The organism is Lysobacter stagni (assembly GCF_030053425.1).
GTDB classification, from domain to species: Bacteria; Pseudomonadota; Gammaproteobacteria; order Xanthomonadales; family Xanthomonadaceae; genus Lysobacter_J; species Lysobacter_J stagni.
Genome location: NZ_JASGBI010000001.1, coordinates 690001 through 918688 on the forward strand (window position 1 = coordinate 690001; position 228688 = coordinate 918688).

203 protein-coding genes and 2 pseudogenes (2 of these 205 running past the window's edge) are annotated in these 228688 nt (G+C 67.9%); 85 read left to right on the plus strand and 120 right to left on the minus strand.

The genetic code is table 11. The features are described from left to right. Positions 1 to 992: the 5' portion of a tyrosine--tRNA ligase gene (gene tyrS, locus QLQ15_RS03075; protein WP_283211384.1), read on the minus strand. It extends 235 nt beyond the left edge of the window; 992 of the gene's 1227 nt are visible here — the first part of the coding sequence; it begins with the start codon at positions 990 to 992; the stop codon falls past the left edge of the window. 196 nt (positions 993 to 1188) lie between these two features. On the opposite strand from tyrS, the gene QLQ15_RS03080 reads away from it, so the two are divergent. Both QLQ15_RS03080 and QLQ15_RS03085 read left to right on the plus strand, forming a co-directional pair. Then, the gene (locus tag QLQ15_RS03080) at positions 1189 to 2625 is read left to right on the plus strand and encodes a peptidoglycan DD-metalloendopeptidase family protein (RefSeq protein WP_283211385.1); all 1437 of its coding nucleotides are present in this window, start codon (positions 1189 to 1191) and stop codon (positions 2623 to 2625) included. A gap of 5 nt (positions 2626 to 2630) precedes the next feature. Then, positions 2631 to 3800, plus strand: coding sequence for an anhydro-N-acetylmuramic acid kinase (locus QLQ15_RS03085; protein ID WP_283211386.1), 1170 nt, complete (start codon positions 2631 to 2633; stop codon positions 3798 to 3800). A gap of 3 nt (positions 3801 to 3803) precedes the next feature. On the opposite strand, the gene QLQ15_RS03090 is transcribed toward QLQ15_RS03085, so the two are convergent. From QLQ15_RS03090 to QLQ15_RS03100, 3 genes are read right to left on the minus strand one after another with little or no spacing between them, the layout of a single operon-like run. After that, on the minus strand, positions 3804 to 4139 hold the full coding sequence (locus QLQ15_RS03090; RefSeq protein WP_283211387.1) for a hypothetical protein: 336 nt from the start codon (positions 4137 to 4139) through the stop codon (positions 3804 to 3806). Between the two features lie 34 nt (positions 4140 to 4173). Continuing rightward, the gene (locus tag QLQ15_RS03095; RefSeq protein WP_283211388.1) at positions 4174 to 5574 is read right to left on the minus strand and encodes an AmpG family muropeptide MFS transporter; all 1401 of its coding nucleotides are present in this window, start codon (positions 5572 to 5574) and stop codon (positions 4174 to 4176) included. Then, positions 5564 to 6337, minus strand: coding sequence for an exodeoxyribonuclease III (locus QLQ15_RS03100; protein WP_283211389.1), 774 nt, complete (start codon positions 6335 to 6337; stop codon positions 5564 to 5566). Before QLQ15_RS03100 ends, QLQ15_RS03095 begins: the two co-directional genes overlap by 11 nt. A gap of 76 nt (positions 6338 to 6413) precedes the next feature. On the opposite strand from QLQ15_RS03100, the gene QLQ15_RS03105 reads away from it, so the two are divergent. The 3 genes from QLQ15_RS03105 (at position 6414) to QLQ15_RS03115 (ending at position 8316) form a co-directional block, all read left to right on the plus strand. Continuing rightward, positions 6414 to 6947 (plus strand): GNAT family N-acetyltransferase, encoded by a 534-nt coding sequence (locus QLQ15_RS03105; protein WP_283211390.1) that lies wholly within the window; start codon positions 6414 to 6416, stop codon positions 6945 to 6947. Then, a complete protein-coding gene (gene pyrE, locus QLQ15_RS03110; protein ID WP_283211391.1) occupies positions 6944 to 7606 on the plus strand; it encodes an orotate phosphoribosyltransferase in 663 nt (220 codons plus the stop codon). The genes QLQ15_RS03105 and pyrE overlap by 4 nt, the downstream gene beginning before the upstream one ends. Positions 7607 to 7668: 62 nt before the next feature. Next, positions 7669 to 8316, plus strand: coding sequence for a hypothetical protein (locus tag QLQ15_RS03115; RefSeq protein WP_283211392.1), 648 nt, complete (start codon positions 7669 to 7671; stop codon positions 8314 to 8316). 91 nt (positions 8317 to 8407) lie between these two features. Here the strand turns inward: QLQ15_RS03115 and QLQ15_RS03120 are convergent, their stop codons facing one another. The 3 genes and pseudogenes from QLQ15_RS03120 to coaBC all read right to left on the minus strand — a co-directional run bounded on the left by QLQ15_RS03120 (position 8408) and on the right by coaBC (position 12498). Further along, positions 8408 to 10726: a phosphomannomutase/phosphoglucomutase gene (locus QLQ15_RS03120; protein ID WP_283211393.1), complete on the minus strand. Its 2319-nt coding sequence runs from the start codon at positions 10724 to 10726 to the stop codon at positions 8408 to 8410. 13 nt (positions 10727 to 10739) lie between these two features. Beyond that, positions 10740 to 11198, minus strand: a complete 459-nt coding sequence (gene dut / locus QLQ15_RS03125; RefSeq protein ID WP_283211394.1) for a dUTP diphosphatase — start codon at positions 11196 to 11198, stop codon at positions 10740 to 10742. 80 nt (positions 11199 to 11278) lie between these two features. Beyond that, positions 11279 to 12498: pseudogene (coaBC, locus tag QLQ15_RS03130) on the minus strand (bifunctional phosphopantothenoylcysteine decarboxylase/phosphopantothenate--cysteine ligase CoaBC). Between the two features lie 173 nt (positions 12499 to 12671). On the opposite strand from coaBC, the gene radC reads away from it, so the two are divergent. The 4 genes from radC (at position 12672) to QLQ15_RS03150 (ending at position 16467) form a co-directional block, all read left to right on the plus strand. Further along, positions 12672 to 13346 (plus strand): RadC family protein, encoded by a 675-nt coding sequence (gene radC, locus QLQ15_RS03135; RefSeq protein ID WP_283211395.1) that lies wholly within the window; start codon positions 12672 to 12674, stop codon positions 13344 to 13346. Between the two features lie 84 nt (positions 13347 to 13430). Then, complete coding sequence (argS, locus tag QLQ15_RS03140; protein WP_283211396.1) at positions 13431 to 15119, plus strand: arginine--tRNA ligase; 1689 nt, start codon at positions 13431 to 13433, stop codon at positions 15117 to 15119. Beyond that, entirely contained in the window at positions 15120 to 15953 is an 834-nt protein-coding gene (locus QLQ15_RS03145; RefSeq protein ID WP_283211397.1) for an SPOR domain-containing protein, read from the plus strand. It begins immediately after the preceding gene. Between the two features lie 112 nt (positions 15954 to 16065). Then, complete coding sequence (locus tag QLQ15_RS03150; RefSeq protein WP_283211398.1) at positions 16066 to 16467, plus strand: hypothetical protein; 402 nt, start codon at positions 16066 to 16068, stop codon at positions 16465 to 16467. On the opposite strand, the gene QLQ15_RS03155 is transcribed toward QLQ15_RS03150, so the two are convergent. Next, the gene (locus tag QLQ15_RS03155) at positions 16468 to 17322 is read right to left on the minus strand and encodes an NAD(P)-dependent oxidoreductase (RefSeq protein WP_283211399.1); all 855 of its coding nucleotides are present in this window, start codon (positions 17320 to 17322) and stop codon (positions 16468 to 16470) included. It lies immediately after the preceding gene. 122 nt (positions 17323 to 17444) lie between these two features. Then, the gene (gene speA / locus QLQ15_RS03160; RefSeq protein WP_283211400.1) at positions 17445 to 19334 is read right to left on the minus strand and encodes an arginine decarboxylase; all 1890 of its coding nucleotides are present in this window, start codon (positions 19332 to 19334) and stop codon (positions 17445 to 17447) included. Positions 19335 to 19518: 184 nt separating this feature from the next. Between speA and speE the strand changes: the two genes are divergently transcribed. Then, entirely contained in the window at positions 19519 to 20370 is an 852-nt protein-coding gene (speE, locus tag QLQ15_RS03165; RefSeq protein ID WP_283211401.1) for a polyamine aminopropyltransferase, read from the plus strand. Positions 20371 to 20440: 70 nt separating this feature from the next. On the opposite strand, the gene QLQ15_RS03170 is transcribed toward speE, so the two are convergent. The 3 genes from QLQ15_RS03170 to QLQ15_RS03180 are packed head-to-tail and all read right to left on the minus strand — an operon-like array spanning position 20441 to position 22182. Further along, the gene (locus QLQ15_RS03170; protein ID WP_283211402.1) at positions 20441 to 21553 is read right to left on the minus strand and encodes an acyltransferase family protein; all 1113 of its coding nucleotides are present in this window, start codon (positions 21551 to 21553) and stop codon (positions 20441 to 20443) included. 41 nt (positions 21554 to 21594) lie between these two features. After that, the gene (locus QLQ15_RS03175) at positions 21595 to 21837 is read right to left on the minus strand and encodes a hypothetical protein (protein WP_283211403.1); all 243 of its coding nucleotides are present in this window, start codon (positions 21835 to 21837) and stop codon (positions 21595 to 21597) included. A gap of 6 nt (positions 21838 to 21843) precedes the next feature. Continuing rightward, the gene (locus QLQ15_RS03180; RefSeq protein WP_283211404.1) at positions 21844 to 22182 is read right to left on the minus strand and encodes a P-II family nitrogen regulator; all 339 of its coding nucleotides are present in this window, start codon (positions 22180 to 22182) and stop codon (positions 21844 to 21846) included. A 172-nt stretch (positions 22183 to 22354) separates the two neighbouring features. Between QLQ15_RS03180 and ubiK the strand changes: the two genes are divergently transcribed. After that, the gene (gene ubiK, locus QLQ15_RS03185) at positions 22355 to 22624 is read left to right on the plus strand and encodes a ubiquinone biosynthesis accessory factor UbiK (protein ID WP_283211405.1); all 270 of its coding nucleotides are present in this window, start codon (positions 22355 to 22357) and stop codon (positions 22622 to 22624) included. 9 nt (positions 22625 to 22633) lie between these two features. Continuing rightward, complete coding sequence (locus QLQ15_RS03190) at positions 22634 to 24142, plus strand: YifB family Mg chelatase-like AAA ATPase (protein ID WP_283211406.1); 1509 nt, start codon at positions 22634 to 22636, stop codon at positions 24140 to 24142. A 43-nt stretch (positions 24143 to 24185) separates the two neighbouring features. On the opposite strand, the gene QLQ15_RS03195 is transcribed toward QLQ15_RS03190, so the two are convergent. Continuing rightward, a complete protein-coding gene (locus QLQ15_RS03195; RefSeq protein ID WP_283211407.1) occupies positions 24186 to 25358 on the minus strand; it encodes a putative peptide maturation dehydrogenase in 1173 nt (390 codons plus the stop codon). A gap of 104 nt (positions 25359 to 25462) precedes the next feature. Between QLQ15_RS03195 and QLQ15_RS03200 the strand changes: the two genes are divergently transcribed. The 5 genes from QLQ15_RS03200 to QLQ15_RS03220 all read left to right on the plus strand — a co-directional run bounded on the left by QLQ15_RS03200 (position 25463) and on the right by QLQ15_RS03220 (position 28543). After that, positions 25463 to 25801, plus strand: a complete 339-nt coding sequence (locus QLQ15_RS03200; protein ID WP_283211408.1) for an NHLP-related RiPP peptide — start codon at positions 25463 to 25465, stop codon at positions 25799 to 25801. A gap of 263 nt (positions 25802 to 26064) precedes the next feature. Continuing rightward, positions 26065 to 26418: an NHLP-related RiPP peptide gene (locus QLQ15_RS03205; protein ID WP_283211409.1), complete on the plus strand. Its 354-nt coding sequence runs from the start codon at positions 26065 to 26067 to the stop codon at positions 26416 to 26418. Positions 26419 to 26522: 104 nt separating this feature from the next. After that, positions 26523 to 26798 carry a hypothetical protein gene (locus QLQ15_RS03210; RefSeq protein WP_283211410.1) on the plus strand — a complete coding sequence of 92 codons (276 nt, stop codon included), beginning with the start codon at positions 26523 to 26525 and terminating at the stop codon, positions 26796 to 26798. A 136-nt stretch (positions 26799 to 26934) separates the two neighbouring features. Next, on the plus strand, positions 26935 to 28272 hold the full coding sequence (locus QLQ15_RS03215; protein ID WP_283211411.1) for a putative peptide maturation dehydrogenase: 1338 nt from the start codon (positions 26935 to 26937) through the stop codon (positions 28270 to 28272). Positions 28273 to 28306: 34 nt separating this feature from the next. Beyond that, positions 28307 to 28543, plus strand: a complete 237-nt coding sequence (locus QLQ15_RS03220; RefSeq protein ID WP_283211412.1) for an NHLP-related RiPP peptide — start codon at positions 28307 to 28309, stop codon at positions 28541 to 28543. On the opposite strand, the gene QLQ15_RS03225 is transcribed toward QLQ15_RS03220, so the two are convergent. From QLQ15_RS03225 to aceB, 4 genes are all read right to left on the minus strand, one after another. Next, positions 28527 to 31007, minus strand: coding sequence for a putative peptide modification system cyclase (locus QLQ15_RS03225; RefSeq protein WP_283211413.1), 2481 nt, complete (start codon positions 31005 to 31007; stop codon positions 28527 to 28529). The genes QLQ15_RS03220 and QLQ15_RS03225 overlap by 17 nt on opposite strands. 25 nt (positions 31008 to 31032) lie before the next feature. Then, positions 31033 to 32082 (minus strand): GGDEF domain-containing protein, encoded by a 1050-nt coding sequence (locus QLQ15_RS03230; RefSeq protein ID WP_283211414.1) that lies wholly within the window; start codon positions 32080 to 32082, stop codon positions 31033 to 31035. 164 nt (positions 32083 to 32246) lie between these two features. Next, a complete protein-coding gene (gene aceA, locus QLQ15_RS03235; RefSeq protein WP_283211415.1) occupies positions 32247 to 33545 on the minus strand; it encodes an isocitrate lyase in 1299 nt (432 codons plus the stop codon). Between the two features lie 64 nt (positions 33546 to 33609). Beyond that, positions 33610 to 35217 (minus strand): malate synthase A, encoded by a 1608-nt coding sequence (aceB, locus tag QLQ15_RS03240; protein ID WP_432277770.1) that lies wholly within the window; start codon positions 35215 to 35217, stop codon positions 33610 to 33612. A 110-nt stretch (positions 35218 to 35327) separates the two neighbouring features. Between aceB and QLQ15_RS03245 the strand changes: the two genes are divergently transcribed. Then, entirely contained in the window at positions 35328 to 36296 is a 969-nt protein-coding gene (locus QLQ15_RS03245; protein WP_283211416.1) for a LysR family transcriptional regulator, read from the plus strand. Positions 36297 to 36344: 48 nt separating this feature from the next. Here QLQ15_RS03245 and QLQ15_RS03250 read toward each other — a convergent pair whose 3' ends face one another. Continuing rightward, complete coding sequence (locus QLQ15_RS03250; protein ID WP_283211417.1) at positions 36345 to 36953, minus strand: lysophospholipid acyltransferase family protein; 609 nt, start codon at positions 36951 to 36953, stop codon at positions 36345 to 36347. 52 nt (positions 36954 to 37005) lie between these two features. Beyond that, positions 37006 to 37425 (minus strand): alternative ribosome rescue aminoacyl-tRNA hydrolase ArfB, encoded by a 420-nt coding sequence (gene arfB, locus QLQ15_RS03255; protein WP_283211418.1) that lies wholly within the window; start codon positions 37423 to 37425, stop codon positions 37006 to 37008. Between the two features lie 87 nt (positions 37426 to 37512). On the opposite strand from arfB, the gene QLQ15_RS03260 reads away from it, so the two are divergent. Further along, positions 37513 to 38010, plus strand: coding sequence for a DUF2059 domain-containing protein (locus QLQ15_RS03260; RefSeq protein WP_283211419.1), 498 nt, complete (start codon positions 37513 to 37515; stop codon positions 38008 to 38010). Positions 38011 to 38073: 63 nt separating this feature from the next. Further along, complete coding sequence (locus QLQ15_RS03265; RefSeq protein WP_283211420.1) at positions 38074 to 38427, plus strand: hypothetical protein; 354 nt, start codon at positions 38074 to 38076, stop codon at positions 38425 to 38427. On the opposite strand, the gene QLQ15_RS03270 is transcribed toward QLQ15_RS03265, so the two are convergent. From QLQ15_RS03270 to oleD, 5 genes are all read right to left on the minus strand, one after another. Then, positions 38414 to 39151 carry a pseudouridine synthase gene (locus QLQ15_RS03270; RefSeq protein ID WP_283211421.1) on the minus strand — a complete coding sequence of 246 codons (738 nt, stop codon included), beginning with the start codon at positions 39149 to 39151 and terminating at the stop codon, positions 38414 to 38416. The genes QLQ15_RS03265 and QLQ15_RS03270 overlap by 14 nt on opposite strands. Positions 39152 to 39297: 146 nt before the next feature. Beyond that, complete coding sequence (gene ubiB / locus QLQ15_RS03275) at positions 39298 to 40989, minus strand: ubiquinone biosynthesis regulatory protein kinase UbiB (RefSeq protein WP_283211422.1); 1692 nt, start codon at positions 40987 to 40989, stop codon at positions 39298 to 39300. Then, a complete protein-coding gene (locus tag QLQ15_RS03280; RefSeq protein WP_283211423.1) occupies positions 40986 to 41624 on the minus strand; it encodes a ubiquinone biosynthesis accessory factor UbiJ in 639 nt (212 codons plus the stop codon). The genes ubiB and QLQ15_RS03280 overlap by 4 nt, the downstream gene beginning before the upstream one ends. 87 nt (positions 41625 to 41711) lie before the next feature. Continuing rightward, the gene (locus tag QLQ15_RS03285) at positions 41712 to 41870 is read right to left on the minus strand and encodes a DUF1328 domain-containing protein (protein ID WP_283211424.1); all 159 of its coding nucleotides are present in this window, start codon (positions 41868 to 41870) and stop codon (positions 41712 to 41714) included. A 62-nt stretch (positions 41871 to 41932) separates the two neighbouring features. Next, positions 41933 to 42943 carry a 2-alkyl-3-oxoalkanoate reductase gene (gene oleD, locus QLQ15_RS03290; protein WP_283213916.1) on the minus strand — a complete coding sequence of 337 codons (1011 nt, stop codon included), beginning with the start codon at positions 42941 to 42943 and terminating at the stop codon, positions 41933 to 41935. Between the two features lie 157 nt (positions 42944 to 43100). Here oleD and QLQ15_RS03295 point away from each other — a divergent pair, with 157 nt between their 5' ends. Beyond that, positions 43101 to 44207, plus strand: coding sequence for a serine hydrolase domain-containing protein (locus QLQ15_RS03295; protein ID WP_283211425.1), 1107 nt, complete (start codon positions 43101 to 43103; stop codon positions 44205 to 44207). On the opposite strand, the gene QLQ15_RS03300 is transcribed toward QLQ15_RS03295, so the two are convergent. Continuing rightward, positions 44191 to 45753 carry a winged helix-turn-helix transcriptional regulator gene (locus tag QLQ15_RS03300; protein WP_283211426.1) on the minus strand — a complete coding sequence of 521 codons (1563 nt, stop codon included), beginning with the start codon at positions 45751 to 45753 and terminating at the stop codon, positions 44191 to 44193. The genes QLQ15_RS03295 and QLQ15_RS03300 overlap by 17 nt on opposite strands. A 3-nt stretch (positions 45754 to 45756) precedes the next feature. Further along, positions 45757 to 47406, minus strand: coding sequence for an olefin beta-lactone synthetase (gene oleC / locus QLQ15_RS03305; protein ID WP_283211427.1), 1650 nt, complete (start codon positions 47404 to 47406; stop codon positions 45757 to 45759). 98 nt (positions 47407 to 47504) lie between these two features. Here oleC and QLQ15_RS03310 point away from each other — a divergent pair, with 98 nt between their 5' ends. Further along, positions 47505 to 47888, plus strand: a complete 384-nt coding sequence (locus QLQ15_RS03310; protein WP_283211428.1) for a YkgJ family cysteine cluster protein — start codon at positions 47505 to 47507, stop codon at positions 47886 to 47888. Positions 47889 to 47930: 42 nt separating this feature from the next. Here QLQ15_RS03310 and QLQ15_RS03315 read toward each other — a convergent pair whose 3' ends face one another. The 4 genes from QLQ15_RS03315 to QLQ15_RS03330 form a co-directional block, all read right to left on the minus strand. Then, complete coding sequence (locus QLQ15_RS03315) at positions 47931 to 48830, minus strand: alpha/beta fold hydrolase (RefSeq protein WP_283211429.1); 900 nt, start codon at positions 48828 to 48830, stop codon at positions 47931 to 47933. An 87-nt stretch (positions 48831 to 48917) separates the two neighbouring features. Further along, entirely contained in the window at positions 48918 to 49940 is a 1023-nt protein-coding gene (locus QLQ15_RS03320; protein WP_283211430.1) for a 3-oxoacyl-ACP synthase III, read from the minus strand. Between the two features lie 147 nt (positions 49941 to 50087). Beyond that, a complete protein-coding gene (locus QLQ15_RS03325) occupies positions 50088 to 50480 on the minus strand; it encodes a DUF4156 domain-containing protein (protein ID WP_432277771.1) in 393 nt (130 codons plus the stop codon). A gap of 139 nt (positions 50481 to 50619) precedes the next feature. Next, positions 50620 to 53469, minus strand: a complete 2850-nt coding sequence (locus QLQ15_RS03330) for a M16 family metallopeptidase (protein WP_283211431.1) — start codon at positions 53467 to 53469, stop codon at positions 50620 to 50622. A gap of 199 nt (positions 53470 to 53668) precedes the next feature. On the opposite strand from QLQ15_RS03330, the gene QLQ15_RS03335 reads away from it, so the two are divergent. The 3 genes from QLQ15_RS03335 to QLQ15_RS03345 all read left to right on the plus strand — a co-directional run bounded on the left by QLQ15_RS03335 (position 53669) and on the right by QLQ15_RS03345 (position 55701). Then, positions 53669 to 54382, plus strand: coding sequence for an SDR family oxidoreductase (locus tag QLQ15_RS03335; RefSeq protein WP_283211432.1), 714 nt, complete (start codon positions 53669 to 53671; stop codon positions 54380 to 54382). 32 nt (positions 54383 to 54414) lie between these two features. Continuing rightward, positions 54415 to 54897, plus strand: a complete 483-nt coding sequence (locus QLQ15_RS03340) for a tRNA (cytidine(34)-2'-O)-methyltransferase (RefSeq protein WP_283211433.1) — start codon at positions 54415 to 54417, stop codon at positions 54895 to 54897. Positions 54898 to 55059: 162 nt separating this feature from the next. After that, entirely contained in the window at positions 55060 to 55701 is a 642-nt protein-coding gene (locus QLQ15_RS03345; protein ID WP_283211434.1) for a response regulator, read from the plus strand. Here the strand turns inward: QLQ15_RS03345 and QLQ15_RS03350 are convergent. Continuing rightward, positions 55671 to 56252 carry a hypothetical protein gene (locus QLQ15_RS03350; RefSeq protein ID WP_283214052.1) on the minus strand — a complete coding sequence of 194 codons (582 nt, stop codon included), beginning with the start codon at positions 56250 to 56252 and terminating at the stop codon, positions 55671 to 55673. The two genes, QLQ15_RS03345 and QLQ15_RS03350, sit on opposite strands and share 31 nt — an antisense overlap. Here QLQ15_RS03350 and QLQ15_RS03355 point away from each other — a divergent pair. After that, positions 56253 to 57239: pseudogene (locus QLQ15_RS03355) on the plus strand (transporter substrate-binding domain-containing protein); the annotation flags it as partial. 254 nt (positions 57240 to 57493) lie between these two features. After that, positions 57494 to 60394 (plus strand): ATP-binding protein, encoded by a 2901-nt coding sequence (locus tag QLQ15_RS03360; RefSeq protein WP_283211435.1) that lies wholly within the window; start codon positions 57494 to 57496, stop codon positions 60392 to 60394. Between the two features lie 43 nt (positions 60395 to 60437). Here QLQ15_RS03360 and QLQ15_RS03365 read toward each other — a convergent pair whose 3' ends face one another. After that, entirely contained in the window at positions 60438 to 63854 is a 3417-nt protein-coding gene (locus QLQ15_RS03365) for an autotransporter outer membrane beta-barrel domain-containing protein (RefSeq protein ID WP_283211436.1), read from the minus strand. Between the two features lie 349 nt (positions 63855 to 64203). On the opposite strand from QLQ15_RS03365, the gene QLQ15_RS03370 reads away from it, so the two are divergent. From QLQ15_RS03370 to QLQ15_RS03380, 3 genes are all read left to right on the plus strand, one after another. Then, entirely contained in the window at positions 64204 to 64812 is a 609-nt protein-coding gene (locus tag QLQ15_RS03370; RefSeq protein ID WP_283211437.1) for an outer membrane beta-barrel protein, read from the plus strand. A 176-nt stretch (positions 64813 to 64988) separates the two neighbouring features. After that, positions 64989 to 65642 carry an outer membrane beta-barrel protein gene (locus QLQ15_RS03375; protein WP_283211438.1) on the plus strand — a complete coding sequence of 218 codons (654 nt, stop codon included), beginning with the start codon at positions 64989 to 64991 and terminating at the stop codon, positions 65640 to 65642. A 158-nt stretch (positions 65643 to 65800) separates the two neighbouring features. Next, positions 65801 to 66433 carry an outer membrane beta-barrel protein gene (locus QLQ15_RS03380; RefSeq protein ID WP_283211439.1) on the plus strand — a complete coding sequence of 211 codons (633 nt, stop codon included), beginning with the start codon at positions 65801 to 65803 and terminating at the stop codon, positions 66431 to 66433. A gap of 70 nt (positions 66434 to 66503) precedes the next feature. Here the strand turns inward: QLQ15_RS03380 and QLQ15_RS03385 are convergent, their stop codons facing one another. From QLQ15_RS03385 to QLQ15_RS03405, 5 genes are all read right to left on the minus strand, one after another. Beyond that, a complete protein-coding gene (locus tag QLQ15_RS03385; protein WP_283211440.1) occupies positions 66504 to 67532 on the minus strand; it encodes an NAD(P)H-dependent glycerol-3-phosphate dehydrogenase in 1029 nt (342 codons plus the stop codon). 13 nt (positions 67533 to 67545) lie between these two features. Then, complete coding sequence (gene secB, locus QLQ15_RS03390) at positions 67546 to 68055, minus strand: protein-export chaperone SecB (RefSeq protein ID WP_283211441.1); 510 nt, start codon at positions 68053 to 68055, stop codon at positions 67546 to 67548. Positions 68056 to 68244: 189 nt separating this feature from the next. Beyond that, positions 68245 to 68682 (minus strand): rhodanese-like domain-containing protein, encoded by a 438-nt coding sequence (locus QLQ15_RS03395; RefSeq protein WP_283211442.1) that lies wholly within the window; start codon positions 68680 to 68682, stop codon positions 68245 to 68247. A gap of 73 nt (positions 68683 to 68755) precedes the next feature. Further along, positions 68756 to 69184 (minus strand): hypothetical protein, encoded by a 429-nt coding sequence (locus QLQ15_RS03400; protein WP_283211443.1) that lies wholly within the window; start codon positions 69182 to 69184, stop codon positions 68756 to 68758. Positions 69185 to 69214: 30 nt separating this feature from the next. After that, the gene (locus QLQ15_RS03405; protein ID WP_283211444.1) at positions 69215 to 69709 is read right to left on the minus strand and encodes a YiiD C-terminal domain-containing protein; all 495 of its coding nucleotides are present in this window, start codon (positions 69707 to 69709) and stop codon (positions 69215 to 69217) included. Between the two features lie 70 nt (positions 69710 to 69779). Between QLQ15_RS03405 and QLQ15_RS03410 the strand changes: the two genes are divergently transcribed. The 3 genes from QLQ15_RS03410 (at position 69780) to QLQ15_RS03420 (ending at position 72847) form a co-directional block, all read left to right on the plus strand. After that, on the plus strand, positions 69780 to 70526 hold the full coding sequence (locus QLQ15_RS03410; protein WP_283211445.1) for a uroporphyrinogen-III synthase: 747 nt from the start codon (positions 69780 to 69782) through the stop codon (positions 70524 to 70526). A 63-nt stretch (positions 70527 to 70589) separates the two neighbouring features. Continuing rightward, on the plus strand, positions 70590 to 71564 hold the full coding sequence (locus QLQ15_RS03415) for a uroporphyrinogen-III C-methyltransferase (protein WP_283211446.1): 975 nt from the start codon (positions 70590 to 70592) through the stop codon (positions 71562 to 71564). A gap of 32 nt (positions 71565 to 71596) precedes the next feature. Next, positions 71597 to 72847, plus strand: a complete 1251-nt coding sequence (locus QLQ15_RS03420) for a heme biosynthesis protein HemY (RefSeq protein ID WP_283211447.1) — start codon at positions 71597 to 71599, stop codon at positions 72845 to 72847. Positions 72848 to 73012: 165 nt separating this feature from the next. Here QLQ15_RS03420 and QLQ15_RS03425 read toward each other — a convergent pair whose 3' ends face one another. Both QLQ15_RS03425 and QLQ15_RS03430 read right to left on the minus strand, forming a co-directional pair. After that, entirely contained in the window at positions 73013 to 73558 is a 546-nt protein-coding gene (locus QLQ15_RS03425; protein ID WP_283211448.1) for a hypothetical protein, read from the minus strand. A 186-nt stretch (positions 73559 to 73744) separates the two neighbouring features. Then, positions 73745 to 75022, minus strand: coding sequence for an acetyl-CoA C-acetyltransferase (locus QLQ15_RS03430; protein WP_283211449.1), 1278 nt, complete (start codon positions 75020 to 75022; stop codon positions 73745 to 73747). A 124-nt stretch (positions 75023 to 75146) separates the two neighbouring features. Here QLQ15_RS03430 and QLQ15_RS03435 point away from each other — a divergent pair, with 124 nt between their 5' ends. Beyond that, a complete protein-coding gene (locus tag QLQ15_RS03435) occupies positions 75147 to 76058 on the plus strand; it encodes a hypothetical protein (protein WP_283211450.1) in 912 nt (303 codons plus the stop codon). A gap of 890 nt (positions 76059 to 76948) precedes the next feature. Here QLQ15_RS03435 and QLQ15_RS03440 read toward each other — a convergent pair. From QLQ15_RS03440 to QLQ15_RS03455, 4 genes are all read right to left on the minus strand, one after another. Further along, positions 76949 to 77443, minus strand: a complete 495-nt coding sequence (locus QLQ15_RS03440) for a GNAT family N-acetyltransferase (RefSeq protein ID WP_283211451.1) — start codon at positions 77441 to 77443, stop codon at positions 76949 to 76951. Between the two features lie 57 nt (positions 77444 to 77500). Then, positions 77501 to 78076 (minus strand): superoxide dismutase family protein, encoded by a 576-nt coding sequence (locus tag QLQ15_RS03445; protein WP_283211452.1) that lies wholly within the window; start codon positions 78074 to 78076, stop codon positions 77501 to 77503. Positions 78077 to 78164: 88 nt separating this feature from the next. Beyond that, entirely contained in the window at positions 78165 to 79583 is a 1419-nt protein-coding gene (gene ntrC, locus QLQ15_RS03450) for a nitrogen regulation protein NR(I) (protein WP_283211453.1), read from the minus strand. 34 nt (positions 79584 to 79617) lie between these two features. Continuing rightward, positions 79618 to 80694, minus strand: coding sequence for a two-component system sensor histidine kinase NtrB (locus tag QLQ15_RS03455; RefSeq protein WP_283211454.1), 1077 nt, complete (start codon positions 80692 to 80694; stop codon positions 79618 to 79620). Positions 80695 to 80827: 133 nt separating this feature from the next. On the opposite strand from QLQ15_RS03455, the gene QLQ15_RS03460 reads away from it, so the two are divergent. The 5 genes from QLQ15_RS03460 to QLQ15_RS03480 all read left to right on the plus strand — a co-directional run bounded on the left by QLQ15_RS03460 (position 80828) and on the right by QLQ15_RS03480 (position 85160). Beyond that, positions 80828 to 81598, plus strand: a complete 771-nt coding sequence (locus tag QLQ15_RS03460; protein ID WP_283211455.1) for an OmpA family protein — start codon at positions 80828 to 80830, stop codon at positions 81596 to 81598. 64 nt (positions 81599 to 81662) lie between these two features. Continuing rightward, the gene (locus QLQ15_RS03465) at positions 81663 to 83051 is read left to right on the plus strand and encodes a DUF3300 domain-containing protein (protein ID WP_283211456.1); all 1389 of its coding nucleotides are present in this window, start codon (positions 81663 to 81665) and stop codon (positions 83049 to 83051) included. Between the two features lie 13 nt (positions 83052 to 83064). Further along, entirely contained in the window at positions 83065 to 83967 is a 903-nt protein-coding gene (locus tag QLQ15_RS03470) for a DUF2950 domain-containing protein (protein ID WP_283211457.1), read from the plus strand. Between the two features lie 108 nt (positions 83968 to 84075). Then, on the plus strand, positions 84076 to 84786 hold the full coding sequence (locus tag QLQ15_RS03475; RefSeq protein WP_283211458.1) for an RNA polymerase sigma factor: 711 nt from the start codon (positions 84076 to 84078) through the stop codon (positions 84784 to 84786). 29 nt (positions 84787 to 84815) lie between these two features. Continuing rightward, positions 84816 to 85160, plus strand: a complete 345-nt coding sequence (locus tag QLQ15_RS03480; RefSeq protein WP_283211459.1) for a hypothetical protein — start codon at positions 84816 to 84818, stop codon at positions 85158 to 85160. Between the two features lie 441 nt (positions 85161 to 85601). Here QLQ15_RS03480 and QLQ15_RS03485 read toward each other — a convergent pair whose 3' ends face one another. Together QLQ15_RS03485 and QLQ15_RS03490 are read right to left on the minus strand one after the other, a co-directional pair. Then, positions 85602 to 86570: an RHS repeat-associated core domain-containing protein gene (locus tag QLQ15_RS03485; RefSeq protein WP_283211460.1), complete on the minus strand. Its 969-nt coding sequence runs from the start codon at positions 86568 to 86570 to the stop codon at positions 85602 to 85604. Beyond that, the gene (locus tag QLQ15_RS03490; protein WP_283211461.1) at positions 86546 to 91756 is read right to left on the minus strand and encodes an RHS repeat protein; all 5211 of its coding nucleotides are present in this window, start codon (positions 91754 to 91756) and stop codon (positions 86546 to 86548) included. Before QLQ15_RS03490 ends, QLQ15_RS03485 begins: the two co-directional genes overlap by 25 nt. A gap of 546 nt (positions 91757 to 92302) precedes the next feature. On the opposite strand from QLQ15_RS03490, the gene QLQ15_RS03495 reads away from it, so the two are divergent. Beyond that, a complete protein-coding gene (locus QLQ15_RS03495; RefSeq protein ID WP_283211462.1) occupies positions 92303 to 93067 on the plus strand; it encodes an alpha/beta hydrolase family protein in 765 nt (254 codons plus the stop codon). 11 nt (positions 93068 to 93078) lie between these two features. Here the strand turns inward: QLQ15_RS03495 and QLQ15_RS03500 are convergent, their stop codons facing one another. From QLQ15_RS03500 to QLQ15_RS03530, 7 genes are all read right to left on the minus strand, one after another. Beyond that, positions 93079 to 93747 (minus strand): sensor histidine kinase, encoded by a 669-nt coding sequence (locus QLQ15_RS03500; RefSeq protein WP_283211463.1) that lies wholly within the window; start codon positions 93745 to 93747, stop codon positions 93079 to 93081. Continuing rightward, a complete protein-coding gene (locus QLQ15_RS03505) occupies positions 93744 to 95471 on the minus strand; it encodes a response regulator (RefSeq protein ID WP_283211464.1) in 1728 nt (575 codons plus the stop codon). Before QLQ15_RS03505 ends, QLQ15_RS03500 begins: the two co-directional genes overlap by 4 nt. Then, positions 95456 to 100969 carry a HAMP domain-containing protein gene (locus tag QLQ15_RS03510; protein ID WP_283211465.1) on the minus strand — a complete coding sequence of 1838 codons (5514 nt, stop codon included), beginning with the start codon at positions 100967 to 100969 and terminating at the stop codon, positions 95456 to 95458. Before QLQ15_RS03510 ends, QLQ15_RS03505 begins: the two co-directional genes overlap by 16 nt. Before the next feature lie 105 nt (positions 100970 to 101074). Beyond that, complete coding sequence (locus QLQ15_RS03515; protein WP_283211466.1) at positions 101075 to 102031, minus strand: lysylphosphatidylglycerol synthase domain-containing protein; 957 nt, start codon at positions 102029 to 102031, stop codon at positions 101075 to 101077. 106 nt (positions 102032 to 102137) lie between these two features. Then, entirely contained in the window at positions 102138 to 102845 is a 708-nt protein-coding gene (locus QLQ15_RS03520) for an endonuclease/exonuclease/phosphatase family protein (protein WP_432277837.1), read from the minus strand. A 111-nt stretch (positions 102846 to 102956) separates the two neighbouring features. Next, complete coding sequence (locus tag QLQ15_RS03525; RefSeq protein WP_283211468.1) at positions 102957 to 103994, minus strand: NAD(P)H-dependent flavin oxidoreductase; 1038 nt, start codon at positions 103992 to 103994, stop codon at positions 102957 to 102959. Between the two features lie 72 nt (positions 103995 to 104066). Then, positions 104067 to 104309, minus strand: a complete 243-nt coding sequence (locus tag QLQ15_RS03530; protein WP_283211469.1) for a hypothetical protein — start codon at positions 104307 to 104309, stop codon at positions 104067 to 104069. A gap of 91 nt (positions 104310 to 104400) precedes the next feature. Between QLQ15_RS03530 and QLQ15_RS03535 the strand changes: the two genes are divergently transcribed. Continuing rightward, positions 104401 to 105792, plus strand: a complete 1392-nt coding sequence (locus QLQ15_RS03535; RefSeq protein WP_283211470.1) for an amino acid permease — start codon at positions 104401 to 104403, stop codon at positions 105790 to 105792. Positions 105793 to 105891: 99 nt separating this feature from the next. Here QLQ15_RS03535 and QLQ15_RS03540 read toward each other — a convergent pair whose 3' ends face one another. The 4 genes from QLQ15_RS03540 to glnA all read right to left on the minus strand — a co-directional run bounded on the left by QLQ15_RS03540 (position 105892) and on the right by glnA (position 110441). Continuing rightward, complete coding sequence (locus tag QLQ15_RS03540; protein WP_345782411.1) at positions 105892 to 107364, minus strand: ammonium transporter; 1473 nt, start codon at positions 107362 to 107364, stop codon at positions 105892 to 105894. A gap of 252 nt (positions 107365 to 107616) precedes the next feature. After that, entirely contained in the window at positions 107617 to 107955 is a 339-nt protein-coding gene (locus tag QLQ15_RS03545) for a P-II family nitrogen regulator (RefSeq protein WP_283211471.1), read from the minus strand. Positions 107956 to 107979: 24 nt separating this feature from the next. Continuing rightward, entirely contained in the window at positions 107980 to 108738 is a 759-nt protein-coding gene (locus tag QLQ15_RS03550) for a TorF family putative porin (RefSeq protein ID WP_283211472.1), read from the minus strand. Positions 108739 to 109031: 293 nt separating this feature from the next. Then, a complete protein-coding gene (gene glnA / locus QLQ15_RS03555; protein WP_283211473.1) occupies positions 109032 to 110441 on the minus strand; it encodes a type I glutamate--ammonia ligase in 1410 nt (469 codons plus the stop codon). Between the two features lie 287 nt (positions 110442 to 110728). On the opposite strand from glnA, the gene QLQ15_RS03560 reads away from it, so the two are divergent. Both QLQ15_RS03560 and QLQ15_RS03565 read left to right on the plus strand, forming a co-directional pair. Further along, positions 110729 to 111583 (plus strand): undecaprenyl-diphosphate phosphatase, encoded by an 855-nt coding sequence (locus QLQ15_RS03560; RefSeq protein WP_283211474.1) that lies wholly within the window; start codon positions 110729 to 110731, stop codon positions 111581 to 111583. 85 nt (positions 111584 to 111668) lie between these two features. Beyond that, a complete protein-coding gene (locus QLQ15_RS03565; RefSeq protein WP_283211475.1) occupies positions 111669 to 112520 on the plus strand; it encodes an META and DUF4377 domain-containing protein in 852 nt (283 codons plus the stop codon). Positions 112521 to 112574: 54 nt separating this feature from the next. On the opposite strand, the gene QLQ15_RS03570 is transcribed toward QLQ15_RS03565, so the two are convergent. The 14 genes from QLQ15_RS03570 to QLQ15_RS03635 all read right to left on the minus strand — a co-directional run bounded on the left by QLQ15_RS03570 (position 112575) and on the right by QLQ15_RS03635 (position 126437). Then, positions 112575 to 113201, minus strand: a complete 627-nt coding sequence (locus QLQ15_RS03570; protein ID WP_283211476.1) for a YbhB/YbcL family Raf kinase inhibitor-like protein — start codon at positions 113199 to 113201, stop codon at positions 112575 to 112577. A 55-nt stretch (positions 113202 to 113256) separates the two neighbouring features. Then, the gene (locus QLQ15_RS03575; protein ID WP_283211477.1) at positions 113257 to 115329 is read right to left on the minus strand and encodes a tetratricopeptide repeat protein; all 2073 of its coding nucleotides are present in this window, start codon (positions 115327 to 115329) and stop codon (positions 113257 to 113259) included. A gap of 66 nt (positions 115330 to 115395) precedes the next feature. Continuing rightward, complete coding sequence (locus tag QLQ15_RS03580; RefSeq protein WP_283211478.1) at positions 115396 to 115815, minus strand: hypothetical protein; 420 nt, start codon at positions 115813 to 115815, stop codon at positions 115396 to 115398. Between the two features lie 112 nt (positions 115816 to 115927). Beyond that, positions 115928 to 116914, minus strand: a complete 987-nt coding sequence (locus QLQ15_RS03585; protein ID WP_283213918.1) for a YheT family hydrolase — start codon at positions 116912 to 116914, stop codon at positions 115928 to 115930. Positions 116915 to 117063: 149 nt separating this feature from the next. Next, positions 117064 to 117870, minus strand: coding sequence for a lysophospholipid acyltransferase family protein (locus QLQ15_RS03590; RefSeq protein WP_283211479.1), 807 nt, complete (start codon positions 117868 to 117870; stop codon positions 117064 to 117066). Positions 117871 to 117982: 112 nt separating this feature from the next. Then, a complete protein-coding gene (locus tag QLQ15_RS03595; RefSeq protein ID WP_283211480.1) occupies positions 117983 to 118432 on the minus strand; it encodes a hotdog fold thioesterase in 450 nt (149 codons plus the stop codon). A 171-nt stretch (positions 118433 to 118603) separates the two neighbouring features. Next, positions 118604 to 118792: a hypothetical protein gene (locus QLQ15_RS03600; protein WP_283211481.1), complete on the minus strand. Its 189-nt coding sequence runs from the start codon at positions 118790 to 118792 to the stop codon at positions 118604 to 118606. A gap of 33 nt (positions 118793 to 118825) precedes the next feature. Further along, entirely contained in the window at positions 118826 to 119011 is a 186-nt protein-coding gene (locus QLQ15_RS03605) for a hypothetical protein (RefSeq protein ID WP_283211482.1), read from the minus strand. 337 nt (positions 119012 to 119348) lie between these two features. After that, on the minus strand, positions 119349 to 121592 hold the full coding sequence (locus QLQ15_RS03610) for a glycosyltransferase family protein (RefSeq protein WP_283211483.1): 2244 nt from the start codon (positions 121590 to 121592) through the stop codon (positions 119349 to 119351). A 44-nt stretch (positions 121593 to 121636) separates the two neighbouring features. Continuing rightward, positions 121637 to 123682: a phospholipase D family protein gene (locus tag QLQ15_RS03615; RefSeq protein ID WP_283211484.1), complete on the minus strand. Its 2046-nt coding sequence runs from the start codon at positions 123680 to 123682 to the stop codon at positions 121637 to 121639. Then, positions 123679 to 124305 carry a YceI family protein gene (locus QLQ15_RS03620; RefSeq protein WP_283211485.1) on the minus strand — a complete coding sequence of 209 codons (627 nt, stop codon included), beginning with the start codon at positions 124303 to 124305 and terminating at the stop codon, positions 123679 to 123681. The genes QLQ15_RS03615 and QLQ15_RS03620 overlap by 4 nt, the downstream gene beginning before the upstream one ends. Further along, positions 124302 to 124778, minus strand: coding sequence for a SixA phosphatase family protein (locus QLQ15_RS03625; protein WP_283211486.1), 477 nt, complete (start codon positions 124776 to 124778; stop codon positions 124302 to 124304). The genes QLQ15_RS03620 and QLQ15_RS03625 overlap by 4 nt, the downstream gene beginning before the upstream one ends. Before the next feature lie 57 nt (positions 124779 to 124835). Further along, positions 124836 to 125468, minus strand: a complete 633-nt coding sequence (locus tag QLQ15_RS03630; protein ID WP_283211487.1) for a ParA family protein — start codon at positions 125466 to 125468, stop codon at positions 124836 to 124838. 60 nt (positions 125469 to 125528) lie between these two features. Then, positions 125529 to 126437 carry an AEC family transporter gene (locus tag QLQ15_RS03635; RefSeq protein WP_283211488.1) on the minus strand — a complete coding sequence of 303 codons (909 nt, stop codon included), beginning with the start codon at positions 126435 to 126437 and terminating at the stop codon, positions 125529 to 125531. Between the two features lie 121 nt (positions 126438 to 126558). Here QLQ15_RS03635 and QLQ15_RS03640 point away from each other — a divergent pair, with 121 nt between their 5' ends. Together QLQ15_RS03640 and QLQ15_RS03645 are read left to right on the plus strand one after the other, a co-directional pair. Continuing rightward, positions 126559 to 128046: an AAA family ATPase gene (locus tag QLQ15_RS03640; protein WP_283211489.1), complete on the plus strand. Its 1488-nt coding sequence runs from the start codon at positions 126559 to 126561 to the stop codon at positions 128044 to 128046. Positions 128047 to 128190: 144 nt separating this feature from the next. Beyond that, entirely contained in the window at positions 128191 to 129258 is a 1068-nt protein-coding gene (locus QLQ15_RS03645) for an MBL fold metallo-hydrolase (RefSeq protein WP_283211490.1), read from the plus strand. A 9-nt stretch (positions 129259 to 129267) separates the two neighbouring features. Here the strand turns inward: QLQ15_RS03645 and QLQ15_RS03650 are convergent, their stop codons facing one another. The 6 genes from QLQ15_RS03650 to QLQ15_RS03675 form a co-directional block, all read right to left on the minus strand. Beyond that, positions 129268 to 129966, minus strand: a complete 699-nt coding sequence (locus QLQ15_RS03650) for a 2OG-Fe(II) oxygenase (protein ID WP_283211491.1) — start codon at positions 129964 to 129966, stop codon at positions 129268 to 129270. A gap of 4 nt (positions 129967 to 129970) precedes the next feature. Continuing rightward, positions 129971 to 131671, minus strand: coding sequence for a gamma-glutamyltransferase (gene ggt, locus QLQ15_RS03655; protein WP_283211492.1), 1701 nt, complete (start codon positions 131669 to 131671; stop codon positions 129971 to 129973). Positions 131672 to 131931: 260 nt separating this feature from the next. Next, entirely contained in the window at positions 131932 to 132561 is a 630-nt protein-coding gene (locus QLQ15_RS03660) for a tetratricopeptide repeat protein (protein ID WP_283211493.1), read from the minus strand. Positions 132562 to 132744: 183 nt separating this feature from the next. Then, on the minus strand, positions 132745 to 135129 hold the full coding sequence (locus tag QLQ15_RS03665; protein WP_283211494.1) for a family 20 glycosylhydrolase: 2385 nt from the start codon (positions 135127 to 135129) through the stop codon (positions 132745 to 132747). 104 nt (positions 135130 to 135233) lie between these two features. After that, the gene (locus QLQ15_RS03670; RefSeq protein WP_283211495.1) at positions 135234 to 137900 is read right to left on the minus strand and encodes a TonB-dependent receptor; all 2667 of its coding nucleotides are present in this window, start codon (positions 137898 to 137900) and stop codon (positions 135234 to 135236) included. A 128-nt stretch (positions 137901 to 138028) separates the two neighbouring features. Continuing rightward, the gene (locus QLQ15_RS03675; protein WP_283213919.1) at positions 138029 to 139027 is read right to left on the minus strand and encodes a glucokinase; all 999 of its coding nucleotides are present in this window, start codon (positions 139025 to 139027) and stop codon (positions 138029 to 138031) included. Positions 139028 to 139413: 386 nt separating this feature from the next. Between QLQ15_RS03675 and QLQ15_RS03680 the strand changes: the two genes are divergently transcribed. The 4 genes from QLQ15_RS03680 to QLQ15_RS03695 all read left to right on the plus strand — a co-directional run bounded on the left by QLQ15_RS03680 (position 139414) and on the right by QLQ15_RS03695 (position 143864). Next, entirely contained in the window at positions 139414 to 140715 is a 1302-nt protein-coding gene (locus tag QLQ15_RS03680) for a sugar MFS transporter (protein WP_283211496.1), read from the plus strand. A gap of 127 nt (positions 140716 to 140842) precedes the next feature. Then, positions 140843 to 141898, plus strand: coding sequence for a LacI family DNA-binding transcriptional regulator (locus QLQ15_RS03685; protein ID WP_283211497.1), 1056 nt, complete (start codon positions 140843 to 140845; stop codon positions 141896 to 141898). Positions 141899 to 141980: 82 nt separating this feature from the next. Next, positions 141981 to 143315 (plus strand): peptidase MATCAP family protein, encoded by a 1335-nt coding sequence (locus tag QLQ15_RS03690; protein WP_283211498.1) that lies wholly within the window; start codon positions 141981 to 141983, stop codon positions 143313 to 143315. Between the two features lie 186 nt (positions 143316 to 143501). Next, positions 143502 to 143864 (plus strand): cupin domain-containing protein, encoded by a 363-nt coding sequence (locus QLQ15_RS03695; protein ID WP_283211499.1) that lies wholly within the window; start codon positions 143502 to 143504, stop codon positions 143862 to 143864. 49 nt (positions 143865 to 143913) lie between these two features. Here QLQ15_RS03695 and QLQ15_RS03700 read toward each other — a convergent pair whose 3' ends face one another. From QLQ15_RS03700 to zwf, 5 genes are all read right to left on the minus strand, one after another. After that, entirely contained in the window at positions 143914 to 144378 is a 465-nt protein-coding gene (locus QLQ15_RS03700; RefSeq protein ID WP_283211500.1) for a hypothetical protein, read from the minus strand. A 60-nt stretch (positions 144379 to 144438) separates the two neighbouring features. Continuing rightward, the gene (gene eda, locus QLQ15_RS03705; RefSeq protein ID WP_283211501.1) at positions 144439 to 145065 is read right to left on the minus strand and encodes a bifunctional 4-hydroxy-2-oxoglutarate aldolase/2-dehydro-3-deoxy-phosphogluconate aldolase; all 627 of its coding nucleotides are present in this window, start codon (positions 145063 to 145065) and stop codon (positions 144439 to 144441) included. 85 nt (positions 145066 to 145150) lie between these two features. Next, entirely contained in the window at positions 145151 to 146986 is a 1836-nt protein-coding gene (edd, locus tag QLQ15_RS03710) for a phosphogluconate dehydratase (RefSeq protein ID WP_283211502.1), read from the minus strand. 6 nt (positions 146987 to 146992) lie between these two features. Continuing rightward, positions 146993 to 147763: a 6-phosphogluconolactonase gene (gene pgl, locus QLQ15_RS03715; RefSeq protein WP_283211503.1), complete on the minus strand. Its 771-nt coding sequence runs from the start codon at positions 147761 to 147763 to the stop codon at positions 146993 to 146995. Next, positions 147747 to 149195, minus strand: coding sequence for a glucose-6-phosphate dehydrogenase (gene zwf / locus QLQ15_RS03720; RefSeq protein WP_283213920.1), 1449 nt, complete (start codon positions 149193 to 149195; stop codon positions 147747 to 147749). Before zwf ends, pgl begins: the two co-directional genes overlap by 17 nt. Before the next feature lie 309 nt (positions 149196 to 149504). Here zwf and QLQ15_RS03725 point away from each other — a divergent pair, with 309 nt between their 5' ends. The 7 genes from QLQ15_RS03725 (at position 149505) to QLQ15_RS03755 (ending at position 160201) form a co-directional block, all read left to right on the plus strand. Beyond that, complete coding sequence (locus QLQ15_RS03725) at positions 149505 to 150248, plus strand: GntR family transcriptional regulator (RefSeq protein ID WP_283211504.1); 744 nt, start codon at positions 149505 to 149507, stop codon at positions 150246 to 150248. A gap of 37 nt (positions 150249 to 150285) precedes the next feature. Beyond that, positions 150286 to 151299 (plus strand): SIS domain-containing protein, encoded by a 1014-nt coding sequence (locus QLQ15_RS03730; RefSeq protein ID WP_283213921.1) that lies wholly within the window; start codon positions 150286 to 150288, stop codon positions 151297 to 151299. A gap of 148 nt (positions 151300 to 151447) precedes the next feature. Next, the gene (gene nagA, locus QLQ15_RS03735; RefSeq protein ID WP_283211505.1) at positions 151448 to 152599 is read left to right on the plus strand and encodes an N-acetylglucosamine-6-phosphate deacetylase; all 1152 of its coding nucleotides are present in this window, start codon (positions 151448 to 151450) and stop codon (positions 152597 to 152599) included. A 358-nt stretch (positions 152600 to 152957) separates the two neighbouring features. Beyond that, positions 152958 to 156644, plus strand: coding sequence for an indolepyruvate ferredoxin oxidoreductase family protein (locus QLQ15_RS03740; RefSeq protein ID WP_283211506.1), 3687 nt, complete (start codon positions 152958 to 152960; stop codon positions 156642 to 156644). 291 nt (positions 156645 to 156935) lie between these two features. Continuing rightward, entirely contained in the window at positions 156936 to 157295 is a 360-nt protein-coding gene (locus QLQ15_RS03745) for an MmcQ/YjbR family DNA-binding protein (RefSeq protein WP_283211507.1), read from the plus strand. A 131-nt stretch (positions 157296 to 157426) separates the two neighbouring features. Further along, on the plus strand, positions 157427 to 158722 hold the full coding sequence (locus QLQ15_RS03750) for a M20 family metallopeptidase (RefSeq protein ID WP_283211508.1): 1296 nt from the start codon (positions 157427 to 157429) through the stop codon (positions 158720 to 158722). Positions 158723 to 158869: 147 nt separating this feature from the next. Further along, a complete protein-coding gene (locus QLQ15_RS03755) occupies positions 158870 to 160201 on the plus strand; it encodes a M20 family metallopeptidase (RefSeq protein ID WP_283211509.1) in 1332 nt (443 codons plus the stop codon). Positions 160202 to 160360: 159 nt separating this feature from the next. On the opposite strand, the gene QLQ15_RS03760 is transcribed toward QLQ15_RS03755, so the two are convergent. Further along, positions 160361 to 161002 (minus strand): glutathione S-transferase family protein, encoded by a 642-nt coding sequence (locus tag QLQ15_RS03760; protein WP_283211510.1) that lies wholly within the window; start codon positions 161000 to 161002, stop codon positions 160361 to 160363. Between the two features lie 122 nt (positions 161003 to 161124). Between QLQ15_RS03760 and queF the strand changes: the two genes are divergently transcribed. From queF to QLQ15_RS03775, 3 genes are all read left to right on the plus strand, one after another. Continuing rightward, positions 161125 to 161949, plus strand: coding sequence for an NADPH-dependent 7-cyano-7-deazaguanine reductase QueF (queF, locus tag QLQ15_RS03765; protein ID WP_283211511.1), 825 nt, complete (start codon positions 161125 to 161127; stop codon positions 161947 to 161949). A gap of 99 nt (positions 161950 to 162048) precedes the next feature. Beyond that, entirely contained in the window at positions 162049 to 162348 is a 300-nt protein-coding gene (locus tag QLQ15_RS03770; protein WP_283211512.1) for a LysM peptidoglycan-binding domain-containing protein, read from the plus strand. A 47-nt stretch (positions 162349 to 162395) separates the two neighbouring features. Then, positions 162396 to 162884, plus strand: a complete 489-nt coding sequence (locus QLQ15_RS03775; RefSeq protein ID WP_283211513.1) for a hypothetical protein — start codon at positions 162396 to 162398, stop codon at positions 162882 to 162884. A 68-nt stretch (positions 162885 to 162952) separates the two neighbouring features. Here the strand turns inward: QLQ15_RS03775 and QLQ15_RS03780 are convergent, their stop codons facing one another. Beyond that, positions 162953 to 163336: a YchJ family protein gene (locus QLQ15_RS03780; RefSeq protein WP_283211514.1), complete on the minus strand. Its 384-nt coding sequence runs from the start codon at positions 163334 to 163336 to the stop codon at positions 162953 to 162955. Between the two features lie 96 nt (positions 163337 to 163432). Here QLQ15_RS03780 and QLQ15_RS03785 point away from each other — a divergent pair, with 96 nt between their 5' ends. Further along, positions 163433 to 164137, plus strand: a complete 705-nt coding sequence (locus tag QLQ15_RS03785; protein ID WP_283211515.1) for a UPF0149 family protein — start codon at positions 163433 to 163435, stop codon at positions 164135 to 164137. Positions 164138 to 164206: 69 nt separating this feature from the next. Here QLQ15_RS03785 and QLQ15_RS03790 read toward each other — a convergent pair whose 3' ends face one another. Further along, a complete protein-coding gene (locus tag QLQ15_RS03790; protein ID WP_283211516.1) occupies positions 164207 to 164695 on the minus strand; it encodes a PEGA domain-containing protein in 489 nt (162 codons plus the stop codon). 308 nt (positions 164696 to 165003) lie between these two features. Between QLQ15_RS03790 and QLQ15_RS03795 the strand changes: the two genes are divergently transcribed. Then, entirely contained in the window at positions 165004 to 167223 is a 2220-nt protein-coding gene (locus QLQ15_RS03795) for an NADP-dependent isocitrate dehydrogenase (protein ID WP_283211517.1), read from the plus strand. A gap of 92 nt (positions 167224 to 167315) precedes the next feature. On the opposite strand, the gene QLQ15_RS03800 is transcribed toward QLQ15_RS03795, so the two are convergent. From QLQ15_RS03800 to QLQ15_RS03820, 5 genes are all read right to left on the minus strand, one after another. Beyond that, a complete protein-coding gene (locus tag QLQ15_RS03800; protein ID WP_283211518.1) occupies positions 167316 to 167810 on the minus strand; it encodes a YaiI/YqxD family protein in 495 nt (164 codons plus the stop codon). A 60-nt stretch (positions 167811 to 167870) separates the two neighbouring features. Continuing rightward, positions 167871 to 168908, minus strand: coding sequence for a DUF4344 domain-containing metallopeptidase (locus QLQ15_RS03805; protein ID WP_283211519.1), 1038 nt, complete (start codon positions 168906 to 168908; stop codon positions 167871 to 167873). 134 nt (positions 168909 to 169042) lie between these two features. Further along, complete coding sequence (locus tag QLQ15_RS03810) at positions 169043 to 170011, minus strand: DMT family transporter (protein ID WP_283211520.1); 969 nt, start codon at positions 170009 to 170011, stop codon at positions 169043 to 169045. 63 nt (positions 170012 to 170074) lie between these two features. After that, positions 170075 to 170896 (minus strand): AraC family transcriptional regulator, encoded by an 822-nt coding sequence (locus QLQ15_RS03815; RefSeq protein ID WP_283211521.1) that lies wholly within the window; start codon positions 170894 to 170896, stop codon positions 170075 to 170077. A 58-nt stretch (positions 170897 to 170954) separates the two neighbouring features. Further along, positions 170955 to 171185, minus strand: coding sequence for a hypothetical protein (locus QLQ15_RS03820; protein ID WP_283211522.1), 231 nt, complete (start codon positions 171183 to 171185; stop codon positions 170955 to 170957). Positions 171186 to 171377: 192 nt separating this feature from the next. On the opposite strand from QLQ15_RS03820, the gene QLQ15_RS03825 reads away from it, so the two are divergent. Beyond that, on the plus strand, positions 171378 to 173567 hold the full coding sequence (locus QLQ15_RS03825; RefSeq protein WP_283211523.1) for a TonB-dependent receptor: 2190 nt from the start codon (positions 171378 to 171380) through the stop codon (positions 173565 to 173567). On the opposite strand, the gene QLQ15_RS03830 is transcribed toward QLQ15_RS03825, so the two are convergent. The 5 genes from QLQ15_RS03830 to QLQ15_RS03850 all read right to left on the minus strand — a co-directional run bounded on the left by QLQ15_RS03830 (position 173500) and on the right by QLQ15_RS03850 (position 178277). Beyond that, a complete protein-coding gene (locus QLQ15_RS03830; protein WP_283211524.1) occupies positions 173500 to 175155 on the minus strand; it encodes a PepSY-associated TM helix domain-containing protein in 1656 nt (551 codons plus the stop codon). The genes QLQ15_RS03825 and QLQ15_RS03830 overlap by 68 nt on opposite strands. Positions 175156 to 175162: 7 nt before the next feature. After that, a complete protein-coding gene (locus QLQ15_RS03835) occupies positions 175163 to 175426 on the minus strand; it encodes a hypothetical protein (RefSeq protein ID WP_283211525.1) in 264 nt (87 codons plus the stop codon). Then, positions 175426 to 175704, minus strand: a complete 279-nt coding sequence (locus tag QLQ15_RS03840) for a hypothetical protein (RefSeq protein ID WP_283211526.1) — start codon at positions 175702 to 175704, stop codon at positions 175426 to 175428. The genes QLQ15_RS03835 and QLQ15_RS03840 overlap by 1 nt, the downstream gene beginning before the upstream one ends. A gap of 20 nt (positions 175705 to 175724) precedes the next feature. Then, positions 175725 to 177842, minus strand: coding sequence for a TonB-dependent siderophore receptor (locus QLQ15_RS03845; protein ID WP_283211527.1), 2118 nt, complete (start codon positions 177840 to 177842; stop codon positions 175725 to 175727). Positions 177843 to 178073: 231 nt separating this feature from the next. After that, complete coding sequence (locus QLQ15_RS03850) at positions 178074 to 178277, minus strand: hypothetical protein (RefSeq protein ID WP_283211528.1); 204 nt, start codon at positions 178275 to 178277, stop codon at positions 178074 to 178076. 149 nt (positions 178278 to 178426) lie between these two features. On the opposite strand from QLQ15_RS03850, the gene QLQ15_RS03855 reads away from it, so the two are divergent. The 3 genes from QLQ15_RS03855 (at position 178427) to QLQ15_RS03865 (ending at position 180890) form a co-directional block, all read left to right on the plus strand. Further along, a complete protein-coding gene (locus QLQ15_RS03855) occupies positions 178427 to 179389 on the plus strand; it encodes a LysR substrate-binding domain-containing protein (RefSeq protein WP_283211529.1) in 963 nt (320 codons plus the stop codon). Positions 179390 to 179455: 66 nt separating this feature from the next. Then, positions 179456 to 180295, plus strand: a complete 840-nt coding sequence (locus QLQ15_RS03860) for a class I SAM-dependent methyltransferase (RefSeq protein ID WP_283211530.1) — start codon at positions 179456 to 179458, stop codon at positions 180293 to 180295. Positions 180296 to 180353: 58 nt separating this feature from the next. Next, on the plus strand, positions 180354 to 180890 hold the full coding sequence (locus QLQ15_RS03865) for a pseudouridine synthase (protein ID WP_283211531.1): 537 nt from the start codon (positions 180354 to 180356) through the stop codon (positions 180888 to 180890). 30 nt (positions 180891 to 180920) lie between these two features. On the opposite strand, the gene QLQ15_RS03870 is transcribed toward QLQ15_RS03865, so the two are convergent. Continuing rightward, positions 180921 to 181889 (minus strand): DMT family transporter, encoded by a 969-nt coding sequence (locus QLQ15_RS03870; RefSeq protein ID WP_283211532.1) that lies wholly within the window; start codon positions 181887 to 181889, stop codon positions 180921 to 180923. Further along, positions 181886 to 182839 (minus strand): aldo/keto reductase, encoded by a 954-nt coding sequence (locus QLQ15_RS03875; RefSeq protein WP_283211533.1) that lies wholly within the window; start codon positions 182837 to 182839, stop codon positions 181886 to 181888. Before QLQ15_RS03875 ends, QLQ15_RS03870 begins: the two co-directional genes overlap by 4 nt. 227 nt (positions 182840 to 183066) lie before the next feature. Here QLQ15_RS03875 and QLQ15_RS03880 point away from each other — a divergent pair, with 227 nt between their 5' ends. After that, positions 183067 to 184173: a hybrid sensor histidine kinase/response regulator gene (locus QLQ15_RS03880; RefSeq protein WP_283211534.1), complete on the plus strand. Its 1107-nt coding sequence runs from the start codon at positions 183067 to 183069 to the stop codon at positions 184171 to 184173. Positions 184174 to 184188: 15 nt separating this feature from the next. On the opposite strand, the gene QLQ15_RS03885 is transcribed toward QLQ15_RS03880, so the two are convergent. Beyond that, entirely contained in the window at positions 184189 to 184554 is a 366-nt protein-coding gene (locus QLQ15_RS03885) for a hypothetical protein (protein WP_283211535.1), read from the minus strand. 133 nt (positions 184555 to 184687) lie between these two features. Here QLQ15_RS03885 and QLQ15_RS03890 point away from each other — a divergent pair, with 133 nt between their 5' ends. Then, entirely contained in the window at positions 184688 to 185353 is a 666-nt protein-coding gene (locus QLQ15_RS03890) for a Fe2+-dependent dioxygenase (protein WP_283211536.1), read from the plus strand. A gap of 16 nt (positions 185354 to 185369) precedes the next feature. On the opposite strand, the gene QLQ15_RS03895 is transcribed toward QLQ15_RS03890, so the two are convergent. The 4 genes from QLQ15_RS03895 to QLQ15_RS03910 all read right to left on the minus strand — a co-directional run bounded on the left by QLQ15_RS03895 (position 185370) and on the right by QLQ15_RS03910 (position 189623). Then, on the minus strand, positions 185370 to 186050 hold the full coding sequence (locus QLQ15_RS03895) for a helix-turn-helix transcriptional regulator (RefSeq protein ID WP_283211537.1): 681 nt from the start codon (positions 186048 to 186050) through the stop codon (positions 185370 to 185372). Between the two features lie 79 nt (positions 186051 to 186129). Further along, the gene (locus QLQ15_RS03900) at positions 186130 to 187371 is read right to left on the minus strand and encodes an NIPSNAP family protein (RefSeq protein WP_283211538.1); all 1242 of its coding nucleotides are present in this window, start codon (positions 187369 to 187371) and stop codon (positions 186130 to 186132) included. Between the two features lie 228 nt (positions 187372 to 187599). Then, positions 187600 to 188958: a sensor histidine kinase gene (locus QLQ15_RS03905; protein WP_283211539.1), complete on the minus strand. Its 1359-nt coding sequence runs from the start codon at positions 188956 to 188958 to the stop codon at positions 187600 to 187602. After that, positions 188955 to 189623, minus strand: coding sequence for a response regulator transcription factor (locus QLQ15_RS03910; protein ID WP_283211540.1), 669 nt, complete (start codon positions 189621 to 189623; stop codon positions 188955 to 188957). Before QLQ15_RS03910 ends, QLQ15_RS03905 begins: the two co-directional genes overlap by 4 nt. Positions 189624 to 189785: 162 nt before the next feature. On the opposite strand from QLQ15_RS03910, the gene QLQ15_RS03915 reads away from it, so the two are divergent. The 5 genes from QLQ15_RS03915 (at position 189786) to QLQ15_RS03935 (ending at position 194839) form a co-directional block, all read left to right on the plus strand. Beyond that, positions 189786 to 190268 (plus strand): hypothetical protein, encoded by a 483-nt coding sequence (locus QLQ15_RS03915; protein WP_283211541.1) that lies wholly within the window; start codon positions 189786 to 189788, stop codon positions 190266 to 190268. A gap of 30 nt (positions 190269 to 190298) precedes the next feature. Beyond that, complete coding sequence (locus tag QLQ15_RS03920; RefSeq protein ID WP_283211542.1) at positions 190299 to 191327, plus strand: MBL fold metallo-hydrolase; 1029 nt, start codon at positions 190299 to 190301, stop codon at positions 191325 to 191327. Positions 191328 to 191370: 43 nt separating this feature from the next. Further along, the gene (locus QLQ15_RS03925; protein ID WP_283211543.1) at positions 191371 to 192411 is read left to right on the plus strand and encodes a class 1 fructose-bisphosphatase; all 1041 of its coding nucleotides are present in this window, start codon (positions 191371 to 191373) and stop codon (positions 192409 to 192411) included. A gap of 219 nt (positions 192412 to 192630) precedes the next feature. After that, positions 192631 to 194046 (plus strand): sigma-54 dependent transcriptional regulator, encoded by a 1416-nt coding sequence (locus QLQ15_RS03930; protein WP_283211544.1) that lies wholly within the window; start codon positions 192631 to 192633, stop codon positions 194044 to 194046. Between the two features lie 64 nt (positions 194047 to 194110). Beyond that, the gene (locus QLQ15_RS03935) at positions 194111 to 194839 is read left to right on the plus strand and encodes a 2OG-Fe(II) oxygenase (RefSeq protein ID WP_283211545.1); all 729 of its coding nucleotides are present in this window, start codon (positions 194111 to 194113) and stop codon (positions 194837 to 194839) included. 27 nt (positions 194840 to 194866) lie between these two features. Here QLQ15_RS03935 and QLQ15_RS03940 read toward each other — a convergent pair whose 3' ends face one another. From QLQ15_RS03940 to QLQ15_RS03950, 3 genes are all read right to left on the minus strand, one after another. Next, a complete protein-coding gene (locus QLQ15_RS03940) occupies positions 194867 to 195301 on the minus strand; it encodes a response regulator (RefSeq protein ID WP_283211546.1) in 435 nt (144 codons plus the stop codon). Then, on the minus strand, positions 195301 to 196437 hold the full coding sequence (locus QLQ15_RS03945) for a sensor histidine kinase (RefSeq protein WP_283211547.1): 1137 nt from the start codon (positions 196435 to 196437) through the stop codon (positions 195301 to 195303). The genes QLQ15_RS03940 and QLQ15_RS03945 overlap by 1 nt, the downstream gene beginning before the upstream one ends. A gap of 169 nt (positions 196438 to 196606) precedes the next feature. After that, the gene (locus QLQ15_RS03950) at positions 196607 to 197695 is read right to left on the minus strand and encodes a PA0069 family radical SAM protein (RefSeq protein WP_283211548.1); all 1089 of its coding nucleotides are present in this window, start codon (positions 197693 to 197695) and stop codon (positions 196607 to 196609) included. An 87-nt stretch (positions 197696 to 197782) separates the two neighbouring features. On the opposite strand from QLQ15_RS03950, the gene cls reads away from it, so the two are divergent. From cls to QLQ15_RS03970, 4 genes are all read left to right on the plus strand, one after another. Then, positions 197783 to 199219, plus strand: coding sequence for a cardiolipin synthase (cls, locus tag QLQ15_RS03955; protein ID WP_283211549.1), 1437 nt, complete (start codon positions 197783 to 197785; stop codon positions 199217 to 199219). A 120-nt stretch (positions 199220 to 199339) separates the two neighbouring features. Then, positions 199340 to 199606 (plus strand): hypothetical protein, encoded by a 267-nt coding sequence (locus QLQ15_RS03960; RefSeq protein ID WP_283211550.1) that lies wholly within the window; start codon positions 199340 to 199342, stop codon positions 199604 to 199606. 120 nt (positions 199607 to 199726) lie between these two features. Continuing rightward, positions 199727 to 200215: a hypothetical protein gene (locus QLQ15_RS03965; protein WP_283211551.1), complete on the plus strand. Its 489-nt coding sequence runs from the start codon at positions 199727 to 199729 to the stop codon at positions 200213 to 200215. Between the two features lie 40 nt (positions 200216 to 200255). After that, positions 200256 to 201023 (plus strand): pyridoxine 5'-phosphate synthase, encoded by a 768-nt coding sequence (locus tag QLQ15_RS03970; protein ID WP_283211552.1) that lies wholly within the window; start codon positions 200256 to 200258, stop codon positions 201021 to 201023. A gap of 24 nt (positions 201024 to 201047) precedes the next feature. On the opposite strand, the gene QLQ15_RS03975 is transcribed toward QLQ15_RS03970, so the two are convergent. From QLQ15_RS03975 to dnaA, 11 genes are all read right to left on the minus strand, one after another. After that, positions 201048 to 201458 (minus strand): ExbD/TolR family protein, encoded by a 411-nt coding sequence (locus QLQ15_RS03975; RefSeq protein WP_283211553.1) that lies wholly within the window; start codon positions 201456 to 201458, stop codon positions 201048 to 201050. Between the two features lie 122 nt (positions 201459 to 201580). Next, the gene (locus QLQ15_RS03980; protein WP_283211554.1) at positions 201581 to 201997 is read right to left on the minus strand and encodes an ExbD/TolR family protein; all 417 of its coding nucleotides are present in this window, start codon (positions 201995 to 201997) and stop codon (positions 201581 to 201583) included. Positions 201998 to 202012: 15 nt separating this feature from the next. Continuing rightward, positions 202013 to 202432, minus strand: a complete 420-nt coding sequence (locus QLQ15_RS03985; protein WP_283211555.1) for an ExbD/TolR family protein — start codon at positions 202430 to 202432, stop codon at positions 202013 to 202015. Between the two features lie 49 nt (positions 202433 to 202481). Then, positions 202482 to 203234 carry a MotA/TolQ/ExbB proton channel family protein gene (locus QLQ15_RS03990; protein WP_283211556.1) on the minus strand — a complete coding sequence of 251 codons (753 nt, stop codon included), beginning with the start codon at positions 203232 to 203234 and terminating at the stop codon, positions 202482 to 202484. Positions 203235 to 203307: 73 nt separating this feature from the next. Beyond that, entirely contained in the window at positions 203308 to 203979 is a 672-nt protein-coding gene (locus QLQ15_RS03995; RefSeq protein ID WP_283211557.1) for an energy transducer TonB, read from the minus strand. A 150-nt stretch (positions 203980 to 204129) separates the two neighbouring features. Continuing rightward, positions 204130 to 205338, minus strand: coding sequence for a tetratricopeptide repeat protein (locus QLQ15_RS04000; protein ID WP_283211558.1), 1209 nt, complete (start codon positions 205336 to 205338; stop codon positions 204130 to 204132). A gap of 127 nt (positions 205339 to 205465) precedes the next feature. Beyond that, positions 205466 to 206269 (minus strand): M48 family metallopeptidase, encoded by an 804-nt coding sequence (locus tag QLQ15_RS04005; RefSeq protein WP_283211559.1) that lies wholly within the window; start codon positions 206267 to 206269, stop codon positions 205466 to 205468. 132 nt (positions 206270 to 206401) lie between these two features. Beyond that, positions 206402 to 208861: a DNA topoisomerase (ATP-hydrolyzing) subunit B gene (gyrB, locus tag QLQ15_RS04010; protein WP_283211560.1), complete on the minus strand. Its 2460-nt coding sequence runs from the start codon at positions 208859 to 208861 to the stop codon at positions 206402 to 206404. Between the two features lie 124 nt (positions 208862 to 208985). Further along, entirely contained in the window at positions 208986 to 210095 is a 1110-nt protein-coding gene (gene recF / locus QLQ15_RS04015; protein ID WP_283211561.1) for a DNA replication/repair protein RecF, read from the minus strand. Positions 210096 to 210175: 80 nt separating this feature from the next. Beyond that, positions 210176 to 211276 carry a DNA polymerase III subunit beta gene (gene dnaN / locus QLQ15_RS04020; RefSeq protein ID WP_283211562.1) on the minus strand — a complete coding sequence of 367 codons (1101 nt, stop codon included), beginning with the start codon at positions 211274 to 211276 and terminating at the stop codon, positions 210176 to 210178. Positions 211277 to 211613: 337 nt separating this feature from the next. Continuing rightward, a complete protein-coding gene (gene dnaA / locus QLQ15_RS04025) occupies positions 211614 to 212948 on the minus strand; it encodes a chromosomal replication initiator protein DnaA (RefSeq protein ID WP_283211563.1) in 1335 nt (444 codons plus the stop codon). A gap of 543 nt (positions 212949 to 213491) precedes the next feature. On the opposite strand from dnaA, the gene rpmH reads away from it, so the two are divergent. From rpmH to QLQ15_RS04060, 7 genes are all read left to right on the plus strand, one after another. Then, positions 213492 to 213632, plus strand: coding sequence for a 50S ribosomal protein L34 (rpmH, locus tag QLQ15_RS04030; RefSeq protein ID WP_031374044.1), 141 nt, complete (start codon positions 213492 to 213494; stop codon positions 213630 to 213632). 55 nt (positions 213633 to 213687) lie between these two features. Continuing rightward, a complete protein-coding gene (gene rnpA / locus QLQ15_RS04035; protein ID WP_283211564.1) occupies positions 213688 to 214119 on the plus strand; it encodes a ribonuclease P protein component in 432 nt (143 codons plus the stop codon). A 14-nt stretch (positions 214120 to 214133) separates the two neighbouring features. After that, a complete protein-coding gene (gene yidC / locus QLQ15_RS04040; RefSeq protein ID WP_283211565.1) occupies positions 214134 to 215828 on the plus strand; it encodes a membrane protein insertase YidC in 1695 nt (564 codons plus the stop codon). 127 nt (positions 215829 to 215955) lie between these two features. Then, positions 215956 to 218607: a polysaccharide deacetylase family protein gene (locus QLQ15_RS04045; RefSeq protein ID WP_283211566.1), complete on the plus strand. Its 2652-nt coding sequence runs from the start codon at positions 215956 to 215958 to the stop codon at positions 218605 to 218607. A 2-nt stretch (positions 218608 to 218609) separates the two neighbouring features. Continuing rightward, a complete protein-coding gene (mnmE, locus tag QLQ15_RS04050; protein ID WP_283213922.1) occupies positions 218610 to 219953 on the plus strand; it encodes a tRNA uridine-5-carboxymethylaminomethyl(34) synthesis GTPase MnmE in 1344 nt (447 codons plus the stop codon). A 90-nt stretch (positions 219954 to 220043) separates the two neighbouring features. Beyond that, complete coding sequence (gene ubiM / locus QLQ15_RS04055) at positions 220044 to 221273, plus strand: 5-demethoxyubiquinol-8 5-hydroxylase UbiM (RefSeq protein ID WP_283211567.1); 1230 nt, start codon at positions 220044 to 220046, stop codon at positions 221271 to 221273. Positions 221274 to 221403: 130 nt separating this feature from the next. Further along, on the plus strand, positions 221404 to 222441 hold the full coding sequence (locus QLQ15_RS04060; RefSeq protein WP_432277772.1) for an energy transducer TonB: 1038 nt from the start codon (positions 221404 to 221406) through the stop codon (positions 222439 to 222441). A 452-nt stretch (positions 222442 to 222893) separates the two neighbouring features. Here QLQ15_RS04060 and QLQ15_RS04065 read toward each other — a convergent pair whose 3' ends face one another. The 5 genes from QLQ15_RS04065 to QLQ15_RS04085 form a co-directional block, all read right to left on the minus strand. After that, positions 222894 to 224081 carry an ABC transporter permease gene (locus tag QLQ15_RS04065; RefSeq protein WP_283213924.1) on the minus strand — a complete coding sequence of 396 codons (1188 nt, stop codon included), beginning with the start codon at positions 224079 to 224081 and terminating at the stop codon, positions 222894 to 222896. Between the two features lie 29 nt (positions 224082 to 224110). Then, complete coding sequence (locus QLQ15_RS04070; RefSeq protein WP_283211568.1) at positions 224111 to 224857, minus strand: ABC transporter ATP-binding protein; 747 nt, start codon at positions 224855 to 224857, stop codon at positions 224111 to 224113. Between the two features lie 28 nt (positions 224858 to 224885). Then, positions 224886 to 226409, minus strand: coding sequence for an alpha/beta hydrolase (locus QLQ15_RS04075; RefSeq protein WP_283211569.1), 1524 nt, complete (start codon positions 226407 to 226409; stop codon positions 224886 to 224888). A gap of 88 nt (positions 226410 to 226497) precedes the next feature. Next, positions 226498 to 226683 carry a hypothetical protein gene (locus tag QLQ15_RS04080; protein ID WP_283211570.1) on the minus strand — a complete coding sequence of 62 codons (186 nt, stop codon included), beginning with the start codon at positions 226681 to 226683 and terminating at the stop codon, positions 226498 to 226500. 26 nt (positions 226684 to 226709) lie between these two features. Next, positions 226710 to 227435, minus strand: coding sequence for an FAD-binding oxidoreductase (locus tag QLQ15_RS04085; protein WP_432277838.1), 726 nt, complete (start codon positions 227433 to 227435; stop codon positions 226710 to 226712). Positions 227436 to 227578: 143 nt separating this feature from the next. On the opposite strand from QLQ15_RS04085, the gene QLQ15_RS04090 reads away from it, so the two are divergent. Further along, positions 227579 to 228574, plus strand: a complete 996-nt coding sequence (locus tag QLQ15_RS04090; protein ID WP_283211572.1) for an ABC transporter ATP-binding protein — start codon at positions 227579 to 227581, stop codon at positions 228572 to 228574. Positions 228575 to 228582: 8 nt separating this feature from the next. Continuing rightward, positions 228583 to 228688 carry the beginning of an ABC transporter permease gene (locus QLQ15_RS04095; protein ID WP_283213925.1) on the plus strand. The gene runs 698 nt beyond the window's last position, so only the first 106 of its 804 coding nucleotides appear in the window; it begins with the start codon at positions 228583 to 228585; the stop codon falls past the right edge of the window.

Consider the following 228688-nt stretch of genomic DNA (forward strand, 5'->3'; position numbering starts at 1 on the left):
GAAGCGATGTCGCCTTCGCCGCGCACGGCGGCGTTCCAGCCCGTCACCGCCTGTTCGGCCGCAGCCGCACCGTGGAAACGCGCCGCCAGCTCGCGTGCCAGGCGCATCTTGAGATCGCGGGGATTGAGCTGGCCACCTTCGATCTCACGTTTGAGCTGCGCCGCCTCGTGGATGCCGATCTCGAAGCTGAGCAGGTCGATCCAGCGCCACATCAGCGTGTCGTCGATCTTCATCGTCTTGGTGACGATATCGATCGCCGGCTCGTTGATGCCAATGTAGTTGCCCAACGACTTGGACATCTTGTTGACGCCATCCAGGCCTTCCAGCAGCGGCATGGTCAGCACGATCTGCGCCGGCTGGCCGTAATGCTCCTGCAGGCCGCGGCCCATCAACAGGTTGAACTTCTGGTCGGTGCCGCCGAGTTCGACGTCGGCCTTCAACGCGACCGAGTCGTATCCCTGCACCAGGGGATACAGGAACTCATGGATCGCGATCGACTGCTGCGCGGCGTAGCGCTTGGCGAAGTCGTCGCGCTCGAGCATGCGCGCCACCGTGTGCTGCGCGGCGAGCTTGATCATGTCGGCCGCGCCCATCTGGCCGAACCATTCCGAGTTGAAGCGCACTTCGGTGCGTTCCTTGTCCAGGACCTTGAACACCTGCTCGGCGTAGGTCTCCGCATTGGCCAGCACATCCTCGCGAGTCAGCGGCTTGCGGGTGACGTTCTTGCCGGTCGGGTCGCCGATCATTCCGGTGAAGTCGCCGATCAGGAAGATCACCTGGTGCCCCAGGTCCTGGAACTGGCGCATCTTGTTCAGCAACACCGTATGGCCAATATGCAGGTCCGGGGCGGTCGGGTCGAAGCCGGCCTTGATCCGCAGGGGGCGGCCCAGGGCGAGGCGGGCCTTGAGTTCCTCGGGCTTGAGGATCTCGTCGGCGCCACGGCCGATCAGGTCGAGGGCGTCTTGGACGGAGGCGGGGGTCTGGGGGGCCAAAGGTGGGGGCTCGCTACGTGAATGGTGAACGCGATATGCGATCACGATCATGGATTAGGGTTAAATCACGGTTAAACATAACCGCTCGGGTCTGTGACGAAAAACCCTATTCAGCTCAAGGGTTTGACGCACACTGCTCGCGTCACTATGGTAACGCCGCTACACGGCCTTCACACCTGCGCGCGGGAATCCTCACATGACAGCATCCGATAGCAGTACGGACCGGCGCCAACGCCTCAAGGCCAAGCGCGAAGCCGCTCTGCACCGACCGGTGCTGGCACGTCATTCGGAAGGGTTCACTGGTCGCTGGTCGCGTCGCCAGTGGGCGCATGCAAGCCTGTTCGCCACGCTCGGCCTGCTGGTCGCGGCAATCGTTCCCGGCTTTGGTCCGACGTCCAACGTACAACCGCTGCATGCGCAGCGCGCGTCACTCGCCCTCTCGCTGCCGCCGCTCCCGCTGGCGCGCCTGCGGGGCCATAGCGGCGACAGCTGGCAGATCGTCCGCGTCGAGCGCGGCCAGACCCTCGGCGCCGTGTTCGAGGACCTGGACCTGCCGGCCTCGACCATGCATCGCATCCTCGACGCGGCGGGCGGCGACAAGGCCGTGCTCACGCGCCTCAAGCCCGGCACGGAACTCGCATTCGATCTGCCCGCCAACGGCGAGCTGCGCACCTTCCGCTACGATCGCGACGACAGCCATCGCGTGGAACTGGCCCTGTCCGGCGACAAGGTCACCGAGAACGTGATCGTGCGTCCGACGGAAATGCGCACCGTCGTCATCAGCGGCAAGGTCGGCAAGTCGCTGTTCCGTTCGGCACGCAAGCTGGGCCTGACCGGCAGCAACATCAACACGCTGACCGACGAGATCTTCAAGTACGACATCGACTTCAACGAAGACGTCGGCGCGAACGACCGCTTCAGCGTCGTGGTCGAACAGACCTGGCGCGAAGGCGAGCTGCTGCGCACCGGCCCGGTGCTGGCGGCCACCTTCACCACCGGCGGCAAGCTGCATACCGGTTTCCGCTTCGAGCGCGACGGCAAGTCGGAGTACTTCACCGGCGACGGTCGTCCGCTGAAGAAGAGCTTCATCCGCATGCCCATTCCGTATGCGCGCCTGACCTCCAACTTCGGCACGCGCCACCACCCGGTGCTGGGCCGCACGCGCATGCACAAAGGCGTGGACTACGCCGCGCGCACCGGCACGCCGATCATGGCCGCCGGCGACGCGCGCGTGAAGTCCGCCGGCTGGATGGGCGGCTACGGCAACGCCGTCGTCCTCGACCACGGCCGCGGCTATTCCACGCTGTACGGCCACATGTCGCGCATCGGCAAGATCCGCCCGGGTCAACGCATCGCCCAGGGCACGGTGATCGGCTACGTCGGCAGCACCGGCATGTCCACCGGCCCGCACCTGCACTACGAGTTCCGCGTGAACGGCGTGCACCGCAACCCGCTGTCGATCACGATGCCGCCGCCGGAGCCGCTGTCAGGCGCCGCGCTGGCGCAGTTCCGCGCGCAGACTTCGGTCGCGCTGGCGCGCATTCAGAAGGTCGAGAACATCATCTACGCCGACGCGGGCGAGGCCTCTCCGGCCGTCGCACAGGCGAAGAAGCCCGCCAAGACCAAGGCCTGATCCCCGTGCCGGCCCTTCCGACCGGGCCTGCGGACGCCGCGTCCGACGGGCTCTTCGTCGGCCTGATCTCCGGCACCAGCGCCGACGGCATCGACGCGGCGCTGGTGCGGTTCACCTCTCAATCGTCGGTGCCCGCACGGGTCGAGCTGCTACTCGGCCGCACCTACGCCTGGGACGAGGCCGTGCGCGATCGCCTGGTCGCCCTGGGCCAGGGCGGCGAAGCCCAATCGCTGGACGAGCTGGCCACGCTGGACGTGCAGATCGCCGAGGCCTTCGCGGCTGCGACGCTGCGGTTGATCGAGGAGTCCGGCGTTCCGGCCAGCAGCATCCGCGCGATCGGTTCGCATGGCCAGACGGTGCGCCATCGCCCCGAGGGCGCGCGCTTCGATGGTCGCCATCCCTTCACGTGGCAGCTGGGCGATGGAAACCTCATCGCGGAGCGGACCGGTATCGCAACGGTGGCCGATTTCCGCCGCCGCGACGTGGCCGCCGGCGGCCATGGCGCGCCGCTGCTGCCCGCGCTGCATGCGGCGCTGCTGCACAACGACGACGAAAGCCGCGCCGTGCTCAACCTGGGCGGCATCGCCAATTTCACGTTGTTGCCGCAAGCCGGGCTGGTGCGCGGCTTCGATACGGGCCCGGCCAACTGCCTGCTCGACGCGTGGTGCCAGCGCCATACCGGCAAGCCGTTCGACGCCAGCGGCGCCTTCGCCGCGCAGGGCCGGCTGGATGCGGACCTGCTGGCCCGCCTGCTGGACGAACCCTGGTTCGTGTTGCCGCCGCCCAAGAGCACCGGGCGCGAGCAGTTCCATCTGGGCTGGGTCGAGCGCCGCCTGCACGGCGACGAGGCCGCGGCGGACGTCCAGGCCACGCTGCTGGAACTCAGCGCCATGACGGTCGCCGATGCCCTGCGCACGCAGCAGCCCGACACCCGCCGCGTGCTGGTGTGCGGCGGAGGCGTGCACAACCCGCGGCTGCTCGCCCGCATCGGAGCGCACCTGCCGGGCGTGACCGTGGAATCCACCGCCCGACACGGCGTGGATCCGGACTTCGTGGAAGCGATGGGATTCGCCTGGCTGGCGCGCCAGACGCTGTCCGGCCTGCCGGGCAATCTGCCCAGCGTCACCGGTGCGCGCGGGCCGCGCGTGCTGGGTGCGATCTATCCCGCGGCCTGACGTTCAGGGCTTCTGGGCGTAAGCCATCAGGTCGCGGTCGACGTCGGTCAGGCCGGCACTTTCCAGCGTCTGCGTCTGCACGTCGCCGGGTCGATCCATGCGGCCGATCAGCGAGAAACCCGGGTCGCTGGGAATACCTTCCAGCGCGGAGATCGCTGCCTGAAGGGCGCTGGCATCGGAATCGCTGAAACGCGCGGCCATTTCGGCCTCGCAGGCGAACAGGCCATGCTCAAGCAGGTGCATCAGCGCCTCCTGCAGCGTCCATTGGCGCGCCTGCGCCATCCGCTTGATGCGGTCGAGCAGGAGCGGATCGATGTCGTGAAGGATGAGGTCGGTCATACAGATTCCCCTGAACCGGCGCGGGGGCGCAGGTTCAATTCACCGCAGGTGCGTTGAGGCCGGCACCGGGACGGCGCATGGTCAGGATCAGGCAGAGCAGCAGTGCTGGTATGCCGATCAGAGCCGTTCCCGCAAAGAATAGCGAATAGGCCTCCAGCAAACTGCGGCCCACTTCCAGATGTTCGATCGCCACGCCGGACAATCCTTTCAGCACCTTGCCCGGCAGGGCGTAGAAACTGCTGAGCAGGGCGTACTGGGTGGCGGTGTAGCCGACGTTGGTCAGGCTGGACATGTAGCCGATGAGTGCCACCCCGGCGAAACCGCTGCAGAAGTTGTCGATGGCCATGACCGCGGTGAACACGCCGGCGTCGGCGCCATGGAGCGCCAGGTAGGAAAACGCGAGATTGGAGCCGGGCCCCAGTACCGCGCCGGCCAGCAGGGTGCGGAAAAAGCCGAAGCGCACCGCGCTCAGACCGGCCGCGGCGATGCCAAGGATCGTCGCCACCAGGCCGAACGTGCCGCGTACCGCGCCGACGGTTTCCTTGTCGATGCCCAGATCGGCATAGAACGGATTGGCCATGGGCCCCAGTACGAAGTCCGGCAGGCGGTAGAGACTGATCGCCAGCAGCATCAGGATGGCCCAGCTGCCGTGGTCGCGGAAGAACACGACGAACGGATTGATCACCGCGTCGTACAGGCCCTGCGGCGTGAGCAGTTTTGGATGCGAAGTCGCCGACGCCTGCAGGCTGGCAGCCGGCTCGCGAGCGACGAACGTGGCGACCACGCCCACGCCCATCAGCAGCGCCATCAGCTCGTACGACATCGACCAGCCGATGTGCGCGGCGAAGATCAGGATCAGCGAATCGGTGACCAGGAGCGCACCGCGGTAGCCCAGTGCGGAGGTCGAGGTCAGCAGGCCCTGCTGCTCGTTGCTGTCGGCGATCTCGATGCGCCAGGCGTCGATGACGATGTCCTGCGTCGCCGAAGCGAGCGCCACCACCAGCGCCAGCGCGCCGAACACCAGCAGCTGGTCTAGCGCGAAGCCGGCCAGCACCAGCTCGCCTTCCAGCGGCTGCACCATCGCCATACCCGTCAGCGCGATCGCGACGACGATCTGCGACAACAGCATCCAGCCGCGTCGGCGTCCCAACCATCGGCCCAGTAACGGCGCATCGAGCTTGTCGATCAGCGGCGCCCACAGGAACTTCAGCGAATACGCCAGCCCCACCCACGACAGGAACCCGATCGTCGACAGCTCGATTGCGTTCTCGCGCATCCAGAAGCCGAGCGTGTTGCCGACCAGGTAGATCGGGATGCCCGAGCTGAATCCCAGCAGCAGCATCACCAGCACCTTGGGCTGGCGCAGGTTCGCCAGTACGAGGCGCCAGCCGGTTTGTGCGGGCTTGCGTTCGCCCGCCGCGGTCTCAGAGGTCATAGTCGACCGTGAACGGTGCGTGGTCGGAGAAGCGCGGTTCGCGCAGGATCGAGCAGGCCTTCAGCTTCGACGCCAGGCCCGGCGTCACCAGCTGGTAGTCGATGCGCCAACCGACGTTGTTCGCGCGCGCGGCGCCGCGATTGCTCCACCAGGTGTAGTCCTGTCCTTCCGCATGCAGCGCGCGGTAGGCATCGACCCAGCCGGAGGTGTCGACGCACAGGCCATTGAGCCATTCGCGTTCGGGCGGCAGGCAGCCGGAGTTCTTCTGGTTGCTGCTCCAGTTCTTGATGTCCAGCTTCGATCGCACGATGTTCCAGTCGCCGCACAACACGTACTCGCGGCCGCTGGCCAGCCATTCGTCCAGGTGCGGCTTCAGCCAGTCCATCACGCGGAACTTGAAGCCCTGGCGCTCTTCGCCCGAGGAGCCCGACGGGATGTAGAACGACACCACGCTGACGTTGCCGAAACGCGCCTCGATGTAACGGCCCTCGTCGTCGAACGGCGCCCAGCCCATCGAGGTGCGCACCTCGTCCGGCTCGCGGCGGCTGTAGATGGCCACGCCGCTGTAGCCCTTCTTCGTGATCGCATCCTTGAACCAGGCGCGGTAGCCCTCGGGGAGGAACTGCGGGCCGGCGAGCTGGTGCTCCTGCGCCTTGGTCTCCTGGACGCACAGGACATCCGCATCCTGCGTGCGGAACCAGTCGAAGAACCCCTTGTTGGCGGCCGAACGCAGACCGTTGGCGTTGAAGCTGATGATGCGCATGCGCACTCCACGGAATCTGCCGCGATCATAGCCCGGCCCGGCGCCCCGCACGGGCGCAGGCCCTATCATGGCGATCATGTCCGTCGTCACCGAACGCGTCCGCGTCGAGCCCATCCTCGACCCCGATTCCGCCACCGCGCGGGCGGTGCGTTCGCTGCGCGTGACCCGGGATCAGGTCCGCTTCGTGGGCGAGACGGTCTTCAACCTCGCCGACACCCTGCGCGACCCGTGCAGTGAGGCGATGGCGGTGCTCATCGATGAGACCGTCATCGGCTTCTACCGGCTGGATTTCGCGCCGAACGCCGTGGTCGGCCGCTCCCTGGGCATGCCCAGCGTGGGCCTGCGCGCGTTCGTGATCGACCAGGACTGGCAGGGTCGCGGCCTCGGTGCACAAGCCATGGCCGCCTGCTGCGAGGACCTGCGAACCCGCCACCCCGAACGCGCCGCGCTCGTGCTTACCGTGAACACCGTCAACGCGCCTGCGATCACCGCCTACCGGCGCGCCGGGTTCGTCGATACCGGCGAGCTGTTCAACGGCGGCAGCGCCGGCCCGCAGCACATCATGCTGTCCTTCCTTCGATCCACTGCCCCTTCGACCGCTTCGACATGACCGATCACCGCTCCCGCTTCCTGCAACTGGCCCTCCAGGCCGACGCCCTGCGCTTCGGCGAGTTCACCCTCAAGTCCGGGCGCCAGAGCCCCTACTTCTTCAACGCGGGCCGCTTCGACTCCGGTGCGGCGCTGGCCGGACTGGCCGGCTGCTATGCCGATGCCATCGACGCGCATGGCGTCGCCTTCGACCTGCTCTTCGGGCCGGCTTACAAGGGCATTCCGCTGGCGACGGCGCTGGCCTGCGAGTACGCACGACGCGGCCGCGATCTGCCGGTGGCGTTCAACCGCAAGGAAGCCAAGAGCCATGGCGAGGGCGGCAACCTGATCGGCGCACCGCTGCAGGGCCGACGCGTGCTGATCGTGGACGACGTGATCACCGCCGGCACCGCCATCCGCGAGGCCCTGGGCCTGATCCGCGACGCAGGCGGCGAGACGGCGGGCATCGTCATCGCGCTGGACCGGCAGGAAGCCGTGGACCCTGCCACTTCCCGACGCTCTGCGGCACAAACGGTCGCAGCCGACCATGGCCTGCCCGTGATCGCGGTGGCCACCCTGGGCGACCTGCTGGCTTTCGCGGGCGACCGTGCGGAGCTTTCGACGCAACGAGAGCGCCTGCTCGCGTACCGCCAGGCCTACGGCAGCCAGGCCGACGCCTGAGGCCACACCGCTGGCGTGAGACTTGCATGTCTCTCGCTGGACATCGAACCACGACCGACGCCATGACCAAGACTTTCCCGCTGCTGGCCTGCACCTTCGCGCTTGCCGTTTCCGGCGCCGTGCTGGCTCAGGGCAAGCCTGCCAGCAACAAGAAGCTGTACTGCTGGACCGAGAACGGCGCCAAGGTCTGCGGCGACGCCCTGCCCGCCAGCGCGGTGGACAGCGCGCGCACCGAATTCAACGCCAAGAGCGGACGCGCGACCGGACAGCTGGCGCAGGCGCTGACGGCCGAGGAGCGCGCGGCGGCCAATGCGGAGGCCAAAGCCGCGCAGGACGCCGCGATCCTGGCCGAGACGACGGCCCGGCGCGAACGCGCCATGGCCGAGTCCTACGCGACCGAGGACGAGCTGCGGCGCGCCTTCGGCGAGCGCCAGGCGGTGATGGACGAGACGGTGAAGGCATCGACGATCGGCGTGGAAGGCCGCCGCCAGTCCCTGGTGGCCCTGCTGCGCCGCGCGGGCGAGGACGAACTCAACGGCAAGTCCGTGCAGCGTGCGACCCGCGACAACGTGCTCGTCCAGCACGACCAGCTTCTGCGCCAGCAGGCGATGCTGGTCCAGCAGCTGGCCGACCGCGAGACGATCGACGAGGAACTCGCCCTGGCGCTGGAGCGCTACAACGCGCTGAAGAAGCCGGCCAAGGGCGGCTGACCGGCGCCGCCCGCCACGGGCGCACCGCAAGAACGAAGAAGGCCGGCGGTTCGCACCGCCGGCCTTCGTATTTTGGCCCTTGGCCGCTGCCTCAGAACGGCAGCGACAGGTCCGGCTTGAGCGCCAGCAGCTGCGAGCGGAAGTCGTTCTTGATCCGCGCCAGTGCCTCGGCGGAGTCCGCATCGAAACGCATGACCAGCACCGGCGTGGTGTTGGACGCGCGTACCAGGCCCCAACCGTCCGCGTAGTCCACGCGCAGGCCGTCGATGGTCGACAGGCGCGCGCCCTCGAAGTGGGCTTCGTTGCGGAAGCGTTCGACGAAGGTATGCGGATCGCCATCGGGCGCGTCGACCTTGATCTCCGGCGTGGACACGCCGTTGGGCAGGGCCGCGAGCGTCTCGCTCGGGCTGCGCGGCTGCGCGGCGAGGATCTCCAGCAGGCGGGCGGCGGCGTAGATGCCGTCGTCGAAGCCGTACCAGCGCTCCTTGAAGAAGAAGTGGCCGCTCATCTCGCCGGCCAGTTCCGCATCGGTCTCGCGCATCTTGGCCTTGATCAGCGAATGGCCCGTCTTCCACATCAGCGGGCTGCCGCCGTGGCGCAGGATCTGGCCTGGCAGGCGGCCGGTGCACTTCACGTCGTACAGGATCACCGCGCCCGGGTTGCGTTCGAGCACGTCGGCGGCGAACAGCATCAGCAGACGGTCCGGGAAGATGTTCTCGCCGTCGCGGGTCACCACGCCCAGGCGGTCGCCGTCGCCGTCGAAGGCGATGCCCAGGTCCGCTTCCAGGCGCTGCACCATCTTGGTGAGGTCGGCGAGATTGTGCGGCTCGCTCGGATCCGGATGGTGGTTCGGGAACGTGCCGTCGATGTCGCAGTACAGCGGCGTGACTTCCGCGCCGATCGCGCTGAGCACGCGCGGACCGATGTCGCCCGCCACGCCATTGCCGGCATCCACCACCACGCGAAGCGGACGGTCGATCTGCACGTCGGAGGCGATGCGCTGGACGTAATCCTCGGAGATGTCGCGCTGGTTGAGCGAGCCCAGGTCGGCCAGGTGCAGGCGGTCCTCGGCGATGCGCGCGTACAGGTCGGTGATGGCATCGCCGGACAGCGTCTCGCCGCCGACCACGATCTTGAAGCCGTTGTAGTCCGGCGGGTTGTGGCTGCCGGTGACCGAGACGCACGACCCGGCGCGCAGGTGATACGCCCCGAAGTACACGACCGGCGTCGGCGCCAGACCGATGTCCACGACATTGCGGCCGGCCTTGCGCAGACCCGCGATCAGACCCTCCACCAGCGCCGGGCCCGAGAGGCGGCCGTCGCGGCCAACCACGATGTCGGTCAGGCCCTGCGAATGCATCAGCGAGCCGATGGCATGACCGATCAGCTCGGCGACGCCGGCATCCAGCGACTGCCCGACCACGCCGCGGATGTCGTAGGCGCGGAAGATGCCGCGGTCGATCGCGACGGGCTGGGAGGGAGCGAGGGGCTTGGGCGGGGTCACGGGGGCGGCTTTCGCGGGAGCAGGCTGGGTTTCCATGCTCTCCGCCAGCGTCTGAACCGGACCTTCCTCGTCGCCCTCGGCCGCCTTGCGCTTGAGCTTGAGATGGGGTGCACGCCAGGTCAGGAAGCCCAGCAGCAGCAGGACGGCCGCCGCGACGAAGCAGCCCGGGGCATCCAGGCCGAGGGGGCCACCGGCCACGTCCGGCACGGCCGCGGCGATGCGCAGCTCGCTGCCCGGCACCTTGGTGGCCAGCGCCTCTGCGCCGCCCGCCAGCTGGGTGTCGCCGCGCTCCACTGCGCTGAACGAACCCTGGCGCAGCGCCAGGTAGCTGTCGTCGGCCACCGCGGCCTGTTCGATGCCCGCGCTGATGCGCGTCAGCGGCAGGCGGGCGTAGGCCACGCCCACGGCGTTGGTGCCGCTCATGGCGGGCGCGGCCAGCGCCAGTTGCGCACCATTCCCGTGGCGGACGAGTCCCGCGACCGCACGGTTGCTGGCGATGGCGGCCTCGATGACCCCCAGCCGGCCGTAGCCGCCCTCCGGCAACGCGGCGTACTCGCCGCTCAGGTCCAGCGGCAGCACGGCGACGTCGGATGCACCCGCCCAGCCCTTGGCCAGTTCCTGCGAGGCAGCGGCCAGGTCGGCCGCAGCCAGCGCGCTCTGCACGGCAGGCTGCGCCAGCCGTTGGGCGAGTTGCTTCTGCTCCGAGATCAGCGCGTGCTGCGCCGCTTCCACGGCCGCGTTACGGGCCTCGGTGATCGCCAGGCGGCGCGCGCCGTCCTGGTGCAGCTGCCAGCCGCTCCACGCGAAAAACGCCGCCACCAGCGCCAGCGCTGCCGCCACGACCGGCAGCAGGATCTTCAGCTGTGCGGCCGACAGCGCCAGTTGTCCCTTTTCCAGACCCTTCATCCAATTCCCCTTGTCAGCGCACGCCGGTGTGGCCGAACCCGCCGGCCCCGCGCGCACTGGTTTCGAATTCTTCGACCACCTGCAGCGTCGCCCGCACGATCGGCAGGATGACGAGCTGGGCGATGCGATCCCCTGGCTGCATCGTAAAAGCCTCGCGACCGCGGTTCCAGACGCTGATGAGCAGGGGGCCCTGGTAATCGGCATCGATCAGGCCGGTGCCGTTGCCCAGCACGATGCCGTGCTTATGTCCCAGGCCGGAACGCGGCAGGATCACCGCGCACATCGTGGGATCGCCCAGATGGATCGACAGTCCCGACGGCACCAGCGCGGTATCGCCCGGTTGCAGCGTCAGCGCCTCGTCCAGCGCGGCGCGCAGGTCCAGGCCTGCGCTGGCCTGCGTGGCATACGTGGGCAGCGGCCATTCGCCGCCGAAGCGGGCGTCGAGGATCTTCAGTTCGAGCGTGTGGTTCATGCGTCCGGTCGTAGGCCTGGGGGCGGTGCGTGTGGGAAGACGCAAGGGTCATGCCAGCGGCGCGCCGGCGGGGCCTTGCGTCAGGGAGGTGGCAACCGCTCGGCGATCAGGTCGAGCAGTCCGTCGGCCAGCTGCGTCTTCGGCGCCGGTCCCAGGACGTTGGACGACCCGTCCACGCCGTACACGGTGAGCGTGTTGTCGTCGCTCTCGAAACCGCTTCCGGCCACGCCGACACGATTGGCGGCGATCAGGTCCAGGCGCTTGTTCTCCAGCTTGCCGCGCGCGTACGCCTCGACGTGATCGGTCTCCGCGGCGAAGCCCACCACCAGGCGCGGCCGCTGCGCATGCGTGGCGATGTCGGCCAGGATGTCGCGCGTGCGCACCAGCGTGAGTGTCAGCGTGTCCTGTCCGGCCGTCTTCTTGATCTTGTTCGAGGCCGCCTGTGCGGGCGCGAAATCCGCCACGGCAGCCGCGCCGATGTAGACGTCGGCCGGCAGCTGCGAGAGCACGGCCTCGTGCATCTGCGCGGCCGAGCGCACGTCGATGCGCTGCACGCCTTCGGGCGTCGGCAGCGACACGGGGCCGGCCACCATCACCACGCGGGCGCCACGGCGCGCCGCGGCCTGGGCGACGGCGAAGCCCATCTTTCCGCTACTGCGGTTGCCGATGAAGCGGACCGGGTCGATGTCCTCGTACGTCGGGCCGGCGCTGACGAGAATGCGCACGTCCTGCAATGGCCCGCTCATGCCATGACTCCCGCCAGCGCGGCGACGATCTCGTGCGGTTCGCTCATGCGGCCCGGGCCGGACTCGCCCTCGGCGAGCGGTCCATCGTTGGGGCCGACGACGTGCACGCCGCGGGCGCGCAGCGTGGCCATGTTGTCCTGCGTGGCCGGATGCAGCCACATGCGATGGTTCATCGCCGGCGCCACGGTGATGGGCGCGGTGGTGGCCAGACAGAGCGTGGTGACCAGATCGTCTGCGAAGCCGTGCGCAAGCTTGGCCAGCGTGTTCGCGGTCGCGGGCGCCAGCACGACGCGGTCGGCCCAGCGCGCCAGTTCGATATGCCCCATCGCCGCCTCGGCGGCGGCATCCCAGAGCGAGGTGCGCACGGGCCGCCCGGAGACGGCCTGGAAGGTCGTCGGGCCAACGAACTGCTGCGCGTTCTGCGTCATGGCTACGGTGACCTCGGCGCCGGCGTCGCGCAGCCGGCGCACCAGTTCGGCCGATTTGTAGGCGGCGATGCCACCGCACACGCAGAGCAGGATCTTCCGTGAACGCAGGGAGCCGGGCTCGGCCATCTGGCTAATACCTACCGCGAAATCGGCGTTTAGCTTACCCGAAGGCATGCACGGGCCCGGCGGTGTTCGCGCATCGCTCACTGCTGAAATGACGACCCGGTCGGCCTTGCGGCGGCTGGCGTGGACCACGCCGCCGCCGGGCCGACCACCTTCCTCCCGATCGGCTCCCACCCATGCATATCCGCGACTGGCCTTCCGACGAGCGCCCGCGCGAGCGCCTGCTCGCCAAGGGCGCCAGCGCGCTCTCCGATGCCGAACTGCTGGCCATCTTCCTCGGCTCCGGCCTGCGCGGGCGGGACGCGGTCACGACCGCGCGCCAGCTGCTGCAGGCGCACGGGCCGCTGCGCGGCCTGCTGGAACGGCCGGCGGCGCAGCTTTCCGCCCTGCCCGGCCTGGGCCCGGCACGCGCGTGCCAGCTCGCGGCGGCGCTGGAGCTGGGTCACCGCCTGCTCGGCGCGCACCTGGAACGCGGCGCGCTGGTCAGCGACCCGCTCGCCGCCGGCACCTATTTCGCACAGCGCCTGCGCTCGCGTCCGCATGAGGTGTTCGCGGCACTGTTCCTGGACACCCGGCACCGCGCGATCGCCTTCGAAGAACTCTTCCGCGGCACGATCGACGGCGCGGAGGTCCATCCGCGCGAACTGGTCACCCGCGCGCTCGCGCACAACGCCGCGGCGGTGATCGTCGGCCACAACCACCCCAGTGGCAGCCCGGAGCCCAGCGCGGCCGACCTCGCCCTCACCGCGCGCCTGAAGGATGCGCTGCGCCTGGTCGACGTGCGCCTGCTCGACCACCTGATCGTCGGCGACGGCCCACCCGTATCGATCGCGGCGCGAGGCGCGGTTTGAGCATGACGCGCGTGGGGGCGCCGACGGCCGGCCGGGGGTGCCTCGCGTACAATGCGCGGTTCCGCAGCACCCCCCTGACGTTCCGTGAAAGCGACTCTTCGCGCCCTGGTGGCGCAGGCCATCGACACCCTTCGCGCCGCCGGCACCCTGCCGGCCGACCTCGCCACGCCCGATTTCGTGATCGAGCGTCCCAAGTCGCTGGCGCAGGGCGATTTCTCGACCAATGCGGCCATGCTGCTGGCCAAGCCGGCGAAGTCGAACCCGCGCGCGATCGCGCAGGCGCTGGTCGACGCATTGCCGGCCACGACCGACCTGGCCAAGGTCGAGATCGCCGGCCCCGGGTTCATCAACTTCCACGTCGACGAAGGCGCGTGGCGCCGCCAGATCGGCCAGGTGCTCTCGCAGGGCACAGCCCACGGGCGCAACGACAGCGGCAAGGGCCATCGCGCCGGCGTGGAGTTCGTCTCTGCCAATCCGACCGGCCCGCTCCATGTCGGCCACGGCCGCGCCGCGGTGATCGGCGACTGCATCGCGCGCGTGCTCGATGCGAACGGCTGGGACGTGGTGCGCGAGTTCTACTACAACGACGCCGGCGCGCAGATCAACAACCTCGCCATCTCGGTGCAGGCGCGCGCGCTCGGCCACGGTCCGGAGCATCCGGACTGGCCGGAAGACGGCTACCGCGGCGACTACATCAAGGACGTCGCGGCCGCGTACCTGCGCGGCGACAGCGTCGAAGTGGAAGGCCACACCGTCACCGGCGCGAAGGACGCGCAGAACCTCGACGCCATCCGCCAGTTCGCCGTGGCCTACCTGCGCCGCGAGCAGAACCTGGACCTTGAAGCCTATGGCGTGGCGTTCGACGTGTATTTCCTCGAGTCGTCGCTGTACACCGACGGCAAGGTCGAGGAAACCGTGCGCGAGCTCGTCGCCCATGGCCACACCTACGAGGAAGGCGGCGCGCTGTGGCTGCGCACGACCGATTTCGGTGACGACAAGGACCGCGTGATGCGCAAGTCCGACGGCACCTTCACCTACTTCCTGCCCGACGTCGCCTACCACCGCAGCAAGTGGCAGCGCGGCTACGAGCGCGCCATCACCGAGCTGGGCGCGGACCACCACGGTTCGCTGGCCCGCGTGAAGGCCGGCCTGCAGGCGCTGGACTGCGGCATCCCGCAGGGATGGCCGGAGTACGTGCTGCACCAGATGGTCACCGTGATGCGCGGCGGCGAGGAAGTGAAGCTGTCCAAGCGCGCCGGCAGCTATCTCACGCTGCGCGACCTGATCGACGAGGCCGGTCGCGATGCGACGCGTTGGTTCCTGATCGCGCGCAAGCCAGATTCGCAGCTCACCTTCGACATCGATTTCGCGCGCAGTCAGTCGCTCGACAACCCGGTCTACTACGTGCAGGTCTCACATGCGCGCATGTGCGGGCTCGTGCGTCAGCTGAAGGAGCGCGGGCTGTCGTTCGACGCCGCCAACGGCCTGGCGCAACCGCTGGACCTGGACGATGCGCCCGCGCGCGAGCTCATCGCCACGCTGCTGCGCTACAGCGACGTGGTCGAAAGCGCCGGTCGCGACCTCGAACCGCACCAGATCGCCGCGTACCTGCTCGAACTGGCGCAGACCTTCCAGACGTACTACAACGACCACCAGTTCCTGGTCGACGACGCCAACACGCGCGATGCACGCCTCGTGCTCGCGATGGCGACGCGCCAGGTGCTGGCCAACGGTCTCGAACTGCTGGGCGTCAGCGCCCCCGAGGTGATGTAAGTGGCAGCACGACGCGGCAAAACGCAGGCCAAGCGCAATTCCGGCGGTGACAGCGGCCTGCCCGGCTGGGCCTGGATGGTGCTGGGCATCCTGCTGGCGGTAGTGGTGATCCTGGTCGCGCCGAAGTACCTCAAGTCCAACGGCGACGGATTCTTCCGTCCGCAGCCGAACCCCGACGCCGAACCGGCGCGGGTGTCGGGCAGCGATGATGAGGCGATCGCCGACGAGGGCACGCCCACGCCCGCCAAGGGCAAGTCCAGCGACGCCAAGCAGTCGAAGAAGGACACCGACTACGACTTCTACACCCTGCTGCCGGGCAAGGAAGTGCCGATGTCGGACGCCGAACTCGCCGCCAGCGAGCAGGCCGAGGCCAAGCGCCAGACCCCGCGTTCGAAGCCCGAGCCCGCGGCCGCCGAACCGGACGCACCGGCCAGCACGCCGACACCGGCAACGACGCCGGCCGCCGCACTGCCGCGCCCGGTGGAAACCGACACGGTTCCGTCGCGCTCGCCGCAGACCGCACCCGCGACGCCGCCGACCACGGTCGCGTCGGCCGCGCCCGCGACCAGCGAGCCCAAGCCCGCCGCGGCCGTGGACGACAACACGCGCTATCTGCTGCAGGCCGGTGCGTTCCAGGCCTCGGGACAGGCGGAAGAGATGAAGGCGCGCATCGCGATGCTGGGCCTCAGCGCGCGCGTGGAATCGGCCGCGATCAACGGCAACACGGTCTATCGCGTGCGCATGGGGCCTTACGGCACCGCCAGCGACCTGGCCGATGCCAAGCGCAAGCTCGCCAGCGGCGGACTGCCGGCCCTGGCGATCAAGGTCAAGTAAGCCCCGTCCGGGCGCGCGACGCCGACGCCCCTTTCGCTGCAACGCGACCGCGATCACCGCGCCCAGGCGACGACGGCGGCTAGACTGCCGCCACGTTGCACGGGGGATCGCCATGGACAAACGCATTCTTTGGGGCTGCGTCGCCGCCGTCGGGCTGCTGACGCTTTTCGCGGTGGCGACCTACGCGCTGGGCGCGGAGTCGATGCGCACGACGATGACGCCGCTGGGCGAACTGCCGCTGCTGGATCTGCTGGGCGTGCTGGTGGCAATGACCGTCGGTGGCGCGATCGCCGGGCCGCGTTTTCGCCGCATCGCCGTGGCGCTGATGGCCACGGTGTGGGTGCTCAGCCTGTCGGCGATGGTCGCCGCGCCGCACGTCAGCGTGCCGGGAGCGCTGAAGTACAACGCGCTGGCGATCGTCTCCAATCTGTTGCTGGCCTGGATCGGCGCCACGGCCGGTCCGAAGCTGCTGGCGCGCTGGCATTCGCAGCGCGCCGGCGCCGCTGGCGCGTGATCAGCCGCCGCGCTTGAGGGTGATGAGCGCGGAGGTGTCGGCCTCGCCCTGCCCGCGTTCGATCAGTTCAGCGTAATCGGCCAGCGCCTGTTCCACCGTGCTCAGGCGCGTCCCCGTATCGCGGGCGATCGCGCTGACGATGCGCAGGTCCTTGAGCATGTGCGCGCACTTGAAGCCCGGCGTGAACTCGTCGCGCAGCATGGTGGCGCCGCGCTTTTCCAGGAACCAGTTGCTGGCCGCACCGGCCATCAGCGTGGGCAGCAGCTTTTCCGGATCCAGGCCCAGCTTCTCGCCCAGTGCCAGGCCTTCGCTCACCGCTTCATTGATGCCGGCCACCAGCACCTGGTTGACGGCCTTCGTCGCCTGCCCCGCACCGGTCGCGCCCATGTGCGTGATGCGCGCGGCGTAACAGGCGATCACGGCACTCGTGCGTTCCACCACGTCGGCTTCGCCACCGACCATCACCGACAGCTTTCCGTTGCGCGCACCCTCGACGCCGCCGGACACCGGCGCATCGAGGAAACCGATGTCGTGCGGCGACAGCATTGCGGCGCAGCGACGCGCGGTGTCCACCGCCACGGTGGAATGGTCGATCACCACCGCGCCCGGCTTCAGCACTTCGGCCAGCGCGTTCACGTTCTCCAGCACGTCCGCATCGAGCGACACGCACAGCACGACGACGTCGCAGTCGGCGAAGTTCGCTGCCGAGCGTGCGGCGCGCACGCCCAGTTCGGCGGCGAGCGCATCGGCCTTGGCCTGCGTGCGGTTGCCCACCGCGGTGAGCAGGCCCTTGGCGTGCAGGTAGCGGGCCATCGGAGCGCCCATCGCGCCCAGGCCGATCAGTCCAACTTTCATCGTCGTCATTCCGCTTGTTGTTCATGGCGGCCATCGCCGCCATGTACCGTGAAACGCGATCCGTCGCCCGAAGCGGCGACCGCGTCGATACCGCGCACTCCGGCGCGGCCGTGGGGTGACGTTTACGCCAGCGGCGCGTCGTCGAGATAGGTGTAGCCGGTGAGACCGGTTTCCAGGGCCTGAGCCAGCGCATCGGCTTCGGCCGCGGGCAGCCCAGCCGCCTCGACCTTCGCGCGGTACGCCGCGCGCAGGTCGTCCAGTCGGTAGCCGACATAGTCCAGCATCACGTCGGTGGTGTCGCCGCGGCGCTGCTGGGTGAGTTCGTACGTCTGCCCGGCCACGCGCACTTCCACCGCATCGGTATCGCCGAACAGGTTGTGGATGTCGCCCAGGATCTCCTGGTATGCGCCGACCAGGAAGAAGCCGATACGGTAGCTCTCGCCGCTGCGCGGTGCGTGCAGCGGCAGCGAGGTGTCCAGGCCCTCGTTCTCGACGTAGGTCTTCACCGTGCCGTCGGAATCGCAGGTCATGTCGGCCAGCACGCCGCGTCGCGTGGGCTCTTCGTCCAGTCGTTCGATCGGCAGGATCGGGAACACCTGGTCGATCGCCCACACGTCGGGGATGGATTCGAACACACTGAAGTTGACGAAATACTTGTCGACCAGGCGATCGTTGAGTTCGTCCAGCAGTTCGCGATGGCTCTTCTCGTCGTAGCTCAGGCGCCGGCGCACGTCATGCGCGATGGCGTAGAACAGGTCGTCGATGCGCGCACGGTGCACCAGGTCGATCTGGCCCAGCGCATACAGCGACAGGCCCTCGCTGTGGTGGTGCTGCGCTTCGTGGAACAGCTCCACCGCCGGGCGCTGGCCCAGTTCGGCATGCACTTCGCGCAGGTGGCGGATCACTGCCGGCTCGTCGTCGTGCACGTCGGGGATGCGGCCTTCCGGCGCTTCCTCGACTTCCGACACGTTGGCCACCAGCACGGCGTGGTGCGCGGTCATCGCGCGGCCGCACTCGGTGACGATGCGCGGCGGCACCAGCCCGTTCTCGGCGCAGGCCTCGGCCAGCGGTTGCACGATGCTGTTGGCGTACTGGTGCACGCCGTAGTTGATCGAGCAGTAGCCGCGCGAGCGCGTGCCTTCGTAGTCGATGCCCAGGCCACCGCCGACGTCCATGTAGCGCACGTTCGCGCCCAGACGCGAGAGCTCGACGAAGTAGCGCGTCGCCTCGCGCATGCCGTTGGCGATGTCGCGCACGTTGGAGATCTGCGAGCCCATGTGGAAATGCAGCAGCTGCAGCGTGTCGGTCATGCCGCTGTCGCGCAGTTTCTTCCACAGGTCCAGCACCTGGCGCGGCGAGAGACCGAACTTGGCCTTGTCGCCGCCGCTGTTCTGCCACTTGCCGGCGCCCAGGCTGGCCAGGCGCATGCGCACGCCCAGGCCCGGCTTCACGCCCAGCGCGGCGGCTTCTTCCATCACCAGTGCCAGTTCCGACGGCTTCTCGATGACGATGAAGGTTTCCATGCCCAGCTTGCGGCCGATCAGCGCCAGGCGGATGTATTCGCGGTCCTTGTAGCCGTTGCAGACGATCAGCCCGCCCGGGCGCGACAGCGCCAGCACGGCCATCAGTTCCGGCTTGCTGCCCGCTTCCAGGCCGAAGCCCTCGCCGTGGTGCGAGGCCAGCGTGCCGGCGACGCCGCGGTGCTGGTTCACCTTGATCGGGTACACGGCGGTGTAGCCGCCGGCGTAGTCCCATTCGGCCTGGGCCTGCGCGAAGGCGGCCTGCAGCTTGCCCAGACGGTTGCCGAGGATGTCCGGGAAGCGCACCAGCAGCGGCAGCTTGGCGCCATTGGCGCGCGCCGCATCCACCACCTCCGGCAGCGAGATCGCCGGCCCCTGCGCGCCGCGCGGGCGCACGATGGCGTGACCGTTCGTCCCGGCATCGAAATACCCTTCCGACCAGTGCGGGATCGAGTAGGTCTTGCGGGCCTGATCGAGCGACCAGTCGGACATCGGCGGAGTACCGGGGGAGGCGGGGGGACGCGCATTCTACAGCCCCCCGGCCGAGCAACCTGTCCAGACGCCCGACGACGCCGGCGCGTCACGGGCGGTCCGCTACAATGCCGCCCCTTCTCAACGCCCGCCCGGCCGCCCTCGCGGCGCTCCCGGCCCGGCCCCATCCCCCTGGATCCCCGCAATGAGCACCCAGACGTCCTGGCATTACGAGAACTTCGAGCCCACCGGATCGGCGATCGGCTACCGCATCACCAAGAAGCTGGACGAGGTGCAGTCGCCGTTCCAGAAGATCGAGATCTTCGAGAGCACCGACTGGGGCAACCTGATGCTCATCGACGGCGCGATGATGCTGACCACGAAGGACAACTTCTTCTATCACGAGATGATGTCCCATCCGGCGCTGTTCACCCACGCCGATCCGAAGAACGTGGTGATCATCGGCGGCGGCGACTGCGGCACGCTGCGCGAGGTGCTCAAGCACCCGGGCGTGCAGCGCGCGGTGCAGTGCGACATCGACGAGCAGGTCACGCGCATGGCCGAGAAGTGGTTCCCGGAACTGTGCGAGGCCAACGGCGACGCCCGCGCCACGCTGATGTTCGACGACGGCATCGCGTACATGAAGAACTGCGAACCGAACTCGCTGGACGTGGTGATCGTGGATTCGACCGATCCCGTCGGCCCGGCCGAAGGCCTGTTCAACAAGGCGTTCTTCGAGAGCTGCTTCCGCGCGCTCAAGGACGACGGCATCCTGGTGCAGCAGTCCGAATCGCCGCTGATGCTGCTCTCGCTCATCAAGGAAATGCGTGCCGAGATGGGCAAGGCCGGCTTCACCACGTTCCAGACGCTGCCCTTCCCGCAGCCGTGCTACCCCACCGGCTGGTGGAGCTGCACGCTGGCGCGCAAGGGCCAGGGCTTCGACTTCCGCCAGGCCGACTCGCGCGCGAAGGCGTTCGCCACCAAGTACTACACGGTGGACATCCACGCCGGCGCCGCCAAGCTGCCGCCGTTCGTGGCCGCGGAGCTGGGCCAGTAATCCGGTCGGTCCTGCGTCGTCGCAGAACGCCCCGCTTCGGCGGGGCGTTTTCGTTTGCGTCCCCGACCGGTCACGCCGCGCTGGGCAGGGCCCCGGGCACGGCACGCGCACGACGCCGCGCGCGCAAGGCGAGGAACGGCCGCTCCACCGCGTAATGCAACAAGGCGGCGGCGAGCAGCGTCGCCACCGCATACACCACGAAGGCCACCAGACCGCGGCCGTGCAGCCATTCGCCGAAGTGGGTGTCCACCGCGTGGAACACGAGCTTGTGGCTGAGGTACAGGCTGTACGAAACCGCGGCGATCCATCCCGCGCCGGGCACGGCCCAGCGTCCGATCACACTGCGCCCGCTGGCGCCAGCCACGACCAGGCAGGCGATGGAGGCCGACAACACCGGCCAACCGATCGAATTGCCCAGCAGGCCGCTGCGCTGGCGGAACAGCCAGAACGCCACCGCCATCCCCACCACGCCGAGCATCGCGAAGGCGTTGCCGCGGGCCAGCGCGCGCTCCCACATCGACGGGCGGAACACCGCGATCACCGCCAGCACCACGCCCGCCAGCAAACCGTCGAGGCGGTTCCAGGTGGGGTAGTAGATGTCCTCGACGAACCAGTTGCGCGGCGGATCCAGTGCATCGAAATGCAGCCAGGCGCCGGTGCGCAACGCGATTCCCGCCAGCACCGTGGCCACGCACACCGCGATGAACACCTTCGCCGAAGGCCGCCGCATCAGCAGCAGCGCCAGCGTGGGGAACAGCAGGTAGAAGTGTTCCTCCACGCACAGCGACCACGCGTGCGAGAAAGCAGGCAAGTGCGTGTAGTCCACGACCAGATTCAGCGTGAACGTGGCGAACTGCCACCAGGGCGCCAACCCTTCGGCCTCACGCAGCGCGGGGAAGAAGACGTAGATCGCCAGCACCACCACGAACGCCGGCAGGATCCGGTACGCGCGACGCGCATAGAAGTCCGCGAACGACAGCGTCTTCCCGTGCGCCAGCGGCGTCAGCACCTGGCGGCCGATCAGGAAGCCGCTGAGCACGAAGAAGATGTCCACGCCCATCCAGCCGTAGCGCTCGAGCCATTTGAAATCCGGCCCGAGCCCGCCGACGAGGAAGGAATGGAACAGCATCACCCAGACGACGGCGATGGCGCGCAGCAGATCGAGTCCGGGGAGGCGTTGCATGAAGTCCTTTTCGTCGGCGGCCGTCGGGTTGCGCGGAGCGCTCACACCACCCGGGGTGTGGCCCGGGCGATGAGCGTGATGGGTTCGTGTTCCGGATCGGGGTAATGCACCAGGCCGGCGAAGTCGGTGTCGATCAACAGGCCGCGTTCGAGGTAGGCCCATTCCGCGGCCGGATACTCCGGCGGGTGATCACGACCGATGCACGCCACGACGGTACCGCGGTAACGCGCGTCGATGGCGACCCGGTCGCCCAGCCGCGGCACTTCACCGGAGGCGTAGCGCACCGGTGCTTACAGCGCGTCGCCGTCCATCTCGCCAGTGCGGATGCGCACCGCGCGTTCCAGGTCCCAGACGAAGATCTTGCCGTCGCCGATCTTGCCGGTACCGGCCGCCTTCATGATGGCTTCCACCACCGTATCGACCTGTTCGTCGGTCACGGCCACTTCCAGCTTGATCTTGGGCAGGAAGTCGACGACGTACTCGGCGCCGCGGTAGAGCTCGGTGTGGCCCTTCTGGCGACCGAAGCCCTTGACCTCCGTGGCGGTGATGCCGGCCACGCCGGCCTCGGCGAGCGCCTCGCGCACGTCGTCGAGCTTGAACGGCTTGATCACGGCCATGACCATCTTCATTGCATCGTCTCCGGGTTCCCGGCGGCAGGATAGCGAAGACCGTGCCGTACGGGTGGGCATGCGCTACAGTGGCCGCCCCCGGACTTCCCCCACAGCCCGCCGCGGCCCATGCCGACGGCGTCCTCACGGTCCACGCCTCACTCTGCGGCGAACGTCCGGAGGATTTCCTCTCATGATCGACTTGAACCCCATCGACGACCTCGCCCGCCGCCTCAGCTCGCTCGTTCCTCCGGGCCTGCGCGAGAGCCGCGAGGAACTGCAGCAGAACTTCAAGGCGGTCCTGCAGTCGGGGCTGGCCAAGCTCGATCTGGTCACCCGCGAGGAGTTCGAGGTGCAGCGCGCGGTCCTGCTGCGCACGCGCGAGAAGCTGGAAGAACTGCAGCGCACCGTGGCCGAACTCGAGGCCCAGCTCGGCAACACGCCGCCGCCCTCGCAGCACTGAGTCCCCCCGATGAATCTGGCGCTCGTGCACAGCCGTGCACGAACGGGCGTGCGCGCGCCCGCGGTTCGCGTGGAAGTGCACCTGGCCGGCGGCCTGCCGGCCATGTCGATCGTCGGCCTTCCCGAGGCGGCGGTGCGCGAGGCCAAGGACCGCGTGCGCGCCGCCATCCTGTGCGCGCAGTTCGAATTCCCCGCGCGGCGCATCACCGTCAATCTCGCTCCGGCGGACCTGCCGAAGGACGGCGGCCGCTTCGACCTGCCCATCGCGCTGGGCATCCTCGCGGCGAGCGGACAGATCCCGCTGGAGCCGCTGGCCGAATTCGAATTCCTCGGCGAACTGGGCCTCACCGGTGAACTGCGCGCCGTGGACGGCGCACTGCCTGCCGCGATCGCCGCCGGGCAGGCGCAGCGACGGTTGATCGTTCCGGCCGGCAATGGCGCCGAGGCGGCACTGGCCAGCGACGTCGAAGTGCGCACCGCGCGCACGCTGCTGGAAGTCTGCGCACAACTGGCGGGCCGCAAGTCGTTGCCGACGGCGGTGGCGCCCGCCGCCGAGCGCCCGTCGGGCCCGGATCTCTCCGACGTACGCGGCCAGCCGCACGCACGCCGTGCGCTGGAGATCGCGGCCGCCGGTGCGCACCATCTGTTGTTGATCGGCCCGCCCGGTTGCGGCAAGACGCTGCTGGCTTCGCGCCTCCCGGGCCTGCTGCCCGAGGCGAGCGACGACGAAGCGCTGGAAGCGGCTGCCATCGCCTCGGTCAGCGGTCGCGGGCTCGATCCCGCACGCTGGCGCGAGCGTCCCTTCCGCTCGCCACACCACACGGCCAGCGCAGTGGCGCTGGTCGGCGGCGGTGCGCAGCCCCGCCCGGGCGAGATCTCGCTGGCGCATCACGGCGTGCTGTTCCTGGATGAACTGCCCGAATGGGATCGTCGCGCGCTGGAAGTGCTGCGCGAGCCGTTGGAATCGGGCGTGGTCACGGTATCGCGGGCGGCGCGCAGCGCGGAGTTTCCCGCACGCTTCCAGCTCGTGGCCGCGATGAATCCCTGTCCCTGCGGCTGGGCCGGCGATTCCTCGGGCCGCTGCCGCTGCAGCGGCGATGCCATCCAGCGCTATCGCGGACGCATCTCCGGCCCGCTGCTGGACCGCATCGACCTGCACATCGAGGTCCCGCGCCTGCCGCCCTCTGAACTGCGGCCGGACGCACTGGCGGGAGAATCCACCGGCACGGTGCGCGCGCGCGTGGTGGAAGCGCGCCGCCGCCAGCACGCGCGCGCAGGCACCGCGAACGCCAACCTCAGCCAGGCCGGCACGGTGTCCACGTGCCGCCTGACCGATGCGGACCACGCACTGCTCGAACGCGCCGTGGATGCCTTGCAGCTGTCAGCGCGTTCGATGCACCGCATCCTGCGCGTCGCACGCACCATTGCGGACCTGGACGGCGCTGACGACATCGGCACGGCGCACCTCAGCGAAGCCATCGGCTACCGCAGCGCGGATCGCGGCGCACGTTCGAGGTGACACTTCCGTCGACGCGATGCGCGCGCCGACGTCTCACCGCCGATCAACCGTCCGCTTTCACCCACACACGTTCCGCCGGGTCGAGCTCCGCCGTTTCCATCACCTGCCCGCGCCAGCCGAAGCCGCAGATCGCCAGCGCGCCCTGGTGAATCGGGTTGAGTCCGAACGCCTGTTCCAGTTCCACTTCGTTGATGGCGCCGGTGATGAAGGCACCCAGCCCGGCATCGGTGGCGGCCAGGTAGAGCGTCTGCGACAGGTGGCCGCCTTCCAGCGCGATGACGCGATAACCCTTGGCGTGGTGGCGGTACTTCCAGAACGTGCGATCGAAGCGCGGCGACAGCAGCACGATCACGTGCGCATCGGCGAACCAGTGCTGTTGCGCGACCATGTCCATGACGAACTCGCGCAACGGGCGACCGGGTCCCGCAACGGGTTCCAGCGCGTGCTCCTGCGACTGGTAGTGGTACAGACCGGGCTCGACGCCTTCGACGTGCTGCACGATCAAATAGCACTCCATCGGATGCAGGCCGCCGCCGGAGGGCACGTTCTTCTTGAGGAACACCGTGTCGTCGGTGACGCGGACCTCAGCCTGCGCCGCGAACACTCGTTGCATCACCTGCGCGAATGTCTCGAACGGCACCTTGCGCGAGGGATCGAAGTTGCGGCATGTCGTGCGTCGCGCGAGCAGGTCGTCGAACGACGTGGGCGCCAGGCGCGGCAGTTTCTGCAGTGCATTGGCGTCGGCGCGGCGTGCAGCTTCCACCGGTGGGGCACCCAGCACGTCGCGCATCTTCACTGCGGTCTCGGTGCCGCTGTCTTTCTGGTTCTGCACGGTGTCCACGCCGGTCCATCGCGTGAACGCGTGCAGCGTGGCGGCCAGCGGGTGCCAGTAGGTGCCACGCAATGTCTCGTCGCGCGCGCGCATCGCGCCGTGTTCGTCGGTGTCGGCGACAAGCAGGCCTTCACGCAGCAGTCGTTCGACGATGTCGCGGCGATCGGCCAGCGCATCGGCCTCGACCCACTGCCCCGGACTCAACTCGCCGAGCAGTTCACGTTCCGCGCCCGTTACTTCGACCTCCGCGCCCAGGTGCGGCGCCAGCGCCATCCAGCGACGGTCCCGGCGCAGGCCATCGCCACCGCCAAGCAGCACCGAAAGATCGAACTCGACCTGCTCGCGCGGTTCCAGATAGACCACGGCGCAACGACGGATACGCATCCCCTGCTCTCCTTGCCCGAAAGCCGTACTTTGCCCCGTGGCGGTCCGCAAGGGAATTGCCGGCTATAGTCCGGCAGCCGGGTGGTCCGGCAAGGAGAGACACGATGAGGCATCAGGAAGAAAGGGAGTATCTGCCGCAGTCCCGTAATGCCGACCGGCCCCGCACTGCGCCCATGTCCGCGCAGGCCGTGGACCGCATGCTCGACCTGCTGATTTCCGATGATGAATATCGCGCGCTGTTCCAGCGCGATCCGCGCACCGCGCTCGCCCAGGTCGGGCACGCGCTCGCCGCGAACGAGAGCTGCACGTTCGGCATCACGCTCGCGTCCAAGCAGACCATCTTCGCAGCGCGTGCCGAGATCCGTGCCATGCTGATGAAGGGCCTCGCCCAGAACACGCCGCAGTTGGACAGTGGTCTGCAGGCGAGATGCCGCCTGCGCTGACCGCTGCACCGCCCCCGTCGCGCATGCGACGGGGGCTTCCGATGCTCTACGGCTGCGCGCATGCACCCGCCGGCCACTGCGCAGATCGTCGAAAGACGTCGGCGCGCGACGCGCCCGCCCCAGAACTGCGCTGCCCGTCGCACTCTCGCGCGCTTTCCAGAATTACGTTGCTTGCAGCCGGCAGGACCCGGACGTAGGTTGGCGTGCCGGCCCTGCCGTACCGCCGGTTACCGTCACGCAGTCACTCAACGGAAGGAAAGGACATGCAAGCGATCTCGACCGAACAGCACGCCCGGCCGGAGTCCTCCGGCAAGACCCGCACGGTTCCGATGAGCCGGCAGGCCGCCCTCAAGCTCGTGGACCTGCTCGCCACCAGCGACGAGTTCCGCAGCGTCTTCATGCGCGACGCGCGCATGGCGCTGGAAACGTGGCAGTTCGACCAGGACTCCATCGACCGCTTCTGGTGGGACTGCAAGATGGGCATCACGCAGCTGGCACCGAAGGAAGTCATTGCGGCGGCGCGTGAGGAGATCACGTCGATGTTGATGGCTGGCCTCAACCAGACCACGCCGCAGCTCGATTCCGGTCTGGAAGGCCAGCGACGCCGGCTCGCCTGAAGGTCCCGCTGCGCGCGAGCGTAATGGGGCCTCCGCGATCCACAGGCCGGCCTCGGCGCAGAACGCACCAACAGCCAAGCAAGTCACCCTACGGAAGGAAGGACATGCAGACCATCAATACCGAGCAGGAAGCACGGACGGAAGCCAAGCCGCGCACCGTCCCCATGACGCGCCATGCCGCGATGAAGCTCGTGGACCTGCTCGCGACCAGCGACGAGTTCCGCAACGTCTTCATGCGCGACGCGCGCATGGCGCTGGAAACGTGGCAGTTCGATCAGGACACCATCGACTGGTTCTGGTTCGACTGCAAGATGGGATCACCCAGCTGGCACCGAAAGAGGTCATCGCCGCCGCATACGACGAGATCGTGTCGATGCTGATGATCGGGCTGAATCAAACCACGCCCGACCTCAATGCCGGTAACGGCAACGCGAAGCGACGGGTGGCGTAAGTCTGCGAACGGCCATGCTCGCCTGACGGCCCACCCACCCCGCTGCGCGCGAAGCGCAGCGGGGCTTGCATTCCGCGTCGCGCGCACCTGACCGAAACCATCGGCCTGCGGTCCGCCATGCGCCGCGTGGTCTCGGCCCGGGCCTGATCAGCAGGTGGCACCGGTCGACGTGCATACTCGGCGGCATGCGAGTCCGCCGACGCACCCCCTGTTATCTCGAGATCGCCGACGCGGTCGTGCCGGACTTCGCACGCCTGTTGCGTGGCGAAGTGCACCTGGACAGGAGTTCGGAGATCCGCCTGCTCTGTCCCGTCAGCGGACAGGCCATTCCCGCGACCGAACGGGAGGTCGCCTTGATGGCAACCATGGCACCCGGGCAGTGGTACGACGCTGCGGACCTGGCATGCGTGGCGCAGTTGCCCGTGGATGCCATCCTCGCAATGGCACAGCGCGGCCTCATCGTGGGTGATGGTGACGAACCGTTGTCCGCACGCCTGCGCGAGGGAGAACGCACGCTGGAGGCAGTGGGTTGGCATCCACAGGCCGCGCTGTATCACGCGACAAGCGCCTGGGAAGGAGTGGTCGGCGATGAAGGTCGCCGTCGGCACGACGACGAGGCGCACCGTGAGCGCCTCGACGCACACCGTGCGCGTCACGGCCCGATCGCGCCGCATTTCTGGCGGCGCGAGGACGCGCACCAGCGCGTCGCGCTGCCATTGCAGCATTTTGACGATGCACTCGCCTCCCTCATGCGCTCCCGCCTCACCACGCGCCACTTCCGATCGGACGTTCCGCTGGGGCTGGAGGATTTCACACGCGTGCTGTTCGGCACCTTCGGCGCACTGGGAAGCGAAACGCTTGCCCCGGGAACGGTCGCGCTCAAGCGGACCAGTCCTTCGGGGGGCGGGCTGCATCCGATCGAGGCCTACCCTTTGGTGATCGATGTTGAAGGCTTGTCACCCGGGTTCCATCATTACGAAGCGTCGAGCCACTCGATGGCGCTGCTCGATCCGATGTCGCGCGCGCAGGCACGCGAACTCGCCGAACAACTGACCATCGGCCAGACCTATTTCGCCCAAGCGCACGCACTTGTCTTTCATGTGGCCCGCCTGGATCGCCACCATTGGAAGTACCGCAACCATCCGAAGGCCTACAAGGCGGTCCTGCTGGATTCCGGGCATCTGAGCCAGACGTTCTACCTGCTGGCGACCGAGCGCAGGCTAGGCGCCTTCTATACGGCGGCCATCAACGACCTGGATGTAGCGGAGCGACTCGGGCTGCGGCCGCAGGTCGAGATCGCCATCGGCGCCAGCGGGATCGGTGTGCCCGACACCGCCTGCGACCAGCTCCACCTCAAGCCCGAACCGTACGTACCGGTTGCGCCCGTCATCCCAGACCAGTAAAACAGCGCACGGGGTCACACAAGGGGAACAGGGGATGGCTGGTCGCAAACAGATTCACGAGCTGCTCAAGCAACTGGGCGAAGACGACGATCTTCGCGCGCGCATGGAATCCAACCCGGTCGAGACGCTGGCCGAGTTCGGGTTCAAGATCGATCCGGCGATTGCACCGTTCCGCGTCGCGCTCCCTTCGAAGGAGCACATCCGCGACAACACGGAGCTGCTGGCCAAGCAGATCGAGGCCACCAGCGGCTGGGTCATCTTCGCGAGATGACACGCGACTCCTGTCCTGGAGGGCCGATCAGGGCCTCCAGGACCGGAGGACGTTCCGCTGCCCACTCGTTGTACGCCCTCGCCCGCTCCGTCGTGGACAGTGCGGGCGCCGCCCCTGCGGTGGCGGCCTGGCGCCAGTAGCGGGTAAGCAGCAACGCATCGACGCCCTGGTACTCCGACAACAGGCGCGTCGCCGCTTCCTTGTCGCCACTCATCAACGCGATGCGCGCTTCGGTGATGGCCGCCATGTTGCGTAGCACCGCCACCGGCGATGCATCCACCGCCTTCTTCGACAGCGCGATCGATCGGCGCGCCAGCGCGTCGTCACCCGCTCCGGCCGCCACATAGCCGGCATAGAGCATTGCGTTGGCCACTGCCTCGCGCTCGCGCCCCGGCGCAGCATCGATTGCCGCAGCCGCCTGCTCGATCAGGCGTTCGCTTGCTGCGCGGGCCTGCTTCTTGTCCCTGGTGTACTGGAGCACTGCCAGCGCGTTGGCGCGCGCGGCCCATTCGAAGGCATGCACCGGCTTCGCTGTCGCTGTCTCCAACTGTTTGGCCAGACGCGTGGCCAGTGGCCAATCGCCGGAGTCTGCGGCGAATGTCATCTCTGCCATGCGCCGCTCCAGGACCACGGGCGGGGGCATCTTGCCATCCGCGGCGACGAGGGATCGCGCACGTTCGAAGTCGCGCTTCGATGCAGCCAACAAAGCGGGCTCCACGAATACCGGCGGGAAGTTCTCCTTGCGCGCCAGCGCGAAGCTCGCATCCGCATCGGTACTGCGACCCAGCGCCGATTCAGCGATAGCGCGGTAGTACAGCGCCACCGGGCGCGTGATCGCCATCTTCGCGCTGGCGCGATCACTGTACTCACGCATCTGCTCGTAGCGATTGGCGTACCGCATCAGATTGGCGGTATTGAACGAAGCGACGTAGAAGTCCGGATACAGCTTCGCCAGGGCCTGCCACTGGTCGATCACGTCGCGGTCGAGGCGGATCATCGCCCGCTGCGCCTTGCCGTAGAGCTGCTCGCGGTTGGTGAGGCGGTTGCTGCTCTGCAGTGCCTTGTCCAGTTCGGCCAGGGCGGTGTTCACGTCGGTCTTGGCATACGCGACGCGTGCCAGTCCGATGCGCGCCATCGCGAACTGCGGGTCCAACGAGAGTGCCTGCCGGAAGTGCTGCTCGGCCGCATCCAGATCCTGGATCGCGTAAGCGCGCTGCGCCAACGTGAATGCACGCAACGCATCAAGGTTGCCGGTCGTAGCCTTGTCGAGAGGAACGGTGTCCATCTGCACCAGTGCGAGCGTTTCGCCGAGCCGCTGCCGCAGCTCCTCACTGACCTCGCCCATCGACCGCACGGTCGACGCCGGGTCCTTTCCGACCATGGATTCGGCGAATACCGTCGCCTGGCTGGTCGGATCGACGACTTCGACGCTCACGCGAACTTTGCCGTCGAGCGAGGCCACGGTCGGCAAGAGCACCGCACGAGCACCATCGCGCAAGGCCACTTCGGATGCCGTGGCACGATCGAGGCGGGATGTCCCCGGTTGGCGGCCCATTTGCGCAAGGGTCTTCTCGACGCGCGAATCGGGCATCACGTTCACGTAGCGCGACTGCTCCAGCGAGATGCGCAGCGCCGTCTCAAGCGAGTCATCGTAGGAGCGGTCGCCCGTCAGGTTGCGCAGGTCTGCAACCACCACCCAGTCGCGCTGGTTGAATGCGATGGCAGGCGCAGGACGCGTGGCGAACCACACACCCGCGCCGATGCCGGCGATGACCGCCGCTTCGGCGGCCAGCGCCGCAGGGCGACGCCACAGCGGGATATCGCGCCACGCTTTGGGCGAGTTCGGCGGTACGCGCAGCGGCGCGATGCCCGGTTCGCCCACTTCGTAGATCTGCTGGCTGTCCGGCATGCCCTTGAAGCGCCAGCGACCGTGCGATTTCCACAGCAGGTGCTGACCGCGTTCGCCCAGCTCGCGCGCGGCGCGGTGCGCCAGCGGTTCGGCCACGGCAGACAGCAGGATCTGCCCCGGGCGCGCCACCGCCATCAGGCGCGCGGCCATCGGCTTGGCCAGGCCTTCCACCTCCAGCGGCTTGGCGCCTACCTGGACGGCTTCCTCGCTGTTGCGCCAGGTGAGCACTTCGCCGACGTGCAGGCCCGCGCGCGCCTTGAGTTCGAGCTTGCGCGAGGTACCCATCTCGCGCAGGCCGCGCATGTAGTCCAGCGCGAAACCCAGGCCGTCGATGGGGCGTTCGAACAGCAGCAGCATGCCGTCGGAGCGGTCGATCAGGCGGCCGCGCCAGCGTTGCTGCAGGTCCAGTACGAGGCGGTCGTGGTCGCGGAACAGCGTGGCCGCGGCGACGTCGCCGATGCGCTCGACCAGCGAGGTCGAATCGCACAGGTCGGTCAGCAGCAGCGTCCGCAACTGCGGTGCTTCGATGGAAGGGCGATGGGTCATCTCGTTCATCGCGCGCGTCCGTCTCCGTGTCAGCTCAGGCCGAGGTCAGTTCCGTGTCATGCCAATGCACGCGGTTGCCGCCCAGGCGCTTGGCCTGATAGAGCGCGGCATCGGCGCGAGCGTACCAGTCGGTCCAGTCCTTCGCAGGGTCCACCAGGCAGGCGCCGACGCTGAGCGGGCACATGAGCGGCGTACCGTGCGACATCTGCATCAGGCCCTGCGCGGTGGCGACGATGAACTCGGCGAAGCGCATGACTTCGTCCTGCTGGTCGGTCACCACCAGCAGACAGAACTCGTCGCCGCCCAGGCGGCAGGCCAGGTCTTCGGGACCGGCGATGGAACGCAGGATGTTGGCCACGCCCTGCAGCACGCGATCGCCCACCAGGTGGCCGTGGTCGTCGTTGACCTGCTTGAAGCGGTCGCAATCGACCAGCAGCAGGCCCAGCGCCGGCGGCGTCGCGTGCGTGCGGTACTGCTGCAGGTGCAGGGTCAGGCCGCGGCGGTTGTAGAGATCGGTGAGGTCGTCGGTGCGGATCAGCTCTTCGGTCTGGTTGAGCTGGTGCGTGGCCGCGTACAGGCTGTCGAGTGCGGACTGCAGTTCTTCGTTGCGGCGACGCAGGCGACGGATGAGGCTTTGTTCGTTCAGCACCACGCGCAGGATGGCGCGGCGCAGGAAGTAGGAGATCAGGCCCGGATCGCGATCGACCAGGCGCTGGAATTCTTCATGACGCAGCTCGATGAGCAGGCCATCCGACGCGGCGATGGCATCGGCACTGCGCACGTGGTCGCCGATCAGCAGGCCCAGTTCGCCGAAGAATTCGCTGGGCCCCAGGCGCTTGCCGACGAGGTCCTCGCCGAAGTCCAGGTCCACCACGCCACGGGCGATGACGAACATCGTGGTGCCCAATTCGCCGCGACGGAACAGCAGCTGGCCGGCCTCGACACGACGCGGGCGGCCGAGCTCGGCGAAGAGCTCGTATTCCGCTTCCGTAAGCACCGCCGTCGCCACGTCCGCAGGCGCCGTGCTGGACTTGCCGGGATTGAGGTCGCGCGTCTGGATAGACGCCGCGCTGTCACGAGTCATCCAACAGAACCGGTCCCTGGAGAGGCTGGAGAATAGCACCGGAATCACACATTCAACGGCACACGGGGGGCAGACCGGACGGACCCACTCGCTGGTCTCGTAGCCCGGAAACGACGACGCCCTCCCGGAGGAGGGCGTCGCTTCGCAGGCGATGGCGAGACGGGTCAGGCCGCCGCGGCGCGCTTTTCGTGGAACTGCTCTTCTTCGGTCGAACCCTTCAGCGCCACCGTGGACGACTGACCGCCCTGGATGGTCTGGGTAACCGCGTCGAAATAGCCCGTGCCGACCTCGCGCTGGTGCTTGACCGCGGTGAAACCCCGCTCGGCGGCGGCGAACTCGGCTTCCTGCAGCTCGACGAACGCGCTCATCTGGCGGCGCGCGTAGCCGTGGGCCAGGTTGAACATGCCGTAGTTGAGGCTGTGGAAGCCGGCCAGGGTGATGAACTGGAACTTGTAGCCATAGCTGGCGATTTCCTTCTGGAACTTGGCGATGGTGGCGTCGTCCAGGTTCTTCTTCCAGTTGAAGCTCGGCGAGCAGTTGTAGGCCAGCAGCTTGCCGGGGTACTTCGCGTGGATGGCTTCGGCGAACTTGCGGGCGAACTCCAGATCCGGCTTGCCGGTCTCGCACCACACCAGGTCGGCGTACGGCGCGTAGGCAAGGCCGCGGCTGATCGCCTGGTCCAGGCCCTTGTTGGTCTTGTAGAACCCTTCGACCGTGCGCTCGCCCGTGCAGTAGGGCTTGTCGTTGTCGTCGATGTCGGAGGTGATGAGGTCGGCGGCCTCGGCGTCGGTGCGCGCGACGATCAGCGTCGGCACGCCCATCACGTCCGCGGCCAGTCGCGCGGCGACAAGCTTCTCGATCGCTTCACGCGTGGGCACCAGCACCTTGCCGCCCATGTGCCCGCACTTCTTCACGCTGGCCAGCTGGTCTTCGAAGTGCACGCCCGACGCACCGGCTTCGATCATGCCCTTCATCAGCTCGAACGCATTGAGCACGCCACCGAAGCCGGCTTCGGCGTCGGCAACGATCGGCTGCAGGAAGTCGACGTCGCCCGTGCCTTCCGCGCACTGGATCTGGTCGGCGCGCAGCAGCGTGTTGTTGATGCGGCGCACGACCTGCGGCACGGAATTGGCCGGATACAGCGACTGGTCCGGGTACATCTCGCCGGCGATGTTGGCGTCGGCCGCCACCTGCCAGCCGGAAAGGTAGATGGCCTTCAGGCCGGCCTTCACCTGCTGCATCGCCTGATTGCCGGTCAGCGCGCCCAGCGCGTTGACGAACGGCTCGCTGTGCAGCGAGTTCCACAGCTTCTGCGCGCCGAGCTTGGCGATGGAATGCTCCACCGGCACCGTACCGCGCAGGCGCACGACGTCCTGGGCGCAGTACGGGCGGGTAATGCCGGCCCAGCGCGGGTTGGTGGCCCAGTCGTGGCGGAGTTGTTCGGCGTTCTGCAGCGTGCTCATGGCGGTGTTCCTTTCTGTTCTGTATCGGAAGTGATGGGAAAGCGGAACAGCGAGTCGGGAAGGCTCAGTCCAGCCGTGCGTATGCCGGCAGGGTGAGGAAGTCTTCGAGGGTGTCGGCGTGCGTGAGGCGATCGAGTACGCCGATGGCTTCGTTGATGCGCGAGCCACCGGGCAACTTCGTGCGGTCGCCCAGGCGCGTGGGCAGATTGAGGAAGGCCCGCTCGAGCAGCGCGAAGTCGACCTGCGTGCCGTCGTCGAGATGCAGGCCTTCGCTGTGCAGCCACTGCCACAGCTGGGTTCGCGCGATCTCGGCCGTCGCGGCGTCTTCCATCAGCCAGTGGATCGGCACGCAGCCGTTTCCATCGAGCCATGCGGCGAGGTACCGCACGCACACCTCGACGTTGTTCTCGAAGCCGGCGCGCGTGATGGTGCCCAGCGACGGCTTGATGAGGTCATCGCGCGTGACCCACACGTCCTCGCGCAGCACGTGGCGCTGGTTCGGCGTGGGCATGCGCTCGTCGAAGATCTGCCTGGCCAGCGGAATCAGCGCCGGGTGCGCGACCCAGGTGCCGTCGTGGCCCGCGGTGACCTCGCGCAGCTTGTCCGCGCGCACCTTGGCCAGCGCGGTTTCGTTCGCGGCCTCGTCGCCGCTGATCGGAATCTGCGCCGCCATGCCGCCCATCGCATGCGCACCGCGCTTGTGGCAGGTCTGGATCAGCAGCTCCGAATACGCCTTCAGGAACGGCTGCGTCATCGTCACCTGTGCGCGTTCCGGCAGCACCTTGTCGCGATGGCGGCGGAAGGTCTTGAGGTAGGAGAACACGTAGTCCCAGCGGCCGCAGTTGAGGCCGGCGACGCGCGTGCGCAGCGCATGCAGGATCTCGTCCATCTCGAACACGGCCGGCAGCGTCTCGATCAGCACCGTGACCTTGAGCTGCCCGGCAGTCAGGCCCAGCTCGCGCTCGGTGAAGTCGAGCACGTCGTTCCACAGCTGCGCCTCTTCCATCGACTGCAGCTTGGGCAGGTAGAAGTAAGGTCCGCGGTCCTTCGCGGCGAGCACGTCCGAATTGTGGAAGGCGAACAGCGCCAGGTCGAAGAGGCTGGCCGAGACCGGCGTGCCGTCGATGCGCAGGTGCTTCTCGTCCAGGTGCCAGCCGCGCGGGCGCACCATCAGCACGGCCTGCTCCTCGAACGGGCGCAGGCTGTAGTGCTTGCCCGTCTCGGGCGCGGTGAATTCCAGCGTGCCGCGCACAGCTTCGATCAGCGCGCGCTGCCCGGCGATCAGATTGGGCCAGGTCGGCGATGTGCTGTCCTCGAAGTCGGCCATGTAGACCTTCGCGCCGGAGTTGAGCGCGTTGATGACCATCTTCGGATCGACCGGGCCGGTGATCTCGACCCGGCGGTCCAGCAGCGCCTTCGGCAGCGCCGCGACCTTCCAGTCCCCCTCGCGGATGGCGCGGGTGTCCTCACGGAAGTCGGGGAGGCCGCCGGCGTCGAAGAACGCCTGGCGTTCGCGGCGCGCCTGGAGACGGGCCTGGCGGACGGGCTCGAATCGGCGGTGCAGGCCGGCCAGCAGCCGCAGGGCGCCCGGGGTCAGGACGTGGGCCTGTCCGTCGGTCTGGCCGATGAACTCGATCTCGGCCTGCTGGGGCTGCGCCATGACTGCCGACATGCTGTAACTCCGCGGTAACGATGGGAGTTCACCATGCGCTGGCGTTTGTTATTTGACAATCAAGACTTATCAATGCATACCATTAGCTAACCTAATACGCATTGAAACTTTTGAGCCCGAGCCCGCCCAACAGCCCCCGGTTCGCCTACAAGGGGGACCGTCTCAAGCCGCTGCGCGCCTTCTGCCAGACGGCGAGGCTGGGCTCGGTCTCACGCGCGGCCGAGGCGCTGTACCTGAGCCAGCCGGCCGTGACCCTGCAGTTGCAGGCGCTGGAACGCGAGATGGGCGTGCGCCTGCTCGAGCGCAGCGGCCGCCGCATCGCCCTCACCCGTGAAGGCCAGGAGCTGTACGACCTCGCCCGCCCACTGGTGGAGGGGCTGGACGGGTTGGATTCGGTCTTCCATGAGCGCATCCGGGGTCTGGATGCCGGCGAGCTGAACGTGGCCGCCGGCAGTTCGACCATCCTTTATCTGTTGCCCCCGATCGTGGAGGCCTTCCGCGCGGCGCACCCGGAGGTGCGGCTGAGCCTGCACAACGTCACCGGCGCCAGCGGCCTGGACCTGCTGCGTTCGGACGCCGTGGACCTGGCCGTCGGGTCGATGCTCGATGTGCCGGCGGACCTGAGCTATGAGCCCGTCTACCGGTTCGAGCCGATGCTGATCACGCCACGCGACCATCCGCTGGCACAGAAGGACGACCTGACCCTGCAGGACCTCTCGCCCTACGGCCTGATCCTGCCGCCGCAGCGCCTGACCACCTACCGCCTGATCGACCTGGTGTTCCAGCAGAACCGCGTGCCCTACACGGTGGCGCTGGAAGTGGGCGGCTGGGAGGTGATCAAGCAGTACGTGGCAATGGGCCTGGGCATCAGCATCGTCACCGCGATCTGCCTGACCGAAGCCGATCGCGAACGCCTCTCGGCACGGTCGCTGGCGGACTACTTCCCGTCGCGCAGCTACGGCGTCGTCGTGCGCAAGGGCAAATATTTATCGCCACAGGCCCGCGCATTTGTGGAGCTTATAAAGCCCGCTTTGTTCGAACGCGGCGACTACTACTCCACGGGCCAGTCCGAGCGCTGACGTTCACCACGGCATCAGACGCCTCATCGCCGCGTGCACGCTGCGGAGTCAGGCGTCGTGGTTCTTGCCGTTGGAGACCGTGCGGTACCAGCCGCGGATGCGGGCGACGTCGGACTCGTAGCTGTCGGTCAGCTCGAACGGCGCGCCGACACCGATGACCTTGCGTCCGTAATGGAAGTACGCCGGCACCACCGGCACCTCGGCGGCCCTGGCGATGCGCCAGAAGCCCGGCTTCCATTTCTCCACGACCTTGCGCGTGCCTTCCGGCGCCAGGCCGTACCAGAAGCGATCGGCGTTGCGGATCATCTTCGCGGCCTGTTCGACCACGCCCTGCGCCGCCTTGCGGTCCACCGGAATCACGCCCAGCCACTTCAGCACGGGCCCCATCACCGGCACCTTCAATAGCGAGTCCTTGCCGAGCACCTTGAGGTCCAGCCCCACGGCCATCAGCAGCGCGAAGCCCCAGATGCCGTCCCAGTTGGACGAATGCGGGGCGCCGATCAGCACCACCTTCGGCAGATCCGGGAACTCGCCTTCCATCCGCCAGCCACCCAGGCGCAGTATCGTGCGGCCTACCCAGCGGACGAATGCATTGCGATTGGCGCGCGGCGCACTCGGCGGCAGCGGCAGTACCCGTTGTACGGCGGTGTCGGACATGTCCCCTCTTCGGCCTTGCTCGATCCGGTCCGCACCGGATCCATGCTTCTTCTCAGTCCCAGTCGCGCCGGGTCCGCTCGCGTTTGATCGTACCGCGTTCGCGCTTGCCGCTGAGGCGGCGCTCCTTCGATGCGCGGCTCGGACGCGTGGCCACGCGCGGCTTCGGCACCTCGAGCGCGGCGGCGATGAACGAGGCCAGCCGCTCGCGCGCGTCCTCGCGGTTGCGCTCCTGCGTGCGGAAGCGCTGTGCGCTGATGACCAGCACACCCTCGTCGGTCAGGCGCCGGTCGCGTCGTGCCAGCAGGCGCGCGCGCAGGGGTTCGGGCAACGAGGGAGAGCCCGCCACGTCGAAGCGCAGTTCGACGGCGGTGGCGACCTTGTTGACGTTCTGCCCGCCCGGCCCGGAGGCACGGACGAAACGTTCGACCAGCTCCGAGTCCGGGATCGTCAGATGGGGCGCGATCTCGACCATGGGGCGCGACTTTACCAACCCCGGAGGTGCCGCGGACGAAACCGGCGGCATCGGCGAGAATGCGCGACCCTTGGAAGGAACCTGCCGATGACGCGCTTTCTGCTCGCCCTGCTGCTCGCCCTCGCCACCCCGCTGGCCCACGCCGCCGCCCCAACCGACGCACAGATCGATCGCCTGCTGGACGTCATGCGCATGCGCCAGGCCTTGGAGACGATGCTGCCGCAAGTCGAGGCCATGCAGCAGCAGATGTTCGAACGGATGACCGCCGACACGCCGATGAGCGCAGAGCAGCGCGCGCTGGCGCAGCGTATCCTTGCGCGCACCTCGCAGAACCTGCGCAACACGCTGACCTGGGGGAAGCTGGCGCCGATCTACCGCGACGTCTACCGGACCACCTTCGACGCGCAGGACATGGACGCGATGATCGACTTCTACGGCAGCGCGGCCGGCCAGCGCGTCCTGGAGAAGATGCCCAAGGCCATGCAGGCCACCATGGCCGCCACGCAGACGCTGGTGGCGCCGATGATGCAGCAGATGCAGAAGGACATCGCCGAGGAACTGCAGCAGGCACAGGACAAGAGCTGACCGTCACGGCGCGGTGTCGCCCGGGCGCTACACTCGCGCCCGGCGACACACCCGGTACGCGCCATGACCGATGCCCCCGATCCGAATGCGCCGCGCGACCCACCGGAGGCGCGCATCGATGCGACGTTCCGCAACGGCTCGATGACCGTGGTCGGCGTGCTCACCGCCTTCTCGCTCGGCTTCCTCACGCAATGGTCGGTCGACCCCAAGCCCTGGCACCGGAGCGACCTGGCGGCGGTGTTGCCGATGGTCGCCGGCACCGTGGTGCAGTTGCTTGCGCTGAAGCGGCTGCTGCATCCGGATGCCCTGCGCGTGTCCTACTACCTGCGCGCGATCCGGCTGTTCCTGTATGGGCTGGTGCTGCTGGCCGCCGGCGTGCTGGTCGCCGTGGCGAACGACGCGATCACGGCGATCTGAAATCCGCGGCCGCGTCGCCGAACAGTGCCAGCGCCTTGTCGAACTCCGCATCGACCGGCGCGATCACCTCCATGCGCTCGCCATGGACCGGATGCACGAATGCCAGCCGGCGCGCGTGCAGCAACATCCGGTGGATGCCGAGCATGCGGAAGTTGCGGTTGTGGCGCCCGTCGCCGTGGCTGGTGTCACCGATGAGGTGGTGCGAGAGATGCTTGAGGTGCCGGCGGATCTGGCGAAAGCGCCCCGTCTCCGGATGCGCGCACAGCAGCGCATAACGCGAGGTCTCGAATCCTGCGGACGGCATCTGCAGTTCCATGGTTGCCAGACGCTCGAAGCGCGTGATCGCCGGCTTCTTCTGCGGCTTGCCCGGACCGCCGTCGAGCGGATGGTCGACGACGAACGCCTCATCGGGCCAACCGCGGCATACCGCCCAGTAGTCCTTTTCCACCTCGCGCGACATCAGCACCTTGCCCAGTGCCGACGCGCTGTCGCGATCGAACGCCAGCAGCAGGCAACCGCTGGTGGCACGGTCGAGGCGATGCACCAGGAAGATCGGCCTGCCGAACTGCTCGCGCAGGCGGTCTGCGGCGAAGTCGGTCTCGCCGCGCGCCAGCGCACTGTCGTGGACCATCAGGCCGGCAGGCTTGTTGACGACGGCGATGGCGTCGTCGATGTAGAGGACGTCGAGGTGGAATGTGTTCGGCTGCAGCGCCGGTTCCTGCACAGCAGACGGCTCATCCCCCTCCCCTGCTTGCAGGGGAGGGTCGGGGAGGGGTGAAGCGTTCACCGGCAACGCTCCAGCACGTGACGCAGGATTTCTTCCAACACCAGCTGGTTCCTCGACAGCACGCACTTTTGACCGCCAGTGCCTCAGTGCCCGCGCGGCCACGCCGCGATGATGGCCCAGGCACCGCCGACGCCGGCGATCCAGGCGGCGGCAGGGATCGACAGCAGGCGCGGGCCGCCGGCCTCCATGCCGTACAGCACCGCCGCGCACACCAGCAGACCGACGCCGAGTACCGCCGACACCGTGCGACGCTGTGCGGAGCGGATGGTGCGGTTGAGCTGCGCGAGGTCGCGCGAATGCAGGTGCAGTTCGTGGCGACCCTCCACCTGTTGCGTGAGCCATGCGTGCAGCAGGCGTGGCATCTCCGGCGCGTGCGTCACCAGCTCCGGCAGGCGCTTGCGGAACTCGCTGGCCAGACGCTGCGGGCTGTAGCGCTCCACCAGGATGCGCGACAGCACCGGGCGCGCAACGGCCCAGATGTCGAGCTTCGGATCCAGCAGGCGGCCCACGCCTTCGATGTTCAGCAGCGTCTTCTGCAGCAGGATCAGCTGCGGCTGCAGCGTCAGTTCGTAGCGCTGCGCGGTGCGGAACAGTTTGAGCAGCACCTCGGCCAGCGAGATCTCGCTCAGCGGGCGCGTGAAGTACGGCTCGCACACGGCGCGCGCGGCGGCTTCCAGTTCGTCGATGCGGATGTGCGAAGGCATCCAGCCGGCGCGCACGTGCAGCTCGGCGATGCGGCGGTAGTCGCGGTTGAAGATCGCCATGAAGTTCTCGGCGAGGTAGTACTGATCCTCATCCGAAAGCTGGCCCATGATGCCGAAGTCCAGCGCGATGAAACGCGGGTTCGCGCGGCGCGACGGATCGCTGTCGACCCAGATGTTGCCGGCGTGCGCGTCGGCGTGGAAGAAGTTGTCGCGGAACACCTGCGTGTAGAACACGCGCACGCCCTTCGCGGCCAGCGCGTGGCGGTCGATGCCCGCCGCGTCCAGGGCTTCGATGTCGTCGGAAGGAATTCCGCGCACCCGCTCCAGCGTCAGCGCGCGCTCGGCCGTGTGCGACCAGATCACTTCCGGCACGTACAGGTCATCGCTGACCTCGCCGTTCGGGCCGGTCCAGAAACGCCGAAGCACGCTGGCGTTGGCGCCCTCGCGCTGCAGGTCGAGTTCGGCGGCCAGTGTGTTCTCGATTTCCTCCACGATCGCCCGCGGCCGGATCTTGTCGGCACTGGGATGCGTGCGATCGACGATGCTGGCTGCCGCCTTCAACAGCGCGATGTCGCCGGCGATCTGCTTTTCGATCTCCGGCCGCAGAACCTTCACCACCACCTCGCGTGACACGCCGTTCGCGTCCGCGTGCAGCGTCGCCGCGTGCACCTGCGCGATGGAAGCCGACGCGAGCGGGGTGGTGTCGAACTGCTCGAAGGCTTCGGCGATGGGACGCTCCAGCGCGCGCTCGACGATGGCGCGTGCGGTCTCGCCGTCGAACGGCTTCACGCGGTCCTGCAGCAGCGCCAGTTCCTCGGCCACGTCCGGCGGCACCAGGTCGCGCCGCGTGGAGAGGATCTGGCCGAACTTGACGAAGATCGGGCCCAGCTCCTGCAGCGCCAGGCGCAGACGCGCGCCGCGCGACAGGCACGCCACTTCGGCCGACGCGCGCGGAACGAAAGGCCGCGCCAGCTTCAGCCAGGGTTCGACGGGCGTATCGTCCAGCAGGTCGTCCAGCCGGTAGCGCAACAGCACGCGACCGATGCGCCAGGCACGGAACACCGGCTTCATGCGCGCGCTCCGTCACGCAGCCGCGCGATGCGCGCGGCCAGGCGCTCGACATCGTCGCGCAGCGTGTCCACGTCGTCGTGGAAGGCGTTGAGCTCGTCGCGCGGCACCACGTCGCGCGATTCTTCGGTCACGTACTCGGCGGCATTGGTGGCCAGCGCGCCGGCGGCCTCGCGCGCATGGCGCAGGCCCGCGGCGAAGGCGTTGGCAATCTGCACGCCCAGGATGTCGCCGAACACGCGCACGAACGGCTGCTGCCAGTCGGGATCGAAGCGTTCGGCCAGCTTCTGCAGGCGTCGGGCCAGATCGGCATCGCCTTCGATGCGCAGCTTGCCCACGGGCGGAGCATCGTCGTCGCGCAGGAAGGGCAACTGCGACAGCAGGCCACCCAGGGTGCTGCGCACCGACAGGTCCGGCTCGTCCTCCACCGGGCCCACTTCGAGGCGCTCACCGCCTACCCGGATCTGCAGTGCCAATGGCGGCGACGCCAGGCGCATGGCAACCCGCCGGCCTTCGAGGGCCCGCAGGCTGTCACGGGTATCGGGGTCCAGCGCGAGCGCGCGGTTGAGGGCGGTTTCGAGTGCGCGCCCGGCCAGCGGCTTGAGGGCGGCCAATGGCGAGGGAGTGGGGTCGGTCATGCGGCCATTGTAGCCGCGACCCGCCCTCGCCCTTCGCGCCGGGCGGCCCCGGGAATTCCGGCCGTCCGGCGCGGTTTCGCGGTGACGTCAGACGCGACGGCCGCGGAGCATCGAGATGATCGCCAGGACCAGGAAGACGACGAACAGAATCCACGCGATATTGCTGGCGGCGCCGGCGATGCCACTGAAACCGAGTACCGCGGCGATGATCGCGATGATGAAGAAGATGACGGCGTAGCTGAGCATCGATGCACTCCGGGCGCGGTGCGCCTGTCTGGGTGCCTTCGATGCTAGGAACGCACCGGTCGTCAACCGGTGATGATTCCGGCCTTCGAGCGGGAATCCTTCAGGCGGGTGAGGCCCTCGTGAATGCTTACCGTCGGGACGTAGCCGAAATCGTGCCGCGCGGGACCCATGTCGTACCAGTGCGTGGTGCTCAACTGCTCGGCGAGGAAGCGCGTCATCGGCGGCTCGCCCTTCAGCGGCAACGCATGCCACAGGCCTTCGCAAAGCACGCCGACCGCGTAGGCCACGCCGAACGGAATGGTCTTGTCCACCTGTGGCGCGCCGGCGGCGTCGAGCAGCCCGTTGACGATCTCGCGCACCGTGCGCGGCTCGCCGTTGCTGATGAAGTAGGCCCGCCCCGCACACGCCGCACCCGGCGCGAGATGCTCGAAGGCATCGAAGTGCGCCTGTGCCGCGTTGTCGATGTAGGTGGTGTCGATGCGGTTGTTGCCGTCGCCGACGAAGCGCAGCCGGCCGGCGTTCGCGCGTTCGACCAGGCGCGGCAGCAGCTGGTTGTCGCCCACACCCCAGATCAAGCGCGGGCGCAACGCGACCGTGGCCAGCGACACATCGTTGGCGGTCAGCACGATCTTCTCCGCGACCTGCTTGGTGGCGGCGTACGGTGCCTTGAGGTGATCGCCGTAAGGCACGGTCTCGGCGGTGCCGCCTTCGACCGGATGCGTCTTGCGATGCGTCACGCTGGGCGTGGAGGTGTAGACCAGCCGGCCGATGCCGTGCGCGCGGCAGGCGTCGATCACGTTCTGCGTACCCACGACGTTGGCGAGGTGGTAGCTCTCGTAACTGCCCCAGGCACCAGCCTTGGCGGCGTTGTGGAAGACGGCATCGCATCCAGCGGCCGCGGCGATCACGGCATCGCGCGTGGCCAGGTCGCCCTGCACCTGCGCCACGCCCAGGCCATCCAGCGCCGGATAGCGGCTGCGATTGAAGCTGACGACCTCGTGCCCGCGCGCGCGCAGCCCGCGGCACAGGGCCTGGCCGAGGAATCCACCGCCACCGGTCACCAGGATCTTCATCGTCGTCTCGCCTTCGTCGAAGGCGCACACGATAGCGGCACCGCACGAAGCACGCACGCAAGGCCCTGATCCGACGGCCTTCAGAATTCTTCATTCGGTTTTCAGGCGCTTCATCCGGGCCTGCGCTGCACTGTCGGTCCTTCCCGAGGAGATCGTCATGCGCCGCCTTGCCTGCCTTCTGCTGCCCCTGTTCGCCTGTGCCGTGACCGCGGCGCCCCTCACGCCCCCATCCCGGCTCGACGATGGCTGGCGCGTGGCCGATGCCGCGGCCGACGGTTGGAACACCGCCACGCTGGGGGCGATGGAAGCTGCCATCACAGGCGGACAGGCACCCGACACCACCAGCGTGCTCATCGCCCGCGACGGCCGCCTGGTGTACGAGCGTTACTTCAACGACGGCGGGCGCGAGGTACTCAACAACACACGCTCGGCGACCAAGAGCGTCACCGCGCTGCTGGTCGGCGCGGCCGTGGACCGGGGATTCATTCCGGGCGCGCAGGCGAAGGTCTATGGATTCTTCGGCGACCGCACCTGGCAGAACGCCGATCCGCGCAAGCGCGACTTCGCCGTCGAGGACCTTCTGACGATGAGTTCGCAATGGGAATGCGACGATGAGAACTCGTTCTCCGCCGGCAACGAGGAGCGCATGTACATCAGCGCGGACTGGACGCAGTTCGCGCTCGACCTGCCGATGAAGGGATACCCGTCGTGGGCACCCCGCCCCGCGGACAGCCCGCACGGACGCGCGTTCGCCTACTGCACGGCGGGGGCGTTCCTGCTCGGCGCCATTGTCGAGCGGGCCACGCACCAGCCGCTGGCGACGTTCGCGCACGACGCGCTGGAGACGCCTCTGGGCATCACGCGCAGCCAGTGGCAGCGCTCGTCCGAGGGCGTCGGCATGGGCGGCGGCGGTACGGCCTATCGCAGCCGCGATCTGGCGAAGTTCGGCCAGCTGCTGCTGGACGGCGGCCGATGGCAGGGTCGGCAGATCGTGTCGGAGGACTGGGTGGACGCCATGACGACCGTGCATGCGCAGGCGCGCGAGGACGCCGACTACGGCTACCTGCTGTGGCGCTTCCATTTCGACGTGGCCGGCAAGCGGCACGATGCGTGGGCGATGTCGGGCAACGGCGGCAACTACGTGTTCGTGCTCCCCGCCGACCGGCTGGTCGTGGTGCTCACGCGCACCCGCTACAACCAGCGCGGGATGCACCAGGAGTCGCAGCGCCTGATGTCGGACTACATCCTCAAGGCGATGCCGTAACGCCCGCCTTCGTCTCAAGTCCCCGCGCGTGGACGGCCTGGCGTTCGCGCGCGGTGGCGGTCTCGATGACCGCCAACAGCGAAGCGAATTCGGGCGTATCCCTCAACGGTGCGATCAGCGGCGAGGCGCGCAGGTAGGCGGCATCGCGATAGCCGGCATCCACCGCTTCGCGCAGCGACGCCATCGCGGCATCGCGATCGCCCGCGAGGTCGAGCAGCAGGGCCGCATCGACCGCGTCCACCGGTTCGCTGCCGGCGCGCAGCCCCTCGCGCAGCGCGCGCGCCTGCTCACGCAATGCCGATGCGGGCGGTGCGACGTCCTGCAGCGTCCATACCACCGTGCGCGGCAGGCTGGATTGCGGTCGCAGTGCGCTCGCGCGTTCGGCCGCGCGGCGCGCGCCGTCGCGGTCGCCGGACAGCAGCGCGAGTTCCGCCGCAAGCAGGTGCAGGCCCGCATGGTCGGTGCCACGGGCCATCGCTTCGTCCAGCGCGGCGCGCGCCTCGGCGTCGCGACCATGGCGCATCAGGAACGTCGGCCAGGCCAGGTTCGAGAACACGTTGTCCGGGTACAGCTGGAAACTGCGGCGGTAGCGCGCTTCGGCGGCAGCGGCATAACCGAGCAGGTCGAGGTTGCTCGCGATCTGGATCTCGTGGAAGCGCACGCGCGCGGGATCGCGCACGACCAGGTTCGCGGCCAGCGCGTCGGCAAGTCGGCCACGGCGCTCATACAGGTAGGCGGCGGACGCCCGCGCGCCATCGGCATCGGGATCGAGCCGCACCGCGGCCTCGTAGTCGCGCAGCGCCTCATAGACGCGCCCCCGACAGTCGAATGAGTAGCCGCGCGCGGCATGCGCGCCAGCATTGCGCGGCTGCACGGCCAGCACCTGGTCTGCGAGCGTCTGTGCGCGTACCGCATCGTCCGGCGACCCGGTGTACTGACAGGCCCGCGCGGAATAGGCACGACTCAGGCCGATCTGCGCCACGCGATCGTCGGGCGCTTCCTGCAGGCGCTGCTGGTACAGGGCGATGGCGCGCTCGTTGTCGTCGCGCTGGCCGATGCCGGCGTAGTACGCGGCGCGCTGCAGCAGCGGCGACGGCGCGACCGCATGCTCGCCCGGCGCGCGTGGCCGCCACCATGCCGACACCGCGATGACGGCAAGCGCCACGACGGCGCTGCCCAACATGATCCAGCGTCGACGGGGCGATGGCGCCGGCGCCGACGCCTCGTCGGGCAATGCCTGCGGCGGCACGCACAGCTGATAGCCCTGCCCGCGCACCGAGCGCAGATAGCGCGAATGGCGGCCGTCGTCACCGAGCGACTGGCGCAGCAGGCGCACGCGCTGGGTGACGGTTTCCTCACTGACGATGGCCGGTGCCCAGACGCGTTCGATCAGTTCATCGAACCCGACCACGCGCGTCCCCTGCTCCAGCAGATGGTGGAGCAGCCGGAAGCTCAACCCGCCCACGTCGAGCGGTGCGCCGTCCCGTTCGACCTGCTGCCGTGGCACGTCGATGACCAGGTCGTCGAGGCGGTAGCGGGTTGTCATGCGTCAGCGCTGCGTCGCGGCCCAGGCGGCGAGCTTCTCCCGCCCGATCTTGGCGTTGTGGCGGATGTCGACGGGGAACTTCGCGTTCCGCAGGAAGGTGTCGATGCGCGCGGTATGCGCGTGCCTTGCGCCGAGTGCGCGCAGCTCGCGCTCGATGCGGGGCCATTCGCGCGCGTGCACACCCGCCGCAAGCTCGACGCACAGCACCGGACGCTGCGTGCCCATGGCGCCGACGCCCACCAGTGCGGTGCGTCGTACCTCGCGATGCGTGTTGAAGACCGGCTCGACCTGCTCGGTGTACAGCGGGCCTTCGGCGGTCTCGACGCGATGCGACTTGCGTCCGCAGAACCACAGGCGGCCCTGCGCGTCGAAGTAGCCGACGTCGCCCATGCGGTGCACGACGCGTTCGCCACCGTCAGGCAGGTATTCGTGGATCTTGGCCGCGCGCGTCTGTGCATCGCGGTTGAAATAGGTGTCGGTGGCGGTGGGGCCGGCCACGGTGATCTCGCCGACCACGCCGTCTTCCACGCACACCGCATCGGGCCACTGCGCGATGGGCGCATCGGTGATCTCGATGATGCGCACGTCGTTGGGCGCGACCGCGCGGCCGACGCAGGTGCCCGCACCGCTTTCGGTGGCGGCGCGCGTGGATTGCAGCTCGCGGCCTTCGATCACCGCCACGGGGAGACATTCGGTGGCGCCGTACGGCGTCCAGAACTGCGCGTCTTCCGGCAGCAGCTCACGCATCCTGGCCACGACATCGGCCGGTACCGGCGCGCCCGCGGAGGTCACGCGCTTCACGGTCGGCAACGGCACGCCGGCATAGGCGAGCACCGCCATCAAGGCGGGCGATCCGAACAGCTGGTCCACGCCGAAGCGTGCGATGGCATCGTGCAGCTTGCGCGGGTCGGCCAGTGCGGGCTTGGTCGGGTCCATGTCGGGGATGATCGAGGTCAGCCCCAGCGCGGGATCGAACAGCGCGAATGGCGGAAAGGTGGGCAGATCGACGCCACCGGGCTGGATACCGAACGCATCGCGCAGCATGTCGATCTGCGCGACGAAGTGACGATGCCGGTACACCACGCCCTTCGGCACGCCGGTGGATCCACTGGTGAACAGGATGGCGGCGACGTCGTCGCCGTCGGATTCGACCAGCTGCGACCCCGCGCCGGCGCCGTCACGTTCGACCTGCGCCAACGTGGCGTCCGCCAGCCAGGCACGCGCGCCGGTGGTGACGCGCACCCGCGCGGATTTCGCCCAGCCCAGCACGGTACGTGCGACGTGCGCCAGCGGAATGCCGATGAACGCCTCCGGCTGCGCTTCGTCGAGGCACTGCTTCAGCGCGCGCTTGTCGATGCCGGGATCCACCAGGACCGGCACCGCGCCGGCCTTGAACAGGGCGAACATCAGCAGGAAGAACTCCGGTGACGGTCGCACCATTACCACCGTTCGCGTGTCGCGCACGATGCCGCGCCGCGCCAGGCCGGCGGCGATGGCGTCGCTGCGCGCATCCAGGTCGCGGTAGGTGAGGGTGAGATCGAAACGCGCCAGGCCGTCGGGGCCGCGCGAACCGGGGCAGCGCATGGCGATCCGGTCGGGGAATCGCGCGGCCAGCGGGGCCAGCGACGCGGCGATGTTGCTCAGCTCGTTCATCGGTTCATTCTCGCCTGTCCGCGCGTACTTGCACCGGGCCGTCAAAGCCTCAGAATTCCGGACTCGCCTGAAGTTCCGGACCGCCGGACGGTCCACCCATGCAACACCCCTGCCTGACCTGCGGCGCCTGCTGCGCCTTCTTCCGTGTGAGCTTCCACTGGTCCGAGGCCGACCCGGCGATGGGTGGGCAGGTGCCACCCGAGCTGACCGAGACGCTGCGCACCCATGAACGCGTGATGCGCGGAACCTCGCAGTCGAACCCCCGCTGCATCGCGCTGGACGCCGACATCGGCCGCTACAGCCGCTGCACCATCCACGACCGTCGTCCGTCCGTCTGCGCGCTGGTGCCGGCCTCGTGGGAGTTCGGCGAAGCCAGCCCACAGTGCGACAAGGCACGTCTGGCGCATGGGCTGCCGGTACTCACGCCCGACGACTGGAGCGGCGTGAGCGAGGACGAGAAGAACCCGCTGCCGGAGGCTTGATCCTCCAGCCACCTCCCGGGGGAGAGGACTGGAAGCAGGTGCTCAAAGCGGATTCGCATCCAGGAACGCGCGGATCTCCGGCACCAGCACCTCGGCCTTGTCTTCCAGCACGTAGTGGCCGGCGTCCTCGAACGCGCGCACCTGCGCGCGCGGAAGCGCATCGGTGAAGCCCTTCAGGAAGTGCTTGTCGAACACGAAGTCGCGCAGACCCCAGGCGATGAACGCAGGACGGTCGGCGTATTCGGGCAACTTGCGCCCCATCGCCTGCACCAGCGGCCACGCGGCATCGCCCTCTCCCAGCGGAATGTCCTGCACGAAGCGCGACGTTGCGATGCGATTGGCCCAGTTGTCGTACGGCGCGACGTAAGCGCGGCGCACCTCGGCGGGCATCTTCCTCTCGACGCCGACGAACGAGGCGATCGACGAGAACGCGTTGAATCCGCGGATCAGCAGCGTGCCCAGCGCGAGGTCGCGACCGAGTACCAGCGACTTCGGCAGCGGCTTGCTGGCCGGCAAGGGGAATGCACCGGTGTTGGTGATGACAAGACGGCGGATGCGCGCGGAATGCTTCAAGCCCCAGCCGAAACCGATGCCACCGCCCCAGTCGTGTACTGCAAGCGTGACGTCGCCGGTAATGCCCAGGTGCTCGAGCAGCGCTTCCACGTCGTCCACGCGCGACTGCAGCGTGTAGCGGTACCGCGCGTCGTCCGGCTTGTCCGACAGGCCCATGCCGATGTGGTCGGGCACGATGCAGCGGTAGCGATCGCTCAGGCCCAGGACCAGCTTGCGCCAGTAGAAACTCCACGACGGGTTGCCGTGGAGCATCACCACGACTTCGCCGTCGCGCGGCCCCTCGTCGAGGAAGCTCATCTCGATGCCCGGGCGCACGTCGAAGCGCTGGGGCGTGAACGGGTAATCGGGAAGCGGCAGGCGGATCGTCATCGTTTCAGTCTTCTCGTGCGGGCGCACGACACGCGGACAAGAAAAACCCGGCGCGCGGCCGGGTTCTTCGCGTAGCGACGGCGTCGCTTACCAGACCACTTCGGCCATCGAGCAGTTCAGGCCCGAGCCGATGCCCAGCAGCGCGATGCGCGTGCCCTTCTTCAGGCGGCCACCCTCGCGCAGCTTGCTCAGCACGATCGGCACCGAGGCCGGCCCGATGTTGCCGTGCTCGCCGAAGATCGTCATGACCTTCTTCGGGTCGATTCGGAACGCCTTGAGGAAGGCCTTGGTGTGGGCCTTGCTGACCTGGTGGATGACGAACTCGTCGAGCTCCTCGACCACCCAGCCCAGCGCGGCGCGCGCGGCGGTGAAGGTCTTCTGGCCCAGCTTGATGCCTTCGACCAGCAGCATGCGGCCGTCGGCGATCATGCGGTCGTGCACGAGGTCGCCGCGGCACAGCTGGTTCCACTCGGTGGCCGAGCGGGTGACGCTGCCACGGTAGCGCGGCGCGCCCGGCGCCAGTTCGCTGCGCGCCAGCACCATCGCCGCGGCACCGCTGCCGAGCGTGAGCGTGGCCATCTCGTCGCGGAACTGCTCTTCGGTGACGTCGTCGCGGCTGAGGCGGTCGAGCGTCTTCTCGTACGCCAGGTCGGCGGTTTCGCCGTTGACGACCAGCGCGTAGTCGATCTCGCCGCGCTCGATCATGCGGCTGGCGATGTCCATGCCGTTGAGGAACGCCAGGCACGCGTTGGCGACGTCGAAGTTCTGGCAGGTATCGGGCAGGCGCAGGTTGCCGGACACGATGGAGGCCGTGGACGGCTCCAGGTAGTCGCGGCTGACCGAGGTGTTGACCAGCAGGCCGACGCGGTCGGCGTCGATGCCGGCATCGGCCAGCGCCTTGACGCCTGCGAGCGTGGCGGCGTCGGAGGCCTTGACCTCGCCGTCCCACAGTCGGCGCTCACGCACGCCGGCCACTTCTTCCAGCACGTTGTAGTTGATGCCGAGACGTTCGAGCGTGGGCTTCAGACGCGCGTGGATCTCGTCCGACGTCAGCCGGCGGGGTGCATCGATATGGGCAAGGCCGGCGATGGCGACGTGCTGGAACAACATGGAGGTCTGACCAATGCGGAAAAGAACACGCCATGTTAACGCCATCTATGGCCAACCCGCCATTCGCCGCCGTATGGAGCGACCGGAACGCCGAGTGCTCGACGCTCCGGGTTCAGCCCCGCCCGCCTGAATGGGGGCGAGTGGCGATCAGCCGCCGGCCGGATAGGTCTGGACGGCGCTGTTCCGCGGCGGCTGCGCGACCGATGCGCCGCGAGCACCGCCGCCGCAGCTCCAGGCCGCAAAACGCTGGGTACCGTTCACCGGCTCGCCCAGCGGCTGCACGGTATCGGCCTTCAGACCCTCGGCTCCATTGCGGGCCTGCGTCTCCAGTTCCTCGCGTACACGCAGCTGGTTGCGCTCGTAGAAGGCGACGTTGTTCATCACCGTGACCTCCAGTTCGCCGCGCTTCTGGCAACCGGCCGGCGCGCCACCACCGTCGATCACACGCACCGCGGACGCACCCGGCTCCATGTGCACCCAGGTACAGCCGCCCGCGGCCAGCATGGAAACCAGGAACACCCCCTGTATCGACTTGCGCATCATCACTCCCGGGTTCGTGCGGCCTGCGCCGCGCATGAAAAAGGACGGGCGGGATTGTGGCCGCGCCCGTCGTGGTTGTGAACGCCATGCCGTGAACCTCGACTGAGGCGAGGTCACGGTTTGCAGAACGCGTCGCGCTTTACGGCGTGCCGACCGTCTTGCCGTCGGCGTCGAGCACCTGCACGTCGCCCAGCTTCAGCGCGCGCACCGGCTGCTCGATCTGCTTGAGGTCGCCGACCACGACCCAGGTCAGCGCGTCGGGATCGATGGTCGCCGCGGCTTCCTTGACCTGCGCCGGCGTCAGCGCCTCGATCTCGGCCTTGCGCTTGAACACGTAGTCGTCGGGACGCCCGTAACGAACGATGCCGCCGATGGCGCCCATCACCGCCGATGCGGTCTCGAACGAGCCCGGCAGTCCGCGGATCTCGGTCGCCTGGATCTTCGCTACTTCCTCAGCCGTCGGTGGCGCCTTGCCAGTGGCGTAGGCGCTGATCTCGCGCTGCAGTTCCTTCAGCGAGTCGGCGGTGCGATCGATCTGCACCGGCGCGAACGCCATCCACGGGCGCTGGCCCAGCGCGTTGGCCGCGAAGCTGTAGGCGCCGTAGGCCCAGTGCTTGTCCTCGCGCAGGTTCATGTTGAGGCGCGAGGAGAACTCGCCCCCCAGCACGGAGTTGGCGATGTCGAAGCGCACCGAATGCGGATCCTTCGTCGAAGGCACCACCTGGCCGGCGAAGATGTTGGCCTGCACGGCGCCGGGCTGGTCGATCAGATAGATGCGCGAGTGCTTCGGCCGGGCGACCTCACCGATCTGCGGCCGCGCCGGCGAGGCGCCGTCGCCCGTCCAGTCGCCCAGGTGACGGTCGAGCAGCGGCACGATCTCCTTCAAGGTGGTGTCGCCGACCACGATCAGCGTCGAGCCCTGCGGGCGCATCCATGCCCGATGGAAGGCCACCAGGTCCTCGCGCGTCAGCGAAGCGATGGAGGCTTCGGTACCGCTGCCGGAGAAGGGAATCGCGTAGGCATGCCCATCGCCGTAGAGCAGCGGCGGCAGCACGCGCAGCGCGGCGCCGTTGGGGCGCGCCTTCTCCTGGCGGATGCCGGCGATCCAGCTCGCCTTGACGCGGTCGATCTCCTTCTGGTCGAAGCGCGGCGCGCGCAGCATCTGCGCGAACAGACCGACCGACGGGTCCAGCTTGTCCGTCAACGTCGACAGATACGCGCGGCTACCGTCCAGCGACGCGCCGGCACCGAGGTTGGCGCCCAGCGATTCGGCGCGATCGCCGAACGCCAGCGCGTCCAGATCCCCCGCGCCTTCGTCCAGCATGCCCATCGCGAAACTCGACGTGCCCAGCGTGTGGCCCTGGTCAGCGCTGAAGCCGCCGGTGAACTCGTAGCTCATCTGCACCACCGGGATCTCATGGCGTTCGGCCAGGATGACGGTGGTGCCGTTCTTCAGCGTGGCGCGCTGGAGCGAGGGGAATTTCAGATCCGGGAAGCGCGTGGTCTGAGGCACGCCCTGACTGCGATCGACCGGGCTGGGCGTGGTGGTGTAACGGGGATCCACCGGCGGCAGCGTCATCGGCGCCGGCGCAACCGAGGGCTCTTCCACGATCGGCGTGCGCGTTCCCGGCACCACGACCAGCGTATGGCTGCCCAGGGTCAGCCACTTGTTGCCGATGGCCTTCAGGTCGGCTGGTTTGACGGTGTCGATGATCTTCAGGCTGTCGCGGAAACAGCCCGGGTCACCGGTATAGACGGCGCATTCGGCCAGTGCGTCGGCCTTGCCGCCGAACCCGCCGATGCGCTCGATGCCGCGCACGAAGCCAGCGCGGAACACCGTGCGCGCCTGATCGACCTCGGCCTTCGTCGGGCCTTCGGCGAGCAGCTTCTTCAGCTCTTCGTCGATCGCCGCCTCGACCTTCGCAGGATCCACGCCCTGCTTCACATCCGCCTGGATGAGGAAGTTCGAGCTGAGCTGCGCGCCGTATGCGCTGGCGGCGATGTTGTCGACCAGCTTGTCCTCGTGCAGCAACCGGCGGTCCAGCCGCGAAGAGCGGCTGCCGCCCAGCACCTGCGCGAACAGCTGCAGCTTGTCGATGTCGGGCGTGCCGGTCTCCGCGACGTTCCACACGCGGTAGATGCGCGACTGCGGCACCTGGTCGGTGAGGGTTGCGCGCGTGGAAACCTTCAGCGCCGCGACGTCGACCGGCGGTTGCGCCATGGTCGGCGTGGCGGGAATGTCACCGAAGTACTTCATCGCCTTTTCGCGTGCCGTAGCCACGTCGATGTCGCCGGCCAGCACCAGCACGGCGTTGTTGGGGCCGTACCAGGTGCGGAACCAGCCCTTCACGTCGTCCAGCGAGGCGGCATTGAGGTCAGCCATCGAGCCGATGGTGCTGTGGTGGTACGGATGCGTCCGCGGATACATCGCCTGGCCGATCGCGTCCCAGACCTGCCCGTAGGGCTGGTTTTCGTTTTCGCGCTTCTCGTTCTGGACGACACCACGCTGTTCCTCGAGCACCTTCTGGTCGATTGCACCGAGCAGATGGCCCATGCGGTCGGATTCCATCCACAGCGCCATGTCGAGCGCGGTGGTGGGCACGTTCTGGAAATAGTTGGTGCGGTCGGAATTGGTGGTGCCGTTCTGGTCGGTGGTGCCGACCAGCTCGAAGGGCTGGAAGAACTCGCCGGGATGATTCTCCGACCCGTTGAACATCAGATGCTCGAACAGGTGCGCGAAGCCCGAGCGTCCGGCCGGTTCGTCCTTGCTGCCCACGTGGTACCAGATGTTCACCGCGACGATCGGCGCCTTGCGATCGGTGTGCACCACCACGCGCAGGCCGTTGGGCAGGGTGAACTGCTCGAACGGGATGTCGACAGCCGCACGGGGTGCGGCAGCGGCCATCGTTGGCGCGAAGGCCAGGCTGCCGGACACGGCGGCCAGGGCAAGCGCGAGTGCGGCGGCGCGCGGACGGATCGACAGAGACATGGCGGGACTCCTAGCAGGCAAGCGCCCGGCGCCAGCGCCGGGCCGATCCAGCATCCTAGCCGCCGTAAGTGAACGCAGGCACTAGGCCACAAGTCCTTTGTGGCAGCGACTTTTCCGTGGAAGGGGTAGTCGCCCACCTCGGCAAAGGCTGCACGCCGGCGTCATTACACTGTGCGCCCCAGCCGCCCGGACATCCTCGATGCCTACCGCCCCGCGTACCCCGCGCCGCAGCCTCGTCACCGGCGCCAACCGCGGCCTGGGACTGGAGTTCGTGCGCCAGTTGCTCGCGCACGGCGACCACGTGGTCGCCACCTGCCGCCATCCGGCACGCGCGAACGCACTCAACCGGCTGGTCGGCGAGCATCCGGGCCGCCTGCATGTGCTGCCCCTCGATCTCGCCGATGCCAGGTCCCATGCCGAACTCGCGCGCGAGCTGCCACTGGTCATCGACGGCCTGGACCTGCTGATCAACAACGCCGGCGTGCTGCATTCGGGCGAGCGCTTCGGGCATGTGCCGCCGGCGCAGCTGGACGATTCGCTTCGCACGAATGCGAGCGGGCCGTTCCTGCTGACGCAGGCGCTGGCCACGCATCTGGCCGACGGCGGCAAGGTCGCGAACCTGTCCTCGGTGCTGGGTTCCATCGGCTCGGTCGAGGGGTTCCACACGCCCAGCTATGCGATGTCCAAGGCCGCGCAGAACATGGCCACGGCGCTGCTCGCGCGGGCGCTGCACGAGCGTTCCATCGCGGTCGTGGCACTGCACCCGGGTTGGGTGCAGACCGACATGGGTGGAAGCGGTGCGCAGATCAGCGCGGAATCGTCCGTACGCGGGCTGCTCCAGACGATCGATGGCGTGCGGCTGGCCGACACGGGTCGCTTCCTCGATTGGCAGGGAACGCCGCTTCCCTGGTGAGCACGCCTCCCGCTTCGGACTCCTCTGAACCCATGTTCGACGTCATCCTGTTCCAGCCGGAAATCCCGCCCAACACCGGCAACGTGATCCGCCTGTGCGCCAATACGGGGGCGCGGCTTCACTTGGTGAAACCGCTGGGTTTCACCCTCGAGGACAAGCAGCTCAAGCGTGCCGGCCTGGACTATCACGAGTACGCCTCGCTGCAGGTACACGACGATCTTGCCGCCGCGTTGGCAACCGTCGAGCAAGCCAATGGCGTGCCACCGCGCGTGTTCGCGCTGAGTACCCGTGGCCGCGTCCGGTTCGATACGCCGCGATACACCGCTGGCGACGTCTTCCTGTTCGGACCCGAAACGCGTGGGCTGCCGACGGACGTGCTGGAAGGCGTCCCGGAATCGCAGCGCCTGCGTCTTCCCATGCGACCGGAGAACCGCAGCCTCAACCTGTCCAACGCGGTCGCCGTGGTCGTGTTCGAAGCCTGGCGCCAGCAGGGCTATCCCGGCAGCACGCTTTGAAGCGCTTCCCTTGGCAGCGCAACGCAACTTTGCAGAATTTGCCTGAGATGTTGTCGTCTGCTATCTGTCGCATATGCCGGTATCCCGATACCGGCGCGAAGGGTGATGTTAGTAATATGTGACGACCACCGCGTTTTGCACGAAGGTGCAGCGAGCCCACGTATGAGTCTTCGCATCGTCCTGGCCGATGACCACCCCATCGTGGCGAACGGCGCGCGGCAACTCCTGGCGCAGGATCCGACGCTGCAGGTCGTGTCGGTCGCCAATTCCCCCGACGAACTGCTCCAGATGCTGGATCAGGCGCCGTGCGACCTGGTCGTGACCGACTTCAGCATGCCGGGCGGAAACGCGCCGGACGGATTGGCCATGCTTGGCCTGCTGCGACGCCGCTGGCCGGACCTGGCGATCATCGTGCTCACCCGCATCGAGAACCCCGCCGTCCTGCGCTCGATCCGGGACACCGGTGTGCGTGGGCTGATCAACAAGACCGACGCACTGTCGGAGCTTCCACACGCGGTGCACGCCGTGGCGCATGGCCGCACCTACATCGGCCGGGCCGCGAGGCAACTGCTGGAAAGCGCGGCAACCGGGCTGCAGACGGCGGCGTCCGCGGCGTTGTCGCCGCGCGAAGCCGAGGTACTGCGGCTGTTCGCTTCCGGCATGAGCGTCAAGGACATCTCCAAACAGCTCAATCGCAGCGCCAAGACCATCAGCAACCAGAAACTCGCGGCGATGGACAAGCTCGGCATCAAGACCGATCTGGAGATCTACGCCTACGCCGCCGAGCACGGGCTGCTTTCCTGACGACGCATCGACACGGCCTGGACGCGCGCTCCTGAAGCACAGACCGCCGGAGCGACGGTCCCTGCGCGACGGTTCGGCTGCAGGCAGGAGACCAGACTGGCGCGCGGCAGATTGGCAACCGCGTGGGCAGTGGAGCGATCGGGCGACCGGTCCTGTTCATCCCGGAATTGTTTACGGCGCTTGCATGGTGTGCGCGGCGCCTTCCGACGTTGCCGTGACGTGCGCAGAAATACTCTTAATCCGGTACTGGAGTCAGCGCGCGCCGCGCGACGAGGTGCGCCGCTCGTCAACTTGGGGTTTTTCCCATGCCCGGCGCCGCTATGGCGGCGTAGGCTGGAACCGTTCTTTCTCGTCGACTGGATGTCGCCATGGCCCGTTGGCGTTCCGTTGATGCGCGTTGGATGCGCGCATTCGCGCTCGTTGCGATGTTCATTGCCGGCCTGGTCGTTTCGATGGCCCAGGCGCAACCGCGCGCGCAACTGACGAAGGAAGAGGAAGCATGGCGGCGCGAACATCCCGTCGCCCGGGTGGGCGTGTTCGTTGGCGATCACATGCCATTGGAAGCCTGGGTTGGCGGCCAACCGCAGGGGCTTGGCGTCGACTACCTGCGCCTGCTCGCAGAGCGAGCGGGACTGCAACTTGAGTTCAGCCCGTATACGGACTGGGGCGACGTGGCGTTCGACCGGATACCGGTACCCTACGACCTGCTGCCAGCACAGCCGGTGACCGGGGACCGCGCATCGCGGTTCATCCAGCTGCGACCGTACTTGTCCGGCAGGCCCTCGCTGGTCACGCGAAAGGGCGACGAGGCGATCCGCACCGAAGCCGACCTCGCGCACGCGCGCATCGTGATCGAGCGGCGCTTCCGCGCGGGGGCGGCACGGATCGGGAAGCGATACCCCGACGCCACGGTGCTCCACGCCAGCGATGGCAGTGAAGCCCTGGACATGGTCGCCCGCGGCCAGGCCGATGCGTATATCGGTGTTGCCGCCTCGCGCACGCGCGCGTTGCTGGGCATGCGTGCACGGGACGACCTGGCACTGGTCGGGCCCGCGTCGGTCCAGACGCTGGATTTCGCGCCCTCCGTCGATCGCTCGCAGCCCATGCTGGCCTCCATCCTGCGCAAGGCCGAGCTGACGGTGGGCAACGCCGAAATGGCCCAACTGCGGCAACGATGGGGCGCGGACGACGAAGCCGCCCCTGCCGGCGAAGGAGGTGCGTTGGGTCCGGGCGAACGCGAATGGCTGCAACAGCTGCCTGTGCTCCGGCTGGGGTACGAAGCCGATCGCTACCCCTACAGTTTCGTCGACAGCGATGGGCAGTTCGCCGGTCTTGCCGCCGACTATGTGCGCATGATCGAGAAGGAACTTGGCGTGCGCATCAAGCGCGTACCGGTTCCCGACTGGAAGTCCCTCCAGAATCTGGTGCGCGCGCACGAGATCGACCTCGTCGCCGCTGGCACGGGCAACGATTTCACGCTTCGGGAGATGGGCTTCTCACAGCCTTACGAGTACTTCCCGGAAGTGATCGTCACGCGTCTGGGCGGACCACCGGTCGCTGGCCCGAGCGACCTGCAGGGCAAACGGATCGCCTTCCGCATGGAGAGTGGCCTGAATGAGCGGCTTCGCTCGCTGTACGGCGCGGATCACCTGATGCCCATGGCGAGCAACGACGCCGGCCTGGCCCTGGTCGCCCGGGACGAAGCCGATGCCTTCATCGGCACGCTGCCTGCGATCGACGCCTTGATCCGCAATCGCTATGCGGGCGAGCTGCACATCGTGGGACGGCCGGGATGGACCAGGAGTTCGCCATCGGCGTGCGTCCCGAGTATGCGCCGCTGCTGCCGCTCATCGATGAGGTGCTCGCCGGCCTGGACTCCAGCCAACGCCAGGCGGTCCGCAGTCGCTGGCTCACCACCGAATACCACTACGGGGTGCCCTGGGGCTGGGTGATCGGAGGACTGCTGGCCGCGGCACTCGTGCTTGGCGCGATCGCCATCGCCTACCTGCGCCTGCGCCGCACCTCACGCGCGCTGGAGTCCGCCGAGCGTGCGCTCGCCGCGCAGCTTGGCTTCCAGCAGGCGCTGCTGGAGACGGTTCCGTATCCGGTCTTCGTCAAGGACGAGGCCGGACGCTACATCGCCATCAACCGCGCCTACGAGCAGACCATGAACCGCCGGCGCGAGGACATGGTGGGCAGGACGCTTCCCGAGATCCGCCACCTCCCCGGCGTCGACCTCGATGCGCTGCACGAGGAAGAGCTGGCACTGATCGCATCCGGAAGCAGCAAGCGGCGCGAGCTTCTGATGGTCGATCCCGGGGACGGAACCACGCACCACATGATCGCGTGGCTGCAGGCGTTCTCCGACGCGGCCACCGGGCGGACTGCGCTGCTTGGTACGGCGGTCGACATCACGGAAGTGCGCGAAGCCGAAGCACGCGCCCGCGCTTCCGAACAGAAACTCTCCGAGTTCACCCAGGCGATTCCCGCGACGGTGTTCCAGTTCCGCGTCAATCCCGATGGGACGCGCGCCTTCAGCAACATAGCGGGCAATGTGCAGACAATGCTGGGCATGCGGCCGGATCAGATCATCGCGAACGAGCCCGCACTGTTCGCACGATTGCATCCGGACGACCAGGCGGTGCTGGTGCGCAAGCTCGATGCCGTGGTGGCAAGCCGGCAGCCGATGCCGCCGTTCGATTTCCGGCTGCGCATGGGCGACCGGTGGATCTGGCTGCGCACCGAGGGCGGGCAGCCGCATGACCTCGAGGACGGGGCGGTGGAATGGAGCGGCTACTGGATCGACGTCACCGAGGAGCACGATCAGGCCGATGCCCTGCAGCGGGCCAAGGCGCAGGCGGAGGCCGCAACGGCTGCCAAGGGTGCGTTCCTGGCGGCGATGAGCCATGAGATCCGCACGCCGATGGCGGACGTCCTGGCCCTGCTCGAACTGCTGGCCCGCACGCGCATGGAGCGCGAGCAGTCCCACATGCTCGGGATGGTGCAGGAATCGGCGCGCGCGATGCTGCAGGTGCTGGAGGACATCCTCGACTACTCGCGCATCGAGTCGGGTCGTCTGCACATCGAGGACACCCGCTTCGACCTGCGTGAGCTCATCGACAATCTCTCCGGCGTGTTCGCCGCCCGCGCGGCGTCCAAGGACGTCGTGCTGCGTTCGATCGTCGACTGGCGGCTGGCAGCGACCTTCCACGGCGATCCGTTCCGCATCCGGCAGATCGTATCCAATCTGGCCAGCAATGCCGTCAAGTTCACCGAACAGGGCTCGGTCACGCTCCGTGTCGAACTGGGCCACGACAGCGGTACGCGGCAGAGGCTGCTCTTCACCGTGACCGACACCGGCATCGGCATCGATCCCGACGGACTGGCGCGCCTGTTCCAGCCCTTCACGCAGGCGGAAGAGTCCACCACGCGACGCTTCGGTGGAACGGGGCTCGGCCTGAGCATCAGCCGCCGGCTGGCCGAGATGATGGGTGGCGAGGTGCGACTGGAGAGCAGCCCCGGCGTGGGAACGCGCGCGATCCTGGAGATTCCACTGAAGGTGGCCGGGCGCGCCATCGCGATACCGGAATTCGCAGGCAAGCTCGCCGTGCTGGCGTGCGTCGACGATGCACGCGAGGAGGAGCTCTCGAACGCGCTCTCGGCGCTCGGCTTCCGCGTGATGGAGCTGGAGGCCGAGGATCTCGACGAACCGCTCGACGACGTCGACCTCTTCGTCACCACGCCTGCGACGGCCCGGCTTGCACCACTCGCGGGCGTGGTCTGTCTGCTCGCCGACGATAATCCCTCGCACCGTGCGGTGCGGCAGGAATGCGATTGCATCGTCGTTCCCACCGCACCGTTGTTGTGGCGAAACCTGCAGGAAGCCTGCCATATTGCGTTCGGCACCACGCCGTCGGTCGTGGCCGCACGGGAGGAGCAGCCGTTCGCACCACAGCGCGCGCGCATCCTCGTGGCCGAGGACCACATCACCAATCGCGCCGTGATGGCACGCCAGCTCGAGGCCATCGGTTACCGCCACACCATCGTGGAGAACGGTGCGCAGGCACTGCATGCGCTGTCGCGCGCGCATTACGACGCACTCATCACCGATTGCCACATGCCCGAGGTCGACGGCTACGAACTCGCCCGGCGGATCCGTGCACAGGAGGTATCGGGGCAACGCCTGCTGATCGTCGGCATCTCCGCCAGCGCGCAGCCTGAGCAGATCGCGCGGTGCCGCGAGGCAGGCATGGACGACTTCATCACCAAGCCCGTCCAGCTGGGCGACCTGGCCTCCGTGCTGCAGCGGCACCTGGGCCAGGACGACGCCGTCGCCGCACCGGAGGCCGCGCTCGCCACTCCGTCATCCGATCCGCTCACGCAGTTGCGCAAGGTGATCCCCGATCCGCGCGAGCTCAAGGCGTTCCTCGAGGATCTGCTGCATGCCAGCCGCGAGGATCTCGCGCAGCTGGAGCGCATCCGCCATACCACGCAGGACGAAGCGGCCCAGCGCGAGCTGCTTCACCGCATCGAAGGCGCGCTGGCCGTGATCGACCGGTCGTCGGAAATGGGCATCGACGAGGGAGCCGCGGTGGACCATCGCACGCAGGCCGCGGTGGCAGGCGTCGAACGATTGGCGTCGCTGCTGCGCCAGCTCGATGCAGGCGATATCGGCGGCGCGGCCCGCACCTGAGCACGCACCTGGCCGGCCGAGGCGAGCCGGCCGGTACTCGCAATCACCAGTTCGCCCTGAAGCCGAGCTTGGCCTCCCAGGAGCGGCGGTCGTCGTCGAATCCGAGCTGGTACCCGACGTTGGCGTAGATGAAACGGTTGCGGTCCATGTCTCCGGTGAAGCCGGCTTCCAGTTCCCACCATCCACCGCCCATGTCGCTGTGGAAAGGCACGAAGCCGCGGCGCGCGGAGAACTCGGTGGTCGCATCGCCCTTGAAGTCGTACCACGCACTCAACCGCAGCCAACCCGTGCGATCCAGTACGCGGACCGGGTCGTCATCGTTCGACCAGGTGCGGTGCAGGCGCGCGCTCAGGCGACCGATCAGCGATTCGGTGTCTTCGAACCGCACTTCGGCGGCGACGTCAGACGCGTCCTCAAGGTCCAGCCAGCCGTAGATCAACTGCGCCTGAGGCTCGATGATCCAGTCGTGGCGCAAGCGGAACGGGTAGCCGCCCTCCACCGACGCGGCCAGCCCCCAGCCTTCGGTGGACAGCTTGACGTCGTGGCTGGCCGAGACCGCCTGCGCGTCGTACCACGTGGCCTGCAGCACCGTGTCGATATAGGCCTCGCGTTCGGTGTAGCGCGTCCAGTAGCCACCGAGCGTGTAGCCGTCGATGTGAATGTCGCCGGCGAGATTGGCGAAGATGTGCTGGACCTGCGTCTCGGCCACGCCGATGGCGCCGTAGATGCCGGTGTGCGTACGGTTGCCGTCGTCGTCGAGGTGTCGACGCAGGTCGACGCCCAACTGCACGGCGGCGAACTGATAGTCGTATTGCGGGCCGCGCCCGTACACGCCACCGCGCTCGGCGTCCTTCTCACCGTCGACATACATCAGCCGCCCCCAGAAGCCGTCGATGCGATCGGCTTCGTCCAGGTCCGCGCGTCCACGCAGTTGCTCCTGCTCTCCGACGCGTTCGTGCAGCGTGTCCAGAAGGGACTTCCCGTACTGCAACGCTGTCGGTGCGAGCGCGCCATACAACGACACCTCGGCGCGGTACGCGGGAATCGGTGGCGGGAACGGCGGCAGTGGCGGTACGGGTGGCTCCGGGGGAGGTGCGGGGGGGTCCGGAATCGGCGGGGGATCCGGTGGTGGATCCGGTGGTGACGGCGGTGGATCGGGCGGATCCGGATCGGGATCGGGTGGGGGATCGGGCGGGTTCGGCCCCGGGCACGGCGGCACCGGCGCGTTGGGGCCGCTGCAATCCAGCGAGGAACGCAGGTACCAGTTGTGCGGTGAGTCGGCATCGACGCTGCCGCGTTCGAGCGTGTACTCGTAGGGTCCGGCGATGACGCGACGCGACAAGGCGAGCAACCCCACCGCGGTGGTCGCGCCTTCGATGGCCTGCACCACCAGGATGCCGTTGCCGGAGGTCACATCGCCCGGGCCGCCGGCGTTGGCGACCTCGAGCAGACCCTGCCCCGTCGCGCTGCCGCCGTTGTAGAGCACCAGCCGATCGGACGGCGAACCGTCGGTGCCCAGGTAGGTGTTCACCGCCAGCGTGCCGCCGGAGGCAACGTACTCGCGTGTCCACACATCCTTGAACACACCGCCCTGCGGTGCGGTGAACTCGATGCGTCCCGCGTTGCGCAGTTGGCTGGTGAGCAGCGAATCCAGCGGCACGGTCCACACGCTCGTCGCATCGATGCCGGCATTGGTCAGGTAGTACGCCTCGCCGGTCCAGTGCGAACCGTTGGCCAGTTCCAGGTTGCCGATGCTGCGCGTGTCGGCACCGGCCGCTCCCTCGAGCGTTGCGTCGTCGGCGAAGACCTGCAGCACGGTCGGCTGCGTGGGACCGAAGCTGGCCGACGTATAGGCGTACATCATCCAGGTCGGGCTGGTGACCGTCGCGCCTGAGTCGACGAAGACATTGGAAGGTCCGGTGCCAAGCATGGCGACGTCGTCGCTGGTGAGGCTGCCGCCGCTGAGGTCGACGCGGTTGATGCCGCTGCTCATGAAGTTCGCCGAGTACAGGCCCACCGTATCGGCTCCCGTCGCGGTCACCACGGTGTTGGTCAGATCGATCGAGCCCGGTCCGGTGAAGGTGTACACCTGCATCGCAGCCGCGCCGTTGTTCGTCGTCAGGCGTGAATCGCGACCGGTGATGGTTCCGTTGCTGCCGGCGAACAGCGCGGAGTCGTTCGCGCCCGTGGTGGTGATCGTGTTGTTGGTGAGGTCGATGGTGCCCGGTCCACCGGTATTGATGCTGGTCCACGCGCCGTACGAATTGGCCGAGGACACATTGATGATCGTGCCGGTGCTGACGATGCGGCCACCATCGGTGCGAAGGCCGGCGTTCGGCGTGGCGCCAGTCACCGAGAAGGTGCTGCCCACCGGACCATTGACGGTCGCCAGGTTGGCGCTCGTCAGCGTGTAGTAGGACCCATTGAACGCAGACTGGATGTCGATGCTGCTCGCGCCCGTCAGCGTCACGGTGCTGCCGGCCCGTGCCCACACGCCGATGGCGGCGCCCGGACCTGCGACCTTGAACGTGTCCAGGCTGATCGCGCCGTTGTTGAATGCCGCCAGGCCCGTGCCGCCGGCCTGCTCGGAAATCGGCGCCGTGGCGAACGTCACGGTCAGCCCACTTCCCAGCGTGCCTGCCGGCACGTTCGTGTTGTCGACACTCACGCCCACGCTGTTGGTTCCGTTCATCAGGAACTGCGTGTTCGCCACGGTCTGCACCAGGCCGCCGTCGTGCATGTAGATTCCCATCGCACTGCGACCGTTCAGGGTGATGGGCAGTACCGTCGGCGACGTCAGTTGCACCAGACTGTTGGCGCCGGAAGCGCCGAGCGCGACCGAGTTGATCGCCGCTGTCGAGATGCTGTTGCCCGCGCCCAGCGTGATCTGTCCGCCGGACTCGGCGATCGCTCCATGGCCCGCCGATATCGTCGTTCCGGCGGTCGCCACGTTGTTGATCGTCGTTGATGTGGCGCTGATGCGCGCACCACCGATGGCGACCAGCCCCGAACCCACGCCGGCGGTGCCCAGCTGGCCCGCATTGAGGGTGATCGAGGACGCGCTGCCGTTGGCGACGACGGCATGCCCGCCATTGGACGGGAACACGTTGACGCCATTGAGCACGAGAATCGTGCCTCCGTTCGCGAACAGACCGTTGCCATTGAAGGGCTGCAGCACGATGGCACCGGGCGACACCGCCTGTGTGTCGACCGTGAGCGTGCCGCCGGTGACCTCCACCGTATGCGTGCCGCCGGTGGCGGTGATGGTCGTGTTTCCCACCAGACGCGGCGTACCGCTGCTGATCAACAGCGGTGAGATGGTGCCCGGCCCGAAGTCCTGCGCGTAAGCGCAGATCGGGATGCTGCCATGCGCTGCGAGCAGCAGCGCCGAACGCAGAACCAGGTAAAGCCGCGAGCGCCGCGAGCGAAGTGCCGCGTGCGCAGATCGAGCGCGATGCATGGCCAATTCCGTCTAGCCAGGGAAGCAAAGTCGGCGCTCATCAAACACTCATGTTCGTATCGAGTCTGTGAACCGCATCGATTCAGGAACGTGGAAACACACGTCGCACGCATGAGGCTTCGCGTTTCTCACGCATTGCATCGATTGCGTTATCGCGCGAAGCACCCTGCTCTGACGCATCGCGACGTTCGCGACCGGGCCTTTACCACGGAAGTTCCTGCACCTCGTAGTTCAGTATTCAGGTTAAATTTCGGTTAGCTCCGGATACTTCACGCCACCGGAGCCGCCCCCAATGCGCTTCTAACGAAGCCCGGCGACGGAAACCACGAAAACAAGAGGCTCAAGACCCATGAAGCGTTCCCTGCTTGCCCTGACCCTGCTGGCCGCCCTGCCGTTCGCCGCTTCGGCCGCTGAAGGCGTGTCCTACAACTACGTCGAAGCGGGCTATGCCGCTACCAACGTCGACGGCGATCTGGATGCCGATGGCTGGGCCATCAACGGCTCCGCCGCGATCGCTCCGAACTTCCACCTGTTTGGTGGTTACACCGGCCAGAAGACCGACTCGTTCGACACCGGCCTCGGCCGCGTGAACGGCGTGGACGTCGACCAGTGGAATCTCGGCGTTGGCTACAACCATGAAATCAACTCGCAGGTCGACCTGCTGACCCGCGTGGCCTACCTGAAGGCCGAGACCGACGGCGTGAGCGTCGGCGGCGTGAACTTCGGCGGCAGCGATGCCGACGGCTGGAGCGTCGAGGCTGGCGTGCGCGCTGCGCTGACCCCGAACTTCGAAGGCTACGCAATGGCCGGTTACGAAGACTACGAGCGCGCCGATGGCGAGTTCTACGGCAAGCTCGGCGCCCAGGTGAAGTTCAACCAGACCTGGGGCGTGAACGGCGAAGTGAAGTTCGTCGACGGCTACACCTCGTACTTCGTCGGTCCGCGCATCAGCTTCTGATCCGCACCGCAAAGCGTTTCATCGCGACCGGACTCTCTCCCCCACCGTCGCGATTGGAAGCCCGGCCTTGGCCGGGCTTCTTTTTTGCCCGATTGTGACAATGCGCACATTTCGCTATCGTGCGCGCGCCGCTGCAATGGCGGTAAGGACCATCACCACAAGGATCAGGGGATTTCATGACGATGCGTTACCTGCTGGCTGCCGCCCTGGCGGCTGCGCCCTTTGCTGCGTCCGCGGCGGACGACAAGGGCCTGAGCTACACCTACGTCGAGGGCGGTTACACCCAGGCCCGTGCCGACAACAACGACGAATTTCTCGGCGACTTCAGCGCCGACGGCGGCTACCTGCGCGGCTCGTTCGCGGTCAGCCCCTCGTTCTACGTGTTCGGCAGCTATGCCCGCGGCACGGACGAGGATTCGATCGCCATCGATTTCGGCGGCACCCGTTTCGACATCGACGTCGAGGACGAACTGACCCAGGCCGAAGCCGGTATCGGTTACCGCATGCCGATGGGCGAGAAGGTCGACTTCCTGGCCGAGCTGGCCTACCTGCGCCTGGACGAGGAGATCACGGCCTCCGTCGACGGCGAATCCGACAGCGAGCGCACCACCGCCAATGGCGGTCGCTTCGCGCTGGGCCTGCGCGGTGGATCGGAGCATCTGGAAGGCTGGGTCAAGCTCGGCTACGTCGACGGTGGCGACTTCGCCGGCGACTTCATCGGCACGCTGGGTGCCCAGTACAAGTTCAACCGTACCTGGGGCCTGGTGGGCGAAGTGGAGATCGTCGACGAGTTGACCCGCTACACCGCCGGCGTGCGCGCGAGCTTCTGAGCCGCATCTTCGTGCCGACATGGCCCGGCTCCGGCCGGGCCGTGTCGATAGCGCGAGGTCGTCTGCATTTCCATTCGACCGGAAGAGCAATTCCGGCAAAGTCGCGGTATCGTGCGTCGCCGCTTCGCGGCAATGGACGAATCACAACAGGGGAAACAATGAAGAAGCAACTTGTGCTGGCGCTTGCGCTGGCAGCGGCGCCGTTCGCCGCGATGGCCGATGGCCACAGCTACTCGTACGTGGAGGGCGGTTACGCCCAGCTCAACCAGGAACTGCCGGACGTGGACGACGCGCAGATCGACGACATCGAGGCGGCGGGCTTCTTCATCGCCGGCTCGGCGGAACTGGGGGAATCGTTCCACCTGTTCGGCGCGTACCGCAGCGGTGACGACGACGTCGGCGTCACGATTCCGGGCCTGGGCAGCGGCAGCGTCGGTGTCGACATGTCGCAGTACCAGATCGGCTTGGGCTACCACAGCAGCGTTGGTACGCGTACCGACCTGGTCGCCGAAGTCAGCGCGCTGGGCACCGAGATCGATGTGCAGGACGATGGCGCCGAGGCGATGGAAGGCGACGATTTCCGCCTGTCCGTGGGCGTGCGCCACCTGATCGCCGATCCGGTCGAAGTGTGGGTCAAGGCCAACTACACCGACGGCGATGCGTTCGACAGCGCCGGCAGCGTGAGCGCCGGCCTGCAGTACAAGTTCACGCAGACCTGGGGTCTGGTGGGCGAAGTCGAAGCGGGCAGCGAGTTCTCGCTGTTCGGCGTCGGCGTGCGCGCCAGCTTCTGATCGGCCGCTCGTTGAACCAGAAAAAACCCGGCTCACGCCGGGTTTTTTCGTTTTGGGCCGATGCGATGCGTCAGCCGAACAGGTCGCGCGGGTATTCGGGCTTCTGCTCGCGCGAGAGCAGCAGGCGCAGACCTTCCGCCGGCGTGATCTCGCCATGCAGCACCGCCTGCACCGCGCTGGAGATGGGCAGCTCGATGCCATGGCGTTCGGCCTGGCGCATCACTTCGTCCGCCGTCTGCACCGATTCGACCACCTGGCCGATCTCGCGCACCGCATCGGCGATGGACTGGCCACGACCCAGGGCAAGGCCCAGGCGCCGGTTGCGGGAGAGATCGCCGGTGCAGGTAAGCACCAGGTCGCCCAGCCCGGCCAGGCCCATCAACGTTTCGGCCTTGCCGCCGATCGCATGGTTGAGCCGGAGCATTTCATTGAGGCCGCGGGTGATCAGCCCGGCGCGCGCGTTGAGCCCGAGCTGCATGCCGTCGGCCACGCCCGTGGCCACGGCCAGCACGTTCTTCATCGCACCGCCGAGCTCGGCGCCGAGCATGTCGTTGCCGGTATAGGCACGGAAGGCCGGGCCATGCAGTGCGTCGGCAACCGACTGCGCGAATGCGCCGTCGCTGCCGTGCACGGTCAGCGCGGTCGGCAGGCCCTGCGCGACTTCCTTCGCGAACGACGGTCCGGTGACGACGGCCAGCGGCACGTCCTCGCCCAGCACTTCTTCGGCGACTTCGTGCAGGAAGCGACCGCTTCCCGGTTCGAAGCCCTTGGTGGCCCAGGCCACGCCCGCGTGGGCCGGCCGCAACGGCGCCAGCTTGCGCAGGGTCTCTGCAAAGGCGTGCGAGGGCACCACCACGAGTACCAGGTCCGCGCCCTTCAGGGCGACGGCCAGGTCGGTGGTGGCGCGCAGCGTGTCCGGCAGGGCGATGCCCGGCAGGTAGCGCGGGTTCTCGTGGCGCTGGTCGATGGCGTCGACGCCATCTCCGTCGCGCCCCCACAGCACGGTCGGATGACCGTGCCGTGCGATCAGGGCTGCGAGGGCGGTTCCCCAGGAACCCGCACCGAGGACCGCGACGCTCGCGAGTGCGTTCGCTTCCATGCCGCGGTCGCGATCAGGCGTTGCCGGCGGTCTCGGCGTCGACCAGGCCACCGGCCTGTGCGGCGCGCTGACGCAGGCCTTCGGCGTACAGGGCGTCGAAGTTGATCGGCTGCAGGAAGAACGGCGGGAAGCCACCGGCCTGGATCAGGTCGCTGATCAGCTGGCGGGCATAGGGGTACAGCACGTTCGGGCAATGCGTGCCCAGCATGGCGTCCAGTGCCTGCGCGTCGAAGCCGGCCAGACCGAACACGCCGGCCTGCTTCACTTCCACCACGTACAGGGTCTTGTCGCCGGCGTTGCAGGTCAGGTTGATGCCCAGGACCACTTCGAAGGCATTCTCGTTGAGGCGCTGCACGCTCTGGTTGAGGTTCATCTGCAGCTGCGGGGTGGCCTGCTCGTTGAAGACGGCCGGAGCACCCGGCACCTCGAAGGAGACGTCCTTGGCGTAGATCTTTTCGACAGTGAACGCCGGACCGGTGGCTTCGGTGGACGCGGCGGCGCCGTTGACGTTTTCTTCGGACATCTCGTAACTCCAGGCAATAAATGCGGAAAGTGGTCGATTATGGCACGCGCCCCTGGCGCGCCCGGCTGTTCAGATTGCGCGAGTCGATGCGTCCGCGGCAAGCCGCGAAGCAATCCCCAGAAGTCGGTGTTGGGGCGGCGTTGGGGGCGATCAAGGGCCCCGCACGACGCCGCGATCTAGTCGCACCGATCAGGCGCGACCCTTCACCAGCGGAAGGTCGGCCTGCTGCCAGGCGGCGATGCCACCGTCGAGCCAGTACACCTGGGTGAAGCCGGCCTTCTTCAGGCGCTTGGCGGCGTCGGCCGAACCCTGGCCGGTGCGGCACACCACGACCACCGGCAGGTCCTTGGCGTTGGCCAGCAGCTTGTTTTCCGGATCGAACTGGCTGGGCTGCACCGACTTGCTGCCGGCGATGTGGCCCTTCTCGAAATCGTTGCTGGCCGACAGGTCGATCACCAGCGCGTTGTCGCGGTTGATCAGGCCGGTCAGTTCGGCCGGGCGCAGGGCCTTGTAGCCGCGGAACAGCCGCGCGACCTCGGTATAGATGATCGCCAGCGTCAGGCCGACGAGCGCGAACGACAGGTAGGGATGGCGTTCGGCAAAGGCCAGCAGTTCTTGGAAGTTCACGGCATCACGCAGACTGAAACGAGGGCCGGGATTGTCGCCCAGCACCCGCGGCGGCGCAAAACCCGCCCGGGGCTCACTCGCCTTCCCAGAGGTCCGGCAGGCCGGTGATCAGCCACCAGTTCTTGGTCGCCTCGTCCCAGCGCCATTCCTCGCGGTAGCGGACGGTCCGTTCGGCCTGGGTGTGGCGGTTGACCACGCCGATCTCGATGTCGCGCAGGGCCACGCCGCCTTTCTTGTCGGCCGAGCTGCTGCGCTCGCGGTAGGCGGTGATCTGCACCTGCTCGTAGCGCTTGAGCTCCAGGTCGCTGACCGGATGCGCTTCGCGGTAGCCCGGTTCGATCATGCCCATGGCGCCTTCGAAGTCGCCCCAGCGGATCGCCCCGGACCAGGCGTACTGGTTGGCCTGCAGCAGGTCCATCTTGCCGCGCCGCGCCAGCGCATCGCCGGCAAAGGCGAGCAGCAGGGCCAGCACGGCCAGGAGCATGGGCTTGGTCAGGCGCATCGGGATTTCCCCTGGGAATTGCGCCACATCCTAGCCGGTCGGCTTCCCCGGCGTCCCTGACCGGGCGATGGCCACGTAGCGGGCGGTGAACTCGGTCGCGATTCCGCCGTCGGGCAGGCGCGCGCGCGCCACCAGCGAGGTGCGGGCGCGCCCGCGTTCGCGCAGGGTGGCGATGAAACCGGGCCAGGCAGCGTCGGGGGCGAGTTCGGCCTCCACGTCCAGGTCGGCGAACAGCGGCGCCAGGTAGCGGATCTGGCTGTCGGCGACGAACACGTCCGCCTCAAGGCCCGCCGCTTCCACATGCAGCGACACCAGCCCCCACGAGGCCAGCGTCATCATCGAGGCCAGGCTGCCGCCGAACGCGCAGCCCTTGTCGTTGACGTGCGTGGACAGCGGCGCGTGCAGACGCAGGCGGCGTCCGTCGTAACCGGCGATGCTCACGTCCATCGCGGCGACCGGCGGCATCGATTGATAGTGATGGTGCAGCCGCTGCAGCGCGGCGTCTTGCTCGTGATGATGGTCCATGCGCAACGTCGTGGGGGAAAGGAAAGTGCCGGCGTTCTCGCACCGACGCGCGCGCGGCTATGCTGATGCGATGCCCGCACGCACGCCCGAATGGTACGTGATCTCGCTGCGCCCCCGTGGCGAGCACGCGCCGATGCGCCGTGCCGCCGCGCGCGCGGGTGCGAGCGTGATCGCACTTTCGCCATCGAAACTGGTGCTGCGTCAGGATGACGCCACGCGCGCGGCATTGCGCGAAGCGCTGTCTGCGTCGCGGGTGATCTTCACCAGTCCGGTCGCGGTGCGTGCCGCGCGTTCGCTGCAACCGTTGCGCGCGCGCAGGGGACAAGGCTGGTTCGCCGTCGGCGCAGGCACGGCCGCGGCGCTGCGGCGCGCGGGCATCGCTGACGTCCAGGCGCCCGCACGCATGGACAGCGAAGGCCTGCTGTCGCTGCCCGGCCTGCACGACGTGCACGATCGTTCGATCGGGTTCGTCACCGCACCGGGCGGTCGCGGGATGCTGGTGCCCGAGCTGCAGTCGCGTGGTGCGCGCGTGCTGCGCGCGGATGTCTACGAGCGTCAGCCCGTTCCGCCATCGCCGCAGGCGGTCGCCCGCATGGCCGCATTGCGACAACCGGCCGTGCTCGCATTGTCCAGCGGCGAGGCGTTGCAGCAGATCCTCGCGACGCTGCCCGCGCCGGCGCTGGCAGGTTTGCGTCGCGCCCGCGTGGTCGCGGCCAGCGAACGGCTGGCGACCTTGGCGCGCGAGAACGGGTTCTCGCGCGTCGCGTTGGCCCGCAGCGCGCGGCCGGCCGACCTGATCGCCGCCGCCTGCGAATGAACCACCGGGCCTGACGCGCGTGGCGTCCGGTAGCATGGCGCGGTCCCCTCCCCGCGCGCTGCCGTGTCCACACCCGATCCCGCCCCCGTCCCGGCCCCTGCCCGACGTTCGTACGCCTGGGCCTGGTTGTTGCTGGTCGTCGCCCTTGGTGGTGCCGGCGTCTATGGCTGGATGCAATGGCAGGCGCGGGCCGAACGCGAGCGCGAAGCCGCCGCCGATGCGGGCCAGCGCCTGGACGCCGTCGACAATCGCATCGACGCCATCCGCCGCGACCAGCGCGCGCAGCTGCAACGACTGCAACAGGCCGACGCCACCAACCGTGTGCTGCGCGACGAACTGCTTGGCCTGGGCCAGCGTTCGGCACTGATCGAAGACACGGTCTCCCGCCTCGCGGACCCGGACCTGCACGGCGCGCAGGCGCTGCGCCTGGACGAGACCGAACTGCTGCTCAGCCTTGGCCAGCAGCGGCTGGTGATTGCCGGCGACCTGGAGGGTGCGCGTCGCGCCTACGCACTCGCCGGTCACGTGCTGGACGGCATCGACGACCCCGCTTACCTCAGCCTGCGCCAGACCCTGCAACAGGAACGCGCCGGCCTGGACGCGCTGGGCACCGAGCCGCGCGTGAAGGCGATGGCCGAACTGGACGCGCTCGCGCAGAGCATCCGCATAACGCCCGTGGAGCCCACCGCTGCGACGACGCCGGACGCGCCATGGTGGCGACGGGCGTTCGCCAGCCTCATCGACGTGCGCCCCAGCGATCGCGCCATCGCCGTGCAGCCGGCCGACCGCATCGCGGCGGCGAACGGGTTGCAGTTGGAGATCTCGCTCGCGCGCGCCGCAGCGGAGCGTCGCGATGAAGCCGGCTTCCGCACCGCGCTGCAGCGCGCCGATGCATGGATGACGCGCCTGTGGCCGGAGTCGCCGATGCTGCGCGAGCAGCGCGCACGCCTGCAGGCGATCGCCGCGCGGCCGCTTTCACTCGCGCTTCCGACGCTGGGCAGCACACTGCAGCAACTTCGTCAGTTGCGCACGCACTGACACGCGACGCGACGCAGGGACACGGAGTCGCCATGAATCTTTTCCGCAACGTGCTGTTCTGGATCGTGCTGGCGCTGGCGGGGGCGTTGATCGCGCAGCTGCTGGTGCAGGATCCGGGTTACGTGCTGGTGCGTTACGGCGGCAACGACTACACCACCAACGTACCCAAGGCGATGGCGCTGTTGCTGATCGTGCTGGCGGCGCTGTGGTTGTTGTGGAAGCTGCTCAGCCTGCCCTTCACCGCCGTGCGCCGCCATCGCCGACGCCAGGCGCGCGCACGCCTGATCGATGGATTCGACGCACTTCACCAGGGCCAGTGGACTCGGGCGGAGAAACTGCTCGGCCAGGCTGCGGAGGAACATGACGCTGTCGCGGTCGCGCACGTCGGTGCCGCGCGTGCCGCACTGGGCCGCGGCGACGAATCCGCCGCACGCGTGCATCTGGCTGCAATCGACGCCAACCACTCCGCCACGCGCGCGATCGCCGAGGCCGAACTGGCGCTGTCGCACGACCGTCCGGCCGATGCCCTCGTCCTGCTCGATGCGCCGTCCGCACAGCCGCTGCCGCCGCGCGGGCTGGTCCTGCGTGGCGAAGCGCTGGCCACACTGGGTCGCAGCGGCGAGGCCTATGGCCTTCTCGGCGCCCTGCGGCAGCAGCAGGCCTTGTCGGACGAACGCCTGTCGATGCTGGAAGCACGCTGGGGCGCGGCCTCGCTGCGCGAAGCGGCCGATGCCAACGTGCTGGCCGATCGCTGGGAAGCGCTGCCAAAAGCGTTGCGCCACGATCCGGCGTCCGTTGCCGCCTACGCCGAACGCGCGAGCGCGATGCGTTGGGACGAAGCGGCCACGCGCAGCATCGAGCAGGCACTCGATGCGCGCTGGGACGAATCGCTCGCGAACCTTTACGGCAGGCTTCCGGTGGGCCGCGTGGCGGAACGTCGCGAACACGCCGAGCGCTGGTTGCAGGCGCACCCGGCCAGTCCCGCGCTGCTGCTGACGCTCGCGCGGCTGTCGCGTGCGCAGGGCCAGTGGCCGCAGGCGGAAGCCTGGCTGCACCGCGCGCTGGCACAGGGCGCGAACAGCGAGGCGTGGGAGGAACTCGGCGCCGGCTTCGCGCAGACCGGCGAAGAGAAGCTTGCCCGGCAGTGCTACGCCAATGCCCTGAGCGCCGCGCGCGGCGAAGCGATCAGCGACCTGCCCGGTCGCGATCTTCGCCAGACCATCTTCGACCAGGCCGTCGCCGAGGAACGCGACGAGCACGGTGTGCCGCGCCTGCGGGAGTGAGCCTTGAACAATGCAGGCCGCTCTTCCTTCTCCCCTTGTGGGAGAAGCTGCCCCGAAGGGGCGGAAGAGGGGGCGGCCAAGCCGCAGGTTTTCCGCGACCTCAACCCTTCTCCCTGGCCGCTTCGCGGCCTGTCCCTCTCCCGCAAGGGGAGAGGGGATGCACGCCTACTTGGTGCGATAGAACGTCGGCAGGGTGGCCAGGAAGTCCGGGCTGGAGCCGTCGAAGCGCGTGTAGTTCTCGCCGATGCGCGTCACCACGAGGACGCGCCCACCCAGGATGGCAACGAGCTGGCTCGCCACGATCACGGCACCGCCGGCCAGCGCCAACGGGACCACTTCGTCCGCGGCCGCCACGAACAGCATGCCCAGGCCGATCACGCTGCCGACCATGCCCACCGCCAGGCTGAGCCGCCGCTGCGAGCGGTGGCGGCCGCACAGGCCCACCGTCACCGGCGTCTTCTTGCGCACGAACAGCGCGACGATCGCGTAGAGCGGCAGCAGCAACGCCAGCGCGTACAGCGCCGGGTGGTGCCAGTAGAAACTTCTGCTCTTGAGCTGCAGCGCCGGTTCGTTGCACTTGATGCAACGCCCCGGCAACGTGCAGCCGGGTCGAACCACCAGTTGATTGCCATCGCGCCAGCAGTCGGCCACGACTTCCGCCAACGCGGCGTCGAGCCGCGCGCGGGGCCCCATCGGATTCACCGTCGACATCGCCCTTCCCCAGGAACGTTCAACAACCAGCGATGCGCCCGCTGGGAGCGTTCGCGGGCGGCACTGCCGACGGTGTCCCCACACCGTCTGCCCGCGCGCCGATCCTAGGGCCGAGACCACTCTTTCTGCAAACTCTGTCGCAGTTTTACGGGTACCGCCCGTCGGCGCGTTCGCCCGGGTGGTCGGTCAGCGCTCCAGGATCGCGACCACGCCCATGCCGCCGGCCGTGCAGATCGACACCAGGCAGCGGCCGCCACCGCGCTGCTTCAGCTCCTTCGCGGCGGTGGCGACGATGCGTGCACCGGTCGCCGCGAACGGATGGCCCGCGGCGAGCGAGGAGCCGTTCGGATTGATCTTCGCCGCGTCTATCCTGCCCAGCGGCGCGTCCAGGCCCAGGCGATTGCGGCAGTATTCCTCGCTCTCCCACGCACGCAGCGTGCACAGCACCTGTGCGGCAAACGCTTCGTGGATCTCGTAGAAGTCGAAGTCCTGCAGGGTGAGGCCGTTGCGCTTGAGCATCTCCGGCACGGCGATGGTCGGCGCCATCAGCAGGCCTTCGCCGTGTACGAAATCGACCGCCGACACGTGCGCATCGCGCAGGTAGCACAGCGGTTCGATGCCGTGCGAGCGCGCCCACTCATCGGAGGCCAGCAGGCACGCCGCCGCACCATCGGTGAGCGGGGTCGAGTTGGCCGCCGTGAGCGTGCCGCGTCCGGAGGTCTTGTCGAAGGCCGGCTTCAGCGAGGCCAGCTTTTCCAGCGTGCTGTCCGGGCGCAGGATGTTGTCGCGCGAGACGCCGCGGAAGCTGACCACCAGATCGTCGAAGAAGCCGCGCTCGTAGGCGGCGGCCAGCTTCTGGTGCGAGGACAGCGCCCACTCGTCCTGCGAATCGCGGGAGATGTTCCACTGCTTGGCCATGTCCTCGCAGTGCTCGCCCATGGACTTGCCCGTGCGCGGTTCGGCCACGCCCGGGAATTCCGGCTTCAGCTCGCGGAAATGGAAGCCCTTGAACGCGGCCAGCTTGTCGCGCGGCGTCTTGGCGCGCGCGGCCTCGAGCAGGCGGCGGCGCAGCTTCAGGCCGTACACGATCGGCACGTCGGAGGTGGTGTCCGAACCGCCGCCCACGCCGACGTCGATCTGGCCGGTGGCGATCTTGTTGCCGATGTGGACGATCGAATCCAGCGAGGTACCGCACGCGCGCTGCAGGGTGATGCCCGGCGTCAGCGGCGACAGGCCGGAGGACAGCGTGGCTTCGCGGCCGAGGTTCCAGTCGCTGGAGTGCTTGATCACCGCCCCCATCGCCACTTCGCCCAGCTGCTGGCCGTGCAGGCCGTACTTCTCGACCAGCGCCCCCAGGGTGCGCACCGACATGCCCAGGTTGCCAACGTCCGCATAGGCCGTGTTCTGGCGGCAGAACGGGATACGGACGCCACCGAGCACGGCAACGGGACGGGCTGGATGCATCACTACACCTCGCAGGACACGCAAATCTGGAAAAAGGAGAATCGCCGGGCCTTTACGACCGGGCGGGCATAATGGACCGAAGTGTAGCGCCGCCTTCGCGTGCGACCAATACGCCACCGTATCCATGACGCCAGCCGAGTCCACCCCGCCCGCCCCGCCCGCTTCCCTGCATGTGCTCGGGGCGCTCGCCCTCGAGCTGCGGGGCGACGCGCCCGTCTCACGCCAGGCGCTGGCGCAGAACGAAGTGGGGGCCTTGGCGGAACTGATCGCGCAGGACCTGGCGCGTTTCGCCCCGGACGCGACCTCGCTGGACCTGATCACCGTAGGGGCGCATTACGACCCCGTCGAACTGCTGCGCCCGGGCTGGCCCCTGCACCGCGAACTCGACCAGCTGGCCGCGCGCGCACCGCGTGCGGGCACGGAAGGCAGCCGCATCATCGCCTTCGGTTCGCACGAAGCTCAGCTGCCGGGCGCGCTGTCGCCCTCGCTGGATCACCTCGGAGGTCCGTTCCGCCTGGTGCCGTTCGTGCTCAGCGGTTCCGAAGCCGTCGCCACGCGCGTGGGCGAGGCGTTCGAGCGCGAGCTGCTGGAGCGCGGCATGGCCGGCGCGGCCACCGCACTGGCCGCACAGCACGCCTTCGGCCTGCAGGTCGAACACGCGCGCTACCTGACCGTGCACGACCTGACCGCGATGATGGCGATGCAATACGACCACGCCGGCCTGTCGCCGCTGTGGCCCCTGCTGGAAACCGCCCTGCTGGAACCGGAAGGCGAGCACTGGCTCGACGCCCCGCCGGAACCGCTGGTGCATTACGCCGACGGCGAAGCGCGCATCGCCCTGTTCGAACCGCGCGCCTGGAAGCAGCGTTACGCCACCGACGAACCCTGCGACACACCGGAATGCCGAGGCAAGCTCGAGCAGGCCCACCGCCATTTCCAGGCCCGCCAGCGGCAGATCGCCGCGGTGCTGGGTGCGCACGGCATTCCCGTGAACTTCGTGCATACCACCGAGGAAGGACGCGCGGCGCTGGCGTGATGGCGTGCAGCGCGCCGTCATGTGCATGCTTCCCTTCGAATCACTAGCGAGTAACCGGGCGCGGGCTTCGGCCTTGCCGGCCTGCGTCGTGTGATTTCAGCTTTGAGGTTGCCCTTGCGGTTGCCGCTGTTGTTGCGGTTGCAGCGGCTGTTGCCTTTGCCCTTGCGACTTCGGAGCGAGCCGAGCACCGGAGCCGGAAAAGGGCGCAGAGTCGCCCACTGTTTGAGTGCCGCGTAGCGGCGCGAGTTTGGGCGACGTCCCTTTTCCGGCGAGGAGCGCAGGGGACCGCCGCGCAGCGGCGGATCGCGTAGGGAGCCAACGGTTTTGGTTACTTTTGCCAAGACAAAAGTAACCCGCCCGTTTTCGGGCGGAAGCTTTTGCCTTTGCCGCTGCTCTGCAGTTGCAGTTGCCGTGGTTGCCGTCATTCCCGCGAAGGCGGGGTCTTCCGGGCCGCTGCATGGCGGCACTATCCACGTGTCCGGTGTATCACGGCCTTCGAAAGGAGTGTGACGACTGAAGGTTGGATTCCCGCCTTCGCGGGAATGACGAGCTTCAACAACGTCGATATCAGGAGCAACAGCTTCCGCTCGCAAGCGAGCGGGTTACTTTTGTTTTGGCAAAAGTAACCAAAACCATCCGCTCCCTACGCGATCCGCCGCTACGCGGCGGTTCCCTGTGCTCCTCGCGGCGCGGGGGCACGCCGCCCAAACTCGCGCCGCTTCGCGGCACTCAAACATGGGCGGCTCTTCGGCCCCCGCACCACTGCGGTGCCCGGCTCGCTCCGAAGTCGCAAGAGCAAAGGCAACTGCAAAGGCAAAGGCGACGGCAACAGCTGGGGCGAGGGCAAGACCGCACGTAGCGGCGAAATGCAACCTGCAACTGCAAGTCGCTCAACCCTTCGCCGCGAACTCCACCTCGCGGATCGCATACCCCGCATCGACCATCCCCAGCGACTCATACGTGCGCTGCGCATCCGCGTTCTCGCGCTCCACGTACAACCGCAGCCCGACGACACCCGGCGTCCCGCGCGCCAGCGCCTCGACATGCCGGTACAGGCCAGCGAACACACCCTGCCGGCGGTGCGCCGGTGCGACGTACACACTCTGGATCCACCACCAGTCGCCGTTGCGCCAGTCGCTCCACTCGCGCGTGAGCATCAACGTGCCGGCAGGTTCGGCGATGGTCTCGCGACCCGCCACCGCCGACTCGCGCATCGCCACGAAGTAGCGCGCTTTCGAGGGATCGGCGATCGCCGCTTCGATGCCGGCGCGCACGACCGACTCGTCGAGCTGCTTGTGCTCGGTCTCCAGCGCCATCGCACGCGCCCACTGCGTCAGCAGGTCGCGATCGTGGGCGTGGGCTTCACGGATGCGCAGCGTTGACATCGTGCCTCCTCAGGCGCGCTCGGAGCGAGCGCGGCCGCGGTGCCGCGCGAGGCGATCTTACTGCGTGACAGTGATGACGCCGCAGGCGATGCGGCCGCCGGCGTTGCCGGTGGGCTGCGTCTTGTAGTCGTCCTGCGAGGCATGGACGATCACCGCCCTGCCGGCCACGTCGTTGGCGGCGCCACCGCCCAGCGTGACGCCTTCGGCATGCACGTCGACCCTCGCAACGCCTTCGCCGTCGGCAAGGATGTTGTTCATGTCGCCACCGTGATGCGCACCACTGCCGACCTTGCCGTGCGGCGCGCCGGCGGGATTGAAGTGTCCGCCCGCACTGCTTGCATCGGCGGCGCTGCAGTCGCCCTTCTCGTGGATGTGGATCGCGTGCGTGCTGTTGGGCGCAAGGCCGCCGATTTCACCGGTGAGATGAACGCCCTTGCCCATCGGCACCACGCTCAGCTTGCCGCTCACCAGGCTGGCCGAGGCCGATGCAAGGTTGACGGTGGCCGCCTTCGCAGTCGACACACTCGCCGTCGACGACGCGGAAGGCGCGGTCGAGGTCGACGGCGTTGAACTGCAGGCCGATACGGCCACGATGGTCGCGGCGATCAGGGCGGTGGTGAGCGCGGTATTCATCGACTTCTCCTTGCGTTGACGCGAGTGACATGGCGCGGCCGGGGCACAGCCTAGCGGGCCGGTGGTCGTACAGCGGTGAACGTGGACGTCAGGAACGGGGACGACGTCCCGGCCCCAGCTTCCGGGTGAGCGTGTTGCGACCCAGGCCCAGCCGCGCCGCCGCTTCGGTGCGGCGACCGCCGGTGTGTTCCAGCGCCGCTTCGAACAACGCGTGCTCGAAGCGTTCGCGCGCCTGCGCATGGATGTCGTCGCGCCCCAGCTGCAACTGCGCGCGCGCCCATGCGGCCAACCGGCGATCCCAGTCATCCTCGCTTTCGAGCACCACGTTGTCCTTGCCGGGCGTGGCGGCAAGCGCTTCGTCGAGGTCCTCGTGCGTGATGGTGTCGCCGGGTGCGAGTGCGGCCACGCGCCAGCACAGGTTCTCCAGCTGGCGCACGTTGCCCGGCCAGTCGTAGGCGACCAGACGCTCGATCGCCGCAGGCGAAAGGCGCTTGGGCGGCGCATCGAAGCGCTCCGCCGCCGCGGCGAGGAACCGTTCGGCCAGGCGCGGAATGTCCGGCCGGCGCTCGCGCAGCGCAGGCAGACGCAGACGCACCACGTCCAGGCGATGCAGCAGGTCCGCGCGGAAGCGGCCATCGGCCACCAGCGTTTCCAGGTCCTGGTGCGTGGCCGCGATCACGCGCACGTCGACGCGGATCAGCTCGCGTCCGCCGACGCGGAAGAACTCGCCTTCGGCCAACACGCGCAGCAGGCGTGTCTGCAGCGGCAACGGCATGTCGCCTATCTCGTCGAGGAACAACGTGCCGCCGTGCGCCTGTTCGAATCGGCCGGTGTGGCGTCGCTGTGCCCCCGTGAACGCACCGGCTTCATGGCCGAACAGTTCGCTTTCCAGCAGTTCGGCCGGAATCGCGGCGGTGTTGAGCGCGACGAACGGCGACTTCGCGCGCGGCGATTCGCGATGCAGCGCGCGCGCGACCAGTTCCTTGCCGGTGCCGGTCTCGCCGGTGATGAGCACCGACAATGGCGCCTGCGCCAGGCGGCCGATCGCACGGAACAGCGTGCGCATCGCCGGCGTGTCGCCGATGAGCGCGTCGTCCTGCGTCGCGGCGGTATCGCGTTGCGGCGCGGCGCTTTCGCCGGCGGCTGCCAGCGTGCGCTCGGCCAAGGCCACCGCTTCGTCCAGATCGAAGGGCTTGGACAGGAACTCGTGCGCACCGCCGCGGAATGCGCCCGCGGTGCTGGCGACGTCGGTGTAGGCGCTCATCACGATCACCGGCAGCTTCGGCGCCTGCGCCTTGAGCTTGTCCAGCAATACCAGTCCGTCATCGCCGGGCATGCGCACGTCGGTGAAGAGCAGATCCGGCGCACCGCGTTCGGCCAGGGCCGTCAACGCGTCGTGCGCGTTCTCGAAACCGTCCACGCGATAGCCCGCTTCACGCAACGCTGTGGCGAGCACGAAACGCACGCTGCGGTCGTCGTCGACCACCCAGACGCGTGACGTGCTCATGCGCACCTGTTCCCGGAAAGTCGCGCAGTAACCATCACGTGTCTTCTTCCTCGATATGCAACGGCAACAGCAGGGTGAACACGGTGTGGCCCGGTCGCGAACGGTAGGCGAGCGAGCCGCGGTGTTCGCGCGCGACCTGCTGCGCCAGCGCCAGGCCCAGGCCGCTGCCTTCGGCGCGGCCGGAGACCAGCGGCAGGAACAACCGGTCGGTGAGTTCCTCCGGCACGCCGCGCCCGTCATCGATGATCTCCAGCCGCAGCGCGAGGGGATGCACCGCGTCGGCGATGCGCACCGCGTGTTCGGCGCGCGTGCGCAGCGTCACGTGCGTCGCGCTTGCCTGGATGGCGTTGCGCACCAGGTTCCACACCGCCTGCATCAGGCGGTCGGCGTCGCCGGCAAACTCGGGCAGGCTGGGGTCGTAATCGCGCACCAGGCGCACCGCCCAGCCGGCATCGCTTTCGGCCAGGCGCAGGACGCGTTCGAGCACGGCATGGATGTTGAGCGGCGCGTGCGGTCGCGGCGGCGCCGGCGTGAGCAGGCGGTCGACCAGCCCGGTGAGCCGCTCCACTTCGCTGCCGATCATCGCCACCAGTTCGCGCGAATCACCGTTGGCGGGCTCGGCCTCCAGCCGCCTGGCCAGCAATTGCGCGGCGCCCTTCAGGCCCGCGAGTGGATTGCGCAGTTCGTGCGCCAGCCCCTTGAGCGAGGCCGACAGCGCGGTGGGCAGCAGCAACGCGGGGTCCTCGCCGGGGAATTCGTCGACCGGGTGGGCCTCCAGCAACCAGCCGCCGTCGTCGCGCCGGCTCAGCCAGAGGTCGGCGAAGCACTCCTCGCCGTCGCCATAGCGCAGGCGGCTGCGGCGCAGGCGCAGCGGGGCGTCGGCCGCGTCGAGCCGGGTCATGGCGTCGGCCAGCCCGCTGTCGCCGCCGTCCAGGCCGGCCAGGGGCCAGCCGATCAGGCGCCGTGCGCTCACGCCCAGCCAGCGCGAGAAGGCGGCGTTGCAGCCGGCGATCGCCCCCTCCTCGTCGCTCCACGCCAGCGGCGTGGTCAGGCCGTCGAGGTCGGGCCGCTCGTGGTCGGAACGGCCGGAATCGGGTGCGGGGGTGGGCATTGCACCATCTTAGTGCAGGCCGCAGGCGTCGGCGCACGTGGGGCCAAGGGCCAATTGAGGTCCGTTCTGAACGGCGTAGAAGAAGCGGTGGACGCGGCCGGCATGCCCGTCGATACCCACGAGGACCTCCCCCATGAAGATGCAGACGCTTCGCACGCCGCTGACGCTGACCGTCGCGCTCGCGGCCGTGCTGGCCGTGTGTTCCGCCTCCGCCGCCGATGGCGACAAGAGCAAGATCAAGGGCCTGATCACTTCGGTGCAGGGCAACACGATCATGGTCAAGGACGCCAACAACGTCGAACAGACCATCACGCTCTCGCCTTCCACGGTCTACAAGAAGACCAAGGGCCTGACGGGCGTCGTGCACGAGAAGGTGGAGCAGGGCGCGATGATGCCCGGCCTGCCGGTCACGGTCGACGCCGTCGCTGCCGGCAGCGGCTTCAACGCCACCGAGGTCACCTTCAAGTCCGAAGACTTCAAGACTGCGCAGCAGGTCGAAGCCGGACTGGCGCCGACCACTGCGCGCATGAACGATTTCGGCAAGTACGAAGCGCTGGCCACGGCCGAAGTGCTGTTCGACTCGGGCAGCACCAAGCTGTCGGAGACGGCGAAGTCGGATCTGACGGCATTCGCGGCGAAGGCGAAGGCAACCCAGGACTACCAGGTCGTGCTTCAGGGCTTCACCGACTCCACCGGCAACGCCGCCGCCAACCAGCGCCTGAGCACCCAGCGTGCCAACGCGGTGGCCAACTACCTGCAGCAGAAGGCCGGCCTGGCGCCGGGCCGCGTGCGCGCGGGCGATGGCATGGGCATCGCGCCCGATGCCGGTGCCGGAAGCAACGCCGGCGCGCGCAAGGTGGTGGTGAAGCTGATCGTCGACAAAGGCGTGCAGGCCGGCAAATAAGCGGTCGGCTTGCCGGCATCGCGGCGGCGGACATTGCTCCGTCGTCGTGTGAGCGGAGGATTCCATGCGCATCCTGGTGCCCCAACTGCTGACGGCCGCGCTGCTGCTGGCAGTCTTCGACGGCGCGTGCGCCGCGCCTCAAGCGGCGGCGAAGACGCCCGCCGCGTCCACCGGCCTGACGGCCTCCTCGGAGTCGTTCAGTCGCGAAGAGCTCGACCAGATGATGGCGCCCGTCGCGCTGTATCCGGATTCGCTGCTGGCCCAGGTGCTGATGGCTTCCACCTACCCCGGCGACGTCGCCGACGCGGTCGAGTGGTCCAAGGCGCACAAGGATGCCAAGGGCGAGGCCGCAGTGAACCAGGTGGCCAACGAGACGTGGGACCCCAGCGTGCAGTCGCTGGTCGCGTTCCCGCAGTTGCTCGCGGTGCTCGGCCAGGATCCGAAGTGGGTGCAGCGCATGGGCGATGCCTTCCTCGCGCAGCCCGATGCGGTGATGGAATCGGTGCAGCGACTGCGTCGCCAGGCCGATGCCGCCGGCAACCTGAAATCGAACGAACAGCAGAAGGTGAGCAAGCAGTCGGCACCGCCGTCGGGCACGACGGCGACGACGACGACCGTGCCGGCCGGCACGCAGACCATCGTCATCGAGCCGGCCAATCCGGAAGTGGTGTACGTACCCAGCTACAACCCCAGCGTGGTCTACGGCAGCTGGGCGTATCCGTCATATCCGCCGTACTACTACCCGCCGCCGGCGTATTACTACCCCGGCGCGGCGCTCTTCAGCTTCGGTGTGGGCGTGGCCGTCGGCGGCGCGCTGTGGGGCAACTGCAACTGGTGGGGCGGCGACGTCGACATCGACGTGAACCGCTATAACGAGTTCAACCGGAACACCAATCGCGAGCGCAACGTCAACCGGGATCAGATCAGCCGCGACGGCAAGTGGCAGCACAACGCCGCCAACCGCGACGGCGTGCCCTACCGCGACAGCAAGAGCCGCGAGCAGTTCGGCCGTCAGCTCGACGGCAAGGGCCAGCGCGACGCCTACCGCGGACGCGACGGCGCGCGCACGGCCGAACGCGACAATGCCCGCCAGGCCATGCAGAACCGCGGCTTCGAATCGCCCGCGACGAGCAACCGCGAAGCACGCGATCGCGCCGGCCAGGCCTCGCGCGATTTCAACCAGCAGCCGCGTGCGCGCCAGCAGGCGGCGAACCAGAACCTGTCGAACGCGCGGGCCCAGCAAGGTGCGCGCGATCGCGCCTCCACCGCACAGCGGGGACAGGGCAACAACGCCTTCGCGGGTGCGCGCAATCCCGGCCAGTCGCGCGCCGACGCGGGACGCGGCCACAGCAGTTTCTCGTCGTCGCAGCGTCCGTCCAGTTCGCGCGGCGGCGGTCGTCAGATGTCGCGTCCGTCGCGTCCACCGTCGCGCGGCGGCGGTCGTCGTCGTTGAGCAGGAGAGGACCATGACCGCCAACGTCCGCCACCTTGCCGTCCTCTGCCTCGCGCTCATCGCGCTGCCGGCGTCGGCGCAGCAGTCGTTCCCCACGCCCGATGCCGCCGGCGACGCACTCATCGCCGCACTGGGCACGAAGCAGGCCGATGCCACGCGCCTGGCCGCCGTGTTGGGCCCGCAATGGGAGCAGTACATTCCGCGCGGCAGCATCGAGCGCGAAGACGTCGACGCCTTCCTCGCCCGCTATCGCGAGAAGCACTGGTACCAGCGGGCCGACGCCACGCATTCGATGCTCAGCGTCGGCAACGATGCGTGGACGCTGCCGGTGCCGCTGGTGAAGGGCGCCAGCGGCTGGGCGTTCGACCTCAAGGCGGGCGAGCCGGAAATCCGCGCACGACGCATCGGCCGCAATGAACGTGCGACCGAGCAGGCCGTGCTGGCCTATCACGATGCGCAGACCGACTACGCCACGAAGGACCGCAACGGTGACGGCATCCTCGAGTACGCGCGGAAGTTCGTCAGCACCGACGGCAAGCACGACGGCCTGTACTGGGACGACGCGGACGGCAGCGAGGAAAGCCCGCTCGGCCCGCTGTTCGGCGACGACACGCCGCAGGGCGAATGGCACGGCTACCACTACCGCATCCTCGACGCGCAGGGTCCGTCGGCGCCCGGCGGCGCCTACAGCTATCTGATCGGCGGGCACATGAATCGTGGCTTCGCGCTCGTCGCCTGGCCTGCGAAGTACGGCGACAGCGGCGTGATGAGCTTCATGATCAGCCACGAGGGCGAAGTGTTCGAGAAAGACCTCGGTCCGGACGGCGCGAAGCAGGCCGAGGCGATGGCCGCCTTCGATCCCGACAGCAGCTGGAAGGAAGTCGACGCGGCCAGCACGGCAGCGGTCTCGCCCTGACATCCGCGGCCACGGGCGCGGGCCATTCAGCCCGCGCATCGGCGCACCCTGCCCTTGCGCGGGAACCTCCCGGACACTGGTGCATCCAATGATCAGGGAGGAACGCTCATGGCCGTCCACGGCACACTCGCGATCGATTACCTGGCTCTGGACGACGCCGGCCTGGCGGCGCGCGTGCGCGGCGGCGACCGCGAGGCGTTCCGCCACGTCATGAAGCGTTGCAACCAGCGCCTGTTCCGCGTCGCGCGCGGCGTGGTGCACAGCGATGCCGAAGCCGAAGACGTGGTGCAGGAGGCGTACGTGGACGCATTCGAGAAGTTCGCCAGCTTCCGCGGCGAGGCTTCACTGGCGACATGGCTCACGCGCATCGTGCTCAACGAAGCGCACGGCCGGCAGCGACGCGACCGCCCCACCGTGGAGGTGGAGGAACTCGAAACCGCGCAGCTCGACGCCGGGCGCATCGTCGCGTTCCCGTTGGCGTCTTCGCACGCGGACCCCGGTGCCACGCTCGCGCGCGAACAGGTGCGCCACCTGCTCGAGGACGCCATCGACGAACTGCCCGAAGGCTTCCGCCTGGTGTTCGTGCTGCGCGAGATCGAGGAGTGCAGCGTGGAGGAAACCGCGCAGGCGCTGGAGCTGCGCCCCGAAACCGTCAAGACCCGACTGCACCGCGCGCGCCGCCTGTTGCGTGCGTCGTTGCAGGACACCCTGGCGTCGATGCTGGACGACGCCTTTCCCTTCCTCGGCTCGCGCTGCGAACGGATGACCGACACCGTGATGCGACGCATCGCGACGCGGTCCTCGCCATCGCAGGACTGAAGCCCGCGCCATCCACCACGGAGTCCGTCATGTTGAAGATCGCATTGTTTGTGTTCGCCATCGCCGCCCTGGGCGGCCTGGTCCTCGCCGCGCACGTGTTGCGCGGTCGCTTCGCCCCGTGGGCGGTCTCATTGCTGCACGCCGCACTGGGCGCCACCGGCATCGGCCTGCTGCTGTGGGTCGTGGTGAACGGCATCGGCCCCGCCAGCGCCACCGCCGCGCTATGCCTGTTCGCACTGGCCGCACTCGGCGGCTTCTACCTCGCCTCGCTGCACCTGCGCCGCAAGCTGCCGCCGAAGGCGGTGGTGTTCATTCATGCCAGTGTGGCGGTGATTGGGTTCTTGACGTTGGTGGCGGGGGTGTTGGGGGCGTGAGGGTGCCAGCATCGAATGATGGTGGGCGCCATAGCCACCCACGACGTGTTATGTCCCTCAACTTCGGAGAAGGTTATGGAACCAAGTCTTGGAGAACGTTACGGGCTCCGCATCATTGAAGTATGAATCGCCTACGCCAGCTATGGCTTGTAGTTCAGCGCTTCATGCCGTGTGATCAAGGTCGTTCCATCAAACGCAACAAGGTCGGACGGTTTCAACGCCTCTCGAGACTGATAGTTCCCGGTTTGTAGGACCGAAGCACCATCCTCTGCATGGACTTCGCACCTCAGAACATTGAAGGCCATCTGGCTGCATTTGACCCACACGCCGCCATCCTCGCCACCAATCCATTCCGCACCCGCAGGAACAGAGCTTGGCCGCGCCGGACTGGAGGGAACACTACAGCCAGCGACCACAGCGAGCGAAAGGCAGAGCGCTCTATTACTTTTTCGTAGGAGGACTATAAGTGATCTCATCATGACCATCCTGCCAATCGTCAACGGCGCTCGTTGGAATAGACGCAGAGCTATTGAATGATGAGTCACCCGCATGCACGACGCCTGTTGCGAATGTTGCACAGTTGTTTGACGTCAACGAGTAGCTTTCGCGCTTCGAGTCAGAGTTCCTTGCCATCCGCCCCTCGGCATAACCTCGCATAGCAGCGTCGTTGTCATTCCTCACATATGCGCCTTGTATGGCGCCCCCGTGGCCAGCCCTGTCCGATATTTGTCGAAGGACCCTCTGCAGCGATTGCTGAGTTGGCCTGCCGTCCTTGCCCATGGTTACGTTTGAAATGCGGAAAGTCCTAACGACACCCTTGCCATCCTTGTCATATCGACCGTACTCGTAGTACCTGGTGTGCCCAGTCTTGTTGTTAATAACGAGCACTCCCGCATGGCCAAGTCCTGAAACCTTAAGTGGTCCGACCGTGATCTTGTAGTCAGGGAACACAACAGGAATAGCATCACGCCCGTCTGGATCAGCGAACTTGTAGGGATTGTTCCGCGCATAGCAGTATCTACAGAAATTCGTCATCGGCTGCTCGTAAGCCGTGACGGGATCTACGCTTAGCGTTGTGCCGATGCCGGGGTCATAGTATCTCTGCTGCATGTAGTTCAGACCCGTGGCCGCATCGAGAACGTGCCCGGTATAGCCCGGCCCGTCCTGGGCTTGGCTGCCTACAACCCGCCCGTAAGGTTCGTAGACCGTCCGCTCAATCACACCGCCCGACTGGTCCGTCACTGCGACGGGCGACCCAAGCGCATCGGTATGGATGTACTCCACCGTCACGACCTGAGCGCTGGCGCTCTGGGATGCCAGCGTCATGCCCAGCGCGAGCAGCGACGACATGAGTACGGCGAACCTTGTCCGGATCATTTTCGTGCTCATAGCGTCGTCGGCCCCGTCCATGCTGAGCAGCCCGCAGCGTTGCAGGCGCGTACGTAGAAGCTCCGCGTCGCCCTCACCGAATCCGCCCAGAAGGTGCCCGGCCCTGAGTACAAGATGGTCGTGGTACCCACTGACAGCTCGTAGTACGTCGCGCCCGGCGAGGTACTCCAGACCAGCTGGGTATCCTTTGCCGGAGGTCTGAACTCGTTGTCCCACTCGACGGTACCGACCAGGTTGGCTGGCGCGGGGGGGATAGGCGGTGGCAGTGAGACTGTCACCGTTGCCGTTCCGCTCCACCCTGCGCAACCCGACGCATTGCACGCGCGCACGTGGTAACCGTAACTGCCGTTGCCCTTGCCGCCGATCGCTCGACTGGTGTTGCCGTCGTTCTGGATCAGCGTCCAGCCGCCGCCGTTCACCTGCTCTTCGAGCTGATAGCTCGTGGCACCTGCCACACCGGACCAGCTGACGGTGTAGCTGCCGTTACCGCTGGAACCGGGCACGCTGATCGAGGGCACGCCGGTAGGCGGCAACAGGACGGACGTCGTCGCCGTAGCCGAGTACCCGCCGCAGCCCGCACCGTTGCAGGCGCGCACGCGGTAGCCATAGCTCCCTGATCCGCGGCCGTTGATCGCAAGGCTGGTTGTGGTCAGTTCCTGCAGCTGGGTCCATGCGCCGCCGTTGGCACTTTCCTCGATGCGGTACGAGGTGGCGCCGGCGACCGTCGTCCAGCTGACGGTATAGCTTCCGTTCGCATTCGATGCCGGCGATGACACGGAGGGCGCGCCACCCGGCGCGTAGTAGACGTTGACCGTCGCCGTGTTCGACACGGGGCCGCAACCGGCCGGGTTGCAGGCCTTCGCGCGGTAGGCGTAGCTGCCGGCCGCCTTCGCCGAGTAGGTGCGTGCGATGCCGGCACCGTCCTGTACGGTTATCCACCCCGCGGCGTTGGCGTTTTCCTCCAGCACGTAGCGGGTGACGCCGCTCACGGATGTCCAGCTCACGGTGTAGTCGCCGTTGGGTGCCTGCGACGGCGCCGTCAGCGTGGGCGTTGCGCTCGGGGGCAGCTCTACGCCGACGACCGCCTGCCCGCTCCACCCACTGCACGCAGCGCCGTTGCACGCGCGCACCTGGTAGCTGTAGTTGCCACCGGACTTTCCCGAAACGTTGAACGTGGTGGCGACACCGGCGTACGCGTTCTGCCACGCACCGCCGTTCACGGCTTCCTGCAGCTCGTACTGCGTGACACCGCTCACGCTGCTCCAACTCACGGTGTAGCTGCCGGTGGCGCTGTAGGTCGGGACGCTCAGCACGGGCGCCGCCGGTGCCAGCACGGTCTTCTGCTTCGCTACCAGACTGCCGGCCAGCATGATGTAGTGATAGCGCGTGGAGCGGCGCTGGTCTTCCTGATAGCGCAGCACGCCGTCCTGACCGTACATCGAGAAGAGGTTTCCGGTGGCGCCGAGATTCGGGTCCGTGGACTGGATGCGCCGACCGTAGCCGTCGTACCGGTAAGTTTCCTTACCCGTCGCCTCACGCAGGCGATTGCCGTAGTCGAACTGGAACAGCTGTCCGTTCTTGTCGCGCAGGTTGCCCTGCACGTCGTACGCCAGGCCAATGGTGGTGGCGCCCGCATCGGTGCGGATGTTGGTGAGGCGGTTGTAGGTGTCGTACCAGTAATTGAACTCACGCACCCCCGCCAGCTTCGACGTCTTCAAGTTGTCGAGCGCGTCGTAGGTGAAGGTCGCCTGCCCGTTGCCGCCAAAGGCCGATGATGTCGCCGATGTCAGGCGGTCCAGGCCGTCATAGGTCATCGCCCGGTTGGCGTTGGCGACCACGCCGTCCAGGATCTGCGCGACGTTGCCGTTCCTGTCATAGCTGTAGGTGTGGTTGAGGATCGCACCATCGGCTACCTGCGCCGGCAGCTGGCGGGCGTTCTGCTGCATCGAATGGACGATGCCGTTGCCGTACGTGAACTGTTTGATTCCGCCGTTCGGGTAGTAGCTGACATTGGCGGCGTACGTGCCCGCGCGCGTGGCCTGGCCCAGCGCATTGGGCGCGTAATCGACCGTGAGGTTCTGCGGGTAGGTGATCTGCGACAACACACCGTTGGTGTCGTAGCCGTACCCGAGGCTCCAGGCGTACAGGCCCGGTTGCTGGATGCTTTCCTGCTTCAGCTGGCGGCGCTTGTTGTAGGTGTAGACATTGGTCGCCTGCGTGCCGCTGTTCTGCGTGATGATGGTGTCGGCCTGTCCGTCCGGCGTATAGGTCCATGCCTGGTTGCCATTGCCGTCCGGGAAGGTGAGCGTCTTCAGGCGACCGCGTGCGTCGTAGGTGCGTCCCACCGCGCGACCGGATGCCCAGGCCTCGGCCTGGTTGCACGACTGCAGGTCGCTGAGCTGAAGGCCGGCGGCAGACTGCGTCAGACTGCCGGCCCCGTCATAGCCGAAGACCGTCACACCGGTTTCAGGCTCGATCGATTTGCACAGCAGCTGATCAGCCTGGTAGACGTACTTGCGGTCCACGCGCACGCTGCCGTCCGCATTGCGCCGCGTCAGCGTCTTCGTCTTGCCCAGGACATCACGCACGATGTCCGTGTACGTGCCTTCCGGATGCTGGATGGCAACCGGCTTGTCGTACGACGGCTCATCGAACGCCTGGAAGTCGGTCACGGTGGTGAAGTTGCGTGCGTTGGTGACACTGACGCGCCCACCCGACGGGTACTGCGTGGTCGTGGTCAGCAGCCCCTGCTCGCTGTCCTGCGATACCGACGTCGTCCGGCCGATCGGGTCGTACTCGGTCCACGCGCCGCTCGTTAGATTGTCGGTGCCCCCCAGGTAAGACGCGAACACGGTCCTGCCATCCGTGTCGTATGCGAAGCGCTGGAAGCGCTGCGTCGCCGCCTGGTTTGCCGCGTCGAACTCCTGTGTGAGCAACGGACGCCAGAAGGCGTCGTAATAGGTGATCTTGCGCGCATTGCCCGTGCTGACCGTCTGGCGCCAATGCCCGGCCGCGATGCCATATTCCGGGCTTGCCACCGACGCGAAGACCTGCGTGGTGGAGTTCCATGCGACGTCGTCGCCCGTTGGGTACACCACGCTGGCAAGGCGACCCATCAGGTCGTAGGTGTAGTCGGTCGAGAAGCCGGCCTCGTCCGTCGTACGGGTAATTTGGCCGAGATCGTCGACAATCGCCGACATCGTCGCTCCACCCGGCGATTCCTGCGTCGGCGGGAACTGGATCGTCTGCGGCAGGCCTCGCTTCCAGTTCGACAACGCCGTGACGTTATTGTTGCCGTCCTTGACCGACGCCAGCATGCCGTTGCCGTGATAGGTCAACGTTTCCTGCAGTCGGCCGAAGGCGTAGTTCGCCAGCGGCATCGCCGTGGTTGCGTCGTAGTCGGTGCGCGACATCACCATCCCAGCGCATTCCGCCGGTGCGATGCACGTGGTCGATGCGGTCTGACCGATCACCCAGCGACTGAGGTTGTCACTGTAGGCGGTGCGCTCGGTCCGGCTGTAACCGAGTGAACTTGATCTGACGACATCGATGGGTCGGGACCACGCATCGAACGCAGTCGTGGTGCGCGCGAAGGTGGTGCCATCCTGCGTGATGGTCTTGCCGGAGAGCGGCGTCCAGCGCCACTCGGATTCGTAATTGCCTCGGGTATCCGGAGTCGAGCCCACGAACAGCGGCCATGGGTACGGATTGGGCCCGTTCCAAGGCGTCGTCGCGTAGAGGTAATCACTCGCGCGAACCAGTGCACCGTTCGTCGCGTACACCTCCTCCCGGAGGAGCTTGTTCTCCGTCTGGTCGTAGCGGTTGCTGAAGTAGCTGCGGGTCCTCTCAGTCTGCGGATCGACCACGTCGGTCCATACCTGGCTCGCACACCCCGACGCGCACTCGTCGGAATAGCTTCCGTTGGGGGCTGAGTACGCGTAGTACCAGGTCTGCGCGGGCAGCCCCGGACCGGTGATGGTCTTCGAGGTGATTGCCATCCCCATGTAGAGCTTCGGGTTCATCGCGTAGCTGCCTTCGCCCTCGAAGCGGTCTCCACCGCAATGCTTCTGGACGTAGGAGCGACCGAAAACCTTCTTCTGGAAGTAGTAGTTGACCTCTGCTCCAGACGGAGATGTCACCTTCACCTGACGCAACTCCGACGGCTCCGTGTAATGGAGCTGTTGGCAGGTGTCGAAGGAGTAGTTGTCGAAGAAGTTGATGCCGAAGGGTCCCTCGTACCGCCATGAGGAGCCGTCTGGCAGAGTCACTTGAGACAGGCCCTCGGCGGAGTACGCATAGCCCCATGTACGGGACAGCCCGCCTGTACCCACCGTAATGGCCGAGATGCCTCCGCTCCCGCCGTGGGTGAAACTGACCTGTCGCCCATCGCTCGCGGTGATCGAACTGATCTTGCCGGCGTCATACGCGTACGAGAGCCAGTTTCCGTGCCGGTCCTCAACGCGCGTGACCAGCATCGAAGCGGCCTGGCGAAACAAGGTGAAGGTGAGCGTGTAGCCCTTCGGCGGCATGTCCGGAAAGCCCATGGCGATGTTGTCATAGGGCTGATAGACGAGGTAGTTGAACCAGTAACGGGTGCCATCCGGGGACGTGGCCAGGAAGCTTTCGCCGGGCTCACCGTTTGCGGTGGACGGCAGACACTCGATTACCCAGTTGTCACTCGTGCCTATGCGGTATTGCGACTGACTCGGCATGCCGGCCGCACGATGCATGAGCTTGTGCTCCGCACCGGAGTCGTCTACCAGCTGATAGCCAGACCACCAGTCGTCGGCGAAGAATTCGACCGAGTGTCCGCTGTAGGTCACGTCGCCTGGGCGCGTGAAGCTCGTGCACCGGGCATTCTTGTCAACGGCATCGACCTGCCAGCCACGTGGGCTGGTTTCATCCTGCGGCGCTCGACCGAAGTTGCTTCCGTCGGCAGTGATTGTCTTGATCCGGGGGATGGACAACTCCCACGCGGACATCCGATTGCCTGACGAGAACTCCATGCCGCGCCCGTCCTGGACACCGGTCGTGCGAGTGATCCGGATGGTCGGTCCGATGCCTGGCACCTCGATGTCCGTCGCCTTGAACGACACCGATCCGTCGCGAAGACTGATCTGATCGCCGAACTCGGTGAGCGGCGTGATGGATCGCGCCTTGGTCAGGTAGTTCTTGTACTGCTGATTGGGCGCGACGGTCGCCGCCATCGCGTTGCCGCAGAAGGCGACCGCGCATACGGCAATGAGCGCCGTGGGGGCCCAGATGTGCTTGCGGAGTCGAAAGGCAGACTGCACCGAAGAGCGGCAGACCATAGGATCCATCCCCGTCGAATTGCCTGGAATGCGGCACGCGATACGCACACGCGCGCCGCTGGAGTGACGTGCACACGCGCGTCGGGCCGCATGCGAATGCGGCGCCGCCCGGGTGCGACTCAGCGAAGCTCAGGTGTGTCCGGTATCTCGAGGTACGCCCCGGAAGGCGTGCATCCAATGCATCAAACGAGCGTGCGAAGAGATCATCCTGTCCCCCGACTTGTTGCTTCGTACCGTTGCGGTACGGCATTTCCCCGCGCAAAGTTCTAAGGGCGGCGGAGCCGCCATGTCAATAGGCGCCCCTCATCTTCGCCGGACCGATTTTGCGATCTACGTCGCAGTTCGCGCCTGTGTTCGGCGAAGGGCGGCACGGCCTTGTCCGGATTGATTCCACATCGCGGATGCCGCAGCGTGGCCCCAGTTCCAACAGTCATGCCAGCCATGCGCACACTGCACTACGGCCCTTCCGCAGACCAGGTCGGCGACTTCCATGCGAGTTCAGCGAGCGATGCGCCGGTGGTGGTCCTGTTGCACGGCGGGTTCTGGCGCATGCCGTATGGACGCGACGAGATGACACCTGTCGCGCAGGATCTGGTGCAACGCGGGTTCGCGGTGTGGAACGTCGAGTACCGCCGCGTGGGCGCGGAAGGCGGTGGCTGGCCGGGCACGCTGGAGGATGTCGCCCGCGCCATCGATCACCTCGCCACGATCGCAGGCGACGGCGCGTCCATCGATCTTCAACGTGTCGCCGTGGTCGGGCATTCGGCGGGCGGGCACCTCGCGCTGTGCGCGAGTGCGCGGCGGCGCGTGCCAGGTCATGCGTTCTCCACGCGGCGTGTCACGCCCTTCGCCGCGGCCTCGCTCGCCGGCGTGGTCGACCTGGATGCGGCGCACGCGCTGGATGCAGGGAACAGCGCCGTGCATGCCCTCCTGGGGGGCACGCCGACTGAAGTGCCCTCGCGCTATGACGAGACCTCGCCGATGCGTCTGCTGCCGCTGGGCGTGCGCCAGCTGGTGATGCACGGCAGCGATGACCCGGCCCTGCCCGCGCGGTTATCGCGTCGCTACGCCGAGGCCGCCATCGAACATGGCGATGCCGTGGAGCACGTGGAGATCGAAGGCATGGGGCACATGGAGTATCTGGACCCTGCCAGCGTTGCGCACGCGGTGCTGTGCGAATGGCTCGTTTCCACGCTGATGACTTAGCGCCGGGTCCGCTAGTCCTTCGTCGGCACCACCGGCAGATCCAGCTCCACATCGGCGGCGCCGCCTTCGCGCGACTGCACGCGCAGCTCGCCGCCATGGCCGGTTGCGACCGCGTGGGCGATGAGCAGGCGCAGGCCCAGTCCGTCGCCCATCGGTGCGGGTTGCGGCTCGCTGAAGAGATTGTCGACGCTGCTGCCGGCGAGCATGGCGGGGTTCAACCGGCCACGCAGGCGCACGCGTCCGTCGGCGACCTGCACGGTGGCGGCGCTCGGCGTGGCGGCTTCTTCGGGTGAGGTGGATACCAGCCAGAAGAATGTCGTCAGCAGGCTCGCAAGGCGCGAGGCATCGCCTTCCAGGCTGACGTTGTCCGCGCCGTCGATGTAGCGCACGTCGACGGCGGCCGCACCGATGCCGCGGCTGGCCTCGATCAACAGCGCCAGGTCGATCGGGCCACGTCGCGTGAGCAGACGCCCCTGGTCGGCGCGCACCCAGTCGCCGATCTCGTCGATCATTCCGGTGAGGCGACGGATCTGCCGATCGACCAGATCGAACAGTTCATCGCGCTCGCCGCCTTCCGCGCTGCCATGGCGCAGCAGGAACAGGGCCGACTGTATCGGCGCGAGCGGCCCGCGCAGGTCGTGTGCCCATTTGCTCATCCACGCGGGGCTGTTGCCACTCATGGGATCAGATCCTCGGCGAAGGGGTGCGTGCCCCGGCGGCATATCTCGGTAACGACCTGGATGTCCGGCGGCTTGACCAGATGATGATCGAAACCGGCCAGGACGGTGCGCTCGCGGTCTTCCGGCTGGCCCCAGCCGGTCACGGCCACGATGACCAGTCGTTCGCCGTTCTGGTCGCGCAGCGCACGCGCGACGTCGTAGCCGCTGCGTCCCGGCATGCCCAGGTCGAGGAACACGATCTCCGGTGCGAACTGCGCCACCTGCGATTCGACCAGGGTCGGGTCGTATACGGGCAGCGCTTCGTGGCCCAGCAGACGCAGCATCATCGCCAGCGTGTCGGCCGAATCGCGGTTGTCGTCGACCACCAGCACGCGTCGCGCGGTGTCGGTTCCGGCCGCAAGGGGCACTGCCTCCACGCGTGCAGGCGCGGGCTGATCGCCGGCGGGCAGCCGGATGCGGAACGTGCACCCCTGCCCCAGTCCGTCGCTGTGCACTTCGATGGCGCCGCCGTGCATCTCCACCAGCCGCTGCACCAGCGTGAGGCCGATACCCAGGCCACCGCGCGAACGCTCCACCGTGGTATCCACCTGGCGGAACATCTCGAAGACCATCGCCAGCTGATCCGGCGCAAGGCCGATGCCCGCATCGGACACCCACAGCTGCACGGTATCGCCGTCCAGCGTCGCACCCAGCTCGATGCGTCCGCCCGGGTCGGAGTACTTGGCCGCGTTGTTGAGCAGGTTGGCGAAGACCTGCGCCAGGCGCGCGTGGTCGGCATCCAGCGCAATGGGCTCGTCGGGCAGGCGCAGCTCGAGCGCGTGACTGCCTTCCTCGATCAACGGGCGCGCGGTGTCGACGGCGGCCGACACCACCTCCTGCAGCGTCGTCGCACCGCGACGCAACGTGAGCTTGCCGCGGGTGATGCGCGCGATGTCGAGCAGGTCGTCGATCATGCGCACCAGCAGCGACAGCTGGCGTTCCATCATCGCCAGCAGCGGGTCTTCGTCGCCCGGTTCACGCAGGCGTCGCACGGCCAGCGCGTTCTGCAAGGGCGCCAGTGGATTGCGCAGTTCGTGCGCGAGCGTGGCGAGGAACTCGTCCTTGCGCTGGTCGGCCTCGCGCAGGCGCGCTTCGGCGCGCACGCGTTCGCGGTTCTCGGCCTGCAGCTCGCGGTTGCGCAGCTCCAGTTTGGCGTTGGCCTCGCGCAGCGAGGCGTTCAGGCGTTCCAGCTCGCGCGCCTTCTCCTGCTGCAACGTGTTGTGCGCCGCCTGCAGGGTCGCATTGAGCGTTTCCAGCTCGCGGCGCTTGCGGTGCAGTTCGGCCAGCACCGAGACCTTGGTGCGCATGATCTCCGGAATCACCGGCACCATCACGTAGTCCACCGCGCCCAGCTTGTAACCGCGCAGGCGGTCCAGGTCGCTGATGTTGACCGCGGTGACGAAGATGATCGGCGTGTTCTCGAAACGCGGATGCTGGTGGATCAGCGTGGCGGTCTCGAAGCCGTCCATGCCCGGCATGTTCACGTCGAGCAGGATGACGGCGTACTCGTCCTCCATCAGCAGCTTCAGCGCTTCCAGACCGGAACGCGCGTCCACCAGCTCCTCGCCGAGCGGCTCCAGGATGGTGCGGTACGTCAGCAGGCGGCCCGGCTGGTCGTCGACCAGCAGGATCTTCACCGGCACGACCGCATTCGCGGCCGCGATGTCGTTCAGCGCTGGAGCCATTGCCGCAGGACTCCCAAAAGCTGGTCGGTGACCACCGGCTTGGCCAGGTAATCGGTGGCGCCGGCTTCCAGGCATTTCTCGCGATCGCCCTTCATCGCCTTCGCGGTGAGAGCGACGATGGGCAACGTGCGGCGGTCCTGGCGTGCGCGGATCTCGCGCATCGTGTCGTAGCCGTCCATGCCGGGCATCATGATGTCCATCAGCACCAGGTCGAGCTCGGGCATGTCGCCGACCTTCGAGATCGCCTCGCGGCCGTTGCCGGCGGTGTGCACGTTCATGCCGTGGCGTTCGAGCACGCTGGACAGCGCGAAGATGTTGCGCACGTCGTCGTCCACCACCAGCACGTTCTTGCCGCGCAGGCCTTCGTCGGACTCGTGCAGGCTGCGCACCATGCGCTGCTTGGCCGGCGGCAGGTCGCCGATCACGCGATGCAGGAACAATGCGGTCTCATCCAGCAGGCGCTCGGGCGACTCCACGCCCTTGAGCACCACGCTCTTGGCCACGCGACGCAGGCGCTCGTCCTCCTCCACGCTCAGGTCCTTGCCGGTGAACACCACGATGGGCACGTCGCGCAGGCGTTGATCGGTGTGGATGCGATCGAGCAGGTCGAATCCACTCATGTCCGGCAACCGCAGGTCCAGCACGGCGCAGTCGTAGCGGCCATCGCCCAGCGCGTCCAGCGCCTCTTCGCCGGAGCCGACCGTGTCGATGACGATGTCGTCGTGGCGCAGCAGTTCGACGATGCTGACGCGCTCGTTGGCATCGTCCTCCACCACCAGCAGGCGCTTCACGCGCGGCATGGTGTAGGTCTTGATGCGTTCCAGCGCATCGCCGATGGTTTCCGACGACGAGGGCTTGGCCAGGTACGAGAACGCGCCGCGCTCGATGCTGTGGTGGCGGCTTTCCTCCACGGTGACGATCTGCACCGGGATATGGCGCGTGGCGGCGTCCTGCTTGAGTCGCGCAAGCACCGTCCAGCCCAGCATGTCGGGCAGGAAGATGTCGAGCGTGACCGCGGTCGGCCGGTACTCGCGCACCAGCCGTAGTGCTTCGTCGCCGCGTCCGGCCAGCAACACCTGGAAGCCGCGCGAGCGGGCCAGGTCGCGCAGCACCGCCGCGTAGTGCGCGTCGTCCTCCACGATCAGCAGCGTCGGCGCGTCCGGACTCAGGTAGTCGCGGTCGTCTTCCAGTTCCTCGCGGCCGGCGGTATCGGCGACCGCGACATGCTCGACCGGCATGGGCAGCTCGACCCGCACGCGATTGGAATCGCGCACGTGATTGCGCTCATCGCCCGAGCCCACGTAGTTGAGCGGAAGGTACAGAGTGAACGTGCTGCCCTCGCCTTCGGCGCTTGCCAGCTTGAGCTCGCCGCCGAGCAGGCCCGCGATCTCGCGGCTGATGGCCAGGCCCAGGCCGGTGCCGCCGTACTTGCGCGCGGTGCCGGCATCGGCCTGCTGGAACGCTTCGAACACGATGCGCTGTTTGTCCGGCGAGATGCCGATGCCGGTGTCCACCACATCGATGGCGACCACCACCGGCGCGCGCGAGAGCACCGGATGGTCCTCGCTCCAGCCACGCGTGGCCGGACGCGCGCGCAACCGGACGCTGCCGTGCTCGGTGAACTTGAATGCGTTGGACAGCAGGTTCTTGAGGATCTGCTGCAGACGCTTGGGATCCGAACGCAGCGTCGGACCGAGTTCGGGCGAGAAGTCCACGCCGAACTCCAGGTGCCGGCGCTCGGCCTCGTGGCGGAAGCCGCGCTCCAGGTTCTCGCGCAGATGGGCGAAATTGATCGTTTCGATGTCGATGGTGACCGTGCCCGACTCGATCTTCGACAGGTCCAGGATGTCGCTGATGAGGTGCAGCAGATCCGTGCCGGCGGCGTGGATGGTCTTGCCGTACTCGACCTGGCGCTCGCTGAGGTTGTCGTCCGGGTTCTCGGCCAGCTGCTGGCTCAGGATGAGGATGCTGTTGAGCGGCGTGCGCAGCTCGTGCGACATGTTGGCCAGGAACTCGGACTTGTAGCGCGAGGTCTGCGCCAGTTCGGCCGCCTTCTCTTCCAATGCGCGACGCGCCTGCTCGATCTGCTGGTTCTTCTGTTCCACCTCGGACTTCTGCGCGGCCAGCAACGAGGCCTTCAGCGCGATCTCCTCGTTGGTCTGCTGCAGTTCGTTCTGCTGGGTCTGCAGTTCGCCGGCCAGCTGCTGCGACTGCACCAGCAGGTGCTCGGTGCGCATGGTGGCCTGGATGGTGTTGAGCACGATGCCGATGGAACCGGACAACTGCTCCAGGAAGGCGCGCTGCGAGGGCGTGAAATCGTGCAGCGAGGCGAGCTCGATCACCGCCTTCACCTGGTCCTCGAACAGCACCGGCAGCACGATCACGCTGCGCGGCACGGCCTGCAGCAGGCCGGACTGGATGCGGACCTCGTGCGTGTCCATGTTCTCCAGCAGGATCAGCCGGGCCTGTGCGGCGCACTGGCCGACCAGTCCTTCACCGAAGCCTATGGTGCGGTGGTCCGGCGTGGCGTCGGCGTAACCGGCCAGCTGGCGCAGGCGCGGCTCGCCACCGTCGGCGCGCTCCTCGACGATGTACATCACGCCCTGTTGTGCATCGACCAGCGGCGCCAGTTCCGACAGCAGCATCCGTCCGAGCGTGAGCAGATCGCGCTGACCCTGCATCATCGAACCGAACTTGGCCAGGTTGGTCTTCAGCCAGTCCTGCTCGCGGTTCGACTCGGTCGTCGCGCGCAGGTTGGCGATCATCGCGTTGATGTTGTCCTTGAGGTCGGACACTTCGCCGCGCACGTCCACCTGGATCGAGCGCGTCAGGTCGCCCTGCGTCACCGCGGTGGCCACTTCCGCGATCGCGCGCACCTGGTTGGTCAGGTTGGCTGCGAGCTGGTTCACGTTGGCGGTCAGGTCCTTCCAGATGCCGGTGGTGCCCGGCACCTTGGCCTGGCCGCCCAGGCGTCCTTCCACGCCCACCTCGCGCGCGACGGTCGTCACCTGGTCGGCGAAGATCGCCAGCGTGTTGGTCATGGCGTTGATGGTGTCGGCCAGTTCGGCGACCTCGCCCTTGGCTTCCACCGTCAGCTTCTTGTGCAGGTCGCCGTTGGCGACCGCGGTCACCACCGCCGCGATGCCGCGCACCTGCGTGGTGAGGTTGGACGCCATCGAGTTGACGTTGTCGGTGAGGTCCTTCCACGTGCCGGCCACGCCGGGCACGCGTGCCTGTCCGCCGAGCTTGCCCTCCGTGCCCACTTCGCGCGCCACGCGCGTCACTTCCGCGGCGAAACCGTTGAGCTGGTCCACCATCGTGTTGATGGTTTCCTTCAGCTGCAGGATTTCGCCTTCCGCGCCCACCGCGATCTTGCGCGAGAGATCGCCCTTGGCGACCGACGTCGCCACTTCGGCGATGTTGCGCACCTGCGTGGTGAGGTTGGATGCCATCGAGTTGACGTTGTCGGTGAGGTCCTTCCAGGCGCCCGTCACGCCCGGCACCTGCGCCTGGCCGCCGAGCTTGCCTTCGGTGCCCACTTCGCGCGCCACGCGTGTCACCTCGGCGGCGAAGCCGTTGAGCTGGTCCACCATCGTGTTGATGGTTTCCTTCAGCTGCAGGATCTCGCCCTTCACGTCCACGGCGATCTTGCGCGACAGGTCGCCCTTGGCCACCGCGGTGGTGACTTCGGCGATGTTGCGCACCTGCGCGGTCAGGTTGGACGCCATCGAGTTGACGTTGTCGGTGAGGTCCTTCCACGTGCCGGCGACGCCCGGCACCTGTGCCTGGCCGCCGAGTTTGCCTTCGGTACCCACTTCGCGCGCCACGCGCGTCACTTCCGCGGCGAAACCGTTGAGCTGGTCCACCATCGTGTTGATGGTTTCCTTCAGCTGCAGGATCTCGCCCTTCACGTCCACGGTGATCTTGCGCGAAAGGTCGCCCTTCGCGACCGCGGTGGTCACTTCGGCGATGTTGCGCACCTGCGCGGTGAGGTTGGACGCCATCGCGTTGACCGAGTCGGTCAGGTCCTTCCATGTACCGGCGACGCCCGGCACCTGCGCCTGGCCGCCGAGGCGGCCTTCGGTGCCCACTTCGCGCGCCACGCGCGTCACTTCGGCGGCGAAGCCGTTGAGCTGATCCACCATCGTGTTGATGGTGTCCTTCAGTTCGAGGATCTCGCCGCGCACGTCCACGGTGATCTTGCGTGACAGGTCGCCCTTGGCCACCGCGGTGGTCACCTCGGCGATGTTGCGCATCTGCAGCGTCAGGTTGGACGCCATCGAGTTGACGTTGTCGGTGAGGTCCTTCCACGTGCCGGCGACGCCCGGCACCTGTGCCTGGCCGCCCAGTCGTCCTTCGGTGCCCACTTCGCGCGCCACGCGCGTCACTTCCGACGCGAAGCCGTTGAGCTGGTCCACCATCGTGTTGATGGTGTCCTTGAGTTCGCGGATCTCGCCGCGCACGTCCACGGTGATCTTGCGCGACAGGTCGCCGCGCGCCACGGCCGTGGTCACCTCGGCGATGTTGCGCACCTGCGAGGTCAGGTTGGACGCCATCGCGTTGACCGAGTCGGTCAGGTCCTTCCACGTGCCGGCCACGCCGGGCACGATGGCCTGGCCGCCGAGCTTGCCCTCGGTGCCCACTTCGCGCGCCACGCGCGTCACTTCCGAGGCGAAACCGCGCAGCTGGTCCACCATCGTGTTGATGGCTTCCTTCAGCTGCAGGATCTCGCCGCGCACGTCCACGGTGATCTTGCGCGACAGGTCGCCGTTGGCCACGGCGATGGTCACGTCCGCGATGTTTCGCACCTGCGCGGTCAGGTTGTTGGCCATCTGGTTGACCGAGTCGGTGAGGTCCTTCCACACGCCCGACACGCCCTTTACCTTCGCCTGGCCGCCCAGGCGTCCGGCGGTGCCCACCTCCAGCGCGACGCGCGTTACCTCGGAGCTGAACTCGCCCATCTGGTCGATCATGCGATTGACGATGGTGGCCGAACGCAGGAACTCGCCCTTGAGCGGGCGGCCGTCGGCTTCCAGTGGAACGGTGCGCGTGAGGTCGCCCTTGGCCACACCGGCGATGGCTTCGGACATCGCTTCCACCGGGCGCACGAGATCGTCGATGAGTGCGTTGACCGAGCGTTCCATGCCGGCCCATTCACCCTGACGGTTGGCCGGCACCATGCGCTGGCGCGTCTGGCCTTCGCGACCCACTGCATCGCCCACGCGCGACAGTTCCGCGGCGAGACGGCGGTTCTGGATGACGATGTCGTTGAGGACCTGGGCGAGGCGGCCTTCGCGTCCTTCCCAGTTCAGTGGAAGCTTCACCGAGAAGTCGCCGGCCAGGACCGCATCCATGGCACCGATCAGCACGTCCAGCGGTTCTTCCGGTGCGCGCGGCGTGCGCGACGCCGGCGCCTTCGCGGCCTTTGTGGCCTTTGTGACCTTCTTGGCTGCCTTGCCCTGTGCAGATACTCCACGCGGCTTGATCGCTGTCGTCACCCGACACCCCCCAGTGCCATCTTCGTGATGCGGAAAATTTTCGGAGGTTATCTCACGAGCGGTGACGGAATGTTCACGGCGCTTGGCGAGACGACTTCCGCAGATTCATGCAACCGACCCGCGCGCGGGCGCTGGGTTGCGTCGGGCGACGGCCTCCAGCACCGCGTACCCACCGATGGCCAGCAGCAGCGGGCCCAGGTAATAACAGGCACGGTAGGCCAGCAGTCCCGCCAACAGGGTGGGTTCGTCGATGCGGTAGCCCAGCATGGCGATGAACACCGCTTCAAGCACACCGATGCCCGCAGGGATGTGCGCCATGGCCGAGGCCACGGCCGCGAGCAGCAACGTACCCAGCACCGCGCCGTAGCCGACATGCGCGGGCATCAGCACGTACACCAGCCAGCCCATCAGCGCCCAGTTGCTGGCGGCCAGCACCAGCTGCAGTGCCGCCAGGGGCAGCGACGGCAAGCGGAAGTGATGCCCGCGCACATGGAACATGCGCCCGTGCATGCGATGACAGGCAACGCCGTAAACGACGACGGCGACCAGCATCGCCGCGCCGATCCACGGCAGGCCATGGCCGCTCAGGCCCCACTGCGGTGGCGCTTTCACCTGTCCTGCCACGAACAACGCACCCGCCAGCGCCAGGTAGCCCACCCAGTTGGTGCTCACCGTGAACGCAACGATGCGGCCGATGGTGCCGATGCCCAGTCCCGCATGCGAGTACAGGCGGTAACGGAAGCCCGCACCGCCCACCACCGCGCCCAGGTTGAGGCTGAAGGCGTAGCTGACCGCGGAAATGGCCATCACGCGTGGCGTCGGCAGCGCATGGTGTGCGTAGTGCCGCGCACCGAGATCGAAGCACGAGTACAACAGGTAGCTGACCAGCGTCAGCGCGACGGCAGCGCAGAGCGTCGCGGTGTCGTACGCAGCCAGCGCCTTCCACACCTCCGCCCAGTCCACCGATCGCGCATACCGCACGAGCAGGTATGCCACCACGGCGAGGAAGGCGTAGAACGCCCACTGGCGCAGGCGTCGCAACCATGGGCGGCGATGGCTCATCGCGATTCCACCGATCCGCCGGCCACCAACCGTACGCGTGAAGTGCGCGGCGTGTGCGGCTGCCAGCAGGGCGCGCACCTGACCAGTCGGAGCTTTCCGGGCCAGCTCATGCCTCGATCCTCGCCAGCAGCGGCACGTGGTCCGACAGGTGCGACCACGGCCGCGACGACAGCACGCGCGCATCCAGCAGGCGCGCGTTGCGCAGGTAGATGCGGTCCACCGGCAGCATGGGCCACCGCGACGGAAACGTTCGCGCAACGCGCCCGTGCGTCTGTTCGAAGGCCTCCATCAGTCCACAGTCGCGCATCAAACGATGCCCTCGCACGCGCCAGTCGTTGAAGTCGCCGGCGACGATGAGCGGCGCGTCGGCCGGAATCTCGTCGGTCACGATGCCGCACAGCAATCCGAGCTGGCGCCGGCGGTGCGACTCGCGCAGGCCCAGGTGCACGCAGAGGGTGTGGACTTCACGGCCCGTCTCCGGAAGGCGAAGCACGCAATGCAGCAGGCCGCGTTCCTCGTGCCCGTGCACGGAGACGTCGCGGTTCTCGTGCGATGCGATGGTGAACTTCGACAGCAGCGCGTTGCCGTGATGGCCGTGCGGATACACCGCGTTGCGCCCGTATGCGTACTGCGGCCACAGCGCATCGGCCAGGAATTCGTACTGCGGGCCCTGTGGCCAGTTGGCGTGCCTGCGTGCGTGGTACGCGTGTTCGCCCAGCACTTCCTGCAGGAACACGACGTCGGCCGACACGCCGCGTATCGCCTCACGCAGCTCCGGCAGCACGAATCGCCGATTGAGGAGGTTGAACCCCATGTGCAGGTTGACGGTCAGGATGTTGATCGGGGCCACGCCGCGTTCACGGGTCGCGTTGACCGGGATTCTGCCGACCGCACGGACGCGGCCGCGTGACGGTCGACGGGTTGTTCACAGTGCGGCGGCGAGCGCCCTGGTGATTTCCGCCGCGGGAACCGGATGGCAACCGGTGGTGTTCTGCCCTGCCCACAGCGGGGAGAAGTCGCCCGACCCCTGGACTTCGGCCTTCATGCGCAGCGGTGCGATGGCGGACGCTGCGAGCGGAAATGGCGGCGGCACGTCCGACATCGCGCCCAGCTCGCGCATCGCGCGATTGACGATGCCGCGCGCGGGCCGACCGGTGAACAGACGCGTCAAGGCGGTGCGTTCGCCCGCGTCGTGCGTCAACGCGTGGCGATGCACGGCGCTGGTGGTGGCTTCCGGGCAACGCAGGAATGCCGTGCCCACCTGCACGCCGACCGCGCCCAGGGCCATCGCCGCTTTCACTCCGGCCGCGTCGGCGATGCCGCCGGCCGCGATGACCGGCACATCGACCGCGTGCACGATCTGCGGCAGCAGGGCGAGCGTCCCCATCTGCCCGCGAAGGTCGTCGGACAGGAAGTGGCCGCGATGACCGCCGGCCTCCAGCCCCTGCGCGATGACCGCATCGACGCCGCGCGACTGCAGCCACCGCGCCTCGTCCACCGTCGTGGCCGACGACATCACTTTCGCACCCGTCGCACGCACGCGCTGCAGCAGCTCCGGCTCGGGCAGGCCGAAGTGGAAGCTCACGACCTGCGGGCGCAGGTCCTGCAGCACATCGGCCATGGCGTGGCTGAAGGGCGAACGACCGGGGCCATCGGGTACCGACTGCGGATCGATGCCGAACTGCGCGTAGTACGGCGCCAACAACGCGCGCCAAGCCGCTTCGCGCGCATCGTCGCGCTTCGGTGGTGCGTGGCAGAAGAAGTTGACATTGACCGGCGCGGTGGTGCGCGCGCGGATCGAATCGAGCTGGCGTCGCAATCCGTCGGCATCGAGCGTGGCGGCGGGCAACGATCCGAGCGCACCGGCGTCGGCCACGGCCACCGCGAGCGCGCCGTCCTGCACGCCCGCCATGGGCGCCTGGACGATGGGCAGCGCGATACCGAACAGGTCCTGCAGCGTCATGGGCGGCTCTCCATCGCCCCAGCGTAGACCTTGGCGCGGCCCGCGGGCGTGCCGGTCCGGTTCATCCGCATCTCACGGCACCAGCAATGTGCCCGGGCGATCGTCGTCGTCCTCGCGGTAGCTCTCGCCTGTCAGTGCCATCGCGGCGGCCAGCTGCTTCACCGCATCGCATTGCGACATCGATTCCTCCACGTCCCACACCGCCTCGACACCATCGGGTCCGATCAGCCGCAGCACGCAGGCGCGACCGCCGGGAAACGGGCCGCTGGCCTCGATGCGCCAGCCGGGGGGAAGGGTCTGGGTGCGAAGGTCCATGACGAAACGCTAGCGCCTCATGCGATAGGCGCGCGTGAGGCCGGACGCGGACGCGGTATGGTGTGCGCCCCCGAACCGGCCCTCGCCCCCGATGCCCGAATCCACGGTTTCTCCGGCCGACCCGGCCACCGCGCAACTCGGCCACGCACTCAAACCGCGCCAGCTGATCATGATGGGCCTGGGCAGTGCGATCGGTGCGGGGCTGTTCCTGGGCTCGGGCGTGGGCGTGCAGGCGGCGGGACCGGCGGTGCTGGTGTCGTACCTGGTCGCCGGCGCGCTGGTCATCATCGTCATGAACGCGTTGGGCGAGATGGCCGCCGCGAAGCCCGCGAGCGGCGCGTTCTCGGTCTATGCGGCCGATGCCATGGGCGCGACCGCGGGCGCCACCGTGGGCTGGTTGTGGTGGGCGCAGCTGGTGATCGTGATCGCGGCCGAATCCGTCGGCGCGGCCGGGCTGCTGGCGAGCGTGTGGCCGGTGCTGCCGGTGCCATTGGTGTCGTTGGCGTTCATGGTGCTGTTCACGGTCATCAACCTGATGGGCGTGAAGAACTTCGGCGAGTTCGAGTTCTGGTTCGCGATCATGAAGGTCGCCGCCATCATCGCGTTCATCCTGATCGGTGCGGCGCTCGTGTTCGGCCTGTTGCCGGGCGTGCCATCGCCGGGGCTGTCGAATTTCACGGCGCACGGCGGTTTCGCGCCCAAGGGCTGGGCCGGCATCGGTACGGCGCTGCTGGTGGTGGTCTTCGCCTTCGGCGGTACGGAGATCGTCGCGGTCGCCGCCGCGGAAACCGCGGATCCGGCGCGCAGCCTGGCGCGCGCGATCCGCACCGTGGCGTGGCGCATCCTGGTGTTCTACATCGGTTCGCTGAGCGTGATCATCGCGGTGGTGCCGTGGACCAGCGACACGTTGCGCTCGCCGTTCGCGGCGGTGCTGGACATGGCGCGCATTCCCTATGCCTCGACCGCGATCACGCTGATCGCGGTGGTCGCACTGCTGTCGGCGCTCAATGCCAACCTGTACGGCGCCTCGCGCATGGCGTTCTCGCTGGCCCAGCGCGAGGAGGCCCCGCGCTGGCTGGCGCGCATCAGCGCCAACCGCGTGCCGATGATGGCGGTACTGATCAGCGTCCTGTTCGGCTTCGTCGCCACGGTGTTCGAACTTTGGTATCCGAACCGCGTGCTGCCGGTGCTGCTCAACATCGTCGGTTCCACGTGCCTGCTGGTGTGGACGATCTCGCTGCTCTCGCAGTTGATCCTGCGCCGCCGCGCGGCCCGCGCCGGCACGCCGCTGCCGTTCCGCATGCGCGGCTACCCGTGGATCACGGGGTTCGCGCTGGGCATCCTGGCACTGATCTTCGGCCTGCTGCTCTCTTCCGGCGATACGCGCGGACAGTTCCTGTCGATGGTGGCGCTGACGGCGGGCATCGCCATCGCCAGCGAGACCGCGCGCCGTTTGCGCAATAAAAAACGCGCGACGGCCTGACCGTCGCGCGTTGCCGCGGCGTGCGCGGGGAGGGGTTCGCACACGCCGCCGTGCCTGGTTGCCGGAGAACGCCCGGCGAAGGCGTTCTCCAGCTTCTGGTCAGCTCTCGTAGGCCGATTCGCCGTGCGACGTGATGTCCAGGCCCTCGCGTTCGGATTCCTCCGGCACGCGCAGGCCCACGGTGTACTTCACGATCAGGAACGCGATCAGCGCGACCACGCCCGACAGCACCACGGTGACCAGCACGCCCTGCAGCTGGATCCAGACCTGCGAGGCGATGCTGTAGTCGGGCAGTGCGGTTTCGGTGACGTAATCCCAGATGCCCGCGCCGCCCAGCGATGGCGCCGCGAACACGCCGGTCAGCAGCGCGCCCAGGATGCCGCCGATGCCGTGCACGCCGAACACGTCCAGCGCGTCGTCGGCGCCGAGCAGGCGCTTCAGGCCCGTCACGCCCCACAGGCACACCGCGCCGGCCAGTGCACCGATGATCAGCGCGCCGCACAGACCGACGAAGCCCGCGGCCGGCGTGATCGCGACGAGGCCGGCGACTGCACCGGACGCCGCACCGAGCATCGACGGCTTGCCCTTGGCGATCCATTCCACAGCGGTCCACCCCAGCACCGCCGCCGCCGTGGCCAGGAACGTGTTGACGAACGCCTGCGCCGCCACCGCGTTGGCTTCCAGCGCCGAGCCGGCGTTGAAGCCGAACCAGCCCACCCACAGGATCGACGCGCCCACCATCGTCTGCGTCAGGTTGTGCGGCTTGATCGCCTCACGCCCATAGCCCACGCGCTTGCCGATGACGTACGAGCCGACCAGGCCCGCGATGGCCGCGTTGATGTGCACGACGGTGCCGCCGGCGAAGTCCAGCGCGCCCTTGGCGAACAGGAAGCCCGACTGCGCGAGCACACCGGGCACCGCCTCGTTGCTGGTGAACGCATCCGGCCCCGGGAAGAACCACACCATGTGCGCCATCGGCGCGTAGGCGAAGGTGAACCACAACACGGTGAACAGCATCACGCCGGCGAACTTCACGCGTTCGGCGAACGCGCCGATGATCAGCGCGCAGGTGATGCAGGCGAAGGCGCCCTGGAAGACGAAGAACACCAGTTCCGGGATGTATACGCCCTTGGTGAAGGTCGCGCCCATCGCGGTGGCGGTCAGCCCCTTGGCGAACAAGCGATCGAAGCCGCCGATGAATGCATTGCCGGAAGTGAATGCCAGTGAATAGCCATACAGCGCCCACAACACCGCGACCAGCGAGAACACCAGCAGGCACTGGATCAGCACCGACAGCACGTTCTTGCTGCGTACCAGGCCGCCGTAGAACAGGGCCAGCCCGGGCAGCGTCATGAAGATCACCAGCGCCGAACACACCAGCAGCCAGGCGACATCGCCCTTGTTGGCGACCGGCGCGGCCGCGGCGGCGGTGTCCTGCGCGAAGGCGAGCGCGGGCGCGAGCAATGCGAACAGTGCGGCGAGCACGGACAAGCGCGGTTTGCGGAACGAAGCGACGAGGCGCTCTCGTGCAGACGACGAGATCACCGCCGGCATCGTGTCCCGCGCCGCCATTTCGTCATCCCCGCGAAGGCGGGGGCGAGGCACCGCTGCTTGCGAACCACTGGTTCGCGCGGCGTCGAGCGCCACCGGGCTGCGCCCGGTGGCCGGGGATACTCTCGAGTGCATCACGGTGCGGGTTCCTTCTTTCGTCGAAGTTGATGTGAGCTGCGGGTTGGATTCCCGCCTTCGCGGGAATGACGGCTCTGATGGAGCGGAAGCCGCGAATGCGGGCAGGGTCTTGTCGATGGTGTTCATGCCACCCCCTCACAACGCGTCGTCGTCGAGTTCACCGGTGCGGATGCGCACCGTGCGCTCGAGCGATTGCACGAAGATCTTTCCGTCGCCGACCTTGCCGGTGCGCGCGGCATTGGCGAGGGCTTCCAGGGCGGCGTCCAGGGCCGCCTCCGACACCGCGCATTCCACCTTCAGCTTGGGCAGGAAATCGACGACGTATTCGGCGCCGCGGTAGAGCTCGGTATGGCCCTTTTGCCGGCCGAAGCCTTTGACTTCGGTGACGGTGATGCCGGACACGCCCACTTCGGTGAGCGCTTCGCGCACCTCGTCGAGCTTGAACGGCCGGATGATCGCGGTGATCAGTTTCATCTCGCAGCTCCGTGGTGAAGTGGGTCAGAACGTCTTGGTGAGCGTGAGGACCACCGTGTTGTCGCCCAGGTAGTTGCCATGGACGTTGGTGTAGAGCGCTTCTTCCGCGTCGGTATCGCTGTAGGCCAGCGCGACGGCGAAGCCGCCTTCGAACGTCTTGGTGACGCCGAGCTTCCAGTCGATGTATTCGAAGTCCGAGTTGCTCTCGATCCACTGCTTGCCGGCGTGCGCGTTGAGCGTCCAGGTCGGCACGAACTCCCAGTTCACGGCCGCGTCGAGATAGCCGCTGCCGTCGGAGTCGGCATAGCCGAACAGGTCGGTGAGGGCGTAGGAGTACTTGGCGCTGAAGACGCCAGCGGTGATGCCGAAGTAGAGCTCGCCCGTGTCAGCGCTGTTGAAGCCGGAGGGGTAGTCGCCGGGATACCAGTAGTAGAGCGCGCCGACGTCGAAGCCGACGGTGTCGTTGAACTTGCCTCGATAGCCGCCGTAGAAATCAAGTTCGAGGCTGTTGGAGATGTCGTTGTCGGGCACGGGCGTGTCCGACAGCCAGCTGACGTTGCTGCCCCAGGTGCCGACATAGAAACCGCTGTCGGCGGCGTATTCCAGGCCGGCCTGCAGCGCGGGTTCCTGGTTGTTCTGCGAGATGCCGCGGAAAAGATAGTCGCTGGTCAGTGCGACCGAGCCGGAAACACCGGCGTGTGCGTCGGCCATCCCCAGGCCGATCAGCGCGACGGAGACGAGTGATGCAGCGATGGACTTGCTGGCAGTGGTGCGAGACGACATGACGCAGGCTCCTCATAAGCGGTGGCCCCTCCCCGGTCATTGCTTCGTGCTCTTGCCACGTGGACGTGTTGCCGTTGATGCCCACGCGTTCTTCGGGACGCAGTCGCCCTGCGGCGGGCGGAACCCGTCGATTCGGTTACCTCGTTGGTTGAATGGGTATTCAGCCCCTCCCCCTGCATGCAGGGGGAGGCTGGGAGGGGGTGTGAGGCGCGTCAGCGCCGAACTCGCCGCGATGCGGCTCGAACCCCTCCCCAACCCTCCCCTGCAGGCAGGGGAGGGAGCAGATCAGGTGCTTAGATCGTGTAGTACATCTGGTATTCGAGCGGGTGCGTGGCGGCGCGGAAGCGCGTGACTTCCTGCATCTTCAGCGCGATGTAGCCGTCGATGAAGTCGTCGGTGAACACGCCGCCGGCCTTGAGGAAGTCGCGATCCTTGTCGAGCGCTTCCAGCGCCTGGTCCAGGCTGTGGCACACGGTCGGGATGTTCTTCTCTTCTTCCGGCGGCAGGTCGTACAGGTCCTTGTCGCTCGGTGCACCCGGGTCGATCTGGTTCTTGATGCCGTCCAGGCCGGCCATCATCAGCGCGGCGAAGACCAGGTAGCCGGAGTTCATCGGATCCGGGAAGCGGATCTCGATGCGGCGCGCCTTCGGGTTGGCCACGTACGGAATGCGGCACGAGGCCGAACGGTTGCGGGCCGAGTAGGCCAGCATCACCGGCGCTTCGTAGCCCGGCACCAGGCGCTTGTAGCTGTTGGTGGTCGAGTTGGCGAAGGCGTTGATCGCGCGCGCGTGCTTGAAGATGCCGCCGATGTACCACAGCGCCATCTGCGACAGGCCGCCGTAGCCGTCGCCGGAGAACAGGTTGACGCCGCCCTTGGCCAGCGACTGGTGCACGTGCATGCCGCTGCCGTTGTCGCCGACGATCGGCTTGGGCATGAAGGTCGCGGTCTTGCCGTTGCGGTGGGCGACGTTCTTGATGACGTACTTCATCGTCAGCAGTTCGTCGGCCTTCTTCACCAACGAGTTGAACTTGGTGCCGATCTCGCACTGGCCGGCGTTGGCGACTTCGTGGTGGTGCACTTCCACTTCCATGCCGACCTGTTCCAGCGTCTTGCACATCTCGGCGCGGATGTCGTGCAGCGTGTCCAGCGGCGCGACGGGGAAGTAGCCGCCCTTCACCATCGGACGGTAGCCGGTGTTGCCGCCTTCGTACTCACGGCCGGAGTTCCAGTGCGCTTCTTCCGAGTCGATGTGGAAGAAGGTGTGGCCCATGTCATTGGCGAAACGGACCGAGTCGAAGATGAAGAATTCCGGCTCCGGACCGAAGAAGGCCTGGTCGGCGATGCCGCTGGCCTTCAGATACGCCTCGGCGCGCTTGGCGACGCCGCGCGGGTCGCGCGAGTAGGCCTGCATGGTGGCCGGGTCGAGGATGTCGCAGGTCAGCACCAGCGTCGGGTCAGCGGTGAACGGGTCCAGGAACGCGGTGCTGGCATCGGGCAGCAGCACCATGTCGGATTCGTTGATGCCCTTCCAGCCGCTGATGGAGGAGCCGTCGAACATCTTGCCGTCCTCGAACAGGCTCGGCTCCACGATCGACTTCGGGAAGGTGACGTGGTGCTGCACGCCGCGCATGTCCACGAAGCGCAGGTCGACGAATTCGACCTTGTGGTCCTTGATGAGCTTTTCTACGTGTTCGATCGACATTGCTGACTCCGGTTCGGAATGGGAGATGGGGGATGACGGACCGGCTTGTGGGCCGGTGACAGAGTTACTTACGCAATGGTCGTGCCAACTTTCACGGCGCCGTAACGCATTGATTTCAATGAGTCATAGGACGGGGTTGCGAACTTTACGCACCATGATGGTGCGCAAGGCAGGGCCCTTGCATCAACCCGGTGCATGCGGACCCATCCGGTATGCTGCGCCACTTCGTGCCGCTCACGCGAGCACGCCGCGATTGTCCTCCCACGCCCAGGAAGCCGTCCCGCCCCATGACCGACCTGTTCGCCGCCCTGCTCCTGGGCATCATCGAAGGCATCACCGAATTCCTGCCCATCTCCAGCACCGGGCACCTGCTCATCGCCGAACGCTGGCTCGGGCATCGCAGCGATCTGTTCAACATCTCCATCCAGGCCGGCGCGATCCTCGCGGTGGTGCTGATCTACCGCCAGCGACTGTGGGATCTGGCGATGGGTTTCCTCGGGCGCCGCGCGCTCGCCGAGCACAGCCCTGCCGGCATGCCGATGGATGCGCGCGAAGCGCGCGACTACGCCTTCAAGCTCGCGGTGGCCTTCGGCATTACCGCGGTGCTGGGCGTGATCGTGAAGAAGCTGGGCTTCGAGCTGCCCGATGAAGTCACGCCCATCGCATGGGCGCTGGTGCTGGGCGGCGTGTGGATGATCGCGGCCGAACACTTCGCGGCCAAGCGCGCGGCCGTGCTGGGCGAGCGCGCCACCATCACCTGGACGGTGGCGATCCTGGTTGGCATCGCGCAGGTGGTGGCGGGCGTGTTTCCGGGCACTTCGCGTTCGGGCGCGACCATCTTCGTCGCGCTGCTGGCGGGTACCACCTCGCGTGCGGCGGCAACGGAGTTCGCCTTCCTGGTCGGCATTCCGACGATGTTCGCCGCGACCGGCTATGAGCTGTTGTCCGTGCTGCACGACGGCGAAGCGGCGAACGAGGACTGGAGCGCGCTGGCGGTGGCGTTCGTGGCCTCGGCGATTACCGCTTTCATCTCGGTGAAGTGGCTGCTGCGCTACATCCAGAGCCACCGTTTCACCGCGTTCGCGATCTACCGTTTCGTGCTGGGTGCGGCGCTGCTCTGGCTGGTGCCGTCGGGGAGCTGAATGCGGGGCGGGCCCGACGCGGTCCGCCTTCACCCCGTCCTAAGCGGTGGTTCGTTTCCATGGGTCGCCTTCCAAGGAGAGACCCATGAAACGCCTCGCACTTGTGACCCTGTCCGTGGTGCTCGCGGCGGCCTGCTCGCGCACCCCCGAAGAACCCGCGACCACGGCAATACCGCCCGCCGCAGAGCCCGCCCCGGCCACCGCGCCGACATCACCACCGCCCGCCGCGCCGGCATCGACCGGGGACGCCAATCTGCTGGGTGGGCATCACTGGCTGCTGCAGCAGGCAGTGGATGCGAAAGGCCAGCGCATCGAAGCGTTGTTTGCGCGTGCGGACAAGCCGGTGCAGCTGGATTTCAACCAGGGTCGGATCAACGTCAGCAACACCTGCAATCGCCTCGGCGGCGGCTATCGGTTGGACGGGTCGAACCTGATCGTGTCCGACCTGGCGTCCACGATGATGGCCTGCGTCGACAAGAAGCTGATGGCACTGGACCAGGAAGTGAGCAAGCGTCTGCAGGGCACGCAGGCCGCCGGCCTGACGGCGGATGGTTCGCTCACGCTGACCTCCACCGGCGGCGACGTGCTCACCTTCCGCGGTGAACCCACCGCGGAGACGCGTTTCGGTGGACCGGGCGAGATCGCATTCCTCGAGATCGCACCGGAGTCCAAACCGTGCACGCATCCGCTGGTTCCGAACCGGCAGTGCCTGCAGGTGCGCGAGGTGTTCTTCGACGCCAACGGTCTGCGCACCGGCGCGCAGGAAGGCTGGCAGCCGCTGTACCAGGACATCTCGGGCTTCACGCACGAAGAAGGCACGCGCAACGTGGTACGTGTGAAGCGCTTCGTGGCGAAGAACCCGCCGGCGGACGCGGCGTCGGTCGCCTACGTGCTCGACATGGTCGTCGAGTCGGAAAAAGTGGGCGCCAAGCGTTGAGGCAACGACGTGGACGCCGCGAGCTGCGGCGTCCATCGCGCTCGCGGGCCTGCGTCAGTCCTTGACCGACGGATTCAGCGAGTACGTGCCGTAGATGGCGACCTCATCCAGCACATGGCCGTGCATCGCCTGGAAGACATCGGCCGCGGTGAACTTCGACGGCAGCTCCAGGCGTTCGACGTCGAGCGCGAACAGGCGGAAGAAATAGCGGTGCAGGCGCAGGTCGTTCGGTGGCGGGAACGGGCCGTCGTAACCGCGCCAGTCGCCGGACATGTCGGCATTGCCGGCGAACCAGCCGGTGTAGTCGTTCAGGCCCTGGCGCGAACCGGCCGGCCCGGCGGGATCGGGCTTGCCGTGCGGCACCACGCCGTCGCTGCAGCTGCCCGCGGCGATCTCGCGCACGTTGGCGGGAATGTCCGCCAGCGCCCAGTGCACGAAATCGCAGCGCGGCTGATCGGCGGGAATCAGCACGCCTTCCTTGCCGACCATCTCCGCCACGGTCGGCACATCGGGATCGATGCACAGCAGCGCGAACGACTTCGTGCCCTGCGGCACGCCGTCCCATGCCAGGTGCGGATTGCGGTTGGGCGCGAATCCGAACCCGTCGGCGGTGGGCTGGCCGGCGGCGAACTCGGCCGGAATGCGCTCGCGATGCTGGAAGCTGTTGCTGCGGATCTGCATGGGGACTCCGGTCGTTCAGTGGGGGGCGTGGGCGGCCGCGGGCGGCCGCCACGCATCATTCGGCCGGATAGCCCAGGCGCTGCGCGACCGGCGTGAGCAGGTCGAACGCGTCGCCCAGCGCGTCGCGGTAGGCACGCCAGTGACCGGGCGCGAAGTGCGCCGGGCCCAGCGATTCCTGCGACGGAATCGGCATCTGCACGTTCAGGTCATCGGCGAGGTGCTGCGCGATGCCGTTCGGGTCCTGCGCGATGTCATCCAGACGCACGAGGCGATGCGGGAACAGGTTCTGCTCATGCAGGTCGGCCACCTGCACCAGCGTCTGCGCCAGCCAGCGTGCACCGTCTTCCGGCGAGGTCAGCGCGAACGGCACCGGCGAGCCGAACGCCAGCCAGTCCAGCAGCATGTCGCGCGGATCGCGCACTGCGATCATCAGCACCGCTTCGGGCAGATGCGGACGCAGTGCCAGCAGCAGCGCGTTGTCCCACCACAGCAGCCAGTCGAAGACATGGCTGTCGCGCACGCCGCGCGAAGGCAGCACGGCGCGCCACAGGTTGACCACGTAGGCCGGATCGAGCGAGCCGTCGATCAGGCCCGGCACCGTGGTGTAGCGCTGCAACGGATCGGCCGGGGGCTGCGGACCGAAGCGGTCCACGCGCAGCGGCGCGCGGGCCTGGTCGAAGGTCACGGCCAGTCGCTCCACCAGCGAGCCCGGCGCACCCCACAACAGCAGCACCGACGCCGGCGATTCCGGCAGCGGAGCCAGGTCCGGCCATTGCGGCGTGGTGGTGCTGACGGGCGGGAGCGGCAGACGCAGATTGACCACGTCGGCATGCAGCTCGGCCCAGGTGGCCGCAGCGGCCTCGGGCTGGCCGGCGATGTCCAGGCAACGGCCCAGCATCTGGCGCAGCATGCGCTTGGTGTTCGGATCGGTCGCACGCACCAACAGGCTTTCCACACGCTCGACCGCGGCATCGGGATCGCGGCGGATCAGCGCCTCGACGATGCGCAGTTCGGCCTGCGAATGGCCCGGGGCCAGTTCGACGATGCGGCGCGCGATCGCTTCGGCCTCTTCGGCTTCGCCGGCGTGATCGTGCAGGGTGGCCTGCGCTTCCATCGCCGGCACGTACTCGGGCATCGCCTCGCGCCAGCGCGCGACGACCGCACGCGCGCCGTCGCTGCCGAACTCCTCGAACAGCAGACGCGCGCGCCACAGGTCGGCGCCGTCGACATGCTTTTCCAGTGTGGCGTCGAGCGTGGCGCGGGCTTCCTCGGCCAGGTTGAGCCGACGCCAGCCTTCCACCATCGCCAGCACGTTGCGCAGATTCAGCGGTTCGGCGTCGAAGGCCTGGCGCAACAGCGCCAGTGCCGGTTCGTTGCGGCCGGCCTCGAGCGACAGCTCGCCGACCAGGCGCTGCATAGACGGCGTCGCGTGTTCGCCCTGCAGCAGCGGTGCGAGTTCGTCAGCGGCTTCGCCCGAACGGCCCTGGCGACGCATGAGGTCGGCGATGACCATGCGCAGCGGGCGCGAGTTGGGGTCTTTCTCCAGCAGCGCGCGGAAGGCCTGCTCGGCGAAGGCGTCGTGACCCTTGGCCATGTAGGCGAAGCCCAGCGCGTGACGCAGCTGCAGGTCGTCCGGCGCGCGCTCGGAACCACGCGAGAGGATGGCCAGCGCCCGGTCCGCGTCACCGCGGCGCAGTGCGAGCGTGCCCTCCAGCGCAGCGACATGCGGATGTTCCGGCGCGATGCGCGCAGCGGTGCGGGTGAGGCGCTCGGCTTCGTCCAGGTCGCCGCGGCCGACGGCCAGGTGGCCCTGGATCACATAGGCGGGGAACTGGTTCGGGTCCAGGCCGGTGGCGCGGGCCAGCGAGGCCTGCGCCTCGTCCACCTGGCGCTCGTGCAGCAGCAGACCGGCGCGGTCGAGGTGGAGGTTGGCATCGTCCGGCGCCAGTTCGATGGCGTGATCGATTGCGGCCATGGCGGCTTCGCGGTCGCCACCCAGACGCAGGGCGGTGGCCAGCAGACGGTGCGCGGTGGCGTCCTGCGGCTGGGCCGCGACGGCCTCACGCGCAGCGCTCAGCGCTTCGGGGGCGGCGCCGCGGCGCAGGGCGTCGAGAATCGGTTCGTACATGGACGGCTCGGAACGTGCGAAAACCGCGATTGTAGCGGCTTGGCCGGGCCGCCCCCGGCCGGGCCCTCACCAGACCGGCGGTCCGTATGGCCCCGGCGCGAAGTAGCCGCGGCCCAGCATCGGCCCTTCGCCCTGCCCCACGCGCAGGTTGAGGTTGATGTGGCTGGTGTCGCCGTCCTCGTCGACGCTGGTGCGCGCCATGTTCACTTCCGCGGCCTGCCAGTTGCTGTTGCCGCCGTGGCTGGACCAGCCCAGGCCCGCGCTGACGGTGCCATGGACCTGCCACTCGCCGTCCGGCGCACTGCTGGTGTCGCCGTAGTACGTGCCGGGTGGGTCGTTCCGGTAGGTCTCGTCGCCGCCGTAACGCAGCGGTGCCTGTGGCAGGACGAGGTCGAGCGCAGCCGCGGAGTCCTGCGCCAGGGCCGCGCCGGAGACGATCAACCCCAGGACCAGGAATGCCGCGCGCTTCATGACCGGACGCCTCATCGTGTATTCGAACGCGACGCTACCCACCGCGCGGTGAATGATCGCTGTCGGCGACCATGCATTTTCTTGTCATCGCTGACACACGTGCGCGTCCCTGCAGCGCGCATGCAGGTCACACCAGCGCTTCGACCAGCCGCCGCGTGATCCAGCGCTCGGCGAAACCGTCCAGCTTCGCGCTTTCCAGGAAGCCGCAGTGCCCGCCCCAGGGCGAGATTTCCAGCCGGGCGCTGGATGGCAGGCGCAACACACGGAAACCGTCCACCGGGATGACCGGATCGTCCTCGGCCATCAGGATGCTGGCCGGCACCTGCAGTCCGGCCAGGCGATCGTCGGCGATGGAGTAGCCGTCGAAGTAGCGCTCCAGCGTGCCGAAGTCGGTGTGGCGCTCGACCATCCACTGCGTGAGCGGACGCATGCGCAGGCCCAGCACGTCATCGTCGAAGGCGTGCGTATGCGGAAACAGCTCGCGCTTGCGGGCCAGCGAACCACGCCACTTGCGCTCGAAGTACCACAGGTACACCGGCAGGCCCTGCTCCATCTGGTCCATCGTCCGCGCCGGGTCCAGCACCGGGCAGACGGCGGCGACGTGCGCCAGCTGCAGCCCGGCCGTCGGCGCGCGCAGCGCCAGGCGCAGGGCGAAGTTGCCACCCAGCGAGTAACCCGCCACGGCCATCGGACGGTCGGGATAGCGACGCGCGACTTCGGCCGCCGCGCGCACGACCTCGTCGATGCGGTTGGAATGGAACAGCCCTTCGTTGAGGTGGTGCGTGTTGCCGTGATCGCGGAAGTTGAGGCGGAACACCTCGAAGCCCGAGCGCAACAGCTCCACCGCCGTCAGCCGCATGTAGCTGGAATCGACACTCCCTTCCCAGCCATGCAGCAGCAGCACCAGGCCGTGCGGCTGCGTGTCGGGCAGTACGCTGTGCACGCCCTGCAGGCGTACGCCATCGCCGGCGTCGATGATGTGGTCAGTGCTGATCGCGCCCAGCGAAGCCAGGCTGCGCTCGCCGTGATGGCGTCGCATCGGACTGGAACCCAGCACCGATTGCACGTGCGCGTTGCGCAGCCAGCGAGGGGGACGGTAGTCGGAATTGGTCAGCATTGGAACGTGATTCATGAGCGCGGATGCATGAGCAAAAGCCTAGGCCCGGCCTTGATCGAGATTGCGTGAAGGCCCCTGATTTCCACAACGCAGAACACGGCGCGCGGCGGCACCTTTGCGCCGACGCGCGAGCGCCGGCCGCGTCTTCAGCTGTTCATCGCTTCGACGATGCGGCCGCGCGCGAGTTCAGCGATGCGGCGGCGACCGTCGGTTTCGCCCGGCGCGATCGGGGCCAGGAAATGGACCTCGGCCAGGCGCGTGGGTTCCCCCAGCAGACGCAGGAAATTGGCCAGGAAGCTTTCGCCCGGCTGGAACGCGACCACGTGCTGCGCCTCGCCGCGTTCGCCGTAGCGCAGCGCCACCGGCTGCACCGGTACGCCGGCTTCGACGGCGGCCAGGAAGATGCGCGCGTGGAACGGGCCGATCTCGCGACCGCCACGCGTGCCACCCTCGGGGAACACGCCGACCGAGCGCCCGCCACGCAGGCGCGCGAGCATCTCGTGGAGCACGCCGCCGAGGGACTCGGTGCTGCCGCGCGAGTGGAAGATGGTCTCACCACGCGAGGCCAGCCAGCCCACGACCGGCCAGCTTTCGATCTCGCGCTTGGCGACGAAGCCCATCATGCGCTGGCTGTGCAGCGTTTCGATGTCGATCCAGCTGACGTGGTTGGCGACGAACATCGCCGCGCCCGGCAATGGCGTGCCGACGCGACGCAGGCGGAAGCCGAATATCCACATCAAGCCGGCCGACCAGGCGCGGATCGCGCGGTGTTCCAGCAGTTCATCGCCCACGCGCAGGCCGCGCGTCAGCGGCGTGCCCATCAGCAGCACCAGCGGAAGGTCGATGAGCACGTGCCACACCAGCAGCGGCACGCGGACGAGATAGCGGAGCGCGCGCGCGGCGGGCGCCTCGAAGGGCGCCGTCGCGCCGGCGTGGGGTGACGGCGCATTCATTGAGTGCACGATACCGAAGCCCAACCGCCGCGACCAGCGTCGCCAGCGACACACAGCGGTGAAATTGGAGGTCCATCGCCTCTGTGCGGGCGCGACGCGCGCGCACGCCGGTTCAGTCGCGTGCGACGACGGCGAGCGTGAGACGCGAAATGCAGACCAGCCGGCCGCGCTCGTCCTCGATGCGGATCTCCCACACCTGCGTGCGACTGCCCACGTGCAGTGGTCTGGCGGTGCCGGTGACCACACCGTCGCGTACGGCACGCAGGTGGTTGGCGTTGATCTCGATGCCGACACAGACCTCGCCTTCGCCACAGGACAGATTGCCGGCGCTGCTGCCCAGCGTCTCGGCCAGCAGCACCGACGCGCCGCCGTGGAGCAGGCCGTAGGGCTGGTGGGTGCGGGCGTCGACCGGCATGGTGCCGCGCACGTAGTCCGGTCCGATCTCGGTGAAGACGATGCCCAGCGGTTCCATCGCCGTGCCGCGTGAGAGCGCGTTGAGGTCGTCGACGGTGGAGGCGCTGCGGAAGGGCGAGCGGCGCGGCGCGGAAGGGGTTTCGTTCATCGCACCACCTTAGCGGCGGGTGCGGCCCGGGGCCAGCGCGCGGACGTGAAAAAAAAAGAGGGCCCGGCCGGGACGTCGTTACGGAGAGAAAGCGACGAACCGGAACCGGGCCAGGGGGAAGCTGTCAGGAGAGAGCGCTGTCATTCGGTGCTGTCTGGTCGGGCGTTGCGGTCATGCGCAGCGGAAGCGCGGCTGCATCCAGTCCTGGGCATAGCGGCGGGTGGTGGCATAGCCGCTGCTGTTGCCATAGCCGACGCCGAAATCGCGTTCGCGGTGCACGTGACGTTCCGGCATGGGGATCACGTTCGAGGCGCGCGGGCTGGAGGCGGAAGGGGTCGGGTTGGGACGGGAGGCGTTCATGGCGGTTTCCTGCGGTAGCGGTACTGCGACGGGTCAGGCGAAGCGGAAGCGCGGGGGCGCCCACTCGGTGGTGTAGCGGCGGTTGCTGGCATAGCCACTGCTGTTGCCGTAGCCGACGCCGAAATCGCGTTCACGGTGGTTGCGGGAGGCCAGGGCGACCACGACCGGGGACGGGGCGGGCTTGGCGGACGGGGCGGAGACGGTGCGGAGGGCGTTCATGGCGGTGTCCTTGTCGGTGGGGGTGTGACTTGGTGTGTTGGTAAAGTACAACACCAAACCAATTCCGCCATGGGCCAAAAGTCACCCCACCGAAGACCTACCTGGCGAAGCGCGGCTGCAGCCGGAACTCGCTGATATAGATGGACATTTCGGGCCCAGCGTTGCCATGACTGATGGCAGGGGGCCGGCTTCCGGTCCGGCAGGCGAGCTCGCGCGTCGCCGCTGGCCCAACAGGGCCAGTGACGGGCGTCACATTCATGTACCTGAGCACGCACCCCTCGATGGGGGGCGCGGCGGCCACTGCGCGAAACGGGCCCTTGGGGCCCGCGCGGGATCGTCAGCGGGCAGGTGCCTGCCCCCGCGCGGCGATCATCCGCACGGGGCTGAAGGCAAAGGTCAGGCGGTGCGCGCCTTCGGGCACACAGGCCGCGCGGAACAGCGCATTGGCGCGGACCAGGGGAACTTCATGGCCGTCGACCAGCGCCATCCAGCCGGGCGCGGTGATTTCGTTGAGCACCAGCCACGTGGCCCCGGTCGCCTGGTAGTCGATGTCCACCCGGTTGGCGCGATAGTCGATGCGACCCACGCGCGCAGCGACGCCGGACGTCGATGCGCATGCGCCGGCGCGCGCCGCGTCGGCCTGCGCGATCCACAGCTCGTTGCGGAAATCGGTGGTAGCGAACGCGTCGGCCGCCGGCATCGGCGTGGTGTGCACGCGCACGCGCGTGGGCGTGAGCACGCGCGGCAGCACGCTCTGACGCGACTTCCAGTACACCGGGCCCATCGCTTGCGCGCCATCGAACGCATCACGCGACACCACGGCACGCAGGCCAAGCAGATCGAACAGAGGCGCGTCGTAGTCCGGTGCCCACGCCGTGAACGGCCGCTCCGCGACACGCCGCACCAGACCCGGTTGCGCGCCGGCCACCTGTGCGTACGAGGCCAACAGCATCGGGTTGTAGCCCGCGGTCATCGCGATTGCGCGCACGCTGGCGCCGTTGACCAGATCGTCCAGGCCCAGCAGTTCCGCGCGCTCCGGCACCGGGCCGCGATGCAGTTCGTCGCGCAGGCGCGTGAATGCCGGCATCAGAGTGGACGCCGATTCCGCAGGCCACTCGGCATCGCGATAGAGCCGGCGCGCGTCGTCGCGACCGCCGTAGTACTCGGTGCGCACGTTGTGCATCGACAGATCGACCACCACCAGCGCCAGCACCGCGGCCAGCACCGAGCGCGACACGGGCTGCGTCCCGCGCAGACACCACAGCACCACGCCGCCCGCGACGACGGCCCATGCCACACCGGCAAGCGCACCCGGCCACCGCATCACGCCGATGGCCTGCCACAGCGCATAGGCCAGCAGCATCGCGACCAATGCCCAGGCCGACCAATGCCGCCTGAGCGGCGCCCGCTGCAGGCGCGCTTCCAGCGACAGCGCGGCCAGCATCGCGGCGGCCGGCACCAGAAGGAACAGGGCATCGGCAGGACGCCGGAACAGATCCACGCCGGGCATCGCACGGTGCAGCCAGCCGTAGACGGGCGTGTGCGTGCCCAGTGCATACACCAGCGTCACGATGACGACGATCGCCAGCCCGCGCGCAAGGCGACGATGCGCCGGCAGCACGCTGCCGCCCCATGCAGCCCACACCGCCAGCGGCACCGCGCCCAGATAGAGATAGTCCTGGGTGAGATCGCCAGGCCCGAGGTAAGTACCGTGACGGAAGAAGTCCAGGCCCACCAGCGTGGTGAGCGCGCTCCACGACAGGCGCCCGTGCAGGGTCGCTTCCAGGTCCAGCTGCACGCGGTTGGTGTAGGGCAGCAGCGACCACGTCGACAACCATTGCGGCAGGCTCACCAGCAACGCCACGAGGCCAGCCACCGCCAGCATCGCGGCGTAGCGTCCGCGCAGGCTCGTGGTGCGCAACAGCAGCAGCCCATAGGCCGCGGACGCAAGGGCGATCAGATAGGTGACCTGGGTGAGCTGCAGCGCGCACAGCCCGCCGATCACGCCGGCCGCCAGTGCGCGCGCGAGTACGGGCCGCTCCGCCACGCGGTGCAGCGACCACAGCAGCCACGGCAGGAAGGCGTAACTCACGATCATCGGCACGTGCTGCATGCGCGATGCGGCGACGCCGCCGAACATCATCGTCAACGCGAACAGCAACTGCGCCGGCGGTTGCAGCGCGTACCGTCGCGCCAGCTGCAGCGCGCCGAGACCGCAGACCAGCACGTGCATCATCACCACCGCCGTGAACCACCCCAGCGACGGCAGCGCCGAGAACAGCATCGGCCCGATCACCGTCGGCTGGAAGGTCATGCCCTGCGGATCGGCGAAATGCGGGAAGCCGCCGAACAGGTAGGGGTTCCACCACGGCCCCTGCAGTTCGCGCAGCTGCTGCACCGTGAAAGCCACGGCCGGGTAGAACTCCTGCGCCGCGTCGTAGCGCAACGCGCGACGTCCCAGCAGCCAGGGCGCGCACAACAGGAACCAGACGATCGCCAGCGCGCGCGCAGGATGCGCGAACGCAGCTTCGGCGAGGCGATCGATCCACGTGGCCACCTTCCGTGGCAGAAGCGACTTCATGTCGGGCATGTCGGATTTGAGGGAGAGAAGGCGCAGGCCCTGCGCTACAGGATCGGCGCCAGGCCGGCGCCGAACGCGGTGAAGATGCGGGTGGTCAGGCCCTTGAAGCCCGCGGAGACTTCAGGAAAGTCGCCGACCGGCTTGTAGCACGCGCGAAAACCCGGGTCGCTGGGCAGCAGCGGTTGCGGGCATTGCGGGCCGGGCACGAATTCGTAGCTGGTCGCGTAGCGCATCGGCCACAGGTCGAAGACCGGCATCGCCTCGAACATCTTGCCGATGGAGTAGTCCAGCCCGGAGAACACGGGCGGCTTGTCGCGGCGTGCGATCACCCACGCGTTCGCGGGCTCCATGTCGCGGCGGATGCTCGCGGCCAGCGCCTGGGCGAAGGCGGCATCCTCGATGACCACCGCGCTCTCGGTGTTGTAGTGGTCGCCGCGCGGGTCGAAGTTGTGCGTGCCGACCACGCCGATCTTCTGGTCGATCACCATCGACTTGGCATGCAGGCCGATGCGCACGCCGGCACGCTCCAGCGGCACAGGCCGGTTGGCGCCGCGCGTGCTGTAGCGCAGCGCGCTGTACTCGCGCGACAGCGCGCGGCGGTATTCCTCGCGTTCCACGACACTGTTGCGGTCGTAGCGGTCGCGCAGCTCGCGACGGGACTCGGCCCGGCGCGCCTCGATCTCTTCCGGACTGAATTCCGTCGAGCTCTCGGTGGTGCCACTTTCCCCGGCCAGCGCGCGCGAGGGCGATACGACATTCGGGTTTGCGCTGGACACGCCCTCATCGTCGAAGTCCGGCAGCGTCGCGCCGGTGGTGGCCACATCGATGGGCGCATCGGCCGGGAACGGCTTGAACTCGAAGATGTTGAAGCCGAATTCGCGCAGGTAACGGCGCTTGTACTTGTACGACAGCGCGTAGGCGATGAACGCGTCCGTCGCGGCCAGGCTGTTGGTGGAGATGATCACCTTCGGCCGTTGCTCGCGCGGACGCTGGTGCAGCTGGCGGAACATGTCCTGCGCCGCGTCGGAGAGCACCAGATAGGGCGTCTGCATGATCACTTCCTGCTGCGCCGACTCGATCAGGCCGCGCAGCGATCCCGATGCCACCGCCTGCTCTTCGGCGTTGATGGCGTGGTGCTTCTCGGGCGTGTCGGAGATGTAGCGCACCGGGCCCACCGGAATGGCGCGGGAGGCCAGGCGTTCGACGATGAGCGCGCTGTCGTCGGCGTCGCGCGACATCGCCTGCGCGCGTTCGGGACGTTCGAACTGCATCGGCGGCAACGCGGGCACGCCCCTGTCGATCAGGCGATGGCCGACGTCGTACAGCCCTTCGACCGGCACGGCGCGGCGATCGCCCCAGAACAGCGCGAAATCCTGCGCCATCACCCGCGCGACCGGACCGGCGACGAGCAGGTCGCGATCGCGGAAGTTGTATTCGTCGTCCCAGTCGTAATAGTCGTCCTGGTAGTTGCGCCCACCGGTGATGCCCACGGCGCCGTCGATCAGCAGCAGCTTGGTGTGCATGCGCTGGTTGAGCTTGCGCCAGCAGCACGCCGCCGCGAGCGCGTACTGCGGGTAGCTGATCTGTGCGCGACCGAGCACCGGGCTGTACAGCCGCAGCTCGAAGTTGGCGTGCGCACCGGCCAGCGCGGCGAGCGTGTCGACGTGCTTCAGCGCAGACAGCTGGTCGATGAGCACGCGCACGCGCACGCCACGGCGCGCGGCGGCCAGGAGTTCGTCCAGCACCAGCCGCCCGGCGTCATCCTCATCGAAGATGTAGGTCTGCAGGTCGATCGCGGTGGTGGCGCTGCGGATCAGGTTCACGCGCGCCAGCAGTGCATCGGGGCCGCGGTCCATGATCAGCGCGTAATGGCGTGGCGCCTCGGGCGTGGATTCGGCGAAGGCACGCGCGGCCAGGGCCCGCAGCGGCGAAGGACGCGCGCAGGCATCGGCACGGTCGCAGGTCAGCTCGGTCGAACGCGCCTGGACCACCACGGCGGTGGCGCGCTCGCGCTGCGGTCCGCTGAGCGATGCGCACGCACCCAGGCACAGCGCCAGGAGCGCTACGGTCAAACGCACCTGCCAGTTCATGGTGTGGGTTCCAGCACCCGCACGCGCAGGCTGAACCGGACCCGGTCGACCAGGGCGAAGTGCCAGCCGTCGAGGCCATAGTCATCCCGGCTGATGCTGCCGCTGGCGACGACATCGCAGTCCTTGCCCGGCGTGTCGCATTCGGCGGGGTCGAGGTAGAAGGTCTCCACACGGCTGACGCCGTGCATCGACAGCCGCCCACGCATGCGTCCGCCGGTGCGGATCAGCGATTCAGGGTGCGGGTCGGAAACGAATTCGATGTACGGAAAGCGGGCGGCATCGAAGAAGCTCGGCCCGCGCGCGACGGTGGTGTAGCGCGGAGAGTCGCTGACGACCACACCCGCGGTGGCCAGCACGATGCGGACCTTGTGGCGGCCGTCCGGCAGGTGGGTGACCTCGCCTTCGTACTTGGGGAATTCGCCGGCCACGCGCTGGCCCCAGCGCGTGCGCAGCTCGAATCCGAACCGCGTGTGGGCGGGATCGAACAGACGGATATCGGCCGGCGGCGCCCCGACCGATGCATCGGCCAGGAGCGGTGCCGGCGCCTGCTGCGCGGACGCCGACCCGAGGGTCGACAGTACGCAGGACAGCAGGAAAGCGGAAAACCGAAGGCTGGACGTCACGGCCACCAGAATTTGCTGAGCTGTGCCGCACCCGGTTCCAGGCCGACCCCGGCGGGCACGCTCAGCACGGCGATGCCCGCCGGCGGCATGCCGCGATAGTCGCCGGACTGGCCGCTGTGCAGCAGCGCGGCCAGTCGCTCCAGTCCCGGATTGTGGCCGACCAGCATGAGCCGTTCGACCTCGCCGTGGGTGTCGGCCAGGGAAATGAGCGTGCCGGGCGTGGCCTCGTAGATCGACGGCTCGATCCGCTGGTCGACGTAGCCGATGGTGGCCAGCACCGCCTCCAGCGTTTCGCGCGTGCGCCGCGAAGGCGAGCACAGCACGCAGTCCGGGACCAGCTTGTTCTCGGCGAGCCAGCGCCCTGCGGCCTCCGCCTCGGCCAGTCCTTCGGCGGACAGCGGGCGGTCCAGGTCCGCCTGTCCGTTGCCGGCGGCTTCGGCATGGGCGTGTCGTAGCAGGATCAGTTCACGCATGCGCTCGGCGACTCCGGAGGGACTGGGCGGCCCATTATCACGCAGACGCGTGATGGCTCATGCTTTCTTCAACCACTTGAGCAGCGGCAGCCAGTCGTCCTGGTGCTCGCGGACCTGCGCCGAGTGGTAGTCGAAGAGACTTTTTCCGAGCCCGGTCAGGACCACGTAGGCCTGGCTGTCGCGCAGCTGCGCCACCACCGGGTACGGCCAGGCCGCCAACAGGTCGAGCGCCTGCTGGGAGGCGTTGGTCCAAGGCTTCAGCTTGTTGCCGACCAGTCCCACGCGCAGCTGGCCCTTGCGTACGCGAGGGTGCCTGGCGAGGGAGTCCAGGAACGGGACCGTGGCCTCGATGTCCAGCGCCGAGGGCTGCACCGGCACGACCACGGCATCGGCTTCCTCGAGGAACACCTCCAGGTCGTCGGCCATGGCGCCGGCGGGTGCGTCGATGATGGTGCGCTGGGTATCGTCGGGCAGCTGTTTGCGCCAGGCCTTGCGACGCGTGCCGTCGAGCGGCAGCACGGCGCTTTCCAGCACGGCGCGCCGCTGCGCCCAGCGCGTGGAGGATTCCTGTGGATCGGCATCGACCAGCGCGGTGCGCAGGCCCTCGATCGCCGACTGCGCGGCGAGGTGCGTGGCGATGGTGGTCTTGCCCACCCCGCCCTTGGAACTGGCCACCAGCACGGTCTTCATGCGGACTCCCCTCTGGATGGAAGCCGCAGCGTACACCGGCCCCGGGCGCCGTGGCTTGCCTCAGCCGGTGCCCCATTGCGCCCACAGGGGCAGGGTCAGCAGCGACAGCAGGGTCCCGTAGCCCACCATCGCCGCGGCCAGGCGGGGGGCCAGGCCGTGGGCGATGGCGAGCGCGCCGGCCGTGACCATCGGCGGCATCGCCGTTTCCAGCACAGTGGTGCGGGCCATCGGGCCCTGCAGGCCAAGCAGCGGCATCAGCAGCAACGCCAGCGCCGGCATCGCCACCAGCTTCAGCGCAAGCCCGGTGGCCAGCGGCTTGAGCTCGTCGCGTGGCAGGCTCAGGCGCACGGACAGTCCGATGGTGAGCATGGCCAGCGGCAGCAGGGCGTCGGAGAGGCGCTGCAGGCCGCTCTCGACCCAGTGCGGCGGCTGCGCCGGCATCAGCGTGAATCCGGCGAGCAGCGCCCACAGCGGCGGGAATTTCGCCACCCGCAGCGCCATCTCGCGCAGCGAGGGCCGGTGCTCGCCGCTGTAGTGCGCCAGCACCCACAGACCGAACGTGGACAAGGCCAGGAAGGTTCCGAACTGGTCGTAGACCACGGCGTAGGGCAAGGCGTGCTCACCCACCAGCGCGCGCGTGAGCGGATAGCCGAGGAAGCTGGTGTTGCCCAGCGCCACCGTCAGCAACAGCACCGCGGTCTCGTCGCGGCGAAAGCGCAGCCAGCGCGACAGCACCGTTACCGTCAGCGCGGTCGCGCCCAGCACCAGCCACGGCACCGCCACCACGCCCAGCAGCGCCGGCTCCAGATGCAGCCGCGGCACGTAGCGCAGAACCGCCGCTGGCAGGCACACGTAAAGGACGACCAGGTTGAGGGTCTGGGCAGCGTCGCCGGGCAGCACGCGCAGGCGCTGGAACAGGTAGCCCAGGGCCAGCATCGCCAGCACCAGCGCGAAGGCATCGAAAGTCATCGAACTCTCAGTACGTCATGCAAACCGCGAAGGAGATCCATGGTCGCGGCTGGCGCGCGCCGGCTCAAGCCACCGCATGCCCGCTATCATCGCCGCTCCGACAAGGACGAACCCGGCCGCGATGACCGAACTGCAGGACCTCACCGCGCTCATCCGCGCCAACACGCCCCTCATCGTCATCGAGACCCGCGACGAAGCACGCGTGGTCGAACTGTTCCGCCAAGCCCTCATGCACGTCTGGCGCGCCCTGCACCGCTGGTCGATCACCGAAGGCCTGCGTCGCATCGATCTGGACAAGGAAGATCCGGCGGAAATCGCGCCGGACGCCTCCAACACGCTGCAGGCCATCCGCAACGCCGACCAGCGCGGCATCTACCTGCTGCTCGATTTCCACCCCTACCTGGGCTACGCGGGTACGCAGCGCCAGTTGCGCGACATCGTGCAGCGGCGCGATTGCCAGCCGCACGTGCTGGTGCTGGTGGGACACAAGGTCGAGCTTCCCTCGGAACTGGAAGCGCTGGCGGTGCGCTACACGCCGCGCCTGCCCGATGCCAACGCCCTGCTCAAGCTGGTGCGCGAGGAAGCGGAGAACTACGCGCGCGAACACGGCGGCCGTCGCGTGGAAGTGGACGGCGAGGTGGTGAAGCAGATCGTGCGCAACCTGCGCGGCCTGGATCCCATCGACGCGCGCCGCATCGCGCGCCATCTGATCTTCGAGGACGGAGCGCTCGGCCCGGACGATCTTCCGCAGCTGGCCAAGCTGAAGTTCGAGCTGCTCAACCGCAGCGGCCACCTGCATTACGAATACGATCCTGCGCGCATGGACGAAGTGGCGGGCGCGGCGCGGTTCAAGCGCTGGATCGAGCAGCGCCGTGACGTGTTCGCCAGCGGCGACGTGCCGCCGGGGCTGGACCCGCCCCGCGGCGTGCTGCTGCTGGGCGTGCAGGGCTGCGGCAAGTCGATGCTGGCCAAGGCCGTCGCGACCGGCTTCGGCGTGCCGCTGGTGCGCCTGGATTTCGGCACGCTGTACGACAAGTTCCACGGCGAGACCGAGAAGAACCTGCGCGCCGCGCTGTCCTCGGCCGAACAGCTGGAACCGTGCGTGCTGTGGATCGACGAGATCGAGAAGGGCCTGGGTGGCGGCGACGGCGACACCGATGGCGGTGTGTCGCGGCGCGTGCTGGGCTACCTGCTGACCTGGATGGCCGAGCGGGACTCGCGCGTGTTCCTGGTGGCCACCGCGAACCAGATCGACGCGCTTCCACCGGAACTGCTTCGCAAGGGCCGTTTCGACGAGATCTTCTTCGTCGACCTGCCCACGCCCACCGCGCGCGAGCGCCTGTTCGAACTGCATCTGCGCCGACGTGGCCTGCAGCCGACCGCGTTCGAGCTGACGGGACTGGTGGCGGCCAGCGAGGGTTTCTCCGGCGCGGAGATCGAACAGGCCATCGTCGCCGCGCTCTACGCCGCGCATGCGGCCAAGGCGCCGCTGAGCGATTTCACCCTGCGCGCCGAACTGAAGCAGGCGCGTCCGCTGTCGGTGTTGATGGCCGAACAGGTGCAGGGCCTGCGCGAATGGGCCAGCACGCGGACGGTGCCCGCGGACTGAGGTCACCGTGACCTCCGGGCCGTGCGCGGCGGCCGCGGGGGATCCAGCATCGGCACCGTCCCTTCGCGGTGCCCTCGCATGCGCCCGATCGTCCGGTTTCTCGCAGCCGTCCTGACGGTGCTCGCCGCTGGCGCGCACGCTGCCATGCCGGCACCTGACCGCGCACCCACCGAAGCCGACGGCTACTTCCAACGCATCTCGCGCATCGACGACGGCGTGTGGGTGATCGCGCAACCGCAGCCGTTCCAGGTGCAGCCGATCGGCAATGTCACCGTGATCGAGCAAGCCGACGGGCTGGTGCTCATCGATGCAGGCGGCTCACCCGGTGCAGGCCGGCGCATCGTCGAACTGGTGCGCAGCGTCAGCGACAAGCCGGTGAAGGCGGTGGCGATCAGCCACTGGCACGGCGACCACGTGCTCGGCCTGTCGGCCATCGCGCGGGAATGGCCGGGGGTGCAGGTTATCGCCACCGATGTCACTGCCTCTCACCTGGCGGGGCGCTCGATGAAGGCGTACCCGAAAGGCGCACCGGATGCGGCGTTGCAGGCCGCCTTCGACCAGCGCCTGGACGGCGCGGACGGCTTCGTGCGCGACATGCTCGCCAAACCGGAACTGGCCGCGACGGAACGCGCAGGCTTCGAGGCGGCGCAACGTCTGTTCCATCAGTACCGCGACGACACACGCGATCTCTATGTGGTGGTTCCCACGCGAACGTTCTCCGAGCGTCTGCGCCTGGACGATGCGAAGCGTCCGGTCGAGCTGTGGCATCCGGGTCGCGGCAATACCGACGGCGATCTGGTTGCCTGGCTGCCGAAACAGCGCGCGATGGTGACGGGCGATCTGGTGGTCGCGCCGATCCCGTTCGGTTTCAACGCGTACCCGGCGCAATGGGCCAGGTCGCTGGCCGCACTGAAGGCGAAACGACCCGCAGTGTGGATTCCCGGGCACGGCGCGCCGATGCGCGATGCGGGTTACGTCGACCGCGAGATCGAACTGATCGATCGCACGCGCGCGGCGGTCGCGCCGCTGGCCAAGGCGGGTCTGACGATGGAGCAGACGCGCGCGAAGGTGGATCTGTCGGCCGAACGCGCGGGTTTCGTCGGCGACGATGCGTGGCTGTCGCGCTGGTTCGACCGTTACTGGACGCAGCCCTTCAGCGATGCCGCCTATCGCGAGGCGACCGGCCAACCCATCGAACAGGGCGAAGGCTGACGTCGACGCTCAGCTCAGGAACCAGCCGGTGATCGCCATGCGGTCCTGTTCGGCCCACGGCGCGACCAGCGATACCGCGTGGCCGGTCGGCACCTTGAACAGCGACAGCGTGTTCCACCGCGGCAGGAAGGTGTCGGTGATGCGGCCCTCGCCGTCGATGAACTGCAGCAGCCCGCCCCAGTCCGCCTGCCAGTCGCGGGTGAGGTTGAGGACGTACGCGTACAGACGGCCTTCACGCGATTCGGCGTCGGTGTGGTAACGCAGGAAATGGCCTGCGCGATAGCGCGTGGCCTGCGCGTTGACGCGACGGATGCGCGGATCGCCGGTGAGTTCGCGCACGAAGGCGAGGTACTGCGGCGAGTTGAACACCTCCAGCACCCGATGCAGGGCCAGGTCGGGATCGCGACCTTCCTGGTACGCGGTGACCATCATGTAGCTTTCGTAGGCGAAGCGGAATTCGCCCTTCGCATCGGCGACGCTGGACAGCAGGCGTGCCGATTCCGCCTCGTCCATCGCCGCATAGGCGGCGTGTTCGATGGTCCTGGCGCCGGTGCCGTCGCGCACGGCCAGCGTCCAGGGCACCTCGTGTGCAAGGCACTCCTGCAGCCGCTCCGCGACGGGCGGCTGCAGGTAGTCGGCGACCTGCGCACGGCCGCGTTCGCGCAGCTGCTCGCGGCACAACGCAACGTCGACGCGGTCGCCGATCATTCGGTCAATACCCGGCGGCCTGGCCGTCCTTGCGCGACTCGCTGGCGCCGACGTAGCCGCCATTCGGATTGACCATGATCGCCTGGTAGCCGCCGTACGGGCCGTCGGCGAAACGCACCGAATGCCCCTTGCGCATCAGCGCGCGCACGGTTTCGTACGAGAAGCCGGTCTCCAGGTCGAGCTCGCCGCCGTCGGTCATCGCCGTGAGCTGGCCTTCCGGATCGGTGCTGCCGTCGTGCTGGATGCGCGGCGCATCGCCGGCTTCCTGCAGGTTCATGCCGAAGTCCACGAGATTCATGATGATCTGCGCGTGGCCCTGCGGCTGCATCGCGCCGCCCATCACGCCGAAGCTCAGCCACGGCTTGCCGCCCTTGGTGGCGAAGGCGGGAATGATGGTGTGGAACGGACGCTTGCCCGGTGCGAAGGAATTGGGGTGTCCTTCCTTCAACACGAACTGCTGGCCGCGGTCCTGGAAGATGAAGCCCAGGCCCGGAGGCGCCATGCCGCTGCCCATGCCGCGGTAGTTGGACTGGATCAGCGAGACCATCATTCCGTCCGCGTCGGCGACGGTCATGTAGATGGTGTCGCCTTCGTTGAGCTGCGGGATGACGCCCGGCTCGACGGCCTGGGCGGCCTTGTCCATCGAGATCAGCTTGCCGCGCTCGCGCGCGTAGGGCTTCGAGATCAGCGTGGCGACCGGCGTCTTGTAGAAATCCGGATCGGCATAGGACGCGGCGCGATCGGCGAAGGCCAGCTTCTTGGCCTCGGCGAACAGGTGCACATGCTCGGGGCTGCCGAAGCCGTAGGACTTCAGGTCGTAGGGTTCGAGCAGGTTGAGGATCTGCAGCGCGGCGATGCCCTGCCCGTTCGGCGGCAGCTCCCAGACATCCACGCCGCGGTAGTTGGTGCTGACCGGCTCGACCCATTCGCCCTTGTGGGAAGCGAGGTCGTCATAGCTCAGGAAACCGCCGTTGGCCTTGAAGTAGGCATCGATGGTGCGCGCGATGTCGCCCTTGTAGAACGCGTCGCGGCCACCGTTGGCGATCTTTTCCAGCGTGCTAGCGAGGTTGGGGTTCTTCCACATCTCGCCGGTGCGGGGACCGCGCTTTCCATCCACCGTGAACTGCTCGGTGAAACCTGGCCACTTGGACAGCGTGGGCACGCTGCGGCCCCAGTAGTACGCGATCACTTCATGCACCGGATGGCCTTCGCGCGCGTAGCGGATGGCCGGCGCGAGGTTCTCGCTCATCGGCTTGCGGCCGAAACGGTCGTGCAGCGCGAACCACGCATCCACCGTGCCCGGCACGGTCACCGGCAGCGGCCCGTGCGGCGGGATCTCCTTCAGGCCACGGCGCTGGAACTCGGCCAGCGTCAGCGATTTCGGCGAACGGCCGGAGCCGTTGTAGCCGTAGAGCTTCTTCGTCTTCGGATCCCACACGATGGCGAACAGGTCGCCGCCGACACCGTTACCGGTGGGTTCCATCAGGCCCAGCGCGGCGTTGGCGGCGATCGCCGCGTCGACCGCGCTGCCGCCGGCCTTCATCACGTCCAGCGCGATCTGCGTGGTCAGGGGATGGGAGGTCGCGGCGATGGCGTGCGGTGCGTACACCTCGCTGCGCGTTGCGAACGGCTTGCCGGTAATGCGGTCTGCGCACATGGCGGTGAAGGGAAGGCTGAGGAGTGCAGCGGTGAACAGCAGACGCATGGGCGGCCAGGCAACGGGGAAAGCCGCATCCTAGCGCGGGCCCCGCACGGCGTGGCGTGCCGATCGTGTGCTCACTGGACCGGACGGTCGCGTATGTGCGCGCGATCCGGTTCGACGCTTAGCGTCGCCGCCTCTTCCGGCACTTCGCGCCACCTTCTCCCGCGAGGGGAGAAGGAAGGAGCGTGCTCGTCAGTAGGCCAGGCTTCCTCCCTCTCCCATTGCAGGAGAGGGACAGGCCGCAGGCGGCCTGGGAGTGGGGCTTACGGCCAGGTCGGCGGATTGCTCGCCCAGGCCGCCTGCACTTCACCCAGCAGCGAACGCTCGGCGTCGTGCCAGTCAGGCAGCAGGCGGGCGTACTGGCCGGTGGTGTTCCACTGGTGCGGCTCGGTGCGCACGGCGGCGGCGTACCACTGCACCGCCTCGTCCTTGCGGCCGGCGGTCCACAGCGCGAGGGCAAGGGTCGGCGGCATCCACGCGGCGGTCACGCCACGCATCTCCACGAGAGTGCGCCACTGCGCGAGCGCGCCTTCGGCGTCGCCGGCGCGGTACAGGTCCCAGCCGTAATTCCACACGATGGCGCGGCGCAGTGAGTCGCTGCGGTCCAGCGAACCCAGGGCGCGGCCGTAAAGCTGGCGACCCAGTTCGGCACGACCGGCTTCCATCGCCAGGTGGGCCAGCTGGGCGGCCTCGGCATTGGCGCGCGGATTGCGCTCGATCGCCTTGGCCAGCTTGGCCATCGCCACGTCGCCGGTTTCGCGTACGGGCGTGATTGGCCGCAGCGTATTGGCGTCGAGGTCGAAGTAGAACTCCGCCGGCTTGGGCAAGGACTGCGCCGAAACGGCGCCCGTAACGGCCAGCAGCGCGGCCGCGAAAAGACTGCGAACAAGCATGTCGAATCCCCCTGATGCAACGCAGCAATCCTAACCCGCATTGAGCCCGGATCGGAGCGTCTGGATGTCCCGGTCCGGATTATCGGCCAAGCCGTGCGTTTCGCGAGGCCGACAACGGCAAGGTCTGCCCCACTCCGGACCGCCTCCCATGACATTGGAGGGGGTCCGGAACGGCGCGGCGGTTCACGGCGTCGCCGGTCCCCGCGGCAGGAGGGCCACTTCGTCCACGACCCACATCGGGTTGTACTCGCCCGAGGCGAAGGTGAAGCACAGGTCGTGGCGGCCGGCCAGGGTCGGCAGCGTGGCCTCCAGCGTGGTCAGACCGGGCGACTTGCGCGCGGGCTTGAGCGGCAGGGTGACGACCGGCTCGCCTTCGCAGTTGTCCAGGCGCACTTCCAGCGCGCCGCCTTCGATCTTCGCCGGGCGCGTCACCACCTTGCTGGCGTCCTTCCACAGCTGGAAGTTGTGCGGCAGCTGGCCCACGCGCACCTGCAGGGTGCCGATGCCGTCCAGCGGCGCCTCGTCGTAGATCCAGCACGGATCGAACACGTCGGCGAGCAGGAGGGTGCGGTCGCCGTCCTTGCCGTCGGCCGGGGCGTCGTCTTCCATACGCAGCATCAGGTCCTGCTTGCACGAGCGCAGCGCGTGGCTGCCGCGCGCCAGCAGGCTGTGGGTATCGAGCACGAACGTGCGCGTGGCCGCCAGCGGTCTTCCGTCGGCGAAGGCATTGGCCTGCACCGTGGTCGGCAGCGGCAGCGTGAGCGGATGCGTGTACTCCGGCGAAGTCGCGGTTGGCGTGCTGCCGTCGGTGGTGAAGCGGATCGTGCCGAAGCCGGTCTGGTTGGACAGCGCCAGCGATCCCTGGCCCGCCTCGGCCGGCTGCGGCGAGAAGCGAACGGCGAAGGCGCTGTCGGCCGCATGGAAGCCGGTGGCCTGATAACGCGCCATCTGCGGCGCCATGCGCTGGAGGAAATCCTTCCAGTCGCGGCGCGAATCGGGCGTCCAGGTCACTTCGGCCAGCGCGGCGGCGCGCGGGAACAGCGAACGCTGCACGCGATCGAAGGTGCGCTGGTGTTCGGTCCACAGGTTGCCCTGCGCGCCCAGCACCTGCTTGGCCTGGTCCGCGCTCAGCTGCACCGGTACGACCTTGAAGCCGTAGAGGTCCTCCAGCGATTCGACGCCGAGCCGGCCGGGCGTTTCGTCCGGGCCGTCGCTCTGGACGTGGTCCAGGTACAGGTCCGGCGCCGGTGCGAGCACGACATCGTGGCCGGCACGCGCGGCTTCGATGGCGCCTTCGGTGCCACGCCACGACATCACGGTGGCGTCCGCGGGCGGACCGCCTTCCAGGATCTCGTCCCAGCCCAGCATGCGCTTGCCCTTGCCTTCGATGTACTTGCCCAGCTGGCCCATGAACCAGCTCTGCAGCTGCATCTCATCCTTCAGACCCAGCTCGCGCAGCTTGGCCTGGACCGCCGGCGACTTCTCCCACTGGTCCTTGGCCGCTTCGTCGCCGCCCAGGTGGATGTACTTGCCGGGGAACAGCGCGGCGACTTCGTCCAGCACGTTTTCCAGGAACTTCAGGGTGTTCTCGTCCGGCTTGAACAGCCAGGTGTTCACGCCCCAGTCCGGCGACACCGGCGGCTTCTGGCCGGTCACGCCCAGCTCCGGATACGCGGCGATGGCGGCCTGCGCGTGGCCGGGGAGGTCGATCTCCGGCACCACGGTGACGAAGCGGTCGGCGGCGTACTTCACCACGTCGCGGATTTCGTCCTGCGTGTAGAAGCCGCAGTACGGCTTCGGCTTGCCCTTGGCATCCTTGCCGGCCGCGCCGGCGGGAATGCGGCAGCCACCGATTTCGGTCAGCTTCGGATACTGGTTGATCTGGATGCGCCAGCCCTGGTCGTCGGTCAGGTGCCAGTGGAAGGTGTTGAGCTTGTGCAGCGCCATCTGGTCGATGACGGCCTTCACTTCGTCGGGCGTGCGGAAGTGGCGCGCGACGTCCAGCATCAGGCCGCGCCACGCGAACTGCGGCGCGTCCTCGATGCGTTGCGCTGCAATGGCCGCTTCGCCCTTCCCGCCGTCGGCGGTGGCCAGCTGCCACAAGGTCACCGCACCGTAGAACAGACCGGCCGGCGCGCGCGCCGTGACCGTGACGCCCTGCGGCGTGATGTCCAGTACGTAGGCCTCGTCGCCTGCCGGCGCGATGGCCGGATCCAGCGCGAACACCACGGCCGCGCCTTCGCGCGCGCCGCCGACCTGCGGGGTGAATCCGCGCGCCTGCTGCAGGCGCGTGGCGAAATCCTGTGCGATGCGCAGCGCCTGGGCGTCGTCGCCCACCACCGCGATGCGCGACTGCGCGCCCAGCGTGTAATGGCCTTCGCGCGTGTCGACCTTGGCGGGCAGCGGGATCACGGGCGTGATCTGTGCCGGCGACATGGCCTGGGTTCCGGTCGGGCCTGCGGCTTCCTGCGAAGCGGTGCCGGCGGGCGCAGCGTCGCGCTGGCACGACGCCAGCGAGCAGGCCAGCGCCAGTGCGGCCACGACATGCAATGCGGATTGCGGCTTCATCGTTCCCTCATGTGTTGGTTGCGCCGCGTTCTCGGCGCCGAACGCAAGCGGGCCCGGCATGACCGGGCCCGCTGTGGTGCATCACACCGTCAAACCACGGTGGATCAGTACTTGAAGCGGAAGTTCAGATAGTACTGGCGACCGTTGTTGTAGAACGCCTGCGGGGCGCCGTCGGCCACGAAGTAGTTCAGCGTCGGGTCGTTCAGGTTGAGCGCGTCCAGGGTGATCGACATCCAGTCGGTCGCCTTCCAGCCGACCGAGGCCGACAGCGTGCCGAAGTCGTCCTGGAAGTACTGATTGGCGCGCAGCATGCCGTGGTAGAACGACGAGCGGAACGTGTAACCGATGCGGGCGTTGAACTGGTCGTTCTCGAAGTACGCCGACAGGTTCCAGGTGTTCTTCGAGGCACCCACCAGCGGGTCGCCGCCATCGGCTTCGGCATCGGTGTAGGTGTAGTTCGCCTGCACGCCGAAGTAGTCGCCGAAGGGCTGCTCGTACGAGACTTCGGCGCCACGGACCTTGCCGTCGCTGTTGATCGGCAGCGTGACCTCGTAGTTCTCGATCATGCCGTTCTGGTCGTTCACGTAGGCACGGGTCTCGGTGCCGTACTTGACGTAGTTGTCCAGATCCATCGAGAACAGGCTGAGCGAGAGCAGGCCGCGCTCGACGAAGTACCACTCCAGCGACGCATCGAAGTTGGTCGAGACGATCGGATCCAGGTCCGAGTTACCCGACGTACCGGTGTGGGTCAGGTTCGACAGCGACACCGCACCGGCCAGGGCCGAGTAGTCGGGCATCGTCATCGTCTGCGACGCCGCCAGGCGCAGCACCAGGTCTTCGTTGATGTTGTAGCGGAAGTTCGCGCTGGGCAGGACCTTGCTGTGCGAGTTCTGGTCGCGCACGCGCTGGAAGTCGCCGAACAGGCTGCTCACGTCCGGCGTGACGGCCGTACCGGCCAGGCCACGGTAGTACTTGATGTCCTGGTCGATGTCGACGTAGCGCAGGCCGGCGTTGGCGGTCCAGTTGTCACCCTCGAAGTTGCCCTGCACGTACAGCGCCAGGTTCTCTTCGTTGATGTTGAACTCGCTGCCGTAGTTGTGGCGCGCGCCGTCCTTGCGGACGGTGGAGTTGTTGTTGACCGCGTTCTCCAGCGCACCCTGCGTGAAGTACCAGACGTTGGTCGGGAAGCTGCCGCCCAGGCCGGTGCCGAAGTCGCCCGGATAGGAACCGACCGGAGCCCCGGCCAGCGCGCCGGCGATGTCGCCCGGATCGGAACCGAACGGGCTGTTCACCTCACGGGTGTGGTCGGCGTAGCGCGCGCCGAAGTCCACCGAGGACAGCGTGCCGTTGCCGAACCAGGTGAAGTCGCCCGTCATCCAGTCTTCCTTGTCGATGACGTCGTAGTACTGGATGCCCCAGGTGCCGAAGCCATCGGTGGTCGGGCCGGACGGGTTGTTGAGGTACCAGTTGACGGTGTTGTCGGTGCCGCGCACCTGCCAACCGCCGCCGCTGCGGCCCGTGACGACCTCGGCGATGTTCTGCGTCGGGGTCGAACCGGTGCCCTTGGTCGTGCCGACCTGGCCCTTCATCGAGACCTTGTCGCTGATGTCCCAGGCGGCATCGAAGGTGACGTAACCGGTCTTCGCGGCCGATTCCGGACGCGAGATCATGTCGTAGATGCCGTAGCCCGGCGCGCTCGGCGCGGCGGCGTAATCGGCCTTCACCAGCACGCCGTTCTGCACGACATAGCCCGGCAGCGGTGCCTGGTTGGGCACGAAGTTGCCGGTCCACAGCATGTAGTTGCGGTTGTAGTTCGCCGCATCCATGTCGGAGTAGAAGGCGCTCAGGCCCAGGGTGAGGTCGTCGCTGGGCTTGGCCTGCAATTCGATCAGGCCGCCCATGCGCTCACGCGTCTGGGTGAAGTACACCGAGCCCGGCAGGCTGGGGTACTTCACGCCGATCAGGTCCGGGTTGGTCGCCGCGACCGGATCGGTCGCCGAGATGGTCGAGAAACCACCGACGATTTCCTGGCCGTCGCGACGCAGCTCGCGTTCCTGGTAGAACGCCTGCGCCATGAAGCCGAAGGTGTTGGCGTCGTTCTTGTAGTTGAACAGACCGCTGAGCTGCGGCTTGGTCGTGCCCGGCAGGTCGGAGTAGACCGCGCCGATCGAGCCTTCGGCCGAGATCTGGTTGGCGAACTCCAGCGGCTTGCGGGTGATCACGTTCACCGAGCCGGCGCTGCCGCCTTCGACGAACTTGGCCTCGGAGGTCTTGTGGACCACCGCCTGGCTGACGATTTCCGAAGGCAGCAGCGAGTAGCTGACGCTGCGGCCGACGGTCTCGACCTGGCTGAGGATGAACCAGTCGGCGCTGCCGATGGTGTGGCCGTTGACCAGGGTCTGCGTCAGGCTGGGGCTGGTGCCGCGCAGGCTGATGCGGTCGTTCTCGTCGAAGCCACCCTCGTTGGCGCTGGAGGAGCTGGTGCTCACGCCCGGCAGGCGCTGCAGCGTGTCGGCGACGTTATGCGCCGGCAGCTTGCCCACGTCTTCGGCGGTCACCACTTCGATGTGGGACCCCGCGTTGCGCTTGGTGTCCAGCGACTTTTCCTGGCTGGCGCGGATACCCACCACGACGACGGTGTCGAGGTCCTTGGCGTCCTGGGCGGCTGCCGAGGACTGCGCGACGGTGGCGGTTTCCTGCGCCACAGCCGACCCGGCAAAGCCGAGGGCCGCGACGATACTGGCCGATAGCATGGTCTTGCGAAGCTTCATTGCTCTCCCTCCCACGGGCTGATGTGTGACTCCGCTCGGCCGTTTCTTGCGTCGGCGTTACAGAGCCAGTTTCCTGGGTCGTTTCCGCATCGGCGGGAACGACGCCGTTGTCCGGTACTGCGTGGCGCCTACGCGCCGTATTCCTGCGACAGGTGTTCCAGGTACCAGCTGGCGGCGCCGATCACGCCCAGGCGCTCGTTCTCGATCAGGCGCACCGGCACGCGTTCCAGCGCGGCGTGCATCACGCCCTTGTCCAGCAGACGCGCATGGAACGCGCTGTGCGGCAGGAAATCCTTCAGTTGCGGCAGGATGCCGCCGGCGATGAACACCGCCTTGGCGCTGCTGACGATGACCAGGTCGCCGATCACGCTGCCCAGCAGTGCGCAGAACGTGAGCACCGCTTCGCGCGCGGAGGCGTCGCCGCGACGCGCGGCTTCGGTGATCGCGGCGGGCGCGCGCAGCGCCGGCTCGAGACCGTCGATGGCGCAGATCGCGTCGTAGAGGTTCACCAGGCCCGGACCGGACACGAAACGTTCGGTGGGCACGTGGGTCATTCCGCGTTCGCGGACCCACTGCAGGATCGCGACTTCACGCGCGTTGCCCGGCGCGAAGGCGGTATGACCGGCCTCGGTCGGAAGCACCACGGTGCCGCCGCGATGGGGAATGCGTACCGCAGCGCCCAGCCCGGTGCCCGGGCCGACGACCAGTACGGGACCGCGCGCGCCGGCGCTGACGCCCGGCGTCAGCAGCAGCGAATCGGCCGGGTCCATGCACTGCGCGGCATGGGCGGCGGCCTGGAAATCATTGATGAAGTGCAGCTCGCTCAGGCGCAGGTCGGTGCGCAGTTCCACCAGCGAGATGCGCCACGGCAGGTTGGCATTGATGACCACGTCGTCCAGCACGACGCCGGCACTGGCGATGGCCACGCGGTCGATGCCCGCGCAGGCGGCGTTGCCGGACATGAAGTCGGACAGGATGGCCGCCAGGCTGGGGTAATCGGCGCAGACGTACTTGCGATGCGCCAGCACCACGACCGCCGACTCGCCGGCGCCACCGGCGCGGACCAGGCCGACACGCGTATGCGTGCCGCCCACGTCGGCGGCGATGAAGCGCGTTTCCGGTTGCATCAGCGGCGGCACGGCGCTCACCCGCGGACGCCGCGCATGCGCAGCGCGCTCTCGGGATGGCATGACCGGCCTGGTGTTGCCTTCGTGTCCCACCGCATGTTCCCTCCGCTTTCCGCCGGCTCCCCACCGACGGGGCCGAGATTGGCGCGGCCCTGACAACGTTGTCAACCAGAAGTTATGAAATTGTCAGAAACACCGGTGTCACGACCGACGAACGGCATTTTTTGCTGCGTCGCAGCAGGTGAAAACGCATACACGACGCGGCTTGAGGGCCCGTAGAGGCCCTCTATGGCGCATGACGGCGACTTGTGACAACGTTGCTCCACCGGATGTCGTGCAGGTCAAAGGCGATGTCCCAGACCGCATTCCTTGGGAGGGGAATCCGCATGTCCACGTCCACGCCTGCCGCCTCGCGCAGCCACTACGGATCCATCGCGATCATCGGCGCGCTGTTCTTCATCTTCGGCTTCGTCACCTGGCTCAACGGCCCGCTGATCTCGTTCGCCAAGCTCGCCTTCAACGTGAGCGAATCGCTGGCGTTCCTGATTCCGTTCGCCTTCTACATTTCGTACTTCGTGCTGGCGCTGCCGTCCTCGCTGATCCTCAAGAAGACCGGCATGAAGAAGGGCATGGCGCTGGGCCTGTTCCTGATGGCGGTGGGCGCGGTGGTGTTCGGCCAGTACACGACCGCCCGCGTCTACGGCGGCGCGGTGACCGGCATCTTCGTGATCGGCGCAGGCCTGGCGATCCTGCAGACGGCGTCCAATCCCTACATCAGCATCCTCGGCCCGATCGAAGGCGCGGCGCAGCGCATCGCGGTGATGGGCATCTGCAACAAGGTCGCCGGCATCCTGGCGCCGCTGGTCATCGGCACGCTGGTCATGCATGGCATGGGCGACCTCTCGGCGCAGGTGGCCAACGCCGACGCAGCGACGAAGGAGCAGCTGCTCAACGAGTTCGCCTCGCGCATCCACGACCCGTACATGTTCATGGCGGGCCTGCTGGCGCTGCTGGCGGTGGGCATCGTGTTCTCGCCGCTGCCGGAAATCCGCCCGGAAGAAGTCAACGCCGACGACGGCGCGCGCGGCAGCCGCAAGACCAGCCTGTTCCAGTTTCCGCACGTATGGCTGGGTGCGCTGTGCATCTTCGTCTACGTGGGCGTGGAGGTGATGGCGGGCGATGCCATCGGCACCTACGGGCAGGGTTTCGGCCTGCCGCTGGACAGCACCAAGTTCTTCACCTCGTTCACGCTGTTCGGCATGCTCGCCGGCTACGTGGTGGGGCTGATCGCCATCCCGCGCTTCATCTCGCAGGAACGCTACCTCACCCTGTCGGCGGTGCTCGGCGTGGTGCTCACGCTGGGCGCGTTCCTCACCAAGGGCTATGCCTCGGTGGGCTTCGTCGCCGCGCTGGGCTTCGCGCACGCGATGATGTGGCCGGCGATCTTCCCGCTGGCAATCCAGGGCCTGGGCCGCTTCACCGAGTACGGTTCGGCGCTGCTGATCATGGGCATCGCCGGCGGCGCGGTGCTTCCGCAGATGTTCGTGCACCTCAAGCAGGTGTACGACTTCCAGCTGGTGTTCCTGGTGCTGATGGTGCCCTGCTACCTGTACATCCTGTTCTTCGCGCTGCGCGGCCACGCCATCGGCCACGGCGTGGCCGGGGTACCGGCAGCGCAGAACGGATGACGGTGGTCGGTAATCCGCGTGAAAAATGACCACACGCCAGCGCACGTCGTTCCCATCGCGGGAGCGGGTGGTTACGCTTAACGCATTCCCGCCGCGGACTTCCGCGGCGGTTCCACCGGCGGCAGGCATGTCGAAACCACACGAAACCGCGTCGCGCAGACCCACCATCAAGGACGTCGCCGAGCGAGCCGAAGTCTCGCTGAAGACCGTCTCGCGCGTGATAAACGACGAGCCCAGCGTGCAGACCAGCACGCGCGAGCGCGTGCGCCAGGCCATCGCCGAGCTGGGCTACCAGCCCGATCCGTCGGCACGCAGCCTGCGCAGCGCGCAGCCCTACGCGCTGGGTCTGGTCTACGACAACCCGAACCCCTACTACGTCATCGCGGTGCAGGCCGGCGTGCTGTCGGTGTGCCGCGAGACCGGCTACGGCCTGCAGATCCACCCCTGCGATTCGTCGTCGAAGAACCTGGCTTCCGAGCTGATCGACCTGGTGCAGCACTCGCGCCTGGCAGGCCTGGTGCTGGCGCCGCCGATGTCCGAGCGCAACGAACTGGTGACCGAGCTGGTCGCGCACGGCGTGCGGCTGGTGCGCATCGTCTCCGCAGCCGCGGACCCGCAGGACGGCAGCGCCTGTGTATACGTGGACGACCGCGACGCCGCCTACGACATCACCGAGCACCTGATCCAGCTGGGCCACAGCCGCATCGGCTTCCTCTGGGGCGGCAAGTCGCACGGGTCCTCGTGGGAGCGCTACAAGGGCTACGAGGACGCGCTGCGCGAATACGGCATCGCGCTCGATCCGGAGCTGGTGGTCGAAGGCGATTACTCCTTCGACGACGGCTTCCGCGGCGCGCGACGCCTGCTGGCCCTGCCCGACCGCCCCACCGCGATCTTCGGCAGCAACGACGAGATCGCCGCCGGCGTGCTCGCCGCGGCCAAGTCCAGCGGCATGAACGTGCCCTACGACCTGTCCATCGCCGGCTTCGAGGACAGCCCGTTCTCCAAGCAGAGCTGGCCGGCACTGACCACGGCCAAGCAGGCCACGCAGGACATCGCGCGCCACGCAGCACACCGGCTGCTGCAGGAAATCCGCGAACATCCGGCGCGCGAACTGCCCAACGAGGGTTTCAGCCCCGAGCTGGTCGTGCGCGGTTCAACCGCGCCGCCACGCCCGAAGACCTGACCGGAAGCGCCCGCGCTCACGGCCGACAAACGCGGCCGGTGCTCTGCTACCGCTCCTGAACGCAGGCATCGGGAGCCAGGTCATGAACGCCACCGCGGAACTCGCGTCCCCCGAGCAGACCCTGGCGATCCTCCAGGATCCGGCCATCGCGCGGCTGCTGGAACAGGATCGAAAACTCGTCGCCCTCGGCCGCAAGGTCTGCGTGCTCAAGGCCATCGGCTGGCCGAGCGACATGGAGGATCGCTTCCTCGCGCAATGGCGCGCCGGGCAACCGGAGCTGCCCAGCCCGCAGACCACGCCGGTGGACCTGGGCACGACCATCGAAAGCCTGCGCGCGCTGATGCAGGAGATCGACCGGCGCCATCCCGTCGGACGCTGGCTCTACAAGACCGCCTGGAGCTACTGCGTCGCCGCGCACATGCTGCAGGCCATCGGAACGCCGGAGTTCACGCGCTGCTCCGCCCTGCTCTACGGCCGGCCGGACTACCGCTATCGCAGCCAGGACGTCACCAACGTCGACAGCGCGCGCGAAGTGCTGACCATCACCGATGACCTGATCGACAGCCGCCGCCTGCCGGAGGTGCCGTCCGACATTCCCGCCGACGAGTTCGCACAGCGGCTTCGCGAACGCATCGGCCCGTTCTTCAGCCACGACGACGTGAAGGTGGTGCTGGACCCGGAACTGTCGTCCAAGGCCACCGCCGGCAGCCGCCGCATCAGCCTGCGCGCCACGGCGATGTTCTCCGAACGCGACCTCAACCAGCTCGTCGAGCACGAAGCTTTCATCCACACCGCCACGCTGCTCAACGGCATGCATCAGCCGCACCTGCATTCGCTTGGCGTGGGCGCGCCGCGCACGACGCGCGTGCAGGAAGGCCTGGCGACCTTCTCCGAGATCGTCACCGGCGCACTCGACATCGCGCGGTTGCGGCGCATCGCACTGCGCGTGGTGATGGTGAAGCAGGCGCTGGACGGAGCCGACTTCATCGAGGTGTTCAAGGGCTTTCTCGAAGCCGGGCAGAATGAGGTCGAAAGCTATCGCAGCGCCTCGCGTATCTTCCGCGGCGGCGATGTGCGAGGCAGCGTGTGCTTCACCAAGGACGGCGCGTACCTGGAAGGCGTGATGATCGTGCACGTGTTCGTGCGCAAGGCGCTGCAGGAAGGGCGCGGGGAACTGTTGCCGATGCTGTTCGCCGGGCGCCTGACCACCGCCGACGTCATCGAACTCGCCCCGTTCCGCGAGAACGGCCTGATCGCGCCACCGATGTACGTACCGCCCTGGGCGCGCGACCCGCAGCGCGTGCTGGCGACCATGGCCTTCTCCACCGCCACCCAGCGCCTGCGCCTGGACCGCCTGGACCTGCAGCGCTTCGTCGAATTCGAGGACGAGGTGATCGAGGAATCCGGCATCAACTGACACAAAGGCCGGTCGCGACCGCGCCCCGCGTTAGCTTGCAGGCCCCGACCGGCCACCCGACCCGGCGGGGGACCCGTCACGTCGGGCCTTCTGGCGAGCGCCCGACGGCCACCCCCGACATGCCCCGCGACATGCCCTGAAGCCGGACGTTCCCGCTCGCCCGCAACGAGCAGGGAGGTTCCATCCATGAAACACACCACGCTGATGGGAATCGCCGCATGCGCGGCGCTGCTACCCGTCCTCGCTCCGGCCCAGGACCTGGTCCAGAGCGCAGGCAAGAACGCGAAGGTCGTGCTGGACAACGCCGACGTGCGCGTCATCGAGTTGAACATGCCGGCCGGTGCGAGCACCGGCGTTCACGAGCACAAGACCGATCAGCTCGTCGTCTTCCTGACCGGTGGCAAGGCGAAGCAGACCGACTCCGCCGGCACGGTGAAGGAAATGGAACGCAAGCCCGGCGAGGTCGCATGGAGCGGGCCGGTCACGCACGACACGGTGAACGAGAGCGGCAAGCCCATCCGCACGCTCGTGATAGAGCTGAAGAAATAGGTTTGACACCGCAGCCCGGGCGAGCGTTCGCCCGGCTGCGTTGCCGAGGTCAGACCGCTTGCACCGCTTCGCCGCCCCGCATTGCCACCAGGAACGCGCGAGCTACGGCACCGCCTTCCGGCGTGGCCCATACACGAAGCCCGATCGCGTTGGCCATCGTTTGCATGAGCTCCAGTACGAACTCGAATGCGCGTTCGTCGCCGATGTCGCGCGGGTCCAGGTCGACTTCAATGTCGCCTTCGAAGAAGTGCCAGTTCGCCGTCATGCCACCCCCATCGATGGTGGCCATGACACCGACGGTCGCGCGCTGCGCGAGCGCGCACGCAGCGGTTTCCGGCAGCGGTATCCGCACGCCATCCTTCGTCGCCCGTAGTTCGAACGAGCTCGCACGCAGTGCGGTCCATAGCGCCTCCCAATGCCTCGCGTGCCCGGAACCCGGCACGATCAAGTCGATCAGCGCACCGTCCGGCGCGAAGTGGGCGCGCGAGTTGTCCCAGGTCGCAGGTTGGCTCATCCGTCGCAGATTAGCCGATGGCCAACGCCCGAGCCCGGGCAAGCCCGGGCGGGTGGCGCCTCAAGCGCGCAGCAGCGTCGCCGCGCGTGCCAGCGCTTCGATGGCGCCCCACTCTTCCGCCGCGACCAGGCGCGAGGGCGTGATCCACGAACCGCCCACGCAGGCGACATTCGGCGTGGCTAGGTAATCGCGGGCGTTGTGCGCGCCGATGCCGCCGGTCGCGCAGAAGCGGATCTCCGGCAGCGGGCCGTGCAGCGAACGCAGGGCCGGGGCGCCACCGGCGGCTTCGGCGGGGAAGAACTTCTGGAAGATGAAGCCGTGCTCGGACAACGTCATCGCCTCGCTCGCGGTGGCAGCGCCCGGCAGCCACGGCAGCGGCTGGTCCTTGGCGGCTGCGATCAGGTCCGGCGTCGAACCCGGCGACACGGCGAAGCGCGCGCCTGCCTGGCGTGCGTCGACCAGGTCCTGCGGCTTGCGCACGGTGCCCACGCCGACGATCGCACCGTCGACCTCGTTGGCGATCGCACGTACCGCATCCAGCGCAGCACGCGTACGCAGCGTGATCTCGATGGCGGGAATGCCGCCGGCGACCAGCGCGCGCGCGAGCGACACGGCGTGCCTTGCGTCTTCGATCACCACCACCGGCATCACCGGCGCGACGTGCAGTACGGATTCCAGCAGGCCCACTTTCGTTTCTCCAGTTGTTGACGCATGGATCGCGTCGAATGAGTTTCAGGCTCCCTCCCCTGCTTCTGCAGGGGAGGGGCAAGAATCAGGAACCCGGGTTGAAGATCCCGCCACCCAGGTCCGCCGGTGCGGCCGCATTGCGGAACACCGAGAACAGCTCGCGGCCCATGCCGAAGTGCGAAGCCGTCAGGTCCGTGGTCGCGTTCTCGCGCGATTCCCATTCGTCCTTGGGCACGTGCACCTGCAAGGTGCCGCCGACCGCATCGACGCGCACGATGTCGCCATCGCGCAGCTTCGCCAGCGGACCGCCCACCGCGGCCTCGGGGCTGACGTGGATCGCCGCGGGCACCTGGCCCGACGCGCCCGACATGCGCCCATCGGTGACCAGCGCGACGCGGTGCCCACGCTTCTGCAGCACGCTCAGCGTCGGCGTGAGCTGGTGCAGTTCGGGCATGCCGTTGGCCTGCGGACCCTGGAAGCGCACGACCACGACGACGTCGCGGTCGAGTTCGCCGCGATCGAACGCCGCCTTCACCTGCGACTGCTCGGAGAACACGCGTGCCGGCGCTTCGACGACCCACCGGTCCTCCGGGACCGCGGAAACCTTGATCGCCGCCGTGCCCAGCGGGCCGTGCAGCACGCGCAGTCCGCCATCGGCGCGAAACGGCTCGGCCACCGGGCGCAGGACCGTGGGATCGCCACTGCGCTCGGTGGCCGGGACGTAATCGACCTGCTGTTCCGGCGCCAGCCGCGCTTCGACGCGGTAGCGCGCCAGGCCCGGTCCGGCGATGGTTTCGACGTCGCCGTGCAGCAGGCCGGCGTCGAGCAGTTCGCCGATCAGGAAGGCGATGCCGCCCGCGGCGTGGAAATGGTTCACGTCGGCGCTGCCGTTGGGATACACGCGCGCCAGCAGCGGCACCACCGAGGACAGCGCGTCGAAGTCTTCCAGGCGCAGCTCGATGCCGGCAGCGGCTGCGATGGCGATGAGGTGCAGCAGGTGGTTGGTCGAGCCACCGGTGGCGTGCAGGCCGATCACGCCGTTGACGATCGCGCGCTCGTCGATGATCCGGCCCACCGGCCGGTAGTCGTCGCCCAGCGCGGTGATCTGCGCTGCGCGGCGTGCGGCCTGCGCGGTCAGCGCATCGCGCAGCGGGTTGTCCGGATTGATGAAGCTCGCACCCGGCAGGTGCAGGCCCATCATCTCCATCAGCATCTGGTTTGAGTTGGCCGTCCCATAGAACGTGCAGGTGCCGGGGCCGTGGTAGCTCTGTGCCTCGGCTTCCAGCAGTTCCTCACGCGTGGCCTCGCCGACGGCGTAGCGCTGGCGCACGCGTGATTTCTCATCGTTGGGCAGGCCGGAGGTCATCGGACCGGCCGGTACGAAGATCGCCGGCAGGTGGCCGAAGCTCAGCGCGCCGATCAGCAGCCCCGGCACGATCTTGTCGCACACGCCCAGGTAGAGCGCGGCGTCGAACATGTCGTGCGACAGCGACACCGCCGTCGACAGCGCGATCACCTCGCGCGAGAACAGCGACAGCTCCATGCCGGCACGGCCCTGGGTGACGCCATCGCACATCGCCGGCACGCCGCCGGCAACCTGCGCGGTGGCGCCCACACTGCGCGCGGCGTTCTTGATCAGGAACGGGAAGCGCTCGAGCGGCTGATGCGCCGAGAGCATGTCGTTGTACGCGTTGACGATGGCGAGGTTCGGCGAAACGCCACCGCGCAACGCGGCCTTGTCGGTGCCGCAGGCGGCGAAGCCGTGGGCGAGGTTGCCGCACGACAGCGTGGCGCGATGCGGGCCGCGGCCGCAGGCGGCGTCGACGCGCGCGAGGTACGCGGCACGACGGTCGGCACTGCGCTTGCGAATGCGTTCGGTGACGTCGGCGACGACGGGATGCAGGGCGGGATAGGTATCCACGGGGACTTACGGACTCCAGTACAGCATCGGCACGACCGGCGAACCGGCCAGCACGGAACGGATCGGCAGCGTCGAGCGCGGGTCGCGCGCGGCGGCATCGAGCACTTCGCGTTTCTTCGCACCTTCGATGTGCAGGTACAGCGACGGTGCGGTGAAGATCGCGCTCAGCGTCAGCGTCATGCGCGGTTCCGGCGCGGACGTGGAGCGGATCGCGAGCACGGGCGCGCGGCCGCTCGGTTGCAGGCCGATGTCGCGGCGCTGCAGGTCCGGGAACAGGGAAGCGACGTGTCCGTCCTCGCCCATCCCCAGCACCACCACGTCCAGCGGCAGCGCTTCGTTCGCCACCTGCGTGAGCACGGGCAGCAGTGCGGCCTCGGGCGTCGGCGCGGGACGCCGCAGCGGCAGCAGCTGCGCCTGCGCGGCCGCGCCCTGAAACAACGTCTCGCGCAACAGGCGTTCGTTCGAGCGCGGATGGTCCGGCGCGACCCAGCGGTCGTCCACGGGCACCACGGTGACGTGCGCCCAATCGAGCGTCTGCTTCGACAGGTCGACCAGGAACGCGCGCGGCGTGGTGCCTCCGGACACCGCCAGGCGCGCAGCTCCGCGACGCGCGATCGCGCCACGCAGGTCGGCGGCAACGGCCTTTGCCAGTGCGACGGCGAGCTGCTCCTTGTCGTCGAACAGGTGTTCGCGCGTGGGCAACGGATCGGGTGTCAGCACGGTCAGTCGCTCCGCGACGGCCTGGTTGAAAGATGCACGCTTAGACAGCGTCCTCATGCCACGTCCTTCCATCGCGTTCGATCAGGGCCACGGCCGCGCTGGGTCCCCAGCTGCCCGCGGTGTAGGGTTTGGGCGCTTCGTTGCTGGACTGCCACGCAGCCAGGATCGGATCGATCCACGCCCATGCGGCCTCCACTTCATCGCGGCGCATGAAGAGCATCGGGTTGCCGCGGACGACATCCATCAGCAGGCGTTCGTACGCCTCGGGCTGACGGCCGCCGAAGGTCTCGGCGAAGCTCAGGTCCATCGGCACGCGGCGCAGGCGCAGTCCGCCAGGGCCGGGAATCTTGTTGACGATCCACAGCTTCACGCCCTCGTCGGGCTGCAGGCGGATCACCAGCTGGTTCTGCGCGACGGGTTCGTCGCCGAAGATCGAATGCGGCACCTTGCGGAAGGTCAGCACGATTTCCGACATGCGCTCGGACAGGCGCTTGCCGGTGCGCAGGTAGAACGGCACGCCGGCCCAGCGCCAGTTGGCGACTTCGGCCTTGAGCGCGACGAAGGTTTCGGTGCGCGAGTCCTTGCTGCCGAGTTCCTCCAGATAGCCCGGCACCGGGCGGCCTTCGACGGCGCCGGCGCGGTATTGGCCACGCACGGTGAGGTGCGAGGTCGAGCCGTTCTCGATGGGCTTGAGCGAACGCAGCACCTTGAGCTTCTCGTCGCGGATGGCGTCGGCGGCCAGCGACGGCGGCGGCTCCATCGCGACCAGGCACAGCAGCTGCAACATGTGGTTCTGCACCATGTCGCGCAGGGCACCGGACTTGTCGTAGTAGCTGGCGCGACGCTCCAGGCCAACGGTCTCGGCCACGGTGATCTGCACATGGTCGATGTGCTCGGCGCGCCACAGCGGTTCGAACAACGCATTACCGAAGCGCAGCGCGGTGAGGTTCTGCACCGTCTCCTTGCCGAGGTAATGATCGATCCGGTAGATCTGCGATTCGGCGAACACCTGGCCGAGCGCGTCGTTGATCGTGTCCGCGCTGGCGCGGTCGTGGCCGATGGGCTTTTCCACCACCACGCGCGTGTTCGCGCCGGTGAGACCGTGCGCCTGCAGGCGCGCACCGACGCTGCCGAACAGGTCCGGGCCGACCGCCAGGTAGAACACGCGGACGCGCGATTCATCGGACAGTTCGCCGGCCAGTTCCGCCCAGCCGGTGTCGGCGGACAGGTCGATGCGGCGATACGACAGCAGCTGCAGGAACGGCTCCAGCGCCGCGGGTGCGCGCATGTCGAAGGCGAGGTTCTTCTGCAGCGCCTCACGGACGCGTTCGCGGTAGGCCTCGTCGGTCTGCGTATCGCGGGCCAGGCCGAAGATGCGCGTGCCGGCCACGATCTGGCCGTCGACATAGCGGTGGAACAGGGCCGGCAGCAGCTTGCGCAGGGCCAGGTCGCCCGTACCGCCGAAGATGATCAGATCGAAGGGCGCCATCGGCGCGACAAGGGGACTCACGGGACGCTCCGGAGGGACTGCCGTTGAAAGTAGACCAGAACCATACCACTGACGATACCAGTCAAATACCAGAGGTGCAATGCGGCCTTGGTGGGAATCCGGACGGTGCCCGAAGTGGCCACCAGAACAGGCGATGCCTTTAATTTCAGGCACTTGCTGTTATGGTCGCGCGAAGAGCGCCCTGCGCAGAGCGGGAGATCACCCGGGCCAGGTGCACTGGGCGACCCGATGTGCGCCGCCGTAGAGGCTTCCTTGCCCCGACTGGTATCTCACTGGTATCGTGAGCCCATGCAGGACTATCTGGTCAACGAGTTCGAGCGCCAGGCCGAAGCGCGACGCGCCCCGGCCTACCAGCATCTGCGCCGGACGCTGCAGCACGCCATCGAGAACGGCGAGCTCACGCCCGGCCAGGCCCTGCCGAGCGAGCGCGAGCTGACCAAGCTGCTGGACCTGTCGCGCGTGACCGTGCGCAAGGCCATTTCCGGCCTCGTCGCCGACGGCCTGCTGGTGCAGCGCCAGGGTTCGGGCACGTTCGTGGCCGAGCGCATCGTCAAGTCGTTCTCCAAGCTCACCAGCTTCACCGACGACCTGCGCGCGCGCGGCCTGGATCCGAAGTCGCGCTTCATCGAGCGCGGCATCGGCGAGGTGACGCCCGACGAGGCGATGGCGCTGAACCTCTCGCCCGGCGCGCAGGTGGTGCGTTACTACCGTCTGCGCATCGCCGACGACATGGCGCTGGCGCTGGAACGCACCGTGGTGCCGCAGACCGTGCTGGCCGATCCGTCGCTGGTGGAGAACTCGCTGTACGAGACCTTCCAGAAGATGGGCCTGCGTCCGACGCGCGCCCTGCAACGTCTGCGCGCGATCGCCTTCGACGCCGAACAGGCACGCCTGATGAATCTGCCCGAGGGCAGTCCCGGCCTTTTCATCGAGCGCCGCACCTTCCTCGACGACGGTCGCGTCGTCGAATACACCCGATCCTTCTACCGCGGCGACGCCTACGACTTCGTCGCCGAACTGCAGAGCGAGTGATCCCTTGAGCGAGCCCCTGATTCCCACCGCCACCCGCATGCACGCGGAGGCGCAGGAAGCCGCCGACGCCGTGGCGCGCCAGTTCGCCGCCAATGCGCCGGCCATCGATGCACTCGTGCGGCGCCTGAAGCAGGCGCCGCCGCCGTTCATCGTGACCTGCGCGCGCGGCAGTTCCGACCACGCCGCCACGTACGGCAAGTACCTGTTCGAGACCACACTCGGGCTGGTGACGGCCTCGGCCTCGCCATCGGTGGGCTCGGTCTATGCGGTGCGCCCGCATCTGAACGGCGCGCTGTTCGTGGCGATCTCGCAGTCGGGCAAGAGCCCGGACCTGGTGCGCAACGCGGAGATCGCCAAGGCCGCCGGCGCCATCGTGGTGGCGCTGGTCAACGTCGAGGATTCGCCGCTGGCCGCACTGGCCGACACGGTGATCCCGCTGCGCGCCGGCCCCGAGACGAGCGTCGCGGCGACCAAGAGCTACCTGTGCTCGCTGGCCGCACTGCTGCAGTTCACCGCACGCTGGAGCGGCGACGCGAAGCTGCTGGCTGCCGTCGATGCCCTGCCCGACGCGCTGCGCGCGGCGTGGGCGCAGGACTGGTCGCCGCTGGTCGCAGGACTTGTCGACGCCCGCAATCTGTTCGTGGTCGGCCGTGGCCTCGGCCTCGGTGCGGCGCAGGAAGCGGCGCTGAAGTTCAAGGAAACCTGCGGCCTGCATGCCGAGGCGTTCTCGTCGGCCGAGGTGAAGCACGGCCCGATGGCGATCGTCGGCCCTGGCTTCCCGGTACTGGCCTTCGCGCAGGACGACGACACGGGCAGCGGCACGGCCGCGGTGGCCGAGGAATTCCGCGCGCGCGGCGCGCCGGTGTGGCTGACCTGGCCGGGCGCTACCGCGCGCGATGGCGTGCTGCCGATGCCGACGTCGTTGCATCCGGCGATGACGCCGCTGCTGGCCGTGCAGAGTTTCTACAAGGCGGTGAACGCGCTGGCGGTCGCACGTGGACACAATCCGGACGTGCCGCCGCATCTCAACAAGGTCACCGAGACGGTTTGAATGCTTTTATCCCCTCCCCCTGCCTGCAGGGGGAGGCTGGGAGGGGGTGTCAGGCGCGCCAGCGCCGAGCTCGCCGCGACGCGGCTTCGCAACCCCTCCCCAACCCTCCCCTGCGAGCAGGGGAGGGAGTCGCTTCCGAGGACTGAACATGACCACCATCGCCTTCACCAACGGCCGCATCCTCACCGACCGCGGCTTCGAGACCGACCTCAGCGTCATCGTCGAAGACGGGCACCTCGTTGCCGTCCTGCCGGGCCCGCCGCCGAAGGACGTGAAGGTGGTCAACCTCGCGGGCCGCTACCTGGTACCCGGCTTCATCGACACGCAGGTCAACGGCGGTGGCGACGTGCTGTTCAACGACGAACCCACGGTCGATGGGCTGCGCCGCATCGCGCAGGCGCACCGCAGGTTCGGCACCACCGGCCTGCTGCCGACGCTGATCAGCGATGACGTGTCGGTGATGTGCCGCGCCGTCGCCGCCACGCGCGAGGCGATCGCGCAGCAGGTGCCGGGCGTGCTCGGCCTGCATCTGGAAGGCCCGTACCTCAACGCCGCGCGCAAGGGTGTGCACGACCCGTCGAAGTTCCACACACCCGATGGGGCCGAACTCGACGTGGTGTCCGCGCTCGGCCCGGACGGCGTGACGCTGATGACGCTGGCGCCGGAACGCTTCGATGCCGCCACGCTGCGGGCGCTGGTCGAACGCGGCGTGATCGTCGCGGCCGGTCACACCGCCGCGACCTACGAACAACTGCGTGACGGCTTCGCCGCTGGCATCACCGGCGTGACGCACCTGTTCAACGCGATGACGCCGATGAACTCGCGCGAGCCCGGGGCGGTCGGCGCCGCGCTGGAGAACGAGGACGCCTGGTGCGGCCTGATCGTCGACGGCTACCACGTGCACGACGCCACGCTGCGCGTGGCCATCGCCGCGCGGCCGCGCGGAAAGATGATGCTGGTCACCGACGCGATGCCGCCGGTGGGCGGCGAGCGCGAGGACTTCGAGCTGTACGGCGTGACCATGACCTGCCGCGACGGCCAGTGCACCACCGCCGATGGCACGCTCGCCGGTTCCGCGCTCGACATGGCCACCGCAGTGCGCAACACCGTGCACCGCCTCGGCCTTCCGCTGGACGAGGCCTGCCGCATGGCGTCGCAGTACCCGGCCGATTTCGTCGGCCTGGGCGGCGAACTGGGCCGCATCGCGCCGGGGTATCGGGCCGATCTGGTCGTGCTGGACACCGATCTGCAGGTGCACGGGACCTGGATCGCGGGCGAAGGGAACGCGGTCGCCGCATAGGCCTTGTCCTTTTGCTTCCCCCTTCTCCCCTCGCGGAAGAAGGTGGCGCGCAGCGCCGGAAGCGGGGGCGCGCGAAGCGCGTCGCGCCGATGAGCTGTTGACCCGCCCCACCCCTCTCCCTGGCCGCCGTTGGCGGCCTGTCCCTGTCAGCCCTGCAAGGGGAGAGGGAGGAGCCGCTGCCTGAACAGGCCATGGCGGCTCCTCACTTTCTCCGGGCTGGCGGCCACCCGGCCGATTTGGCACAGACTGCTACAATTCCGAGTCTTTGCTCGGGACTTTTGGCCTCGCGACTTTGTCGCAGGGCCGATGCCGGGCGCCCGCAGCCACCTCCGCGGCCCCCGCCGCGCCGGAGCCACGCATGACCAGCACCGCCGAACTCAGCTCGCCGTCCTCGGCCAACACCGCGCTCACCAATTCGGTGCTCGACACCGACTACACGCTCGAGCACAAGTACAGCCGCGAGAAGGGCCGCATCTATCTGTCCGGCGTGCAGGCGCTGGTGCGACTGCCGCTGATGCAGCGGCTGCGCGACGAAGCCGCGGGCCTCAACACCGCCGGCTTCATCTCCGGCTACCGCGGTTCGCCTCTGGGCGGCTTCGACCTGGAACTGTGGCGCGCGCGCAAGTTCCTCGAGAACGCCGGCGTGAAGTTCACCCCGGGCCTCAACGAGGACCTGGGCGCGACGATGGTCTGGGGCACGCAGCAGACCAACCTGTTCCCGGGCGCCAAGGTCCAGGGCGTGTACGGCATGTGGTACGGCAAGGGTCCGGGCGTGGATCGCACCGGCGACGTGTTCAAGCACGCCAATGCCGCCGGCACCTCGCAGTACGGCGGTGTGCTCGCCCTCGCCGCCGACGACCATGCCTGCCGTTCCTCGACGCTGCCGCACGGTTCGGAAGACGAATTCGTCAGCGCGATGATGCCGATCCTCAACCCGGCCGGCGTGCAGGACATCCTCGACATGGGCCTGGTCGGCTGGGCGATGTCGCGCTACACCGGCCGCTGGGTGGGCTTCAAGACGATCGCCGAGACGGTGGAATCGTCGGCCTCGGTCGACGTCGACCCGATGGCCACGCGCATCGTGCTGCCGGAAGACTTCGAGATGCCGGAGGGCGGGCTCAACATCCGCTGGCCGGATCCGCCGATGAACCAGGAGATGCGCCTGCACAAGTACGCGGTGAAGGCCGCGCAGGCGTTCGCGCGTGCGAACAGCATCGACCGCGTGGTCATCGATTCGCCGCGTGCGCGACTGGGCATCGTCACCACCGGCAAGAGTTACCTCGACGTGCTGCAGGCGCTGGAATACCTGGGCCTGGACGAGCAGGCCTGCGCCGACCTGGGCATCCGCGTCTACAAGGTCGGCATGACCTGGCCGCTGGAACCGGTGGGCATCACGAAGTTCGCGCAGGGCCTGGAGGACATCGTCGTCGTCGAGGAGAAGCGCGCCTTCATCGAGCGCCAGATGAAGGAGTACATGTACAACTGGAGCGGCCAGCGCCCGTCCATCGTCGGCAAGTACGACGAGAACGGCGAGTGGATCCTGCCCTCCACCGGCGAACTCACGCCCGCCACCATCGCCGGCGTCATCGGCGCGCGCATCCAGCGCTTCCACGATTCCGAGCACATCCGCAACGTCATGGCGTGGATGGCCGAGAAGGAATCCGAGCTGGCCCTGCCGCGCGCGCAGTTCCCGCGCGTGCCGCACTACTGCTCGGGCTGCCCGCACAACACCTCGACCGTGGTGCCGGAAGGCTCGCGCGCGTTGGGCGGCATCGGTTGCCACTACATGGTGACCTGGATGGACCGCAGCACCGACACCTTCACCCACATGGGCGGTGAAGGCGTGACGTGGTCGGGCCAGGCGGCATTCACCGAAACGCCGCACGTGTTCCAGAACCTCGGCGACGGCACGTACTTCCATTCGGGCTCGCTGGCGATCCGCCAGTCGGTCGCGACCGGCGTCAACATCACCTACAAGATCCTCTACAACGATGCGGTCGCGATGACCGGCGGCCAGCCGGTGGACGGCACGCTGTCGGTGCCGCAGATCGCGCACCAGGTGCGCAGCGAAGGCGTGCAGACGATCATCCTGGTGTCGGACGACATCGCGAAGTGGAGCAAGCGCGAGATCTTCCCGGGCGACATGGAGTTCCATGACCGCAAGGAACTGGACACCATCCAGAAGCGCCTGCGCGAGGTGAAGGGCACTTCGGTCCTGATCTACGACCAGACCTGCGCCACCGAGAAGCGTCGCCGCCGCAAGCGCGGCAAGATGGTCGACCCGCAGAAGCGCGTGATGGTCAATTCGCTGGTCTGCGAAGGCTGCGGCGATTGCGGCAAGAAGTCGTTCTGCGTGTCCGTGCTGCCGAAGGAAACCGAATTCGGCCGCAAGCGCGAGATCGACCAGTCGAACTGCAACAAGGATTACAGCTGCGTCAACGGCTTCTGCCCGAGCTTCGTGACGGTGGAAGGCGGCGGCCTGCGCAAGAAGAAGGGCTCCGGCGCCAAGGATCGCCTCGCCGACCTGCCGATGCCGACCTTCGCCAGCGACCTGTCTCAGCCCTGGAACATCCTCATCACCGGCGTCGGTGGCACCGGCGTGGTGACGATCGGCGCGCTGCTCGGCATGGCCGGCCACCTGGAAGGCAAGGGTTCGTCCGTGCTCGACCAGACCGGTCTGGCGCAGAAGGGCGGCGCGGTGACCACGCACATCCGCATCGCGCGCACTCCGGACGACATCCATGCCGTGCGCATCGCGGCCGGTGAAGCCGACCTCGTGCTCGGTTGCGACATGGTGGTGGTGAACGATTACTGGGCGCTGTCGAAGGTGCGCGCCGGCCGTTCCAACGTCGTGCTCAACAGCTACGAGGCGATGCCGGGCACGTTCACCACGCGTCCGGACATGCAGTTCCCGGCGACGGACATCATTGCCGCGGTGAAGGTCGCACTCGGCGGCAAGGACCCGCACGTGGTGGACGCCACGCAGCTGGCCACCGCGCTGATGGGCGATGCAATCGCCACGAACCTCTTCATCCTCGGCTACGCCTGGCAGCAGGGTCTGGTGCCGCTGTCGATGGATTCGCTGATGCGCGCCATCGAGCTCAACGGCGCCGCCATCGAGATGAACAAGACCGCGTTCGCGTGGGGTCGACTGGCGGTGATCGATCCGACCGCGGTTGCCGAAGCGGCCGGTCTGATCCGCAACGCGCCGACCAAGGCCGAGGCCACGCCGAACGAACTGCCGATGCTGTCGCCGGGCCCGTGGGAAAGCACCGAATGGGGCTCGACCTCCGCGCCTCGCACCACGCGGCGCGAGGACGAACTGCGCCACGTCCCGGCGCACGGTGGCGATACCGTCGCTTTCATGCCGCTGGACGACGAGCGTCTGTCGCGTTCGCTGGACGAACTGGTCGAGCGCCGCGTGAAGTTCCTCACCGACTACCAGGACGCGGCCTACGCCAAGCGCTACAGCGACTTCGTGGCGAAGGTGCACGCGGCCGAGCGCAACGTCGCCGGCACCACCGACCTCACCGAGGCGGTCGCGCGTTATGCGTTCAAGCTGATGGCCTACAAGGACGAGTACGAAGTCGCGCGTCTGTACACCAGCGGCGAGTTCCAGCGCCGGCTGGAGCAGCAGTTCGACGGCGACTACAAGCTCAAGTTCCACCTCGCTCCGCCGCTGCTGGCGAAGAAGGACGCGCAGGGCCGCCTGATCAAGCAGGAATTCGGTCCGTGGGTGTTCACTGCGTTCAAGTGGCTGGCGAAGCTGCGCTTCCTGCGTGGCGGTACGTTCGACATCTTCGGAAAGACCGAGGAGCGGAAGATGGAGCGCCAGCTGATCGAGGACTACTTCCGCACGATCGATGGACTGCTCGGCAAGCTCGACCGCGCCAACGTGGACCTGGCGGCGGAGATCGCGTCGATTCCGGAACACATCCGCGGCTACGGCCACGTCAAGGAAGACCACCTGCACAAGGCCAAGGCACGCGAGGCCGAGCTGCTGAAGGAGTGGAGCAATCCGCTGCGGATCGTGAAGGTGGCGTAAGGCGCCGTGTCTGACAGAAAGCCCCGCCCCGGCGGGGCTTTCTCATTGGAGCCCTCTGAACGTCACCGTTCGCCCTGAGCGTCGGCGCGCAGTGCCGAGGTCGAAGGGTGAACGGGCAGATCACGGTTGATGCCCGAGCATCCTTCGACTCCGCTGCGCTACGCTCAAGATGAACGGCAGTGCCAAGGGGGCGATCGGACATTGAGCGTCGTTCACGCAACTGCTGCCACCGGGCTGTCAGCAGCTGCGCCCCAAGATCCTCGTACCTCGTCGATAAGCGCAGCCACGTCCATGGACACCGCCCAGCTCAAGCGCTTCTGCGCCGCCTTCCCCGCGGCGACGAGAACCCTGCACGGCGAGCCCTCGAACATCCTGGTCTTCGCCGTCGGCGGCAAGACGTTCGCCTACTTCAAGACCAGCGAACCCGAGCGTTGGCGCTTCAGCTTCCGTGTCACGCCCGAACGCTTCGTCGAGCTCACCGACCAGCCGGGCATCAAGCCCGCGCGCTGGATGGGGCGCTGGTACTGGGTGACCGTGGTGGACGTGCGGCGCGTGCCGGAGGACTACCTTCGCGAGCTGGTCGACTGGTCGTATCGCCATGCGCTGGACAAGCTCAGTCGCAAGCGTCGCGCCGAACTGGTGGGCGACTGAGCACGTTCGCGACGGCCGTCATGACGATGCGTGTGGCCCGCATCGCCGATGCTCATGCGCTGCCGCCACATTCGCGCAGCGCGCGCCGGATCGGGGGCAGGTAGCATCGGGACCTCATCCGGAGTCCTCGCATGCGTCCTTCCCTCCTGGCGGCGGTACTCGCCGCACTGATCGCCCCGTCCGTCCACGCCCAGGCGCCCATCGATGCCGCGGCCGCGGCGAACGCCGTGCAGCCGCGCGTGCTCGCATGGCGGCGCGACCTGCACCAGCATCCGGAGCTGGGCAACCATGAGGTGCGCACGGCGAAGGTCGTCGCCGACCAGCTGCGCAGGCTCGGCCTGGAGCCGCGCACCGGCATCGCCCACACCGGCGTGGTCGCGGTGCTCAAGGGCGGCAAGCCGGGACCGCGCATCGCACTGCGCGCGGACATGGACGCACTGCCCGTCACCGAGCAGACCGGCCTGCCGTTCGCGTCGAAGGTGAAGACCACCTACCGCGGCCAGGACGTCGGCGTGATGCATGCATGCGGTCACGAGGCGCACGTCGCGATCCTGCTTGGCGTGGCGACCGCACTGGCCGCGCAGAAGGAGAACCTGGCCGGCGAAGTCATGTTCGTGTTCCAGCCGTCCGAGGAAGGCCCGCCGAACGCGGGCGAGACTTTCGGCGCGAAGCTCATGCTCGACGAAGGCGTGTTCCGCGACTTCAAGCCCGATGCGGTGTTCGGTCTGCACGTGTGGGCGGGTTTGCCGGTGGGACAGGTGGGCGTGCGCAGCGGCCCGATGCTCGCCGCCGCCGACGAATGGACGCTGACCGTGCGCGGCCGGCAGACGCATGGTTCGCGGCCTTGGGACGGCGTGGACCCGATCACCGTCGCCGCGCAGATCCTGCTGGGCACGCAGAGCCTGATCGCGCGACAGGTGAACATCGCGGCGACGCCGGCGGTGCTCACCGCCGGCCAGTTCAACGCCGGCGTGCGCTTCAACATCATTCCCGACGAGGCGCGCATGGTCGGCACGCTGCGCACCTTCGACACCGCACAGCGCGAGGACATCATCGCCCGCTTCCGTCGCACCGCCGAGGACTTCGCCCACGCCAGCGGCGCGACCGCGACGCTCGACGTCGCCGGCAACGCGCCGGCCACGGTCAACGATCCCGCGCTCACCGCGCGCGTGCGGCCCTCGCTGCAGCGCGCGGTCGGCGAAGGCAACGTGGTCGAGATGCCGATGGTGACCGTGGCCGAGGATTTCGCGCAGTTCGCCAACACCGTGCCGGGCGTGTACTTCTTCGTCGGCTCCACCTCGCCCGGCGTCGATCCGGCGAAGGCGCCGATCAACCACTCGCCGCAGTTCCTGCTGGACGAGGCGTCGCTGGAAGTGGGCACGCGCGCGATGCTGCAGGTGGCGCTGGATTATCTGCAGCATCAGTGATGCTGTCGCCCGGGTAAGCCAAGCGCATCCGGGATCGACGCGCATGGGTCCCGGGTGCGCTTCGCTTACCCGGGTTACGACCCTGCGGCCCGTTTCCGCAAAGCCGCTTCGGATAGGATCGACGCTTCACTCCGGGGAGTTCCGTCGATGCGTCTGATGCCCGCGCTGCTGAGCAGCGCCCTGCTTGCCACCCCGCTGTTCGTCCAGGCGCAGTCCGCGCCGGCCGAGCGTCCCGAAGTCGCCGGCGCGGCCAAAGCGGTGCAGCAGAAGGTGGTCGGATGGCGCCGCGATTTCCACCAGCACCCGGAGCTGTCCAACCGCGAGGAGCGCACCGCCGCCAAGGTCGCCGAGCACCTGCGCGCGCTGGGCCTGAAGCCGAAGGTCGGGATCGCGCACCACGGCGTGGTCGTCATCATCGAAGGCGGCAAGCCCGGGCCGCGCGTCGCACTGCGCGCCGACATGGATGCGCTGCCGGTGACCGAGCAGGTCGATCTTCCGTTCGCCTCGAAGGCCACCGCGACCTTTCGCGGTGAAACCGTCGGCGTGATGCACGCCTGCGGCCATGACGCCCACACCAGCATCCTGCTCGGCATCGCCGATGCGCTGGTCAAGATGAAGGCGGAGCTTCCGGGCTCGGTGATGCTGGTGTTCCAGCCTTCCGAGGAAGGCGCGCCCGACGGCGAGGAAGGCGGTGCGTCGCTGATGCTGGGCGAAGGCCTGTTCAAGGACTTCAAGCCCGACGCGATGTTCGGCCTGCACGTGTTCTCGACGCTGCAGGTCGGCCAGATCGGCGTGCGCCAGGGCCCGCTGATGGCGGCGTCGGACAAGTTCACCATCAAGGTGAAGGGCCGGCAGACGCACGGCTCTCGTCCGTGGGGCGGTATCGATCCCATCGTCGCCGCGGCCGACGTGATCGGCAGCGCGCAGACCATCGTCAGCCGCCGCACCGACATCGCCAAGCTGCCGGCCGTGGTGAGCTTCGGCGCGATCAAGGGCGGCATCCGCTACAACATCATTCCCGACGAGGTCGAGCTGGTCGGCACGATCCGCACCTTCGACGAGGGCATGCGCCAGAAGATCTTCGGCGACCTGAAGAACGTGGCCGAGCACGTCAGCGCCGCCAACGGCGCCACCGCCGAGGCCCGCGTGCCCGACAGCGACGGCAACCCGGTGACGGTGAACGATCCCGCGCTGACCGCGCGCATGATCCCCAGCCTCAAGGCCGTGGTCGGCGCGGACAACGTGATCGAGCCGCCGCTGCAGATGGGCGCGGAGGACTTCTCGTTCTACGCGAAGGAAGTGCCGTCGATGTTCTTCTTCGTCGGCGCGACCGCGAAGGGCATCGACCCGGTCACCGCGCCCAGCAACCACTCGCCGAAATTCGCGATGGACGAATCCGCGCTGGACCTGGGCCTGCGCGCGCTGCTGCAGGTAACGCTGGATTACCTGCATTCACCGGCGCAGATCGCACAGCGCTGAACGCGCGCTGCGCGCACCCCTCTTCCGCCCTTCGGGCACCTTCTCCCGCAGGGGAGAAGGAACAGCCGAAGCATCACGGATGCGGTGCGTCAGCCCTCTCCCCTTGCGGGAGAGGGACAGGCCGCCGAAGGCGGCCAGGGAGAGGGACGCTCCTTGGCGCTATCCCAGTTCGTTCACCGAACTTGGATCCACCGAGTACGGAAACCGCTCCGCCAGATGCCGCTCCTGCGCCCGAACGCGCGCGAACCACGCGCGCAGGTTCGGATACGACGCGAGATCGAATCCGGCTTCATCGGCAACGCCGGCATAGGCGTACACACTGATGTCGGCGATGGTGTACGCATCGCCGGCGATGTACTCGCGCGTGGCCAGTTCCGCATCGAGGATGGCCAGCGCATTGAGGCCCGCCTTGCGCTTGATCGCCACCAGCGCCTCGGGCCGGCGCGCGAGCTTTCCGGTCAGCGTCCAGTGACGCAGCGCGCCGATCTGGCTTTCGACGCGCTCCTGCTCGAACGACAGCCATTGCCATACGCGTGCGCGATCGAATGCATCGTCGGGCAGGTAGCGTGTGCGGTCGGCCAGGTACATCAGGATCGCGTTGGATTCGGCCAGCGCGCGGCCGTCCTCGAGCACCAGCGCGGGTACGGTGCCGGTGGGGCTGATGGCACGGTAGGCCGGCGTGCGGCCCTCGCCGTCGAAGATGCGTACCGGCTCCGTCCGATAGGGGCGTTGCAGGTGGTGCAGCAGCTGGCGCACTTTCCAGGCGTTCTGCGAGGGGAGGTAGTCATGGAGCGTGAGCATGGGATTCGATTCCGGCGTGAGGAGCGCAGTGTCTTCCTGCTCGGATCCCGGCGATATCCGGAACGTGCTGCGACCGCCAGCCGGTCAGGTTCGCGGGGCGGGCCGGAGCTAGAATTGCGCGCATGGACCTCGCCAACCTCCCCCTTGGCCGGCACGTCGATTACCCGCGCGAGTACGACGCCAGCCTGCTGTTTCCCATCGCCCGCACGCTGGGGCGCGAGCACATCGGCATCGACAGCGGCGCCCTGCCGTTCGAGGGCACGGACCGCTGGCACGCTTACGAGCTGAGCTGGCTGGACGGCCGCGGCAAGCCGCGCGTGGGCACGGCGACTATCACGGTGCCGGCGACCTCGCCGAACCTGGTGGAATCCAAGTCGCTCAAGCTGTACCTCAATTCCTTCAATGCCACGCGCTTCGACAGCGATGAATCGGTACGCGCACGCATCGCGCACGATCTGTCGAGCGCGGCCGGTGCACCGGTCGAGGTCGCCTTCGGTCTGCCGCCCATCAACGAGGCCGCGCCGGAAGACACCGTGATGGACTGCATCGACGGACTCGACCTGGATGTGGACGATTACGGCCCGCCCAATGCCGCGCACCTGTCCGCCGATGCCGCGCACGTCGTCAGCGAGACGCTGACCAGTTCGCTGCTCAAGTCCAATTGCCCGGTTACCGGTCAGCCCGACTGGGCGCGCATCGTCATCGCCTATCGCGGGCCGCGCCTGGATCGCGCGGGGCTGCTGCGTTATCTGGTCTCCTTCCGCGACCACGCCGAGTTCCACGAGCAGTGCGTGGAGCGTGTGTTCGTCGACCTGCTCGCACGGACCGGCGCGACGCAGCTCTCGGTGGAGGCGCGCTACACGCGGCGTGGCGGGCTGGACATCAATCCGTGGCGCGGGACGCCCGGCCATCCGCGACCGGCCGCAGGTCGCGACGAGCGGCAGTAGTCTCACCGTCAACAAGCAAATTTCGTCGCTTCTCGTTACCGACCCTTAACAGGGGCCGTGCCATGTTGCGTGGGCCATTCCGGCAGGAGCCCACGACCCATGACACCGGACAAGAAAGCCGATTTTTCTGGCGTCAGCGCCAACGTAGATACCACCGCCGAGAAGGTCGAGAAGGCGGACTTCTCGGGCGTGAGCGCGTCGGTCGATACCACCGCCGAGAAAGTTGGCGAGCAGACGTACACGGTCGTGAAAGGCGACACGTTGTCCGGCATCGCCAAGCAGTTCTATGGCAAGGCCGGCAAGTGGAACGCCATCTTCGACGCCAACCGCGACCAGCTCGACGATCCCGACCGTATCCAGCCGGGCCAGGTGCTGAAGATTCCCGTCCTGGACGATTGAGCCAGGCCATCGCCACGTCCCTTGTCCGTTTCGAAGGAGATCGATTTATGACGCATCGCCACCGCCTGAACCTCGCCATCGCCGCTGCGCTGTTCGCGTCGATCGCCGTGGTCGGATGCAAGAAGAAGGAAGAACCGGTCGCGACCATGCCGCCGCCTGCGGAACCGGCACCGGCACCCACGCCGCCGCCGGCCATGCCCGCACCCGCCGCGATCACCGTCACCAGCGTGACCCTGGGCACCGCGGCCGGGGCCGACAAGAAGATCGCCGCGCCGCTGTTGGTGTTCACGCCGAAGGACAAGATCATCGTCTCGGTCGCGACGGATGGCACGGCAAGCAACGTCGACGTCGCCAGCCGCCTGGTCTTCCAGGACGGCCAGACCGCCGGCGAAATGAAGCAGGCGCTCAACACCACCGGCGCCGAAACCACCAACTTCGAATTCACCAATGCCAACCCGTGGCCGGCCGGCAAGTACAAGGCCGAAGTGACGGTCGCCGGCGCACCCGCGCAGTCGGTGGACTTCGAAGTGAAGTAATCCCCCTCTCTCCCCACCACGTGGTGGGCAAGCATGGGCGCGGTTCTCCCCCCGCGCCCTTTTTTTGTTCAGCGCGCGGGAAAGCTGCCGTCGAGGTAGTACCAGCGCCCGGATTCGCGCACGAAGCGGCTGACTTCGTGCAGACGCACCGCCGGTGCGCCGCCCACCTTGTAGCGCGCGACGAACTCCACCGCGGCGTGGTCTGCATCGACCGGTACGTGGCGCTTCACTTCCAGGCCCAGCCAGCGCGTCGCAGTCGCATCGCCCAGGTCCAGTTCGGCGGGGCGGGAATCGGGGTACCAGCTGGCCAGCAGGTAGTCGGCATCGCCGCGTACGTACGCGCTGTAGCGCGACCGCATCAGCGCCTCGGCGTCGGCGGCCGGGGCACCGGCGTGCAGCGGGCCGCAGCAGGCGGCATAGGAACGGCGCGAGCCGCAGGGGCAGTCGGTCATAACGGGCCTCGTAGCGGCGAAGTCACGTGATTTTCGGCGAACGCACGCCCCAGCGACTACCATGTCGTGTTGCCGCCCCCGCCGAGCGTCCCCCTGATGAAAGCCCCCTCCTACCTCGACGACGACCAGATCGAACGCCTGGCCGAGCTGCTGGAGCAGCGCGCCGTTCCGTTCAAGGGTTTCAACCTGGAGGCGCTGGACGGCTACCTGTCCGCGCTGGCGGTGGGCCCGGACACCATCCCCTTCGAGCAGTGGCAGGGCGCCGTGTGGGGTACGCCGCCACGCTGGAAGGACGACGAGGAGCGCGAGCAGGTCGAAGCGCTGCTGCAGGGCCACTGGAACATGGTCAGCCAGCGCGTGCGCTTCGGCGACGACGACCTGCCCGACCACCTCGCTCCGCTGCTGTGGCTGCCGGAGAACCCGGAAGAGGAGCAGGACGACGAACTCGACGTCGGTCGCGACTGGGCCTTTGGTTTCTTCCGCGGCGTCGAGCTCAGCGAGATCGCCTGGGACAAGTGGCTCGACGAGCACGAATGGGTCGACGAGATCTTCCTGCGCCTGGATCGGCTCGCCAGCGGCGAGATCATCGGCGAGGATCCGGACCAGCCCGGCGAGCCGGTGAGCTACCGCGAGCGGTTGGAGATCATCGCCAGCCTGCCGGGCATGCTGGCCGATCTGCATCACCTGCGCATCGAGGCACTGACGCCGCGCGAGCCGATCCGTCGCGAAGCCACGCCCGACCGCAATGCGCCCTGCCCGTGCGGCAGCGGCAAGAAGTACAAGAAGTGCTGCGGCGCCTGAGGCGCCGCGCGCACGGTACTCGCCCGTAACGCCCACAGCCAGGCCGTGGGCGCGATGACACGGTAACGATCAGTTGCTGGCCACTTCGTCGGCCGACTTCTTCTTTTTCTTCTTGGTCTTGGCGTATTCCTCCGGCGTCTGACCGTTCTCGGGAACGGCGGGGAACGTGGGTGCCTCGCAACCCGGCTCCGCCGCGACCAGCTGCAGCGACAGCGGATTGGGCCGCAGTTCCTTGGTCGCGCCCGAGGCTGCATCGACGCCGGCGCCGATCAGGCCACCGAGCAGCACGTTGCCCGCCATGCCGGCCGCGCCCGCGCCGGACACCTGGCTCTGCACCACGGTTTCCACCGGCGCATAGCCGGTCTTGCACACCTGCACCGCGACCGGATGCTTGCGCTTGAGCGTCAGCGTGCACGGCGTGTCGCAGCGCTCGCCGTTGGACAGGGACACGGTGGCCCCCAGCGGCGTGCTCTCGACCGAAAAGGCCTGCGTGGTTCCCCGGGTGACGGTGGCGCAGCCGACCAGATTCGCGAGCGCGCACAGAACTACCGCCAGCATGAGCCGTCGTTGAAGATGCATTTCGTTTTTCCCCTGTTTTAGAAGTGGTACAACGCGGCTCCCCAGCCGCCCCCGCATCACGCCATACCCGCGCGGATGCCGCAAGGGCTCCGCGGCCCATTCCATGCGGCTGCGTATTTCCGGCCGAGCGCTGCCCCAGTGCCTGCGCGAAGGAGTCCCGGCTTTGCCGCCCCCCGCCGAAACCGCGACAATGCGGGGGTTGCGCGCCCGCAGGCGCGCGTCTGACGACGTCGCCGTCATCCCGCGGCGTCCGACCCCCACGTTCACGCAAGCGAGTCCACGCCGACATGCCCAACACCATCATCTACACGCTGACGGACGAAGCGCCGTTCCTGGCCACGCAGTCGCTGCTTCCGATCATCCAGGCGTATACCGCCACGGCGGGCATCGACGTGGAGACCCGCGACATCTCGCTGGCCGGCCGCATCCTGTCGCAGTTCCCCGACTTCCTGAAGGACGACCAGAAGGTCGGCGACCACCTGGCCGAACTGGGCCGCCTGGCGACCACGCCGGACGCCAACATCATCAAGCTGCCGAACATCTCCGCTTCGGTGCCGCAGCTCAAGGCCGCCATCGCCGAACTGCAGGCGCAGGGTTTCGCGCTGCCCGAGTACCCGGAAGAACCCAAGGGCGAGCAGGAAAACGACATCAAGGCGCGCTACGACCGCGTCAAGGGCAGCGCGGTGAATCCGGTGCTGCGCGAAGGCAATTCAGACCGCCGCGCGCCGCTTTCGGTGAAGAACTACGCGCGCAAGCATCCGCACCGCATGGGCGCGTGGAGCGCCGAGTCGCGCTCGCACGTCGCGCACATGGACGCCGGCGACTTCTACGGCAGCGAACAGTCGAAGGTGATCGAAAAGGCCGGCACGGTGTCGATCGAGCTGACCGGCCAGGACGGCCGCCGCAACATGCTCAAGACCAACATCAAGGTGCAGGCCGGCGAAGTCATCGACGCCTCCACCATGAGCGCGAAGGCGCTGTCGCAGTTCGTCGACGCGCAGATCGACGACGCGCTGGCTCGCGGCGTGCTGTTCTCGCTGCACCTGAAGGCCACGATGATGAAGGTCTCCGACCCCATCATGTTCGGCATCGTCGTCAAGCGCTTCTACCGCGACACGCTGGCCAAGCACGCCGACGTGCTGGCCAAGGCCGGCTTCGACGCCAACAACGGCATCGGCGATCTGTACGCGCGCCTGTCGTCGCTGCCGCCGGAAACCGTCGCCGCGATCGAGGCCGACATCGTCGCCGAGTACACGCGCCGTCCGGCGCTGGCGATGGTCAACTCCGACAAGGGCATCACCAACCTGCACGTGCCCAGCGACGTGATCGTCGACGCGTCGATGCCGGCGATGATCCGCGACTCCGGCCGCATGTGGAACGCCGACGGAAAGCTGCAGGACACCAAGGCGATCATCCCGGACCGCTGCTACGCCGGCATCTACCAGGCCGTCGTCGACGACTGCCGCGCCAACGGCGCGTTCGATCCGGCGACGATGGGCTCGGTGCCCAACGTCGGCCTGATGGCACAGAAGGCCGAGGAGTACGGCAGCCACGACAAGACCTTCCAGATTCCCGCCGACGGCGTGGTGCGGGTGCTCGACGAAGCCGGCAACGTGCTGATGGAGCACAAGGTCGGCGCCGGCGACATCTGGCGCATGTGCCAGACCAAGGACGCGCCGATCCAGGACTGGGTGAAGCTGGCCGTCAACCGCGCGCGCCTGTCGGGCACGCCGGCCGTGTTCTGGCTGGACCCGCAGCGCGCGCACGATGCCAACGTCATCGCCAAGGTCGAGCGTTACCTCAAGGATCACGACACCGCGGGCCTGGACATCCGCATCCTCGCACCGGTCGACGCGATGACGCACTCGCTGGCGCGCATCCGCGATGGCAAGGACACCATCTCCGTCACCGGCAACGTGCTGCGCGACTATCTCACCGACCTGTTCCCGATCATGGAGCTGGGCACCAGCGCCAAGATGCTGTCGATCGTGCCGCTGATGGCCGGCGGCGGCCTGTTCGAGACGGGCGCGGGCGGCTCCGCGCCGAAGCACGTGCAGCAGTTCGTCGAAGAGGACTACCTGCGCTGGGATTCGCTGGGCGAGTTCCTCGCACTGGCCGCCTCGCTGGAGCACCTGGCCAACCACACCGGCAACGCGCGGGCGAAGGTGCTGGCCGACACGCTGGACGCGGCCAACGCGAAGTTCCTCGACAACGACAAGTCGCCCTCGCGCAAGGTCGGCGGCATCGACAACCGTGGCAGCCACTTCTACCTGGCCATGTACTGGGCACGCGCGCTGGCCGACCAGAAGGCCGATGCCGAACTGGCGTCGCGCTTCGCCAAGCTGGCCGACACGCTGGAAGCCAACGAGCAGAAGATCGTCGAGGAGCAGATCGCGGTGCAGGGCAAGCCGGTGGAGATCGGCGGCTACTACCACCCCGACGTTGCGCTGATGGCCAAGGCCATGCGTCCGAGCGCGACGCTCAGCGCGGCGATCGACGCGCTGTAACGCGCAGAACAGTCCATCGCTGTACGGCCCGGGCGGGGCGAAGGCCGCGCCCGGGCTGCATCACTCGATGGTGCACATCACCCGCGACACGCTCATGCCGGTGGCATCCCACGCGGCCGGGGCCGTTGCGCCAGCCAGCGGTCGAGCTGGTTGGCGAAGGCCTGGCGATCGCGTGCATGGAACGCCGGCGGACCGCCGGTCTGCACGCCGGCGCCGCGCAACTCTTCCATGAAATTACGCATCGACAGACGCTCGGCCATGTTCTCCGCGCTGTAGCGCTCGCCGCGTGGATTCACCGCCACGCCGCCCTTCTCGATCACACGCGCCGCCAGCGGAATGTCCTGTGTGACCACCAGGTCGCCGGCGCGCATGCGCTCGACGATCTCGCTGTCCGCCACATCGAACCCACCCTGCACCTGCAACGCCCGGATGTAGCGCGACGCCGGACAACGAATCCACTGGTTGGCCACGAGGGTGACATGCACCTGCGCGCGGTCGGCCGCGCGGAACAGGATCTCCTTGATCACGCCCGGACACGCATCGGCGTCGACCCAGATCTGCAGCGGGGTGTGTTCGGGTTCGCTCATCGAACATTGCTCCAACGGAAAGTCGCGCGCACCGGATACGGCCCGAGGCCCGCGGAACCTTCACCGGATATACGGCACGCTCGTGTTGCGGTCGCGCTCGCGTTCGCGCTGCAGGAACAGGCGGTTAGCCTTTTCTTCGGTCATGTCGTACTTCGGCGCCACGTAAGGCAGCAGCAGGCGCAGCCAGGAGCGGCTGATGCGACGCGATTCCTCCGGGCAGCCCTTGGCGCGCGTTTCGGGCAGGTCGCCGTCGGTGACGATGCTCAGGTAACGCGCCGGGTCGCTGCCGTACAACAGGCACTGCAGGTTGAAGTAGCGCTGCTCGCCCAGCGCGTGCTGGTCGGCGTAGGCATCCAGGTTGTACTGGCCGGTGCTGCGCGCCAGGAACCAGTTCGACGCCATGCGCAGGTTCTCGGTCACCGTGTTGGTGGACTCGTTCAAGCCGGCGAAGCGCAACATCAGCGTGGTGGCCAGCTGGTCGACCGCGTCTTCCTCGCGGCCGGTGATGGGGATCTCCAGCAGCGTGATCAGTGCGTGGCCGGTTTCGTGCAGCAGGATGAAGCGCACGTTCGCGTCGAGATAGCGCTGCGCATAGCCCTCGTCGAGCTTGTTGGTCGCGGCCAGTTCGCGACCGCGCTCCTGCAGCACTTTCATCATCTCGTAGCACATGACCACTTCGCCGCGCTCGGGCGAGTAGAAGGCGTTGACTTCGCCGCACTCGGCCATGACGTAGTTGATCGGCCGCGGCAGCATCAGCATGCCGTCGATGGCGTGCACTTCCGGGATGTGGCGCAGCAGATCCGTGTCGTGCGCCATCTTGTAGAAGGGCTCGAGCTCCGGGTTCTTCGGCTTCACGTACTCGTAGCCGAACTGCACGCCGCCGGCCTTGGTCTCCGAATCGGCGGCCTTGGCGAAGGTGACCGGCTTGAGCGCGGCCAGTTCGTCGGAGAGGGCCTTCTCGGCTTCCTTGCGGCCTTCGGCGCGCGCGGCCGCCAGCGCGGCAGCCTGGCGCTTGCCGGCCACCAGCGAATAGGCGAAGGCGCCGCTCACCATGCCCAGCGCCAGCGACAACAATACGATCAGAAGTCTCGTCGACATGCGCGTCCCCGTGCGCGTTTGCGGAGCGGCACGCGCGGTGGTCGCAGGCGCCGTCGCGCGATCCTATCCGCTCACGCGTGATGGCGGAACCGTGCGGTCTTCACGGCGCCCGTGAACGGGACGCTGCGGCGGCGTCAGGCGCTGTGCGCTTCGGCGACAACGCGCTCGGGCTTCACGCGGACGGCCCACATCACGCCGCAGACCAGCAGGCCGATGCCCACCAGCGTCAGCGGCTCGGGCATGCGCCCGCGCAGCACATAGGCGTAGGCCAGCGCGGCGAGGGTCTCGAACACGATCAGCTGCCCCACCAGCGCGGTGGGCAGGCGCTGGCTGGCGGCGTTCCAGCACAGCGTGCCGATCCACGAGGCGAACAGGCCGATCACCGCCATCAGGCCGATGAAGAACCAGGGCCGCGGTCCCAGCGGCATCGGGAAGTCGTGGCCCAGCGCGGCCATGCCCGACCACAGCAGCGCATAACCCGTCAGCGCCAGAGGCAGGGTCGCCACGCCCTGCGCCGTTGCCCACGTGCGGGGACTGCGGTCCGGATGTGCACGCAGCCAGTCGGCGTTGCGCAGCGGGTACCAGGTCCAGCACGCCACGGCGACCAGCGCGAGGAGTGCGCCCTGCGCGTAACGGGTGAGGTCCGCGTCCGGATCGGCACGCAACGCAAGCAGCTCGACCCGGTTCACGCAGGCGATGCCCATCGCGATCAGCAGCAGCGAGGGGAACAGACGCCGCCATGGCAGGCGGCCGTCGCGGCGGTGGTCGCGCAGGTTGGCGCTGATGGCGATCACCACCGGCAGCGTGCCGATGATCATCGTCGGCAACGGCGCGCCGGCACGCTGGATCGCACTGGCCAGGCACACGTAGTACAGCAGGTTGCCGATGGCGGCCAGCTTCACTGCTTCCAGCCAGTCCGCACGCGTGAGTCGCGCCAGCGATGCGCGGTCCATCCATGCCAGCGGCAACGCGATGAGCCCGAACGCCAGATAGCGCCCCACCGACTGGAGCGCGGCGGGGTATTCGGGCAGCAGCAGCGGCCCGACGAACACCAGCCCCCACAGGAGGCCGGCAGCAAGCGCGTAGAGGGTTCCGGTCAGCATGTGGGTAGCGTGCGCGCGCCTGGCCGCGCTGTCTTGAACCAGATTGCGGTCCGACGAGCGCGTTCAGCGGCGCAGCTGCGCCCGGTAGCGCGCCGGCGTCACCCCATACCGGCTGGCGAAAGCGCGCGTGAGATGCGCCTGGTCGCTCAACCCGACCGCCACCGCGACCTGCGCGGGCGCCTCGCCCGCGGCCAGGCGACGCTTGGCCTCGAACAGGCGCATGGCCATGAGCATCTGCTGCGGCGTGACGTGGTGGTGTTCGCGGAAGGCGCGCAGGAAATGGAACGGGCTGAGGTCGGCCACCGACGCCAGCTCTTCCAGCGTCAGGCGTCGATCCATGTGGGCGCGCAGGTATTCGACCACCGGCGCGAAGCGCGGCGAGGCATGGCGCGTCGCGCCTTGCTTGGCGACCTGGTCGGCGAAACCGTCGAGCAACTGCGATAGCAGGCTGTCGAACGCCAGGGGTTCTTCGGCACGCCACATCGCATCGAGCACGGCCGTGATCCGGTGCGCCCGCGCGGCATCGTGGTGCACGGCTTCCGGAAACCACCACGCGCGCGAACCCGTCACCGCCTCCACCACATCGGCGTCGATGTAGGCCATGCGGTAGCGCCAGCCGCCTTCGGTCTCCGCGCGGCCGGTATGGAGCACGTCGGGATTCATCATCACGCGGGATTGCGGCGGCGCGAGGTGGTCGCTTCCACGGTAACGGAAGCGCTCCACGCCCGATTCAATCGCGCCCAGACCGTAGGCCTCGTGCGTGTGCGGCTCGAAGGTGTGACGGACGATGTGCGCGCGGTACAGCTCGATGCCCGCGCGATGCGCCGGTCGCCGGAACTGCGCCCTGTCCTGCGGATGATCGAACTGTTCGGGCACGCCCTGCATGCCTCGATCATGCCACGCGCCGCCGTGCGGCTGCGGCGGCGCGGCGGCCCGTCGCCGCTCAGTCCAGGTCGGTCCAGCGTGCGCGTCCGTACGCGGGGTCGGGGTCGTACTTCAGGCCGGACCAGAGTGGCGCGTCGTCGTCCGACATTCCGGCAGCGGAGATCACCAGAGCGCGACGCGGGCGCAGCGGATGGCGGCCATAGCGCGGGCCGAATGCCGGCGCGCGGAAGACGAGGTCATGGGCGGGAAAGCCGGTGTCGTGAAGACACTCGTTCTTGAACAGCTGCATGGCGGACTCCTGGGGGAGGGAGTGGATGGGTCGGCCCACATGGGCCACGCACAGCGTCGTCCGCCTCGATGACGCCCTGTCGCCACGCAGGTTGCCGTTGTGTTCCGTTCACCGCTGCGGGTGCGGCGTTTTGCCGCATCCCCGCGCGCAATGGCGACCGTAGAGTGCGCGCAACCTGAACGCGCCCATCGCATGAACACGCTTCCCTCCCCTGCCCCCGCCGCCCTGGCCACCGCCATCGGGCTCGCCCTTCTTCTGCCTGCCATCGCGGCGCACGCCGAGGGCGTCGCCGACGCCACCACGCTGGACCGCGTACAGGTGCAGGCGGCCGACAACGCCCTCGCCGGTCCGGCCGGAAACGCCACGCGACTGGATGTCAGTGCGATGGACATGCCCGCGTCGGTGACGGTGATCGACCGCGACACGCTCGACCGTCGCGGCGTTCGCAACACGCAGGAGGCGCTGTACGCCGTGCCGGGACTCTCGGTGGCCTCGCCGCCGGGCAACGGCAACGCGGTCACGTACCGCGGCTTCTCCGGCTCGCAGGTAGCGCAGTTGTTCAACGGCATCGACCTGCAGTACGCCACGATCGCTGCACGTCCGGTCGATGCGTGGATCTTCGAACGCGTGGAGGCGGTTGGCGGGCCGTCGACGTTCATGTCCGGCGTCGGCGCGGTGGGCGGCGCCATCAACTACGTCACGCGCCTGGCCCGGCTGGACGATGCGACGCCCGACGCGACGCAGGCCATGGCCAGCGTGGGCTCGTTCGACACCGTGGTGCTCGCGGCCGGCCGCAACCAGCGCCTGGGCGGCGAGGACGCACGCAACGCGCTGCGCGCCGACATCGCGTACTCCACCAGCGATGGCTGGAGCGACCGCAACGACCGCGAGTCGCTGACCGTCGCCGCGTCGCTGCTCAGCCGCATCACGCCGTCGCTGACGCACACGCTGGCGCTGGAACACCAGAAGGAAGACAGCGCGCGTCCCTACTGGGGCACGCCGATCCTGGTCGGCGCGGACGGCAGCGTGCGGATCGTGCCGGGCACGCAGACGCGCAACTACAACGTCGGCGACGGCTACTACAAGCAGGACGTGGACTGGGCGCGCTCATTGCTGGACTGGCAGATCTCCGACGATGCCAGCCTGCACAACACGCTGTACGCCTACGACGCGCTGCGCGACTACCGCAACGTCGAGACCTATCGCTTCAACGCCGATGTCAGCGGCGTGATCCGATCCGGTGCGTTCCTGCAGCGACACGACCAGCAGGTGTACGGCGACAAGCTCGAATGGCGTTATCGCGGACATCTGGGCGAACGCGCCACGCAGTGGAATGCCGGCGTCGACGTCAGCTACAACCGGCAGACGCGCTTTCCGCTGTCGATCGCGGGCACGGTAGACACGGTGCCGATCGATGCCGTCACGCCGGGCAGCTTCTTCGACGTTCCGGGCGCGGCGCAGGTGTTCGTGCCGCAACGGACCAACCGCGTGCGCACGCAGGCGCTGTTCGCCGAGAACCTGACGCAGTTGACCGATCGTCTATCGCTGCTCACCGCGCTGCGCCAGGACCACGTCACGCTGAACGTGGAGAACCACCAGGCGGCGACCGCCTCCAACCCCGCCCGCTTCGAACGCGATTACCACCCGACCACCGGGCGCGCGGCACTGGAGATGGCAATCACGCCGCAATGGAACACCTACCTGCAGCTGGCCACCGCGGCCGATCCGCCTGCGGGCGTGCTGAGCACCGCCAGCCTGGCCAACGTGCAGGACTTCGACCTCACGCGCGGTCGGCAGGTCGAATGGGGCACCAAGTACCAGCGCGCGGATGGTCGCGCGTCGGGCACGCTCGCGGCGTACCACATCGTGCGCGAGAACCTCGCCATCGCCGATCCCTCGCAGCCGGGCCAGACATTGCCGGTCGGCCAGCAGTCCGCACGCGGCATCGAAGCGACCTTCGCCGTGCAGCCGGTCGAGGAGCTCACGCTGCAGGGCAACCTGGCGTGGGTGGATGCCACGTTGGACGACTTCTATGAAAGCGTCGCAGGCGTGTCGGTGTCGCGCGCCGGGAATCGTCCGACCAACACGCCTTCGCGCGTGGCCAACGCCTGGCTGGACTGGCGATTCGCACCGGCGTGGACGGCGGGCCTCGACGTGCGCGCGGTGTCCTCGCGTTACGCCGATGCCGCCAACCGCGTGAGCAGTGCCGGTTATGGCCTGCTGGGCGCGAGCCTGCGCTGGGACGTGGACGCCTCGACCCAGATCGCGCTGCGCGTGCGCAACCTGGGCGACAAGACGTACGTCGCTTACGCGCTCAGTCCGACGATGGCGTATCTGGGCGAACCGCGATCGCTGGAGCTGTCGGCGCGCTGGAACTTCTGACGCTTGCTGCAAGGGCGCGCGGGTCGGTCCAGACGCTGTTGCGTTCCCCATCGCGTGCACGACGCGCCGTGGCGAACGCCAGCCACGCGAAGCCGATCGCCATCGCGATCGCACCGGCATCGATGGCGAACAGATCCCAATGACCGGACGCGGCGCTGCGCCACCACCAGGCGCCGGTGGCGATGCCGTGCGCGAACGGAATGGCCATCGTCGTCACTGCCGCAGTCCACAGCAGCTCCTGCGCGGCGCGCACCGGCGGCCGCAACGCCGCCCATACCGCACACAACGCCCAGGTCGCGAAACAGGCCAGGTTCACGCCAACGCCGAGGTCGATGGCATCGCGCAGGGCCGGCATCTGCAGCAGCTGTGTTGCGATGAACGCGACCGAGATCGCCACGCATACACCGATGCAGACACCGACGGTGGCGCGGGCCATCCACCACTGCGCCGCGCCCTGCTCTGCCTGGCGGCGCTTGCGGCGCGATTCGATCCACAGCAGGTTGCCGGAATAGAACAGGAACGCCCCACCCAGCCCCAGCACGAAGTACAGCCAGCGCACCCAGGTGTTGCCGTACTCGCCGAAGTGCAGCGCGTACGCAGCGGCGAGCGTGGCGTGATTGGCGTCGCGCTCGCCTGGCAACTGCGCGGACAACGCGACGCCGGTATTGGCATTCAATGCGACCGCGCCCAGCGGACCGAGCGAACGCGGCGACTGGCCGGTGATCTCCACCACGGCGTTTGCGTCGCCGGCGTTGGCGAGCTTGAGGTAGGCCGGCTCGAAAGCGGCAATGCCGCGCTCATGCGCGACCTGGATGGAACGCTCGCTCCACATCGCCAGCGATCCGATGGCCTGCTCGCGGTTGGCTGGAGCCACCGCCGGCGCGGTGTCCATCGCGGGGCCGAGCGCCTGCATCAACTGGCCGCGGTAGATCAGCGGATTCAGCGCCATCATCACCACGAACACCAGGCACAGCATCGCACCGGTGACGGCGAACATCACATGCATCGGCAGACTGAGCACGCCGATCACGTTGTGCGCGTCCTGCCACATGCGCTTGAGGTTGCGGCCGGGGCGCAGCGCAAACAGGTCCTCGGCCAGCTTCGGCAGGTGGATGATCACGCCGGACACCAGCGCCAGCCCGTACAACAGGCTGACGATGCCCATCAGGTACGTGCCGGCGACGGGAATGCCCAGTGAGTAATGCAGTGCGTTGACCAGTTCGGACAACGTGCCGCCGGGCATTTCGTCGATGCCGTCCAGATGATCGAGCGTCGCGAAACGCCACTGGCCCTTCGCATCCTGCCAGTAGGTCGACGCGATCGGGTACTCGCCACCCGGGAACACCATGCCCACGTGCTTGCGCGCTTCGGGATGCCGCGCGAGCGTTTCGTCGAGAAGTCGCTGCGCATCGGTGAGCGACTGCGGCGCGTGGTCCACGCCGTGCGGCGACTGCCAGGCCTGCAGCTCGTGGTGGAAGATCGTGATCGCGCCGGCGTAGAAGGCGACGAACAGCGCGAAGCCCGCGACCAGGCCGACCCAGGTATGCAGTGTGGTGAAGGTGCGCAGCGTGGCGGAGGAAATCTTCATCGCGGTGTCACTCGATCCAGCGCAGCCACTGCAGCAGCCACAACGCGCCCAGCGACAACACCGCAAGGCCGCACAGCCAGGCCCAGGCACGCTTGCCGTTGGCGAACTGGAAGCTCGCCGCCATCACCGCGATCCACACCACGAAGAAGGCGATGATGCCCGGCACGATCGTGCCCTGCCACGGCCCCGGCAGCGCCCACGTGAACAGGCCGACCAGACCGGCCGACAGCAGGAAGCCCGGCACGATGCCGGCGAAGGCACGCGACCACATCAGGCCATTCCTCCGTTCGACGGCGCGGTACGCCACGCGAGGTACGGCAGTGCCACCAGGCCCAGCATCCACGTCCCGAGCATCGCGCACAGGCCCGCGCCGCCGCCCAGCTCGGCGACCCACAACACCAGCGACACCACGGCGAGCACCAGCCCGACGACGTTGCCACGCGCGCCGCGACGACGCCACGCGCTCCACCGGCAATGCGGCGAGGCGGCATACAACGCCGCCGCCGAGAGCAGCGAGGACAGGATGGCGGCGGCGACCTGCAGGTTCATCGGCGGCGTCCGGCGTCAGTTCACCACTGCAGGCGCGCGGTGGCGGTGATGGTGCGCGGGTAGCCGTAGTAGCACCACACGTTGCTGTTGCATGCGGCGATGTACTCCTTGTCGCCGACATTGGCCGCATTCAGCTGCAGGCGCCAGTTGGCGACGTCGTAGTGCACCGAGGCGTCGAACAGCGTGTACGACGGCGTTTCCCACAGGTTGTAGGCATCGCCGAAATGCTCGCCGGTGTAGCGCACGCCAGCGCCGAAGCCCAGGCCCGACAACGCACCGGAGGTGATGGTGTAGTCAGCGCCCAGCGACGCGGCATGCTTGGGCTGCAGCGGGATCTGCGCACCCAGCGAAAGCGGGTCGGTGGACTTCGTCACTTCCGAGTCGATGTAGGCGTAGGCGCCATACAGGCTCAGCCCGTAACCGATGTTCCAGCGCCCTTCCAGCTCGACGCCCTGCACTTCCGTCTCGCCCTGCTGGATCGAGTACAGCGTGTGGTTGGGATCGACCACCAGCGTGTTCTGCTGCACCAGCTTGTAGGCGGCCAGCGTCGCGAGCACGCGGTTGTTGGCGGGCTGGTACTTGATGCCGGCTTCGATCTGCTCGCCGGTGGTCGGCACGAACGCGTTGCCGGCGAAATCGGTGCCCACCGTCGGCTGGAACGACTGCGACCAGCCCACGTACGGCGCCAGGCCGTTGTCGAACAGATAGTTCACGCCGACGCGGCCGGAGAACTTGTCGTCGCTCTGGTGCGACTGCGCGCCGCCGATGACTTCATGCGTGTCGGTGCCCACCCAGTCCTGGCGTGCGCCGAGCGTGACCACCCAGCGGTCGATCTTGATCTGGTCCTGCGCATACAGGCCGGTCTGCGACTGGTCCTGGCGCGTGCGCGAGGTGAACGCGGGCTCGACGAACGGCGTGCCGTAAACGGGATTGAAGATGTCCAGCGTCGGCGCGCTGAAGTCGAACGCCGAGGCGTAATCGTTGCGGGCCTTTCGGTAGTCCAGACCGGCCAGCAGCGTGTGCTCGGCCGCACCGGTATCGAAGACGAACTGCAGCTGGTTGTCGACGCCGAAGGTCTTGGTCTCTTCCTCCGTGTTCCACAGATAGCGGAACAGCGTGCGCTGGTCGGCGAGCAGGCCGAACGCGCCGACGGAGGTGCTCGGGTCGATCGTCGTCTCGCCGTAGCGCAGGTTCTGCCGGAACGTGGTGCCGCCGCCGAAGTCGTGGAAGTACTCCCAGCCCACGGACGCCATCGTCTTGTCGTAGTTGTTGTAACCCGGCTCGCCGGTGAAGCGGTTCGGCGGAATGCGGCCGTGCGGGTTGGGCAGCAGCGTACCTTCGGCCGGCAGGAAGCCGGCACCGGCGACGGTGTCGTTCCTCTGCCAACGTGCCAGCAGCGTCAGCGAGTTCGCCTCGTCCGGCTTCCAGGTCAACGCCGGGGCGATGTAGTAGCGGTCGTCGTGCACGAAATCGACCTGATCGTCGCTGTTGCGCGCCAACGCCGTGAGGCGGTACGTCCATACGCCGTCATCGGTGAGCTTGCCGCCAAAATCGCCGGCCAGCTGGAACATGTCGAAGCTGCCCACCTGCACTTCCACTTCGCGCAGCGTCGCTTCCGTCGGGCGCTTGCTGACGTAGTTGATCATGCCGCCGGGCGGCATCGCGCCGTAGGTCACCGACGAGGGGCCCTTCAACACTTCCACGCGTTCCAGGCCGTAGGGCTCGATGCGGGTGATGCCGGTGCCGGACCCTTCGGCCAGCGACAGGCCATCCATGTAGCGCGCCGGCGTGAAGCCGCGCAGCAGCAGCCAGTCGCTGCGCGGGTCGCCGCCATAACCGCCACCCTGCGCACCGGCGGTGTACCACACCGCCTCTTCCACGCCGTGGATCGCGCGGTCGCGCATCTGCTGGTCGGTGACGACCGAGATCGACTGCGGGATCTCGCGGATCGGGGTATCGGTCTTGGTGACCGTGCCGCTGCTGCGGGCGATCGGGGCGCGCACTTCGACCGAGTCCAGGTCGGTTGCGCTTTCCTGGGCGAAGGCCGGAGCGGCCAGCGCGACGAGAACGGCGCCGGCAACGGCCTGGCGAAGGGACAGCGAAAGCGTGGAACGGCGGATCGCGGAACGGGAGCGCATGGGTTGGCCTGAGTGAGGGGTCGGCGCCCGTCCCTGGGGTGTCCCGGTGGGCGACACCGGTAGCCAACAAAAATAAGAATCGTTCTCGATTGTAGGCGATGCGCCTGTTCAGGACAACGCGCCCCCGCGGACGCGGGCGGCGGAGCAAAGAAAAACGCGCCGCGGCAGCAAGCCGGCGGCGCGTTGGGGGAGGGAATCAGCGGAGGGGCGCTCAGCGCCGCCGTCGTGGGGTCACGCGCACCCGCCGACGGCGATCAGGCTGGGGTCCAGCGTGTCCGGGTTGCGCCCGGCGCGGCCGTGGCCGAGCGGCGCGAAGAAGCGCTCGGACGCGATGCGATTGCCGTAGCCCCTGGCGTAGGGCTCGTCCTGTTCGTCGAACAGGTGGAACTCGACCGGCAGGTTCTGCAGGAACGGGAGATTGGTGAAGATGTTCATGGCGGACTCCTGGTGCGAATGCCTACCTGGCGTGGACAACTTCCTTGACTGGGATGCAAGATACGCCCGCGCTATCGCTTGAAAAAGCGACCGTTCTGCAAGCCAGACTTGAATGCAGCTCAACGCTGATCATCCCTTGCGAGGTGCTTGTGAGCCGCCCTCCCCTGCAGGCCCTGCTCGGTTTCATTGCCGCCGCGCGCACCGGCAATCTCACGCGTGCGGCCGAGTCGATGCACCTCACCGTCAGCGCGCTGAGCCACCAGATCCGCGGCATCGAAGAGCGCCTGGACCGTCGCCTGTTCGTGCGCGGCGCACGCGGCGTGAAGCTGACCGAGCACGGCCAGGCGCTGTACGACCGCGTCGCCCCGCACCTGGACGCCATCGAACAGGCCCTGCAACCGCGCATGCGCCGGCGCGACGACGCCCTGGCGATCACGCTGATGCCCTCCTTCGCTTCCAGCTGGCTGGTGCCTCGCCTGCCGGGCTTCCTGGCGGCGCATCCGCAGCTGGAGATCAGCCTGCAGTCGAACGTGGGCGTGGTCGATTTCGCGCGCGACATGGAGATCGACGCCGGCATCCGTTTCGGCCCGGGCAAGTGGCCCGGGCTGGAAGCCGTGCATCTGTTCGACGACTGGATGACGCCGACGGCCAGCCCCGCGCTGATCGAGCGCCTGGGCCAGCCGACGCTGTCCAACCTGCGCGACTTCCCGCTGCTGGGCGCGCCGGGCGGGCGCTGGAGCGAATGGTTCGCGCGCTTCGGCGGCTCGCCGCCAGACCGTTTCGTCGCGATCTTCGACGACTCCGAGAACCTGCATCGCGCCGCAGCCGAAGGCATGGGCATCGTGCTCGGTCGCATGACGCTGGCGCGACCGCTGATCGAGGCCGGGCGCCTGGTCGAACTGTTCGACGAGCGCCTGAAGACCGAGTTCGCGCACTTCCTCGTGTACCCGTCGCGCTCGCGCGACCATCGCGGCCTGGCGCTGTTCCGCGACTGGCTGCAGGAAGAAGCCGCCCGCTACGAGGCCAGCGACGCCATGACGGGCAAGCGTTCGCGTGCCCCACGCAAGCCGGCCCGCACGGGTAGCGGGCGGCGCACCCGTGCCGTTCGTTGACGTGGTCGCCGTCACGCCTTGGGGTTAGTCTGGCGGCCCGTTCCGAAGGCTCGCCTGGAGATCCGCATGAAACGTCTGCTGCTCGTCGCGCTCGTTCCCGCCCTGCTGATCGCGCATGCCGATGCGCCCGCCGCGAAGCCGGCGAAGGCCACCGCCACCGCGACCACCGATGCCCGCCTTGAAACCGCGCTGGCCTCGTCCACGCGCGATCCCAAGAACGTCGTGCGCGACCAGTACCGTCACCCGCGCGAAACGCTCGCTTTCTTCGGCGTGAAGCCGACGCAGACGCTGATCGAGATCACGCCCGGCGGCGGCTGGTATTCGGAGATCCTGGCGCCGTATCTGAAGGACGGTGGCCAGTACGTCGCCGCCGTGTACGACGACGCCATCCCCAACCAGCCGGCCTATCGCTATCGCCAGAACACCGCGCTGCGCGAGCGCTTCGCCAACGCGGCCGTGTACGGCTCGCCGGAAGTGCGCGGGTTCGATCCGAAGGCGCCGAGCTTCGGTCCCGCGGGATCGGCCGATGTCGTGCTGACGTTCCGCAACGCTCACAACTGGGTCGATGAAGGCACGGCCGATGCGTATTTCAAGGGCTTTTTCGATGTGCTGAAGTCGGGCGGCACGCTCGGTGTGGTGGATCATCGAGCCAAGCCGGGCACCGACCTGGAGAAGATGAAGACGTCCGGCTATCTCACCGAGGCGCTGGTGATCGAGCTGGCGCAGAAGGCCGGCTTCAAGCTGCAGGACAAGAGCGAGATCAACGCCAATCCGAAGGACACCACCGATCATCCGAACGGCGTGTGGACGCTGCCGCCGACGAACCAGCACGATGCCAAGGACGACGCGAAGTACAAGGCGATCGGCGAGAGCGATCGCATGACGCTGCGTTTCGTGAAGCCTTGACGGAGATGCAGGGCGGGGCAGGGGACCGGTGTCGGCCTGCTCCGCTCGCGCGCTTGCGATGCTGATTGCGTTCAACAAGCCCTTCGGCGTGCTGTGCCAGTTCACCGATCGCAGCACGCCGCCGCGTCGCACGCTGGCGGAGTTCGGATTGCCACCCGATGTCTACGCCGCGGGCCGGCTCGATCACGACAGCGAGGGACTGCTGCTGCTCACCGACGACGGGGGGCTCGCACATCGCCTCACCGATCCGCGCCACAAGCAGCCCAAGACCTACTGGGTGCAGGTGGAAGGCGATCCGTCGTCGGAACAGATCGCGGCCCTGCGCACAGGTGTGGTGCTGAGCGATGGCCCGACGCGCCCGGCGGAAGCCCGACGCGTCGACACACCTGCGCTGTGGCCGCGCGATCCGCCGGTGCGCTTTCGCAAGACCGTGCCGGATGCGTGGCTGGAACTCACGATCTCCGAGGGCCGCAACCGGCAGGTGCGCCGCATGACCGCGGCGGTGGGATTGCCCACGCTGCGGCTGGTGCGCGTGGCGATCGGCGCGCATCGGCTGGACGGGCTGGCACCGGGCGAATGGCGCGCCTGCGAGTGACCGACGCCACCGCACGCGTTGCGGGCGACGCTACCGGCCGCCCGTAGCCTTCTCCACCTGCACCGGCACCGAGTTCGCCGCCGGGCGCGTCAACAGCAGTACGCCGCCCAGCACCACCGCGGTACCGATGAGCTGCACGGCGGTGATCTTCTCGCCCAGCAGCCAGGCCCCGAGAAACACCAGCGACACCGGGCCCAGCACCGACAGTTGTGCCGCGGTGCCGGCGCCCAGGCGCGCCACCGCGCCCATCGTGAACGTCACCGGCAGGAAGGTGCAGAAGATCGCGTTGATCAGCGCCAATCCGTACACCGGCGGAGGCAGGTCGAGCAGGCGGGCGGGATCGCGCAGCAGCAGGTAATGGATCACCGTGGCCGCCGTCGACACGCACATCGCGTACGCAACCAGGCGCAGCGGGCCCACGCGCGAGATCAGTTGCCCCGACATCGCCAGGTACAGCGCATAGCTCAGCGCGGCCAGCAGCACCAGGCCGCTGCCGAACAGGATGTGGTCGCCCTGCACGCGCAGGTTTTCCACGAACACCAGGGCCACGCCGGCATAGCTCACCGCCAGCGCGATCCATTCGCGGCGTGCGACGCGGCGATGGAATGCGAACACGCCGATCAGCAGCACGAAGGTGGGATTGAGGAACAGGATCAGCCGCTCCAGCGACACCGGTACGTACTCCAGTCCCCAGAAGTCGAACAGGCTGGAAAGGTAGTAGCCCAGCACGCCCAGCACGACGATCAGTCCGAGGTCGCGGCGCGTCATCGGGATGCGACCCGGTCGACGGGATTCGTGGATGCCCAGCGCGATGAACAGCGGCAACGACAGCAGCATGCGCAGCGTGAGCACCTCCAGCGCGTCGACGCCGTAGCGGTACTGGAACTTGGCCAGGATCGCCTTCGCGGAGAACAGCACCGCGCCGGCCGCGGCGAGGGTGAGGCCGACGCGGCGCGCGGCGACCGGGTGGACGGTCGTAATCGTTGCCGGCGCGTTCATTCGGCGCTGGCCAGGTCCAGCTGCGCCAGCTGCTGCACGCTCAACGACAGGCGCGCCGCGGCGAGCAGCTCAGCCAGCTGCGCCAGGCTGGTCGCGCTGGCGATGGGTGCAGTGATGGTGGGCTGCGCCATCAGCCAGGCCAGGGCTACCTGTGCCGGCGTGGCCCGGTGGTCCGCGGCGACATCGTCCAGTGCCTGCAGGATGCGAAGGCCACGCGGATTCAGGTAGCGGCCGATGGCGCCCGCACGCGCCGCACTCTTGCCGATATCCGCGGCGCTGCGGTACTTGCCGCTGAGGAAACCGCTGGCCAATGCGTAGTAGGGGATGACCGCGATGCCGCGCTCGCGCGCCAGCGGTTGCAGTTCCGCCTCGAAGTCCGCGCGCGCGTACAGGTTGTACTCCGGCTGCAGCGATTCGTAGCGCGGCAGGCCGAGGCGTTCGGCGGTATCCAGGGCCTCGGCCAGCCGGCTGGCGCTGTAGTTGGATGCCCCGATGGCCCGCACCTTGCCCTGTTCGATCAACCGCGCGAACGCGCCCAGGGTGTCGGCCAATGGTGTACTGGTGTCGTCTTCATGCGCCTGGTAAAGATCGATGACATCGGTCTGCAACCGACGCAGCGAGTCTTCCACCGCGGCCTGCACCGTGGCCGGAGCGAGCCCGCGGTGGCGTTCCCATTTTCCGAGCTTGGTGGCGAGCGTGACCCGGTCGCGCTTGCCGCTGCGCTGGAACCAGCGGCCCAGGACGGTTTCCGATTCGCCGCCCTCGTGCCCGGGGACCCAGCGGGAGTAAGCGTCGGCCGTGTCGATGAGATCGAAGCCGGCGTCGACGAAGGCATCGAGCAGGGCGAAGGACGTTGCTTCGTCCGCGCTCCAGCCGAACACATTGCCGCCGAACGCAAATGGTGCGACGCGGAGCGGGGAACGTCCGAGCGGTCGGGAAGTGGGGGCCATCCGGACTCCGGAACGAGTAGGGGGTCACATGATGCGTTGCGTTGTAACCGATGGGATAGGTACGCGCCGCGAGTTGGCATTGCGGAAGAAGGCCGCCGACGGATCGGTGGCGCGCGTACCGGGGACCCGGGGGAGCCATGCACGCAATCTGTCGCCTTTCTGCTAACGTGGGACACGATGAAACCGCGGCGCGAAGCGGGGCGGCGCCGCCCCGGGGACAGGGACGCATGGCCATAGCCGCTGGCAATTCGGGCCGCATCCTGGTCGTCGACGACCAGAGCGTCAACCTGCGCGTGGTCGGCACCCTGCTGGCCCGCCAGGGCTACGAAGTGATCTCCGCCGGCAGTGGCGAGGAAGCGCTCCAGCGCTACGTGGAAACCCCGCCCGACCTGATCCTGCTCGACATGATGATGCCGGGCATGGACGGTTTCGATGTCCTGGCCGCGCTGCATGAACTCGGACCACTGCAGGTGCCGGTGGTGTTCGTCACCGCGGCGCACGACCGCGACCTGCTGCTGCGCGCCTTCGACGCCGGCGTGGTCGATTACGTCACCAAGCCTTTCCTGCCCGAAGAACTGCTGGCGCGCGTGAACGCGCATGTTGGTCTCAAGCTCACGCGCGACCGCCTGGAGCGCGTCGCGCGCGAGCGCGAGGAGCTGGTCAACCTGGTCGCGCACGACCTGAAGAACCCGCTCAGCAGCGTGGTATTCGCCGCCGAGCTGCTGCGCAGCGGGCTGTGCAAGGCCGAGCGCGTGCCGCGCTACCTGCAGATGATCCACGAGAGCGCCGACGATGCGCTCGGCTACATCCGGCATTACCTGGAAAGCCAGGCCGATCCGCGCGCGGAGGACATCGCCGAGGACCGCGCCGACCTGGGCGAAACGCTGGCCTGGCTGATCCAGCGCTACGAGATGCAGCTGGAGGCGCGCGGCATCCGGGTGGAACTGCGGCCACCGCCGGTGGTGGCACAGGTGAGCATCCACCCGCGCGTGCTGAGGCAGGTCGCCGAGAACCTGGTGACCAATGCCATGAAGTACGCCCCCGACGCGGAGCTGCTGCTCACCGCTCGCGCGGGCGCACCGGGCTATTGGCAGCTGATCGTGGCCGACCGCGGCCCGGGCATTCCGCCCGAACGCCAGCGCGAGCTGTTCAAGCCGTTCGTGCGCCTGCACGAGACCGCGGTGGACGATGGGCTGTCGAGCGGGCTGGGGCTGTCGCTGGCCAAACGCATCATCGCGCGCTCCGGCGGCCAGCTCTGGTACGAGCCGCGGCGCCAGGGCGGCGCCCGGTTCATCATCGAACTGCCCGAGGCGCCGACCCCCGTCTTCGCCTGACCGGCGGTCGCGCGCTTACGACTGGATGTTGTGCGTGCGCGCCCCACGGCGCGATGCGGTGCCGCGCGCAGGACGCGCCTCGATGCGGCGCGAGCCGCCCTCGATGGCCTCGCCATTGCCTTCTTCGGCCTTGCGGGCACGTCGCTTGGCGGCATACCAGACCAGGCCCGCGCCGGCCACGGCGGCCGCGATCAGCAACGGGTTGCGACGAACGAAACCGCTCGCCACGCGTGCGCCGCCCTTCAGCGCACCGAGCTTGGCACCGGTTTCCAGCCACTTGCCCGCATGCTGGCTGACCGACGGCATCGCGTGGCGGAGGTTGTCGCCGACCGTCGAGGCCAGTTCCAGGGCACGTTCGGGGAGCGAGGTCAGCTTGGTCATCGGAGCATTCCGGCTGCGGGCATGGCGGTCAGTGTCCCCGGCGCATCGTTGAAGCCGCGTGAGCGGGCGCGGCGGTTGCCGGCCCGCGGCTGAATGTCGATGATGGACGCCAGACGACGACGCGCGAGACACCATGATCCGGATCCTGCCGAACGTGCTGTCCAACGCCGAACTGCAGGCCGTGCGCGAACTGCTGCCGCAGGTGCGCTTCGCCGACGGGCGGATCACCAATCCCGAATCGACGATCAAGCAGAACCTGCAGGCACCGCAGGACGATCCGGCCAACCAGCGCATCGCACTGATCGCGCGCGAGGCCTTGATGCGCTACCCGGAGCTGCGCACGTTCGCGCAGCCGCGCACGATGGCGCGCACCACGGTGGTGCGCTACGAACCGGGCATGACCTACGGCTGGCACGTCGACGAGGCGTTGTTTCCGTCGAATCCGCCCATCCGCAGCGATCTGTCGTGCACGGTGTTCCTCAACCGTCCCGACGAGTACGACGGCGGCGAACTCACCATCCAACTGGGCGCGCAGGAGCTGGCCTACAAGCTCGATCCCGGCAGCGCCATCCTGTATCCGTCCACCACCATCCACCGCGTCAGTCCGGTCACGCGCGGCGTGCGCATCGCCGCGATCACGTGGCTGCAAAGCTGGGTGGCCGATGCCGGCCGCCGCGAGCTGCTGATTCAGCTGGACGAGGCGCGCGCGCTCGCCGCGGGCGGCGGGGATCGCCAGCGCCTGCAGGTGCTGCTGGAATCGCTGCGCACCAACCTGTTCCGCATGTGGGCCGATACCTGATCCCGGCCGCGCGCGGTCACAACGCGTTGGCCGCCGCCAGATAGGCCTTCAGGCCGCGCTCGCGCGTCTCCGGGAACGTCTCGCCGGTCGGCACGAATTCCACGATGCGGTCGGGCCGGAAATTGCGGAAATCGCAACGCAACCGGCACCACGCGCCCAGCGTCCAGCTGCCACCCCAGAACGCGAGGCACAGCGGTTCGATCTCGCGCTCGGTCGGCCGCGCGTCGTTGTCGCGATAGCTCATGCGCAACACCTGTGCGCCGGTCACGGCCGCGTACAGATCGTCGATCAGGCCGCTGTTCTCCATGCGCTGCACTTCCGGCGCGAAGATGCGCGTGCGGTCACTGCGTTCGCGCAGCTCCTGCGGCAACACCGCTTCGATCTTCAACAACGCCGCCGCCGCTTCACGTCCGAGCCGGACGCCGCCGAAGGCCCGCACGAAGCGGGTGCCGACGACCAGGGCTTCGAGCTCGTCGGGCGTGAACATCAGTGGTGGGATGTCCGATCCCTTGCGCAGCATGTAGCCCACGCCGGCCTCGCCTTCGATGGGGACACCGGAACGCTGCAGGTCCGAGACATCGCGGTACACCGTGCGCAACGACACACTGAGCGTGTCGGCCAGGTGCTGCGCGGTGAGAGCGGAACGGCGTCCACGCAGGGCATGGATCAGCAGGAAGAGGCGGTCGGCGCGGCGCATGCGACATGATCGCGCGCCGCACGACTGCGCTCAATCACCGCATTCGACACTGGACAAACCGGCGCGGGGCAGGGCGCGGTCATGCGCGCAGCTCCGATCGGTCGGTGGGGGACAGCCGCATCCGCTGAGGCGGTTGCTTCAGTCCGTGCAGCAGCGCCTGTGCGACGGCTGTTCGCCACTCACCATCGCCCAACAACGCCGTTTCGTAGCGGTGATGCGCATCGACGTCGGCGAAGCGTGCGAACCAGACAAGCACCTGTTCGCCTTCCCGGACCGGCAGGCGCGGGTAAGTGTTAGCGCTCGCTTCCGTCACATACACGCCGATCAGATCCGCGCCGGCTGCGCGCAGCCGCGGTGCGAGCTGGCGTTCGAAGCGTTCGAGGAAACCGTCCTGGGCCGGCATGTCGAGCGCACACACGCCCGCTTCGATCACGCCGTTGGAAGGCGACACGGAACCCACGGCGGCGCGTTCCCGCGCCGCCGGCGCGAAACCGGAGTCCATTCGCGCCGGGCGCAACAGCAGGACGTCGTCGCTGTCGACGATCGTCGCGTTCGCCGCATTGCGGTGTTGCTGCCAGGTCGGTCCCGAGTAGAAGCCGTCCAGCGCTTCCGCACGCCCCGGCATGTCCGCGAAACCGCGCAACCACACGAAGCGCTCGGGCGCATCGAGGTCGCGGAACGTACCGATGACGTGCATTCCCACCGCTTCCTGCGGCTCGATGAACTCGCGCTCGAACAGCTCGACCAGCTCATCGCGACGCCCGGGCTGCATGGCGTACTGGCGCAACTCGATGACGTTGTCCTCGTGCAGCAGGCGGCCGTCCGCGTCCACGCGGCGGAACCACATGTGCCAGTTGGTTTCCCAGGTGTGTCCGTCGTCCACCGAGAACGCCTGTCGCCAATGCGCCGCGGTGCGGCCGTGATGCGTCCACGTGAAGCGCACGCGGACCGGTCGGCCTTCGTGTTCGTCCACGCCATGGAACAGACCCGTGCCGTCGGCGAACGATCCGGTCATCGGCGAGTCCAGCACGCCATCGTGGTTGCCGGCCCAGTAGATGTTCCAGTGACGCGCATCGACATCGAACAGGCGCAGCGTCATGCCGATGAAGCGCTCGTGCTCGCCGGGGCGGACCCAGTCGCTGACGAAATCGTCGACATTGCCCATGCCACCCAGCAGCGGCTGGCACCACTGTGTGGCACCGAAGATCTCCCAGTCGTTCGAGTCGGCAAGTCGTTGCCGCAGGCGCTCGTTACGGATTCGCCAATGGCCATGCAGGAAATCGAAATCGTGCCGGCCATCGTGGCCGATCGCTGCGTTCATCGCGGACGTTCCTTCAGCAGAGCGGGGACCGCGGGCGCGGGCGCGCAGCGGCAGGAGCCAGGCGGTCTGCGCCAGGCCTGCCCATTGCAGGAGCAGGCGTCGCTGGCGTTGCCACGCCGGTTTCAGGACGGCTTCGAGCGGATTGCCCATGGGGAAGAGGGTGAGCGTGCCCATCGCACGCCCACACAGTGCCGCCGCGCTGCTGACAGGGTCCTGTCAGCAGCCGCTTCAGGCGACGGGAAAGGTCACCGTCACCGCCAGGCCACGACCATCCAGGCCGTCGCCGACCTGTATCGATGCGTGATGCGTCCGCGCGATCCGCGCTACCAACGACAGACCGATGCCGCTGCCGTTGCTCCGCGAGGGCGTGCTGCCTCCGTTGGCGCGGTAGAAGCGGTGGAAGATGCGCTCGCGTTCTTCGCCCGGCACGCCCGGACCGTCATCGGCCACGCACAGCGCCATCACCTCGCCGGCGTCGCGCGATTCGCGCTTCCAGCTCACCGCGATGCGGCCGCCCTCGCCGGCGTAACGCACGGCGTTGTCCACGAGGTTGCGGAACAGGATGCCGAGCTGGTCCACGTCGCAAAGGATGCGCCCGTCCTCGGTGCGCAGGCTGATCCGTTGGCCACGCTCGCGTGCCAGCGTTTCGAAGTCGCGCACGACGATCACCAGCAGCGGTGCCGCCTCGACCGCCACCAGCGCCGGCGAGGTCGCTTCCGCATCCAGCCGCGCCAGATCCAGCAGCTGCTCCGACAGGCGTGCGGCGCGCTGCACGCCTGCGCTCAGTCGACGCAACGCGGCATCACGCTCGTCGGCGTTGTCGGCGCGCCGCGCGAGGTCCGCGTGCGCGCTGAGCACAGCCAACGGCGTGCGCAGCTCATGCGCCGCATCGGCGATGAAGCGTCGTTCGTTCTGCAGCGCCTGGTCGACACGGTCGAGCTGGTCGTTGAAGGCGTCCACCAGTGGCGTGAACTCGCTGGGCAGACCCGGTGCGTGCAGCGGCGTGAGGTCCAGCGGCCGGCGCGCGATCAATGTCTGCCGCAGCGCCGTCAACGGTCGCAACGAGCGCCCCACGACTGCCCACACGGTGAGCATGAACAGGCCCAGGATCAGCCCGGCGGCCAGCAGGCTCATGCCGATCCACGTGCGAAGCTCGTTGGCGATCATCTGCTTGGAACGGCCGACCTGCACGACCAGACCGCGGCGCGGGTCGGCCAGGCTGTATACGTGCCACACCTGGCCGGCGATGGTGCGGCGCGCGAAACCATCGGTGAAGTCGGGCTTGAGCGGTTCGCCGGGTGCGGCGGGGGAGTACACGACGTTGCGTCCGTGCGCCCAGACCTGCCAGCTCATCTTGTGATCCTGCGTGGACGCGGCTGGCGCGCGCGCGCGCTCCGGCAAACGTTCCAGGCCGTCGGGCATGGAGATCAGGATCTGGGACGCGACCTCGCGCTGCGATTCGTCCCAGAAACCGTAGTGCGCGCGCGACAACTGCCAGATCTGGCAGCCCAGCCACACCAGCCACGCCACCAGCACGCACTTCACCGACACCCACGTCAGGCGCCAGCGCATCGAGCGGGTCTTCACGCGGAACCTCCGCCGTTGATGCGGTATCCCTGCCCATGCACGGTCACGATGAGCTGCTCGCCCAGCTTGCGACGCAACTGGTGCACGTAGACGGCGATGGTGTTGCTTTCGATGGTGCCGGAGCTGCCGTACACCGCTTCCTCCAGCTGCTCGCGCGTGACCACGCGGCCCTGTCGTTCCATCAGCATCAGCAGCGTGCGGAATTCGTGCGCACTGAGCGGCACCGTCACGCCATCGCGCGAGACTTCGCGCCGCGCCGGGTCCAGCACGACGCCGTGGTGGCTCAGCACCGGCGACACCCGCCCCTGGCTGCGACGCACCACCGCACGCAGGCGCGCGAACAGCTCGTCGGGCTGGAACGGCTTGACGATGTAATCGTCCGCACCCGCATCCAGGCCGGCGATGCGATCGCTGAGTTTGTCGCGCGCGGTGATGATCAGTACCGGCGTAGCGTCGTATCGACCGCGCACGAACGACAGCACGCTCAGCCCCGAACTTCCCGGCAGCCCCAGGTCGAGCAGCACGGCGTCGAAGTCGTGGTCGACCAGCGCGGTCTTCGCGCGCGCGGCATCGCCGACGTGGTCCACGCGGAAGCCGTGCTGGCGGATGCCGGCGCACAGCGCCTCGGCCAGCATCGTGTCGTCTTCCACCAGCAGCAGGTTCATCGCGGAGTGTCGTGGTGGTCGGGGGGGTGAAGTGTGGCCGGGTGCGTTTAAAAACTTCTTAAACCGCCGCGCGCAGTCTGGCGCCCTCGCTCCGGCCCCGGCTGGCCGGTCGCCGCCATGGTACCGGCGCGCGGCGCGCCCATCCTCCCCCAGGGATTGCCCATGAACGCCTCTTCTCTCGCTTTCCATCCCGTCGTTCCGGCGCAGGTGCCGGTATCGGTGCGAGCGGTAACAGCGGCCGATGCCGACCGGCTGCTGCAACTGTGCGAAGAACACCAGGCCGACGCGCCAGCGGCGGGCGCGGGACTGCTCGAGTTCCATGAGGCGCTGTTCGAGGCGCCGGTACGCGCCTGGGCCTGGCTGGCCTTCGCGGACGAGGACGCGATCGCATACACGCTGGCCACCGTGGCCTATTCGCTGGTGGAGCGCGGGTATGTGCTGCACATCGATGCGCTGCACGTACGCGCACCGTGGCCGGCACGCGCGGTGGAAGCCGCGTTGTTCGCACAGGTCGACGCGATGGCGCGGCGACTGGGCTGCGTGCAGCTGCAGTGGCGTGTGCCTTCGCGCGAGACCGTCCGGCGCCTGGACACGAAAGCGCAACCGCTCGACGGCGTGACCTGCGCACTCGACCTGCGCGGTTGATCCGCGCGACCCCCACTCTCCAGATCGATCATGACCACTGCCCTGCTCACCGCCTGCAACACCACGCCCCACGCGAAGTCGCCCCAGTTCCGCGACGGTGGGTTCCGCAATCCCGTTGCGCCCCGGCAGGCGGGTTGGCGACAGCTGCCGCGCATGCTGTGGCGGTTCGCTTTCGACAAGCCCGACGACGCCACGCCGAGCGACACGGTGCCCGTACGTCCGCTCACGCGCGCGCAGTTGCTGGCCGCGCCCGACGGCTCGCTGTTCCGCCTGGGCCACTCGACGGTGCTGTTCAAGCTGGGCGGCGGCTTCTGGCTGACCGACCCGGTGTTCTCCGAACGTGCGTCCCCCTTCCAATGGATGGGGCCGAAGCGTTTCCACGCACCGCCGATCGCGCTGGATGCGTTGCCGCCGATCGAGGGCGTGATCCTCTCGCACGACCATTACGACCATCTGGACCGCGCCGCGGTTCTGGCGCTCGAGCAGAAGACGCGGCACTTCATCGCACCGCTCGGCGTGGGCGACCTGCTGATCGAATGGGGCGTGGACCCGACGAAAGTGCACCAGCTGGACTGGTGGCAGGAGGCGAAGTTCGGCGAGGTCCGGCTGGTGGCGACGCCCGCACAGCATTTCTCGGGTCGCAGGCTGTTCGCCGACAACCCGACGCTGTGGGCGTCGTGGGTGATCGAAGCAGACGGCCTGCGCGTGTTCTTCAGCGGTGACAGCGGTTACTTTGACGGCTTTCGCGCCATTGGCGAACGTTTCGGTCCGTTCGACCTCACGCTGGTGGAATGCGGCGCCTACGACCCGATGTGGAGCGGCGTGCACATGCTGCCCGAACAGACCGTGCAGGCGCATCTGGACCTGCGTGGGCGCTGGCTGCTGCCGGTGCACAACGGCACGTTCGACCTCGCGCTCCACGGCTGGCAGGAACCGTTTACACGCGTGCAGGCCGAGGCCGAGCGCCTGGGCGTACGACTGACGACGCCGGCGTTTGGTGAACCGGTGGCCATCGCGCAGCCACCCGCATCGCAACCGTGGTGGCTGCCCAAGACGTAACCATCGGCGACAATGGCGGCCCGTTTTCCATGCGGTGCCGCCCATGACGATTTCCCCCCAGTCGATTTCCCTCACCCGCTACCTCATCGAGGAGCAGCGCGCCGGCCGCATCAACGCCGACCTGCGCCTGTTGATCGAAGTGGTGGCGCGCGCATGCAAGACCATCTCCATTGCGGTGGGCAAGGGCGCACTGGGCGGCGTGCTGGGCGATGCCGGCACCGGTGACGATGTGTCCATCAACGTGCAGGGCGAGGCACAGAAGAAGCTGGACGTGCTGTCCAACGAGATCCTGCTGGAAGCCAACGCCTGGGGCGGCCACCTGGCAGGCCTGGCATCGGAAGAGATGGACACTTCGCAGCCGATTCCGGACGTCTATCCGCGCGGCAACTACCTGCTGTTGTTCGATCCCCTCGACGGCAGCTCCAACATCGACGTGAACATTTCCGTGGGCACCATCTTCTCCGTGTTGCGCGCACCGGACGGCGTGACGCAGGCGACGGACGATGACTTTCTGCAACCGGGCACGTCGCAGGTCGCCGCCGGCTATTGCACGTACGGACCGAGCACGATGCTGGTGCTCACCGTCGGCAACGGCACGCATGCGTTCACGCTCGACCGCGAGATTGGCAGCTTCGTGCTGACCACGCGCGGCATGCGCATTCCGGAGGAGACGAAGGAGTTCGCGGTGAACATGTCCAACCAGCGCTTCTGGGAAGCGCCGATGCAGCGTTACGTCGGCGACCTGCTGGCCGGCAAGGAAGGCCCGCGTGGCAAGGATTTCAACATGCGCTGGGTGGCATCGATGGTCGCCGACGTGCACCGCATCCTCACGCGCGGCGGCATCTTCAGCTATCCGCTGGACAGCAAGTGCGCGGCAAAGGGCGGCAAGCTGCGACTGATGTACGAGGCCAACCCCATGAGTCTGCTGGTCGAACAGGCCGGCGGTGCGGCAAGCACCGGGCGCATGCGCATGCTCGAGGTGCAGCCGACAGGGCTGCACCAGCGCGTGCCGGTGTTCCTGGGTTCGAAGCGCGAAGTCGAAGCGGCGGTGCGTTATCACGCGGAGCACGACGCGGCCGCGTGATCCGCGCGTGTCCGTTTGTCATGTGAGGACGCACGAGCACGAAGCGTGCGTTCCTCACGAAGGTGAATCATGTTGGCGCGTTTCATGTTCTGTGCCGCGACGTTCGCGCCCGTCGTGCCGCGTCATTCTTGACCGCTCATCGTCGAAGGGTCCGTTGAATACACTGCGTAACTCCTCGCAGTGGCAGCATCGGCTGCCTTGGACATGTCGGGGTCTAAGATGCCGATCGACGGAACGCCGGAAACGGACACGGCCAATGCCGATGCCCGCGAACTGATCTATGTGACGCGTGGCGGTGCCGGACGCGTCCTTGCGCTGGGCGGCCTGCAGCAGATGGGATGGAACCTGCGCCGTGCGCCCGACGCACGTAGCGTGCTGCGCATCCTCCAGCGCGAACCGCGTCGCCCGCACGCTGCGCTCCTGGACCTGCGCGAAGGCTTCACCCAGCACGACCTGGCCGAGTTCGGCACCGCGCTGTCGGCCGGCAACGTGGGCTGGGTGGCGGGCATCGATGCGCGGCAGCTCGACGAGCCGCCGGTGCGCGACCTCATTCGCGACTACTGTTACGACTATCTGACGCTGCCGTGTCCGGAAGCGGTGTTGAACACGGTCATCGGCCACGCGCACGGCATGGCCGGACTGGCCTGCGAGCGTGGCGATACGACCAGTGAAGCCGGCTTCGACGGCATGATCGGCGAGAGCCCGGCGATGCGCTCGCTGTGCCGCACGCTGCGCAAGGCCGCGCTGACCGAGGCGCCGGTCTTCATCGCGGGCGAAACCGGCACCGGCAAGGAGTTGGCCGCGATGGCCGTGCACCGGCATTCGCGCCGGCACGCGCATCCGTTCGTGGCCATCAACTGCGGCGCGATCCCGCACAGCCTGATCCAGTCCGAGTTGTTCGGCTATGAGCGCGGCGCATTCACTGGCGCACAGCAGCGCAAGCTGGGCCGCATCGAGATGGCCAACGGCGGCACGCTGTTCCTGGACGAGATCGGCGACCTGCCGCTGGAAAGCCAGGCGTCGCTGTTGCGCTTCCTGCAGCAGGGCTGCATCGAGCGCTTGGGCGGGCACGAACAGATCCCCGTGGACGTGCGCATCATCTCGGCCACGCACCATGACCTGGACGCCGCTGTTGCAGAGGGCCGCTTCCGCGCGGACCTCTACCACCGGTTGTGCGTACTGCGCCTGCAGCAGCCGCCGTTGCGCGAGCGCGGCGGCGACATCGATCGCCTCGCCGAGTACTCGCTGCAGCGCTATTCGCAGGAAGGCCATCGCACCCTCAAGGGCTTCGCTCCGTGCGCGCGGCAGGCGCTGCACAGCCATACCTGGCCCGGTAACGTGCGCGAGCTGATCAACCGCGTTCGCCAGGCCGTGGTCATGGCCGAGGGCCGCCTGATCACCGCGGCCGACCTCCATATCGAAAGCTCGCTCACCGCGCCGCCGCCCACGCTGGACGAAGTACGCGATGCGGCCACGCGCGCGGCGATCGAGCGTTCGTTGCACCGCAACCGTGGGCGGCTGGTGGATGTGGCGCGTGAACTCGGCGTGTCGCGCGTCACGCTCTACCGGCTGATGCAGCGGCACGGGCTGCGCGCCCACGATCCGGAATCCCCCAATACGATCCACGTCGCCTGAGCGTCCCTGCAAAGCGGGCCGGCGCGTGCGAGGATGGGGCGGTCCCGGTCCCCCTCTGCCGCGCATGAGCCACGACGCCGCACCCGGCCCCGCCGTTGCCGACGATTTCATCGAGGTCTTTCCGGACGCGCTTTCGCGAGCGCAGTGCGAGCAGCTAGTGCAGCGCTTCAGCGCGAGCGCGGACGCGGTTCCCGGACGCATCGGCGGCGGCGTATTGCCCGACCTGAAGGACAGCCTGGACCTCACCATCACCGCCCGCGCCGAGTGGCAGGACGCGGAGATCGCACTGAACCAGGCCGTGTTCCAGGGGCTGGTGAAGTACCTGCGTCGGTACCCGCACACCTTGATCGCACCGCTGATGCTGGAGGTGCCGGGTGACGATGGCGCGCGTCATCGCCTCACGCCCGAACGCCTGGCCGCGATGGACGACGCGGAGCTGGCGCCCATCGTGCAGACCGTGCTTCGGCCAGGCGCGATCAACCTGCAGCGCTACACCGCCAACCGCGGCGGCTACCCGTACTGGCACTGTGAGCTGTATCCGCGGGACGCGCACGCCGAAACGCTGCACCGTCACCTGCTGTGGACGATCTACCTCAACGACGCGTTCGAGGAAGGGGAGACCGAATTCCTCTACCAGCAGCGTCGCATCGCGCCGCGCACGGGCAGCCTGTTGATCGCACCCGCGGCGTTCACGCATACGCATCGCGGCAACCGGCCCAAGGGCGGCGACAAGGTCATCGCGACCAGCTGGATCCTGTTCCAGCGCGCCGAACGCCTGTTCGGCGGCGCGTAGGGCGACGGCATCGCGTCGCCGCGCGAATCAGGCGGTGCGCGGATGGTTGAGCACGAGCCAGTACAGACCGACCTGTTTCACCGCCCAGACGAACTGTTCGAAATCCACCGGCTTCTGGATGTAGCTGTTGACGCCCAGTGCATAGCTGGCTTCGACATCGAAGGGTTCCGCGCTGGTGGTCAGCACCACCACCGGCAGCGTGCGCGTGGCCTCGTTGGCGCGCACGGCCTGCAGCACCTCGCGCCCGTCCACCTTGGGCAGGTTGAGGTCCAGCAGCATGATCGACGGCAGATCATCGGGATCGCGATCGGAATGGCGGCCGCGCGCGAACAGGTAGTCCAGCGCTTCGGCGCCGTCGCTCACCACCACCAGGCGATTGGCGATCTTGGCTTCGTCGAACGCGATGCGCGTCAGCTCGACGTCGTCGGGATTGTCCTCGACCAGCAGGATTTCCTTGTGCATCAGGCGCATTCCTCCGCCACCGGCACGGCCGGCAACTCGAGGGTGAAAGTGGAACCGGCCTCGGGCCTCGACTGGGCGCCCACGCTGCCGCGATGACGTTCGGCGATCCGCCGCACCATCGCCAGGCCCAGACCGTGACCACCCCCTTGATCCGGTCCGTGCAGCCGTTGGAAGGGTTCGAACAGCTTGTGAGCATAGCGCATGTCGAAACCGATGCCCTGATCACGGATTTCGATGCGCATCAGCTCGCCGCGACGCTCGCCCCGCACGTCGATGTGCACGGACTCACGCTCCTGCGAGAACTTCCAGGCGTTGCCCATGAGGTGACTGAGCATGAGCTTGAGCAGGCGTTCGTCGCCAATGACGTGCATGCGGGGCTGCACGCGGATCTCGGCGAGGCGCTGGGGTTCGGCGTCCTGCAGCTCGGCACCCACCCAGTCGGCAAGCAGGCTGAGGTCCACATCCACCGGCTTGAGCTCGGTGCGGGTGATGTAGGACAGGTCGTTGAGCGCGCTGAGCAGGCTGCTCATGCGCGCGGCAGCGGAGCGGATGCGCGCGAGATAGTCGCGATCGGTCTCGTCCAGGCGTTCGCCGGCGCGATCGGCCAGCAGCGCGGAGAAACTTTCGATCGAACGCAGCGGCGCGCGCAGATCGTGCGCGACGGCATCGGCAAACAGTTGAAGCTGGCGGTTGGACGCATCGCGCGCCGCGTGTTCGGCATCGGCGCGCGACTGCAGTGCCAGCTCGGCCGCATGCTGCTCGCTGACGTCGCGCAGCTGCGCGAGCAGGAACAGGGGTTCGCCGCCCTCGTCGCGCATGACCGATACGTTGACGTGCGCCCACACCGTATCGCCGCTGCGATGCAGGTAGCGCTTTTGTGCATCGAGTACCGGAATCGAGCCGTCGATCAGCCCGCGCAGATAGCCGCGGCTGAGCGGGACGTCATCGGGATGGGTGAACGCGACGGCCGGCTTGCCGACCACCTCGTTCGCGCTGTAGCCGAACATCCGTTCGAAGGCCGGGTTCACTTCGACCCAACAGCCTTGCAGATCGACGATGGCCATGCCGATGCCCGACGCGTCCATCGCGAGACGGAAGCGGTCGACGCCGGTATCCAGGCCCGGGGTGTCGCTCATCGAATAGGTGACTCGTGTTTCCTCTCGCTGGCGAAATTGTAGCCAAGCTTGTCGTGACGGTGCGGTGCAGGGGTGCGCCGCGTCTCATTCCAACGCGAGCGGAAGGGTTAAACGGACAGCGAACGCACAGTTTCGCGCGGACGTGGATGCCGGTTGCGCAGCGGGCCGGTCAGAACAGCTCGCCTTGCGGCGAGGGTTTGCGCGGCGGGGTGAACTGGCCGGTATCCAGCGCGGGATAGCGACCGAAGCCCAGTCGTCGGTGGGCCTTGGCGAACCGTTGGGCGATGAGTTGCGCGAACGGGCCTTCGCCGCGCATGCGCGATCCGAACGTGCTGTCGTAGTCCTTGCCGCCGCGCATCTGCTGGATGAGGCTCATCACGTGCGCGGCACGGTCCGGATAGTGGAGTTGCAACCACTCGCGCCAGACCTGGGTGAGTTCGTGCGGCAAGCGCAACAGGACGTACCCCGCCGATGTCGCGCCGTGGTCGCGCGCGGCCTCAAGGATCTGCTCCAGTTCGCGGTCGTTGATCATGGGGATGGTGGGCGCGACCATCACGCCGACCGGAACGCCCGCATCCGACAAGGTTTTCATTGCCCTCAAGCGCGCATGCGGCGCCGCGGCGCGCGGTTCCATGCGCGCGGACAGATGGTTGTCGAGCGTGGTCACCGAGAAGGCGACGCTGACCAGGCCGCGACGCGCCATCGGCGCGATGAGGTCCAGATCGCGCAGGACGCCCGCGCTCTTGGTGAGCAGACTGAAAGGATGCGAGGTGGCATGCAGCACCTCCATCACCGAGCGCGTAACGCGGTAGCGCCGCTCGATGGGCTGGTAGGAGTCCGTGTTGATGCCCAGGGCCAGCGGCACGCAGCGATAGTTCGGGCGCGCCAGTTCCGCCTGCAGCCGTTCGGCGGCGTTGGTCTTGGCGAACAGCCGGGTTTCGAAATCCAGGCCGGGCGACAGGTCCAGGTAGGCGTGGGAGGGCCGCGCGAAGCAGTACACGCAGCCGTGTTCGCAGCCACGGTAGGGATTCACCGACGCGCTTTGGGCGATGTCGGGCGAATCGTTGCGGCTGATGATGCTGCGCGCCCGCTCCTCGGTGACCTGCGTCTGCAGCGGCGCGGCATCCGCCAGGTCTTCGTAGACCGAACCCCAGCCGTCGTCCTCGCCGCGCGCGACCGTCACCGCATAGCGACCGTCCACGTGCGACGCCGCACCGCGACCTTTGATCGGAGCCTGGGCTTTGCGGGCGTCGTCCATCCGCCTTAGCCTAGCCCGGCCGCGTCGCATCCCCTGAGACGGAATCGGCGCCGCTTCGCTGAACGGACGGATGGAGAGACGCCCGGCATGCCCGCCCCCCTGCAGACCGCGTGGAACGCGTTCACCTCGGTTCCCAACCTGGCCATCTACCTGACGCTGGGGTGGCTGGGCTATCTCATCTGGCTGGGCCTGTGGATCGTGCTGCAGAAGCGCGAGCCGGTGGCGACGCTGAGCTGGCTGATCAGCCTGGCGGCGCTGCCGTACATCGGATTCGTCATCTACTACTTCTTCGGCCCACAGCGCGTACACCGTCAGCGGCTGCGGCGCGTGCGCGCGCGCGCGACGCTCCCGCCGCCGCCCGAAGGCCTGATCCCGACGCCCGACGCGATCGAACTGGCCCGGCTGGCGCAGGCAACGACCGGGTTGCCGCCGATCACCGCCACGCGCGCGGATCTACTGGTCGATGGCGCAGCCAAGTACACCGCGCTGCTGGAAGCCATCGCGCAGGCGCGCGAACACATCCACCTGGAGTACTACATCTACCTGCCTGATCGCACGGGCACGTTGCTTCGCGATGCGCTGGTCGAGCGCGCGAAGGCCGGTGTGCAGGTGCGGCTGCTGCTGGATGCAGTCGGCTCGGGCAAGACCAAGCAGCGCTTCCTGCAACCGCTGATCGATGCAGGCGCGGAGGTGGCGTGGTTCCATCCGATGAAGCTGCACTGGTTCTGGAAGCGCCCGTGGCTGAACCTGCGCACGCACCGCAAGATCGTCGTGATCGACGGGCACGTGGGTTTCACCGGCGGCATCAACATCACCGACGAAGAGGACGAGCGCCTTCGCAAGGACGCCTATCGCGACCTGCACCTGCGCCTGGAAGGCGATGTCGTGCGCGAGCTGCAGCTGGTGTTCATCGAGGACTGGGCGTATGCGACGGGCCAGCCTCCGCTGAAGCTGCACAACCCCGCGCCCGTGCGCGGCACCATCGCGACGCAGGTGCTGGTGTCCGGGCCGGATTCCTCCTGGGAGGCGATCCATCGCGTGCACGTCGCGGCGATCCATTCGGCGCAGCGACGCGTGTGGCTGGCCACGCCCTATTTCGTGCCCGGCGAGGCGGCGCGCATGGCGCTCACGTCGGCCGCGCTCGGCGGGCTGGATGTGCGGCTGCTGGTACCCCGGGTGTGCGACAGCCGCCTGGTCACGCTGGCCGCGCGATCGTACTTCGACGAGTTGCTGGAGGCGGGCGTGAAGATCCACGAGTACGGCCCGCGCATGCTGCACAGCAAGGCGCTGTTGTGCGACGACGACCTGGCCATCGTCGGCAGCGCCAACTTCGATCACCGCAGCTTCCGGCTGAACTTCGAGATCTCGGTCCTGTTCCGCGATCGGCCGTTGGTGGAGCAGTTGGCGCGCCTGATCCAGGGCGAGTGCAACCTGGCCCCACGGGTGCGTTCCGATCGCCCGCAACCGCTGTGGGGCACCCGCATCCCCGAGGCGTTGGCCCGCCTGGTTTCGCCCATCCTGTGACGGCGTTGGCCTTCCCGTATTCCGGCTGACCGGCGGTCGCCCACGGCAGGCGGCCGGCCGTTTCGCCCCGCGGGACGCGCGCTAAACTGCGGCCGCTTGGCACTCCGAGGAGCATCCCCCATGCAGTGGCTCTATCTCCTGTTTGCGCTGGTAGCGCTGGCCGTCGCCTTCAAGACGACGTCGGTCGCGGTGCTGGTGATATGCCTGCTGCTTTCGCTTGGACTGTTCCTTGCGTGGGTCATGAAGCTGCTCGCGCAGCGCGTGGACAGCCAGAGTCGCGACACGTCCATGATCCTGGACCCGGCCGAGCTGCGCCGCCTGCGTGAGCAGGCCGAAGCGCGTCGCGCCGCGGCCAACGGCAACCCGCCGGCCTCGCCCGGTACCTGAGCGCCCGCGCGGCGCCCACGGGCGCTGCGCTAACATCGACCTGCGGATCCCGGGCGAACCGGGATTCCCGCGTTTCCTGCTGCCAGCCGCGCGTCCGCGCCGGTGTCCCGGGAGATCGCCATGAGGACGATGTATCGACCCGCCGTGTGGTCGCTGATGATGTCGCTGGGCGTGTGCGCAATGGGTATCGCACACGCGCAGGCGCCTGCACCGAACAATGCGCCTCCGGCCGCCGGACCCGCAGCAGCGGGCTGCGGTCGTGTGAGTGTGTTCGACGTCGCTCCGCGCAACCAGAACCTGTTTCGCGCCCGTCTGATCAGCATCGATGGCACGTTGCCTGGCCCAGCGAGGTCGCGCAGCTTCCGCCTACCGGCGGGTCCCCACGTGCTGGAGGTCGCCGAGCTCATCGATACCAACCAGTTCGACGACGTCGAGCTCAAGCAACGCGATCAGCGTTCGGGTGCGTACAAGAAGGTGACGCTGGACGTGAAGCCGGACACGACCTACCTTCTGGGCGCGCAGCTGATCGATGCGCACCGGAACGAGATTCTCAGTGGAGCCTACTGGGAGCCGGTGATCTACAGCGAGAGTAAAGTGCCTTGCCAATGAGCCATTACCGCGGGGCGATGCCTCGGAAGAGCGTCGTGCCGTGACCTTTCTCAGCGTCAACGTCAACAAGATCGCGGTGCTGCGCAATTCGCGCGGCGGCAACGAGCCGGACGTCGTGCGTGCGGCCATCCAATGCCTCGATGCAGGCGCGCACGGCATCACCGTGCACCCTCGACCGGACGCCCGCCACATCCGCGCCTACGATGTGCTCGCGCTGGCCGAGATCACGCGCTCGCGCGGGGTGGAGTTCAACCTGGAGGGCAATCCGTTCGCACCCGCGCGCGAGGGCTATCCCGGCTTCCTCGCGTTGTGCGAACTGGTGCGGCCGGCGCAGGCGACGCTGGTTCCGGATGGCGATGCGCAGCTGACCTCGGACCACGGCTTCGACTTCGTCCGCGACGACAGCGCACTTCGGCCGCATGTCGATGCGCTCAAGGCGTTGGGTTGCCGCGTGAGTCTGTTCGCCGATGCGCATACCGAGGCAGGACGCAGCGGCATCGCGCATGCTGCGGCGATTGGGGCCGATCGCGTTGAGCTGTACACCGGGCCGTACGCGGAGGCGTTCGCGGAAGGCGATGCGGCCGTCATGGCGTCCCACTTCGCCGAAGCAGCACGCCGCGCGCAGGATGCCGGGCTGGGCGTCAATGCAGGGCACGACCTGAGCCAGGAGAACCTGGGCTTCTTCCTGAAGCACGTACCCGGAGTGCTGGAAGTTTCCATCGGCCACGCACTGATTGGCGAGGCGTTGTACGACGGCCTCGGGCCGACCGTGCGCTCTTACCTGCGGATCCTGACGGCCGGCCGCTGAGGCGACCGGCCGTCCCGACATCTCTTACTTCCAGGCGATATCGCGCACGCCGCTGCGCTGGGCCTCGGCCAGCATCCAGGCGAAGGACTGGTAGTCGGCATCCGCGTTGGCGGCGATTTCGAGGACGGTCCCCGGCTGGTTCTGAGCCAGCTCGCGCAGGGCCTGTGGCAGTTCGGCACGCCCCATCGCCACGCCGTCGAGTGTGTACTGCCCCGACGCATCGACCTGAAGCGCGACACGCGGCGGTGGTTCGGGGCGGTCTGGCCGGTCGACTGGCTGCGGGATGCGAAGGTCGATCTGCCCGGTCATGGCCGGCGCAGCGAGCATGAAGATCACCAGCAACACCAGCATCACGTCCACCAGCGGCGTGATGTTCATCTGCGCCATTTCGGTGTGGGAGGAACGGCGGGAATCGTGGAATGCGGAGACGGCCATGCGCTACCTCCTGGGGGCCCCATGCCCGCCTTCACGCTACGCCCGGCGCCCACGGGTTCGCAAGAGGCCAAAAAAAAACGCCGCCCGGAGGCGGCGTTTTCACGACGGTAAGTGTCACGCGATCAGTCGTTCTGCACGAAACCGATCTTATCCATATCAGCGTTCTTCGCGTGGGCCAGCACCTTGGCCAGGATGCCGTAATCGGCGTCCGGGCTGGTGTCGATCTCGAGCATGGGCTGGTTGGTCGGGTCACGCTGGACCTCGACTTCCATCATGTTCTGGATCGCCGTAAGGGGCTGGGGCGCGTCATTCCAAAACACCTGACCGGAGGCGTCGATGCGCAGCCTGATCGGCGGCGGCGGCGTCTTCGTCTGCGGAGGCGGGTTAATTGACTTCTGCGGCAGGTTGACTTCGATCGGATACGTCAGCGGGGGCGCCGTCACCATGAAGATGATCAGCAGAACCAACATCACGTCCACGAGGGGCGTGACGTTCATGTCCGCCATCGGACCGCCACCGGATTTCGATGCAAATGCCATTACTGGATCTCCGGATCAGCGAGGTTCTTTGAGCGCCATGAAGCCGACCTTGCGCATGCCCTGGGCCTGCGCAATCTGCACCACTTCAGCAACGATGCGGTACTTGGTCGTCTTATCGCCGCGGACGTTGATCGCCGGCTGCGGGGTCTTCTGCGCTTCGATCGACAGACGACTCTCAAGCAGATCCTTGGTCACCGGCTCGTCGTTCCAGTACAGGCTGCCGTTGTCTTCCACCGTGATGCTGATCGGCGGAACGGGCGGAGCCTGAGTGTCGCGCTTGTCCAGATTCGCCTGGGGAAGATCGACCTGGACCTTATGCGACATCAGGGGTGCGGTGATCATGAAGATGATGAGCAGAACCAGCATCACGTCCACGAGGGGCGTGACGTTGATCTCGGCCATCGGGCCGCCGCTATCGCCAGTACTGAAGGCCATTACGAAACTCCAACCTACTGCTAGAGGGTGTCGTTGTTAGAACGAGTTCTTAGCGCTTCGCAGCCACTTCGCCGACGCGCGAGCCGGTGGCGAAGAAGTCGTGCAGATCGTGCGCGAAGGTGTCGAACTTGTTGTTGGTGACGCGGTTGAGGCGCGTGAAGAAGTTGTACGCCAGCACCGCCGGGATTGCGACGAACAGACCGATGGCGGTCATGATCAGCGCTTCACCCACCGGACCTGCGACGGCGTCGATCGACGCCTGGCCGGTCGCGCTGATGCGGATCAGGGCGTGGTAGATGCCCCACACGGTGCCGAGCAGACCGACGAACGGAGCGGTCGAACCGACGGTGGCGAGCACGGTCAGGCCGGCTTCCAGCTTCGAGCTCTCGCGGGTCACACCCTGACGCAGGGCGCGATCGACGAACTCGGAACGGTTCAGCGACTCAACCAGGCGCGAACCTTCGTGGCGCTGGTGGTGCGCAGCCGCTTGGGCAGCATCGAGGGCGATCTTCGAGAACGGCTCGAAACGGCCCTGCTCTTCCATGAAGCGGATGGCGTCCTGAGCGTTCGGGGTTTCCCAGAACGTGCTGACAACGCGGTCCGAACTCGCGCGCAGGCGCAGGTTCTTCACGAAGTTCACCACGATCCAGTAGATCGACAGAACCGACATGATGGCCAGGGTGATGAAGACGACCCAGCCGACGAAGTCGAAGTTCTGCAACAGATGGGCGAAGCTCATCTGCTGAAGTGCCTGGGCGTTGGAGCCCCCGGCAGTCGCAGCGGTGGTGGTTTCCTGCAGCATGACGCTTACCTTTGAAATGTCGTGGAAAAGGATGGTGTTACGGATTGCTTGCTACTAGGCCCCGTGACCCCGATCAGGTCGGCGGGACGAAATCGACCGGGACGCGAACTTTGCTGGTCACGCCAACGCCGTTCTCCATCTGCGGGTTGAACTTCCACTTCCGGGCAGCATCCATCGCGGCGCGGTCGAGGTTGCGGTTGCGGCTGGACTTCTCGACGGAGACGTCAAGCACGTTGCCCTGGCCGTCGATGGTGATGACCAGCACAACCGTGCCACCCACACCCTGACGGGCTTCCGTCGGCGGGTACTTCGGCGGGTTCAGGCGCCTGGACGACGGGTCGACGCTGGAGCCGATGTTCGTCGCGGCCGCAGGCGGCGACGGCGGGCTCGGCGGCGGGGCGGCCACGTCGACCGGGCTCGGGTCGTCCACCAGCACCGGCGGCTCTTCCGGCGGCGGCGGCAACGGCGACGGCTGCGGCGGAGTCAGCTTCGGCGGCGGCTTCAGCTCCTTCGGCGGTTCCGGCGGCGGCGGCGGCGGCGGCGGGGGCGGCGGCGGCGGCTTGATGAGGTTGACGAACGTCACTTCCTCTTCCTTCTGCTGCTGCGCCGGAGGAGCCATCGGTGCGAGCAACAGGAGCAGGGCGGCGACGTGGAAGGCGATCGCAATGGTGATACCGGCGATACGCGCCCAGTTCAGACCTTCGCGGTCGTCGTTTCTTTCGTGGAGTTCGAGGTCTTGCGTCATGCGCCGTAGCTCAGGAAGTAATTCCGGACGCCAGGGCGCCTCGGGCCGTCAGATACGATTCCTGCGGCTGGTTCGAGCCGCGGGAACCTCCTAGCATATACCAAATCGCGCGCGTGGGTCCAAGCGCGATTAGTCTGATTTCGCTGCCTTTTATTTGGCGGGCAGCGAGAGGATCTTCTTGGCGTCGTCGGGCTTCTTCACACCCTTGGCGACGGCCTGCTTGGCGGCTTCCTTGGCCTCGGGAATGCGGTCTTCCTGCCACAGCACGCGGGCCAGGTTCAGGTAAGCCTCGCCATCGGGCCCCATCGGGGCGGCCTTCTTGTAGGCATCGATGGCCTGGCTGGTCTGGTCCGAGAAGTAGTACGCCTGGGCGAGGGCCAGGTAGGACTGGTAGTCGGGCTTGAGAACGCCCTTCTGCAGGCCTTCATTGATCACCGAGATCGCTTCCTTCTCCTTGCCATCCATATTCAGGTAGGTGGCGTAGAGCTGGCGGTACTCACGGTCGTCGGTCAGCTGGCCACTGGCGCGCAGCTTCTCGAGGATGGCAGCGGACTTGTCCAGCATATCGTTCTGCTGGTAGACGGCGGCCAGGTTCAGCTGGGCGCGCTTGTCGGTCGGGCTCTTGGCGGCGACGCTCTCGGCCAGCTTGGCGGCCTCGGCGGCGTTGCCGGACTCGGCGTAGGCGGCCATGAGCAGCTGCAGCCATTCGGGCTTCGGCTCCGGGGTGGCGTCGATCGCCGGCTTCAGCACCGCAGCGGCCTCGGCGGCGCGGTCCAGGCGATACAGGGCGTTGCCCTTGACCACCAGCTGTTCCGGCTTGGTGCTCTTGGTCTCGGCGAAGAAGCGGTCGAGCGTCTTCAGGGACTCGGCGTACTGGTCGTCCTGCAGCTGCAGCTGGGCGAGCGTGTACATCGAGCCGTAATGGCCATTGTTGTCCAGAGCGTCGAAATCGATCGCCTGCTGCAGGTACTTCTTGGCAGCGGCGGAATCGTCGCCGTCGTAAGCGATCTGCGCGGCGAACTGCGCGGCAAAAGCGTGGTCGTACGCGTTGAAGTCCGGATTGGCGATGATCTCGTCGGCGATCGCTCGCGCTTCGGCGGACTTCTCGCTCTCGTAGGCCTTCATCATCTTGGCCAGCTTCGGAGCGGCCTTGGAGGAGGCCTTGCCTTCCGGCACCTTGCGGGTGGCGTTGGGGTACTCCTCGACAACCTTGCCGGCCTTGCCCTGGGACTGGCTGGCGCGGCGCTCCTCGGCGCGGCGGGCCGCCTGCGCATGGACCTGGCTGACCGTGCCAAGCACCAGCACGGCGCTCACGGCCGCGACCAGGACACGACGGTTACGAAGCGAGAGTTTGTTCATCGAGGACCTCAAATCGGCGGCCCGCACCCGTGTGGGGCGGGGAGTTGGCACCAGGCCAGGGGGGCGTCACGCTAACAGAAACGCACAGGCCAGTGATACGGGGTTTTGTGTTCCTAATCCGGGTTCTTCAACCGCACTTAGGCGTATGGCCCGCGGCACGAGCCTGTTCGAACGTCGGCATCAGACTGCTGGCCCGTGCGTTGAGTTCGCTGATGCGCGACTGCGGGTCAGGGTGCGTTGAGAGCCACTGCGGCGGCCGGCTGCCACCAACGGCCAGCATGTTCTCCCACAGGTTCACGGCCTGACGCGGATCGAAACCCGCCTTGGCGGCCAGTTGCTGGCCGACGACGTCCGCCTCGCTCTCCTGGGTGCGCGAGTTCGGCAGCAGGTAGAAGGTCTGCGCGGCGGCGCCGCCCAGCTGTCCGGCGGCGTTGCCCACACCCGACCCGTACGCGGACCCGAGGATGGCGCTGCCGATGCCGAGCAGGGTCGAAGTGCCCTGCTGCTTGGTGATGCGCTCGTCGTGGTGACGCGAGACGACGTGACCGATTTCGTGGCCGATGACCGCCGCGAGCTGGTCCTGGTTCTTCGCGACCGTGAAGATGCCGGTGTTCACGCCGACCTTGCCGCCCGGTAGGGCGAAGGCGTTGGGCGAGCTGTCCTCGAACAGCGCCACTTCCCACTGGGTCTGCCACCCGGCGGGCAGCTCACGGGTGATGGCGTCGACCACGCAGCGCACATAGGCGTTCTTGTGTGCGTCGTTGCTGACCTTCTGCTTGGACTTGGCGTCGGCGAACGCCTGCGCCCCAAGCTGGTTGAGCTGGTCCTGGGAGACCGCTCCGACGTACTGCTTGCGCCCGGTGGGCGAGGTGGTCGTGGCGCAGGCCGTGACCAGGCAGGCAATCACCGCGCCGAGCAGTGCACGTTTCATCTTGGGCGTCCCAGAAGGGCTGTCAGGGTTTGTAGCGTCCAACGGATTAACAGGTCGTCAACACGGCGGACGTGCGGCAACCGTCCGTGGCCCCAAGTCAGCCGGGAGCCACGGGCAGGCGACGGGCGGTCGTCAGACGTCGAGGTTGGCGACCTTCAGTGCGTTGTCTTCGATGAACTCGCGGCGCGGTTCGACCACGTCGCCCATCAGGGTGCTGAAGATCTGGTCGGCGGCGACCGCGTCTTCGATGCGCACCTGCAGCAGTCGGCGGGTTTCCGGGTTCACCGTGGTTTCCCACAGCTGCTCTGGGTTCATTTCACCCAGGCCCTTGAAGCGCTGGATCTGCCGGCCCTTCTTGGCCTCCTCGAGCAGCCAGGCCTGCGCCTGGGCGAAGCTGGTGATGGGCTGTGCGCGGCTGCCGCGCACGATCTGCGCACCCTCGCGGATCAGCCCATGCAGCTGCGCGGCGGCTTCACGGACCAGGCGCAGTTCGCCTGCCTCGAAGACCGACAGCGGCAGCACCTGGGTGAGTTCCTCGCCCATGTGCAGGCGCTTGACCAGCAGCGCAGGCTGGCCGGCACCTTCGTGCAGTTCCAGCTTGTAGCGCGGCCTGCCCAGGCCGCCGCGGTTGAGGCGGGCTTCCAGAGCATCGAATTCGCTGCGCAGCGCGGTGTGGTCAGACAGCGCGGCGGCATCCAGCGGAATCGAATCGATCAGCGCTTCGATCACGGCCGGATCGTAACGGTGGGCGTTGCGTCCGATCGCCTCGCGCGCCGCAGCGTAGGCCAGCAGCAGCTTTTCCAGCGCGGCACCTTCGATAGCCGGTTCGTTCACTGCTGGCACCAGCGAAGCGCCTTCCACGGCGTTGTTCGCCAGGTAAGCATCCAGCGCGGCATCGTCCTTGAGATACAGCTCGTTCTTGCCCTGCTTGATCTTGTAGAGCGGCGGCAGGCCGATGTAGACATGGCCGCGCTCGATCAGCTCCGGCATCTGCCGGTAGAAGAACGTGAGCAGCAGCGTGCGGATGTGGCTGCCGTCGACGTCCGCGTCGGTCATCAGGATGATGCGGTGATAGCGCAGCTTGTCCGGGTTGTACTCGTCCTTGCCGATGCCCGTGCCCAGCGCGGTGATCAGCGTGCCGACTTCGGCGCTGCCGAGCATGCGGTCGAATCGCGCTCGCTCGACGTTGAGGATCTTGCCCTTGAGCGGAAGGATCGCCTGCGTCTTGCGATTGCGGCCCTGCTTGGCCGAGCCGCCTGCGGAGTCACCCTCGACGATGAACAGTTCCGACAACGCCGGGTCCTTCTCCTGGCAGTCGGCCAGCTTGCCGGGCAGGCCGGCGATATCCAGCGCGCCCTTGCGTCGCGTGAGGTCGCGGGCCTTGCGCGCGGCCTCGCGGGCGCGGGCGGCGTCGACGATCTTGCCGGCGATGGCACGGGCTTCGTGGGGGTGTTCCTGCAGGAACTCCTCCAAACGTGCACCGAACGTGCTCTCAACGACCGGCCTCACCTCGGAACTGACCAGTTTCTCCTTGGTTTGCGAGGAGAAGCTGGGGTCCGGCACCTTCACCGACAGCACCGCGATCATGCCTTCACGCATGTCGTCGCCCGACAGCGTGATCTTGGCCTGCTTGGCGATGCCGTTCTGTTCGATGTAGTTGCTCAGCGTGCGCGTGAGCGCGGCACGGAAACCAATGAGGTGGGTGCCGCCATCCTTCTGCGGGATGTTGTTGGTGAAGCAGAACATCGTTTCCTGGTAGGCGTCGGTCCACTGCAGGGCGACGTCCACGGTGATGCCGTTCATTTCGCCGGACACCGAGATCACGTTCGGGTGCAGCGGGTTCTTCAGCTGCGCAAGGTGCTCGACGAACGAGGCGATGCCGCCCGCGTACTGGAAGACGTCGCGCTTGCCGTCGCCGCGTTCGTCGGTGAGGGTGATCTTGACGCCGGAATTCAGGAACGACAGCTCGCGCAGGCGGCGCGCCAGGATGTCGTAGTGGAATTCGATGTCGGTGAAGATTTCCTTCGCCGGCAGGAAGCGTAGCGTCGTGCCGCGGCGGGTGGTTTCTTCCAGCTGCTTGAGCGGGTATACCGGCTCGCCCAGCTTGTATTCCTGCTGGTGGTGGTGGCCGTCTTTCCAGATGTCCAGCCACAGGTGCTCGGACAGCGCGTTGACCACCGAAACGCCCACGCCGTGCAGGCCGCCGGAAACCTTGTAGCTGTTGTCGTCGAACTTGCCGCCGGCATGCAGCACGGTGAGGATCACCTCGGCCGCGGAGACGCCTTCTTCCTTGTGGATGTCGACGGGGATGCCACGGCCGTTGTCGGAGACCGAGCAGGAACCGTCGGCGTGCAAGGTGACCGTGACTTCGTCGGCGTGGCCGGCCAGGGCTTCGTCGATGGAGTTGTCGACGACCTCGAACACCATGTGGTGGAGGCCTGTGCCGTCGTGCACGTCGCCGATGTACATGCCCGGGCGCTTGCGCACGGCTTCCAGACCCCTCAGCACCGTGATCTTGCTGGAGTCGTAGTTCTGGGAAACGGGAGCGGTGGCGATCGGGTCTTGCAGGGTGTCGTGCTCAGTATGGGTCATGCGGCAACAGGCTCCGTCGACACGGTTCACGGCGGGGCCGGGCGCGTCGAGACACATTAGCTATATGAGCTGAGAGTATAGCAGCCGCTCCCCAACGGCTGGTTGACTCGCGGTCGGACGAGCGCTAGGCGGTGTGGTCGGGCGGCTGACCCAACACACCATGTTCCACGTGGAACCTGTTGATTGCGGCAGCTGGCGTGAGCCCGGGCGGTCGCTCCGTGCCCGTAATGAACACCTGCGCACCGCACGCCTCCAGACGCTCCAGAACACGCGCCTGATGGTGGCGATCCAGTTCGGAAGCGAGGTCATCCAGGCAAACCACCGGCCACTCGCCGTGCACGGCTTCGTGATGCTCAGCCTGAGCGAACAGTGCCGCGAGGGCGGTGAGCTTGGCCTGACCACGCGAGAGCGCCTCGCGCCCCGGAATGGCGCCGAACACAATGCGCCAGTCCGCCCGGTGTGGCCCCACCGTGCTGTATCCGGCCGACAGATCACGCTCGCGCGCCACCAGGAGGGCGTCGGCCAGCGGCATTTCATCCCGGCGCCACCCAGACTGATACTCCATGCGACTGTCTCCCAGGCCGGGCGCCAGATCCGAGAGCAGACCGGAGAAGCGCGGCTGTAGCTGCTCCAGATAGCGTTCACGGTAACGGTCGAGAGGCTCGCCAGCCTCGGCCAGCTCCCGGTCCCAGGCGTCCAGCTGGGCATCTCTGGCCCGAGCCTTCAGCAAGGCATTGCGTTGCTTGAGCGCCCGCGCATATCGGCGCCAGATCGGCAGGAAGTCCTGTTCCACGTGGAACAACCCCCAGTCCAGGTATCTACGGCGCGAATCCCCACCTCCGGTGATCAGCGCGTGCGTGCCGGGTTCGAAGGTCACCACAGCCAGCGCCGCGCACAGATCCCCAAGTTGCGGAACCGGATTCCCGTCCAGCCGCCCCACCCAGTCCTGGCCGGTGTGGCGCAAGCCCGCGCGGCGGCCCCGTAGTGAAGTGTCGCCGCGGGCGCGTTCCTGCCACTCCACGAAGACCTCAAGGGCCGGTTGCCCCGCCTGGATCAGGCCATCGCGCACGCGACCCCGAAAACTCCGGCCGTACGCCATGAGGTGCAGGGCCTCGAGCACGGACGTCTTGCCCGCACCGTTATCGCCCGTGATCAGGTTCAGGCCGGGGGCGGGATCGAGTCGGAGTTCGTCGAACCGGCGCAGGCGGCGCAGTTCAAGTCGGGTGACGTGCATCGGACGCAGTTTACCGGCAGTCCCAACGAAAACGCCCGGCCTAAGCCGGGCGTTCTATGTTCCACGTGGAACGTGGCGAGTCAGAGGCGCAACGGCATGACCACATGGCGGCAGCGATCGTTCGCCGCTTCCCGCACCAGTGCCGACGAATTGGCGTCGCGCAGCATGATCACCACGTGTTCGTCGCGCAGGGCGGTGAGGGCATCGAGCAGGTAGTTCACGTTGAAGCCCACGGCGAGGTCGTCCACGCGGGTGTCGGCTTCGACCTCTTCCTGCGCTTCTTCCTGCTCCGGGTTATGGGCACTGATCTTCACCTGGCCCGGCGAAACCTCCAGGCGCACGCCCCGGTACTTCTCGTTCGACAGGATGGCCGCGCGCTGCAGCGAAGCACGCAGGACTTCGCGGTCGATACGAACCTCACGGTCCGCGCCAATCGGAATCACTGCTTCATAGTCAGGGAAACGGCCATCGATCAGCTTGCTGGTAAAGGTCACGTCGTCGCGCTTCACACGCAGGTGGCCACGACCCATCTCCAGTTCCAGCTCGCGCTCGCCGCCTTCGAGCAGGCGCTGCAGCTCCTGCACACCCTTGCGTGGCACGATGATCTGGCGCTTGGTCGCCGCACCGGTCTCGAGCGGCGCTTCGCACAGCGCCAGACGGTGACCGTCAGTGGCCACACAGCGCAGGCTGGACTCGCGCAGATCGAACAGCAGGCCGTTGAGGTAGTAGCGCACGTCCTGCTGCGCCATTGCGAACGCGGTGCGCTCGATCAGCTCCTTCAAGGCAGCCTCCGGCACACGCACGCGTTCGGTCGCTTCGACTTCGTCGATCGAGGGGAAGTCGTTGGCGGAAAGGGTGGCCAGGGTGAAGCGCGAGCGTCCGGCCTGCACCGTGATCTTCTCCGCCGCCTGCGACACCGTCACTTTGCTGCCGTCCGGCAGGGCGCGAATGATCTCGAACAGCTTGCGCGCGGGGATGGTGGTTTCTCCGTCCTGCGCGTCATCGACGAATACGCGCGAGACCATCTCCACTTCCAGGTCGGTGCCGGTCAGCGACAGCTGTCCGTCCTTCACCTGGACCAGAAGGTTGGCCAGTACCGGCAGGGTCTGGCGGCGCTCGACGACATTGACGACCTGCGCGAGCGGCTTGAGAAAGACTTCGCGTTGAAGGCTGAAACGCATGCGGACCCCGTCCCCTTGCCATTACTAAGATGTGGAATAAATCAAAAGCATGGTGGTGATGGTGTCGCCGAAAACCGGGGAAAACCATCTCAAGCTTTTGATTCCGAAGATTTTTATTGCCTTTGAAACTTCGGTAGAACTGCCCGGGCAACCAGCGGACAAACTGTGGACAACTCTACCGCACCGGCGGCATGGCCAATCTATCCACAGCTTGTGCCCGCACCATACACGGCTTGCCCGATGACGCTGAGGATAAGTATGTATCGCGGCACCGGCGATGTGCGTTCCGGCGTTGCGTGGATCACCTGTCGGGCTTGCGGATCGCCCGCCCTCAACGTCACTCGCTGAGCTTGCGGATCAGCTTGTCCCAGTCCTCGCGCAGCTTGCCGTCCGTCTCCATCAGCGTGCGGATCTGGCGGCAGGCGTGCAGCACGGTGGTGTGGTCGCGGCCGGCGAAGGCGTCACCGATCTCCGGCAGGCTGTGTTCGGTCAGTTCCTTGGCCAGCGCCATGGCCATCTGCCGCGGCCGGGCCAGCGAACGCGTCCGGCGCTTGGACAGCAGGTCCTTGATCTGCAGACCGTAGTAGTCGGCCACGACCTTCTGGATGTTCGGGATACCGATCGCCTGCTGCTGCGCGCGCAACAGGTCGCGCAGGGTTTCCTGGGCGAACTCGACCGTGATCGCGCGGCCGGTGAAGTTGGCGCGCGCGGCGAGCGTGTTGAGCGCACCTTCCAGGTCGCGCACGTTGCTGCGCATCTTCTTGGCGAGCAGGAACGCGACTTCCTCTGGAATGTTCGCGCCGCGCTCGCGCGCCTTGGACAGCACGATCTGCGCGCGCGTCTCGAAATCCGGCGGCTCGATCGCCACGCTCAGGCCCCAGGCCAGGCGCGACTTCAGGCGCGGCTCCAGGCCCTCGACCTCGCGCGGATAGCGGTCGCAGGTGAGGATGATCTGCTGCTTGCCGTCGAACAGCGCATTGAACGTGTGGAAGAACTCTTCCTGCGTGCGGTCCTTGCCGGCGAAGAACTGGATGTCGTCGATCAGCAGCGCATCGACCTGCTGGAACTGGCGCTTGAAGGCATCCATGGTCTTGTCCTGCAGCGCCTTCATCATCGCGCTGAAGAACTGCTCGCTGCGCAGGTACAGCACGCGCATGTTCGGGTTCGCATCGCGCATGGCGTTGCCGGCGGCGAACATCAGGTGGGTCTTGCCCAGGCCGGTGCCGCCGTACAGCAACAGTGGGTTATGCGCACGGTCGCCCGGCTTCAGCGCGGCCTGCCACGCAGCGGCGCGGCCGAGCTGGTTGCTGCGGCCTTCGACGAAATTCTCGAAGGTGTAGTGACCGTCCAGGTGTCCATTGAACGGTTCCGACGGCGCCGTTGCCCGCATCGGCACGGGCGAGGTGAATTCCGGGTTCCGCGCCGGCGCAACGGCGCGCGGCAGCGATCCGATCTCCAGGCTGACTTCGCCATTGCCGGCGAAGTGCGCGAGGAGCTCGCGGATGCGGGCCAGGTAGCGCTCGCGCACGTGCTCCACCACGAACGCATTGGGTGCGTAGAGCACGGTCACGTCGTCGCGCTGCGTCGCCTGCAGAGGCTTGAGCCAGGTGTGGACATCCTCGGCCGGCAGTTCGGCTTCAAGGCGTTCGAGGCAGCGGGGCCAGGCATCCATCGGGTAGGGAATCTTCTTTCTCGGCAGCGGGCGCGCGGACGCACCGGCAAAACAGTGGCGAAAAGCGTCCCGCCGCGCGATGCACACATCGCGGCGAACGGGCTGGGGGGTGGTGGCCAGACTATCACCGCCATCGGGCGCGGAACAGGACTTGTCCACAGGGCCGCGAACAGGGTAGTCCACAGGCTGACGGCATTCCCCGGGACAAGCCTCGAGCGGTCGCGGCTCGAACGGTGGGCTCCATGTGCCTGTCTTCGGACCCATTCGTGGGACACCATCTGTGCCGCGAACGGATCGCCTCCCACCCGTGGACGGAAGCACTCCTCTCCATCGCGTCCTACCTCGAGCGATCACCCATGGGCGCGTTCGAGCCCAGACACGGGTCGCCACGAAGAACGCGGCGACGCTGGCAGGTATGATGCGCGGCCGCATTGCAGGGCACCGATTGACCGCGCTGGACCTCCGTCCAGCCCCGGGTTGACCTACCCCGCAAAGCTCCGCTAGAATCCCCAGTCTTTTCCGTCGTTTACGCAGAGCCGCATCATGGCCACCAAGCGCACCTACCAGCCCAGCAACCTCAAGCGCAAGCGCGACCACGGCTTCCGTGCGCGCATGGCGACCGCCGATGGCCGCAAGATCCTTGCCCGTCGTCGTGCCAAGGGCCGCAAGCGTCTCTGCGCCTAAACGGCGCCGCTGCCGCCTCGTGCGGCAGCCGACCGGCCTGCGCCGGTAGTCCGTCATGACGTCGGCCCGCTTCCCGCGCAACGCGCGGGTTCGCGCGAAGTCCGATTTCGACCGAATCTTCCAGCACGGGCGGCGCGTTGCGCTGCCCGTGCTGGCTTTGCATTGGCAAAGCAGCCAGGACGCCCCGCGCCTGGGTCTGGCCGTTTCACGCAAGGTCGATCCGCGCGCCGTCGGTCGCAACCGCATCAAGCGCGTCCTTCGCGATACCTTCCGCCGCCTGCGCGATGAACTCGCCGCGGGCGACTACGTCGTGGTCGCCCGTCCGCCTGCCGCTCGCGCCGATGCCGCGGAACTGGCGGCCGCACTGCGTGGTCTGTTGCAGCGCTGCGGGGCACTGGGCACGTCCGGTTTGCCCCTCACATCCGCGCCCGGCACAATGCCGGCCGCTTCCCCTTCCGTCCCCATACCCGACTCCGGTCGCGGTTGAGCTGCCTGTCGCCCATGAACCAGACCCGTGTTTTCCTGATCTTCGCCTGGCTGATGGTGGCGACCCTGCTGTGGATGGAGTGGGGCAAGGAGAAGGCCGCGCCGGCCGCTCCCGCACCGGCTCCGGTGACTGCTTCGCAGGGCGAAGCCGGCGTGCCGAGTGCCGCCGCCGTCCCCGGCGCGGTTCCCTCCGCACCGAACATCGCGGCGACGGCTCCGACGCCGACGGCCCAGGCCACCACCTCGGCGCCCTCGGTCACCGTCACCTCCGACGTGCTCAAGGTCGTGCTCGACGGCGGCGAGATGCGCCAGGCCGACCTGCTCAAGTACCCGACCACTTCCGATGCCCATAGCGAACCGGTCCGCCTGTTCGCGCAGGACGCCGCCCACTACTTCGTGGCGCAGAGCGGCTGGGTCAGCAACAAGGGTGCGACGCCCACGCACCTGGCGGGCTTCGTGCCGGAAGGTGGCAAGCAGGAGTTCGCTCTCGCCGAAGGCGCCTCCTCCGTCGACGTTCCCTTCGTGTGGACCGGTCCGGATGGCGTGACCATCCGCCGCACCTACACCTTCGGCCGCAGCAACTACGTGGTCACCGTGCGCGATGAGGTGATCAACGCCGGTGCCCAGCCGTGGCAGGGCAGCGTCTATCGCCAGCTCAGCCGCGTGCCGCGCGCGCTGGTGAAGAAGGGCCCGATGAACGCCGAGCAGTACAGCTTCCAGGGCGCCGCGTGGTACGACAGCGCCGACAAGTACGATCGCCGCAAGTACGACGACTTCGACGACGGCTCGCTGGACAAGCCCGTTACCGGCGGCTGGATCGGCATGCTCCAGCACCACTTCTTTGCCGCGTGGATCCCGGGCAGCAACGACGCCGGAACGTTCTCGCTGGCGACGGTGCAGGGCCCCGGCGGCACCAACTACGTGATCCGCGAAGTCGGCCCGGGCGTCACCGTGGCGCCGGGCGCGACCGCCAAGACCGAAGCCCGTCTGTGGATCGGCCCGAAGCTCGTCAAGGCGATCGAAGCGCAGAACGTTCCCGGCCTAGACCGCGCCATCGACTTCAGCCGCTTCAGCATCATGGCCGCCATTGCCGGCTGGCTGTTCTGGGTGCTCGAGAAGATCTACGGCCTGGTCGGCAACTGGGGCTGGGCCATCGTCGGCCTGGTGTTCCTGATCAAGCTGGCGATGTACCCGCTGTCGGCCGCGCAGTACAAGTCGATGGCGAAGATGCGCAAGTTCCAGCCGCGCATCGCCCAGCTCAAGGAGCGCTACGGGGACGACAAGCAGAAGTTCCAGATGGCGATGATGGAGCTGTACAAGAAGGAGAAGATCAACCCGGTCGGCGGCTGCCTGCCGATCCTGCTGCAGATGCCGGTGTTCCTGGCGCTGTACTGGATGCTGTCGGAGTCGGTCGAGCTGCGCCACGCCCCGTGGATCGGCTGGATCACCGACCTGACCTCGCGTGACCCGTACTTCGTGCTGCCCATCATCAACGTCGCGGTGATGTGGTTCACGCAGAAGCTCAACCCGACCACGGGCATGGACCCGATGCAGGCGAAGATGATGCAGTTCATGCCGCTGGTGTTCGGCGTGATGTTTGCCTTCTTCCCGGCCGGCCTGGTGCTGTATTGGGTCACCAACGGCGCGCTGGGTCTGCTCCAGCAGTGGTGGATGATCAAGAAGTACAGCGACGCGCCGGCCAAGACCTGAGCCCGCTCGTACCGAGACCGAAGCCCGCCGCAAGGCGGGCTTCTTCGTTGTGGGCGGGGCCGCTCGAACCGCACCGTGGCATCGCTCCGCCGGAGTAACATCGCGCCACTCCACGCCGCCGCCCGCCATGTCATCGCCGATCCGCCGCCGACTCTCCGCCCTGACGCTCTGTCTGCTGATCGCCGGTTGCCGCGGCGAAGGCACCGGCCCGGATGCGGCGACGAACACGAGCCCCTTGCCCGCCGCGCCGACGCAGGCATCGCCGGAAAGCACTGCGTTGCACGAGGCCCTGCTCGCACAGCTGGCCAATCACCGTCGCATCATCGTGCTGCTGGCCGACGAGGACAAACTCGCACCCGCCACACGTCAGAGTGCAACGGCCATCGGACAGGAGCTCTTCCACGAGAACCTCGAACGCCGTACCTCGATCGACGCGCAGTTCGCACGCCTGCTCGCGCGATCCCAGACCACACGCTTCGACGCGATCGCAGGCGAGCTGGACTACATCGAATCCGCGCCGGACCTCTTCGACGCCGATCGCCTGGCATTCGTCGAAGTCCTGCGCGATCTGCACGACCGGCTCGGCGCGGAGTCGTCCTTGCCGGCCATCAAGCTGCGCCAGCGCATCGCCCAGGACCTGGACGCACTGGCCGAGATCGAGCGCAACTACAGCGCCGAGATCTCGAACGTGTTCGGCCGCTTCGGCACGCGCGCCATCGAGCTCAAGCGCGAGAAGTGGAACGACTACGTCGCGCACCTTCGCAAGCAATACGATCGCGATGCCCTGCTGCGCGAGCACGGCGTCATCGAGCCCTATCCGATGTCGCTCAAGGACAGCGACCGCGAGATCTTCGGTCGCGACCTTCCCGCCAAGACGGTGGTGCTGACCTTCGACGACGGCCCGCACCATGCCTACACCGAAGAGATCACCGCGATCCTCAAGCGCTATGGCGCGCCGGCGACGTTCTTCGAGGTCGGCCGTAACCTTGGCCGGCTCGGGGCCGATGGCAAGCCCACGCTGGGCCCGATGGCGTCCATCAGTCGCGGATTGATCGAACAGGGCTACACCGTCGGCAACCACAGCCTCACCCACGCGCAACTCTCGCGCGAGACCGGTGCCTCGTTGCGCAGCCAGATCCTCGACACCGACGTCCTGCTGCGCGGCATCGACGAAAAGCGCGCGCCGCTGTTCCGCTTCCCCTACGGTGCGCGCAATGCCGAAGGCCTGCAGGTGCTGGGCGAAGCGAAGCTGAAGTCGGTGATGTGGAACATCGACTCGCTGGACTGGGCCGACCCGGTGCCGGATTCGATCACGCAGCGCGTGCTCGACCAGGTGCGCGCGCAGCAGCGCGGCATCGTGTTGTTCCATGACATCCACGAGCGCACCGTCAAGGCGCTGCCGCAGATCCTCGACCGCCTGGTCGCCGAAGGCTACCGGTTCGCGGCATGGAATGGCCGCGACTTCAGCGTCGCGCGCGAGACCGCACCGCAGCAGACCGTCACCACCGGATACGACCGCTCCTGGGCCCTGGTCATCGGCATCGACGAGTACGCCCACTGGCCGCGACTGGGCTACGCCGCCAACGACGCGCAGGCCATTGCCGACACGCTCACCACGCAGTTCGACTTTCCGTCGTCGCAGGTGATCGTGCTGAAGAATGGCGAGGCCACGCGCAACAACATCCTCGCCGCCTTCCACGACCGGCTCGGCCATGGCGAACTGGGCCGCAACGATCGCGTCTTCGTGTTCTTCGCCGGCCACGGCGCGACGCAGCGGCTGGCCTCCGGCCGCGAGCTGGGGTATCTGATCCCGGTCGATTCCGACCCGCAGCGCTTCGCCAGCGATGCGATCGCGATGAGCGACATCCAGAACATCGCCGAAAGCCTGTCCGCCAAGCACGTACTGTTCGTGATGGACGCCTGCTACAGCGGCCTGGGCCTGACGCGTGGCGCCGGAACCAATGCGTTCCTGCGCGAGAACGCGCGACGCACGGCTCGGCAGATGCTAACGGCCGGAGGCGCCGACCAGCAGGTCGCCGACAGCGGCCCAGGTGGACATTCGGTGTTCACCTGGGTGCTGCTGCAGGCACTGTCCGGCAACGGCGACCTCAATGGCGATGGACTCATCACGGGCACGGAACTGGCCGCGTACGTGGCGCCGGCGGTGTCGGGCATCTCGCAGCAGACGCCGGCCTTCGGCTCGCTGCCGGGCTCGCAGGGGGGCGAGTTCGTCTTCCAGATCCCGCAGCGCGAGGAGTTCCTCACCGCCAGCACGCAGCAGCTCTCCAGCGACGCCATCGCGATGAACCAGAAGGTCGAGCAGCTGCAACCGGAAGACGGTTCGGCGCCCGTGACGGTGAAGAGCCTGCAGGGTGGCGAGCAGCAACTGGTGGTGCCCGCGCATACCGGGCGCCTGTCGGATCGCGAGGTGGCGCAGCGCGCCAACGACCGCGGCCTGCAGCTGTACAAGGAGAAGCGCTACGCCGAAGCCGAGCAGGCATTCACCGAAGCGCTGAAGCTGCGCCCGGACTTCGCGCTGGCCGCCAACAACCTGGGCTTCCTGTATTACCGCCAGGGCCAGTACGCGCAGGCCGCGCGTTGGCTGGAGAACACGCTGAAGATCGATCCCTCGCGCGCGGTCGCATACCGCAACCTGGGCGATGCGTACCGCGAGCTGCACGACAAGGACCGGGCAGGGCACGCGTATCGTACGTACCTGGAACTGCAGCCCGCCGGCCTCGCCGCCGACAGCGTCCGCGAGCAGCTGAGGACCCTGTGATCCTGCCCAGCCCCGACCGCGACACCATCGCCGCCATTGCGACCGCACCGGGTGCGGGCGGTGTCGGCATCGTGCGCCTGTCGGGTCCGCGTGCGCGGCAGATCGGCGAAGCCATCAGCGGTCGCGCGCTCGCACCGCGGCAGGCGCATTACGTGCGCTTCACCGACGCCTCGGGCGAAACGGTCGACGATGGCATCGCGCTGTTCTTCACCGCGCCCGCCAGCTACACCGGCGAGGATGTGGTGGAACTGCAGGCGCACGGCAGCCCCGCCGTCCTGCAGGAGCTGGTTGCACGCAGCGTGTCGCTGGGCGCGCGTCGCGCGCGCCCCGGCGAGTTCAGCGAACGCGCTTTCCTCGAGGGCCGACTCGACCTGGCCCAGGCCGAAGCCGTCGCCGACCTCATCGCTGCCGCCGACGTACGCGCGGCACGCGCCGCCCGCCGCGCGCTCGACGGCGAGTTCTCGCGCCGCGTCGACGCACTCGCCGACGAACTGCTCGCGATACGCGTGCATGTCGAAGCCGCGATCGACTTTGCCGACGAGCCCATCGACACACTCGGGGGCACGCAGTTGCGCGCGCGCCTGAACGGAACCGCCGCCGCGCTCGACGAACTGCTTCGCGCCGCCGAACGCGGGCGCCGGCTTCGCGACGGTCTGCACGCGGTGATCGTGGGGCCACCGAATGCCGGGAAGAGTTCGCTGCTCAACCGCCTGGCCGGCAGTGATCGCGCCATCGTCACCGACATCGCCGGCACCACGCGCGATCTGCTGCACGAGACCATCCGCATCGACGGTGTCGAACTCACGCTGGTCGACACCGCCGGCCTGCGCGAAGGGGGCGACGCGATCGAACAGGAAGGGATGCGTCGCGCGCGCGGCGAGCTCACGCGCGCAGATCTGGCCATCGTGGTCCTCGACGCGCGCGATCCCGACGGTGGCCGCGCGTCCGTGGCCGATGCCATCGCCGACGTACCGGCGCGGTTGTGGATCCACAACAAGAGCGATCTGCTCGACGCACCCGCATCGCAGGCCGATGACACGCTGTACGTGTCGGCCCGCACGGGCACGGGACTGGACGCGCTGCACGCGCGGCTGCGCGCACTGGCACAGGGCAACGCGGATGCAGCGGGCGAGGGCGCCTTCACCGCGCGCGCGCGCCACGTGGACGCGCTCATACAGGCACGCGAACACCTGGCACAGGCGCGTGCGCAACTGGATGCCGAAGCGCTCGACCTGGCGGCCGAATCGCTGCGCCTGGCCCACGATGCATTGGGCGAGATCACCGGCCGCATCCACGCCGACGACCTGCTCGGCCATATCTTCTCCAGCTTCTGCATCGGCAAGTGACCTCGCCCGTGTCGCGGTCTTGATCCGGATCAAGGCCGCGCTGGCAGTGGAGCGGGAAAGTACGGTCCCGGCCGCTCGCAGGAACGCTGCATGGATACCCTCCACACCGACGTGACCATCATCGGCGCCGGCCCCGCGGGGCTTTGCCTGGCGCGTGCGCTTTCCGGCACCGGCCTGCGCGTGGTCCTGCTGGAACGCCAGGGCGAGGCCGCGTTGCGCTCGCCGGCGTTCGACGGCCGCGAGATCGCGTTGACGCACCGCTCGCGTGCCTTCATGCAGCGCCTCGACCTGTGGCGTCGGCTGCCCGAGGGCGAAGTCCACGCATTGCGCGATGCGCACGTGTACAACGGCGACTCGCCGCGCGCGATGCGCATCGGTCACGAGCAATCCGGCCGCGAGGCATTGGGCTTTCTCGTGCCCAACCACGAGATCCGTCGCGTCGCGTTCGAAGCGGCCATGGAAGTCAACGGCGTCACGCTGCTGGCAGGCGTGAAGGTCATCGGCGTCGAGCGGTCGGACAGCAAGGCAGAGGTCGCGCTCGACGACGGTCGCCGCATCGTCTCGCGCCTGCTGGTCGCCGCGGACAGCCGCTTCTCCGAAACACGCCGTGCCGCCGGCATCGCCACGCGGATGTTCGACTTCGGTCGCTCGATGCTGGTGTGCCGCGTGACGCAGGAAGTGCCGCACGCCGACACCGCGTGGGAGTGGTTCGATCACGCGCAGACGCTGGCACTGCTGCCGCTGGGCAATGCGACGCCGCGCGGCCATCGCGCCTCCGTGGTGCTGACCTTGCCGGCACCACAGATGCGCGAAGTGCAGGCACTGGACGACGAGGCGTTCGCGCGCGACATCGCGCGGCGATTCCACGGCCGGCTCGGCCGGATCGATGACGTCGGCGAGCGGCACGTCTACCCGCTGGTCGGCACGTACGCGGACCGCTTTGTCGCGACACGCCTGGCACTGATTGGCGACGCCGCCGTGGGCATGCACCCGGTCACCGCGCACGGCTTCAATCTCGGTCTGCTCGGCGTGGAGCGGCTGGCCGGTGAACTGCGCGAGGCCGCCGAGGCGGGAACGGACATCGGCGATCCCGCGCGACTGGCCCGATTCGAACGCGGCCACCGCCGCGCCACGTTGCCCTTGTACCTGGCCACGCGGGGCATCGTCGGTCTGTTCACTGATGACCGCTGGCCGGCGCGGCGCCTGCGCGCCGGCCTGTTGTGGGCCAGCGACCGCCTCGCGCCCTTCAAGAAGGCGCTGGCGGCGATGCTCGCGGACGAGGGGGCCGGCCGGGCCAATGCAGCCGATCGGATTGCCTGAACGGGGAAAGGCATCGGGACCGGCCCTCCGGATGATAGGCTCACGACGCCGTTCGCTTGACAAACATGGGCCGGTCACGCGATCTAATGCCTGTGTGCTCGTGACGGCGCACTTCAGGGGAGCTTTGCCAATGACCGTCGTAAATCCACAAGCCCGGCGCTCGCGTCGGCTTTCCGTTGTTTCGCAGCTGTCCATCGCGCTGGCCATGGCCTGCGCACTGGCTGCCTGCCAGAAGGAAGAACCCGCGCCGACCAGCGCGGCTGCACCGGCCGCCACCACGGCCGCACCCGCGGTAACCGCGGAAACCGCCGTATCGGCCAAGGTATCGGCCCTGACGGCGGACCAGCTGCGCGAAGCCGCCCGCAAGGCCTACGCCGAGAACCGCCTGTACGCGCCGGCCGAGGACAACGCCGTCGAGTACTACCTCGCACTGCGCGACAAGGCGCCGGGCGATGCGGCGGTGTCTAGTGCCCTCACCGACCTGCTGCCGATGACGGTCATCGCCATCGAACAGAGCGTCAACCGTGAGGACTTCACCGAAGCCCAGCGCCTGGCCGCGCTGCTGGAGAAGGCCGACGCGCAGCACCCTGCGCTGGCACGCCTGCGGACCAGCATCGCTGCCCAGCAGGACGCCGCGTCCAAGCGTGCGGCCCAGCAGCAGCTGACCGCCGAGGACGAAGCCAAGCGCAAGGTCGAGCTCGAGAAGAAGCGCCTGGACGACCAGAAGAAGCAGCAGGAAGACGCTGCGCGTCAGCTGGCCGCCCAACAGGCTGCGGACAAGAAGGACGCCGACAAGGCTGCCGCCGACCGTGCCGCTGCCGCGGCCGAACAGCGCGCAGCCGATCAGCGTGCAGCCGAAGCCCGCGCCGCCGCCGCCCGCCAGGCCGCCGCCACGCCGGCAACGGCCGATGCGAGCGACCTGCGTCCGCTGTCGATGCCGCCGCCGCGTTACCCGCCGGAAGCGCTGCGTGCCGGTACGTCGGGCGAAGTGCAGGTCGAGTTCACCGTCGGCACCGACGGTTCGGTGACCGCGGCCCGCGTGGTGCGCTCGAATCCCGCGCGCATCTTCGACCGCGAAGCCGTGAACGCCGTGCGCAAGTGGCGCTTCCAGCCGCTGGACGCACCGGTGACCACCCGCCGCACCATCGGCTTCAATCCGCAGAGCTGATGCAACGGCGACGTTGCGGCGACGGTTGGGGAACCGGCGCCGCGACGAAGGCGACAGAAGGAAAGGAAAAAGCCCGGCATTGCCGGGCTTTTTTTTTGGAGCCCCTCTCCCGCCGGCGACCGGAGGGAGTGCAGAGGTGAGAGGGGTTGGGGTGAGGGTCGGCGCAGCGGACGTCGTGAAGACTCGCGATGCTGCCTTGCCGGATCGCTGGATCGTGGATTGCGCGGTGTGGCCGCTGCCGTCCATGGCGTCACGCTACCGGCTCGGACAGGCCGCGCGGCAATCCATGGCCGGGCGTTCACCCGACCACGCGGCAGGCGCTGTGCAACGACTTCAATGACATGGCGCCTGCCATCCATGGCGCGACGCATGGGGCTTCAGATCGCCCAGCCCGGCCATCCATGGCCGGGCGTTCGGCAGGCCGCGCGGCAGTGCCGCGCAAGCGGCCTGCCTCACCCCGAAATTGCGAGTCGTTCCTGGTGGTAGCGGCGCACCGCGGCGAACCACAGCAGCGCCGCCACGCCGAAGCCGGCAGCCAGATACAGGCCCCAGACCTCCAGGTCGATCACTTCGCCCCGGATCACCTTCAGCAGCATCTGGTTCTGCGCGAGGAACGGCACGGCGAACTGCCACGCCTGGTTCTTGACCGGATTCACCATCAACGCGAACGACGGGATCATCGGCAGCAGCAGCAGCCAGGTCATGTGGCTCTGTGCCTCCTTCATGCTCTTGGCCATCGCCGACAGGTAGGTCAGCAGCGTCGTGCCGATGAACAGCATGGGCAACAGGACCAGCAGCATGCGGCCCATGGAGGCGAAGCTGACGTCCAGCATCTTCGCCGCGCCGATACTGAACTGCGCACTGAGCTTGAACGCCAGCAGAGTGAGCACCAGCGACAGCAGGCCCAGCGCACACGCCGCCGCGATCTTGCCGCTGACGATCGCGCCGCGGCGAGCAGGCGTCACCAGCAAGGGTTCCAGCGACTGCCGCTCGCGCTCGCCGGCAGTCGCATCCATGATCAGGTACGCACCGCCGACGAACGACATCAGGATCAGCAGGTACGGCATGATCAATGACAGCACGACGCCGCGCTTGGCCTCCTCGGTGGCCAGGTCGCGGCTGCCCACGTTCAACGCGCGCGTGACCGACGGGTCGATGCCGCGCGCCAGCAGGCGCAGCGCGCCTACCTGATCGCCGTATCCTCCCAATGCCGCTCGTACGCGCGCCGCCGGGATCTCGCTGTCGCGTCGCGTCGTGTCCTGCACGATCTCCACCAGCGCCGGCTGGCCCGCGCGCCAGTTCGCGCCGAACGCAGGATCGATCCGCAGCGCCACGTCCACGTCCTGACGCAGGATCGCCGCGTCCAGGTCCTTCGGTGCTTCCACGGCACGGATGCCCTGCGTGGCAAGGAACGCCACCAGGTTCGGCGCGTACTGCATTCCGACCGTGGGCACTTCCAGCACCTTGTCCAGCTGCGTGCGGGCGCGGTTCTCCCCGAGTGCGCCCATGCCGATCATCAGCAGCGGATACAACAGCGGGCCCAGCAGCAACGCCAGTGCGAGCGTGCGCCGGTCGCGCGAGATGTCGCGCAGTTCCTTGCGCATCACCGCCCACATGGTGGCCAGCGCACCCAGGCCCATCGAGCCGGAAGGTTTCGTCCCGATCGCGCTCATGCGTGCAGGCCCTCCTCGGAGCCGATGGCCTTGACGAACGCGTCTTCCAGATTGGCTTCGCCGGTCTGCTCACGCAGCTCGTCGGCCGTGCCGGCGGCAACCACCTGCCCGCGCGCGATGATGACGATGCGATCGCACAGCGCCGCGACCTCCTGCATGATGTGGCTGGAGAAGATCACGCAGCGTCCCTCCGCACGCAGCTGCTGCAGGAACGCGCGCATCGCGCGCGTGGTCATCACGTCCAGCCCGTTGGTGGGCTCGTCCAGGATCACGTTCTTCGGGTCGTGCACCAGTGCGCGCGCGATCGCCGTCTTCGTGCGCTGTCCCTGCGAGAAGCCTTCGGTCTGGCGGTCCAGGATGTCGTGCATCGCCAGCGCATCGGCCAGCACCTGCGTGCGCTGCGCGATCTGAGCCGGCGTCATTCCATGCAGCTGCCCGAAGTAGGCGATGTTCTCCCGCGCGGTCAGGCGCTTGTACACGCCGCGCGCGTCGGGCAACACGCCCAGGGCACGTCGCACCGATGACGGATCGACCGCGGTATCGATGCCATCCACGCTGATCTGCCCGGCGTCGGGCTTCATCAGCGTGTAGAGCATGCGCAGCGTGGTGGTCTTGCCCGCGCCGTTGGGGCCGAGCAGGCCGGTGATCTGGCCGTCTTGCGCCTGGAAGTCGACGCCTTCCACCGCGCGCACCACGCCGGTCCTGGTCTTGAAGCTCTTATGCAGATCGTTGGCGATGATCATGGCGTTGGTCCCTGCCGGAGCGCGGGGCTCACGGTTCCCATCCGTTGAAACTGGTGAACGGCGGCACGTAGCCGATGGCATCGAGGCAGGTCGCGTCGAGCTTCTTCGCGTCCTTCGATTCGATGAACTGGCCGACGAGCTTGGGCATGCAACCCACGCCGCCCACGTTGTGGCCCTGTCCGCGCAGCACCAGGTGGCGCGCATTGGGCAGGCCGGCGCGCACGCGCTCGGCGAATGCCGGCGGCGTGACCGGATCGATCTCGCCCGACAACAGCAGCGCGGGCACGTTGGATCGCAACGGCTGATCGAAGTCCGCCGGGCGCTTGCCGGTCGGCCACGTCCTGCACGCGGCGAAGAAGGCAGTCGCCACGTCCGGCCCGAGCACGGTGCTTGCATCGTCCGGGTTCGCTTGGAAGCGGTCCGCGTCTTCGGCGCAGATCACCGACCACTGCATCGCACGTGTCATCTGCCCGCCGACGTCGCGCGTCATCATCTCGGCCAGTGCCATCAGCGGTGCGTACTCGCCGCGGTCGGCTTCGTCGATCACCACGGGCAGCAGCGAGGCCATCTGCGGCATGTACGAGAACAGATGCGTCACGCCCACCACCGTATCGGCGGTGAGGGTGTCGCGCTTGCGCTCGCCGGAAGACGGGTCGCGGTAGTCCACCTGGACCGGCGCCGCCTGCAGCCGCTGCTTCACTTCCAACAACTGCGTGTGCAGGTCCTTGGGGAAACGCTTGCGACAGGTCGGCTGGCTCTGGCAGTGCGCGACCTGGAGATCGAGCGCGCGCTCGAACGTGCGTGCGAACTCGCCGCCCACCACCAGATCGTTGGGCGCCACGCCGTCCAGCACCAGGCTGCGCGTACGCGTGGGATGGCGCATCGCGAACTGCTGCGCCAGGCGCGTGCCGTACGACACGCCCACCAGGTTGACCTGCGGCACGCCCAGCGCGACGCGCACCGCTTCCAGGTCCGCGACGGCCTGCGTGGTCGTGTACAGCCGCGGATCGGCCTTGCCGTCCAGTGCCTTCGCGCACGCTGCGGCGTAGTCGGCGATCGCGCCGGCATCGGCTTCGGCGGCCGTGGTGAGTTCGAGTTCGCGACCGTTCGCATCACGGCAACGCAGCGGGCTGAGCTTGCCCGTCCCACGCTGGTCGATCAGCACGATGTCGCGCTGCTTGCGCACATCGCGCAGTGCCGCGTCGATCTGCGCCGCGTATTCGGTGGCGGCCTGTCCCGGTCCACCGGCGAGGAAGAACACCGGGTCGGGCGTCCCGCCGGCCTGGTCGCGCGCGGGCAGCCACGCGATGTTCAGCGCAATGCGCCGCCCGTGCGGCGCGGCCGGATCCTCCGGTACTTCGAAACGCGCGCACTGCGCGTCGATGCTCCCCTGTGCCATCGCACCCGACAGCGTGCAGGGCTCGAAGGCGATGGAACCGAAGTGCCGCTGCGCGGCCGCCTTCGCGTCCTGTGTCGCGTCGTTGGCCGGACGGCAGGCGGCCAGCCAGCAGACCGCCGCGAGCGCGGCGATCCATCCACGGGTGTCGCGCATGATTCCCTCAAGTCTTTTGGCGAAGCACCTTCAGCATGACAGAAGGGGCGCACAAGCTGAATGCGGGTCGAGGGAACCGGCGGTGCGATCAGGCCGCCGGCTGCATGTGGCACGCACGGCGTGCCAGAGCGTGGCCGGCCTTGTGCACCCAGGTGTTGCTCCAGGCCGCGGGCAGCAGGAGGAACACCAAGGCGATGACTTCCGCCGCATCGATGAGGACCGCGGACGAACGGGCCAACGGCCTGCCGACGACGATGGAACCGGTGGTCGCCATGGGCATAAGCCGTGGGCGACCCTCGCTCACTTGCTGCTGACGTACTTCTCGCGGCGGATCTGCGGCACCGGCAAGCCGTCTGCTTTCAGCGCCTCGAAGCAGGCATCGACCATGTTGGGATTGCCGCACAGGTAAGCGATGTCGCCCCCGGCGTTCGGTGCGAACTCGGACAGGAACTGCTGCACGTAGCCGCGTCGCACGTCGGCATGCGCATGCGGTGAGTCGGCCGCCGGCAGTTCGCGCGAGAAGCAGGGCACGAAGCGGAAATGATCGGGGTGGCGCTGCGCGAACGCGCGGAACTCATCGCCGTACAGCAGCTCATCGGGCGTGCGTGCGCCGAAGAGCAGGACCGCGCGGACGCCGCGTTCGCGGATCAGCGCCTCCAGTTGCGGCAACATCGCGCGATACGGAGTCACGCCCGTGCCGGTACCGATCAGCAGATAGCGTTCGTTGGTGTCGCCCGTCATCAGGCAGAAGCGCCCGAATGGGCCGCTCGCATCCACCCGGCCGCCGCCTTCCAACCCCTCGAACAGCGCCGTGGCGGCGCCGCCAGGCACGTAGCTCACGGCGATCTCGACCGCTTCGCCCGGGCCCAGCGCGTGATCGTGGATGGTGGCGAGCGAATAGCTGCGCTTGGTCGCGGTGCCGTCGGCGTACTGGAAATGCACCTGGATGAACTGGCCCGGGATGAAATCCAGCGGCTGGCCGTCATCGCGCACGAACGTGTAGTGGCCCACGGTAGGCGCCAGCATGCGACGCGAGACGAGCTTGAGCGGAAAGTGCTGGATGGCCACGGGATACCGTCGATAGCGCAACAGTGTGTGGCCGGAGTGCCGCCACGAGGCCGCCTATACTACCGTCTATCGCCGCGCGGCTCGCGGCGCAGGCCTTCACGATGACCCCGGCTTCCCCGCATTCCCCCGCCGATCCGTCCGCACCCGCATTGTCGGTGCGCGAGCTGCGCAAGACCTACGACAACCGCGTGGAGGCGCTCAAGGGCGTCTCGCTGGACGTGGCACCTGGCGACTTCTTTGCCCTGCTCGGACCCAACGGCGCGGGCAAGAGCACGCTCATCGGCATCGTCAGTTCGCTGGTCAACCTCAGCGCCGGCTCGGTCTCGATCTTCGGCGTGGACCTGGCCCGGCATCGCGATTCGGCGATGCGCCTGATCGGCCTGGTGCCGCAGGAACTGAACTTCAACATGTTCGAAAAGCCCGTCGACATCCTGGTCAACTACGCCGGCTTCTATGGCGTGCCGCGCGAGCAGGCGCTGCGCCGCGCCGAAGTGGAACTCAAGCGCGCGCAGTTGTGGGAGAAGGCGAACGTGATGAGCCGCACGCTGTCGGGCGGCATGAAACGCCGGTTGATGATCGCCCGCGCCATGATGACGCAACCCAGGCTGCTGATCCTCGACGAGCCCACCGCCGGCGTGGATATCGAGATCCGTCGCGGCATGTGGAAGACGCTGAAGGAGATCAACGCCGCCGGCACGACGATCATCCTCACCACGCATTACCTGGAGGAAGCGGAGAGCCTGTGCCGCAACCTGGCCATCATCGACCGCGGCCGCATCGTCGAGCAGGGTCCGATGAAGGCATTGCTGGCCAAGCTCGACGTCGAAGGTTTCCTGTTGGATATCGACGGACACCTGCCGGCCACGCTGCCGGCCATCGACGGCACCACGCTGGTGGCCACCGACAACCACACCCTCGACATCGAGATGCCGCGCGCGATGGACCTCAACCGCGTGTTCGCCGCGCTGGGCGATGCGGGCATCCGCGTGCGTTCGATGCGCACCAAGTCCAACCGCCTGGAAGAACTGTTCCTCCGGCTCACGGGCGAGAACGCACAGGACGGCACCGCCCAGACGCCGCCGGAGCAGGTCGCATGAGCCAGACCATGAACGACACCACCGCCACGACCGAACCCACCGACATGCAACGCAATCTCGTCGCGCTGGGCACCGTGGTGCGCCGCGAGGTCAATCGCATCCTGCGCATCTGGG

Bases quoted from the DNA above. Each gene is read 5' to 3' on its own strand.
- QLQ15_RS03080 (WP_283211385.1), top strand. From the start codon at position 1,189: ATGACAGCATCCGATAGCAGTACGGACCGGCGCCAACGCCTCAAGGCC.
- QLQ15_RS03090 (WP_283211387.1), bottom strand. From the start codon at position 4,139: ATGACCGACCTCATCCTTCACGACATCGATCCGCTCCTGCTCGACCGC.
- QLQ15_RS03095 (WP_283211388.1), bottom strand. From the start codon at position 5,574: ATGACCTCTGAGACCGCGGCGGGCGAACGCAAGCCCGCACAAACCGGC.
- QLQ15_RS03100 (WP_283211389.1), bottom strand. From the start codon at position 6,337: ATGCGCATCATCAGCTTCAACGCCAACGGTCTGCGTTCGGCCGCCAAC.
- QLQ15_RS03105 (WP_283211390.1), top strand. From the start codon at position 6,414: ATGTCCGTCGTCACCGAACGCGTCCGCGTCGAGCCCATCCTCGACCCC.
- pyrE (WP_283211391.1), top strand. From the start codon at position 6,944: ATGACCGATCACCGCTCCCGCTTCCTGCAACTGGCCCTCCAGGCCGAC.
- QLQ15_RS03115 (WP_283211392.1), top strand. From the start codon at position 7,669: ATGACCAAGACTTTCCCGCTGCTGGCCTGCACCTTCGCGCTTGCCGTT.
- QLQ15_RS03120 (WP_283211393.1), bottom strand. From the start codon at position 10,726: ATGAAGGGTCTGGAAAAGGGACAACTGGCGCTGTCGGCCGCACAGCTG.
- dut (WP_283211394.1), bottom strand. From the start codon at position 11,198: ATGAACCACACGCTCGAACTGAAGATCCTCGACGCCCGCTTCGGCGGC.
- radC (WP_283211395.1), top strand. From the start codon at position 12,672: ATGCATATCCGCGACTGGCCTTCCGACGAGCGCCCGCGCGAGCGCCTG.
- QLQ15_RS03150 (WP_283211398.1), top strand. From the start codon at position 16,066: ATGGACAAACGCATTCTTTGGGGCTGCGTCGCCGCCGTCGGGCTGCTG.
- QLQ15_RS03155 (WP_283211399.1), bottom strand. From the start codon at position 17,322: ATGAAAGTTGGACTGATCGGCCTGGGCGCGATGGGCGCTCCGATGGCC.
- speA (WP_283211400.1), bottom strand. From the start codon at position 19,334: ATGTCCGACTGGTCGCTCGATCAGGCCCGCAAGACCTACTCGATCCCG.
- speE (WP_283211401.1), top strand. From the start codon at position 19,519: ATGAGCACCCAGACGTCCTGGCATTACGAGAACTTCGAGCCCACCGGA.
- QLQ15_RS03170 (WP_283211402.1), bottom strand. From the start codon at position 21,553: ATGCAACGCCTCCCCGGACTCGATCTGCTGCGCGCCATCGCCGTCGTC.
- QLQ15_RS03180 (WP_283211404.1), bottom strand. From the start codon at position 22,182: ATGAAGATGGTCATGGCCGTGATCAAGCCGTTCAAGCTCGACGACGTG.
- ubiK (WP_283211405.1), top strand. From the start codon at position 22,355: ATGATCGACTTGAACCCCATCGACGACCTCGCCCGCCGCCTCAGCTCG.
- QLQ15_RS03190 (WP_283211406.1), top strand. From the start codon at position 22,634: ATGAATCTGGCGCTCGTGCACAGCCGTGCACGAACGGGCGTGCGCGCG.
- QLQ15_RS03195 (WP_283211407.1), bottom strand. From the start codon at position 25,358: ATGCGTATCCGTCGTTGCGCCGTGGTCTATCTGGAACCGCGCGAGCAG.
- QLQ15_RS03200 (WP_283211408.1), top strand. From the start codon at position 25,463: ATGAGGCATCAGGAAGAAAGGGAGTATCTGCCGCAGTCCCGTAATGCC.
- QLQ15_RS03205 (WP_283211409.1), top strand. From the start codon at position 26,065: ATGCAAGCGATCTCGACCGAACAGCACGCCCGGCCGGAGTCCTCCGGC.
- QLQ15_RS03210 (WP_283211410.1), top strand. From the start codon at position 26,523: ATGCAGACCATCAATACCGAGCAGGAAGCACGGACGGAAGCCAAGCCG.
- QLQ15_RS03220 (WP_283211412.1), top strand. From the start codon at position 28,307: ATGGCTGGTCGCAAACAGATTCACGAGCTGCTCAAGCAACTGGGCGAA.
- QLQ15_RS03225 (WP_283211413.1), bottom strand. From the start codon at position 31,007: ATGAACGAGATGACCCATCGCCCTTCCATCGAAGCACCGCAGTTGCGG.
- QLQ15_RS03230 (WP_283211414.1), bottom strand. From the start codon at position 32,082: ATGACTCGTGACAGCGCGGCGTCTATCCAGACGCGCGACCTCAATCCC.
- aceA (WP_283211415.1), bottom strand. From the start codon at position 33,545: ATGAGCACGCTGCAGAACGCCGAACAACTCCGCCACGACTGGGCCACC.
- aceB (WP_432277770.1), bottom strand. From the start codon at position 35,217: ATGTCGGCAGTCATGGCGCAGCCCCAGCAGGCCGAGATCGAGTTCATC.
- QLQ15_RS03250 (WP_283211417.1), bottom strand. From the start codon at position 36,953: ATGTCCGACACCGCCGTACAACGGGTACTGCCGCTGCCGCCGAGTGCG.
- arfB (WP_283211418.1), bottom strand. From the start codon at position 37,425: ATGGTCGAGATCGCGCCCCATCTGACGATCCCGGACTCGGAGCTGGTC.
- QLQ15_RS03260 (WP_283211419.1), top strand. From the start codon at position 37,513: ATGACGCGCTTTCTGCTCGCCCTGCTGCTCGCCCTCGCCACCCCGCTG.
- QLQ15_RS03265 (WP_283211420.1), top strand. From the start codon at position 38,074: ATGACCGATGCCCCCGATCCGAATGCGCCGCGCGACCCACCGGAGGCG.
- ubiB (WP_283211422.1), bottom strand. From the start codon at position 40,989: ATGAAGCCGGTGTTCCGTGCCTGGCGCATCGGTCGCGTGCTGTTGCGC.
- QLQ15_RS03280 (WP_283211423.1), bottom strand. From the start codon at position 41,624: ATGACCGACCCCACTCCCTCGCCATTGGCCGCCCTCAAGCCGCTGGCC.
- QLQ15_RS03285 (WP_283211424.1), bottom strand. From the start codon at position 41,870: ATGCTCAGCTACGCCGTCATCTTCTTCATCATCGCGATCATCGCCGCG.
- oleD (WP_283213916.1), bottom strand. From the start codon at position 42,943: ATGAAGATCCTGGTGACCGGTGGCGGTGGATTCCTCGGCCAGGCCCTG.
- QLQ15_RS03295 (WP_283211425.1), top strand. From the start codon at position 43,101: ATGCGCCGCCTTGCCTGCCTTCTGCTGCCCCTGTTCGCCTGTGCCGTG.
- QLQ15_RS03300 (WP_283211426.1), bottom strand. From the start codon at position 45,753: ATGACAACCCGCTACCGCCTCGACGACCTGGTCATCGACGTGCCACGG.
- oleC (WP_283211427.1), bottom strand. From the start codon at position 47,406: ATGAACGAGCTGAGCAACATCGCCGCGTCGCTGGCCCCGCTGGCCGCG.
- QLQ15_RS03310 (WP_283211428.1), top strand. From the start codon at position 47,505: ATGCAACACCCCTGCCTGACCTGCGGCGCCTGCTGCGCCTTCTTCCGT.
- QLQ15_RS03315 (WP_283211429.1), bottom strand. From the start codon at position 48,830: ATGACGATCCGCCTGCCGCTTCCCGATTACCCGTTCACGCCCCAGCGC.
- QLQ15_RS03320 (WP_283211430.1), bottom strand. From the start codon at position 49,940: ATGTTGTTCCAGCACGTCGCCATCGCCGGCCTTGCCCATATCGATGCA.
- QLQ15_RS03325 (WP_432277771.1), bottom strand. From the start codon at position 50,480: ATGCGCAAGTCGATACAGGGGGTGTTCCTGGTTTCCATGCTGGCCGCG.
- QLQ15_RS03330 (WP_283211431.1), bottom strand. From the start codon at position 53,469: ATGTCTCTGTCGATCCGTCCGCGCGCCGCCGCACTCGCGCTTGCCCTG.
- QLQ15_RS03335 (WP_283211432.1), top strand. From the start codon at position 53,669: ATGCCTACCGCCCCGCGTACCCCGCGCCGCAGCCTCGTCACCGGCGCC.
- QLQ15_RS03340 (WP_283211433.1), top strand. From the start codon at position 54,415: ATGTTCGACGTCATCCTGTTCCAGCCGGAAATCCCGCCCAACACCGGC.
- QLQ15_RS03345 (WP_283211434.1), top strand. From the start codon at position 55,060: ATGAGTCTTCGCATCGTCCTGGCCGATGACCACCCCATCGTGGCGAAC.
- QLQ15_RS03360 (WP_283211435.1), top strand. From the start codon at position 57,494: ATGGACCAGGAGTTCGCCATCGGCGTGCGTCCCGAGTATGCGCCGCTG.
- QLQ15_RS03365 (WP_283211436.1), bottom strand. From the start codon at position 63,854: ATGCATCGCGCTCGATCTGCGCACGCGGCACTTCGCTCGCGGCGCTCG.
- QLQ15_RS03370 (WP_283211437.1), top strand. From the start codon at position 64,204: ATGAAGCGTTCCCTGCTTGCCCTGACCCTGCTGGCCGCCCTGCCGTTC.
- QLQ15_RS03375 (WP_283211438.1), top strand. From the start codon at position 64,989: ATGACGATGCGTTACCTGCTGGCTGCCGCCCTGGCGGCTGCGCCCTTT.
- QLQ15_RS03380 (WP_283211439.1), top strand. From the start codon at position 65,801: ATGAAGAAGCAACTTGTGCTGGCGCTTGCGCTGGCAGCGGCGCCGTTC.
- QLQ15_RS03385 (WP_283211440.1), bottom strand. From the start codon at position 67,532: ATGGAAGCGAACGCACTCGCGAGCGTCGCGGTCCTCGGTGCGGGTTCC.
- secB (WP_283211441.1), bottom strand. From the start codon at position 68,055: ATGTCCGAAGAAAACGTCAACGGCGCCGCCGCGTCCACCGAAGCCACC.
- QLQ15_RS03400 (WP_283211443.1), bottom strand. From the start codon at position 69,184: ATGCGCCTGACCAAGCCCATGCTCCTGGCCGTGCTGGCCCTGCTGCTC.
- QLQ15_RS03405 (WP_283211444.1), bottom strand. From the start codon at position 69,709: ATGGACCATCATCACGAGCAAGACGCCGCGCTGCAGCGGCTGCACCAT.
- QLQ15_RS03410 (WP_283211445.1), top strand. From the start codon at position 69,780: ATGCCCGCACGCACGCCCGAATGGTACGTGATCTCGCTGCGCCCCCGT.
- QLQ15_RS03420 (WP_283211447.1), top strand. From the start codon at position 71,597: ATGAATCTTTTCCGCAACGTGCTGTTCTGGATCGTGCTGGCGCTGGCG.
- QLQ15_RS03425 (WP_283211448.1), bottom strand. From the start codon at position 73,558: ATGTCGACGGTGAATCCGATGGGGCCCCGCGCGCGGCTCGACGCCGCG.
- QLQ15_RS03430 (WP_283211449.1), bottom strand. From the start codon at position 75,022: ATGCATCCAGCCCGTCCCGTTGCCGTGCTCGGTGGCGTCCGTATCCCG.
- QLQ15_RS03435 (WP_283211450.1), top strand. From the start codon at position 75,147: ATGACGCCAGCCGAGTCCACCCCGCCCGCCCCGCCCGCTTCCCTGCAT.
- QLQ15_RS03440 (WP_283211451.1), bottom strand. From the start codon at position 77,443: ATGTCAACGCTGCGCATCCGTGAAGCCCACGCCCACGATCGCGACCTG.
- QLQ15_RS03445 (WP_283211452.1), bottom strand. From the start codon at position 78,076: ATGAATACCGCGCTCACCACCGCCCTGATCGCCGCGACCATCGTGGCC.
- ntrC (WP_283211453.1), bottom strand. From the start codon at position 79,583: ATGAGCACGTCACGCGTCTGGGTGGTCGACGACGACCGCAGCGTGCGT.
- QLQ15_RS03455 (WP_283211454.1), bottom strand. From the start codon at position 80,694: ATGCCCACCCCCGCACCCGATTCCGGCCGTTCCGACCACGAGCGGCCC.
- QLQ15_RS03460 (WP_283211455.1), top strand. From the start codon at position 80,828: ATGAAGATGCAGACGCTTCGCACGCCGCTGACGCTGACCGTCGCGCTC.
- QLQ15_RS03465 (WP_283211456.1), top strand. From the start codon at position 81,663: ATGCGCATCCTGGTGCCCCAACTGCTGACGGCCGCGCTGCTGCTGGCA.
- QLQ15_RS03470 (WP_283211457.1), top strand. From the start codon at position 83,065: ATGACCGCCAACGTCCGCCACCTTGCCGTCCTCTGCCTCGCGCTCATC.
- QLQ15_RS03475 (WP_283211458.1), top strand. From the start codon at position 84,076: ATGGCCGTCCACGGCACACTCGCGATCGATTACCTGGCTCTGGACGAC.
- QLQ15_RS03480 (WP_283211459.1), top strand. From the start codon at position 84,816: ATGTTGAAGATCGCATTGTTTGTGTTCGCCATCGCCGCCCTGGGCGGC.
- QLQ15_RS03485 (WP_283211460.1), bottom strand. From the start codon at position 86,570: ATGGACGGGGCCGACGACGCTATGAGCACGAAAATGATCCGGACAAGG.
- QLQ15_RS03490 (WP_283211461.1), bottom strand. From the start codon at position 91,756: ATGGCGGCGACCGTCGCGCCCAATCAGCAGTACAAGAACTACCTGACC.
- QLQ15_RS03495 (WP_283211462.1), top strand. From the start codon at position 92,303: ATGCGCACACTGCACTACGGCCCTTCCGCAGACCAGGTCGGCGACTTC.
- QLQ15_RS03500 (WP_283211463.1), bottom strand. From the start codon at position 93,747: ATGAGTGGCAACAGCCCCGCGTGGATGAGCAAATGGGCACACGACCTG.
- QLQ15_RS03505 (WP_283211464.1), bottom strand. From the start codon at position 95,471: ATGGCTCCAGCGCTGAACGACATCGCGGCCGCGAATGCGGTCGTGCCG.
- QLQ15_RS03515 (WP_283211466.1), bottom strand. From the start codon at position 102,031: ATGAGCCATCGCCGCCCATGGTTGCGACGCCTGCGCCAGTGGGCGTTC.
- QLQ15_RS03520 (WP_432277837.1), bottom strand. From the start codon at position 102,845: ATGGGGTTCAACCTCCTCAATCGGCGATTCGTGCTGCCGGAGCTGCGT.
- QLQ15_RS03525 (WP_283211468.1), bottom strand. From the start codon at position 103,994: ATGACGCTGCAGGACCTGTTCGGTATCGCGCTGCCCATCGTCCAGGCG.
- QLQ15_RS03530 (WP_283211469.1), bottom strand. From the start codon at position 104,309: ATGGACCTTCGCACCCAGACCCTTCCCCCCGGCTGGCGCATCGAGGCC.
- QLQ15_RS03535 (WP_283211470.1), top strand. From the start codon at position 104,401: ATGCCCGAATCCACGGTTTCTCCGGCCGACCCGGCCACCGCGCAACTC.
- QLQ15_RS03540 (WP_345782411.1), bottom strand. From the start codon at position 107,364: ATGGCGGCGCGGGACACGATGCCGGCGGTGATCTCGTCGTCTGCACGA.
- QLQ15_RS03545 (WP_283211471.1), bottom strand. From the start codon at position 107,955: ATGAAACTGATCACCGCGATCATCCGGCCGTTCAAGCTCGACGAGGTG.
- QLQ15_RS03550 (WP_283211472.1), bottom strand. From the start codon at position 108,738: ATGTCGTCTCGCACCACTGCCAGCAAGTCCATCGCTGCATCACTCGTC.
- glnA (WP_283211473.1), bottom strand. From the start codon at position 110,441: ATGTCGATCGAACACGTAGAAAAGCTCATCAAGGACCACAAGGTCGAA.
- QLQ15_RS03560 (WP_283211474.1), top strand. From the start codon at position 110,729: ATGACCGACCTGTTCGCCGCCCTGCTCCTGGGCATCATCGAAGGCATC.
- QLQ15_RS03565 (WP_283211475.1), top strand. From the start codon at position 111,669: ATGAAACGCCTCGCACTTGTGACCCTGTCCGTGGTGCTCGCGGCGGCC.
- QLQ15_RS03570 (WP_283211476.1), bottom strand. From the start codon at position 113,201: ATGCAGATCCGCAGCAACAGCTTCCAGCATCGCGAGCGCATTCCGGCC.
- QLQ15_RS03575 (WP_283211477.1), bottom strand. From the start codon at position 115,329: ATGTACGAACCGATTCTCGACGCCCTGCGCCGCGGCGCCGCCCCCGAA.
- QLQ15_RS03580 (WP_283211478.1), bottom strand. From the start codon at position 115,815: ATGAGGCGTCCGGTCATGAAGCGCGCGGCATTCCTGGTCCTGGGGTTG.
- QLQ15_RS03590 (WP_283211479.1), bottom strand. From the start codon at position 117,870: ATGAATGCGCCGTCACCCCACGCCGGCGCGACGGCGCCCTTCGAGGCG.
- QLQ15_RS03595 (WP_283211480.1), bottom strand. From the start codon at position 118,432: ATGAACGAAACCCCTTCCGCGCCGCGCCGCTCGCCCTTCCGCAGCGCC.
- QLQ15_RS03600 (WP_283211481.1), bottom strand. From the start codon at position 118,792: ATGAACGCCTCCCGTCCCAACCCGACCCCTTCCGCCTCCAGCCCGCGC.
- QLQ15_RS03605 (WP_283211482.1), bottom strand. From the start codon at position 119,011: ATGAACGCCCTCCGCACCGTCTCCGCCCCGTCCGCCAAGCCCGCCCCG.
- QLQ15_RS03610 (WP_283211483.1), bottom strand. From the start codon at position 121,592: ATGAAGTCGCTTCTGCCACGGAAGGTGGCCACGTGGATCGATCGCCTC.
- QLQ15_RS03615 (WP_283211484.1), bottom strand. From the start codon at position 123,682: ATGAACTGGCAGGTGCGTTTGACCGTAGCGCTCCTGGCGCTGTGCCTG.
- QLQ15_RS03625 (WP_283211486.1), bottom strand. From the start codon at position 124,778: ATGCGTGAACTGATCCTGCTACGACACGCCCATGCCGAAGCCGCCGGC.
- QLQ15_RS03630 (WP_283211487.1), bottom strand. From the start codon at position 125,468: ATGAAGACCGTGCTGGTGGCCAGTTCCAAGGGCGGGGTGGGCAAGACC.
- QLQ15_RS03635 (WP_283211488.1), bottom strand. From the start codon at position 126,437: ATGACTTTCGATGCCTTCGCGCTGGTGCTGGCGATGCTGGCCCTGGGC.
- QLQ15_RS03640 (WP_283211489.1), top strand. From the start codon at position 126,559: ATGACCGAACTGCAGGACCTCACCGCGCTCATCCGCGCCAACACGCCC.
- QLQ15_RS03645 (WP_283211490.1), top strand. From the start codon at position 128,191: ATGCCGGCACCTGACCGCGCACCCACCGAAGCCGACGGCTACTTCCAA.
- QLQ15_RS03650 (WP_283211491.1), bottom strand. From the start codon at position 129,966: ATGATCGGCGACCGCGTCGACGTTGCGTTGTGCCGCGAGCAGCTGCGC.
- ggt (WP_283211492.1), bottom strand. From the start codon at position 131,671: ATGCGTCTGCTGTTCACCGCTGCACTCCTCAGCCTTCCCTTCACCGCC.
- QLQ15_RS03660 (WP_283211493.1), bottom strand. From the start codon at position 132,561: ATGCTTGTTCGCAGTCTTTTCGCGGCCGCGCTGCTGGCCGTTACGGGC.
- QLQ15_RS03665 (WP_283211494.1), bottom strand. From the start codon at position 135,129: ATGAAGCCGCAATCCGCATTGCATGTCGTGGCCGCACTGGCGCTGGCC.
- QLQ15_RS03670 (WP_283211495.1), bottom strand. From the start codon at position 137,900: ATGAAGCTTCGCAAGACCATGCTATCGGCCAGTATCGTCGCGGCCCTC.
- QLQ15_RS03675 (WP_283213919.1), bottom strand. From the start codon at position 139,027: ATGCAACCGGAAACGCGCTTCATCGCCGCCGACGTGGGCGGCACGCAT.
- QLQ15_RS03680 (WP_283211496.1), top strand. From the start codon at position 139,414: ATGTCCACGTCCACGCCTGCCGCCTCGCGCAGCCACTACGGATCCATC.
- QLQ15_RS03685 (WP_283211497.1), top strand. From the start codon at position 140,843: ATGTCGAAACCACACGAAACCGCGTCGCGCAGACCCACCATCAAGGAC.
- QLQ15_RS03690 (WP_283211498.1), top strand. From the start codon at position 141,981: ATGAACGCCACCGCGGAACTCGCGTCCCCCGAGCAGACCCTGGCGATC.
- QLQ15_RS03695 (WP_283211499.1), top strand. From the start codon at position 143,502: ATGAAACACACCACGCTGATGGGAATCGCCGCATGCGCGGCGCTGCTA.
- QLQ15_RS03700 (WP_283211500.1), bottom strand. From the start codon at position 144,378: ATGAGCCAACCTGCGACCTGGGACAACTCGCGCGCCCACTTCGCGCCG.
- pgl (WP_283211503.1), bottom strand. From the start codon at position 147,763: ATGAGGACGCTGTCTAAGCGTGCATCTTTCAACCAGGCCGTCGCGGAG.
- zwf (WP_283213920.1), bottom strand. From the start codon at position 149,195: ATGGCGCCCTTCGATCTGATCATCTTCGGCGGTACGGGCGACCTGGCC.
- QLQ15_RS03725 (WP_283211504.1), top strand. From the start codon at position 149,505: ATGCAGGACTATCTGGTCAACGAGTTCGAGCGCCAGGCCGAAGCGCGA.
- QLQ15_RS03730 (WP_283213921.1), top strand. From the start codon at position 150,286: ATGCACGCGGAGGCGCAGGAAGCCGCCGACGCCGTGGCGCGCCAGTTC.
- nagA (WP_283211505.1), top strand. From the start codon at position 151,448: ATGACCACCATCGCCTTCACCAACGGCCGCATCCTCACCGACCGCGGC.
- QLQ15_RS03740 (WP_283211506.1), top strand. From the start codon at position 152,958: ATGACCAGCACCGCCGAACTCAGCTCGCCGTCCTCGGCCAACACCGCG.
- QLQ15_RS03745 (WP_283211507.1), top strand. From the start codon at position 156,936: ATGGACACCGCCCAGCTCAAGCGCTTCTGCGCCGCCTTCCCCGCGGCG.
- QLQ15_RS03750 (WP_283211508.1), top strand. From the start codon at position 157,427: ATGCGTCCTTCCCTCCTGGCGGCGGTACTCGCCGCACTGATCGCCCCG.
- QLQ15_RS03755 (WP_283211509.1), top strand. From the start codon at position 158,870: ATGCGTCTGATGCCCGCGCTGCTGAGCAGCGCCCTGCTTGCCACCCCG.
- QLQ15_RS03760 (WP_283211510.1), bottom strand. From the start codon at position 161,002: ATGCTCACGCTCCATGACTACCTCCCCTCGCAGAACGCCTGGAAAGTG.
- queF (WP_283211511.1), top strand. From the start codon at position 161,125: ATGGACCTCGCCAACCTCCCCCTTGGCCGGCACGTCGATTACCCGCGC.
- QLQ15_RS03770 (WP_283211512.1), top strand. From the start codon at position 162,049: ATGACACCGGACAAGAAAGCCGATTTTTCTGGCGTCAGCGCCAACGTA.
- QLQ15_RS03775 (WP_283211513.1), top strand. From the start codon at position 162,396: ATGACGCATCGCCACCGCCTGAACCTCGCCATCGCCGCTGCGCTGTTC.
- QLQ15_RS03780 (WP_283211514.1), bottom strand. From the start codon at position 163,336: ATGACCGACTGCCCCTGCGGCTCGCGCCGTTCCTATGCCGCCTGCTGC.
- QLQ15_RS03785 (WP_283211515.1), top strand. From the start codon at position 163,433: ATGAAAGCCCCCTCCTACCTCGACGACGACCAGATCGAACGCCTGGCC.
- QLQ15_RS03790 (WP_283211516.1), bottom strand. From the start codon at position 164,695: ATGCTGGCGGTAGTTCTGTGCGCGCTCGCGAATCTGGTCGGCTGCGCC.
- QLQ15_RS03795 (WP_283211517.1), top strand. From the start codon at position 165,004: ATGCCCAACACCATCATCTACACGCTGACGGACGAAGCGCCGTTCCTG.
- QLQ15_RS03800 (WP_283211518.1), bottom strand. From the start codon at position 167,810: ATGAGCGAACCCGAACACACCCCGCTGCAGATCTGGGTCGACGCCGAT.
- QLQ15_RS03805 (WP_283211519.1), bottom strand. From the start codon at position 168,908: ATGTCGACGAGACTTCTGATCGTATTGTTGTCGCTGGCGCTGGGCATG.
- QLQ15_RS03810 (WP_283211520.1), bottom strand. From the start codon at position 170,011: ATGCTGACCGGAACCCTCTACGCGCTTGCTGCCGGCCTCCTGTGGGGG.
- QLQ15_RS03815 (WP_283211521.1), bottom strand. From the start codon at position 170,896: ATGCAGGGCGTGCCCGAACAGTTCGATCATCCGCAGGACAGGGCGCAG.
- QLQ15_RS03820 (WP_283211522.1), bottom strand. From the start codon at position 171,185: ATGCAGCTGTTCAAGAACGAGTGTCTTCACGACACCGGCTTTCCCGCC.
- QLQ15_RS03825 (WP_283211523.1), top strand. From the start codon at position 171,378: ATGAACACGCTTCCCTCCCCTGCCCCCGCCGCCCTGGCCACCGCCATC.
- QLQ15_RS03830 (WP_283211524.1), bottom strand. From the start codon at position 175,155: ATGAAGATTTCCTCCGCCACGCTGCGCACCTTCACCACACTGCATACC.
- QLQ15_RS03835 (WP_283211525.1), bottom strand. From the start codon at position 175,426: ATGTGGTCGCGTGCCTTCGCCGGCATCGTGCCGGGCTTCCTGCTGTCG.
- QLQ15_RS03840 (WP_283211526.1), bottom strand. From the start codon at position 175,704: ATGAACCTGCAGGTCGCCGCCGCCATCCTGTCCTCGCTGCTCTCGGCG.
- QLQ15_RS03845 (WP_283211527.1), bottom strand. From the start codon at position 177,842: ATGCGCTCCCGTTCCGCGATCCGCCGTTCCACGCTTTCGCTGTCCCTT.
- QLQ15_RS03850 (WP_283211528.1), bottom strand. From the start codon at position 178,277: ATGAACATCTTCACCAATCTCCCGTTCCTGCAGAACCTGCCGGTCGAG.
- QLQ15_RS03860 (WP_283211530.1), top strand. From the start codon at position 179,456: ATGAAACGTCTGCTGCTCGTCGCGCTCGTTCCCGCCCTGCTGATCGCG.
- QLQ15_RS03865 (WP_283211531.1), top strand. From the start codon at position 180,354: ATGCTGATTGCGTTCAACAAGCCCTTCGGCGTGCTGTGCCAGTTCACC.
- QLQ15_RS03870 (WP_283211532.1), bottom strand. From the start codon at position 181,889: ATGAACGCGCCGGCAACGATTACGACCGTCCACCCGGTCGCCGCGCGC.
- QLQ15_RS03875 (WP_283211533.1), bottom strand. From the start codon at position 182,839: ATGGCCCCCACTTCCCGACCGCTCGGACGTTCCCCGCTCCGCGTCGCA.
- QLQ15_RS03880 (WP_283211534.1), top strand. From the start codon at position 183,067: ATGGCCATAGCCGCTGGCAATTCGGGCCGCATCCTGGTCGTCGACGAC.
- QLQ15_RS03885 (WP_283211535.1), bottom strand. From the start codon at position 184,554: ATGACCAAGCTGACCTCGCTCCCCGAACGTGCCCTGGAACTGGCCTCG.
- QLQ15_RS03890 (WP_283211536.1), top strand. From the start codon at position 184,688: ATGATCCGGATCCTGCCGAACGTGCTGTCCAACGCCGAACTGCAGGCC.
- QLQ15_RS03895 (WP_283211537.1), bottom strand. From the start codon at position 186,050: ATGCGCCGCGCCGACCGCCTCTTCCTGCTGATCCATGCCCTGCGTGGA.
- QLQ15_RS03900 (WP_283211538.1), bottom strand. From the start codon at position 187,371: ATGAACGCAGCGATCGGCCACGATGGCCGGCACGATTTCGATTTCCTG.
- QLQ15_RS03910 (WP_283211540.1), bottom strand. From the start codon at position 189,623: ATGAACCTGCTGCTGGTGGAAGACGACACGATGCTGGCCGAGGCGCTG.
- QLQ15_RS03915 (WP_283211541.1), top strand. From the start codon at position 189,786: ATGAACGCCTCTTCTCTCGCTTTCCATCCCGTCGTTCCGGCGCAGGTG.
- QLQ15_RS03920 (WP_283211542.1), top strand. From the start codon at position 190,299: ATGACCACTGCCCTGCTCACCGCCTGCAACACCACGCCCCACGCGAAG.
- QLQ15_RS03925 (WP_283211543.1), top strand. From the start codon at position 191,371: ATGACGATTTCCCCCCAGTCGATTTCCCTCACCCGCTACCTCATCGAG.
- QLQ15_RS03930 (WP_283211544.1), top strand. From the start codon at position 192,631: ATGCCGATCGACGGAACGCCGGAAACGGACACGGCCAATGCCGATGCC.
- QLQ15_RS03935 (WP_283211545.1), top strand. From the start codon at position 194,111: ATGAGCCACGACGCCGCACCCGGCCCCGCCGTTGCCGACGATTTCATC.
- QLQ15_RS03940 (WP_283211546.1), bottom strand. From the start codon at position 195,301: ATGCACAAGGAAATCCTGCTGGTCGAGGACAATCCCGACGACGTCGAG.
- QLQ15_RS03945 (WP_283211547.1), bottom strand. From the start codon at position 196,437: ATGAGCGACACCCCGGGCCTGGATACCGGCGTCGACCGCTTCCGTCTC.
- QLQ15_RS03950 (WP_283211548.1), bottom strand. From the start codon at position 197,695: ATGGACGACGCCCGCAAAGCCCAGGCTCCGATCAAAGGTCGCGGTGCG.
- cls (WP_283211549.1), top strand. From the start codon at position 197,783: ATGCCCGCCCCCCTGCAGACCGCGTGGAACGCGTTCACCTCGGTTCCC.
- QLQ15_RS03960 (WP_283211550.1), top strand. From the start codon at position 199,340: ATGCAGTGGCTCTATCTCCTGTTTGCGCTGGTAGCGCTGGCCGTCGCC.
- QLQ15_RS03965 (WP_283211551.1), top strand. From the start codon at position 199,727: ATGAGGACGATGTATCGACCCGCCGTGTGGTCGCTGATGATGTCGCTG.
- QLQ15_RS03975 (WP_283211553.1), bottom strand. From the start codon at position 201,458: ATGGCCGTCTCCGCATTCCACGATTCCCGCCGTTCCTCCCACACCGAA.
- QLQ15_RS03980 (WP_283211554.1), bottom strand. From the start codon at position 201,997: ATGGCATTTGCATCGAAATCCGGTGGCGGTCCGATGGCGGACATGAAC.
- QLQ15_RS03985 (WP_283211555.1), bottom strand. From the start codon at position 202,432: ATGGCCTTCAGTACTGGCGATAGCGGCGGCCCGATGGCCGAGATCAAC.
- QLQ15_RS03990 (WP_283211556.1), bottom strand. From the start codon at position 203,234: ATGCTGCAGGAAACCACCACCGCTGCGACTGCCGGGGGCTCCAACGCC.
- QLQ15_RS03995 (WP_283211557.1), bottom strand. From the start codon at position 203,979: ATGACGCAAGACCTCGAACTCCACGAAAGAAACGACGACCGCGAAGGT.
- QLQ15_RS04000 (WP_283211558.1), bottom strand. From the start codon at position 205,338: ATGAACAAACTCTCGCTTCGTAACCGTCGTGTCCTGGTCGCGGCCGTG.
- QLQ15_RS04005 (WP_283211559.1), bottom strand. From the start codon at position 206,269: ATGAAACGTGCACTGCTCGGCGCGGTGATTGCCTGCCTGGTCACGGCC.
- gyrB (WP_283211560.1), bottom strand. From the start codon at position 208,861: ATGACCCATACTGAGCACGACACCCTGCAAGACCCGATCGCCACCGCT.
- recF (WP_283211561.1), bottom strand. From the start codon at position 210,095: ATGCACGTCACCCGACTTGAACTGCGCCGCCTGCGCCGGTTCGACGAA.
- dnaN (WP_283211562.1), bottom strand. From the start codon at position 211,276: ATGCGTTTCAGCCTTCAACGCGAAGTCTTTCTCAAGCCGCTCGCGCAG.
- dnaA (WP_283211563.1), bottom strand. From the start codon at position 212,948: ATGGATGCCTGGCCCCGCTGCCTCGAACGCCTTGAAGCCGAACTGCCG.
- rpmH (WP_031374044.1), top strand. From the start codon at position 213,492: ATGGCCACCAAGCGCACCTACCAGCCCAGCAACCTCAAGCGCAAGCGC.
- rnpA (WP_283211564.1), top strand. From the start codon at position 213,688: ATGACGTCGGCCCGCTTCCCGCGCAACGCGCGGGTTCGCGCGAAGTCC.
- yidC (WP_283211565.1), top strand. From the start codon at position 214,134: ATGAACCAGACCCGTGTTTTCCTGATCTTCGCCTGGCTGATGGTGGCG.
- QLQ15_RS04045 (WP_283211566.1), top strand. From the start codon at position 215,956: ATGTCATCGCCGATCCGCCGCCGACTCTCCGCCCTGACGCTCTGTCTG.
- ubiM (WP_283211567.1), top strand. From the start codon at position 220,044: ATGGATACCCTCCACACCGACGTGACCATCATCGGCGCCGGCCCCGCG.
- QLQ15_RS04060 (WP_432277772.1), top strand. From the start codon at position 221,404: ATGACCGTCGTAAATCCACAAGCCCGGCGCTCGCGTCGGCTTTCCGTT.
- QLQ15_RS04065 (WP_283213924.1), bottom strand. From the start codon at position 224,081: ATGGGCCTGGGTGCGCTGGCCACCATGTGGGCGGTGATGCGCAAGGAA.
- QLQ15_RS04070 (WP_283211568.1), bottom strand. From the start codon at position 224,857: ATGATCATCGCCAACGATCTGCATAAGAGCTTCAAGACCAGGACCGGC.
- QLQ15_RS04075 (WP_283211569.1), bottom strand. From the start codon at position 226,409: ATGCGCGACACCCGTGGATGGATCGCCGCGCTCGCGGCGGTCTGCTGG.
- QLQ15_RS04080 (WP_283211570.1), bottom strand. From the start codon at position 226,683: ATGGCGACCACCGGTTCCATCGTCGTCGGCAGGCCGTTGGCCCGTTCG.
- QLQ15_RS04085 (WP_432277838.1), bottom strand. From the start codon at position 227,435: ATGCTGGCGCCTACCGTGGGCCACTACACGTTCGTGCGCGATGACGGC.
- QLQ15_RS04090 (WP_283211572.1), top strand. From the start codon at position 227,579: ATGACCCCGGCTTCCCCGCATTCCCCCGCCGATCCGTCCGCACCCGCA.